This window comes from Enterobacter cloacae complex sp. GYL001 (assembly GCF_049237125.1).
Classification (GTDB): domain Bacteria; phylum Pseudomonadota; class Gammaproteobacteria; order Enterobacterales; family Enterobacteriaceae; genus Enterobacter; species Enterobacter hormaechei_C.
The window spans coordinates 1-230686 of the sequence record NZ_JBMKGW010000002.1 but is presented as its reverse complement, the minus strand read 5'-3'; the positions used below and the strand labels follow the sequence as shown (position 1 = coordinate 230686).

214 protein-coding genes, 4 tRNA genes, 2 rRNA genes, 1 other RNA gene and 2 pseudogenes (1 of these 223 cut by a window edge) are annotated in these 230686 nt (G+C 56.0%); 119 read left to right on the top strand and 104 right to left on the bottom strand.

The window, feature by feature from the left end:
- Both glnE and ACOTWU_RS05185 read right to left on the bottom strand, forming a co-directional pair.
- Positions 1 to 308 carry the 5' portion of a bifunctional [glutamate--ammonia ligase]-adenylyl-L-tyrosine phosphorylase/[glutamate--ammonia-ligase] adenylyltransferase gene (glnE, locus tag ACOTWU_RS05190; protein WP_040118126.1) on the bottom strand. 2548 nt of this gene lie to the left of the window's left edge, so only the first 308 of its 2856 coding nucleotides appear in the window; it begins with the start codon at positions 306 to 308; its stop codon lies off the left edge, out of view.
- A 21-nt stretch (positions 309 to 329) separates the two neighbouring features.
- Positions 330 to 1631, bottom strand: coding sequence for an inorganic triphosphatase (locus tag ACOTWU_RS05185; RefSeq protein ID WP_017384034.1), 1302 nt, complete (start codon positions 1629 to 1631; stop codon positions 330 to 332).
- Positions 1632 to 1868: 237 nt separating this feature from the next.
- Here ACOTWU_RS05185 and ACOTWU_RS05180 point away from each other — a divergent pair, with 237 nt between their 5' ends.
- Both ACOTWU_RS05180 and ACOTWU_RS05175 read left to right on the top strand, forming a co-directional pair.
- Positions 1869 to 2489: a TIGR04211 family SH3 domain-containing protein gene (locus ACOTWU_RS05180; RefSeq protein WP_001303390.1), complete on the top strand. Its 621-nt coding sequence runs from the start codon at positions 1869 to 1871 to the stop codon at positions 2487 to 2489.
- Between the two features lie 60 nt (positions 2490 to 2549).
- Positions 2550 to 3791 carry a multifunctional CCA addition/repair protein gene (locus ACOTWU_RS05175; RefSeq protein ID WP_023304444.1) on the top strand — a complete coding sequence of 414 codons (1242 nt, stop codon included), beginning with the start codon at positions 2550 to 2552 and terminating at the stop codon, positions 3789 to 3791.
- Between the two features lie 13 nt (positions 3792 to 3804).
- Here the strand turns inward: ACOTWU_RS05175 and bacA are convergent, their stop codons facing one another.
- Both bacA and folB read right to left on the bottom strand, forming a co-directional pair.
- Positions 3805 to 4626: an undecaprenyl-diphosphate phosphatase gene (gene bacA, locus ACOTWU_RS05170; RefSeq protein WP_003862545.1), complete on the bottom strand. Its 822-nt coding sequence runs from the start codon at positions 4624 to 4626 to the stop codon at positions 3805 to 3807.
- A 106-nt stretch (positions 4627 to 4732) separates the two neighbouring features.
- The gene (gene folB / locus ACOTWU_RS05165) at positions 4733 to 5101 is read right to left on the bottom strand and encodes a bifunctional dihydroneopterin aldolase/7,8-dihydroneopterin epimerase (RefSeq protein WP_015571902.1); all 369 of its coding nucleotides are present in this window, start codon (positions 5099 to 5101) and stop codon (positions 4733 to 4735) included.
- A gap of 107 nt (positions 5102 to 5208) precedes the next feature.
- Between folB and plsY the strand changes: the two genes are divergently transcribed.
- The 10 genes from plsY to ureG all read left to right on the top strand — a co-directional run bounded on the left by plsY (position 5209) and on the right by ureG (position 13023).
- Positions 5209 to 5823, top strand: a complete 615-nt coding sequence (gene plsY / locus ACOTWU_RS05160; RefSeq protein ID WP_017384031.1) for a glycerol-3-phosphate 1-O-acyltransferase PlsY — start codon at positions 5209 to 5211, stop codon at positions 5821 to 5823.
- A 92-nt stretch (positions 5824 to 5915) separates the two neighbouring features.
- A complete protein-coding gene (locus tag ACOTWU_RS05155; RefSeq protein ID WP_040118127.1) occupies positions 5916 to 7382 on the top strand; it encodes an MFS transporter in 1467 nt (488 codons plus the stop codon).
- 155 nt (positions 7383 to 7537) lie between these two features.
- Complete coding sequence (locus ACOTWU_RS05150; protein ID WP_015571905.1) at positions 7538 to 8365, top strand: urease accessory protein UreD; 828 nt, start codon at positions 7538 to 7540, stop codon at positions 8363 to 8365.
- Positions 8366 to 8375: 10 nt separating this feature from the next.
- Positions 8376 to 8678 (top strand): urease subunit gamma, encoded by a 303-nt coding sequence (locus tag ACOTWU_RS05145; RefSeq protein WP_003862556.1) that lies wholly within the window; start codon positions 8376 to 8378, stop codon positions 8676 to 8678.
- 10 nt (positions 8679 to 8688) lie between these two features.
- On the top strand, positions 8689 to 9003 hold the full coding sequence (locus ACOTWU_RS05140) for an urease subunit beta (protein ID WP_015571906.1): 315 nt from the start codon (positions 8689 to 8691) through the stop codon (positions 9001 to 9003).
- Positions 8996 to 10699, top strand: a complete 1704-nt coding sequence (gene ureC / locus ACOTWU_RS05135; protein WP_040118128.1) for an urease subunit alpha — start codon at positions 8996 to 8998, stop codon at positions 10697 to 10699. The genes ACOTWU_RS05140 and ureC overlap by 8 nt, the downstream gene beginning before the upstream one ends.
- Before the next feature lie 9 nt (positions 10700 to 10708).
- The gene (ureE, locus tag ACOTWU_RS05130) at positions 10709 to 11173 is read left to right on the top strand and encodes an urease accessory protein UreE (protein WP_017384028.1); all 465 of its coding nucleotides are present in this window, start codon (positions 10709 to 10711) and stop codon (positions 11171 to 11173) included.
- A 9-nt stretch (positions 11174 to 11182) separates the two neighbouring features.
- Positions 11183 to 11722: a HupE/UreJ family protein gene (locus ACOTWU_RS05125; protein WP_015571909.1), complete on the top strand. Its 540-nt coding sequence runs from the start codon at positions 11183 to 11185 to the stop codon at positions 11720 to 11722.
- A complete protein-coding gene (locus ACOTWU_RS05120; RefSeq protein ID WP_017692647.1) occupies positions 11722 to 12396 on the top strand; it encodes an urease accessory protein UreF in 675 nt (224 codons plus the stop codon). The genes ACOTWU_RS05125 and ACOTWU_RS05120 overlap by 1 nt, the downstream gene beginning before the upstream one ends.
- A 9-nt stretch (positions 12397 to 12405) precedes the next feature.
- Complete coding sequence (ureG, locus tag ACOTWU_RS05115; protein WP_014071813.1) at positions 12406 to 13023, top strand: urease accessory protein UreG; 618 nt, start codon at positions 12406 to 12408, stop codon at positions 13021 to 13023.
- A 72-nt stretch (positions 13024 to 13095) separates the two neighbouring features.
- On the opposite strand, the gene tsaD is transcribed toward ureG, so the two are convergent.
- Positions 13096 to 14109 carry a tRNA (adenosine(37)-N6)-threonylcarbamoyltransferase complex transferase subunit TsaD gene (tsaD, locus tag ACOTWU_RS05110; RefSeq protein WP_015571911.1) on the bottom strand — a complete coding sequence of 338 codons (1014 nt, stop codon included), beginning with the start codon at positions 14107 to 14109 and terminating at the stop codon, positions 13096 to 13098.
- Positions 14110 to 14345: 236 nt separating this feature from the next.
- Between tsaD and rpsU the strand changes: the two genes are divergently transcribed.
- From rpsU to rpoD, 3 genes are all read left to right on the top strand, one after another.
- On the top strand, positions 14346 to 14561 hold the full coding sequence (rpsU, locus tag ACOTWU_RS05105) for a 30S ribosomal protein S21 (protein WP_001144069.1): 216 nt from the start codon (positions 14346 to 14348) through the stop codon (positions 14559 to 14561).
- A 115-nt stretch (positions 14562 to 14676) separates the two neighbouring features.
- Entirely contained in the window at positions 14677 to 16422 is a 1746-nt protein-coding gene (gene dnaG / locus ACOTWU_RS05100; RefSeq protein ID WP_003862574.1) for a DNA primase, read from the top strand.
- A gap of 152 nt (positions 16423 to 16574) precedes the next feature.
- Positions 16575 to 18419: an RNA polymerase sigma factor RpoD gene (rpoD, locus tag ACOTWU_RS05095; protein ID WP_015571912.1), complete on the top strand. Its 1845-nt coding sequence runs from the start codon at positions 16575 to 16577 to the stop codon at positions 18417 to 18419.
- Between the two features lie 100 nt (positions 18420 to 18519).
- On the opposite strand, the gene mug is transcribed toward rpoD, so the two are convergent.
- Positions 18520 to 19026, bottom strand: coding sequence for a G/U mismatch-specific DNA glycosylase (gene mug / locus ACOTWU_RS05090; RefSeq protein ID WP_017384024.1), 507 nt, complete (start codon positions 19024 to 19026; stop codon positions 18520 to 18522).
- 124 nt (positions 19027 to 19150) lie between these two features.
- Here mug and ACOTWU_RS05085 point away from each other — a divergent pair.
- Together ACOTWU_RS05085 and ACOTWU_RS05080 are read left to right on the top strand one after the other, a co-directional pair.
- Positions 19151 to 19226, top strand: a tRNA-Ile gene (locus tag ACOTWU_RS05085).
- A gap of 218 nt (positions 19227 to 19444) precedes the next feature.
- The gene (locus ACOTWU_RS05080; protein WP_126499257.1) at positions 19445 to 20614 is read left to right on the top strand and encodes a DNA repair protein; all 1170 of its coding nucleotides are present in this window, start codon (positions 19445 to 19447) and stop codon (positions 20612 to 20614) included.
- Here ACOTWU_RS05080 and ACOTWU_RS05075 read toward each other — a convergent pair whose 3' ends face one another.
- On the bottom strand, positions 20615 to 21379 hold the full coding sequence (locus ACOTWU_RS05075) for a siderophore-interacting protein (protein ID WP_040118129.1): 765 nt from the start codon (positions 21377 to 21379) through the stop codon (positions 20615 to 20617). It lies immediately after the preceding gene.
- Positions 21380 to 21524: 145 nt separating this feature from the next.
- On the opposite strand from ACOTWU_RS05075, the gene ACOTWU_RS05070 reads away from it, so the two are divergent.
- Positions 21525 to 22019, top strand: coding sequence for a PadR family transcriptional regulator (locus ACOTWU_RS05070; RefSeq protein WP_017692641.1), 495 nt, complete (start codon positions 21525 to 21527; stop codon positions 22017 to 22019).
- Here the strand turns inward: ACOTWU_RS05070 and ACOTWU_RS05065 are convergent.
- Positions 22016 to 23575, bottom strand: a complete 1560-nt coding sequence (locus ACOTWU_RS05065) for a methyl-accepting chemotaxis protein (protein ID WP_032618958.1) — start codon at positions 23573 to 23575, stop codon at positions 22016 to 22018. The two genes, ACOTWU_RS05070 and ACOTWU_RS05065, sit on opposite strands and share 4 nt — an antisense overlap.
- Positions 23576 to 23814: 239 nt before the next feature.
- A complete protein-coding gene (locus ACOTWU_RS05060) occupies positions 23815 to 25335 on the bottom strand; it encodes a methyl-accepting chemotaxis protein (RefSeq protein WP_032669131.1) in 1521 nt (506 codons plus the stop codon).
- Positions 25336 to 25757: 422 nt separating this feature from the next.
- Between ACOTWU_RS05060 and ygjG the strand changes: the two genes are divergently transcribed.
- From ygjG to ACOTWU_RS05015, 9 genes are all read left to right on the top strand, one after another.
- Entirely contained in the window at positions 25758 to 27137 is a 1380-nt protein-coding gene (gene ygjG / locus ACOTWU_RS05055; RefSeq protein ID WP_020480128.1) for a putrescine aminotransferase, read from the top strand.
- Between the two features lie 602 nt (positions 27138 to 27739).
- A complete protein-coding gene (locus tag ACOTWU_RS05050) occupies positions 27740 to 28282 on the top strand; it encodes a fimbrial protein BcfA (RefSeq protein ID WP_017382405.1) in 543 nt (180 codons plus the stop codon).
- Positions 28283 to 28353: 71 nt separating this feature from the next.
- Positions 28354 to 28887 carry a fimbrial protein gene (locus ACOTWU_RS05045; protein ID WP_015571921.1) on the top strand — a complete coding sequence of 178 codons (534 nt, stop codon included), beginning with the start codon at positions 28354 to 28356 and terminating at the stop codon, positions 28885 to 28887.
- Between the two features lie 46 nt (positions 28888 to 28933).
- Positions 28934 to 29644 carry a fimbria/pilus periplasmic chaperone gene (locus ACOTWU_RS05040; protein ID WP_023304467.1) on the top strand — a complete coding sequence of 237 codons (711 nt, stop codon included), beginning with the start codon at positions 28934 to 28936 and terminating at the stop codon, positions 29642 to 29644.
- A 60-nt stretch (positions 29645 to 29704) separates the two neighbouring features.
- On the top strand, positions 29705 to 32329 hold the full coding sequence (locus ACOTWU_RS05035; RefSeq protein ID WP_126499258.1) for a fimbrial biogenesis usher protein: 2625 nt from the start codon (positions 29705 to 29707) through the stop codon (positions 32327 to 32329).
- Positions 32330 to 33337: a fimbrial protein gene (locus ACOTWU_RS05030; RefSeq protein ID WP_045333635.1), complete on the top strand. Its 1008-nt coding sequence runs from the start codon at positions 32330 to 32332 to the stop codon at positions 33335 to 33337.
- A gap of 9 nt (positions 33338 to 33346) precedes the next feature.
- Complete coding sequence (locus ACOTWU_RS05025; protein WP_015571924.1) at positions 33347 to 33892, top strand: fimbrial protein; 546 nt, start codon at positions 33347 to 33349, stop codon at positions 33890 to 33892.
- A gap of 9 nt (positions 33893 to 33901) precedes the next feature.
- Positions 33902 to 34423 (top strand): fimbrial protein, encoded by a 522-nt coding sequence (locus tag ACOTWU_RS05020; RefSeq protein ID WP_017692635.1) that lies wholly within the window; start codon positions 33902 to 33904, stop codon positions 34421 to 34423.
- Positions 34416 to 35132, top strand: a complete 717-nt coding sequence (locus ACOTWU_RS05015; RefSeq protein ID WP_126499259.1) for a fimbria/pilus periplasmic chaperone — start codon at positions 34416 to 34418, stop codon at positions 35130 to 35132. Before ACOTWU_RS05020 ends, ACOTWU_RS05015 begins: the two co-directional genes overlap by 8 nt.
- 34 nt (positions 35133 to 35166) lie before the next feature.
- Here ACOTWU_RS05015 and ACOTWU_RS05010 read toward each other — a convergent pair whose 3' ends face one another.
- Positions 35167 to 35769: a helix-turn-helix domain-containing protein gene (locus tag ACOTWU_RS05010; RefSeq protein WP_045141801.1), complete on the bottom strand. Its 603-nt coding sequence runs from the start codon at positions 35767 to 35769 to the stop codon at positions 35167 to 35169.
- Positions 35770 to 35811: 42 nt separating this feature from the next.
- Here ACOTWU_RS05010 and ACOTWU_RS05005 point away from each other — a divergent pair, with 42 nt between their 5' ends.
- Positions 35812 to 36501, top strand: coding sequence for a B3/4 domain-containing protein (locus ACOTWU_RS05005; protein ID WP_032649612.1), 690 nt, complete (start codon positions 35812 to 35814; stop codon positions 36499 to 36501).
- Positions 36502 to 36751: 250 nt separating this feature from the next.
- Here the strand turns inward: ACOTWU_RS05005 and lsrG are convergent, their stop codons facing one another.
- Genes lsrG through lsrA form a run of 6 tightly spaced genes read right to left on the bottom strand, consistent with a single transcriptional unit; the run spans position 36752 to position 42437 of the window.
- A complete protein-coding gene (gene lsrG / locus ACOTWU_RS05000; protein WP_023295476.1) occupies positions 36752 to 37045 on the bottom strand; it encodes a (4S)-4-hydroxy-5-phosphonooxypentane-2,3-dione isomerase in 294 nt (97 codons plus the stop codon).
- The gene (gene lsrF / locus ACOTWU_RS04995) at positions 37042 to 37929 is read right to left on the bottom strand and encodes a 3-hydroxy-5-phosphonooxypentane-2,4-dione thiolase (protein ID WP_017694299.1); all 888 of its coding nucleotides are present in this window, start codon (positions 37927 to 37929) and stop codon (positions 37042 to 37044) included. Before lsrF ends, lsrG begins: the two co-directional genes overlap by 4 nt.
- An 11-nt stretch (positions 37930 to 37940) precedes the next feature.
- Positions 37941 to 38942 carry an autoinducer 2 ABC transporter substrate-binding protein LsrB gene (lsrB, locus tag ACOTWU_RS04990; protein ID WP_040118134.1) on the bottom strand — a complete coding sequence of 334 codons (1002 nt, stop codon included), beginning with the start codon at positions 38940 to 38942 and terminating at the stop codon, positions 37941 to 37943.
- Between the two features lies 1 nt (position 38943).
- A complete protein-coding gene (gene lsrD / locus ACOTWU_RS04985; protein ID WP_032655179.1) occupies positions 38944 to 39921 on the bottom strand; it encodes an autoinducer 2 ABC transporter permease LsrD in 978 nt (325 codons plus the stop codon).
- On the bottom strand, positions 39922 to 40953 hold the full coding sequence (gene lsrC / locus ACOTWU_RS04980; RefSeq protein ID WP_220719404.1) for an autoinducer 2 ABC transporter permease LsrC: 1032 nt from the start codon (positions 40951 to 40953) through the stop codon (positions 39922 to 39924).
- Complete coding sequence (gene lsrA / locus ACOTWU_RS04975) at positions 40950 to 42437, bottom strand: autoinducer 2 ABC transporter ATP-binding protein LsrA (protein ID WP_032655185.1); 1488 nt, start codon at positions 42435 to 42437, stop codon at positions 40950 to 40952. Before lsrA ends, lsrC begins: the two co-directional genes overlap by 4 nt.
- A gap of 215 nt (positions 42438 to 42652) precedes the next feature.
- Here lsrA and lsrR point away from each other — a divergent pair, with 215 nt between their 5' ends.
- The 3 genes from lsrR (at position 42653) to ACOTWU_RS04960 (ending at position 47452) form a co-directional block, all read left to right on the top strand.
- Positions 42653 to 43624 carry a transcriptional regulator LsrR gene (gene lsrR / locus ACOTWU_RS04970; protein WP_015571933.1) on the top strand — a complete coding sequence of 324 codons (972 nt, stop codon included), beginning with the start codon at positions 42653 to 42655 and terminating at the stop codon, positions 43622 to 43624.
- Positions 43625 to 43656: 32 nt separating this feature from the next.
- Positions 43657 to 45252 (top strand): autoinducer-2 kinase, encoded by a 1596-nt coding sequence (gene lsrK, locus ACOTWU_RS04965; protein ID WP_126499260.1) that lies wholly within the window; start codon positions 43657 to 43659, stop codon positions 45250 to 45252.
- A 178-nt stretch (positions 45253 to 45430) separates the two neighbouring features.
- A complete protein-coding gene (locus ACOTWU_RS04960; protein WP_126499261.1) occupies positions 45431 to 47452 on the top strand; it encodes an NADPH-dependent 2,4-dienoyl-CoA reductase in 2022 nt (673 codons plus the stop codon).
- Positions 47453 to 47591: 139 nt separating this feature from the next.
- Here the strand turns inward: ACOTWU_RS04960 and rlmG are convergent, their stop codons facing one another.
- The gene (gene rlmG, locus ACOTWU_RS04955; protein ID WP_023295484.1) at positions 47592 to 48728 is read right to left on the bottom strand and encodes a 23S rRNA (guanine(1835)-N(2))-methyltransferase RlmG; all 1137 of its coding nucleotides are present in this window, start codon (positions 48726 to 48728) and stop codon (positions 47592 to 47594) included.
- An 83-nt stretch (positions 48729 to 48811) separates the two neighbouring features.
- Between rlmG and ACOTWU_RS04950 the strand changes: the two genes are divergently transcribed.
- From ACOTWU_RS04950 to sstT, 4 genes are all read left to right on the top strand, one after another.
- Entirely contained in the window at positions 48812 to 49315 is a 504-nt protein-coding gene (locus tag ACOTWU_RS04950; protein ID WP_017694291.1) for a YgjP-like metallopeptidase domain-containing protein, read from the top strand.
- 70 nt (positions 49316 to 49385) lie between these two features.
- Positions 49386 to 50384 (top strand): Gfo/Idh/MocA family protein, encoded by a 999-nt coding sequence (locus ACOTWU_RS04945; protein WP_003862623.1) that lies wholly within the window; start codon positions 49386 to 49388, stop codon positions 50382 to 50384.
- Positions 50385 to 50635: 251 nt separating this feature from the next.
- On the top strand, positions 50636 to 51601 hold the full coding sequence (locus ACOTWU_RS04940; protein WP_017382424.1) for a TerC family protein: 966 nt from the start codon (positions 50636 to 50638) through the stop codon (positions 51599 to 51601).
- A 256-nt stretch (positions 51602 to 51857) separates the two neighbouring features.
- Entirely contained in the window at positions 51858 to 53099 is a 1242-nt protein-coding gene (gene sstT, locus ACOTWU_RS04935) for a serine/threonine transporter SstT (RefSeq protein ID WP_017382425.1), read from the top strand.
- An 86-nt stretch (positions 53100 to 53185) separates the two neighbouring features.
- On the opposite strand, the gene ACOTWU_RS04930 is transcribed toward sstT, so the two are convergent.
- Positions 53186 to 54673 (bottom strand): UxaA family hydrolase, encoded by a 1488-nt coding sequence (locus tag ACOTWU_RS04930; RefSeq protein WP_015571940.1) that lies wholly within the window; start codon positions 54671 to 54673, stop codon positions 53186 to 53188.
- Positions 54674 to 54690: 17 nt separating this feature from the next.
- Positions 54691 to 56103, bottom strand: a complete 1413-nt coding sequence (uxaC, locus tag ACOTWU_RS04925) for a glucuronate isomerase (protein WP_023295485.1) — start codon at positions 56101 to 56103, stop codon at positions 54691 to 54693.
- Positions 56104 to 56578: 475 nt separating this feature from the next.
- Here uxaC and ACOTWU_RS04920 point away from each other — a divergent pair, with 475 nt between their 5' ends.
- The 11 genes from ACOTWU_RS04920 (at position 56579) to ACOTWU_RS04870 (ending at position 63953) form a co-directional block, all read left to right on the top strand.
- Positions 56579 to 57877 carry an MFS transporter gene (locus tag ACOTWU_RS04920; RefSeq protein WP_015571942.1) on the top strand — a complete coding sequence of 433 codons (1299 nt, stop codon included), beginning with the start codon at positions 56579 to 56581 and terminating at the stop codon, positions 57875 to 57877.
- 197 nt (positions 57878 to 58074) lie between these two features.
- Positions 58075 to 58851 (top strand): transcriptional regulator ExuR, encoded by a 777-nt coding sequence (exuR, locus tag ACOTWU_RS04915; RefSeq protein WP_003862635.1) that lies wholly within the window; start codon positions 58075 to 58077, stop codon positions 58849 to 58851.
- Positions 58852 to 59192: 341 nt separating this feature from the next.
- Positions 59193 to 59855, top strand: coding sequence for a DedA family general envelope maintenance protein YqjA (yqjA, locus tag ACOTWU_RS04910; RefSeq protein WP_003862638.1), 663 nt, complete (start codon positions 59193 to 59195; stop codon positions 59853 to 59855).
- 2 nt (positions 59856 to 59857) lie between these two features.
- Positions 59858 to 60241 (top strand): EnvZ/OmpR regulon moderator MzrA, encoded by a 384-nt coding sequence (mzrA, locus tag ACOTWU_RS04905; protein WP_003862640.1) that lies wholly within the window; start codon positions 59858 to 59860, stop codon positions 60239 to 60241.
- Positions 60242 to 60384: 143 nt separating this feature from the next.
- On the top strand, positions 60385 to 60753 hold the full coding sequence (locus ACOTWU_RS04900) for a DUF1090 domain-containing protein (protein WP_017382428.1): 369 nt from the start codon (positions 60385 to 60387) through the stop codon (positions 60751 to 60753).
- A gap of 29 nt (positions 60754 to 60782) precedes the next feature.
- Complete coding sequence (locus tag ACOTWU_RS04895) at positions 60783 to 61088, top strand: DUF883 family protein (protein ID WP_003862645.1); 306 nt, start codon at positions 60783 to 60785, stop codon at positions 61086 to 61088.
- 2 nt (positions 61089 to 61090) lie between these two features.
- Complete coding sequence (locus tag ACOTWU_RS04890; RefSeq protein WP_003862647.1) at positions 61091 to 61489, top strand: phage holin family protein; 399 nt, start codon at positions 61091 to 61093, stop codon at positions 61487 to 61489.
- Positions 61486 to 61782, top strand: a complete 297-nt coding sequence (locus ACOTWU_RS04885) for a YqjK-like family protein (protein WP_003862649.1) — start codon at positions 61486 to 61488, stop codon at positions 61780 to 61782. The genes ACOTWU_RS04890 and ACOTWU_RS04885 overlap by 4 nt, the downstream gene beginning before the upstream one ends.
- Before the next feature lie 247 nt (positions 61783 to 62029).
- Entirely contained in the window at positions 62030 to 62422 is a 393-nt protein-coding gene (locus ACOTWU_RS04880) for a DoxX family protein (RefSeq protein WP_039269694.1), read from the top strand.
- Positions 62423 to 62494: 72 nt separating this feature from the next.
- Positions 62495 to 63481 (top strand): glutathione S-transferase family protein, encoded by a 987-nt coding sequence (locus ACOTWU_RS04875; RefSeq protein ID WP_039269693.1) that lies wholly within the window; start codon positions 62495 to 62497, stop codon positions 63479 to 63481.
- A gap of 106 nt (positions 63482 to 63587) precedes the next feature.
- Entirely contained in the window at positions 63588 to 63953 is a 366-nt protein-coding gene (locus ACOTWU_RS04870; protein WP_015571946.1) for a DUF805 domain-containing protein, read from the top strand.
- 38 nt (positions 63954 to 63991) lie between these two features.
- On the opposite strand, the gene yhaJ is transcribed toward ACOTWU_RS04870, so the two are convergent.
- A complete protein-coding gene (gene yhaJ, locus ACOTWU_RS04865) occupies positions 63992 to 64894 on the bottom strand; it encodes a DNA-binding transcriptional regulator YhaJ (RefSeq protein WP_003862655.1) in 903 nt (300 codons plus the stop codon).
- Between the two features lie 104 nt (positions 64895 to 64998).
- On the opposite strand from yhaJ, the gene ACOTWU_RS04860 reads away from it, so the two are divergent.
- Positions 64999 to 65700, top strand: a complete 702-nt coding sequence (locus tag ACOTWU_RS04860; RefSeq protein WP_017382430.1) for a pirin family protein — start codon at positions 64999 to 65001, stop codon at positions 65698 to 65700.
- Positions 65701 to 65780: 80 nt separating this feature from the next.
- Here the strand turns inward: ACOTWU_RS04860 and ACOTWU_RS04855 are convergent, their stop codons facing one another.
- The 11 genes from ACOTWU_RS04855 to garL all read right to left on the bottom strand — a co-directional run bounded on the left by ACOTWU_RS04855 (position 65781) and on the right by garL (position 79575).
- A complete protein-coding gene (locus tag ACOTWU_RS04855) occupies positions 65781 to 67085 on the bottom strand; it encodes a serine dehydratase subunit alpha family protein (RefSeq protein ID WP_015571948.1) in 1305 nt (434 codons plus the stop codon).
- A 20-nt stretch (positions 67086 to 67105) separates the two neighbouring features.
- Complete coding sequence (locus ACOTWU_RS04850; protein ID WP_126499264.1) at positions 67106 to 68437, bottom strand: amino acid permease; 1332 nt, start codon at positions 68435 to 68437, stop codon at positions 67106 to 67108.
- A gap of 274 nt (positions 68438 to 68711) precedes the next feature.
- Positions 68712 to 71006, bottom strand: coding sequence for a formate C-acetyltransferase (pflB, locus tag ACOTWU_RS04845; protein WP_040118137.1), 2295 nt, complete (start codon positions 71004 to 71006; stop codon positions 68712 to 68714).
- Between the two features lie 15 nt (positions 71007 to 71021).
- Positions 71022 to 72230, bottom strand: coding sequence for a propionate kinase (gene tdcD / locus ACOTWU_RS04840; RefSeq protein ID WP_032618950.1), 1209 nt, complete (start codon positions 72228 to 72230; stop codon positions 71022 to 71024).
- A 30-nt stretch (positions 72231 to 72260) separates the two neighbouring features.
- A complete protein-coding gene (gene tdcC / locus ACOTWU_RS04835; protein WP_006812083.1) occupies positions 72261 to 73592 on the bottom strand; it encodes a threonine/serine transporter TdcC in 1332 nt (443 codons plus the stop codon).
- Positions 73593 to 73602: 10 nt separating this feature from the next.
- A complete protein-coding gene (gene tdcB / locus ACOTWU_RS04830; protein WP_023304478.1) occupies positions 73603 to 74592 on the bottom strand; it encodes a bifunctional threonine ammonia-lyase/L-serine ammonia-lyase TdcB in 990 nt (329 codons plus the stop codon).
- Positions 74593 to 74688: 96 nt separating this feature from the next.
- On the bottom strand, positions 74689 to 75609 hold the full coding sequence (gene tdcA / locus ACOTWU_RS04825; protein ID WP_006812085.1) for a transcriptional regulator TdcA: 921 nt from the start codon (positions 75607 to 75609) through the stop codon (positions 74689 to 74691).
- 672 nt (positions 75610 to 76281) lie between these two features.
- An RNA gene (gene rnpB, locus ACOTWU_RS04820) (RNase P RNA component class A) lies at positions 76282 to 76658 on the bottom strand.
- Between the two features lie 32 nt (positions 76659 to 76690).
- The gene (gene garK / locus ACOTWU_RS04815) at positions 76691 to 77836 is read right to left on the bottom strand and encodes a glycerate 2-kinase (RefSeq protein WP_040118138.1); all 1146 of its coding nucleotides are present in this window, start codon (positions 77834 to 77836) and stop codon (positions 76691 to 76693) included.
- A 56-nt stretch (positions 77837 to 77892) separates the two neighbouring features.
- Positions 77893 to 78783 carry a 2-hydroxy-3-oxopropionate reductase gene (gene garR / locus ACOTWU_RS04810; RefSeq protein WP_040118139.1) on the bottom strand — a complete coding sequence of 297 codons (891 nt, stop codon included), beginning with the start codon at positions 78781 to 78783 and terminating at the stop codon, positions 77893 to 77895.
- Positions 78784 to 78804: 21 nt separating this feature from the next.
- The gene (gene garL / locus ACOTWU_RS04805) at positions 78805 to 79575 is read right to left on the bottom strand and encodes a 2-dehydro-3-deoxyglucarate aldolase (RefSeq protein ID WP_003862676.1); all 771 of its coding nucleotides are present in this window, start codon (positions 79573 to 79575) and stop codon (positions 78805 to 78807) included.
- Between the two features lie 367 nt (positions 79576 to 79942).
- Between garL and garD the strand changes: the two genes are divergently transcribed.
- Positions 79943 to 81514: a galactarate dehydratase gene (gene garD / locus ACOTWU_RS04800; protein ID WP_110871455.1), complete on the top strand. Its 1572-nt coding sequence runs from the start codon at positions 79943 to 79945 to the stop codon at positions 81512 to 81514.
- A 439-nt stretch (positions 81515 to 81953) separates the two neighbouring features.
- Here the strand turns inward: garD and ACOTWU_RS04795 are convergent, their stop codons facing one another.
- Positions 81954 to 82757, bottom strand: a complete 804-nt coding sequence (locus ACOTWU_RS04795; protein ID WP_015571958.1) for a DeoR family transcriptional regulator — start codon at positions 82755 to 82757, stop codon at positions 81954 to 81956.
- 239 nt (positions 82758 to 82996) lie between these two features.
- On the opposite strand from ACOTWU_RS04795, the gene kbaZ reads away from it, so the two are divergent.
- The 11 genes from kbaZ to ACOTWU_RS04740 all read left to right on the top strand — a co-directional run bounded on the left by kbaZ (position 82997) and on the right by ACOTWU_RS04740 (position 95094).
- Positions 82997 to 84304, top strand: a complete 1308-nt coding sequence (kbaZ, locus tag ACOTWU_RS04790; RefSeq protein ID WP_047719116.1) for a tagatose-bisphosphate aldolase subunit KbaZ — start codon at positions 82997 to 82999, stop codon at positions 84302 to 84304.
- Positions 84305 to 84323: 19 nt separating this feature from the next.
- Positions 84324 to 84797 (top strand): PTS N-acetylgalactosamine transporter subunit IIB, encoded by a 474-nt coding sequence (gene agaV, locus ACOTWU_RS04785; protein WP_003861728.1) that lies wholly within the window; start codon positions 84324 to 84326, stop codon positions 84795 to 84797.
- 10 nt (positions 84798 to 84807) lie between these two features.
- On the top strand, positions 84808 to 85587 hold the full coding sequence (agaW, locus tag ACOTWU_RS04780; protein WP_003861730.1) for a PTS N-acetylgalactosamine transporter subunit IIC: 780 nt from the start codon (positions 84808 to 84810) through the stop codon (positions 85585 to 85587).
- Positions 85577 to 86455 carry a PTS N-acetylgalactosamine transporter subunit IID gene (gene agaE, locus ACOTWU_RS04775; protein ID WP_017693933.1) on the top strand — a complete coding sequence of 293 codons (879 nt, stop codon included), beginning with the start codon at positions 85577 to 85579 and terminating at the stop codon, positions 86453 to 86455. The genes agaW and agaE overlap by 11 nt, the downstream gene beginning before the upstream one ends.
- Before the next feature lie 17 nt (positions 86456 to 86472).
- On the top strand, positions 86473 to 86907 hold the full coding sequence (agaF, locus tag ACOTWU_RS04770) for a PTS galactosamine/N-acetylgalactosamine transporter subunit IIA (protein ID WP_032104425.1): 435 nt from the start codon (positions 86473 to 86475) through the stop codon (positions 86905 to 86907).
- Positions 86904 to 88037 carry an N-acetylglucosamine-6-phosphate deacetylase gene (nagA, locus tag ACOTWU_RS04765; protein ID WP_047747017.1) on the top strand — a complete coding sequence of 378 codons (1134 nt, stop codon included), beginning with the start codon at positions 86904 to 86906 and terminating at the stop codon, positions 88035 to 88037. Before agaF ends, nagA begins: the two co-directional genes overlap by 4 nt.
- A gap of 246 nt (positions 88038 to 88283) precedes the next feature.
- Positions 88284 to 89429: an SIS domain-containing protein gene (locus ACOTWU_RS04760; RefSeq protein WP_015571960.1), complete on the top strand. Its 1146-nt coding sequence runs from the start codon at positions 88284 to 88286 to the stop codon at positions 89427 to 89429.
- Positions 89430 to 89441: 12 nt separating this feature from the next.
- Positions 89442 to 90314 (top strand): tagatose-bisphosphate aldolase subunit KbaY, encoded by an 873-nt coding sequence (gene kbaY / locus ACOTWU_RS04755; RefSeq protein ID WP_032672044.1) that lies wholly within the window; start codon positions 89442 to 89444, stop codon positions 90312 to 90314.
- Positions 90315 to 90431: 117 nt separating this feature from the next.
- Positions 90432 to 92003 (top strand): maltose/glucose-specific PTS transporter subunit IIBC, encoded by a 1572-nt coding sequence (malX, locus tag ACOTWU_RS04750; RefSeq protein WP_017382443.1) that lies wholly within the window; start codon positions 90432 to 90434, stop codon positions 92001 to 92003.
- A 12-nt stretch (positions 92004 to 92015) separates the two neighbouring features.
- Positions 92016 to 93188: a MalY/PatB family protein gene (locus ACOTWU_RS04745; RefSeq protein WP_126499188.1), complete on the top strand. Its 1173-nt coding sequence runs from the start codon at positions 92016 to 92018 to the stop codon at positions 93186 to 93188.
- Between the two features lie 16 nt (positions 93189 to 93204).
- On the top strand, positions 93205 to 95094 hold the full coding sequence (locus ACOTWU_RS04740) for an enterotoxin (protein ID WP_047734742.1): 1890 nt from the start codon (positions 93205 to 93207) through the stop codon (positions 95092 to 95094).
- Positions 95095 to 95113: 19 nt separating this feature from the next.
- On the opposite strand, the gene ACOTWU_RS04735 is transcribed toward ACOTWU_RS04740, so the two are convergent.
- Both ACOTWU_RS04735 and rsmI read right to left on the bottom strand, forming a co-directional pair.
- Positions 95114 to 96094, bottom strand: a complete 981-nt coding sequence (locus ACOTWU_RS04735) for a Fic family protein (protein WP_126499189.1) — start codon at positions 96092 to 96094, stop codon at positions 95114 to 95116.
- Between the two features lie 5 nt (positions 96095 to 96099).
- Positions 96100 to 96963 (bottom strand): 16S rRNA (cytidine(1402)-2'-O)-methyltransferase, encoded by an 864-nt coding sequence (gene rsmI / locus ACOTWU_RS04730; RefSeq protein WP_000809144.1) that lies wholly within the window; start codon positions 96961 to 96963, stop codon positions 96100 to 96102.
- Positions 96964 to 97024: 61 nt separating this feature from the next.
- Between rsmI and ACOTWU_RS04725 the strand changes: the two genes are divergently transcribed.
- From ACOTWU_RS04725 to dolP, 4 genes are read left to right on the top strand one after another with little or no spacing between them, the layout of a single operon-like run.
- A complete protein-coding gene (locus ACOTWU_RS04725) occupies positions 97025 to 99163 on the top strand; it encodes a penicillin-binding protein activator (protein ID WP_126499190.1) in 2139 nt (712 codons plus the stop codon).
- Positions 99121 to 99516, top strand: a complete 396-nt coding sequence (locus ACOTWU_RS04720; RefSeq protein WP_017382447.1) for a YraN family protein — start codon at positions 99121 to 99123, stop codon at positions 99514 to 99516. The genes ACOTWU_RS04725 and ACOTWU_RS04720 overlap by 43 nt, the downstream gene beginning before the upstream one ends.
- 21 nt (positions 99517 to 99537) lie before the next feature.
- The gene (diaA, locus tag ACOTWU_RS04715) at positions 99538 to 100128 is read left to right on the top strand and encodes a DnaA initiator-associating protein DiaA (RefSeq protein ID WP_003861754.1); all 591 of its coding nucleotides are present in this window, start codon (positions 99538 to 99540) and stop codon (positions 100126 to 100128) included.
- 9 nt (positions 100129 to 100137) lie between these two features.
- Positions 100138 to 100713, top strand: a complete 576-nt coding sequence (gene dolP, locus ACOTWU_RS04710; protein ID WP_006812102.1) for a division/outer membrane stress-associated lipid-binding lipoprotein — start codon at positions 100138 to 100140, stop codon at positions 100711 to 100713.
- Between the two features lie 50 nt (positions 100714 to 100763).
- Here dolP and ACOTWU_RS04705 read toward each other — a convergent pair whose 3' ends face one another.
- Both ACOTWU_RS04705 and ACOTWU_RS04700 read right to left on the bottom strand, forming a co-directional pair.
- A complete protein-coding gene (locus tag ACOTWU_RS04705; RefSeq protein ID WP_032649648.1) occupies positions 100764 to 101801 on the bottom strand; it encodes a permease in 1038 nt (345 codons plus the stop codon).
- A gap of 40 nt (positions 101802 to 101841) precedes the next feature.
- Complete coding sequence (locus ACOTWU_RS04700) at positions 101842 to 102486, bottom strand: NAD(P)H-binding protein (protein ID WP_023304489.1); 645 nt, start codon at positions 102484 to 102486, stop codon at positions 101842 to 101844.
- 128 nt (positions 102487 to 102614) lie between these two features.
- Between ACOTWU_RS04700 and ACOTWU_RS04695 the strand changes: the two genes are divergently transcribed.
- On the top strand, positions 102615 to 103133 hold the full coding sequence (locus ACOTWU_RS04695; protein ID WP_015571965.1) for a type 1 glutamine amidotransferase domain-containing protein: 519 nt from the start codon (positions 102615 to 102617) through the stop codon (positions 103131 to 103133).
- On the opposite strand, the gene ACOTWU_RS04690 is transcribed toward ACOTWU_RS04695, so the two are convergent.
- Entirely contained in the window at positions 103113 to 103547 is a 435-nt protein-coding gene (locus ACOTWU_RS04690; RefSeq protein WP_047365703.1) for a YhbP family protein, read from the bottom strand. The genes ACOTWU_RS04695 and ACOTWU_RS04690 overlap by 21 nt on opposite strands.
- A 14-nt stretch (positions 103548 to 103561) precedes the next feature.
- Here ACOTWU_RS04690 and ACOTWU_RS04685 point away from each other — a divergent pair, with 14 nt between their 5' ends.
- Positions 103562 to 103891 (top strand): GIY-YIG nuclease family protein, encoded by a 330-nt coding sequence (locus ACOTWU_RS04685; protein ID WP_003861768.1) that lies wholly within the window; start codon positions 103562 to 103564, stop codon positions 103889 to 103891.
- Here the strand turns inward: ACOTWU_RS04685 and ACOTWU_RS04680 are convergent.
- Both ACOTWU_RS04680 and ubiT read right to left on the bottom strand, forming a co-directional pair.
- Positions 103878 to 104381 (bottom strand): GNAT family N-acetyltransferase, encoded by a 504-nt coding sequence (locus ACOTWU_RS04680; protein ID WP_015571968.1) that lies wholly within the window; start codon positions 104379 to 104381, stop codon positions 103878 to 103880. The genes ACOTWU_RS04685 and ACOTWU_RS04680 overlap by 14 nt on opposite strands.
- The gene (gene ubiT, locus ACOTWU_RS04675) at positions 104375 to 104899 is read right to left on the bottom strand and encodes a ubiquinone anaerobic biosynthesis accessory factor UbiT (RefSeq protein ID WP_017693922.1); all 525 of its coding nucleotides are present in this window, start codon (positions 104897 to 104899) and stop codon (positions 104375 to 104377) included. Before ubiT ends, ACOTWU_RS04680 begins: the two co-directional genes overlap by 7 nt.
- Before the next feature lie 221 nt (positions 104900 to 105120).
- On the opposite strand from ubiT, the gene ubiU reads away from it, so the two are divergent.
- The 3 genes from ubiU to ACOTWU_RS04660 all read left to right on the top strand — a co-directional run bounded on the left by ubiU (position 105121) and on the right by ACOTWU_RS04660 (position 108088).
- Positions 105121 to 106116: a ubiquinone anaerobic biosynthesis protein UbiU gene (gene ubiU, locus ACOTWU_RS04670; protein ID WP_045329228.1), complete on the top strand. Its 996-nt coding sequence runs from the start codon at positions 105121 to 105123 to the stop codon at positions 106114 to 106116.
- Between the two features lie 7 nt (positions 106117 to 106123).
- Positions 106124 to 107002: a U32 family peptidase gene (locus ACOTWU_RS04665; RefSeq protein ID WP_421625759.1), complete on the top strand. Its 879-nt coding sequence runs from the start codon at positions 106124 to 106126 to the stop codon at positions 107000 to 107002.
- Positions 107003 to 107080: 78 nt separating this feature from the next.
- The gene (locus ACOTWU_RS04660) at positions 107081 to 108088 is read left to right on the top strand and encodes a luciferase-like monooxygenase (protein ID WP_006812112.1); all 1008 of its coding nucleotides are present in this window, start codon (positions 107081 to 107083) and stop codon (positions 108086 to 108088) included.
- An 89-nt stretch (positions 108089 to 108177) separates the two neighbouring features.
- On the opposite strand, the gene mtr is transcribed toward ACOTWU_RS04660, so the two are convergent.
- The 12 genes from mtr to ACOTWU_RS04600 all read right to left on the bottom strand — a co-directional run bounded on the left by mtr (position 108178) and on the right by ACOTWU_RS04600 (position 121880).
- Positions 108178 to 109422: a tryptophan permease gene (mtr, locus tag ACOTWU_RS04655; RefSeq protein WP_015571971.1), complete on the bottom strand. Its 1245-nt coding sequence runs from the start codon at positions 109420 to 109422 to the stop codon at positions 108178 to 108180.
- 142 nt (positions 109423 to 109564) lie between these two features.
- Complete coding sequence (locus tag ACOTWU_RS04650; protein WP_003861780.1) at positions 109565 to 111460, bottom strand: DEAD/DEAH family ATP-dependent RNA helicase; 1896 nt, start codon at positions 111458 to 111460, stop codon at positions 109565 to 109567.
- Positions 111453 to 111533, bottom strand: a complete 81-nt coding sequence (gene yrbN, locus ACOTWU_RS04645; protein WP_097397692.1) for a protein YrbN — start codon at positions 111531 to 111533, stop codon at positions 111453 to 111455. Before yrbN ends, ACOTWU_RS04650 begins: the two co-directional genes overlap by 8 nt.
- A 107-nt stretch (positions 111534 to 111640) precedes the next feature.
- Positions 111641 to 112525 carry a lipoprotein NlpI gene (nlpI, locus tag ACOTWU_RS04640; protein ID WP_017693920.1) on the bottom strand — a complete coding sequence of 295 codons (885 nt, stop codon included), beginning with the start codon at positions 112523 to 112525 and terminating at the stop codon, positions 111641 to 111643.
- A gap of 109 nt (positions 112526 to 112634) precedes the next feature.
- A complete protein-coding gene (gene pnp, locus ACOTWU_RS04635) occupies positions 112635 to 114773 on the bottom strand; it encodes a polyribonucleotide nucleotidyltransferase (protein ID WP_126499192.1) in 2139 nt (712 codons plus the stop codon).
- Between the two features lie 242 nt (positions 114774 to 115015).
- Entirely contained in the window at positions 115016 to 115285 is a 270-nt protein-coding gene (gene rpsO, locus ACOTWU_RS04630; RefSeq protein WP_003861789.1) for a 30S ribosomal protein S15, read from the bottom strand.
- Between the two features lie 154 nt (positions 115286 to 115439).
- Complete coding sequence (gene truB, locus ACOTWU_RS04625; RefSeq protein ID WP_017693918.1) at positions 115440 to 116390, bottom strand: tRNA pseudouridine(55) synthase TruB; 951 nt, start codon at positions 116388 to 116390, stop codon at positions 115440 to 115442.
- Positions 116390 to 116794 (bottom strand): 30S ribosome-binding factor RbfA, encoded by a 405-nt coding sequence (gene rbfA / locus ACOTWU_RS04620; protein ID WP_003861793.1) that lies wholly within the window; start codon positions 116792 to 116794, stop codon positions 116390 to 116392. Before rbfA ends, truB begins: the two co-directional genes overlap by 1 nt.
- 106 nt (positions 116795 to 116900) lie before the next feature.
- On the bottom strand, positions 116901 to 119588 hold the full coding sequence (gene infB, locus ACOTWU_RS04615; RefSeq protein WP_006812117.1) for a translation initiation factor IF-2: 2688 nt from the start codon (positions 119586 to 119588) through the stop codon (positions 116901 to 116903).
- Positions 119589 to 119612: 24 nt separating this feature from the next.
- The gene (nusA, locus tag ACOTWU_RS04610) at positions 119613 to 121115 is read right to left on the bottom strand and encodes a transcription termination factor NusA (protein WP_003861798.1); all 1503 of its coding nucleotides are present in this window, start codon (positions 121113 to 121115) and stop codon (positions 119613 to 119615) included.
- Positions 121116 to 121143: 28 nt separating this feature from the next.
- A complete protein-coding gene (gene rimP, locus ACOTWU_RS04605; protein ID WP_014833432.1) occupies positions 121144 to 121596 on the bottom strand; it encodes a ribosome maturation factor RimP in 453 nt (150 codons plus the stop codon).
- A 207-nt stretch (positions 121597 to 121803) separates the two neighbouring features.
- Positions 121804 to 121880: transfer RNA gene (locus ACOTWU_RS04600), tRNA-Met, on the bottom strand.
- Positions 121881 to 122166: 286 nt separating this feature from the next.
- On the opposite strand from ACOTWU_RS04600, the gene argG reads away from it, so the two are divergent.
- The gene (gene argG, locus ACOTWU_RS04595; protein WP_015571974.1) at positions 122167 to 123513 is read left to right on the top strand and encodes an argininosuccinate synthase; all 1347 of its coding nucleotides are present in this window, start codon (positions 122167 to 122169) and stop codon (positions 123511 to 123513) included.
- Positions 123514 to 123700: 187 nt separating this feature from the next.
- Here argG and ACOTWU_RS04590 read toward each other — a convergent pair.
- From ACOTWU_RS04590 to rlmE, 6 genes are all read right to left on the bottom strand, one after another.
- Positions 123701 to 123787: transfer RNA gene (locus ACOTWU_RS04590), tRNA-Leu, on the bottom strand.
- Positions 123788 to 123796: 9 nt separating this feature from the next.
- Positions 123797 to 124129 (bottom strand): preprotein translocase subunit SecG, encoded by a 333-nt coding sequence (gene secG / locus ACOTWU_RS04585; protein WP_003861803.1) that lies wholly within the window; start codon positions 124127 to 124129, stop codon positions 123797 to 123799.
- Between the two features lie 222 nt (positions 124130 to 124351).
- Positions 124352 to 125689 carry a phosphoglucosamine mutase gene (gene glmM / locus ACOTWU_RS04580; protein ID WP_017693917.1) on the bottom strand — a complete coding sequence of 446 codons (1338 nt, stop codon included), beginning with the start codon at positions 125687 to 125689 and terminating at the stop codon, positions 124352 to 124354.
- Entirely contained in the window at positions 125682 to 126530 is an 849-nt protein-coding gene (folP, locus tag ACOTWU_RS04575) for a dihydropteroate synthase (protein ID WP_003861807.1), read from the bottom strand. The genes glmM and folP overlap by 8 nt, the downstream gene beginning before the upstream one ends.
- 98 nt (positions 126531 to 126628) lie before the next feature.
- The gene (gene ftsH, locus ACOTWU_RS04570) at positions 126629 to 128563 is read right to left on the bottom strand and encodes an ATP-dependent zinc metalloprotease FtsH (RefSeq protein WP_003861810.1); all 1935 of its coding nucleotides are present in this window, start codon (positions 128561 to 128563) and stop codon (positions 126629 to 126631) included.
- Positions 128564 to 128665: 102 nt separating this feature from the next.
- Positions 128666 to 129292: a 23S rRNA (uridine(2552)-2'-O)-methyltransferase RlmE gene (gene rlmE / locus ACOTWU_RS04565; RefSeq protein ID WP_252049348.1), complete on the bottom strand. Its 627-nt coding sequence runs from the start codon at positions 129290 to 129292 to the stop codon at positions 128666 to 128668.
- Between the two features lie 127 nt (positions 129293 to 129419).
- Here rlmE and yhbY point away from each other — a divergent pair, with 127 nt between their 5' ends.
- On the top strand, positions 129420 to 129713 hold the full coding sequence (gene yhbY / locus ACOTWU_RS04560; protein ID WP_252049360.1) for a ribosome assembly RNA-binding protein YhbY: 294 nt from the start codon (positions 129420 to 129422) through the stop codon (positions 129711 to 129713).
- Between the two features lie 151 nt (positions 129714 to 129864).
- Here the strand turns inward: yhbY and greA are convergent, their stop codons facing one another.
- Entirely contained in the window at positions 129865 to 130341 is a 477-nt protein-coding gene (gene greA, locus ACOTWU_RS04555; protein WP_006812122.1) for a transcription elongation factor GreA, read from the bottom strand.
- Between the two features lie 228 nt (positions 130342 to 130569).
- On the opposite strand from greA, the gene dacB reads away from it, so the two are divergent.
- From dacB to pmrB, 3 genes are read left to right on the top strand one after another with little or no spacing between them, the layout of a single operon-like run.
- On the top strand, positions 130570 to 132003 hold the full coding sequence (dacB, locus tag ACOTWU_RS04550) for a serine-type D-Ala-D-Ala carboxypeptidase (protein WP_015571976.1): 1434 nt from the start codon (positions 130570 to 130572) through the stop codon (positions 132001 to 132003).
- Positions 132004 to 132005: 2 nt separating this feature from the next.
- Complete coding sequence (gene pmrA, locus ACOTWU_RS04545; protein ID WP_015571977.1) at positions 132006 to 132668, top strand: two-component system response regulator PmrA; 663 nt, start codon at positions 132006 to 132008, stop codon at positions 132666 to 132668.
- Positions 132665 to 133708: a two-component system sensor histidine kinase PmrB gene (pmrB, locus tag ACOTWU_RS04540; protein ID WP_017693913.1), complete on the top strand. Its 1044-nt coding sequence runs from the start codon at positions 132665 to 132667 to the stop codon at positions 133706 to 133708. The genes pmrA and pmrB overlap by 4 nt, the downstream gene beginning before the upstream one ends.
- Positions 133709 to 133741: 33 nt before the next feature.
- On the opposite strand, the gene cgtA is transcribed toward pmrB, so the two are convergent.
- The 4 genes from cgtA to rplU form a co-directional block, all read right to left on the bottom strand.
- A complete protein-coding gene (cgtA, locus tag ACOTWU_RS04535; protein ID WP_006812124.1) occupies positions 133742 to 134917 on the bottom strand; it encodes an Obg family GTPase CgtA in 1176 nt (391 codons plus the stop codon).
- A 15-nt stretch (positions 134918 to 134932) separates the two neighbouring features.
- Positions 134933 to 135898 carry a DMT family transporter gene (locus ACOTWU_RS04530; protein WP_015571979.1) on the bottom strand — a complete coding sequence of 322 codons (966 nt, stop codon included), beginning with the start codon at positions 135896 to 135898 and terminating at the stop codon, positions 134933 to 134935.
- Positions 135899 to 135993: 95 nt separating this feature from the next.
- Entirely contained in the window at positions 135994 to 136251 is a 258-nt protein-coding gene (rpmA, locus tag ACOTWU_RS04525; RefSeq protein ID WP_003861831.1) for a 50S ribosomal protein L27, read from the bottom strand.
- A 19-nt stretch (positions 136252 to 136270) separates the two neighbouring features.
- Complete coding sequence (gene rplU / locus ACOTWU_RS04520; protein WP_003025032.1) at positions 136271 to 136582, bottom strand: 50S ribosomal protein L21; 312 nt, start codon at positions 136580 to 136582, stop codon at positions 136271 to 136273.
- A 257-nt stretch (positions 136583 to 136839) separates the two neighbouring features.
- Between rplU and ispB the strand changes: the two genes are divergently transcribed.
- Complete coding sequence (gene ispB / locus ACOTWU_RS04515; RefSeq protein ID WP_006812126.1) at positions 136840 to 137811, top strand: octaprenyl diphosphate synthase; 972 nt, start codon at positions 136840 to 136842, stop codon at positions 137809 to 137811.
- A 229-nt stretch (positions 137812 to 138040) separates the two neighbouring features.
- Complete coding sequence (gene sfsB, locus ACOTWU_RS04510) at positions 138041 to 138328, top strand: DNA-binding transcriptional regulator SfsB (RefSeq protein WP_020480545.1); 288 nt, start codon at positions 138041 to 138043, stop codon at positions 138326 to 138328.
- 63 nt (positions 138329 to 138391) lie between these two features.
- On the opposite strand, the gene murA is transcribed toward sfsB, so the two are convergent.
- The 7 genes from murA to mlaF all read right to left on the bottom strand — a co-directional run bounded on the left by murA (position 138392) and on the right by mlaF (position 143185).
- Positions 138392 to 139651 (bottom strand): UDP-N-acetylglucosamine 1-carboxyvinyltransferase, encoded by a 1260-nt coding sequence (gene murA / locus ACOTWU_RS04505; protein WP_006812128.1) that lies wholly within the window; start codon positions 139649 to 139651, stop codon positions 138392 to 138394.
- A 50-nt stretch (positions 139652 to 139701) separates the two neighbouring features.
- Positions 139702 to 139956 carry a BolA family iron metabolism protein IbaG gene (gene ibaG, locus ACOTWU_RS04500; RefSeq protein WP_003861840.1) on the bottom strand — a complete coding sequence of 85 codons (255 nt, stop codon included), beginning with the start codon at positions 139954 to 139956 and terminating at the stop codon, positions 139702 to 139704.
- 126 nt (positions 139957 to 140082) lie between these two features.
- The gene (gene mlaB, locus ACOTWU_RS04495) at positions 140083 to 140376 is read right to left on the bottom strand and encodes a lipid asymmetry maintenance protein MlaB (RefSeq protein ID WP_032649664.1); all 294 of its coding nucleotides are present in this window, start codon (positions 140374 to 140376) and stop codon (positions 140083 to 140085) included.
- Positions 140376 to 141011 (bottom strand): phospholipid-binding protein MlaC, encoded by a 636-nt coding sequence (gene mlaC / locus ACOTWU_RS04490; protein WP_006812130.1) that lies wholly within the window; start codon positions 141009 to 141011, stop codon positions 140376 to 140378. The genes mlaB and mlaC overlap by 1 nt, the downstream gene beginning before the upstream one ends.
- Before the next feature lie 18 nt (positions 141012 to 141029).
- Positions 141030 to 141578 (bottom strand): outer membrane lipid asymmetry maintenance protein MlaD, encoded by a 549-nt coding sequence (gene mlaD / locus ACOTWU_RS04485; protein WP_006812131.1) that lies wholly within the window; start codon positions 141576 to 141578, stop codon positions 141030 to 141032.
- Positions 141579 to 141582: 4 nt separating this feature from the next.
- Positions 141583 to 142365: a lipid asymmetry maintenance ABC transporter permease subunit MlaE gene (gene mlaE, locus ACOTWU_RS04480; protein ID WP_003861848.1), complete on the bottom strand. Its 783-nt coding sequence runs from the start codon at positions 142363 to 142365 to the stop codon at positions 141583 to 141585.
- A gap of 7 nt (positions 142366 to 142372) precedes the next feature.
- Entirely contained in the window at positions 142373 to 143185 is an 813-nt protein-coding gene (mlaF, locus tag ACOTWU_RS04475) for a phospholipid ABC transporter ATP-binding protein MlaF (RefSeq protein WP_017382730.1), read from the bottom strand.
- Positions 143186 to 143412: 227 nt separating this feature from the next.
- Here mlaF and ACOTWU_RS04470 point away from each other — a divergent pair, with 227 nt between their 5' ends.
- The 11 genes and pseudogenes from ACOTWU_RS04470 (at position 143413) to npr (ending at position 151331) form a co-directional block, all read left to right on the top strand.
- Entirely contained in the window at positions 143413 to 144390 is a 978-nt protein-coding gene (locus tag ACOTWU_RS04470; protein WP_003861852.1) for a calcium/sodium antiporter, read from the top strand.
- A 13-nt stretch (positions 144391 to 144403) separates the two neighbouring features.
- Positions 144404 to 145390 (top strand): arabinose-5-phosphate isomerase KdsD, encoded by a 987-nt coding sequence (gene kdsD / locus ACOTWU_RS04465; RefSeq protein ID WP_003861853.1) that lies wholly within the window; start codon positions 144404 to 144406, stop codon positions 145388 to 145390.
- A 14-nt stretch (positions 145391 to 145404) separates the two neighbouring features.
- Entirely contained in the window at positions 145405 to 145971 is a 567-nt protein-coding gene (gene kdsC / locus ACOTWU_RS04460; RefSeq protein ID WP_017693909.1) for a 3-deoxy-manno-octulosonate-8-phosphatase KdsC, read from the top strand.
- Positions 145968 to 146543 carry an LPS export ABC transporter periplasmic protein LptC gene (lptC, locus tag ACOTWU_RS04455; RefSeq protein ID WP_015571983.1) on the top strand — a complete coding sequence of 192 codons (576 nt, stop codon included), beginning with the start codon at positions 145968 to 145970 and terminating at the stop codon, positions 146541 to 146543. Before kdsC ends, lptC begins: the two co-directional genes overlap by 4 nt.
- Entirely contained in the window at positions 146512 to 147066 is a 555-nt protein-coding gene (gene lptA / locus ACOTWU_RS04450) for a lipopolysaccharide ABC transporter substrate-binding protein LptA (RefSeq protein ID WP_006812136.1), read from the top strand. Before lptC ends, lptA begins: the two co-directional genes overlap by 32 nt.
- Before the next feature lie 6 nt (positions 147067 to 147072).
- Entirely contained in the window at positions 147073 to 147798 is a 726-nt protein-coding gene (lptB, locus tag ACOTWU_RS04445; RefSeq protein WP_003861862.1) for an LPS export ABC transporter ATP-binding protein, read from the top strand.
- Positions 147799 to 147845: 47 nt separating this feature from the next.
- Positions 147846 to 149278, top strand: a pseudogene (gene rpoN, locus ACOTWU_RS04440) (RNA polymerase factor sigma-54).
- Between the two features lie 22 nt (positions 149279 to 149300).
- Positions 149301 to 149588, top strand: coding sequence for a ribosome hibernation promoting factor (hpf, locus tag ACOTWU_RS04435; protein ID WP_003861866.1), 288 nt, complete (start codon positions 149301 to 149303; stop codon positions 149586 to 149588).
- Between the two features lie 82 nt (positions 149589 to 149670).
- Positions 149671 to 150162, top strand: a complete 492-nt coding sequence (gene ptsN / locus ACOTWU_RS04430; protein ID WP_003861869.1) for a PTS IIA-like nitrogen regulatory protein PtsN — start codon at positions 149671 to 149673, stop codon at positions 150160 to 150162.
- Positions 150163 to 150207: 45 nt separating this feature from the next.
- Positions 150208 to 151062, top strand: a complete 855-nt coding sequence (gene rapZ / locus ACOTWU_RS04425) for an RNase adapter RapZ (RefSeq protein WP_003861870.1) — start codon at positions 150208 to 150210, stop codon at positions 151060 to 151062.
- Positions 151059 to 151331 carry a PTS phosphocarrier protein NPr gene (gene npr / locus ACOTWU_RS04420; protein WP_003861872.1) on the top strand — a complete coding sequence of 91 codons (273 nt, stop codon included), beginning with the start codon at positions 151059 to 151061 and terminating at the stop codon, positions 151329 to 151331. The genes rapZ and npr overlap by 4 nt, the downstream gene beginning before the upstream one ends.
- 39 nt (positions 151332 to 151370) lie before the next feature.
- On the opposite strand, the gene mtgA is transcribed toward npr, so the two are convergent.
- From mtgA to lptF, 5 genes are all read right to left on the bottom strand, one after another.
- Positions 151371 to 152096 carry a monofunctional biosynthetic peptidoglycan transglycosylase gene (gene mtgA / locus ACOTWU_RS04415; RefSeq protein ID WP_015571986.1) on the bottom strand — a complete coding sequence of 242 codons (726 nt, stop codon included), beginning with the start codon at positions 152094 to 152096 and terminating at the stop codon, positions 151371 to 151373.
- On the bottom strand, positions 152093 to 152746 hold the full coding sequence (gene elbB, locus ACOTWU_RS04410; RefSeq protein ID WP_032672055.1) for an isoprenoid biosynthesis glyoxalase ElbB: 654 nt from the start codon (positions 152744 to 152746) through the stop codon (positions 152093 to 152095). The genes mtgA and elbB overlap by 4 nt, the downstream gene beginning before the upstream one ends.
- A 232-nt stretch (positions 152747 to 152978) precedes the next feature.
- Positions 152979 to 155312: an aerobic respiration two-component sensor histidine kinase ArcB gene (arcB, locus tag ACOTWU_RS04405; RefSeq protein ID WP_017382727.1), complete on the bottom strand. Its 2334-nt coding sequence runs from the start codon at positions 155310 to 155312 to the stop codon at positions 152979 to 152981.
- A 137-nt stretch (positions 155313 to 155449) separates the two neighbouring features.
- Complete coding sequence (gene lptG, locus ACOTWU_RS04400; protein ID WP_001147540.1) at positions 155450 to 156532, bottom strand: LPS export ABC transporter permease LptG; 1083 nt, start codon at positions 156530 to 156532, stop codon at positions 155450 to 155452.
- Positions 156532 to 157632: an LPS export ABC transporter permease LptF gene (gene lptF / locus ACOTWU_RS04395; protein WP_003861881.1), complete on the bottom strand. Its 1101-nt coding sequence runs from the start codon at positions 157630 to 157632 to the stop codon at positions 156532 to 156534. Before lptF ends, lptG begins: the two co-directional genes overlap by 1 nt.
- A gap of 265 nt (positions 157633 to 157897) precedes the next feature.
- On the opposite strand from lptF, the gene pepA reads away from it, so the two are divergent.
- From pepA to ahr, 5 genes are all read left to right on the top strand, one after another.
- On the top strand, positions 157898 to 159409 hold the full coding sequence (pepA, locus tag ACOTWU_RS04390; protein WP_003861882.1) for a leucyl aminopeptidase: 1512 nt from the start codon (positions 157898 to 157900) through the stop codon (positions 159407 to 159409).
- A 117-nt stretch (positions 159410 to 159526) separates the two neighbouring features.
- Positions 159527 to 159970 carry a DNA polymerase III subunit chi gene (gene holC, locus ACOTWU_RS04385; RefSeq protein WP_003861884.1) on the top strand — a complete coding sequence of 148 codons (444 nt, stop codon included), beginning with the start codon at positions 159527 to 159529 and terminating at the stop codon, positions 159968 to 159970.
- The gene (locus tag ACOTWU_RS04380; RefSeq protein ID WP_017382726.1) at positions 159970 to 162825 is read left to right on the top strand and encodes a valine--tRNA ligase; all 2856 of its coding nucleotides are present in this window, start codon (positions 159970 to 159972) and stop codon (positions 162823 to 162825) included. Before holC ends, ACOTWU_RS04380 begins: the two co-directional genes overlap by 1 nt.
- A gap of 123 nt (positions 162826 to 162948) precedes the next feature.
- On the top strand, positions 162949 to 163452 hold the full coding sequence (locus ACOTWU_RS04375) for a GNAT family N-acetyltransferase (protein ID WP_003861887.1): 504 nt from the start codon (positions 162949 to 162951) through the stop codon (positions 163450 to 163452).
- An 83-nt stretch (positions 163453 to 163535) separates the two neighbouring features.
- Positions 163536 to 164555, top strand: coding sequence for an NADPH-dependent aldehyde reductase Ahr (gene ahr, locus ACOTWU_RS04370; protein ID WP_015571992.1), 1020 nt, complete (start codon positions 163536 to 163538; stop codon positions 164553 to 164555).
- A gap of 92 nt (positions 164556 to 164647) precedes the next feature.
- On the opposite strand, the gene ACOTWU_RS04365 is transcribed toward ahr, so the two are convergent.
- Positions 164648 to 166294 carry a dihydroxyacetone kinase subunit DhaK gene (locus ACOTWU_RS04365; protein WP_126499193.1) on the bottom strand — a complete coding sequence of 549 codons (1647 nt, stop codon included), beginning with the start codon at positions 166292 to 166294 and terminating at the stop codon, positions 164648 to 164650.
- Positions 166295 to 166431: 137 nt separating this feature from the next.
- Here ACOTWU_RS04365 and ACOTWU_RS04360 point away from each other — a divergent pair, with 137 nt between their 5' ends.
- Entirely contained in the window at positions 166432 to 167934 is a 1503-nt protein-coding gene (locus ACOTWU_RS04360; RefSeq protein WP_023304496.1) for a helicase HerA-like C-terminal domain-containing protein, read from the top strand.
- Here the strand turns inward: ACOTWU_RS04360 and ACOTWU_RS04355 are convergent.
- Complete coding sequence (locus ACOTWU_RS04355; protein WP_126499202.1) at positions 167914 to 168855, bottom strand: TIGR01212 family radical SAM protein; 942 nt, start codon at positions 168853 to 168855, stop codon at positions 167914 to 167916. The two genes, ACOTWU_RS04360 and ACOTWU_RS04355, sit on opposite strands and share 21 nt — an antisense overlap.
- A 687-nt stretch (positions 168856 to 169542) precedes the next feature.
- On the opposite strand from ACOTWU_RS04355, the gene gltB reads away from it, so the two are divergent.
- From gltB to ACOTWU_RS04335, 4 genes are all read left to right on the top strand, one after another.
- A complete protein-coding gene (gene gltB / locus ACOTWU_RS04350; RefSeq protein ID WP_032649671.1) occupies positions 169543 to 174003 on the top strand; it encodes a glutamate synthase large subunit in 4461 nt (1486 codons plus the stop codon).
- 9 nt (positions 174004 to 174012) lie between these two features.
- The gene (gltD, locus tag ACOTWU_RS04345; protein ID WP_017382721.1) at positions 174013 to 175431 is read left to right on the top strand and encodes a glutamate synthase subunit GltD; all 1419 of its coding nucleotides are present in this window, start codon (positions 174013 to 174015) and stop codon (positions 175429 to 175431) included.
- Positions 175432 to 175618: 187 nt separating this feature from the next.
- On the top strand, positions 175619 to 176869 hold the full coding sequence (gene codB, locus ACOTWU_RS04340; RefSeq protein WP_017693905.1) for a cytosine permease: 1251 nt from the start codon (positions 175619 to 175621) through the stop codon (positions 176867 to 176869).
- Positions 176859 to 178151: a cytosine deaminase gene (locus ACOTWU_RS04335; RefSeq protein ID WP_126499194.1), complete on the top strand. Its 1293-nt coding sequence runs from the start codon at positions 176859 to 176861 to the stop codon at positions 178149 to 178151. Before codB ends, ACOTWU_RS04335 begins: the two co-directional genes overlap by 11 nt.
- A gap of 89 nt (positions 178152 to 178240) precedes the next feature.
- Here ACOTWU_RS04335 and nanQ read toward each other — a convergent pair whose 3' ends face one another.
- The 10 genes from nanQ to zapE form a co-directional block, all read right to left on the bottom strand.
- Positions 178241 to 178708: an N-acetylneuraminate anomerase gene (gene nanQ, locus ACOTWU_RS04330; protein ID WP_063933625.1), complete on the bottom strand. Its 468-nt coding sequence runs from the start codon at positions 178706 to 178708 to the stop codon at positions 178241 to 178243.
- Complete coding sequence (nanK, locus tag ACOTWU_RS04325) at positions 178708 to 179580, bottom strand: N-acetylmannosamine kinase (protein WP_026094341.1); 873 nt, start codon at positions 179578 to 179580, stop codon at positions 178708 to 178710. Before nanK ends, nanQ begins: the two co-directional genes overlap by 1 nt.
- Positions 179581 to 179668: 88 nt before the next feature.
- Positions 179669 to 181159: an MFS transporter gene (locus ACOTWU_RS04320; protein WP_126499196.1), complete on the bottom strand. Its 1491-nt coding sequence runs from the start codon at positions 181157 to 181159 to the stop codon at positions 179669 to 179671.
- A 112-nt stretch (positions 181160 to 181271) separates the two neighbouring features.
- Positions 181272 to 182165, bottom strand: a complete 894-nt coding sequence (gene nanA / locus ACOTWU_RS04315) for an N-acetylneuraminate lyase (RefSeq protein ID WP_015572001.1) — start codon at positions 182163 to 182165, stop codon at positions 181272 to 181274.
- Between the two features lie 122 nt (positions 182166 to 182287).
- On the bottom strand, positions 182288 to 183070 hold the full coding sequence (gene nanR / locus ACOTWU_RS04310; protein WP_017382717.1) for a transcriptional regulator NanR: 783 nt from the start codon (positions 183068 to 183070) through the stop codon (positions 182288 to 182290).
- 102 nt (positions 183071 to 183172) lie between these two features.
- A complete protein-coding gene (sspB, locus tag ACOTWU_RS04305; RefSeq protein WP_026080566.1) occupies positions 183173 to 183670 on the bottom strand; it encodes a ClpXP protease specificity-enhancing factor in 498 nt (165 codons plus the stop codon).
- A 5-nt stretch (positions 183671 to 183675) separates the two neighbouring features.
- Positions 183676 to 184314 (bottom strand): stringent starvation protein SspA, encoded by a 639-nt coding sequence (gene sspA, locus ACOTWU_RS04300; protein ID WP_003860438.1) that lies wholly within the window; start codon positions 184312 to 184314, stop codon positions 183676 to 183678.
- Between the two features lie 307 nt (positions 184315 to 184621).
- Positions 184622 to 185014 (bottom strand): 30S ribosomal protein S9, encoded by a 393-nt coding sequence (rpsI, locus tag ACOTWU_RS04295; protein WP_003860436.1) that lies wholly within the window; start codon positions 185012 to 185014, stop codon positions 184622 to 184624.
- 15 nt (positions 185015 to 185029) lie between these two features.
- Complete coding sequence (rplM, locus tag ACOTWU_RS04290) at positions 185030 to 185458, bottom strand: 50S ribosomal protein L13 (protein ID WP_003860434.1); 429 nt, start codon at positions 185456 to 185458, stop codon at positions 185030 to 185032.
- Between the two features lie 292 nt (positions 185459 to 185750).
- On the bottom strand, positions 185751 to 186875 hold the full coding sequence (gene zapE / locus ACOTWU_RS04285; RefSeq protein ID WP_126499197.1) for a cell division protein ZapE: 1125 nt from the start codon (positions 186873 to 186875) through the stop codon (positions 185751 to 185753).
- Between the two features lie 189 nt (positions 186876 to 187064).
- Between zapE and zapG the strand changes: the two genes are divergently transcribed.
- From zapG to degS, 3 genes are all read left to right on the top strand, one after another.
- On the top strand, positions 187065 to 187463 hold the full coding sequence (zapG, locus tag ACOTWU_RS04280) for a Z-ring associated protein ZapG (protein WP_003860432.1): 399 nt from the start codon (positions 187065 to 187067) through the stop codon (positions 187461 to 187463).
- Positions 187464 to 187633: 170 nt separating this feature from the next.
- The gene (gene degQ / locus ACOTWU_RS04275) at positions 187634 to 189001 is read left to right on the top strand and encodes a serine endoprotease DegQ (RefSeq protein WP_040118159.1); all 1368 of its coding nucleotides are present in this window, start codon (positions 187634 to 187636) and stop codon (positions 188999 to 189001) included.
- A gap of 92 nt (positions 189002 to 189093) precedes the next feature.
- Positions 189094 to 190161, top strand: coding sequence for an outer membrane-stress sensor serine endopeptidase DegS (gene degS, locus ACOTWU_RS04270; protein WP_003860430.1), 1068 nt, complete (start codon positions 189094 to 189096; stop codon positions 190159 to 190161).
- A 51-nt stretch (positions 190162 to 190212) separates the two neighbouring features.
- Here the strand turns inward: degS and mdh are convergent, their stop codons facing one another.
- A complete protein-coding gene (gene mdh / locus ACOTWU_RS04265) occupies positions 190213 to 191151 on the bottom strand; it encodes a malate dehydrogenase (RefSeq protein WP_003860429.1) in 939 nt (312 codons plus the stop codon).
- Between the two features lie 397 nt (positions 191152 to 191548).
- On the opposite strand from mdh, the gene argR reads away from it, so the two are divergent.
- Both argR and yhcN read left to right on the top strand, forming a co-directional pair.
- Positions 191549 to 192019 carry a transcriptional regulator ArgR gene (gene argR / locus ACOTWU_RS04260; protein ID WP_003860428.1) on the top strand — a complete coding sequence of 157 codons (471 nt, stop codon included), beginning with the start codon at positions 191549 to 191551 and terminating at the stop codon, positions 192017 to 192019.
- Positions 192020 to 192397: 378 nt separating this feature from the next.
- Positions 192398 to 192661, top strand: coding sequence for a peroxide/acid stress response protein YhcN (gene yhcN, locus ACOTWU_RS04255; protein WP_006812160.1), 264 nt, complete (start codon positions 192398 to 192400; stop codon positions 192659 to 192661).
- 59 nt (positions 192662 to 192720) lie between these two features.
- Here the strand turns inward: yhcN and ACOTWU_RS04250 are convergent, their stop codons facing one another.
- The 5 genes from ACOTWU_RS04250 to aaeX all read right to left on the bottom strand — a co-directional run bounded on the left by ACOTWU_RS04250 (position 192721) and on the right by aaeX (position 197696).
- A complete protein-coding gene (locus ACOTWU_RS04250; RefSeq protein ID WP_003860424.1) occupies positions 192721 to 192993 on the bottom strand; it encodes a barstar family protein in 273 nt (90 codons plus the stop codon).
- Positions 192994 to 193038: 45 nt separating this feature from the next.
- Positions 193039 to 194493, bottom strand: a complete 1455-nt coding sequence (locus tag ACOTWU_RS04245) for an NAD-dependent succinate-semialdehyde dehydrogenase (protein ID WP_017382714.1) — start codon at positions 194491 to 194493, stop codon at positions 193039 to 193041.
- A gap of 86 nt (positions 194494 to 194579) precedes the next feature.
- Positions 194580 to 196547, bottom strand: coding sequence for a p-hydroxybenzoic acid efflux pump subunit AaeB (gene aaeB / locus ACOTWU_RS04240; RefSeq protein ID WP_015572008.1), 1968 nt, complete (start codon positions 196545 to 196547; stop codon positions 194580 to 194582).
- 5 nt (positions 196548 to 196552) lie between these two features.
- The gene (aaeA, locus tag ACOTWU_RS04235) at positions 196553 to 197485 is read right to left on the bottom strand and encodes a p-hydroxybenzoic acid efflux pump subunit AaeA (protein WP_017382713.1); all 933 of its coding nucleotides are present in this window, start codon (positions 197483 to 197485) and stop codon (positions 196553 to 196555) included.
- A 7-nt stretch (positions 197486 to 197492) separates the two neighbouring features.
- Positions 197493 to 197696: a p-hydroxybenzoic acid efflux pump operon protein AaeX gene (gene aaeX, locus ACOTWU_RS04230; protein ID WP_003860416.1), complete on the bottom strand. Its 204-nt coding sequence runs from the start codon at positions 197694 to 197696 to the stop codon at positions 197493 to 197495.
- 179 nt (positions 197697 to 197875) lie between these two features.
- Between aaeX and aaeR the strand changes: the two genes are divergently transcribed.
- Positions 197876 to 198802 (top strand): HTH-type transcriptional activator AaeR, encoded by a 927-nt coding sequence (aaeR, locus tag ACOTWU_RS04225; RefSeq protein ID WP_003860415.1) that lies wholly within the window; start codon positions 197876 to 197878, stop codon positions 198800 to 198802.
- A gap of 49 nt (positions 198803 to 198851) precedes the next feature.
- Here the strand turns inward: aaeR and tldD are convergent, their stop codons facing one another.
- The 8 genes from tldD to csrD all read right to left on the bottom strand — a co-directional run bounded on the left by tldD (position 198852) and on the right by csrD (position 211125).
- Positions 198852 to 200297 carry a metalloprotease TldD gene (tldD, locus tag ACOTWU_RS04220; protein ID WP_017382710.1) on the bottom strand — a complete coding sequence of 482 codons (1446 nt, stop codon included), beginning with the start codon at positions 200295 to 200297 and terminating at the stop codon, positions 198852 to 198854.
- An 83-nt stretch (positions 200298 to 200380) separates the two neighbouring features.
- A complete protein-coding gene (gene yhdP / locus ACOTWU_RS04215; protein ID WP_126499198.1) occupies positions 200381 to 204187 on the bottom strand; it encodes an AsmA2 domain-containing protein YhdP in 3807 nt (1268 codons plus the stop codon).
- A gap of 42 nt (positions 204188 to 204229) precedes the next feature.
- A complete protein-coding gene (gene rng, locus ACOTWU_RS04210; protein ID WP_003860405.1) occupies positions 204230 to 205699 on the bottom strand; it encodes a ribonuclease G in 1470 nt (489 codons plus the stop codon).
- Entirely contained in the window at positions 205689 to 206282 is a 594-nt protein-coding gene (locus tag ACOTWU_RS04205; protein WP_040118162.1) for a Maf family protein, read from the bottom strand. Before ACOTWU_RS04205 ends, rng begins: the two co-directional genes overlap by 11 nt.
- A gap of 9 nt (positions 206283 to 206291) precedes the next feature.
- Positions 206292 to 206780: a rod shape-determining protein MreD gene (gene mreD / locus ACOTWU_RS04200; protein ID WP_003860402.1), complete on the bottom strand. Its 489-nt coding sequence runs from the start codon at positions 206778 to 206780 to the stop codon at positions 206292 to 206294.
- Positions 206780 to 207796 carry a rod shape-determining protein MreC gene (mreC, locus tag ACOTWU_RS04195; protein ID WP_003860400.1) on the bottom strand — a complete coding sequence of 339 codons (1017 nt, stop codon included), beginning with the start codon at positions 207794 to 207796 and terminating at the stop codon, positions 206780 to 206782. The genes mreD and mreC overlap by 1 nt, the downstream gene beginning before the upstream one ends.
- A 62-nt stretch (positions 207797 to 207858) precedes the next feature.
- Positions 207859 to 208902, bottom strand: a complete 1044-nt coding sequence (gene mreB / locus ACOTWU_RS04190; protein WP_000913396.1) for a rod shape-determining protein MreB — start codon at positions 208900 to 208902, stop codon at positions 207859 to 207861.
- Positions 208903 to 209184: 282 nt separating this feature from the next.
- Positions 209185 to 211125, bottom strand: a complete 1941-nt coding sequence (gene csrD, locus ACOTWU_RS04185) for an RNase E specificity factor CsrD (RefSeq protein WP_040118163.1) — start codon at positions 211123 to 211125, stop codon at positions 209185 to 209187.
- Between the two features lie 184 nt (positions 211126 to 211309).
- On the opposite strand from csrD, the gene ACOTWU_RS04180 reads away from it, so the two are divergent.
- From ACOTWU_RS04180 to ACOTWU_RS04115, 14 genes and pseudogenes are all read left to right on the top strand, one after another.
- On the top strand, positions 211310 to 212284 hold the full coding sequence (locus ACOTWU_RS04180) for an MDR family oxidoreductase (protein WP_017382706.1): 975 nt from the start codon (positions 211310 to 211312) through the stop codon (positions 212282 to 212284).
- 77 nt (positions 212285 to 212361) lie between these two features.
- Entirely contained in the window at positions 212362 to 213363 is a 1002-nt protein-coding gene (gene msrP / locus ACOTWU_RS04175; protein ID WP_015572016.1) for a protein-methionine-sulfoxide reductase catalytic subunit MsrP, read from the top strand.
- A complete protein-coding gene (msrQ, locus tag ACOTWU_RS04170) occupies positions 213364 to 213963 on the top strand; it encodes a protein-methionine-sulfoxide reductase heme-binding subunit MsrQ (protein WP_003860393.1) in 600 nt (199 codons plus the stop codon).
- A gap of 234 nt (positions 213964 to 214197) precedes the next feature.
- On the top strand, positions 214198 to 214650 hold the full coding sequence (aroQ, locus tag ACOTWU_RS04165; RefSeq protein WP_003860391.1) for a type II 3-dehydroquinate dehydratase: 453 nt from the start codon (positions 214198 to 214200) through the stop codon (positions 214648 to 214650).
- 21 nt (positions 214651 to 214671) lie between these two features.
- The gene (gene accB, locus ACOTWU_RS04160) at positions 214672 to 215136 is read left to right on the top strand and encodes an acetyl-CoA carboxylase biotin carboxyl carrier protein (RefSeq protein WP_015572018.1); all 465 of its coding nucleotides are present in this window, start codon (positions 214672 to 214674) and stop codon (positions 215134 to 215136) included.
- A 10-nt stretch (positions 215137 to 215146) separates the two neighbouring features.
- Positions 215147 to 216496, top strand: a complete 1350-nt coding sequence (gene accC / locus ACOTWU_RS04155) for an acetyl-CoA carboxylase biotin carboxylase subunit (RefSeq protein WP_003860388.1) — start codon at positions 215147 to 215149, stop codon at positions 216494 to 216496.
- 108 nt (positions 216497 to 216604) lie between these two features.
- Positions 216605 to 216847, top strand: coding sequence for a YhdT family protein (locus ACOTWU_RS04150; protein ID WP_003860385.1), 243 nt, complete (start codon positions 216605 to 216607; stop codon positions 216845 to 216847).
- Positions 216837 to 218288, top strand: a complete 1452-nt coding sequence (gene panF / locus ACOTWU_RS04145) for a sodium/pantothenate symporter (protein WP_023304508.1) — start codon at positions 216837 to 216839, stop codon at positions 218286 to 218288. The genes ACOTWU_RS04150 and panF overlap by 11 nt, the downstream gene beginning before the upstream one ends.
- An 11-nt stretch (positions 218289 to 218299) precedes the next feature.
- The gene (prmA, locus tag ACOTWU_RS04140) at positions 218300 to 219181 is read left to right on the top strand and encodes a 50S ribosomal protein L11 methyltransferase (protein ID WP_015572021.1); all 882 of its coding nucleotides are present in this window, start codon (positions 218300 to 218302) and stop codon (positions 219179 to 219181) included.
- Between the two features lie 137 nt (positions 219182 to 219318).
- A pseudogene (locus ACOTWU_RS04135) lies at positions 219319 to 220059 on the top strand (carbonic anhydrase).
- Between the two features lie 330 nt (positions 220060 to 220389).
- Positions 220390 to 221355 carry a tRNA dihydrouridine synthase DusB gene (gene dusB / locus ACOTWU_RS04130; protein ID WP_015572023.1) on the top strand — a complete coding sequence of 322 codons (966 nt, stop codon included), beginning with the start codon at positions 220390 to 220392 and terminating at the stop codon, positions 221353 to 221355.
- A 23-nt stretch (positions 221356 to 221378) separates the two neighbouring features.
- Complete coding sequence (fis, locus tag ACOTWU_RS04125; RefSeq protein WP_000462905.1) at positions 221379 to 221675, top strand: DNA-binding transcriptional regulator Fis; 297 nt, start codon at positions 221379 to 221381, stop codon at positions 221673 to 221675.
- Positions 221676 to 221853: 178 nt separating this feature from the next.
- Positions 221854 to 222018 carry a DUF2556 family protein gene (locus ACOTWU_RS04120; RefSeq protein WP_126499199.1) on the top strand — a complete coding sequence of 55 codons (165 nt, stop codon included), beginning with the start codon at positions 221854 to 221856 and terminating at the stop codon, positions 222016 to 222018.
- A 140-nt stretch (positions 222019 to 222158) separates the two neighbouring features.
- Positions 222159 to 224243, top strand: a complete 2085-nt coding sequence (locus tag ACOTWU_RS04115; protein ID WP_032655313.1) for a putative bifunctional diguanylate cyclase/phosphodiesterase — start codon at positions 222159 to 222161, stop codon at positions 224241 to 224243.
- Here ACOTWU_RS04115 and envR read toward each other — a convergent pair.
- Positions 224238 to 224885, bottom strand: coding sequence for an acrEF/envCD operon transcriptional regulator (gene envR / locus ACOTWU_RS04110; RefSeq protein ID WP_015572025.1), 648 nt, complete (start codon positions 224883 to 224885; stop codon positions 224238 to 224240). The two genes, ACOTWU_RS04115 and envR, sit on opposite strands and share 6 nt — an antisense overlap.
- Before the next feature lie 396 nt (positions 224886 to 225281).
- Here envR and ACOTWU_RS04105 point away from each other — a divergent pair, with 396 nt between their 5' ends.
- The 3 genes from ACOTWU_RS04105 to ACOTWU_RS04095 all read left to right on the top strand — a co-directional run bounded on the left by ACOTWU_RS04105 (position 225282) and on the right by ACOTWU_RS04095 (position 230015).
- Complete coding sequence (locus ACOTWU_RS04105; RefSeq protein ID WP_126499200.1) at positions 225282 to 226421, top strand: efflux RND transporter periplasmic adaptor subunit; 1140 nt, start codon at positions 225282 to 225284, stop codon at positions 226419 to 226421.
- An 11-nt stretch (positions 226422 to 226432) separates the two neighbouring features.
- Positions 226433 to 229546: an efflux RND transporter permease subunit gene (locus tag ACOTWU_RS04100; protein WP_126499201.1), complete on the top strand. Its 3114-nt coding sequence runs from the start codon at positions 226433 to 226435 to the stop codon at positions 229544 to 229546.
- A gap of 247 nt (positions 229547 to 229793) precedes the next feature.
- Positions 229794 to 230015 carry a lipoprotein gene (locus ACOTWU_RS04095; RefSeq protein WP_003860364.1) on the top strand — a complete coding sequence of 74 codons (222 nt, stop codon included), beginning with the start codon at positions 229794 to 229796 and terminating at the stop codon, positions 230013 to 230015.
- Between the two features lie 335 nt (positions 230016 to 230350).
- Here the strand turns inward: ACOTWU_RS04095 and rrf (ACOTWU_RS04090) are convergent.
- From rrf (ACOTWU_RS04090) to rrf (ACOTWU_RS04080), 3 genes are all read right to left on the bottom strand, one after another.
- Positions 230351 to 230466 (bottom strand): 5S ribosomal RNA (gene rrf, locus ACOTWU_RS04090).
- A 43-nt stretch (positions 230467 to 230509) separates the two neighbouring features.
- A tRNA-Thr gene (locus tag ACOTWU_RS04085) sits at positions 230510 to 230585 on the bottom strand.
- A 14-nt stretch (positions 230586 to 230599) separates the two neighbouring features.
- Positions 230600 to 230686, bottom strand: a 5S ribosomal RNA gene (gene rrf / locus ACOTWU_RS04080); the annotation flags it as partial.

Here is a 230686-nt window from a genome sequence, read left to right as displayed (position 1 = left end):
GCCCAGGCAATGCGTACCATCACCCGGCGGCGGAACTGACGCAGTACGCGCATCAGCGTGGCTTCGTCTGCCACCTCTGCCAGCGCGGTTTGCAGCCAGCCAGCATAATGCCGCCACTCGTCAGCCTGCGGCGGCGCGCTTTCCAGCTCTGCCAGCCAGTCCGGGTTGGCGCTGACGCTCTCCTGCACAAAATCACTGAACGTGAGCACGCTTTTCGCCTGCTCGCTTAACGATGACGCGGGTAACGACTCAGGCAGGCGTTCGCAAACGGTCTGCCAGTGCTGCTGTAACTGTGAAGAAAGCGGCATATCAGGGGTTCCTTGCCAGAATTAACGTTTTCCGCTGTGCAGCCAGTACGGATCTTGCGAAATGGCCTCGTTGCGGAAATGCTCGATCTCGATCTGCTGACGGGTCTCGATGGCATGCTTCAGCCCCTGCCAGTTCTCCAGCCAGGCCTGCGCCTTCACGCCCTCATACGCACCTGACAGCAGCAACATGCTGTCGATGTTACGCGCCAGGCGGGGAAGCTGATCGCCATACTGGTCGCCCAGCGGATGCGCAAAGGTGGTTCTCAGCTCGGCCGCGTGACGGGAGAGGTGGATATCCGCAAAACGTTTGAAGTTTTCCGCGATTTTGGTCTGCCCTTTCGCATCGAGGAACGTGCGCCAGCCGCGCGTCACCAGAAACTCGGTCAGCGCCAGTTTCGCGCCGGCGTTTTGCGGGCTGTAGATCGCCGTTTGTGCCGACACGTCGGAAAGCATCAGCGTTTCGGTTTGAGTGAGCAAATCACGTAAGTGAGTGCTGGCTTTACGCGGTACAATGCCGCCAAAGAGCGTCAGGGTATGACGCACCAGCCCCATAGCGGCCAGCACCTGTTTTTTGGCATTTTTCACGTTACGCGCCCACAGCTCCTCGTGGTACTGCCACTGAGAGAGCGCCAGCTCCAGCGCCGCTTCCATGCCCTGCTCAACGGAGGCTTTCGGCACAACGCGCAGAATCGGGGTTTCTCGCAGCACGCGCGGCGCATTCCCGGCGGCCAGGTGATAGCCGCGTGCCGCTTTACTCAGGCTGCCCTGACGCAGGCCAGGCTGGTTCACCAGCTTGTGCGCCAGCTTCAGCACGTCGCTCGCCTCGCCTTCCAGCAGTTCGAGTTCCAATTCGCAGATCGGCTCCTGCTCTTCACCCGCCTTAATTTCACCCCGATCGAACGCGATCTCAATGCGGCTCTTGCCTTCCGTCACCAGCCATTTTTCGCGCCAGAAATCGGTGCTGAACAGCGGTTGCGCCTCTGCCGACAGCGTTGCGGGCAGCGTCCCTTCCGGCCACACTTCCGCCGGAAAACGATCCAGCTCAAGTTCTGGCTTACTGATGTCGATATTGTATTCCGGACGCTGGTGCAAACCGCCCACCACGCGACCGGCGATTTTCATCGTCATCTCGTAGCGCCCGTTCGCACCCCGGATGCGCAGGCCCATATCGTGGTTGCGCAGCCAGTTGTCCGGCGTTTCGTAATAGATGTTGAGCAGCTGTACGGGTTCATGGTGCTCGCCGGACAGCGTATTCAGATGCTGGCGGAGCGCGTCAGCGCTGTCTTTTTCGACGATAAACTTTAATTCGATCTCTTGTGCCATAGCCTTGTACTTTTGCGTGCGTCACAGACGCGTCGATGAAGGCGAACTTCCTCGCCATTTATTTGTCAGTACATAGTATTTTGCGCCAAATTGCCACGCAATGAGCAATTTGACGGGCGTAAAAGTTTAAAGCGGTGGAAATCATGACACAGATGATTCCGATTGATGATGAATCCTTTGCGTAGCGACACTGATACCACTACTATCGTTCCACTTTTTATGAAAATAACGACTGATATGCTTAAATTACGCCTGATTGGACTTACTTTACTCGCTTTTAGCGCCGCAACCGCGGTCCACGCTGAAGAGAAACGTTACGTTTCTGATGAACTGAATACCTGGGTACGCAGCGGCCCTGGAGACAATTATCGCCTCGTGGGTACGGTAAATGCCGGCGAGGAAGTGACTCTGCTGCAAACCAATGCAGACACCAATTACGGTCAGGTTCGTGACAGCTCTGGCCGCACCTCATGGATCCCGCTGAAAGAGCTGAGCACGGTGCCGAGCCTGCGCACCCGCGTGCCGGACCTGGAAAATCAGGTGAAAACCCTGACCGATAAGCTGAACAACATTGACGGCACCTGGAACCAGCGCACCGCAGAGATGCAGCAGAAAGTGGCGCAAAGCGACAGCGTGATCGCCGGTCTGAAAGATGAAAATCAGAAGCTGAAAAATGAGCTGATCGTCGCGCAGAAGAAAGTGAACGCCGCGAATCTACAGCTGGATGACAAACAACGCACCATCATCATGCAGTGGTTTATGTATGGCGGCGGGGTGCTGGGCGTCGGTCTGGTGCTGGGTCTGGTGCTTCCTCACCTTATCCCAAGCCGTAAACGTAAAGACCGCTGGATGAACTAACTCGTCTTCTCTGCCACACTTACGTATCATCTTGCGAAAAGAGAAAACGGGAGTGTTGGCGTGAAGAGTTATCTGGTCGGTGGTGCGGTACGTGATGCGTTATTAGGTCTGCCGGTCAAAGATAAAGACTGGGTCGTGGTCGGTGCCACGCCCGAAGCGATGATTGACGCGGGCTACCAGCAGGTAGGCCGCGATTTTCCTGTGTTCCTCCATCCGAAAAGCCGGGAAGAGTACGCCCTGGCGCGTACCGAACGGAAATCCGGTTCCGGTTATACCGGCTTCACCTGCTATGCCGCGCCGGATGTGACGCTGGAGCAGGACTTACTGCGCCGCGATCTCACCATTAACGCCCTGGCGCAGGACGAAAACGGCCATATTATCGACGTCTACGGCGGCCAGAACGATCTGCGCGACCGTCTTTTACGCCATATTTCCCCCGCCTTTTCTGAAGATCCGTTACGCGTACTGCGCGTGGCGCGTTTTGCCGCCCGTTATGCCCATCTCAGCTTCCGCATCGCCGACGAGACGATGGCGCTGATGACGGCCATGACCGACGCGGGCGAGCTGGAACACCTGACGCCAGAACGCGTCTGGAAAGAGACCGAAAACGCCCTGACTACCCGTAATCCGCAGGTCTTTTTCCAGGTTCTGCGCGACTGCGGGGCGCTGAAAGTGCTGTTCCCGGAAATAGATGCGCTGTTTGGCGTGCCCGCCCCGGCGAAATGGCACCCGGAAATTGATACCGGCATTCACACCCTGATGACGCTGAGCATGGCCGCCATGCTCAGCCCGGAGGTGGACGTGCGCTTTTCCACCCTCTGCCATGACCTCGGCAAGGGGTTAACGCCAAAGGAGTTGTGGCCACGCCACCACGGGCACGGTCCGGCTGGCGTGAAGCTGGTTGAAGGGCTTTGCCAGCGCCTGCGCGTGCCGAATGACATTCGCGATCTGGCAAAACTGGTGGCCGAGTTTCACGACCTGATCCACACCTTCCCGATCCTGAAACCCGCTACCATCGTCAGGCTGTTTGATAACATCGACGCCTGGCGCAAACCGCAGCGCGTGGAGCAAATTGCGCTGACCAGCGAAGCCGACGTGCGCGGCCGCACCGGGTTTGAAGCGTCCGATTATCCACAAGGTCGTTTGCTGCGTGAGGCGTGGGACGTGGCGAAAGCGGTGCCAACAAAAGAGGTGGTGGAGGCAGGGTTTAAAGGCCCGGCGATCCGCGAAGAGCTGACGAAGCGGCGGATTGATGCGGTTGCAGCGTGGAAGGAAAAACGTTGCCCTCAGCCGAAAGACTGAGGGCGGTCGGTCATCAGAAGAAGACCACGTACACGGCAGCCGCGACGATAAAGCGGTAGATCGCGAACGGAATAAACGAAATACGCTTAATCAGTTGCAGGAAGGTTTTGATGGCGATCAACGCCACAATAAAGGCGGTGATAAAGCCCACGGCGAACATCGGAATGTCGCCCACGGTCAGGAAGCCGATGCTTTTGTAGAGATCCAGCGCGGTGGCGCCCATCATCATCGGCACCGCCAGCAGGAACGAGAACTCAGACGCCGCGTAACGGCTCACGCCCATCAGCATCCCGCCGGAAATGGTTGCCCCTGAACGGGAGAAGCCCGGCCACAGCGCCAGACACTGGAAGCAGCCAATCATAAACGCCTGGCGATACGTCATATCGTCCAGACCTTCCGCACGCGGGGTTTTTGGCTTCAGCACTTCGGCGGCAATCAGCAGGAAGCCGCCGACAACCAGCGCGTACATCACGTTAATCGGGTTGAAGAGCGATTTAATGGTGTCGTGGAACACCAGCCCCAGCACCACCGCCGGGATCATCCCGAGCAGAATATGAATCAGCGTCAGGCGCCCTTTGCCCTCTCCTTCACGCTGCGGCAAACGCCCGAAGTGGATACCGATCAGACCAAACAGACGTCGCCAGAACATCACGACCACCGCCAGGATAGAGCCCAGCTGGATCACCACCTCAAACGTCTTTGCGGTATCGCCTTCAAAGCCCAGGAGATGGCCAACGATAATCATATGGCCCGTACTGGACACCGGCAAAAACTCCGTCAATCCTTCGACCACACCCAGTATTGCCGCCACCAGCAGCGAGTGCATATCGCTCATCTATAAACCCCTAAAAAGATATAAAAAAACGGTGTCCCACGCGGACAACCGTGAAAGATACAGCTTTAAGACCGATATAACCTAAAATGGTTTAGCTATTATGACGTTAAATCTTTCCTTTCAGATTTGTGCCACGCTCGATAATCACGCCCACATTGGCGGCGCGCGCCACCGCTCCCGGCTTGCTTAGCTTAATGCGCACCCATGGGGAGTTAAATTTGCTCAGCAGCAGGTCTGCTACCTCTTCCGCCACGCGTTCTACCAGCGCAAAACGTTGCCCTTCAACATGGGCGATGACCGTTTCACTGATGTCGGCGTAGCTCAGACAGTCATTCACATCATCGCTTTTTGCTGACTTGCGGTTGTCCCAGCCCATTTCGATATCGAACACCAGTTTCTGCTCGATGGTCTGTTCCCAGTCGTAAACACCAATTGTGGTGATTACCGAAAGTTGCTCTATAAATACAATATCCATCACGACCTGCCTGCTTTTTGGCTAAACCGGATACCACTTCCGGCGAATTATGCGTATTATCCACAGATGCTGAGAATACAGATACATTTTCAAAACGGAACAGCGTTATGAGTGCAATCGCGCCTGGAATGATTATCCTCGCCTACCTTTGCGGCTCAATCTCCAGCGCCATTCTGGTCTGCCGCATCGCCGGGTTGCCTGACCCGCGTGAAAGTGGTTCCGGGAATCCGGGGGCGACCAATGTACTACGAATTGGCGGCAAGGGAGCAGCCGTAGCGGTTTTGATTTTTGATGTTCTGAAAGGAATGCTTCCCGTCTGGGGCGCGTATGCGCTCGGCGTCACACCCTTCTGGCTGGGGCTGATTGCCATCGCCGCCTGCGTCGGCCACATCTGGCCCGTTTTCTTTGGTTTTAAAGGCGGTAAAGGCGTTGCCACCGCGTTTGGCGCGATTGCGCCGATCGGCTGGGATCTCACCGGCGTGATGGCGGGCACCTGGCTGCTGACCATTCTGCTGAGCGGTTATTCGTCGCTGGGCGCCATCGTCAGCGCACTGATCGCCCCGTTTTATGTCTGGTGGTTTAAACCGCAGTTTACCTTCCCGGTGTCGATGCTCTCGTGTCTGATCCTGTTGCGCCACCACGACAACATTCAGCGCCTGTGGCGGCGTAAGGAAACCAAGATCTGGACGAAGCTCAGGCGTAAAAAGAAAGACGCTCAGTAAACCGTTCGTTATGCCTTATAACCAAATGTGATTTTTGTCACCTTCTGCCTGTGGTAACTGTTAGAGACACAACACAACCACACAAAAAGAAAATGGCAGAAATCACAGATTCAACTCCCCTTCCAACGGCAGGAAATACCCCGGATGGCGACATCAAGTGGGTGCGTAGCGCATCGGACGTTTCACGTCTCGTTAATGACGGCTCTCAGGGCCGGGCCAATGCCCGCATCGTGGTCGGTATCGCGCTCGGGGGAATTTTCCTCGATGCCTACGATCTCGGCGCGCTGGCATTCGGCATCAAAGACATCACCCGCGAATTTAACCTGACGCCCGCCGGTACCGGCATGGTGGCCTCGGCGATTACCTTTGGCGCGATTGTCGGGGCGCTGCTCGGCGGCTATCTTACGGATAAAATCGGGCGCTACCGCGTCTTTATGGCCGACATGGTGTTCTTTGTCGTTGCCGCTATCGCCTGTGCGCTGGCCCCGAACGAATATGTGCTTGCGGGCGCGCGCTTTGTGATGGGTCTTGGCGTTGGGATCGACCTTCCCGTCGCGATGGCGTTTCTCAGCGAGTTCGCCAGGCTGAAAGGCCCGGGGAATAAAGCCTCCAGCGTCGCAATGTGGTGCCCCACCTGGTACGCGGCCATCAGCATCTCTTATCTTCTGGTGCTCTTCTTTTACGCCGTGCTGCCGGAAAGCCACAGCGACTGGCTCTGGCGTCTGATCCTTGGCTTTGGCGCGGTGCCCGCGCTGGTGATTATCGCCATCCGCAGCCGCTATATGAGCGAATCCCCGGTCTGGGCGGCGAATCAGGGCAATCTGAAGGAGGCGGCGTCCATCCTGCGGCAGTCTTACAATATTAATGCCCACGTACCGCAGGATGCGCTCGACCAGCCCGCGCCTGTCGTGAACAAGGCAAAATGGTCGAACTACCTGAACCTGTTCCGCGGTATCTATCTGCGGCGTACCACGCTCGCCACGCTGCTGTCAGTGGTCTCCTCGTTCGCCTATAACGCCGTAGCCTTTGGCCTGCCGGTGATCATCTCCAGCTTCTTTGTGCAGTCGATGCTGACCACCATTCTGATCTCGCTGGCGCTTAACCTGCTGTTCGCATTTGTCGGCGGGCTGCTGGCGGTGCGCTATGTTCCGCGCTTCGGCGCATGGCGGATGTCACTGGCGGGTTATGCGTGCCAGCTTGCGGCACTGCTCGGCCTGGCGCTGATTGGCCGCCCTGACGGGGCTACGGAAGGCGTGGTCGCCGTCGCGATGCTGGCGCTGTTCCTGTTTGGTCAGGGTTTTGGTCCAGGTGCGCACACCATGACGTTTGCCTCCCTGAGCTACCCGACCTCGCTGCGCGGCGTGGGCGTGGGGCTTAACCAGACGCTGATGCGCAGCAGTTCAACGCTGTCACTGTTTCTGTTCCCGCTGCTGGTCGCCTCGCTGGATACCGCCGTGTTCTGGGTGATTGCGCTGGCGCCGTTTATCGGTCTGGCGTCGCTGCTGGCGATCCGCTGGGAGCCGTCGGGGTATGATGTGGATGCAGAGGATTATCGCTAGCCTTTCTTGCCGGGTGGCGCTGCGCTTACCCGGCCTACATTACTGAAACCGGCTCACATGAGCCGTTTTTTTATCCATAAGCGACTCATATGACAGCCTTCATTTCCGCCAGGGCATACTGAAACGTACCCCGATAGTGTGGAAATGGAAGCACCATGTTAGCAACTCAGGTCACTGATAATTCATACAAAGGCTGGCAGGCCTCGCTTGCCCTCCAGTTTTGTCATACCCCTGAGAAAACCCTCCTCCATTCCGCGCGTCACAGCGGGCCGCTCACCGTTCAGCGTCCGTTTTATCCCGAAGGGGAAACCTGCCACCTTTACCTGCTGCACCCGCCAGGCGGAATTGTGGGCGGAGATACGCTGGATATTTCCGTGCGGCTCGACGCCAAAAGCCATGCCCTCATTACCATGCCCGGCGCCAGCAAGTTCTATCGCAGCAACGGCCCGCTGGCCTGCCTCAGTCAGCATTTTTACCTCGACGAAGAGGCCACGCTGGAGTGGCTGCCGCAGGACACCATTATTTTCCCCGGCGCTAACGCCGCGCTGCGTTCCGTCTTTCACCTGCACGCCACCAGCACGCTGCTGGCGTGGGAGCTGTACTGTCTGGGCCGTCCGGTGATAAACGAAACCTTCAGCCACGGCACGCTGGAGAACCGCCTTGAGGTGTGGGTGGATGGCGAGCCGCGTCTGATTGAGCGACTGCATCTCAGCGGTGGCGATCTGACGCCAGTCGCGGACCATCCGTGGGTCGGCACGCTGCTGTTCTATCCGGCCCGGGAAGCACTTCTCGACGCGGTGCGTGCGCTTCTCGCCCCGCTGGAAAACGTTGGCGGGGCGACGCTCACCGACGATCTGCTGTCGGTGCGTTTTCTCTCCCACGACAACCTGATTTGTCAGCGGGTGATGCGCGATATCTGGCAGTCGCTTCGCCCGCTTTTAACTTCCAAAACCGCCTGTTCGCCGCGCATCTGGCAAACATAAGAGAAACGCTATGGAACTGACTCCCAGAGAAAAAGACAAGCTGTTGCTGTTCACCGCCGCGCTGGTTGCCGAACGCCGCCTCGCGCGCGGGGTAAAGCTCAACTACCCGGAATCGGTCGCGCTGATCAGCGCCTTTATTATGGAAGGCGCGCGCGATGGCGAAACCGTCGCCTCGCTGATGGAAGCCGGCCGCCACGTCCTGACGCGCGATCAGGTGATGGAAGGCGTGCCGGAGATGATCCCGGATATCCAGGTGGAAGCCACCTTTCCGGACGGATCCAAGCTCGTCACCGTCCACAACCCGATCGTGTAAGGAGCGCGTGATGATCCCAGGCGAATACCGGATCCAGTCCGGAAACATTGCTCTCAACGTCGGGCGCGAAACCCGAAGTGTGATCGTGGAAAACCACGGCGACAGGCCGATCCAGGTCGGATCGCACTACCACTTTTACGAGGTCAACCCGGCGCTGAAGTTCGATCGCGAAGCCACCCGAGGTTACCGGCTGAACATCCCGGCCGGCACTGCCGTGCGCTTCGAGCCCGGCCAGAAGCGGGAAGTGACGCTGGTGCAGGTGACGGGCGCACAGCGCATTTTCGGCTTTCGCGGCGAGGTCATGGGCGAGGTGAAACATGGCTGAGATTTCACGCCAGGCGTATGCCGATATGTTCGGCCCCACTACCGGGGATAAAGTGCGGCTGGCCGACAGCGAGCTGTGGATCGAAGTGGAAGACGATCTCACGATCTACGGCGAAGAGGTTAAATTCGGCGGCGGAAAAGTGATCCGCGACGGCATGGGACAGGGGCAGATGACCGCCGACGACTGCGTGGATCTGGTGCTCACCAACGCGCTGATCGTCGATCACTGGGGGATCGTGAAAGCGGATATCGGCGTAAAAGATGGGCGGATCTTCGCCGTCGGCAAAGCCGGAAACCCGGACATCCAGCCCGGCGTGACGATCCCGATTGGCGCGGCAACGGAAGTGATCGCCGCCGAAGGGAGGATTGTCACCGCCGGCGGGATCGACACCCACATCCACTGGATCTGTCCGCAGCAGGCGGAAGAGGCGCTGGTGTCTGGCGTCACCACCATGATCGGCGGCGGCACCGGGCCTGCGGCAGGCACAAACGCCACCACCTGCACACCGGGGCCGTGGTATATCGCCCGCATGTTGCAGGCAGCCGATACGCTACCGGTGAATATTGGCCTGCTGGGTAAAGGGAACGGCTCCAACCCGGACGCGCTGCGCGAGCAGATCGCCGCAGGTGCCATCGGGCTTAAGATCCACGAAGACTGGGGCGCGACGCCTGCGGCCATCAACTGTTCGCTGGAGGTCGCTGAAGAGATGGATATTCAGGTGGCGCTGCACAGCGACACGCTGAACGAGTCCGGTTTTGTCGAAGACACGCTGGCCGCCATCGGCGGGCGCACCATCCACACCTTCCACACCGAAGGGGCGGGCGGCGGCCATGCGCCGGATATCATCACCGCCTGCGCGCACCCGAATATTCTGCCCTCCTCCACCAACCCGACGCTGCCCTACACGGTCAACACCATCGACGAGCACCTGGACATGCTGATGGTTTGCCATCACCTCGACCCGGATATCGCCGAGGACGTGGCGTTTGCCGAATCCCGCATTCGCCGGGAGACCATCGCCGCCGAAGACGTGCTGCACGATATCGGCGCGTTCTCGCTCACCTCGTCAGATTCACAGGCAATGGGCCGCGTGGGGGAAGTGATTATCCGCACCTGGCAGGTGGCGCACCGCATGAAGGTGCAGCGCGGCGCACTGCCGGAAGAGACCGGCGATAACGATAACTTCCGCGTGAAGCGCTATGTCGCCAAATACACCATCAACCCGGCGCTGACCCACGGCATCGCCCATGAGGTCGGTTCTATTGAGGCGGGCAAGCTGGCGGATCTGGTGGTCTGGTCCCCCGCCTTCTTTGGCGTCAAACCCGCCACCATCGTCAAAGGCGGGATGATCGCCTGCGCGCCGATGGGCGACATCAACGCCTCGATCCCCACGCCGCAGCCGGTACATTACCGCCCGATGTTTGGTGCCCTTGGTGCCGCACGCCACGTCACGCGGCTGACGTTTGTCTCTCAGGCTGCTGATGTCAGCGGCATTCCGCAACGGCTCGGACTGCAAAGCGCCACCGCGGTGGTGAGAGGCTGCCGGTCGGTGAAAAAGGCCGACATGATCCACAACGATTTACAGCCGAATATCACCGTTGACGCGCAAACCTATGAGGTACGCGTCGACGGCGAATTGATCACCAGCGAACCGGCAGAGGTTTTGCCGATGGCGCAACGCTATTTTCTGTTTTGAGGAGTCATGATGATCTATTTAACCCAACGCCTGGACCATGCGCATCCGATTACCGCCAGCGTCACGCTACCGATTGATGTGCGGGTAAAAAGCCGCGCCCGCGTGGCGCTGAACGACGGCCGCGAAGCCGGGCTAATGCTGCCGCGCGGCCTGCTGCTGCGCGGGGGCGACCTGCTGACTACCGACGATGGCAGCGAGGTGATTGAAGTGATCGCCGCCCCGGAGTCGGTTTCCGTGGTGCGCTGCGCCGACCCGTTCCTGCTCGCCCGCGCCTGTTATCACCTGGGCAATCGTCACGTACCGCTGCAAATAATGCCTGGCGAACTGCGCTACCACCACGACCACGTCCTCGACGATATGCTGCGTCAGTTCGGGCTGGAGGTGACCTTCGCCAGCCTGCCATTTGAACCGGAAGCGGGCGCTTACACCAGCGATGCCCACAGCCATAGCCACTCTCACGCTCATTCACATTAAGGACTCATCATGCGCAAGTACTTACCGCTGTTACTGCTGGCTTTTTCCGTTCCCGCGCTCGCACATCCCGGCCACGGGACCGACAGCTTCCAGGCCGGATTTCTCCATCCGCTGACCGGGCTGGATCACCTGCTGATGCTGACGGGGGCTGGCGTGCTCTCCGCCCTGAGCGGCCGCAAGCTGCTGTTGCCGTTAGCGACGCTCGGCATGATGCTTGCTGGTGCCGTTGCGGGCAGCCTGCTCGGCGGCTTTAGCGGCATGGAGATGCTGATTATCGCCTCGCTGGCGGTCTGCGGCGTGATGATGTTTAAGACTGAAAATCGCCTGCTGCTGGCGGTGCCAGCCCTGGCGATGTTCCACGGCTGGGCGCACGGCGTGGAGATGTCCGGCCACAGCTTCTGGCTCTTCACCAGCGGGTTTATGTTAGCCAGCGCCACGGTGCTGTGTGCCAGCTTCGCGGCAGGGCTGCTGCTGCGCCGTCACGACGGCCTGCGTAAAACCTTCGGCGGCGGGCTGATCGTCTCCGCCCTGCTGGCGCTGATGAGCTGATGGAGCACGCCCGCCAGCGGCTGCGCCTGATGCAGCTCTCCAGCAGTAGCCTGCCGGTCGGATCGTTTACCTGGTCGCAGGGGCTGGAGTGGGCCGTTGAGGCCGGGTGGGTCACGGACGCTGAGGCCTTCAGGCGCTGGCAGATCCAGCAGATGGAGCAGAGCTTTTTCTGCGTCGACCTGCCGCTGTTTATCCGCCTGTATCGTGCCTGCGAGAAGCAGGACGTCGCGACAGCAAAACGCTGGACGGCATACCTGCTCGCCTGCCGGGAAACGCGCGAGCTGCGCGATGAAGAACGCAACCGTGGGGCGGCCTTTACGCGCCTGATTAAAAGCTGGGAACCCGCCTGCCCGCCAGAATGGCTGCCGCTGTTGATGCGAAGCCAGCTCGGCGGCATGGCGTGGCTCGGCGTGCGCTGGGGCATTAGCGCGCGCGAGCTGGCGCTGAGCCTCGGCTACAGCTGGATAGAGAGCGCGGTGATGGCGGGCGTCAAGCTGGTGCCGTTTGGGCAGCAGGCCGCACAACAGCTGATTATCGACCTGAGCGACCATTTTGCCGCCGGGTTTGAACAGGCATTTTTACGTGGCGACGACGCGCTGGGGGCCGCTACGCCGCTGTCGGCCATCGCCTCCGCGCGCCATGAAACCCAATATTCACGACTATTCCGTTCCTGAGGAGTCAACATGGCTGATTACAAACATCCCCTGCGCGTGGGCGTGGGCGGCCCGGTAGGGTCGGGCAAAACCGCCCTGCTGGAAGCGCTCTGCAAGGCGATGCGCGACACCTATCATCTTGCGGTGGTGACCAACGATATCTATACCAAAGAGGATCAGCGCATCCTGACCGAGGCGGGTGCGCTGGAGCCAGAGCGCATCGTGGGCGTGGAAACGGGCGGCTGCCCGCATACCGCCATCCGCGAAGATGCCTCAATGAACCTGGCGGCGGTGGAAGCGTTGAGCGAGAAGTTCGGCAATCTGGATCTGATCTTCGTGGAAAGCGGCGGGGATAACCTGAGCGCGACCTTCAGCCCGGAGCTGGCGGACCTCACCATCTACGTCATCGACGTGGCCGAAGGGGAAAAAATCCCGCGCAAGGGCGGGCCGGGGATCACTAAATCCGATTTTCTGGTGATCAACAAAACCGACCTCGCGCCGTACGTCGGTGCGTCGCTGGAGGTAATGGAACGCGACACTAATCGCATGCGCGGCGAGCGTCCGTGGACGTTTACCAACCTGAAAGCGGGTGACGGTTTAGCGACGATTATTGCGTTTCTGGAAGAGAAAGGAATGTTGCGGGTGTAGGGTGGTTTATTGCACGTTAGCACACGTGGATCTTGTAGGCCCGGTAAGCGCAGCGCCACCGGGCAAAGAAACTCACGCCTCAGGCAGTTCCGCCAGCGGCCAGCGCGGACGCACAGACACGCTCAGGTCAGCCGTTGCGCCGGCGTTCAGACGCACCATCCCGGCGTAGGCGATCATCGCCCCGTTATCGGTGCAAAATTCAGGACGCGCATAGAACACTTCCCCGCGACGCTTTTGCATCATCTCAGCAAGCTTCGCGCGCAGCGTGCGGTTAGCGCTGACGCCACCGGCCATCACCAGGCGCTTAAAGCCGGTCTGATCCAGCGCGCGCTTGCACTTGATCATCAGCGTATCCACCACCGCGTCTTCGAACGCACGGGCGATATCGGCACGGGTCTGCTCACTGTCGTCATTATTGCGGATAGTATTGGCCGCGAAAGTTTTCAGGCCAGAGAAGCTGAAATCCAGCCCCGGACGGTCGGTCATCGGCCGCGGGAAGACAAAGCGCCCTTCCGTTCCCTGCGACGCCATTTTCGACAGCATCGGGCCACCCGGGTAATCCAGCCCCAGCAGCTTGGCGGTTTTATCGAAGGCTTCACCGGCAGCATCGTCGATCGACTCGCCCAGCAGCGCGTACTTGCCAATGCCCGTTACGCTAATCAGCTGGGTATGCCCACCGGAAACCAGCAGCGCCACAAACGGGAACTCTGGCGGATTGTCTTCCAGCATCGGCGCCAGAAGGTGCCCTTCCATATGGTGAACCGGAATGGCCGGAACATCCCACGCGAAGGCCAGCGAACGCCCTACCGTTGCGCCGACCAGCAGCGCGCCGACCAGGCCCGGCCCTGCGGTATAGGCCACGGCATCAATATCTTTTGCACTCAACCCGGCCTCTTTAAGCGCCGCCTGAATCAGGGGAACCGTTTTACGCACGTGGTCACGAGAGGCCAGTTCAGGCACGACGCCGCCGTAGTCAGCGTGCAATTTCACCTGACTATACAGCTGGTTGGCCAGAAGCCCTTTTTCGTCGTCGTAAATCGCGATGCCGGTTTCATCGCAGGATGTTTCAATACCCAGTACACGCATGACTTGTTTTACCTCGTTTCAATACCGCGCAGTGTAGAGCCTGGGCGGATTGTTGTAAAACTTTGTTCGCCCCAGGAAGAAGCCTCGTGTATACTCCTCACCCTTATTAAAGTCCCTTTCAAAATCGCATCGGTGCTTTACAAAGCAGCAGCATTTGCAGTAAAATTCCGCACCATTTTGAAATAAGCTGGCGTTGATGCCAGCGGCAAACCGAATTTATTAAAGGTGAGAGTTACATGCCGGTAATTAAAGTACGTGAAAACGAGCCGTTCGACGTAGCACTGCGTCGCTTCAAACGTTCATGCGAGAAAGCAGGTGTTCTGGCTGAAGTTCGTCGTCGTGAGTTTTATGAAAAACCAACGACCGAACGTAAGCGCGCTAAAGCTTCCGCTGTGAAACGTCACGCGAAGAAACTGGCTCGCGAAAACGCACGCCGTACTCGTCTGTACTAATCTGTTGAGGGCCACAGCCCTCAATTGACAGACAGAGTTGTAGTCGTAAGGCCGTGCTTCCGGAAGGAATGCGCGGCTTGTTTTCGTTTATAAGTCGCTTAAATTTTTGGGGCATATGGCCGGAAGAATCCCACGCGTTTTCATCAATGACCTGCTTGCCAGAACCGACATCGTCGATCTCATCGACGCGCGGGTGAAGCTAAAAAAGCAGGGCAAGAACTACCATGCGTGCTGTCCGTTCCATAACGAAAAAACCCCCTCTTTCACCGTAAACGGTGAAAAACAGTTCTACCATTGCTTCGGCTGTGGCGCACACGGTAATGCCGTCGATTTTTTGATGAACTACGACAAGCTCGAGTTCGTTGAAACCGTCGAAGAGCTGGCGGCGATGCATAACCTTGAAGTGCCGTATGAAGCAGGCAGTGGGCCAAGTCAGATCGAGCGCCATCAGCGGCAAACGCTGTACCAACTGATGGATGGCCTGAATTCGTTTTACCAACAGTCTCTTAAGCACTCTGCGGCTGAGCCTGCGCGTCAGTATCTGAACAAGCGCGGACTGAGTGACGATGTGATTGCGCGTTTCGCTATTGGTTACGCCCCGCCCGGCTGGGACAACGTGTTAAAGCGTTTTGGCGGCAATAGCGAAGATCGTAAATCCCTCATCGACGCAGGCATGCTGGTCACCAACGACCAGGGACGAAGCTACGACCGCTTCCGTGAACGGGTGATGTTCCCGATCCGCGACAAGCGTGGCCGGGTGATAGGTTTTGGTGGTCGCGTGCTGGGTGATGCCCTGCCGAAATACCTTAACTCCCCGGAAACCGATATTTTCCATAAGGGCCGCCAGCTTTACGGTCTTTATGAGGCACAGCAGGATAATGCGGAACCTCCGCGTCTTCTGGTCGTCGAAGGCTATATGGATGTTGTTGCGCTGGCGCAGTACGACATTAACTATGCCGTTGCGTCGCTGGGAACGTCCACCACGGCGGACCATATCCAGCTGCTGTTCCGCGTCACCAACAACGTGATTTGCTGTTACGACGGTGACCGCGCAGGACGCGACGCCGCCTGGCGAGCGCTGGAAACCGCGTTGCCGTATATGACCGACGGGCGTCAGCTACGCTTTATGTTCCTGCCCGACGGTGAAGACCCGGATACGCTGGTGCGTAAAGAGGGCAAAGCGGCGTTTGAAGCGCGGATGGAGCAGGCTCAGCCGCTCTCCACGTTTCTGTTTAACAGCCTGATGCCGCAGGTTGATTTGAGTACCCCTGACGGGCGCGCGCAGCTCAGCACGCTGGCGCTGCCGTTAATCAGCCAGGTGCCCGGCGAAACGCTGCGCATCTATCTGCGTCAGGAGTTAGGCAACAAGCTCGGCATTCTGGATGACAGCCAGCTTGAACGTTTAATGCCGAAACAGGCTGAAAACGGCACGGTACGCCCCGCGCCTCAGCTAAAACGCACAACCATGCGTATACTGATAGGGTTGCTGGTGCAAAACCCCGAACTTGCTCCGCAAGTGCCGTCGCTGGCGGGTTTGAACCACGAAAAATTGCCCGGGCTTGGCTTATTTTCAGAATTGGTCAACACTTGTTTGTCTCAGCCAGGTCTGACCACCGGACAACTTTTAGAGCATTATCGCGGCACAAAAGAGGCCGCTACCCTTGAAAAACTGTCGATGTGGGACGATATAGCAGATAAGGATATCGCAGAAAAAACGTTCACCGACTCGCTCAACCATATGTTTGATTCGATGCTTGAGTTGCGCCAGGAAGAGTTGATAGCTCGCGAGCGCACCCATGGCCTGAGCAGCGAAGAACGCCGGGAGCTCTGGATGATTAACCAGGAACTGGCGAAGAAATAAAAAATTTAACGGCTTAAGTGCCGAATATCGATCGGGAAGCCCCCGGCAGCCGCACTGAGAGGCAGCGGCAAAAATATAAGTACGCCCTCGCTTTAAAGGTTGGCAGCCCATCGCCGACACCAATCAAACGAATTAAGTGTGGATACCGTCTTATGGAGCAAAACCCGCAGTCACAGCTGAAACTTCTTGTCCAACGCGGTAAGGAGCAAGGCTATCTGACCTATGCCGAGGTCAATGACCATCTGCCGGAAGATATCGTCGATTCAGATCAGATCGAAGATATCATCCAAATGATCAATGACATGGGCATTCAGGTGATGGAAGAAGCACCGGATGCCGATGATCTGTTGCTGGCTGAAACCTCCAACAACACTGACGAAGATGCGGAAGAAGCTGCTGCACAGGTCCTGTCCAGCGTGGAATCTGAAATCGGGCGTACCACTGACCCGGTCCGCATGTACATGCGCGAAATGGGTACCGTTGAACTGTTGACCCGCGAAGGCGAAATTGACATCGCAAAACGCATCGAAGACGGGATCAACCAGGTTCAGTGCTCTGTTGCCGAATACCCGGAAGCGATTACCTATCTGCTGGAGCAGTACGATCGCGTTGAAGCGGAAGAAGCGCGTCTGTCCGATCTGATCACTGGCTTTGTCGACCCGAACGCTGAAGAAGATATGGCGCCAACCGCCACTCACGTCGGTTCTGAGCTGTCTCAGGAAGAGATGGATGACGACGAAGACGAAGATGAAGAAGAAGAGGACGACAGCAGCGACGATGACAACAGCATCGACCCTGAACTGGCGCGTGAGAAGTTTGCCGAGCTGCGTACCCAGTACGAAGTGACGCGTGACACCATCAAAGCGAAAGGCCGCAGCCATGCCGCCGCTCAGGAAGAGATCCTGAAGCTGTCTGAAGTGTTCAAACAGTTCCGCCTGGTGCCAAAACAGTTCGACTACCTGGTGAACAGCATGCGCGTGATGATGGATCGCGTACGTACCCAGGAACGTATCATCATGAAGCTGTGCGTTGAACAGTGCAAAATGCCTAAGAAGAACTTCATTACCCTCTTCACCGGCAATGAAACCAGCGAAACCTGGTTCAACGCCGCTATCGCGATGAACAAGCCGTGGTCTGAAAAGCTGCACGACGTGAAAGAAGACGTACAGCGCGGCCTGCAAAAACTGCATCAGATTGAAGAAGAGACCGGCCTGACCATCGAGCAGGTGAAAGACATCAACCGTCGTATGTCCATCGGTGAAGCGAAAGCCCGCCGTGCGAAGAAAGAGATGGTTGAAGCGAACTTACGTCTGGTTATCTCTATCGCCAAGAAATACACCAACCGTGGCCTGCAATTCCTGGATCTGATTCAGGAAGGCAACATCGGTCTGATGAAAGCGGTAGATAAGTTTGAATACCGTCGTGGTTACAAGTTCTCCACCTATGCTACCTGGTGGATCCGTCAGGCGATCACCCGCTCTATCGCAGACCAGGCGCGCACCATCCGTATTCCGGTGCATATGATTGAGACCATCAACAAACTCAACCGTATCTCTCGCCAGATGTTGCAGGAGATGGGCCGCGAGCCGACGCCGGAAGAGCTGGCTGAACGCATGCTGATGCCGGAAGACAAGATCCGTAAAGTGCTGAAAATCGCTAAAGAGCCAATCTCCATGGAAACGCCAATCGGTGATGATGAAGATTCGCATCTGGGTGATTTCATCGAGGATACCACCCTCGAGCTGCCGCTGGACTCTGCCACCACCGAGAGCCTGCGTGCCGCTACGCACGACGTGCTGGCTGGCCTGACCGCCCGTGAAGCCAAAGTGCTGCGTATGCGTTTCGGTATCGACATGAACACCGACCACACGCTGGAAGAAGTGGGTAAACAGTTTGACGTTACCCGCGAACGTATTCGTCAGATCGAAGCGAAGGCGCTGCGTAAGCTGCGCCATCCGAGCCGCTCTGAAGTGCTGCGTAGCTTCCTGGACGATTAATCGGTCCTGAAATGAAAAAGCTCCCAATCGGGAGCTTTTTTTGTTTATTCCCTCTACCTGTGGGAGAGGGTCAGGATGAGGGCATCAAACCGCAGAGGAGCTAAAGCCCCCTCACCACCAGCGCCTCATCCAGTTCCCGATACGCCTCCACCAGCTTGTCCAGCGTCGCCCTGTTCAGCCCGCTCGGGTTTGGCAGCACCCACACCTGCGTTACGCCAATGGTAATGTTCTGCTTACCCCAGCTGGCGCCGCGCTGGCTGAACGCCTGCTCGTAGGCCTGCTTGCCGAGGATCGCCAGCGCCGCGGGCTGATAGTCTTCAATTTTCGCGATCAGCTCACGCCCGCCAGCGCGCAGCTCATGCAGATTCACTTCGCTCGCCTGCACCGTGGGTCGCTCGACCAGCATGGTGATGCCACAGCGCGTATCCAGCAGCTGCTGCTCTTCTTCCGGCTTAAGCTGTTTGTCGGTAAATCCGGCCTGGTGGATCACCTTCCAGAAGCGATTTCCCGGATGAGCAAAGTGAAAACCGGTGTGCGCCGATGACTTGCCCGGATTGATACCGCAGAACACCACCCGCAGGCCAGGGGCCAGAATATCGTTGATCATCTCTACTCCTGTCTATGCATCTTAAGGTAAGTATAAAGGATTGATTATGCGTTGTTTATAAAAACAGCAGGCAGGTGTGAATGGCTGGATTGCTGAGGGGAGTTACTTTATAATTCACCGCCACGGCCCCTTAGCTCAGTGGTTAGAGCAGGCGACTCATAATCGCTTGGTCGCTGGTTCAAGTCCAGCAGGGGCCACCAAATTTTAGCTTTAGAATCATCCAGTTAAGCCACTCGATTGAGTGGCTTTTTTGTAAGTAATCCACCACACGTAGCCCGGCCTGTCGCTTCCCCTCACAAACCCTAAAAACTAAAGAAATCCCCCATCGCGCCGATCATCATCCGTGTGTATTATTTCCTGTAGCTTTTACAACAACTAACCTTAACTCAAATACTTAAGCGCCAGAGCGAAAGGCATCATGAGCACACCGATCAAACGGCTAGAAATCATTAAAAATGCCATTGAGCTGGAAGATGACGACATCATCCGGAGCCAGCTGAAACGTCTCAAAGAGGAAGCCTTTGACGATGATCTCCTGTCCATCGTCGCGGCGCTTGAGCAGAAAAACTACACCGCAGCCCTTCGCGCTATCACCGCCTGGCTGCAAAGCCAGCGCGCCGTTACCCCGTGGCGTGACCCACAGCTGGCGGCCAGCAAGCTGGAGCTGAAAGCCCTGGAAGAGCGTCTGCGCGATCTGATTGATCGCCGTAACGCCCGGGTACAGCAGCTTGATGAGTTCAACGATCTCTATTTCTCCCGCCTCGGGCCGTTGATGCAGCAGATCCTCGCCCTGCGTAAAACGCTGGCGGAGCTTAACCTGCGTCGTCAGCAGGCGGAGACGCGTCGTCGGGAAGAGGATTACCGCCGCTGCCAGGACTATATGGCGCAGGCCGTAGAGGTTCTGACAACGCTCACCCGGCGCTGGCGAGATCTGCCTGCGGATTCCGTTCAGGCGGCAGAGGCGCGCAAACATCTTCAGCAGCAAAGCAATCTGATTGCCAACCTGCTGGCCGAAGCAATGGAGCTGGAGACCGGTTTAACGCGTGAGGAAGAGCCGGCACGTCAGGCGCGCGATGAGGCCAACGAAGAGTACAAGAAGTATCGCGAACAGCATCATGATGCCGAAGTTCGCCTGTGTAAAGGCAAGGATCTCTCTGAAGAGGATCGGAACGAGCTGAAGCGGCTCTGGCGTCAGGCGAGCAAGCTATGCCACCCGGATCTGGTTGCCGATGATTTAAAAGAGGAAGCCAACAGGATGATGGTGCAACTCAACCAGGCCAAACAGCGCGGCGACGTGAAGGCCATTCGCTCGCTGGTCGCCCGTCTGCAACAAGGATTCGAACCGATGATGGCAAGCGACAGACTGAACGACCTGGAACGTATTCGTAAAAAGATGGCGCAGGTGCGTGAGCAAATCGACACTCTGGTGAACGAGCTGGCAGAGCTGGAGAAGGAAGAGTCCTGGCTGCTCGTCTCGTCGCTCAGCAATATGGAAGCCTACTTTGCCCAGCAGGAGAAAGCGCTGAAAGAGGTATGCGCCTCGCTCGAACATCAGGTGAGCGAAGCGCAGCTGGATCCCGCTGCCTGATTATTTGGCGTGCCAGTACGCGCTGGCACGCACCAGCTGCGGGTCAATTGCGTCGCTTTCAAACTGACGGCTCAGGCGTTTCACCACCTTCCCCTCTCCGGTCAGCCAGATAAAGTAATCCTCTTCCGGCACGGCCAGCGCGGCAAGATGGTCGGCCACCGCCTGCTCGTTGTGGCCGATAACCCAGGTGATGTTGAACCCGCTCAGGTGCGCCAGATAGTCCTGATACGCCGCATCGCCCACGGTGACGATGGCGTGGATCGCCGGGCGAACAGGCAGTTTTGCGATGCCTTCTAAACGGCGGCGCAGCGCAGGCATCCCCGACTCGTCGCACACGTACAGCTGCCAGGCGTAATCTTCCGGCACCACCAGCGAACCGCGCGGACCGCCGATGGTCAGCTTGTCGCCCACCTTAGCCTCTACCGCCCAGTTGCTGGCAATGCCGCCATCATGAACGAAGAAATCGAGCGCCAGCTCATGTTTTTCGTCATCGTACAGCGGGGTATAGTCACGCGCCTGCGGACGCACGCCGTCGCCCCAGTCGATGCCTTCATCGGTCACCACAGGCGGCACGAAAGTGGTGCCCGGTGCCGGGAAAAAGACTTTGGTATGGTCGTCAAAGCCGCGAGAGCTAAAGCCCTCCAGCGCCTCGCCGCCTAGCACAATGCGCTGAAATCCTGCGCTGACTCGCTCAGTGCGCAGCACGTTCAGCTCACGAAAACGCAGGTCATTGCGGACACGTTGAGGGTAACGGGTAGATGCCATGTTGATGCCCTTCTCAGGTGAATACGATATATCGGAATGAATTTTTAATGATAATGATTGCTATTAACTAAGAAATCAAGATTTTTTAGATTGCATCTGAATATATCTTAGATATAGTTTAGATATATCAAATTAAGGAAAAAACATGCGACACGAACACGACGGCGGCGGACGCCGGCCACGATTTTTTGGCCATGGCGATTTGCGGCTGGTGATCCTGGATATCCTGACCCGCAACGCGAGCCATGGTTACGAACTGATCAAAGAGATCGAAAACCTGACTCAGGGACATTACACGCCAAGCCCTGGCGTGATCTATCCGACGCTGGATTACTTGCAGGATCAGGCGCTTATCACCATTACCGAAGAAGAGAACGGCCGTAAGCGGATTGCGATTAACGCTGCCGGAGAACAGTGGCTGGAAAATAACCGGGAACAGCTGGAGCAGATCCAGACGCGTATCAAGGCGCGCTCCGTCGGTTTCCAGCTGCGCAAAAACCCGCAGATGAAGCGGGCGCTGGATAACTTCAAAGCGGTACTGGATCTGAAGGTTAATCAGGGAGAGCTCAGCGACGCGCAGTTGAAACAGATTATCGGCGTGATTGACCGCGCGGCGCTGGAGATCTCCCAGCTGGATTAAGCCAGCACGCCGTCGCTCACGCGGAACACGCGGACCAGCTCTTTCAGGTGCATGGCCTGTTCGTTAAGGGATGCCGCCGCCGCAACGGACTCCTCCACCAGCGCGGAGTTCTGCTGGGTGGTGGCGTCTATCAGGCCAATCGCGCTGTTGATCTGCGAGATGCCTTCCGTCTGTTCGTGGCTGGCCTGGCGAATCTCACGCAGGATTACGTCCATCTCCTCTACGTTGCCGACCATGCCGTTGATAAGCCCGCTGGCCTTCTCCACAAGGTTCATGCCGTCCTGCGTCTGGCTTGTGGAGCTTTCAATCAGCTGGCGGATCTCACTCGCAGATGTTGCACTTTTCTGCGCGAGCTGGCGTACCTCGCCCGCCACCACCGCAAAGCCACGACCATGCTCACCCGCGCGCGCCGCTTCGACCGCCGCATTCAGCGCCAGAATATTAGTCTGGAAGGCAATGGCGTCGATCAGGTCGATAATGTCGGACATCCTGTTCGATGTTTCGTTAATCAGGCGCATCTTGCTGGTGACCTGCTTCATCATCTCGCCGTTGTTTTTGACCACGGCAGCCGCATCGGCAGACAGGTTCGTCGCTTCTCCGGTGTGGGACGCGGTGTTCTTCACCGTAGCGGTGATCTGCTCCATCGACGCGGCCGTTTGTTCAACGGAACTGGCCTGCTCCTCCGTGCGGGCAGCCAGATCCTGGTTGCCCGCGACAATTTGCGCGGCGGCGCTGGAGATGTTTTCCGATCCGGTTTGCACCTGCTGCACAATCTCCAGCAGGCGCGTTTTCATCTCCATCAGTGCGGTGAGTAGCAGTCCGGTTTCATCTTTACCGTGCGAGATAATGCTGCCGGTGAGATCGCCATCGGCAATGGCCTCCGCAAAATTCACCGCGTCGTTCAGCGGTCGGGTAATGGATCGCACAATGAACCAGCCAGTCAGGCTGGCTGCCGCGACGCTGAAAAGCGTAATCAGGACCAGCAGGAGACGATTGGTGCGGAAATCGCCTTCCACCTGCTCGCCCGCACTCTGCATTTCATGGTCCTGGATCGCAATCAGCGCCTGCACTTTCGCTTTATAGGACTGTTGCAGATTCAGGGTGTTGGTCATCATTTCGTTTATCGCGCCCGCACGGTCGTTATTCTGCACGGCCTGCAAAATGCGGTAGCGCGAGTCAAGATATTGCTGGCGTACGCCGTGGATATCGGCCAGCACCTGTTGGGATTTTTTATCCTTGAGAGCGTTGTCCAGCTCGCTCAGGATTGAGGAGATGCGCTCGCTGATCGCCTTCAGACGCTGCTCTGATTGCGCCGTGTACGTCCCCTGTTCGTCCAGCAGCATGAGCTGCTGCGTGCTTATAAATTCCTGGAAGTTGTCGATTAACTGGTTCGCTTTTACCGTCGTTGGATAGTCGCTGGTAAGGATGGTTTGCATTCCATTGTTTGCCCGATTCAGGCTCATCAGAGACAAGCTTGCGCTGACGACCATCAGGACAATAAATAATCCAAACGCCAGAAATAATTTCGTGCCGATCTTTACGTCATGTATGAACATATTTACCCCATCGATGTGATTATTTCTCAGACGATCGCTGTTATCGACAGGAAACACGCTAACTTTATGACTTTGATCGTTTTTTTATTTTTCACTCTCAATGAATCTGGATTGTAACAATTAAAAACCGGGCGCTTTTTTTAGTTACTTAATATTTCATTAACAACATAACTTATTCTGAAAAACAAAAAAGCCGTTTATCCCGGAGGAATAAACGGCTTTATCGAAGCATACATTTCTTAATGCAGCACGGTAACCGCATCTTCAAGGCGTCCGGCCCGGTGCTTAACCATCGCGGAAATCTGCGCGCTCTCTTCGACCAGGTCAGCATTTTTCTGCGTAATGCTGTCCAGCTCTGCCACAGCACGGGTCAGCTCTGTCAGGCCTGTCGCCTGCTCTGAGGTGGCGTGACTGATCTGCGCGATGAGCTGCGTGACGTTTTTCACCTGCTCGACAATATCATCCATAGTACGTCCCGCGGCGTGGACCTGCTCGGCGCCCGACTGCACTTTGCTGGCGCTGGCGTCGATCAGCTTGCGAATATCGTTAGCCGCGTTCGCGCTGCGGCTGGCAAGATGACGCACTTCGCCCGCCACCACCGCAAAGCCTTTCCCCTGCTCGCCCGCGCGTGCCGCCTCAACCGCAGCGTTCAGCGCCAGAATATTGGTCTGGAAGGCGATGTCATTGATAAGCGAGGTAATAGAGCCAATGCGCTGGGTACTGTCGGCAATGTCATCCATGGTTTTCACCACGGTCTGCATCACGGTGCCCCCCTGCGTGGCCGCGCTGCTGGCGGCCATCGATAGCTTGTCGACTTCGGCTGCGGTCTCAGAGTTACTCTGCACCGACGCCGCCATCTGGTTCATTGTTGCCACGGTCTGCTGCACGTTAGCCACGGTCTGGCGCGTGCGGTCGTTGAGATCTTCATTGCCCTGCGCCAGCCTGTCGCTGCCGTCGCGCACGCTCACCACCTGGCTGGAGACGTCGTTGATCAGCCAGCGGCACATCAGCCCCAGCTGTCCGACGGCCCGCAGCGTTAGCCCCAGTTCATCGCTGCGGTTAAGATGCTGCACGCTGTTACGCTCTCCGGTAGCGACCCTGAGCGCCTGCCGTGCGACGTTTTCCACCGGGCGGACAATCTGTTGCTCAAACACCAGGGTGCCAAGCAGCATCACCACGGCTGCCGCCACCAGCGAAGCCCAGCCCGCGGCACTGGCAACAAGCGTTGCGGCCATCACCGCGAAAAGTACCGCCATTACGCTACGCACGCGCCAGCGCAGCGGCATCGCCGGTAGTTTGCCGAGCCAGCCTTTGCGCACCACCAGCCCTTTATGAATGCGTTTTTTGCAGCGTCCTTCGTTGAGCGCCTTATAAAGCGGCTCCACTGCGGCTACCTCGTCCTCGGTGGCGCGGGTACGAATGGACATATAGCCCGTCATCTGGCCGTTACGCACCATTGGTACCGCATTGGCGCGTACCCAATAGTGATCGCCATTTTTACGTCGGTTTTTGACAATCCCGCTCCAGGGTTCGCCCTTTTGCAGCGTGTACCACATGTCGGCAAAAGCCGCTTTCGGCATATCCGGATGACGCACAATGTTGTGCGGTTGCCCGAGCAGCTCCTGGAGCGTAAAGCCGCTCACTTGCACAAAGGTGTCGTTAGTGTGGGTCATGTAGCTGTGGAGGTCGGTGGTCGACATAAGCGTGGTGTCATCGTCCAGCGGATATTCATTCTGGGTGACATAGTCAGGAGAGGACATAGTGAGCATCCCTTGCAGGTTATTTGAATGTTAATTTTGTGGCTTATGTTTTTTCGGCGATAAAAAATTTATCTTTAGTTGTTAAATATGATTGAGATCGCAAATCTCGGTTAAACCGCACTTTTCGTACGTTTTTCTAATTAATTGATTTAAAATACTTTCGGCATGAAACTACCTACAAAGCATGATACCCCGGTGCACACTTAAGGCGCATTCCCTGCCCTGGAGCAGTGCAATTGACGACACCCCATCCCCGGCTCGTTATCCCTTATCCCGTGCGGCGCGCGATGGCATGATTAAATATTGTGCAACTTTGATTTCACCTGGCGTTTATCCCGATTTTTGTTAAGGCATCTGAGGTGGCGTAATCCCTGCAATACTTAACTCAGTATCATGTGATACGCGATCCCCGGGAGCATATTTTGAACAGGTTACCTTCCAGCGCCTCGGCTCTTGCCTGTACCGCGCACGCACTGAATCTCATTGAGAAGCGAACGCTTGATCATGAGGAGATGAAACAACTTAACCGTGAGGTCATTGATTACTTTAAGGAGCATGTGAATCCAGGTTTTCTGGAGTATCGCAAATCTGTTACCGCCGGCGGGGATTACGGAGCCGTAGAGTGGCAAGCGGGCAGTCTGAATACGCTTGTCGACACCCAGGGACAGGAGTTTATCGATTGCCTGGGTGGTTTTGGTATTTTCAACGTGGGGCACCGTAATCCAGTTGTGGTTTCCGCCGTACAGAATCAACTTGCGAAACAACCTCTCCATAGCCAGGAACTGCTCGATCCGCTTCGCGCCATGCTCGCGAAAACGCTGGCAGCCTTAACGCCCGGTAAGCTGAAATACAGCTTCTTCAGCAACAGCGGCACCGAATCGGTCGAAGCGGCGATTAAACTCGCCAAAGCGTACCAGTCGCCGCGCGGGAAATTTACCTTTATCGCCACCAGCGGCGCGTTCCACGGGAAATCCCTGGGCGCTCTGTCGGCGACCGCTAAATCTACCTTCCGCAAGCCGTTTATGCCGCTGCTGCCGGGCTTCCGCCACGTGCCGTTTGGCGACATCAACGCCATGCGCATCGTGCTGAGTGAATGCCGTAAAACCGGCGACGACGTGGCGGCGGTGATCCTGGAGCCGATTCAGGGTGAAGGCGGCGTGATCCTCCCGCCGCAGGGCTATCTGCCCGCCGTGCGTCAGCTGTGCGATGAGTTTGGCGCGCTGCTGATCTTCGACGAAGTGCAGACCGGGATGGGGCGCACCGGCAAGATGTTCGCCTGCGAGCACGAGAACGTTCAGCCGGACATTCTGTGCCTGGCGAAAGCGCTCGGTGGCGGCGTGATGCCGATTGGCGCAACGGTCGCCACTGAGGAGGTCTTCTCGGTGCTGTTCGATAACCCGTTCTTACATACCACCACCTTTGGCGGTAACCCGCTGGCCTGTGCGGCGGCGCTGGCCACCATCAACGTGCTGCTGGAGCAAAACCTGCCCGCGCAAGCGGAGCAGAAAGGCGACATGCTGCTGGACGGCTTCCGTCAGTTGGGCCGGGAATATCCGGATCTGGTACAGGATGCGCGCGGGAAAGGGATGCTGATGGCGATTGAGTTCGTTGATAACGAAACCGGTTATAGCTTCGCAAGCGAGATGTTCCGCCAGCGGGTACTGGTGGCGGGAACGCTTAACAACTCGAAAACCATCCGCATTGAGCCACCGTTGACGCTTACCATTGAGCAGTGTGAGCAAGTGCTGAAGGCGGCGCGTAAAGCGCTGGCGGCATTACGTATTGCCGTAACATCCGCCTGAACATTTATTTTTCCTGCCCTTTTAGCAGTATCAGGGCGATATGCAAAGAAATCCCTGGGATACGCCAGGGATTTCTTTATGCAGTCAGACTGAGGAATAATGTGCATAAGTGCAAACACGGTTCATCATATAAATTTAAAATATTTCTTTATGTAATATCAGATTGTAAAAGCAGCCGGATAATAACACCACCGCATTCCCAACGCATGTCCGAATAATGACAGCCGTAACGTCTTGCATTATTAACAAAACCACGATGACATTCATCGCAGACATTAATAAAACCGACCAGCGAATAGAAATGCGGTTCTGACGGCGTGCAATATCATTCAAACAAATAAATTATGAGTTAATTTTATATTTAGTAAAACTAATAAAACATCAACCCATTATCACATTGATATAATATTATTTAATCCGTAGAATCCCCTCATTCATCAGCGCAGTGGCGGATGATATAAAACCAGTAACAACGCCCTGGGTAAAAATAATATATTAATCTAAAAACATATCCTATACCACTGCCTCGAAAAAAGATTCACATGACATTGTGAATATATTATTTCAATTGACAGCATGATGTTTATCTAAAAAGGATTTGTATGAAAAAGCAAGTTATAGCAATGGCTGTTGCCGGCGCGCTGGCTGGTGGCATGGCAATTAATGCGCAGGCCGATACCGTTACCGTTTCCGGCGGGACCGTCAACTTTGTCGGCCAGGTGGTAAACGCCGCCTGTTCCGTCGCGGCTGACTCCGTAGACCAGACAGTTACCCTGAGCCAGGTGCGTACCGTCAAGCTGACAACGGTCGGCATGCAGGCCAACCAGAAAGAAGATTTTAAAATCGTTCTGGAAGATTGCGACGCCACCGTTAGCCAGAATGCCGCCGTGATCTTTAACGGCCAGCAGGACCCTGCTGTAGAAGGCAGCCTGGCGAACACCGCTGGCGCAGGCTCGGCCAAAAACGTTGCGCTGCAACTGTTCGGGCCGGACGGCCAGGCGCTGAACATTGGCGATACCTCCTCCAACGTTAAGCTGATCAACGGCGAAAACATCATCCCGCTGAGCGTGGATTACGTGGCCACAGGCGCGGCCGAGCCGGGCAACGTCTCCTCCGTCGCAACGTTCCAGATGGTTTATTCCTGATTCGTTAGCCGATCTCGCTTCTTCGCCTGCGGGCGGAGAAGCGTTGTCCGGCAAGCGTTAGAGAGTTCGCAATGCAGCAATCCATAAATCGGGCGCTGCTGATAGCCGGCACTGCGCTTTTTGCCGTATTGCCAGCCGCGGCAAAGGACGATGGAAGCGTGACCTTTCAGGGTCAGGTCGTCAATGCGGCCTGTTCCGTCAGCATGGATTCCCAGGATCAAATCGTGCATATGGGACAGGTACGCAATAGCCAGTTCATCGCCGCCGGTGACTGGGCCAAACCGGTACCCTTCTTCATCACGCTGGAAGCATGCGACACCAGCGTAAGCCAGCGCGCCGGGGTGCTGTTTAGCGGCGAGTCTGACAGCAACGATCCCCAGGTTTTTCGCGCGGGCTATGGGCCTGGCGCCGCCACCGGGATTGGTATCGGTCTATTCGATGCGATGGGGAACCTGGTAAAGCCAGACACCGCGCCCCCCTGGTACAGACCTTTGCAGGACGGTGAAAACCGGCTGAGCTATATCGCCAGGTATCGCGCCACCGAAGATAGCGTCAACGCTGGTACCGCGAACGCGCAGGTCTGGTTCATCGTTTTTTACCAATAACTGACTCACAGGCAAGAAGCCTGACACATGAGAAACTGAGGGAACAATGCGTATCATTACATCACGCTGTAAACTGACTTGTCTGATAGCTGGCGCGCTAACGGCTCTGTTCGCGATGGGGGTGGCCGGTTCTGCCAGCGCAGGCGGTATCGCGCTCGGGGGAACCCGGGTGATTTATCCCCAGGGTGATAAGCAGGCTTCATTAGCCATTATTAACTCTTCAACGAATACCACTTTTTTAATTCAGAGCTGGGTGTCCAATGCCGAAGGGGCAAAATCAGCGGATTTTGTCATTACGCCGCCGCTGTTTGTTATCCATCCTAAAAAAGAGAATACCCTGCGTATTATGTACGTGGGCCCCGATCTGCCTGTCGATCGTGAAAGCGTTTTTTATCTGAACAGCAAAGCCATTCCTTCCGTCGAGAAAAATAAGCTTTCCGGTAATACGCTACAAATTGCCACCCAGAGCGTTATTAAACTTTTTATCCGGCCGAAAAAATTGCCGTCGCTCTCTATTGATGCGCCCAAAACATTAACCTGCTCAGTCACCAATGGAAAAGTCACTATTACCAATCCATCGCCTTATTACGTTTCGTTGGTTCAGTTTTTCGTCGGCAGCACGCAACTGGCAAATAACATGGTAGCGCCCAAAAATAACCTGGTGGTGGAGATCCCCGGTGGCGGCACTGGCAGCGTGAGGTTTCAGACCGTTAATGACTTTGGTGCCAACACGCCCGTTCAGTCATGCGCGAAATAAGTCGTATACGGCGTTACGTATGACGTTTTGTCATTAAAAGCCTCGCAGGTAAGGGAAGACATGAAGCGTGTTCAGCCACGAAGATTTTACGCGCTCGTCAGAGCGTCGCTAACGCCGCTGGCGTTGACGATTGCGGGACTCCTTTCGTCCATCACCGTGCGCGCGGAGTATTTTTTTAACCCGGCATTTTTGTCGAGCGATCCTTCCGCCGTGGCGGATCTCTCCCGTTTTTCAACAAATGGCCAGGCGCCGGGCGTCTATCGCGTGGATCTCTGGCTGAATGGAACATTTGTCACCACCCGCGATATCAACTTTCTCGCCAGAACCGTAACGGACGGAGCCGTACAGGGCGACGACACGGGGCTAATGGCCTGCCTGACGCCCAAAGCGTATGAAAACCTGGGCGTCAACGTTCAGGCATTCCCGGCGCTGGCCGCCGCGAAAGCCGACAGCTGCGTGGACATTGCCGCCATTATTCCGGCCGCTGCCACTCTCTTTAATTTCGAACAGCAGCGTCTGGAAATCAGCATTCCGCAGGCCGCATTACGCAACAACGCGCGCGGCTATATCCCGCCAGAGCAGTGGGATGAAGGTATTAACGCTCTGCTGCTGAACTATAACTTTAGCGGCTCATACAGCCGCGATCGCAGCGAAAACGGCACAACCCACAAAAGCTATTTCCTCGGCCTGAACAGCGGGGTGAATCTTGGTGCGTGGCGTCTGCGGGACTACTCGACGTGGAACTACTATAACAGCGACGAGAACCGCCATAGCGAATGGGAACATATCAACACCTATCTTGAGCGGACGGTGATTCCGCTAAAGGGCAGACTGACGGTGGGCGATAGCTATACCTCGTCGGAAATTTTCGACAGCCTTCCCTTTCGCGGCGCGCAGATCGCCTCGGACGACAACATGCTGCCAGACAGCATGAAAGGCTTTGCGCCCACCATTCGCGGGATTGCCAAAAGCAACGCGCAGGTCACCATCAAGCAGAACGGCTATAGTCTTTACCAGAGCTACGTTCCGCCCGGCGCCTTCGCCATTAACGATCTCTTCCCAACCTCCTCCAGCGGCGACCTCACGGTGGAAGTGAAGGAGACGGACGGCAGTATCTCCCGCTATTCCGTTCCTTACTCCGCCGTACCGCTCCTCCAGCGCGAAGGGCGGGTGAAGTATGCCCTGACGGCGGCACAGTACCGCAGCAATAACGGTCAGCAGGACGAGGTGAATTTTGCCCAGGGCACGCTGATTTGGGGGCTACCGCAGGGCGTAACCGTCTATGGCGGCTCACAGCTTTCCGGCGATTATCACGCGCTGGCTCTTGGCGCTGGCCTCAATATGGGCAACTTTGGCGCCGTCTCTCTCGACGTTACCCACGCGCGCAGTACGCTGGCCGACGACACCAGCCATACGGGGCAGTCTCTTCGTTTCCTGTATGCCAAATCCCTCAACAAGATGGGTACGAACTTCCAGCTGCTGGGCTACCGCTACTCCACGTCCGGGTTCTATAACCTGGATGAGACAACCTACACACATATGCAGGGCTATACGGGCGATGCGGAGCAGGATGACGCGAATGAGGCCACGAACTGGCTGGACTACTACAACCTCAACTGGACTAAACGCGGCAAGCTTCAATTCAATATTTCGCAGCAGCTAGGCGGGCTCGGCTCGCTGTTCGTGACCGGAAGCCAGCAGAGCTACTGGCACACGGACGACAAAAACACGCTCGTCCAGGTGGGATACAGCGGTACCTGGGCCGGGATCTCATACAGCCTGACCTACAACTACAACAAATCGCCGGGCATGTCGGATAGCGATGAGATTTATGCGATTAACCTTTCCTTCCCGCTTAGCCAGTGGCTTTCACCTGCCAATGACGTCAGTCAGAAGCGGAACTACGCCTATGCCACCTACGGCATGAGCGCCAATAAACATGGAGAAACATCTCAGAACGCGGGGATTAACGGCACGCTGCTGGCGGAGAACAACCTTAACTACAGCGTGCAGGAAGGTTATGCCAGCCAGGGGGCTGGCTCGCAAGGTTCCGCCAGTCTGGAATACGATGCCGCCTACGGCAACGCCAGCCTGGGCTACAACTACAGCGATAACGGCGATTATCGGGAAGTGACCTACGGCCTGAGCGGAGGCGTGGTAGCCCACCGCAACGGCATCACCTTAAGCCAGCCACTGGGTGATACCAACGTGCTGATTGCCGTACCGGGCGCGGCGGACGTCAGCGTCGAGAATGAACCCGGTATCCATACCGACGGACGCGGCTATGCGGTGGTGCCTTACGCCTCGGCCTACCATCTGAACAGGATGGCGCTGGACATTAACTCCCTCTCAGACGCCATGGATATCGATGATGCCGTCACCAGCGTGGTGCCGACCCACGGCGCCATCGTGCGCGCCACGTTTAACGCCCGCCTGGGCGCACGCGCGCTGGTAACGCTGCGCTACCACGGCAAGCCGGTGCCGTTTGGCGCCATGGTTTCCCGCGACGATAACGGCAGCGACACCATCGTAGGCGAAGAAGGCGAAACCTACCTCTCCGGCCTGAGCCAAAAGGGAGTGTTGAAGGCGCAATGGGGAGAAGGGGCGGATAAGCGCTGTACGGCCAACTACCACTTACCTGAAAGCAAACAGCCGCTGCTGCGGATCATCATGGAGTGTTCATAAATGAAATTAAGGATGATGCTTCTCTCTGCCGCTGGGCTACTTTTTTCGCTGAGCAGCCTGGCCGCAACGTGCAAAAACGCTAACGGCGGAATTTCCATGGTGAATTACGATCTGACCACCACGCTCACCACGGATCAAAACATCAAGGGCAACGGTACAGAGCTGAACCGAACCCAGGATATCCACGTCAACGCCACCTGTCCCCCAGGCAACTGGGAGAAGCGCACCTATCGTACCTATATCTCACCTTTCCCCGTGGTCAAAACGGAAGGCGAGTGGAAATATTTACAACTTGATCCGGATTATATTATCGGTGCGATGAAAATCCATGATGCCACCATCGGCGATTTTTATCCGCCGGTGGAGTATGTCCACATGGGGGGGCACGAAGAGGTGGATACGGGCGGCGTCTTCCCGGTGAACGACAGCAATCTGACCTTCAAAATACAGATTGTCAGGCCGTTCATCGGCTCGGTCGTGATCCCGCCGAAACTGATGTTTAACGTCTATGTCACCACGACGGAAAATGACCGGCCCACCGTAATCGTTTATCAGATCACCTACAGCGGCGTAATAACCGTCCCGCAAAACTGCGTGATTAACGCCGGGCAAACCGTCACCGTCGATTTTGGGGCACTCTACCACGGCGATTTCACCCAGGCCGGACAGCGACCCGACAGCGTAGCGCCAAAAACCTTTACCGTGCCGATCGAATGCAACGCTGATGTCAACTCACCGGCGCAGCTCACCCTGCGGGTACAGGGGACGGCAGACGCTCGTTTCGCCAACGCGCTGGCGACGGATAACCCGGACGTGGCCGTCATCGTGACCAGCCCGCAGGGCGAGATCCTGCGGCCAAACGTGTTCTCAAGCAGCGTCCCCTTTACCACGGATACGTCAGGACGCGCGGACGTGACGCTGCAAGCCTACCCCATCAGCACCACCGGGCAGTCGCCAGAGCTGGGCGTCTTCAGGGCGCTGGCGCTGTTACGCATTGATTTCGCCTGAGGAAGCGTAATGACCATTTCATGGAAAAACACCGTATGGCTGAGCGTGGCCCTGTTAAACCCGCCGCTGGTGAAGGCTGACGACACAAGCTTTAACGTGCAGTTTATCGGCACCATCGTTGGGGAATCCTGTAACGTCGATACTAACAGCGCAGAGCAAACGATCGACCTGGGTGAATTTACGACAGAGGAATTTCCGCGCGTGGGCGCCACGACACCGGAAAAGCAGTTTGCCATCACGCTCAAAAACTGCACCCGCGCAATCGGCGGCACGACCGTCTGGTTTACCGGCGACGCGGACGCCAACGATCCCACGCTGCTTGCCCTCTCAGATACGGGAAAAGGGACGCAGCACATGATGGCGACCGGACTGGCAGTCGAGCTGCTCGACAGCGCGCGGGCGTCTGTCCCGATCAATAATACCGAGTCGCCGCTATATCCCCTGCTGCCGGGCGATAACACGCTGACCTTCTTCCTGCGCTATAAATCTACGCTGCCGACGGTCACCACCGGCAACGCCACCGCCGTGATGTATTTCGATCTGCTTTACCAGTAAGGAGACAGAATGACGATCCTGAACAGGTTATTTATCTGTTGCGCGCTGCTGTTGTCAGGCAAGACGCTCGCCCATGACGGCACGGTCTATATTACCGGCGTGGTGAAAGGCAAAACCTGTATTGTCTCCCCCGGCTCGGAACAGCTGGTAGTGGAGATGCATGATGTGGCGGCCCGCCAGCTGGCCGGGCAAAAAAACGAAACGCCCTATGAGCCGTTCACTATTAACCTTGAAGCCTGCGGCGCCGGGTTATCCGCCGTCAGCACCCATTTTGAAGGCACGCCGGACGGTAACAATAGCGATCTGCTGGCCCTGACCGGCGGGCCGGACTATGCAACCGGCGTGGCTATCGGCCTCTATAATCCTGATAAATCGCTGATCGCCATGGGGGATGAAAGCCTGCCGTTCGCGCTAAGCAATGACCAGACCACCCTGGCGCTGCATTTTTACGCCCGCTACCTCGCCGTGACGAACGCCGTTACGCCGGGGGTGGCTAACGCTGCCGCCACCTTTGTGCTGACCTATGCGTGAGGCCAGCCTGCTGAAAAAAGCGGAGATAGCCCTGCTGACCGCCGCGTCTTTCTGGCTCTTGCCCACTCAGGCCGGGGTGGTGATTGGCGGCACGCGGTTTGTTTATCCTCAGGATCAGCGCGCTATCAGCGTCACCGTGCGCAATAAGTCCTCGCTGCCGTATCTGATTGGCACAAAAATTTATCGCGGCGGCCGATGGCCGGGGGCGCAGCAGCCCCCCGAAACGGCCACCGCGTGGTTTACCGCGACGCCGCCACTTTTTGCACTCCAGCCCGGACGTGAGAATAAGATCCGTCTGTTTCGCGCCGATGCGCCGCTTCCTGCCGATCGCGAAACGCTTTTCACGCTAAGCATTGCCTCCATTCCGGCCAGCCAGCGTCACAGCGATAACGTTCAGATGGCGGTACGTTCCAGCATGAAGCTTATCTATCGCCCGGAGGGGATTCAGGGCGAACCGGCGCTGGCCTATCGTCAGCTACGCTGGCAGCTGACCGCCGACGGGCTGACGGTTGAAAACCCGTCGCCTTATTACGTTACGCTGTATCAGCTTTCCGTTAACGGAACGCGGGTGGATAACGCCGGCGTTGTCGCCCCTCTGAGCCAGCGACGAACGGACTGGTGTAAAGGGACTGTCAGGTGCCAGCTCACCTGGCAGTCGCTGAGCGACGAGGGGCGGATATTGCCCTCGATCGCCCGCACGGTGAAATAATTGCTCGCGGGGGTATCCTGGCAGCGGACCGACACTAGCGGTGAAACTCCGCTACCGTCATGGTAAAGCGCAGCACTTTTTCTCCCTCATTGGCATAGCCGTGCGCCGCTTCCGTTTTCGCTACCGCCGACGCGCCAGCATTAACCTGTACCACCGTCTCGTCCACCGTCAGGGTTAATACGCCTTCGTTCACGTGCAGCAGCTCAAACGTTCCCGCCGGATGTCCCGGAGAGGTGAAAGTCTCTCCAGGATGCATCTCCCACTGCCACAGCTCAATCATGTCCGGTCCTGCGGTGCCTGCCAGCAATCTGGCATAACCGCCCTGTGCGCCCTGCCACAGAACCGGGATCGCCTCTTCCTGAATGATGTGTACCTGCGGCTCGCTGGAGACGTTAACGATGTCTGCCACCGAGACGCCAAGCGCGGCGGCCAGTTTGCACAGAATGGCAATGCTGGGGTTGGCAGCCCCTTTTTCGATCTCCACCAGCATGCCTTTGCTGACGCTGGCGCGGCGGGAAAGCTCGTCCAGCGACAGCTTTTTCTCTTTCCGCCAGCTGCGGATACGGTTCGCCACGGCCAGGCTTACCTGGGCAACATCGGCGCCCGCATCGGTCATTATATTGACTTTATCAGTCATTGGTCACTACCATGGTATAAAACAGTCAATACAGGATTATTTATGTCTCTTCTAACACCGTCAATAGATTCGCGACTTGTCGGGATCGCGCCCGGCTTTCGGGCGCTGAGCATTCTGGTTGAAGCTGCCCCGATTACCCAACCGGAGGTTGCGCCCGCTGCGCTGGCGCAGGCCTGCCAGCAGATGCTCAATGATGATGTGCCCTGGGCAGAAAATCATCTCGCCGCCTGGGATGAGGTGTTTAAAGCCTTTGGTGCAAAACCCAAACGTACGCCCTGCTCGGCCTCGGCCCTGCGCAAGCGCGTGATGAGAGACGGTTCGCTGCCGCCGCTCGACCCGGTGGTGGATATCTATAATGCCATCAGTATCCGCTACGCTATTCCGGTAGGGGGAGAAAATCTGGCGGCTTACTCGGGAGCGCCGCGCCTGACGCTGGCCGACGGCAGCGAGCCGTTTGATACCTTTAAAGAAGGTGAGCCGGTTGTAGAAAATCCGGAGCCAGGCGAAGTTATCTGGCGTGACGATCTCGGCGTCACCTGCCGCCGCTGGAACTGGCGACAGGGGGTACGCACGCGTCTGGACAGTCAGGCGCAGTCCATGTGGTTTATTCTCGAAAGCCTGCCGTCGATGCCGCTGGCGGCATTACAGGAAGCTGGCGATGAGCTGGTGAGCAATCTGCAAAAGCTGATGCCGGGCGCGACTGCGCGTATTCAGTTGCTGGAGCTGGCGTGAACAACGCCGGGTGGCGCTTCGCTTACCCGGCCTACAAAATCAACACCCACCGTACCCGTAGGCCCGGTAAGCGTTAGCGCCACCGGGCAAACACCGCACCATCTCACCCCCGTAGGCCCGGTAAGCGCAGCGCCACCGGGCAAATACCGCACCATCTCGCCCCCGTAGGCCCGGTAAGCGCAGCGCCACCGGGCAAACATCGCACCATCCCCCGTAGGCCCGGTAAGCGCAGCGCCACCGGGCAAAGCCGCTACTCCGGCAACAACCCCACAAAACAGCGTTTTTTGCGCGGCTCTGACATCAGCTCTTCAAGCTTATCCACGCACGCCAGATAGTGTGGCGTTTGCTTATGCGCCAGCACCGCCGCTTCGTCTTTATAGGCTTCGTAGATAAAGAAGCGGGTTTTCACCCGCGGGTCCTGCAAGACATCAAAGCGCAGGTTTCCCGGCTCCTTGATGGCCCCCTCGTGGTTGGCGCGAAATACCTCCAGAAACTCGTCCACCCGCTCGGGTTTAATATTAATCTCCACCAGCGTCACGTTCATTTTGCTTCTCCCTGTTTCTCTTCCTGCCAGAACTGGAACGCCTCCCGGGCGCTCATGTTCTCGTGAACGACTTTCTTCACCGCCTTCAGCATGGCGAGTGGCGCGCTGGACTGGAAGATGTTGCGCCCCATGTCCACGCCGGATGCGCCCTGGTCAATCGCCCGCCAGCACATCTCCAGCGCCTCGTGCTCCGGCAGCTTTTTGCCCCCGGCGATAACAATCGGCACCGGGCAGCTGGCGGTCACTTTTTCAAAGCCCTCGTCCACGTAGTAGGTTTTGACGAACTGCGCTCCCATTTCGGCGGCGATGCGGCTGGCAAGCGAGAAATAGCGCGCGTCACGCGCCATCTCTTTCCCCACGCCCGTCACCGCCAGCGTCGGCATGCCGTAGCGCGCCCCCGCATCCACCAGCTTGATGATGTTGTTGATCGACTGATGCTCAAACGGGCTTCCGATATACACCTGCGCCGCCACCGCGCAGACGTTCAGGCGCAGCGCGTCCTCCATCGCCACCGCCACGCACTCGTTGGACAGCTCGCCCAGAATCGAGTTACCGCCGGAGGCACGCAGCACCACCGGTTTGTTCGTGGCGGCTGGCACCTGGCTCCTGAGGATGCCGCGGGTGCACATCAGCACGTCGGTTTCACCAAACAGCGGCGCGATGGAGAGATCGATACGCTCAAGGCCGGTGGTCGGCCCCTGAAAGTAGCCGTGGTCAAAGGCCAGCATCACCGTGCGGTTGCTCTGTGGGTTGAAGATGCGCGCAAGCCTCGACTGCATTCCCCAGTCCAGCGAGCCGCAGCCCTTCAGGGTGTACGGCACATTCTGCTGCGGCGTGCCGATGCCAAAATCCTTGCCGTCTTTGATGTCATCTAAATCAGCCATTTGCTCCCCCGTCAGAAATCGTATTTGCTGATGTTCTCTTTGGTGAACACCACCCGCTCCGGCAGCAGCACGATGCCGTTGCCCTTCGCCTCATACTGGTAGCCCTGCACGCTGTTCGGCTCGACCTTCAGCGTCCCGATATCTTTCACGTCGACGCTGTCGCCAGGGTTAAGATCGCCTTTTTTCAGTAAACGATCGGCGACATTGACCGCAATTTTGCCCTGTTGCACCACGTCCCACAGGCCGAAGGCTTTCACCGTGCCGCGCTCAACGTACGGGCGCATCACGTTCGGCGTGCTGAAGCCGACAATCGCCACCCCTTCCCGTTTCAGGTTTTCCGCCGCCTGTGCCGCGGCTGGCAGGGCGTTGGCGTCCGGGGCGATGATCGCATCCAGATCCGGATAGGCTTTTAAGATCCCTTCGGCGGTTTGCAGAGATTTGGTGGCATCGTTATAGCCAAACTGGGTGGTGACGACCTGCCACTGAGGATGATCTTTCTCGATTTTGGCCTTTGCCTCTTTCACCCACTGGTTCTGGTCGGTAACGGTCGGGCTGGAGTAGAAGAACGCCACTTTCGCGTTCGGTTTGGTGACCTGTTTGCCCGCCATCTCCACCAGCAGGCCGCCGAGCTGCTCCGGCGTTCCCTGGTTGATGTAGATGCTGCGGCACTCCGGTTTGGTGTCGGAGTCCCAGGTCAGGACCTTCACGCCGCGCTGCATCGCGCGCTTTAGCGCCGGGCAGAGACCGTCCGGCGACACGGCAGAGACGATGATGGCGTTATAGCCCTGGTTGACGAAATTATTGATGAGCTGCACCTGGCCGGAGACGCTCGGCTCGGTCGGGCCGTCGTAGGTCACGTCCACGCCAAGATCTTTCCCCGCCTCTTTCGCGCCGTTGCCGCCGCTGGTGAAGAATCCCACGCCTACCAGTTTCGGGATAAAGGCAATGCGGTCCGCCGCCTGCGCCGAAGCGAAGCTGAGGGCCATTGCCAGGACGAATAGTTTTGTTTTCATCTTACGCTCCGGATAGTTTTCTGAAGAGAGAACGCACCCATTCGCGGTGCAGACTCAGCGAACGTCCCATCACCACCACAACCAGCAGCGCCCCTGACAGCGCGCTCGACACCTGGTTGGGGATGCCGACCATCTGTAAACCCTGTTGCAGGTACCCCACCAGCAACGCCGCCAGCGCCGTACCGACAACCGAACCTGACCCGCCGTAGATATTGGCCCCGCCGAGTACGGCGGCGGTGAGCGCGGGCATGAGTAAATCGCGCCCCAGATCCGAGCGCGCGGAACCGAAATAGGAAACCATCACCAGGGCGGCAACCGCCGAGGCTACCCCCACCAGGCCGTACAGCGCATACGGCATGCCGTTCACCGACAGCGCCGCATAGCGCGCCGCGCGCGGGTTCTGCCCAATCAAAAACAGATGCCGACCAAAGCGCCCGCGGTGGGTAATCAGCCAGAAGAAAGCGGTAATCACCGCGAACAGCACCAGCGGGATCGGCAGGCCCACCACCGTGAGGTTAGCGAACGCCGTGAAGCCATCCGGGAAGCCGCCGATCCCCTCGTAGCCCGTCGCCCCCGCCATGCCGGAGAGCAGCAGCGCCCCGCCGCCGTAGAGGTAGAGCGTGCCGAGGGTAATGACCAACGGGCTGATGCCGGTGTAGTGGATCAGCGCCGCATTCACCAGCCCGCACAGCAGGCCGAGCAGCAGCGTCAGAGGGATGGCAACCGCCATCGGCCACCCTGCCTGCATCATCACCCCCAGCGCGATGGCGCACAGGCCGATGGTTGAGCCGAGGGAAATATCGATCCCGCCGCTGATAATCACAAGCGTAAGCGGCAGCGCCACGATGCCAATGCAGATAAAGTCGCTGGTGCTGAACAGCAGCATGTTGATATCAAGCATGCGCGGGTTGATGGCGCCGAAGAGCAGGATCTCCAGCACCAGTAAAATCAGCAGCGCGCTTTCCCAGTTAAGCCTCATTTACGCCACCTCTTTTTTGCGTTTCGGAAACGGGGTAACGTGCTTTCCCCCTTTGTTACCCGGCTGGAAACGGCTGTATTTCTGCGCCCGCTGATGCCGTGAGAGCGCCTGACGCAGCCGCCCGTCGAGCACCAGCACACCCAGCAGCACCAGCCCGGCGATAAAGTCGTTCCACCACGCCGGGAGCCTGAACAGCACCAGCACGGTATCGATTTGGGTGAGGAAGAACGCGCCGAGTAAGGCGCCGACCAGCGTGCCGGTGCCGCCCAGCAGCGAGATGCCACCGAGCACGCAGGCGGCGATGGCCTTCATCTCCAGCCCGCTGCCGGTCTGGTTCGGCACGAAGCCAATCTGTGAGGCAAACACAATCCCGGCGCAGGCCGCCAGCATGCCGTTGAGGGTAAAGGCGATCATGCGGGTGCGGTTCACCGCCACGCCCAGCTGGCGCGCGGCGGCGAGGTTATCCCCCACGGCGTAAAAATCACGTCCAAAGGCGGTGCGCGACAGCGTCCACGCGCCGATGGCCGCGATAATCAACACCAGTATGCCGAGCGGCGAAATGCCGACGGCGGCGGGCTCAGAGAGAGATTTCAGCCCCGGCGGCAGCCCTTCTATCCACTTCCCGCCGGTCCACAGCAGCATCGCCCCACGATACAGCCCCAGCGTGCCGAGGGTGGCGACAATCGCCGGAATGCGCAGGCCCACCACCAGAAAACCGTTGAACGCCCCCGCCAGCGCGCCGAGCGACAGCGCGAAGAGAATGGAAACGGGCAGGCTGTAGCCGCCGTTCAGCGCCACGCCGACGGCAATAGCGGAAAGCCCGACGGTGGAGCCGACGGAGACGTCAATATTGCGGGTCAGCATCACCAGCGCCGCGCCGATAGCCAGCAGGATCAAGATCTGCGAGCTGGCGAATATCATCCCCAGCGTCTGTAAGCTCAGGTAGGACGGGTTCAGCGCCACCAGCACGGCAAAGAGCGCCAGAATGGCGAGAAATGCGCTCAGCTCGCGGTTTTTGAGTAAGATCTTCATGATTGCCCTCCAAACGCCAGCGCCATCATCCGGTCGAGGCTGACGGCCTGGCGCGGCAGCTCGCCGCTGAGTACGCCCTGGTGCATTACCAGCACCCGATCCGCGAGGCCGGGAAACTCATCGAGATCGCTTGAGATCATCAGCACCGCCACGTTCTGCGCCGCCACGCTTTTCAGCAGCTGATAAATATCAGCGCGCGCCGATACGTCCACGCCGCGCGTCGGTTCATCGACGATCAGCAGCAACGGATTGGCCTCAAGACAGCGCGCCAACAGCACCTTCTGCTGATTACCACCGGAGAGCGTGCGCACGGTTTGATCCGCATGGTTGAGCTTGATCCCCAGCGCCCGGTGATAGCGTTCCACTACCGCAGACTCCCGCTTTCGCTGCTGCCAGAGCGACGGCTCGTTCAGCGCCACGGTGTTCCAGCGGATCGGCGCGTCGAGAAACAGGCCGGACACCTGCCTGTCTTCCGGCAGATAGACCAGCCCTTTTTGCAGGCGTGAACTGACCGGATCGGCGGTGATCTCCTGGCTCTCCAGCCACACCCGCCCGCCGCGAACCGGACGCAGGCCGTAGAGCGTTTCGGCAAACTCGGTGCGCCCGGACCCCACCAGCCCGGCCAGACCGACAATCTCCCCGGCGTAAATCTCAAGGCTGAGATCGATAAAGCCCTCCCCGGTGAGCGCTTCCACGCGCAGCACGGGAAAATCCTGCGCCTGGGTGCGGCGGTTGCCCGGCAGCGCCAGCCACAGCTTTTGCGTATCGCTCAGGGATGCTTCCCGGCTTACAGGCGTCATGGCGGCGATCAGGGCGTTATCGTCAAAATGCGCAGTTTCGCCGCTGAGCACCACCGCGCCGTCGCGCATCACTGAGACGTGACTCGCCAGCTGTCGAATCTCCGGCAGCTTATGCGAGATAAAAACAATCCCGACGCCAAGATCCTGCAAGGCGCGGATCTGGCGAAACAGCCGTTCGGTTTCACCGGGCGTCAGCGAGGCCGTGGGTTCATCAAGGATCAGAATTCTGGCGTTGCGCATCAGCCCGCGCAGGATCTCCACCATCTGCTGGTCCGCCACCTCGAGGGTGCTGGCGGTAGCGTCGAGGTTAAGCTGGCATTGCAGCTGCCGGAGTTTTTCCGCCAGGCGTTTTTCCCGATCGCGCTCTCGCGGCAGACGAAACAGGATGTTTTCCCGCACCGTCAGGTTGGGAAATAGCAGCGGCTCCTGCGGCACCAGATAAATGCCTAACCTGTGCGCCTGCGCCGGGGTAAGCCGTGCAAAAGACTCACCCGCCACCGAAAGTTCACCGCTATCCGGGGTTTCTACCCCGGCGATGATCTTCATCAGCGTCGATTTTCCCGCGCCGTTACCGCCCATCAGCGCATGCACCTGCCCCGCAAGCAGCGTGAAATCAATGCCTTTTAAGACCGGTACGCCTGAAAACTGCTTGCTGATATCACGCGCGTCGAGAAGTGGTGTCATCATCGCTCCGCTATTGAACAAATGATTTTTAGATTTAATAATGTTCAAAAGCGTAGACGGTGAACTATATTTACAACCGTGCAGGGATCACAGTTTTATCGATTGAGATTCGGATAAAGCGGAAACGATCGAAAAGATCCGTTTTGTCGCGTGGCTCACATTTTCACGTCGCACCATCACGAACATATGATCTAAATTTTTATAAGAGTTCAATTATGAGCGATAAACGCACTGCGGAAGAAGGACGGTTTGCCGGGCTGGCACTGGCGGAAGAGGAGCTGGTGGCGCGCGTGGCCTGGTGCTACTACCACGACGGGCTGACCCAGAACGACATCGGCGAACGGCTCGGGCTGCCGCGCCTGAAGATCTCCCGCCTGCTGGAGAAAGGCCGTCAGTCCGGGGTGATCCGCGTGCAGATCAACTCCCGCTACGAGGGCTGCCTGGCGCTGGAAACCGAGCTGCAACAACGATTTGGCCTGAAGCTGGTGCGCGTGATGCCCGCCCTGAATACGCCGCCGATGAACGTGCGGCTGGGCATTGGCGCGGCACAGTCGCTGATGGGCGTACTGCAACCCGGCCAGCTGTTAGCGGTGGGCTTCGGTGAAACCACCATGAGCAGTCTGCAACACTTAAGCGGCTTTATCAGCTCGCAGCAGATCCGCCTGGTGACGCTCTCCGGCGGCGTCGGGCCGTATATGACCGGTATCGGCCAGCTGGATGCAGCCTGTAGCGTCAGCATGATCCCCGCCCCGCTTCGCGTGTCATCCGCTGAAGTCGCCGGGATCTTAAAGCGCGAAACCAGCGTGCGGGACGTGATCCTCGCCGCCACCGCGGCTGACGTGGCGGTGGTCGGGATTGGCTCGGTAAACCAGCGCCGTGACGCGACGATACTGCGCTCCGGCTATATCAGCGAAGGTGAACAGCTGATGTACGCCCGTAAAGGCGCGGTGGGCGATATCCTTGGCTATTTCCTCAATGCCGAAGGGGAATGCGTTGAGGAGCTGGAGATCCACAAAGAATTACTGGGCGTCACGCTCGATGAACTGGCGCAGCTGCCCACCATCGTAGGCGTGGCCGGAGGGGAAGAGAAAGCCGATGCGATTTATGCCGCACTGAAAGGTCGCCGTATTAATGGCCTGGTGACGGAAGAGACGACAGCCCGCGCGGTGCTGGCTCTGGCCGGATAAGAGCAGCCCTGCGCCTGACACGAGGCAAGCTCATGAGTTACCTTTTAGCGTTAGATGCAGGGACAGGCAGCGTTCGCGCCGTGATTTTTGATTTACAGGGCAACCAGATTGCCGTTGGCCAGGCCGAGTGGAAGCACCTGAGCGTGGAGAACGTGCCGGGCTCGATGGAGTTCGACCTCGACACCAACTGGCGGCTGGCCTGCCGGTGTATTCATCAGGCGCTGGAGCGCGCACGCCTGAGCGCGGCGGATATTCAGTCCGTCGCCTGCTGCTCGATGCGCGAAGGGATTGTGCTGTACGACCGCAACGGCGAGGCTATCTGGGCCTGCGCCAACGTCGACGCCCGCGCCAGCCGCGAGGTGGCTGAACTCAAAGAGATCCACGACTACCGGTTTGAATCCGAAGTGTATGATGTTTCCGGCCAGACGCTTGCCCTCAGCGCCATGCCGCGCCTGCTGTGGCTGGCGCACCATCGTCCGGATATTTATCGTAAAGCCGCCACCATCACCATGATCAGCGACTGGCTGGCGGCGAAGCTCTCCGGTGAGCTGGCGGTCGATCCGTCCAATGCGGGCACCACCGGCATGCTGGATCTCTTCTCCCGCGACTGGCGTCCGGCGCTGCTCGACATGGCCGGGCTGCGCGCCGATATTCTCTCTCCGGTGAAAGAGACCGGCACCGTGCTGGGGGCGATTACCAGACAGGCCGCGCAGCAGAGCGGCCTGCGCGAAGGCACACCGGTGGTGATGGGCGGCGGCGACGTGCAGCTGGGCTGTCTGGGGCTGGGCGTGGTCCGCGCCGGACAAACGGCGGTTCTCGGCGGCACCTTCTGGCAGCAGGTGGTGAATCTGCCGCAGGTGCGCACCGACCCTGAGATGAACATCCGCGTAAACCCGCACGTCATCCCCGGCATGGCGCAGGCGGAGTCGATCAGCTTCTTTACCGGGCTAACCATGCGCTGGTTCCGCGACGCCTTCTGCGCCGAAGAGAAGCTGATTGCCGAACGAATGGGAATGGACACCTACTCCCTGCTCGAAGAGATGGCGAGCCGCGTCCCGGCGGGCTCCCACGGCGTAATGCCGATCTTCTCCGACGCGATGCATTTTAAGCAGTGGTATCACGCAGCGCCGTCGTTTATTAACCTCTCCATCGACCCGGAAAAGTGCAACAAAGCGACGCTGTTCCGCGCGCTGGAAGAGAACGCGGCCATCGTCTCGGCCTGCAACCTGGCGCAGATTTCGCGCTTCTCCGGCGTGACGTTTGAGAGCCTGGTGTTTGCGGGCGGCGGGGCCAAAGGCGCCCTGTGGAGCCAGATTTTAAGCGACGTTACCGGGCTGCCGGTGCGCGTGCCGGAAGTGAAGGAAGCAACGGCGCTGGGTTGCGCGATTGCGGCAGGTGCTGGCGCGGGGTTGTTTGCGGATATGGCTTCGACGGGCGAACGGCTGGTGAAGTGGAGCCGCGAGTTCACGCCGAACCCGCAGCACCGCGAGCTGTACGTCGGCATGATGCAGAAATGGCAGGCGGTGTATGCCGACCAGCTTGGGCTGGTGGACAGCGGGCTGACGACGTCGATGTGGCAGGCACCGGGGTTAGTGCGGGCATCCCCCTCACCCCGGCCCTCTCCCTAAGGGAGAGGGAGATTAAGTCCCCTCTCCCTGTGGGAGAGGGTTAGGGTGAGGGCATCAGGCCACACCAATATTTGAATCCCATCACATTCACTGCATTCCCCTTTTCCCTTTTACTCCCCGCTGGCTAAATTAGTAACTCATCCGACCACATAACAATAATTTTACACTGGAAGAAACTATGAGCCGCTACCCGTCGTTATTCGCCCCTCTCGATCTGGGGTTCACCACCCTCAAAAACCGCGTGCTGATGGGCTCGATGCACACCGGGCTGGAGGAGCGTCCGGACGGGGCTGAACGTCTGGCAGCCTTCTATGCCGAGCGCGCGCGCCACGGGGTGGCGCTGATTGTCACCGGCGGCGTAGCCCCTGCCCCTTCCGGGGTGACGATGGAGGGCGGCGCAGTGTTGAACGATGCGTCACAGCTGCCGCATCACCGCATTGTGACCGACGCGGTCCATAGCGAGGGCGGCAAAATCGCCCTGCAAATTCTGCATACCGGACGCTACAGCTATCAGCCGAACCTGGTTGCACCCTCGGCTATTCAGGCGCCGATTAACCGCTTTACTCCCCATGCCCTCAGCCACGACGAGATCCTGGCGCTGATAGACGATTTTGCCCGCTGCGCGGCGCTGGCGCGGGAAGCGGGCTACGACGGCGTTGAGGTGATGGGCTCGGAAGGGTATCTGATCAACGAATTCCTCGCCGCCCGCACCAACCAGCGCGACGACGAATGGGGTGGCGACTATGCCCGCCGGATGCGTTTTGCCGTGGAGGTGGTGCGCGCGGTGCGTGAACGTGCGGGTACGGATTTTATTATCATCTTCCGCCTGTCGATGCTCGACCTGGTGGAAGGCGGCGGCACCTTCGACGAAACCGTGCAGCTGGCGCAGGCGATTGAAGCCGCTGGCGCCACCATCATCAACACCGGTATTGGCTGGCACGAAGCGCGCATCCCGACCATCGCCACGCCGGTGCCGCGCGCGGCGTTCAGCTGGGTAACGCGCAAGCTGAAAGGGAAAGTCTCCGTTCCACTGGTGACCACCAACCGCATTAACGATCCGCAGGTGGCGGACGATGTGATCTCCCGCGGCGATGCCGATATGGTATCGATGGCACGCCCGTTCCTCGCGGATGCCGAACTGCTCTCCAAAGCGCAAAGCGGCCGTGCGGACGAGATTAATACCTGCATCGGCTGCAACCAGGCGTGTCTGGATCAGATCTTCGTCGGCAAGGTCACCTCCTGCCTCGTTAACCCCCGCGCCTGCCATGAAACCAAAATGCCGATCGTTCCTGCGGTCAACAAGAAGCGTCTGGCCGTGGTGGGTGCAGGGCCGGCGGGCCTGGCGTTTGCAGTCAATGCCGCCTCGCGCGGGCACAGCGTGACGCTGTTTGATGCGCTGGCGGAAATCGGCGGGCAGTTTACTATCGCCAGACAGATCCCCGGCAAAGAGGAGTTCTACGAAACGCTGCGCTATTACCGCCGGATGATCGAGGTGACGGGCGTCGATCTGCGGCTTAAACAGTTTGTCAGCGCGGCGGATCTGATCGGTTTCGACGAGGTGATCCTCGCGAGTGGGATCGCCCCGCGCACGCCAGCGATCGAAGGCATCGATCATCCGAAGGTATTGAGCTATCTGGATGTATTAAGGGACAAAGCGCCGGTTGGCGAGAAGGTGGCGATCATCGGCTGCGGCGGGATCGGTTTTGATACCGCGATGTATTTAAGCCAGCCGGGCGAAGCCACCAGCCAGAACATCGCTGAGTTCTGCGTGGAATGGGGCATTGATACCAGCCTCAGTCAGTCCGGTGGTTTACGCCCGGAAGGTCCGCAGCTGCCGAAAAGCCCGCGTCAGATTGTGATGCTCCAGCGTAAAGCCAGCAAGCCGGGTGAAGGTCTGGGAAAAACCACGGGCTGGATCCACCGCGCCACCCTGCTCTCGCGCGGGGTGAAGATGATCCCGGGGGTGAGCTACCAGAAGATCGACGACGACGGGCTGCACGCGCTGATCGGCGGCGAACCGCAACTGCTGCGCGTGGATCATGTGATTTTGTGCGCCGGGCAGGAGCCGAAGCGGGATCTGGCGGATCCGCTGCGTGAGGCGGGGAAAACGGTGCATTTGATCGGCGGGTGCGATGTGGCGATGGAGCTGGATGCGCGGCGGGCAATTGCGCAGGGGACGAAGTTGGCGCTGAGTATTTAACTGCATCGCCCGGTGGCGCTTCGCTTACCGGGCCTACGAGTCCGAGGCCATTGTAGGCCCGGTAAGCGAAGCGCCACCGGGCATCAGACCGCACACTACGTAGGCCTGTGCAAGCGAAGCGCCGCCAGGCAAAGCGATCTTACCGACGACGCCCCAGCTTCACCGATTTCAGCACCACGAATTTGTTATTGGTGGCAATGGTGACGCAGTTGCCGAAAATCTTCTTCAGCTTGTGGAAGTAGTCCAGGTGGCGGTTCGCCACGATATACAGCTCGCCGTTAATTTTCAGGCAGCGGCGCGCGTGGTGGAACATCTCCCACGCGACGTTATCCGTCAGGGCGTGCTTCTGGTGGAATGGCGGGTTACAGAATACCGCATTGAAGCGGAAAGGCTCTACGCCCGACAGCGCGTTATTGATCATAAACTCGCAGCGATCCAGTGCCTCCGGCAGGTTGGTTTCCACGTTCAGACGGCTGGAGGCCACCGCCATTGGCGATTCGTCGCTGAACACCACGCTGGCCTCCGGGTTCTTCGCCAGCAGCGTCAGGCCAATCACGCCATTACCGCAGCCGAGATCAACGATTTCCCCTTCCAGGTTTTCCGGCAGATGTTCCATAAAGAAGCGTGCGCCGATATCCAGACCGGTACGGGAGAAAACGTTCGCGTGGTTGTGGATGGTCCAGTCGGTGCCTTCCAGCTTCCAGCTCAGCGTCTCCGGCGCGTCGGCCAGCGCCGGTGCGCTGAAGGTACAGTTGATCAGGCGCGCTTTTTTCCAGGCAAGCGTCGTGGTGGTCGGGCCGAGCACTTTCTCGAACAATTCCAGCGTCGAGGTGTGAATATCGCGCGCTTTGGCACCCGCGATAATACGCGTTTCCGGCGTCACGACCTTACGCAGCGCGCGAAGCTGCTGCTCCAGCAGCGCCATGGTTTTGGGCACTTTAATCAGCACCACGCCCGGCGCCTGCGGGTAGTCCGCGGTGCTGTCGAGGAACTTCACGCTGGATTCTTCGATATCGTTGTGACGCAGGTTTTCACGCGTCGCCAGCTCGCTTAAGTAAGAATCGCCGATACTGTAAGGCGCATGTTCCGCCAGCGCGCAGGCCAGCGCGCCAAACGCGTCATTCAGGATCAGAACCGGGCCGCTGATTTCAGTCCCATCCAACTGTTGCAGCAGATATTCATCCGCCGCTTCCCACGCCTGAAGCGGGTTAACGTCGTCCGTTTCCGGGAAACGTTTAAGGTTGAGTGAACGGAAACCGTTGTCTAAGTGGCTCATCGGCCCTCCTGAATGGTAAAATTTGGCGTATCCCTGAAAAGGGTGCGTGAGTATACCCGTTTTCACACTATTTTGGGGTTTTGATGAACCAGCTGACTTATCTCCAGGGCTATCCGGAGCATTTACTTTCCCAGGTTCGTGACCTGATTGCCGCGGGAAAGCTCGGCGCGGTGCTGGAAAAACGCTACCCGGGCACGCATGATTTCGCGACTGACAAAGCCCTCTGGCAGTATACGCAGGATCTGAAAAACCAGTATCTTAAGAGCGCCCCGCCGATCAACAAGGTGATGTACGACAATAAGATCCACGTGCTGAAAAACGCGCTCGGCCTGCATACCGCCATCTCCCGCGTACAGGGCGGCAAGCTGAAGGCCAAAGCGGAGATCCGCGTCGCGACCGCCTTTCGCAATGCGCCGGAAGCCTTTCTGCGGATGATCGTGGTGCACGAGCTGGCGCACCTGAAAGAGAAAGAGCACGACAAAGCGTTCTACTCACTGTGCTGCCATATGGAGCCGCAGTACCACCAGCTGGAGTTTGATACCCGTTTGTGGCTGACGCATTTATCGTTAAAGAGTAATGCGCAGTAGCGCACGCGAAATGTCATGATGACGTGCTACAGTGGCTTTAGGTTCCCTGCTACGGAGTACGTAAACGTTTATGATACGTTTCGCAGTCATCGGTACGAACTGGATCACGCGCCAGTTCGTCGACGCCGCCCACGAAACCGGCAAATATAAGCTCACCGCAGTCTATTCCCGCAGCCTTGAGCAGGCGCAGAGTTTTGCGAATGACTACCTGGTTGAACATCTGTTCACCTCGCTCGATGAGATGGCGCAAAGCGACGCCATTGACGCGGTCTATATCGCCAGCCCGAATTCTCTGCACTTCCCGCAAACGAAGCTGTTCCTCAGCCACAAAAAGCATGTGATCTGCGAGAAGCCGCTCGCCTCGAATATTGAGGAAGTGGAAGCCGCCATTGCGCTTGCCCGCGAAAACCAGGTGGTGCTGTTTGAAGCGTTCAAAACCGCCAGCCTGCCGAACTTCCTGCTGTTGCAGCAATCGCTGCCGAAAATTGGCAAAGTGCGTAAAGCCTTTATCAACTACTGCCAGTATTCCTCGCGCTACCAGCGCTACCTGGACGGCGAAAACCCGAACACCTTTAACCCGGCCTTCTCGAATGGCTCGATTATGGATATCGGTTTTTACTGCCTGGCCTCTGCGGTCGCCCTGTGGGGTGAACCGCACGGCGTAACCGCCACCGCCAGCCTGCTGGAAAGCGGCGTGGATGCACACGGCGTTGTGGTGCTGGACTACGGTGATTTTAGCGTGACGTTGCAGCACTCGAAGGTCAGTGACTCCGTACTGCCAAGCGAAATTCAGGGCGAAGACGGCTCGCTGGTGATCGAAAAAATCTCCGAATGCCAGAAGCTAAGCATCGTTCCCCGCGGCGGCAAAGCGCAGGAGCTGACGCAGCCTCAGCATATTAACACTATGCTCTATGAGGCAGAGGTCTTCGCCCGTCTGGTAGAAGACAACGAAGTGAACCACCCGGGGCTGGCGATCAGCCGCACCACGGCGAAGCTGCAAACGGAGATCCGCCGACAGACTGGCGTGATCTTCCCCGCAGACGGCGTGAATGTGGAAGCCGTCGCGTAAAACTGTGTAATGAAATCGTGCAGACCATTGACGAAACCGATGGTCTGACATAATTTGTTACCTGCAAAGGGGAGTAACTTCTTCGCCGGTGGATCGTCATTACGATGCGTGCAAAACCGCATCCGGTCGCCGGGCAACCTTCGTGGTTGTAAGTGAGACCTTGCCGGAAGGCGAGGTCTATGCATAAAAAGCTAACGGCTATCGTCTTCTGACCATGGCCGTTTTTGTTTTTTATGTGTAAGGAAAATAGTATGCATTCTGTCGGCACTCCAATGCTGTGGGGCGGATTCGCGGTTGTCGTGCTCATCATGCTGGCAATCGACCTCTTTTTGCAGGGTCGTCGCGGCGAGCACGGCATGAGCGTCAAGCAAGCCGCCGTCTGGTCGCTGGTATGGGTTACCCTCTCACTCCTCTTCTGCGCCGCCTTCTGGTGGTATCTGGCCTCAACCGAAGGCCGCGCGGTGGCCGATCCTCAGGCACTCGCCTTCCTCACCGGCTATCTGATTGAAAAAGCGCTGGCGGTTGATAACGTCTTCGTCTGGCTGATGCTGTTCAGCTACTTCGCCGTGCCTGCGGCTCTGCAACGTCGCGTGCTGGTGTACGGCGTGCTGGGCGCTATTGTCCTGCGTACCATCATGATCTTCGCCGGTAGCTGGCTGATTACCCAGTTCGAATGGCTGCTGTATGTATTTGGCGCGTTCCTGCTGTTCACCGGGGTAAAAATGGCGCTGGCGAAAGAAGACGATACCGGGATCGGTGATAAGCCGCTGGTGAAGTGGATCCGGGGTCATCTGCGCATGACGGACAAGATCGAGAGCGAGCATTTCTTCGTGCGTAAGAACGGCCTGCTGTTCGCCACCCCGCTGCTGCTGGTGCTGATTCTGGTCGAACTGAGCGACGTGATTTTCGCGGTGGACAGTATCCCGGCTATCTTCGCGGTCACTACCGACCCGTTCATCGTGCTGACCTCAAACCTGTTCGCCATCCTCGGCCTGCGTGCGATGTACTTCCTGCTGGCGGGTGCGGCAGAGCGCTTCTCAATGCTGAAGTACGGTCTGTCGGTGATTCTGGTGTTTATCGGTATCAAGATGCTGATCGTCGATTTCTACCATATTCCGATCGCCATTTCGCTCGGCGTGGTGTTTGGCATTCTGCTGGTGACGCTGATTATCAATACCTGGGTTAACCGCCAGCACGATAAGAAGCAGCAGGCTTAGTGCGTTTTGCCCGGTGGCGCTACGCTTACCGGGCCTACAACGTCACCCCGTAGGCCGGGTAAGCGCAGCGCCACCCGGCACTTTCGTTAACCAATAGTTAAAAAACATGACGCAACACGTAAAATCCAGCATTTTACGCTTCCGCCTTTCGCTGCTTTCCCTGATACTCAACCAGGCAAACAAATACTTACATCCGGACACAAATGTGACTTAGAGCACATCCAGGATGGAACGCAATTTCACTCAGGAATAACGTATGAGCACACAATCACGCGGTCTGTTCGCGCGCCTGGCGCAGGGCAGTCTTGTAAAACAAATTCTGGTCGGGTTGGTACTGGGTATTCTGCTGGCGATGGTGTCAAAACCTGCCGCGGAAGCGACGGGGCTGCTCGGCACCCTTTTCGTTGGCGCACTTAAGGCCGTCGCCCCGGTACTGGTGCTGATGCTGGTGATGGCGTCGATTGCCAACCACCAGCACGGACAAAAAACCAACATTCGCCCTATTCTGTTCCTGTATCTGCTGGGAACCTTCTCTGCTGCCTTAACGGCCGTGGTGTTTAGCTTCCTGTTCCCGTCCACGCTGCACCTGACCAGCGCGGCCGGTGATATCACCCCGCCGTCCGGGATTGTGGAAGTGCTTCGCGGTCTGCTGATGAGCATGGTCTCTAACCCCGTCACCGCGCTGATGAACGCGAACTACATCGGCATCCTGGTCTGGGCGATCGGTCTGGGCTTCGCGCTGCGTCATGGTAACGAGACCACGAAAAACCTGGTGAACGATATGTCCAACGCTGTCACCTTTATGGTGAAGCTGGTGATTCGCTTTGCGCCAGTCGGGATCTTTGGTCTGGTCTCCTCCACGCTGGCAACCACCGGTTTCGATGCACTGTGGGGCTACGCGCAGCTGCTGGTCGTCCTGGTCGGCTGTATGCTGCTGGTGGCGCTGGTGATCAACCCGCTGCTGGTGTTCTGGCAGATCCGCCGCAACCCGTATCCGCTGGTGCTGACCTGCCTGCGTGAAAGCGGCGTGTATGCCTTCTTCACCCGCAGCTCGGCGGCAAACATTCCGGTCAACATGGCGCTGGCGGAGAAGCTGAATCTGGATCGCGATACCTATTCGGTGTCGATTCCTCTGGGTGCAACCGTGAACATGGCAGGTGCGGCGATCACCATCACCGTGCTGACGCTGGCGGCGGTGCATACGCTGGGCATTCCGGTGGATCTGCCAACCGCGCTGCTGCTGAGCGTCGTTGCATCACTGTGTGCCTGTGGCGCATCCGGCGTGGCGGGCGGCTCGCTGCTGCTGATCCCGCTGGCCTGTAACATGTTCGGTATTCCGAACGAGATTGCCATGCAGGTTGTCGCGGTCGGCTTCATTATCGGCGTATTGCAGGATTCCTGCGAAACCGCGCTGAACTCCTCTACCGACGTGCTGTTTACCGCAGCGGCCTGTCAGGCGGAAGACGCGCGTTTAGCGAAGAACGCCCTGCGCAGTTAAAAAGAAAAGCCCGGTGGCGGCTACGCCTTACCGGGCCTACAGGGTTTAGTAGGTCGGGTAAGCGCTAGCGCCACCCGACAAAGCACTTATAGCGTCACACCACTCTTAAAGATCGCCAGCTCGCGGAAGTCGTTCTTCTCGTTGCAGGTCTGCCTGCCGCTGGCAAATTCCACAATCGTGTCCACGAATTCGCTCAGCAGCTGCGGCATCGCTTTGCCGTGGATCAGCTGGCCGGCATCAAAGTCGATCCAGTGTTTTTTCTTCGCCGCCAGCTCGCTGTTAGTGGCGATTTTCACCGTTGGCACAAATCCGCCGTACGGCGTGCCGCGTCCGGTACTGAACAGCACCATGTGACAGCCCGCCCCCGCCAGCGCGCTGGTGGCGACCGCATCGTTGCCCGGTGCGCTCAGCAGATTCAGACCGTGCGTTTTCAGACGCTCACCATAGCGCAGCACGTCCACCACCTGGCTGGCGCCCGCTTTCTGGGTGCAGCCCAGGGATTTCTCTTCCAGCGTGGTGATCCCGCCCGCCTTGTTTCCCGGCGACGGGTTCTCATAAATCGGCTGGTTATGGGCGATGAAGTACTGTTTGAAATCGTTGACCATGGTGACGGTCTTCTCAAAGGTCTCTTCGTCGCGGCAGTGGCTCATCAGAATGCGCTCTGCGCCGAACATCTCCGGCACTTCGGTCAGCACCGTGGTGCCACCGTTGGCAATCACGTAATCTGAGAAGCGGCCCAGCATCGGGTTAGCGGTAATGCCGGAAAGCCCGTCAGATCCGCCGCACTCCAGGCCAAACTTCAGTTCGCTCAGCTTGCCCGGCTCGCGCTTGTCGTGACGCATCACCTCATACAGCTGGTGCAGCTGTTCAACGCCCGCTTCCACTTCGTCGTCCTGGTGCTGACACACCATAAAGTGCACGCGCTCTGGATCGAACTCGCCCAGCGTGTCGCGGAAGGCGTCGACCTGATTGTTTTCACAACCGAGGCCAATCACCAGCACCGCCCCCGCGTTCGGGTGACGCACCATATTTTGCAGCATGGTGCGGGTATTGATGTGGTCGTCGCCCAGCTGGGAACAACCGTAGGTATGGCTGAACAGATGCACGCCGTCGGTGCCTTCAGCATTGTTGGTCTCTTTCAGGAAACGCGTCTGAATTTGACGCGCGATCCCGTTCACGCAGCCGACGGTCGGGAGGATCCACAGTTCATTGCGGATCCCCACCTCCCCGCTGGCGCGGCGGTAGATCTGCACCTCACGATCGGCCGCCTGTCCTTCTTCTGCCTGGAAGTCAGGTTGATAGCTGTACTCGTCCAGATCGCTGAGATTGGTGCGGGTATTGTGGGAATGAATGTATTCACCCGGCGCAATATCCGCCAGCGCATGACCGATGGGCAAACCGTACTTCACCACGTTCTCCCCTTTCGCGATGGGGATCAGGGCAAACTTATGTCCACGTCCAATGGCCTGGCGTAACGTCACCGACTGGTTGTCGAAGGTCACTTCCGTCCCTTCGGCTAAATCGGCCAGCGCGACGGCAACGTTATCCAGCGAATGGATTTTGATGTATTGCATATCAACCTCAAACGGCCTTAGTTCAGTTCAATGGCGAAGTAGTCACGCGCATTGTTAAAGCAGATGTTTCTCACCATTTCGCCCAGCAGCTGGATATCCGCTGGCGCTTCGCCCGCGTGCACCCAGCGGCCAATCATCTGGCACAGAATGCGGCGGAAATATTCATGGCGGGTATAGGAGAGGAAACTGCGGCTGTCGGTCAGCATGCCAACGAAGCGGCTCAGCAGGCCGAGCTGCGCCAGCTGCGTCATCTGACGCTCCATGCCGTCTTTCTGATCGTTAAACCACCAGCCGGAACCGAACTGCATCTTGCCCGGCATCCCTTCGCCCTGGAAGTTGCCGATCATAGTGCCCAGCACTTCGTTATCGCGCGGGTTCAGGCAGTACAGAATGGTTTTTGGCAGCAGGTTTTGCTCGTTCTGTTTGCTCAGCAGTTTTGACAGCTCTTCCGCCATCGGACGGTCGTTGATGGAGTCAAAGCCTACGTCCGCGCCCAGCAGTTTGAACTGACGCTGGTTGTTATTACGCAGCGCGCCGATGTGATACTGCTGAACCCAGCCGCGACGGGCATATTCCGCACCGAGGAACACCAGCACTGCGGTTTTAAACTGCGCCACTTCGTGCTCGCTCAGGGCTTCGCCGGAGAGACGACGCGCCAGAATACTGTCCAGCTCAGCTTCACTGGATTCCGCGAACAGCACTACGTCCAGCGCGTGGTCAGACACTTTACAGCCGTGTGCGGCAAAGTGATCCAGACGTTTGGTCAGCGCGGTTTGCAGATCGTCAAAGCGACGAATGTCGGTATCCGAAACTTCCGCCAGCTTCGCCATGTAGTCGTTAAATGTCGGCAGCTCGATGTTGAAGGCTTTATCCGGGCGCCAGCTTGGCAGCACTTTGATGTCAAAGGTGCTGTCCTTCGCGACAACCGCGTGATGCTCCAGAGAGTCGACCGGATCGTCGGTGGTGCCCACCATCTTCACGTTCATCTGCTTCATGATGCCGCGCGCCGAGAAGCTATCCTGCGCCAGCAGTTCGTTGCACTGATCCCAGATTTCATCCGCCGTGGCGGGAGAAAGCAGCTTGCCGGTGATACCAAACGGACGACGCAGTTCGAGGTGCGTCCAGTGGTATAACGGGTTACCGATGGTGTGAGGAACGGTAGCGGCCCAGGCGTCAAACTTCTCGCGATCGGTCGCGTCGCCGGTACACAGGCGCTCGGCCACGCCGTTGGTGCGCATTGCGCGCCACTTATAGTGGTCACCCTTCAGCCAGATATCATACAGGTTTTTGAAACGGTAATTTTCGGCAACCTGCTGCGGCGGTAAATGGCAGTGGTAGTCGAAAATCGGCTGGTCTTTTGCGTAGTCGTGGTACAGGCGGCGAGCAAATTCGGTATCTAGCAGAAAATCGTCGGTCATAAACGGTGTCATTATCGTCTTCCTCATTACGGGAGCGTCAGAAAGCTTATGTTCAGATGCTGCAAAGTTATCACACCAATTTCCAGAGTCCGACGTTTTTTTCGTGAGTTAGATCAATAAACGTCGACAAATAAATTACCCTCAAAGGGGTAAACCCTCTCGCAGACCGCGCCAGTTCTGGCTTTGCGCACGCCGCATAATGTCCCTACAAAGATTCACACTTTTGTGATGTCACTCACCTTTTAAAGTTGTATGACAAGTTATCTTTTCGCCGTCGCAAACTATAAGCCGACGGAATGCATTACCGGTGTTTGATACATCGGATTTAACGGTACGGAAGCCGACTTAGCACGATTACTTATGGCAAGGTTCGGGCCGTTCCGGGACAGGTTCCCGGTTACGCCCCTCCCGTTACAGAACAGCTCCCGGCAACGGTTGAGTTGTTGCCGTGTCCCGACACGGAAATAACATAACGATGAGGTTTTACATGCGTAAAATTAAAGGGTTACGTTGGTACATGATCGCACTGGTGACGCTCGGCACCGTGCTGGGCTACCTGACACGTAACACCGTGGCAGCAGCGGCGCCAACGTTGATGGAAGAGTTACATATCTCCACGCAGCAATACTCTTACATCATTGCGGCTTACTCTGCCGCTTACACCGTAATGCAGCCTGTTGCAGGTTATGTTCTTGATATTCTGGGTACAAAAATTGGTTATGCCTTCTTCGCTGTAGCCTGGGCCGTCTTCTGTGGGGCGACCGCGCTGGCCGGCAGTTGGGGCGGACTGGCGCTGGCGCGTGGTGCGGTAGGTGCTGCCGAAGCAGCGATGATCCCCGCGGGTCTGAAAGCCAGCTCTGAATGGTTCCCGGCAAAAGAGCGTTCAATCGCTGTCGGTTACTTCAACGTGGGCTCCTCCATCGGGGCGATGATTGCTCCGCCACTGGTGGTGTGGGCGATTGTGATGCACAGCTGGCAGATGGCGTTCATCATCTCCGGTGTGCTGAGCTTTGCCTGGGCCATGGCGTGGCTGATCTTCTATAAACACCCACGCGATCAGAAAAAGCTGTCTGACGAAGAACGTGACTACATTATCAATGGTCAGGAATCTCAGCATCAGACCGACAACGGCAAAAAGATGTCCGTCTGGCAGATCCTGGGCACCCGTCAGTTCTGGGGTATCGCCCTGCCACGCTTCCTGGCAGAACCGGCCTGGGGTACGTTTAACGCCTGGATCCCGCTGTTCATGTTTAAAGTTTACGGCTTTAACCTGAAAGAGATCGCGATGTTCGCCTGGATGCCAATGCTGTTTGCAGACCTGGGCTGTATCGTCGGCGGCTACCTGCCACCGCTGTTCCAGCGCTGGTTTGGCGTGAACCTGATTGTGTCCCGTAAGATGGTGGTCACCATGGGCGCCCTGCTGATGATCGGCCCGGGCATGATCGGCCTGTTCACCAGCCCTTACGTGGCTATCGCCCTGCTGTGTATCGGGGGCTTTGCTCACCAGTCTCTTTCCGGTGCGCTTATTACGCTCTCGTCCGACGTGTTTGGTCGTAACGAAGTCGCTACCGCCAACGGCCTGACCGGGATGGCCGCCTGGACCGCAAGTACCCTGTTTGCGCTGGTGGTCGGCGCGCTGGCAGATACGATTGGTTTCAGCCCGCTGTTCGCGGTACTGGCTATCTTCGACCTGATGGGTGCGGTGGTTATCTGGACGGTGCTGAAGAGCAAATCCGCCGATGAACTGGCGAAAGAGTCCCTTGGGGGACCGGCGACGCAGAGTTAGCGTTGTTGTGCCGGGTGGCGCTGCGCTTACCCGGCCTACGATTTTATTGGGTTTTGTAGGCCGGGTAAGGCGGAGCCGCCACCCGGCAAAATCTTCTCAAAAGCCGCCTCCGGGCGGCTTTTTTCATGGTGAAATCTGGAGAGTGGCACGCAAAAGTGGTATAACAAATCATTCGCCGTACCCTGCCTGGAGCGCATATGGAAATCACCGAATCACGTCGTTTATATCAACAACTTGCCGCCGAGCTGAAAGATCGCATCGAGCAAGGGGTCTATCTTGTCGGTGATAAACTTCCCGCTGAGCGTTTCATTGCGGATGAAAAAAGCGTCAGCCGCACGGTGGTCCGCGAAGCCATCATCATGCTGGAAGTGGAAGGGTATGTTGAGGTACGCAAAGGTTCCGGCATTCATGTGATTTCCAGCCAGGCGAAACACTCCCCCACCCCGGACGAAAGTCTGGAGTTTGCCAGCTACGGTCCGTTTGAGCTTCTCCAGGCTCGCCAGCTGATTGAAAGCAACATTGCGGAATTTGCTGCGACGCAGGTGACCAAGCAGGACATCATGAAGCTGATGGAAATCCAGGATCATGCGCGTAAAGAAAAATGTTTCCGCGATTCCGAATGGGACCTGCAATTCCACGTCCAGGTCGCCCTTGCGACTCAGAACACGGCGCTGGCGGCAATCGTTGAAAAAATGTGGACTCAGCGCGTTCACAACCCGTACTGGAAGAAATTGCACGATCACATTGATTCCCGTACGGTAGATAACTGGTGTGACGACCACGACCAGATTCTTAAGGCTCTGATTCGTAAAGATCCGCATGCGGCGAAACTGGCAATGTGGCAGCACCTGGAGAACACCAAACAGATGCTGTTTAATGAAACAAGTGATGACTTTGAATTTAACGCTGACCGCTATCTTTTTGCCGATAATCCGGTCGTTCACCTCGATACCGCGACCAATCTCGCAAAATAATCCCCCGAACGGCTGGCAGGCGCACCGCCGCGCCTTCCGGCCAGACAGGGTAAGAAAACCTCTATAGTGTCAGCCTTTGTAAAATATCTCGCTCCCCTCCGTGGCTTACGCCAAAATCGTGTTTCCCCTCAAATTCTGTGACGCAGAACGTCGGGCTTTGTTACAATTGGATTCACTTCGTTATTTTGTAAGTTAGTGCTTGCTAACCAGCCAATTAACAGGGAACAGTGTTGGCCACACATCAATGTGTCCGCGAGCGACCATAATGAAATCATAACAATGTCGCCGTGCTGTTTTCCCGAATGACAGGCGTGACGTTAACCGATTTCCAGGAACACTGAATGGAACTTTTGACCCAACTACTGAACGCCCTCTGGGCTCAGGATTTCGAAACGCTGGCCAACCCGTCCATGATTGGCATGCTCTACTTTGTGTTATTTATGATCCTGTTCCTTGAGAACGGTCTGCTGCCTGCTGCCTTTTTACCCGGCGACAGCCTGCTGGTGCTGGTCGGGGTGCTCTGTGCAAAAGGGGCGATGGCTTTCCCGCAAACGGTCCTGCTTTTGACCATTGCCGCCAGCCTGGGCTGCTGGGTGAGTTACATTCAGGGGCGATGGCTGGGTAACACGCGAATCGTTCAGAACTGGCTTTCGCACCTTCCGGCCCATTACCACCAGCGAGCGCACCACCTTTTCCATAAGCATGGGCTTTCCGCCTTACTGATCGGCCGCTTTATCGCATTCGTACGCACCCTGCTGCCCACCATTGCGGGCTTGTCCGGCCTGAGCAGTACGCGCTTCCAGTTCTTTAACTGGATGAGCGGCTTGCTGTGGGTGCTGATCCTGACCACGCTCGGCTACGCGCTGGGTAAAACGCCGGTCTTTATGAAATATGAAGATCAGCTGATGTCTTGCCTGATGCTACTGCCCGTCGTTCTGCTGGTGTTTGGCCTGGTCGGGTCCCTGGTCGTACTGTGGAAGAAGAAATACGGAGCCAGGGGTTAACGATGGTTATCTCCCCGCTCGCGCTGCGCCGCTTCTCTTACGCTATCGTCGCGCTGATGATGTTCAGCGCTCTTATCCTGCTGTGGTCTGCGCTACAGCATCAGGAGTCGACGCTGGCTATCCGTCCTGTGAGCCAGGGAACCAGCGTGCCGGATGGTTTTTCCATCTGGCATCATCTGGACGCAAACGGGATCCGCTTTAAGAGCATCACGCCGCAAGACGATGTGCTGCTGATAAAATTTGACTCAAGTGCGCAAAGCGCCGCGGCGAAAGCCGTGCTGGACCGCACGCTGCCGCAGGGTTACATCATTGCGCAACAGGATGATGACAGCCACGTAGCCTCCTGGATGTCACGGTTACGCGACACGTCGCATCGATTTGGTTAACGACTAAGATTCCGAATATTTTCACCTACTTTGGTGAAACTCCCGTTTACTTACTATGCTTAAGTACGCGGAGCACCCCTCAGATGTTCTCCGCATAGTTCTGGAACACGGCTTACGCCGTAACACAATGGAAGGTTTCTATAATGAAATACCGCATCACTCTGGCTCTGGCCCTTTTTTCTTTAAGCACAGCTTCCTTCGCTATGTCTCTTTGTCAGGAGAAAGAACAGGATATCCAACGCGAAATCAGTTATGCCGAAAAGCATAACAATCAGCACCGGATCGACGGGCTGAAAAAAGCGTTGAGCGAAGTGAAAGACAACTGTACGGACAGCAAGCTGCGTGCCGATCATCAGGAAAAAATCGCTGAACAGAAGGACGAGATAGCCGAGCGCCGTCAAGACCTACAGGAAGCGAAAGAGAAAGGTGACGCGGAAAAAATTGCCAAGCGCGAGAGGAAGTTGCAAGAGGCGCAGGACGAACTGAAAGCGCTGGAAGCTCGCGATTATTGAGTTAACGGAAATCTCAACAGGAGAGAATCATGTCAAAAGATACAACTTCAGAAAATCTGCGCGCTGAACTGAAATCCCTGGCGGACACCCTGGAAGAGGTGCTGAACTCTTCTGCGGATAAATCGAAAGAAGAAGTAAGTAAACTGCGCAGCAAAGCGGAGCAGGCACTGAAAGAGAGCCGTTACCGTCTGGGCGAAACCGGTGATGCGCTGGCGAAACAGACCCGCGAAGCGGCAGCGCGCGCAGACGAATATGTACGTGATAATCCATGGACGGGTGTAGGTATTGGCGCCGCAGTGGGTGTGGTGCTGGGTGTCCTGCTGACGCGTCGTTGATTATGGAAGATCCACGTCACGCACAAGGGCCTGCTAAAAACGTCCTCGGCATCGGCCAGCGTATTCTTACGACGCTGGTCGGGATTGCCGAAACGCGCGTCCGGCTTGCGGTAGTGGAGCTGGAAGAGGAGAAAGCCAACCTCTTCCAGATGCTGCTCATGCTTGGGCTTACGATGCTCTTTGCCGCGTTTGGTCTGATGAGCCTGATGGTGTTAATCATCTGGGCTATCGATCCACAGTATCGTCTGAACGCGATGATTGCGACTACCGTGGTTCTGCTGGTGGCGGCGCTGATAGGCGGTATCTGGACCCTGCATAAAGCGCGCACGTCGACCTTCCTGCGCCATACGCGCCAGGAGCTGGCCAACGACCGCGCCCTGCTGGAGGATGATAAGTCGTGAGCGACAAAGCCGAACGTCAAAAGCGGAAAGCGTATCTGTTGAGCCAAATCCAGCAGCAGCGGCTGGATTTGTCTGCCAGCCGTCGAGATTGGGTTGAAGCCACGCATCGGTTTGACCGCGGCTGGAACACGGTCCTGAGCCTGCGCTCATGGGCGCTGGTCGGCAGCAGCGTGATGGCGATCTGGTCGGTTCGGCATCCTAACATGCTGATCCGCTGGGCACGCCGCGGCTTTGGCGCCTGGAGCGCCTGGCGTCTGGTGAAAACCACGCTGCGACAACAGCAGTTGCGCTAGCCTTCTTGCCGGGTGACGCTGCGCTTACCCGGCCTACGATTGCGTGTAGGCCGGGTAAGGCGTAGCCGCCACCCGGCAAAACCCCCTCCCTTACTCAATATCTTTGAAGAAGATTAACAGTTTTCCTTGCTAACATTTGCCATCCGCCCCGTTTACACTCCTCTCCATCGACAGCAAAGACGCGGTATCTACCCGAATTTGCACGCAAATAACGTTTAGCCGCTGATGTGGTTTCCTGGAGAGTAAAATGAAAAAATTAGAAGATGTTGGTGTACTGGTAGCGCGTATTCTGATGCCTGTTCTGTTCATCACCGCAGGCTGGGGCAAAATTACCGGCTATGCGGGCACTCAGCAGTATATGGAAGCGATGGGCGTGCCGGGGTTCCTGCTGCCGCTGACCATTCTGCTTGAGTTCGGCGGCGGCCTGGCAGTGCTGTTCGGTTTCCTGACCCGCACCACGGCGCTGTTCACCGCAGGCTTTACCCTGCTGACCGCGTTCATCTTCCACAGCAACTTTGCGGAAGGCGTGAACTCCCTGATGTTCATGAAAAACCTGACCATCGCGGGCGGCTTCCTGCTGCTGGCTATCACGGGTCCGGGCACCTACAGCATCGACCGTCTTCTGAATAAGAAGTGGTAAGCAGGCTATACTGATTACATTCAAAGCGAGGAGACATCTCCTCGCTTTTGCTATCTGACGGAGGAGTAAAAAATGGGACAACTCGTAGACGGCGTCTGGCAGGATGTCTGGTATGACACCAAATCCACCGGTGGACGCTTTAAGCGCTCTGTTTCGGCCTTCCGTAACTGGCTGACCGCCGACGGCGCACCCGGCCCGAGTGGCGAAGGGGGCTTTGCGGCGGAAAAAGATCGTTATCATCTGTATGTTTCTCTCGCCTGTCCGTGGGCGCACCGCACGCTGATTGTGCGCAAACTTAAAGGTCTCGAATCGTTAATTCCGGTTTCGGTGGTCAACCCGCTGATGCTGGAAAACGGCTGGACGTTCGACAGTGGCTTCCCGGCCGCGACGGGTGATGAGCTTTATCATCACGATTTCCTGTATCAGCTCTATCTGCGCGCCGATCCGCACTACACCGGACGCGTAACGGTGCCTGTGCTGTGGGACAAGAAAAACCAGACGATCGTCAGCAATGAATCCGCTGAAATCATTCGCATGTTCAATACCGCGTTTGACGCGCACGGTGCCCGCGCCGGGGATTACTACCCGGTTGAGCTGCGCGAGAAAATTGACGAGCTGAACGGCTGGATCTACGACAACGTTAACAACGGCGTCTACAAAGCGGGCTTTGCCACCAGTCAGGAAGCGTACGACGAAGCGGTCGGCAACGTGTTTGGATCCCTGGAGCGCCTGGAGCAGATCCTCGGCCAGCATCGTTATTTAACGGGCGATCGCCTCACCGAAGCAGACATCCGCCTGTGGACGACGCTGATCCGCTTTGATCCGGTGTATGTCACTCACTTCAAGTGCGACAAGCATCGCATCAGTGATTACCTGAACCTGCACGGTTTCCTGCGCGACATCTATCAGATGCCGGGGATTGCGGAGACGGTCAACTTTGACCATATTCGCACCCACTATTTCCGCAGTCATAAGACCATCAACCCAACGGGCATTATCTCCATTGGCCCGTGGCAGGACCTGGATGAACCGCACGGGCGCGACGTGCGTTTCGGATAATTATTTAGGGAATCAATTGATTCCCTTTTTTAATTCACAGCATACATCTATCCTTACCTCGATCGCTTAGAAAACAAGTGATTGACTGATTAAGAGGCAAGGAAAAATGGACTGGTATTTAAAGGTACTGCGCAACTACGTTGGATTTGGTGGCCGCGCCCGCCGCAAAGAGTACTGGATGTTCGTTCTGGTGAACTTCGTCCTGATTATGGTGCTGGGCATTGTGGACAAGATCCTCGGCTGGGAACGCGAGGGGGGTGAAGGCATTCTCACCACCATTTATGGTGTGTTAGTTCTGCTGCCTTCATGGGCCGTACTGTTTCGTCGTCTTCACGACACCGATCGTTCGGCGTGGTGGCTGCTGTTGCTGTTGATCCCGCTTATCGGCTGGATCGTGATTTTGATTTTCAACTGTCAGAGCGGAACGCCGGGCGAAAACCGCTTTGGTCCGGATCCTAAGGCAAGCGCGTAAATTCTGCCCGGTGGCGCTTACGCTTACCGGGCCTACGCTTATTTGTTGTGGTGGGCAAAGAGCTTGGGAATTTCACGCAAACACCATGATTTGGCTTCGCCCATGCTGTCACGACGCCACGCCATAATGATATCCACTTCGCTGGTGTATTCCGGGCTGACGACGCGCAGCCGCCCTTCTGCAATGTCCTTTTCGACAAACGGGTACGGCATCGTCGCCACGCCCAGCCCCGCCAGGAGCGCCTGCCGTTTGTCTTCCAGCGACGTTACCGTCAGTCGCGGCTGTTTATCCAGCAACTGTACCGTTAACACCGGGCGCTCTCGGGCGGTATCCGCGACCGCCACGCCGCGGTATTTCACGCGCGTGACCTCAGAGAGCGGCTCCGGCTCCTGATGGATCGGGTGATCCGGGGCGGCGACGTAGACGTTCATCACGCTGTACAGTTTGCGCGAATTGATTTCTGACGATGAGCGGAAATGCATGTCCGGCGCAATGACGATATCCGCCCTGCCCGTCTCAAGACGCTCCCACGCCCCGGCCAGCACCTCGGTGATGATCGACAGCTGGGTATTGGCTTTCGCGGCCAGTCTGTCCACCAGCGGGAACAGCGCCTCGGTGGGCACCAGCGCTTCGGTCACTAACGTCAGATGGGTTTCCCAGCCGCGCGCCAGCGCTTCGGCATCGGTCGTCAGCTTATCCGCCGCTTCCAGCAGCACACGACCGCGCTCCAGCAGCATTCGGCCAACGTTAGTGAATTTTGTTCGATGACCGGAACGATCGAAGAGCACCACGTCCAGCTCCTCTTCCAGCTTTTGCATGGTGTAGCTCAGGGCAGACGGAACGCGCCCCAGTTCATCTGCCGCCGCGGCAAAACTGCCGCGCCTGTCAATCGCGTCCATGACGCGAAGCGCCTCAAGCGTCAATGCTCTCTCTTTAGCCATCTCGTTCTCATTCAGGAAATTTGAACATACCAGGCAGAATATCTGGCTAACAATGCAGCGTCCATACCTTTACCATTGATTTAGTGTAAAGAGAGGTCAAGTTTATGATTACGACAAGAACAGCGAAACAGTGCGGACAAGCCGATTTCGGTTGGTTGCAGGCCCGCTACACCTTTTCCTTTGGACACTACTTTGACCCTAAACTCCTCGGTTACGCTTCACTGCGCGTATTGAATCAGGAAGTGCTCGCCCCGGGCGCGTCCTTCCAGCCGCGCACGTACCCTAAAGTCGATATCCTGAACCTGATCCTGGAAGGCGAGGCAGAATACCGCGATAGCGAGGGCAATCATGTCCAGGCGAAGGCTGGCGAGGCGCTGTTAATTTCCACGCAGCCAGGTATTAGCTACAGCGAGCATAACCTCAGCAAAGATAAAACGCTGACCCGCATGCAGCTGTGGCTGGATGCCTGTCCGGAGCGGGAAAATCCGCTGGTGCAAAAAATCGATCTGAAGGGCGGTAAACAGCAGCTGATTGCCTCGCCAGACGGCAGCAAAGGCAGCTTGCAGTTGCGCCAGCAGGTGTGGTTGCACCATATCGAACTGAAAAAAGGTGAACAGGCGAGCTTCCAGCTTCATGGCCCGCGTGCCTATTTGCAGTCCATTCACGGAACGGTGCATGCGGTCACGCATACGGAAGAGAAAGAAGCGCTCACCTGCGGTGACGGGGCGTTTATTCGTGACGAAGCGAATATCACCCTGGTTGCCGATACGCCGCTGCGCGCGCTGCTGATTGATTTGCCGGTTTAAGATCAACACGCCCCCTCGCTCGATCGGTTCCCTCTCCCTATGGGAGAGGGTTAGGGTGAGGGGTAACGGGTTGGATTAAATCACAACACCTTACTCGCCATAATTTCAATGATCTGCCGGTCCGTCGCCTGCATTGAGCGGCACGCCAGGGCGCACAGGTTAGAGATAGACTGTTCCACGTCGTGCGCCACAATCCCCTCGTTACCCGTCACGGCAGTATCATCCAGCGCCATCATCACGGCTTTCCAGGCGCTGGTGACGCTGGTCGAGACCTTCATTGCGCAGCTGTTAGAGGCCCCATCGCAGATCATCCCGCTCACGTCGCCGATCATACTGCCGATCGCCATGGCAATGGTCTGGTAAGATCCGCCCATCAGCCACGCCATCCCCGCCGCTGCCCCCATTCCGGCCGTTGTCGCCGCGCACAACGCGGACAAGCGCGGAAGCTGGTAATGGATATAGATAGCCGACAGATGCGAGAGCATCAGCGCCCGCGCCAGCCGTTCGTCATCGGCCTGAACGTGCTCAGCCACCACCACTACCGGCATGGTGGCGGTGATGCCCTGATTCCCGGAACCCGAGTTGCTCATCGCCGGCAGCGTCGCGCCTCCCATGCGGGCATCCGAGGCTGCGCTGGTGCGGATAATAATGTCTGAACCCAGATCCTGCGCCATCCAGCCGCGTGCGCGCTGTTTATTGAGCGTCGCGCCAATATGCAGCCCCCAGTTGCCACGCAAACCTTCGCGGGAGAGCGCATCGTTCAGCCGCCCCGCATCGAGGATAAAGCGGATCGCGTCAAACGGCACCTGCTCTACAAACTCAAGGATCTGCGACAGCGTGGTGGTCGAGAGTACCGCCAGCGGATCGTCGTTGTTCTGGCTCTGACGATCGTCAAGCCTGAAGCGCGTTTCGCCCTGACAAACTACCTCCACCACGCGAGTGTGCCCGCCAGCGATGGTCACCATCGCCGAGGATTCACCGACGTAAACGCAGGCGCGTGAATAGAGGATCTCCTCGCACGGCTCCTGCAATTTCACCTGCACCAGACCTGCGTTCAGCAGTGCTTTGGCGCGCGTTAGCGCCTCGGCCGACGCGTCTTTCAACACCTCCAGCCCGGCGTGTGCATTACCGCCTGTCGCCCCCAGCGCGGCCGCGATGGGTAAACCGACCATACCGGTGCCGGGCACCGTTACGCCAAGCCCGTTTTTCATCAGGTTCGGCGATACCCACGCCTCGATACGCGTCACCTCACCGTCAAGCTGTCCGGCAGCCATCGCGCACGCCAGCGCCAGCGAGACGGGTTCGGTACAGCCCAGCGCAGGCTTTACCTCTTCCTGCACGGCGCGAATAAAATGGTTCCATAAAGGATTAATTTGCTCAGACATCGTTACGACCTTATTTAACCTCATGAGAAGGCGAGGAAAGGAGAAACACAAAGCAGCAGCCCGGTAATCACAATAATCACCAGCGATACGCCTTTATATTTATGAAGTGCGGGCACTTTGTAGACCAGCCACGCCGGAATTAAGCAACCCACCATCCCGAAAATAGGGCTACAGATGGAGGTAAAGCTCAGCACCGGCGCGTTTAACACAATCGCGCTCCAGGCAAGCAGGATAGCGAACAGCATAATCCCGCGCTGGACGGTGCTTTCATTGATTTTCTCCGCCGGCATTTTGCGGCGCAGGATGTTCATCACGATGCCCTGCGTCGCCTCACGAAAGCCGAGATAGACGCCAAAGAACGCGGTCATCACGGCAAAAATGTTGAGGATCACGCTGACGATTTTGACCCAGCCCGCACCGTCACCGCTGATGAACTGTGCTGCGATTGCCAGGGCGGAAATATTCTGCTCGTAGGCTTTTACCGCCTCGTCGTGCCCCATCGCCAGCGTAAAGGAGACCGCGTAGAAAAAGACCGTCACAAACAGCACGCCAAAGGCGATATTCATTGCCCGCAGCGCTTTATGACGCGCCACCTCAACGGATTTTTCCCGTGAACGATAGGAAATCACCATCGGGCTTAATGTCTGAATAAACAGAATGGAGGTTAAGGTGAAAGGCAGCGTAATAATGGCGTTTTTAATCAGCAGGCCCATCGGCGGCAGCATACCGACGTTGGCTAAATGCCAGAGGCCAATCATCGAAAGCCCCAGCGCCGCTACCACAAATAATTTGGTCAGCACCATCAGGCTGGAGACTTTAAACAGCAGTTTTTCACCGCGCGACGAAATGGCGACCAGAATGCAGATCAGGAATAAGCCGTAGAACGGATTTTCCGACAGCAAACCGTCGGTTACGCCGAAGGTGTGTAGGTAGGATGCGCTGTCGTTGGTGATAGCCGTGGAATAGACAAACATCCAGATCACCAGCATCACGAAATAAAGCGCACCCAATAAGATGCCCCAGTTTTTACCTAAATAACCGCTAATGACGCTCGGGTAATCTTTGCATTCCGGTGATTCCGCCAGCGTATTAATAAACAGGCGCTGGAACAGGTACATAGCCGGATAACCAATTATCGACGAGAGTAAAAACACCCACAGCCCCATTAACCCGACCTGCACAGGAAGAAAAACGATGCCCGCGCCGATAGCCATCCCGATACTCATGATGACCCAGCCCGTATCGGTGATGTCGAATTTGATCGCCTCTCGCCATTCGCTTTCGCTCATTCCCGCCCGCCTTGCCGCAGGGGAATCACTCACAATCACACTGCTGTTTGTTGCCATATTCATTGGGCACTCGCTTATTTTGTAGGGTAACTGGTTGTTTTTATAAGGTTCCGATCGCCAGCGATTGCGAGTCAGAGGGTGCAGGTGTGAGTTATTGATATGGGAAGATCATATCCGGAGCGCGGGAGAAAAAAGTCACAACTTTTATAGGGATTTTCTAAAGCGAGAGAATAATATTACTTCGGGATAGCAGAAAGGAGAGTAAGTTTTCTAAAATTGACGGCGTTCACAAAATTAAAAGCCTCCCCATTTGAGGAGGCTGAAGATGAAGCCTGTATTACATCGCCTGCGTAAACGTCCTCGAAATCACGTCCTGCTGCTGCTCGCGCGTCAGGGCGTTAAACCGCACCGCATAACCTGAAACGCGGATCGTCAGGTTCGGATAGTTCTCCGGATGGGCGACGGCATCCAGCAGCATCTCCCGGTTCATCACGTTGACGTTCAGGTGTTGCCCGCCCTCAATGGTCGCTTCGTGGTGGAAGTATCCGTCCAGCAGCCCAACAAGGTTGGTTTTGCGCACCGGCTCGTCCTTGCCCAGTGCCTGCGGCACGATGGAGAAGGTGTAGGAGATCCCGTCTTTGGCATAGGTGAACGGCAGCTTGGCGACCGAGGTTAACGACGCCACCGCCCCTTTTCTGTCGCGCCCGTGCATCGGGTTGGCGCCAGGCGCAAACGGTGTGCCGCCGCGACGTCCGTCCGGCGTGTTGCCGGTCTTCTGCCCGTAAACCACGTTGGAGGTGATGGTAAGGATCGACTGCGTCGGTACCGCGTTGCGGTACGTCGGCAGCGCCTGGATTTTCTTCATAAAGCGCTCAACCAGATCGCAGGCGATACTGTCCACGCGATCGTCGTTGTTGCCGTACTGCGGATAGTCGCCTTCGATGACGAAATCGACCGCCAGACCAGTGTGGTCGCGCACCGGTTTTACCGTGGCGTATTTGATGGCCGACAGGGAATCCGCCGCCACCGACAGCCCGGCAATGCCGCAGGCCATGGTGCGGTAGACGTCCCGGTCGTGCAGCGCCATCAGCGAGGCTTCGTAGCTGTATTTATCATGCATGTAGTGAATGAGATTCAGCGCGCTGATGTACTGCACCGCCAGCCAGTCCATGAAGTGATCGAGGCTCGCCATTACGGTGTCGTAATTCAGTACCTCATCCAGCAGCGGCTCGGTTTTCGGCCCCACCTGGATCTTCAGCTTCTCATCCACCCCGCCGTTGATTGCATACAGCAGCGTTTTCGCCAGGTTGGCGCGTGCGCCGAAGAACTGCATCTGCTTGCCGATCACCATCGGGCTGACGCAGCAGGCAATGGCGTAGTCGTCGCTGTTGAAGTCGGCGCGCATCAGATCGTCGTTCTCGTATTGCAGCGAGGAGGTGACGATCGACACCTGCGCGGCGTATTTCTTGAACGCGATCGGCAGTTGTTCGGACCAGAGGATCGTCAGGTTTGGCTCCGGCGCAGGCCCCATGGTGTGCAGGGTATGCAGGTAGCGGAAGCTGTTTTTGGTCACCAGCGTACGGCCATCCAGCCCCATGCCGCCAATCACTTCCGTGGCCCAGATCGGATCGCCGGAGAAGAGCGTGTCGAACTCCGGCGTGCGCAGGAAGCGCACCATGCGGATCTTCATGATGAAGTGGTCGATCAGCTCCTGGGCCTGCACCTCATTCAGCCGTCCTGCCTGCATGTCGCGTTCAATGTAGATATCGAGGAACGAGGCCGTGCGCCCCAGTGACATCGCCCCGCCGTTCTGGGATTTCACTGCGGCAAGGTAGGCAAAGTAGACCCACTGCACCGCTTCCTGCGCATTCATCGCCGGACGTGAAATATCAAAGCCATAGTTCGCCGCCATCTGCTGGATCTGGAGCAACGCACGTTTATGCTCCGCCAGCTCCTCGCGCAGGCGGATCGTGTCCTCCAGATCTTCTCCGCGCTCCAGTTTCCCCTGGAGATCGGCGAACTGAAGTTCACGCTCGCGCACCAGATAGCTGATGCCGTACAGCGCCACGCGACGGTAGTCGCCGATGATGCGTCCGCGCCCGTAGCCGTCCGGCAGACCGGTCAGCACCCCCGATTTGCGGCAGCGCATCATCTCCGGGGAGTAAACGTCAAACACGCCCTGGTTGTGGGTTTTGCGCAGGTCTGTGAAGAGATATTCAAACTGCGGATCCATCTCGCGACCGTAGGCTTCGAACGAGCTGCGGATCATGTTGATCCCGCCGTACGGATGCAGGGCGCGCTTGAGCGGCTTGTCGGTTTGCAGGCCAACGATCGTCTCCAGCTCCTGATCAATATAGCCCGGCCCGTGCGCGGTAATAGTAGTGGCGATGTTGGTGTCAAAATCCACCGGAGCGTGAGTAGCATTCTCCTGACGAATGCCGACCATCACCTTCTGCCACAGCGCCGTCGTTGCTGGCGTCGCCTGCGCGAGGAAAGCTTCATCGCCTTCATAAGGGGTGTAGTTATGCTGAATAAAATCGCGCACGTTAATGGCGTTTTTCCATTCTTCACCGCGAAACCCGGCCCATGCATCGCTGTAAGGCGCGACGCCCGTATCGATTGTTACTTTCATCAGATTCTCGCTTTATCAGGCGTAAGCCGCAGCCGGAGTAACCTTCCCAAGACGGAGGGCGTCCAGTGCGATCATTTTTTCTTCATTGGTAGGGATCACCGCGCAGGCCGCGCGGGACGACTCGGTGGAGATCACGCGCTCGCCCGCGCTGCCCGGCAGGGCATTTTTGGACTCGTCGAGGATGATGCCAAACACCTTAAGATGCTCCACCACCAGCGCGCGGATAAGCACGGAGTTCTCACCGATCCCGCCGGTAAACACCACGCCATCCAGACGGTGCAGGGACGCGGCATGACCGGCGATATGTCGCGCAATCCGGTGGACAAAGGTCTTTATTGCCAGCCGCGCCCGCTCGTTGCCGTCATGCCAGGCTTTCTCCAGCGCGCGCAAATCGGAGGAGATGCCAGAGATCCCCAGCAGCCCGGACTCTTTGTTGACCACGCGCTCCAGATCCTCGAACGACTGGCCGGTCTGCCGGGCAATCCACGCCATCGCGCCAAAATCCACGTCGCCGCAGCGCGTGCCCATCACCAGTCCTTCAAGCGGCGTCATCCCCATGGACGTGTCCACGCTTACGCCGTTACGCACCGCGCAGATGGACGCCCCGTTGCCGAGATGGGCAATCACCAGGCCGCTGTCATCGGGAGAGAGCCCGAGAAGCGCGTGCGCCTGCGCCGACACGTAGCGGTGAGAGGTGCCGTGGAAACCGTAGCGGCGCACGCCCAGCTCTTCAAAATAGCGGTACGGCAAGCCGTACAGATACGCCTGCGGCGCCATGGTCTGGTGGAAGCTGGTATCAAATACCGCCACCTGCTGCACGCCGGGGAACAGGCGCCCGGCGGCTTCCACGCCGCTCAGGTTGGCGTAGTTATGCAGCGGCGCCAGCGGGGAGACCTGGCGGATCTGCGCCATCACCTCTTCCGTGATCAGGGTCGACTCGCTGAAGAGGTCGCCGCCGTGGGCAATGCGATGGCCAATCAAGGCCACGCTGCCCATCAGGTTGCGTTTCTCCAGCTCCAGGGCGATGGCGGCCAGCGCCCCTTCGTAGTCCTGGTGAGCCAGTCTGACCGGCTCACCCCCATTCACGGAAATAAAGGCTTTTTCTGTGTTGATGCCGTCCGCAATGCCCGTCATCAGGGCATCGCAGCCTGCGGCGTCCAGCACCGAGAACTTAACAGAGGACGATCCGCAGTTAATGACCAGTACTACCGGAAACTCAATCATGGTATGGCTCCGCTCTTCCTGAGCTTTGGTTTAAAACAGTTTGTACACGATGTTCAGAATGGTCAGCAGGCCGACCACGGTTACGAAGATGTTCTCGGTCCGGCCTTTGTATTTCGCCAGCGCAGGCGCCTTGCGGATGGCGTACATCGGCAGCAGGCACAGCAGAGAGGCGATAATTGGCGCACCCATGGCTTCAATAAGGTCCAGGATGTTCGGGTTGGCGTAGGCCACAATCCAGGTGGAGCCCATGATGAAGACCATGCTGATGGTGTTCAGCTTGCCCACGGAGACTTTCTTCTTGTCGCCCTTGTAACCGAACTTGAGGATCAGACCGTTCAGCCCCTCCAGCGTGCCCAGATAGTGGCCGAAGAAGGATTTAAAGATAGCGACCAGCGCGATGATGGAGGCGCCGTATTCCAGCACCGTGGCGAACGTGGATTTACTGCCTGACATCGACGCGAAGTGGTTCGCCAGGTAAGAGAGCACCGGAATGTTCTGCGCTTTGGCGTCCGCCATGTTCTGCGGAGAGAGCGTAAACAGGCAGCTAAAGGCGAAGAACATCACCACCGCCACCATCAGCAGGCTGGCGCGACCGATGATTTTGGAACATTTCTGCTCGGTAAACTCTTTCCCGAACTCCGGTTCGTACTCTTCGCGCTTGGAGACCACAAACGAGGAGACGATAGGCGAGAAGTTGAAGGAGAAGACCATGATGGAGATCCCCAGCCACACCGTGACCAGAATGCCGTCATGACCGGTGAAGGCGATATCGCTCAGGTTAACCTGGTCGATCACCGCCGAGTTCCAGTACGGGATCAGCGAGAGAGAAATTAACACCAGGCTGGCGATGAACGGGAACACCAGGTAGCTCATCACTTTCACCATCAGGTCTTTACCGAACCAGATAACAAAGGCCATCAGCAGCAGCAGGAACAGCGCCACCACGCCGCGGTTCAGGGCGGGCATCTGGAGCTGGTTTTCCCAGAAGGTCATAAAGGTGTTGGTAATGGTGACGCCGTAAATCCACAGCAGCGGGCAAATGGCAAAGAAGTAGAGGAAGGTGATCACCACCCCGCCGGTCTTACCAAAATGCTCCTCCACCGTTTCGGTGATGTTGCCGGAGACGTTACTGCCGGACAAACACAGACGCGCCAGCGCGCGGTGGCAGTAAAAGGCAATCGGGAACGCGAGTACCAGCATCAGCAGGATAGGGATCAGGCCGCCAAAGCCTGCACGGATAGGGAAGAACAGCACGCCTGCGCCAATGGCGGTACCAAACAGGCCGAGCGTCCAGGTGGTATCCGATTTACGCCAGGTGGACGTTTTTGTCTGGCCAACGATAATGCTTTCTGTGTTGCTCATAAGTCATCCTTTATGCGTCAACGAAGCCGGTAATTTGGGAAACACGGGAGAGATCAATATTGCCGCCGGAAATAATGCAGACGGTTTTTCGGCCCTGAATATAGTGGTCCAGCTTGCCGCTTAATAACGCCGCGCACGCCAGCGCACCGGCACCTTCCGTGACCACCTTATTTCGCTGAATAAGCGCGATCATGCTGTTGCGAATCTCGTCTTCGCTGACCAGCACAATGTCATCGACTAATTCACGAACAATTTCGAAGGTTAAATTACCTGGGCGAGACACGTCGCAGCCGTCAGCTAATGTGCCGGTAACACGATGACTGGTTATTTCTCCGGCCTGATACGATGCCGCCATTCCGTGCACATTTTCAGACTGCACGCCGATAATATTGATAGTTGGGTTGATGGATTTAATTGCTGTCGCAATACCGGCAATTAAACCGCCGCCGCCGATGGGGACAATCACGTTATCCACGTCATATAAATCTTCGAGGATTTCCAGGCCGATGGTGCCCTGGCCGGCAATGACTTTCGGATCGTCGTAAGGCGGGATAAAAATGCGCCCTTCCATCTCGACGATTTCGCTCACTTTGGCGATGGTGTCGTTAAAGTTCTCGCCGTGCAGCACCACTTCGGCAGAGTAGTCACGCGTGGCGGCAACCTTGGATTTCGGCGCGCCCATCGGCATGACCACTTTGCCGTCGATGCCGAGCATGGCGCAGGAGAGAGAGACCCCCTGCGCGTGGTTCCCTGCGGAACAGGCCACCACGCCCTTGCGTTTTTCCGCATCGGTCAGCGAGCTTAATTTATTAAACGCCCCACGTATTTTAAACGAACCGGTACGCTGCATATTTTCAAATTTCAGGAATATCTCACCCTTACACCGTTCGCTCAGATAATTCGAGCGCGGCATACCGGTTTTATAGATCTTTCCCGCCAGTCTTTTTCTGGCGTCCTGAATATCTTCAATGGTCACCGGGAGATCGTAAGTAATGTGCATAATATCCTCGTTATAATAATTCATTGTTTTCAGGCAAAGTCAGGGTATCAGAGCGTTAAAAAGCGTCGCTCCGGGTGTTTTAAATCATCATTATTTCTATCGTCGTTTTTCGATATTCATCGACGAATATTGTTTTGCCAGTTCAACTAATACTGACGCCGATTTTTTAATACTGTAATTTTTTGACCACACGGCGGCATAACGCGCCACGGGTAATTCATCTTCCACCGGCAGAACAATAAACTGGTCCGAGCCGAATGGCGCAATCATGTCACGGGGGATCACCGTCAGGTAATCGGCATTGAGGACAAGGTTATAGATGGTGACGACGGAATCGGTCTGGACGATGTTTTCAATGCTGATGTGGTTGTCTTGCAGGGTGGTCAGGAGTTCGTTGTAGTAGCCCATATCGGTTTGCGGCATCACCCACTGCTCGTGCGTGAGCGATGCCAGTCTGGTCGGGCCGGTGCACGTTCGTGATTTACTCGCCACCAGCACAAACTCGGATTCAAACAGTGGCTCAACGTGAAGATCCTGAAGCTGCATCCCGTCGCTCAGCGTGCCGATGGCGAAATCCAGCCGGCCATCGCGAATGGCGGGCAGGAATGAAGAGAGCTGCGCTTCATACATTGAGACGCGCGCTTTCGGGAACACTTCCTTGAATTTTTTGATCATTCCGGACAGGAAGGTGAAGCCAATCAGCGACGGATAGCCAAAAGAGACGTCCATGACGGTACTGAAACTGAGGCTGTTAATCTCGCTCACCATGTTTTTCATTTCGCGGGTGATCGACTCAGCGTAGGACAGCAGCACCTGACCGGCGGCAGTGAGTTTTACGCCGGTGTTCTTACGCACCATCACTTCCACCCCAAAGTAGGATTCGATGTCGCTGATGATTTTGCTGACGGCAGGTTGCGTCAGCCCCAGTTGTCTTGCAGCAGAACCTATGGAGCCACTTTTGATGACTTCCTGAAATACCACGAGGTGCTGTGTTTTCGGTAGAATAATAGTATTCATAATATTCTGCGCTTATTTCCCTATGACGCAGCGGATTCTACCCAATATTGTTTCAGGGGGTATGTGCTGTTACTCACAATTTGCCAGGACGCTCTGTTTTCAATCGCACCCTAAATCTATTTATGTCTTTATAAATCAAGTGCTTATCACAATAAAAATACGCATTTACGCTGATATTGATCAATAAAAAACGCGGTAATAAATTTATTTTATGGCAATAACCAGCGTGAATTTTTTTGCCTTAAAAATATTAATAAAGGCTATCTTTCAGGCAATTAAAGGTTAATAAAACACCATTATTCCTTTAAAACATTTTTGTGGTTTATCAACTTTACCAGGAATATTTATTCACTTTCCGGTTAAAGAGTGGGATATATCACACATTCACCAGAAGAATGTTTTTAGATTCAATATTAAATTATCAAATGAATAACATTCGGCATCACTGACTAAACATTTACAACATCTGCTCAACACTAAAATTTTCTAATTTCATAGCGTTAAATTTTGTGATTGCGATCATGCGCAGCAGATGAGAGGAATGCACAGTCAGGCAAATAGTGAAATGTGCTTAGCATCGCAAAATTGAGAATTAATGTCGTTTGGCGCTTCGCTTACCCGGCCTGCAACCTTCTGAAAGCAAAAACCCCGCCGAAGCGGGGTTTCGTAAGAAGTTGAAGCTGACCGATAAGCCGGGTTCTGTCGTGGACAGTCATTCATCTAGGCCAGCAATCGCTCACTGGCTCAAGCAGCCTACCCGGGTTCAGTACGGGCCGTACCATGTGAACCCCTATTTGGCCTTGCTCCGGGTGGAGTTTACCGTGCCACGGACTGTTACCAGCCGCGCGGTGCGCTCTTACCGCACCCTTTCACCCTTACCTGATCCCGCTTGCGCGGGCCATCGGCGGTTTGCTCTCTGTTGCACTGGTCGTGGGTTTCCCCCCCAGGCGTTACCTGGCACCCTGCCCTGTGGAGCCCGGACTTTCCTCCCCTCCGCCCGTCTCCCCCGAAAGGGACGACGACGAAGCGGCGACTGTCTGGTCAGCTTCGGCGCGCAGTATAGAGGGTTTGCGCGCCGCTGTCACCCCTGGCTACGCATGCCTACCTGCAATGTGGCCGCGATATTCCGCGAGGCGCGGTAAATGTTGTCATATGCTCTCTGGAACGCCTCTTCCAGTGAACCGATACTGGTCAGTACGCTGAACACCGCGTCGATGCCGTACTGATGCACCACACCCACATCCTGCGTCAGACTTCCGGCAATCCCGATCACCGGCTTATGGTATTTTTTGGCGACGCTCGCCACGCCGACGGGCACTTTGCCATTAATGCTCTGGCTGTCGATGCGCCCTTCCCCGGTCAGCACCCACGTGCAGTCGTGAATATGTTCTTCAAGATTGAGCGCCTGAGTGACAATCTCGATGCCGCTTTTCAGCTCAGCGCCCAGGAAGGCCATCAGCGCCGCGCCCATGCCGCCCGCGGCGCCAGCCCCCGGAACCCGGTTGACGTCAATGCGCAGTGATTTTTTGATCACCCCGGCGTAGTGGCTAAGATTGGCGTCGAGTTCGAGGATCATCTCCTCCGTGGCGCCTTTTTGCGGGCCAAAGATACGCGACGCGCCGCTTTCACCCACCAGCGGATTCGTCACGTCACAGGCGACGCGGATTGCGCATCCCTGAAGACGCGGATCGAGATCGGAAATATCAATCCGGTTAAGCGCCATCAGGCTGCCGCCGCCGTAGCCGATCTCCGTCCCGTTCGCATCCGTAAACTTCGCGCCCAGCGCCTGCATCATACCCGCGCCCCCATCGTTGGTTGCGCTCCCGCCGATACCGATAATGATGTTGCGCGCGCCTTTATCCAGCGCGCTGAGGATCAGCTCCCCCGTCCCGCGCGACGTCGTGACCAGCGGGTTACGCTGCGCGGGAGGAACAAGCACCAGGCCGCTGGCGGCGGCCATCTCGATAAACGCGGTGGTACCGTCGCCCGAGATCCCCCAACTGGCCTTCACCTTTTCCCCTAACGGGCCGGTGACGACAGCCTGCTGCCAGGTGCCCTGCGTCGCAGCGATCATCGCTTCAACCGTACCTTCTCCGCCGTCAGCAACGGGAACAGACACGTAATGAGCATCGGGGAAAATTTCCCGAAATCCTTTTTCTATCGCCTGCGCCACCTCGGTGGCAGACAGGCTTTCTTTATAAGAGTCTGGCGCGATTACGATTTTCATAGTTGTATGCCTGAGCCGTAGGCCCGGTAAGCGTAACGCCACCGGGCAGGACGTCATTAGCGAGCAATTTCAACCTTCGCCAGTTTTTCGTAATAGCACGCTAACGCGCTGTGATCGGCGGTGCCCAGACCGTCCGCACGCAGCGCCTGCATCATCTCCATGACGGCGGCAGTCAGCGGCAGCTGCGCGCCCACGCCGTGGGAGGTATCCAGCGCATTCGCCAGATCCTTAATGTGCAGATCGATGCGGAAGCCCGGCCTGAAGTTACGATCCATCACCATCGGCGCCTTGGCATCCAGCACGGTGCTGCCCGCCAGACCACCGCGAATGGCCTGATAAACCAGATCCGGATTAACGCCCGCTTTGGTGGCCAGCGTCAGCGCTTCGGACATGGCCGCGATGTTCAACGCCACAATCACCTGGTTTGCCAGCTTGGTGACGTTGCCTGCGCCAATTTCACCGGTGTGCACCACGGAGCCAGCCATGGCTTTCATCAGGTCGTAGTATTTGTCAAACACGGCTTTATCCCCCCCCACCATCACCGACAGGGTGCCGTCGATGGCTTTCGGTTCGCCGCCGCTGACCGGCGCATCCAGCATTGCCACGCCTTTCGCTTTCAGCGCCTCGCTGATTTCGCGGCTTGCCAGCGGTGCGATAGAACTCATGTCGATCACCACCAGACCCGGCTTCGCGCCGTCGATAATGCCGTTCTCACCCAGCGCCACCTCTTTCACGTGCGGGGAGTTTGGCAGCATGGTGATAATCACGTCGCACTGCTCAGCAATCGCTTTTGCGGTTGTCGCCGTTTCTGCGCCAGCCGCAATCACCTCTGCCACCGCGTCTGAATTACGATCTAAAACCACCAGTGAGTAACCTGCTTTGATGAGGTTTTTGCTCATTGGTTTGCCCATGATACCCAGGCCAATAAAACCCACTTTCAGCGTCATAATCTGTTTCCTCAATGATGGTTATTTTTTAAAAGCGTCCGCTAACTTCTGCGTGGCGGCGCGGAATACGCCGAGATCGCTGCCGACGGCGACAAACGTTGCGCCCCACTCCAGGTAGCGGCGGGCATCGGCTTCCACTGGCGCCAGAATGCCGCACGGTTTACCGTGCGCTTTGGCACGGGCAAAAATGTGCTGAATTGCGCGCTGCACGTCCGGATGGCTGGCGTTGCCCAGATGACCAAAGGCGGCCGCCAGATCGCTCGGGCCGACGAAAATGCCGTCTACCCCCTCCGTCGCGGCAATAGCGTCGACGTTATCGACCCCCTGCTGGCTCTCGATCTGAACCAGAATGGTGATGTTTTTGTTGGACTGGGCGAAATAGTCCGGCACGGTGCCAAACATGTTGGCGCGGTGCGAGACGGACACGCCGCGGATCCCTTCCGGTGGATAGCGGGTCGCCGCCACGGCCAGCACCGCTTCTTCTTCCGTTTCAACAAACGGGATCAGGAAGTTGTAGAAGCCGATATCCAGCAGACGCTTGATGATCACCGGCTCGTTGGTGGGCACACGCACCACCGGCGCGCTGTGGCTGCCTTTCAGCGCCATCAGCTGCGGAATAAACGTGTTGATATCGTTTGGCGCATGTTCGCCGTCCAGCACCAGCCAGTCGAACCCGGCCAGGCCCAGCACTTCGGTGCTGATGGGGTTGGCCAGCGCAGACCAGCAGCCAATCTGAATCTGGTGCGCCGCGAGGGCCGCTTTAAATTTATTCGGGAAGATGTCGTTACTCATTACTTATACCTTTTTTAATTCCGCAGTTTTAGCCAGTAGCTTTTCTTATTTATTCCGACTCAGCGTCAGCGTTATATTTATTTTCCTGACTGAATTTTGGCGTTATAAAATCGTCATTCAGTATAATCGTCACCACCCGGCAGCACATTGTCTCAATGCTCAATTATCCAACGGGAGTGGCACGCTATTTTGAGCATATGCCCAACACAGTGGGCGCTGATGCACAGAATCAACGATTAGTGGTTCGGGAGCGATCGCGATCACATTCTCACCTTTCCTCTCCTGGCATTCTTTATTTCCTCAATAAGAAACAATTAACCATCTGGCTATATTTAGTATCAGATATTTTGCTGGAGAAGAGTGAACAATGGCCGATATTGAAATTCGACAGGCGTCGCCGACGGCGTTCTATATAAAAGTGCACGATACCGATAACGTGGCGATTATTGTCAACGACAATGGCTTAAAAGCTGGCACCCGCTTTCCGGATGGCCTGGAGCTGATTGAGCACATTCCGCAGGGGCATAAAGTCGCACTGGTCGATATCCCGGCGCAGGGCGAAATCGTGCGCTACGGCGAAGTCATCGGCTATGCGGTGCGCGCTATCCCGCAGGGTAGCTGGATTGAGGAGTCGCTGGTTGAGCTGCCCACCGCCCCACCGCTGGAGAGGTTGCCGCTGGCTACCCGCGTCCCTGAGGCGTTGCCTCCGCTGGAGGGTTATACCTTCGAAGGTTACCGCAACGCGGATGGCAGCGTGGGAACCAAAAACCTGCTTGGCATCACCACCAGCGTGCATTGCGTGGCGGGCGTAGTGGATTATGTGGTGAAAATTATTGAGCGCGATCTGTTGCCGAAATACCCCAACGTTGACGGCGTGGTGGGTCTTAACCACCTGTACGGCTGCGGCGTGGCGATCAACGCGCCCGCAGCGGTCGTGCCGATCCGCACGATTCACAATATCGCCCTTAACCCAAACTTTGGCGGTGAGGTCATGGTGATTGGTCTCGGCTGTGAAAAATTGCAGCCAGAACGCCTGTTGCAGGGTACGGAAGATGTGAAAGCCATTCCGGTTGACGATGCCAGTGTTGTGCGACTTCAGGATGAACACCATGTCGGCTTCAGATCGATGGTCGACGACATTTTACAGGTGGCAGAGCGCCATCTGGAGAAGCTGAACAAACGCCAGCGTGAAACCTGCCCGGCCTCTGAACTGGTCGTTGGGACACAGTGTGGCGGCAGCGATGCGTTTTCCGGCGTCACCGCCAACCCGGCAGTCGGTTATGCCTCCGATCTGTTCGTGCGCTGCGGCGCCACGGTGATGTTCTCCGAAGTCACCGAAGTACGTGATGCTATCCACCTGCTCACGCCGCGCGCCGTCAACGAAGAGGTGGGCAAACGCCTGCTGGAGGAGATGGCCTGGTACGATAACTATCTCGACATGGGCAAAACCGACCGCAGCGCCAACCCGTCTCCGGGTAACAAGAAAGGCGGCCTGGCGAACGTGGTGGAAAAGGCCCTCGGGTCGATTGCCAAATCCGGCCAGAGCGCGATTGTGGAAGTGCTCTCCCCTGGCCAGCGACCAACCAAACGCGGTCTGATCTACGCGGCAACGCCTGCCAGTGATTTCGTGTGCGGCACCCAGCAGGTGGCGTCCGGCATTACGGTACAGGTCTTTACCACCGGGCGCGGCACGCCGTACGGCCTGATGGCGGTACCGGTGATCAAAATGGCGACCCGCACCGAGCTGGCAAACCGCTGGTATGACTTAATGGATATCAACGCGGGCACCATCGCCACCGGGGAAGAGAGTATTGAAGAAGTGGGCTGGAAGCTGTTCCACTTCATTCTGGATGTGGCAAGCGGGCGGAAGAAAACCTTCTCCGATCAATGGGGATTGCATAACTCGCTGGCGGTGTTTAACCCGGCGCCGGTGACCTGATGGCCCCTCACCCAGCCCTCTCCCTTGAGGGAGAGGGCTGGGGTGAGGGGGAACATACGGCTCTGGTGGTCATTCCGTTCACTTTATGTTCCTTGCTACTCTGTCACGACATGACCGGTGAACGTGCCAGGGTGGCTCAGTCGCCACCACCCTGGCGACCCGGGCTACCGGCGGTAAATCGCCGCTTCGCGGTGCCTTCGGCTTATTCCTTCCGGCTTATCGGGGACGGGCGGAGGTAACATCCCTGTAAAGCCCGCCCTCTCGGCGCATCCCTGCGCCTCGCCCCGGCCTACAGGAAACGCCTCAGCGATTTACAGCCGGACCGAGGCATCGCTGAAAGCCCTCAGTTATTCTGAGGCAACGTTATCGCTTTTGCTTTCAAATTACTGGGGAACCCTCTCCCTATGGGGAGAGGGTTAGGGTGAGGGGAAAAGCCTCTTTAGACCAGCACCACATCGATCCCGCTTTTGCGTAATCCTTCAAGGCTTTCCGCCGGAATGCCTTCATCAACGATAATCATGTCGATCCGCTGAGTATCAATGATTTTATGCAGGCTTGAACGGTTAAACTTGCTGGAGTCAGTGACAACGATAATACGCTCCGCCACCTCGCACATTTTGCGGTTCAGACGGGCTTCATCCTCGTTGTGCGTACTCACCCCCCGGTCGAGATCGATGGCATCGACGCCCAGGAAAAGCAGGTCAAAATGATAATTCTGTAAGGACTGCTCCGCCTGGTCGCCGTAGAAGGACTGCGACTGACGGCGCAAGTGCCCGCCGGTCATCAGCAGCTCCACGCCCTCCGCTTCCAGTAGCGCGTTTGCCACGTTCATCCCGTTGGTCATGGCAATGACATCGGTGTGCTGGCGCAGCATGCGGGCAATTTCAAAGGTTGTGGTGCCGGAGTCCAGAATAATGCGGTGACCCGGCTTCACCAGTTCAGCCGCCGCCTGCGCGATGCTGCGCTTCACTGCCGTATTAAGGGAACTTTTGTCCTCAACGGACGGCTCCACGCCGGGGGCATTGCCTTCGCAAATCAGCGCGCCGCCGTAAGCGCGAACGGCAATCCCCTGCTTTTCCAGAAAGGCCAGATCGTTACGGATCGTTACCGTCGACACGCCGTATAAAAGAGAAAGATCGTTAACCTGCACGCTTCCCTGCGCCCGCAACCGCTGAATGATCTGCTCTCGCCTTTCACTGGTGCCGGTGATGCGCTTCTCTGCGGATGAATCGGTGCTGCTCATACGAGCTCCTTAGTAAATACACTTTCGTTTCATTTCGTTTTGCTTATTAACGCCTTTCTTTTGAGGGAATGCAAGCCCTGTATGGTGTGCGGACGCAAGCTTAACCGCCGCTGAAACCTTTCATTATGTTTCTTTTGTGAAACAGATCGGAAAACTATTATCTTTCGTTTTATTTTTACCTCACCATAATGCAGTATCAAATGAAACAAAACGAAAGATGAATACCAACACCATCCGAAATGGAGAGGAAAGTGAAACATCTGACAGAAATGGTGGAACAACATAAACGGGGGAATACAAACGGGATTTATGCCGTCTGTTCCGCACATCCACTGGTACTTGAAGCTGCACTACGTTACGCCCATTCACAACAGACGCCCCTGCTGATAGAAGCCACCTCAAACCAGGTGGATCAGTTTGGCGGTTATACCGGTATGACGCCCGCCGATTTTTATGGGTTTGTCTGCAAGCTGGCGGGATCTCTTGGTTTCCCCACCTCGCAGCTGATCCTTGGCGGCGATCATTTAGGTCCAAACCGCTGGCAAAACCTGCCGGCTTCGCAGGCGATGGCGAACGCCGACGATCTGCTCAGAAGCTACGTGGCGGCCGGATTTAAAAAAATTCACCTCGATTGCAGCATGTCCTGCGAAGACGACCCGGTTCCGTTAACCGATGCAATCGTTGCCGGGCGTGCCGCTCGGCTGGCTAAAATTGCCGAAACCACCTGTCTCGAGCAATTTGGCGTAGCCGATCTGGTCTACGTTATCGGCACGGAAGTTCCGGTTCCCGGTGGGGCACACGAGACGCTGACCGAGCTTGAGGTCACCACGCCAGAGGCGGCACGCGCCACGCTTGAGGCACACCGCCACGCATTCGAGAAGGAAGGGTTAAGCGACATCTGGCCGCGCATTATTGGCCTGGTGGTTCAGCCTGGCGTTGAGTTCGACCATGCGCAGGTTTGTGACTATCAACCGCATAAAGCCGTCGCGCTGAGCGAGATGGTTGAAGCCTACGACACGCTTGTATTTGAAGCACACTCTACCGATTACCAGACGCCGCAGGCGCTGCGCCAGTTGGTGAAAGATCACTTCGCCATTCTGAAAGTCGGCCCTGCGCTAACCTTCGCGCTGCGCGAAGCGCTGTTCTCACTGGCAGCAATTGAAGAAGAGCTGCTGCCGGCAAAAGCCTGCTCAGGGCTGCGTCACGTCCTGGAAAACGTGATGCTCGATCGCCCGGAATACTGGCAAAGCCACTATCACGGCGACGGCAATGCCCGTCGCCTGGCGCGCGGTTACAGCTATTCCGACCGCGTGCGCTATTACTGGCCAGACAGCCAGATTGACGACGCCTTTGAGCGGCTGGTACGCAACCTGGCGGATGAACCGATCCCGCTGCCGCTGATCAGCCAGTATCTGCCGTTGCAGTACAGCAAAGTTCGCGATGGCGCTCTCAGGTCCACACCACGGGAACTCATCCTCGACCACATTCAGGACATACTCCAGCAGTACCATGCCGCCTGCGAAGGCGTAACGACTCAACACGCATAATTAAAAAGAGGAAAACGCTATGCCAAACATTGTCTTATGCCGCATTGATGAACGCCTGATCCACGGTCAGGTGGGCGTACAGTGGGTGGGGTTTGCGGGGGCGAACCTGGTGCTGGTGGCAAATGACGAGGTTGCAGACGATCCGGTTCAGCAAAACCTGATGGAGATGGTGCTGGCGGAAGGCATCGCCGTGCGTTTCTGGTCCCTGCAAAAAGTGATCGACAACATTCATCGCGCCGCCGACCGGCAGAAAATTCTGCTGGTCTGTAAAACACCGGCTGATTTTTTAACGCTGGTCGAGGGCGGCGTGCCCATCACCCGTATTAACGTCGGAAATATGCATTACGCCAGTGGCAAACAGCAAATTGCCAAAACGGTATCTGTAGACGCGAACGATATCGCCGCGTTTAACGGCCTGAAGGCGGCCGGAGTGGAATGCTTCGTTCAGGGCGTTCCAACAGAGACTGCTTTGGATCTCTTTAAACTGCTCTGAGGGATTCACAATGGAAATCAGTCTGTTGCAGGCTTTCGCGCTGGGGCTTCTCGCCTTTATAGCGGGCCTGGATATGTTTAACGGCTTAACACACATGCACCGTCCGGTGGTGCTCGGGCCACTGGTTGGCCTGATTCTGGGCGATTTGCACACCGGAATTCTGACCGGCGGTACGTTAGAACTGGTCTGGATGGGACTCGCGCCGCTGGCGGGCGCGCAGCCGCCAAACGTGATTATCGGCACCATCGTTGGCACCACATTTGCCATTACTACAGGCGTGAAGCCGGATGTCGCCGTTGGGGTCGCCGTGCCGTTTGCCGTGGCGGTTCAGATGGGGATCACTTTCCTCTTCTCGGTGATGTCCGGCGTGATGTCCCGCTGCGATCGCATGGCGGCTAACGCAGACACCCGTGGTATTGAACGGGTCAACTATCTGGCACTGCTGGCGCTCGGCGTCTTCTACTTCCTGTGCGCGTTTCTGCCCATCTACTTCGGGGCTGAACATGCGAAAACCGCCATTGACGTGCTGCCGGAACGTCTGATCGACGGTCTCGGCGTCGCGGGCGGCATCATGCCAGCGATCGGCTTCGCCGTGCTGCTGAAGATCATGATGAAAAACGTTTACATCCCTTACTTCATTATCGGCTTTGTCGCCGCGGCCTGGCTGAAACTCCCGGTGCTGGCGATTGCCGCGGCTGCGCTGGCGATGGCGCTGATCGACCTGCTGCGCAAATCGCCTGAACCCACGGCGCCTGCGGCCCAGAAAGAGGAATTTGAAGATGGCATCTAATCACACCACCCTGCCGGGCGTGTCTGAAAGTGAAGAGACACTGCTGACCGGCGTGAATGAAAACGTCTACGAAGACCAGAGTATTGGCGCTGAGCTAACGAAAAAGGATATTAACCGTGTCGCCTGGCGTTCCATGCTGCTACAGGCCTCGTTTAACTACGAGCGTATGCAGGCCTCCGGCTGGCTGTATGGGCTACTGCCCGCGCTGAAAAAGATCCACACCAATAAGCGGGACCTGGCGCGCGCCATGAAAGGCCATATGGGCTTCTTCAACACCCACCCGTTCCTGGTGACCTTCGTCATCGGCATTATTCTGGCAATGGAGCGTTCCAAGCAGGATGTGAACAGCATCCAGAGCACTAAAATTGCCGTCGGCGCACCGCTCGGTGGCATTGGTGACGCCATGTTCTGGCTGACCCTGCTGCCCATCTGCGGGGGGATTGGCGCCAGCCTGGCGCTACAGGGATCCATTCTTGGCGCGGTGGTCTTTATCGTGCTGTTTAACGTGGTGCATCTCGGCCTGCGTTTTGGTCTGGCGCACTATGCCTATCGAATGGGTGTCGCCGCGATCCCGCTGATCAAGGCCAACACCAAAAAGGTTGGTCATGCTGCGTCCATTGTCGGGATGACAGTGATTGGTGCGCTGGTGGCAACCTATGTGCGCCTGAATACCACACTCGAGATTAAAGCCGGGGATGCGGTCGTCAAACTGCAAACCGATGTGATCGACAAACTGATGCCCGCCTTTCTGCCGCTGGTCTACACCCTGACCATGTTCTGGCTGGTACGCCGTGGCTGGAGCCCGCTGCGCCTGATTGGTATCACCGTGGTGCTGGGCGTTGTCGGTAAATTCTGTCACTTCCTGTAAAAAGCAAAGAGGTTGCGATGTTAGGCATTATTTTGACGGGTCACGGCGGTTTTGCCAGCGGGCTGGAACAGGCGATGAAGCAAATCCTCGGCGAACAGCCGCAGTTTATCGCCATCGATTTTCCGGAAAGCTCCACCACTGCGCGGCTGACCGGGCAGCTTGAGCAGGCAGTGAATGAACTGGATGCAGAGCACGATATTGTGTTTCTCACCGATCTTCTCGGCGGTACGCCGTTTCGTGTGGCCTCTACCCTCGCGATGCAGCGCCCCGGCAGCGAAGTGATCACTGGCACCAATCTCCAGCTTTTGCTGGAGATGGTTCTGGAGCGCGACGGATTAAGCAGTGAAGCCTTTCGTTTGCAGGCGCTGGAGTGCGGCCATCGCGGCCTGACCAGCCTTGTGGATGAACTTGCACGCTGTCGCGAGGAAGCGCCCGCCGAGGAAGGGATATGAGCCAGCTGCTGCGCGCGCGTCGTCTGCTTACCGGGCAGGGCTGGCTGGATGACCATCAGCTGCGTATGGATAGAGGCGTCATCACCGCCATCGAGCCGATTCCGGCAGGGGTTAATACCCGCGAGGCAGACCTGCTTTGCCCGGCATACATTGATATCCACGTCCATGGCGGCGCGGGTGTGGATGTAATGGATGATGCGCCCGACGTGCTGGACCGGTTAGCCATGCACAAGGCGCGTGAAGGCGTGGGGGCGTTTCTGCCTACCACCGTCACCGCTCCGCTGGAGGCGATCCATGGCGCGTTACGGCGCATTGCCCGACGCTGTCATGCCGGTGGCCCCGGCGCGCAGATCCTGGGCAGCTATCTGGAAGGCCCGTACTTTACGCCGCAGAACAAAGGGGCGCACCCGCCAGAACTGTTTCGCGAACTGGATCTCGCGGAACTTGATGAGCTGATTTCGGTTTCGCAGAACACGCTGCGGGTGGTGGCGCTTGCTCCGGAAAAAGTGGACGCCCTGAAGGCGATCCATCACCTCAAGCAAAAAGGGATACGCGTCATGCTGGGCCACAGCGCCGCTACATACGCGCAAACCCTCGCCGCATTTGATGCAGGCGCAGCCGGGCTGGTGCACTGCTACAACGGCATGACGGGGTTACACCACCGGGAGCCGGGCATGGTTGGCGCCGGGCTTACGGACCCACGCGCGTGGCTGGAGCTTATTGCCGACGGGCATCACGTTCATCCTGGAGCCATGCGGCTGTGTTGTTGCTGCGCGAAGGATCGTACGGTGCTGATTACCGATGCCATGCAGGCAGCGGGTATGCCTGATGGACGCTATACGTTGTGTGGTGAAAATGTCGGAATGCAGGGCGGCGTTGTCCGCACGGCCTCAGGCGGGCTGGCGGGCAGCACGCTCGCGCTGGATGCCGCCGTGCGAAATATGGTGGAGCATGCGGGGGTCGCCCCAGAAAACGCTATCCATATGGCCTCGCTGCATCCTGCCCGTCTGCTCGGGATGGATCACCTGCTGGGAACGTTAGCGCCAGGCAAACGCGCCAATGTTCTTGCGCTGGATGCGGGTTTACATCTCCGGCAGATCTGGATCCAGGGTCAGGCTCTTTCCCTGTAGCCCCTTCACAGTGTGCCCTGTTGGCCTTACGGAAGACGATCGTAAGGCCTTTCTTTTCCTTTCCTTGATTTTCGCCTTTCCTTTCGCGATCACACTTTTCGTTTTATTTCTTTTTCGCCATTGAACTTTCGATTTCTTTTCTATAAATTTTATTTAACTGCTGAAGTGTACAAGTGAAACGAAACGAAAGATAGCGACACATTTGCCAGCGTCTGATGTGGAATTCACACGACTAAGGACTGAGTTATGCCACAAACCACTATCGCCACCACCGGCACCTGGACCGAAAAAGAGATCCGCCAGCAGCCAGCCAGCTGGCTTCGCTCGCTCAACAATATTGATAATCTGCGCGCGTCGATCGACAGTTTTCTGACGCCACTGTTGCGCAAGCCCGATCTGCGGATCGTTCTGACCGGCGCGGGTACGTCTGCTTTTATCGGCGACATCATTGCGCCATGGCTTGCCAGCCACACGGGGAAAAACATCACCGCGATACCTACGACCGATCTGGTCACCAACCCGATGGATTATTTCAGCCCTTCGCACCCGCTGCTGCTGGTCTCTTTCGCCCGTTCTGGCAATAGCCCGGAGAGCGTCGCCGCCGTTGAGCTGGCGAATCAGTTTGTACCGGAGTGCTACCACCTGTCGATCACCTGTAATGAAGCAGGCAGCCTGTACCAGAATGCCGTCGACAGCGATAACGCCTGCGCTCTGCTCATGCCAGCCGAAACGCACGATCGCGGGTTCGCGATGACAAGCAGCATCACCACCATGATGGCGAGCTGCCTGGCGGTATTCGCACCGGAAACGATCAACAGCAAAACGTTCCGCGACGTGTCCGATCGCTGTCAGGCGATCCTCACATCGCTTGGCGATTTCAGTCCCGGCGTCTTTGGTAACGAACCGTGGAAACGCATTGTTTATCTGGGCAGCGGTGGATTACAGGGCGCCGCACGGGAGTCTGCGCTGAAGGTGCTGGAGCTGACCGCCGGCAAGCTGGCGGCATTCTACGATTCGCCCACGGGTTTCCGTCACGGGCCTAAGTCGCTGGTAGACAACGAAACGCTGGTCGTCGTGTTTGTCTCCAGCCATCCGTATACGCGTCAGTACGATCGGGATCTGCTCGCCGAGCTGCGACGCGATCGTCAGGCTATGCGCGTGGTAGCCATTGCAGCCGAAACGGATCCGGTCATTGAAGCTGGCCCGCATATCCTGCTGCCGCCTTCACGTTCATTTAACGATATGGAGCAGGCGTTCTGCTTCCTGATGTACGCCCAGGTCTTCGCACTGACCCAGTCTCTGCACGTTGGCAATACGCCGGATACGCCATCCGCCAGCGGTACGGTTAACCGTGTGGTCCAGGGCGTCGTTATTCATCCGTGGCAGGCTTAAGAGGACAGGCTCATGAGTATTATTTCTACTAAATATCTTTTGCAGGACGCACAGGCGAAGGGCTATGCCGTTCCGGCCTTTAACATCCATAACGCCGAGACGATCCAGGCGATCCTCGAAGTCTGTAGCGAAATGCGATCGCCGGTGATCCTCGCGGGTACGCCGGGGACGTTTAAACATATTGCGCTGGAAGAGATCTACGCCTTGTGCAGCGCATATTCTCTGACTTATGACATGCCGCTGGCGCTACACCTCGATCACCACGAATCGCTGGACGACATTCGCCGCAAAGTCCATGCCGGCGTACGTAGCGCAATGATCGACGGTAGCCATTACCCCTTCGAACAAAACGTCAAGCTGGTGAAATCGGTCGTCGATTTCTGCCACCTCAACGACTGTAGCGTCGAGGCCGAACTGGGCCGACTGGGCGGAGTGGAAGATGACATGAGCGTCGACGCCGAAAGCGCGTTCCTGACCGACCCGCAGGAAGCAAAACGCTTTGTCGAACTAACAGGCGTGGACAGCCTCGCCGTTGCCATCGGTACCGCGCACGGTCTTTATACCAAACGCCCAAAAATCGACTTCCAGCGGCTGGCCGAGATCCGCGAGGTAGTGACAGTGCCGCTGGTGCTGCACGGTGCGAGTGATGTGCCGGATGAGGATGTGCGCCGCACCATTGAGCTGGGCGTCTGCAAAGTTAACGTCGCAACAGAGCTGAAAATCGCCTTCTCTGACGCAGTCAAAGCCTGGTTTGCCGAGAACCCACAGGGCAACGATCCGCGCTTCTACATGCGCGTCGGCATGGATGCCATGAAAGAGGTGGTCAGAAGCAAAATCACCGTTTGCGGCTCGGCGAACCGGCTGCTGCTTGCGACTGAAGCCTGAACCCATCGCGCATAACGTTAGTACCTAAAAAAATAACTATAAGCCTCGCAAATATGAAGGCGCGTCCTTAAGCCGGACAGCGCCTTCCATTATCCTAAAAAACCGAGGAGTCCCTACATGACACAGGAAAAGTCGTTTAAATCGAAAGCGTGGGAGTTTTTCCAGAGCCTGGGAAAGACGTTTATGTTCCCGGTCTCACTGTTGGCCTTTATGGGGTTGTTGTTAGGTATCGGTAGTTCTGTCACCAGCCCTTCCACCATCAAAAGTTTTCCCTTTCTGGGCGGCGAGTTAACGCAGCTCACCTTTGGTTTTATCGCCATGGTCGGCGGCTTTGCTTTTACCTATCTGCCGCTGATGTTTGCCATGGCGATCCCGATGGGCCTTGCCAGACGTAATAAAGCGGTTGGCGCTTTTGCCGGATTCGTTGGCTACATGCTGATGAACATGAGCATCAACTACTACCTGACCGCCACCCACCAGCTTGCGGATGCCGCCACCATGAGACAGGTGGGACAATCCATTGTGCTTGGCATTCAAACGCTGGAGATGGGCGTGCTCGGCGGCATTGTGGTAGGGGTGATCACCTACTTCCTGCACGAACGCTTCCAGGACACGGTGCTGCACGACGCGTTTGCCTTCTTTAGCGGCATTCGTTTTGTGCCCATCATTACCGCCCTCACCCTGTCGCTGGTCGGCTTGTTTATCCCCCTGCTGTGGGAATATGTGGCAATGGGCATTGCCGGGATTGGTCATATCATCCAGAGCACCAGCGTCTTTGGGCCGTTCCTGTATGGCGTGGGCGTACTGCTGCTCAAACCTTTTGGCCTGCACCACATCCTGCTGGCGATGGTGCGCTTCACCCCGGCGGGTGGCATTGAGATGGTTAACGGCCAGGAAGTGGCCGGTGCGCTGAACATTTTCTACGCCGAGCTGAAAGCTGGCCTGCCGTTTAGCCCGCACGTTACGGCATTTTTATCGCAAGGGTTTATGCCGACCTTTATCTTCGGCCTGCCTGCCGTGGCTTACGCTATCTACCGCACCGCGCGCCCGGAAAACCGTCCGGTGATTAAAGGGCTGCTGCTTTCAGGCGTGCTGGTTTCAGTTGTCACGGGTATTTCAGAGCCGATTGAGTTCCTGTTCCTGTTTATTGCCCCTGTGCTTTACGCGTTTCATATCGTTATGTCTGGCCTGGCGCTGATGGTGATGGCGCTGCTCGGCGTCACCATCGGCAACACCGACGGCGGCATTCTGGATCTGCTGATCTTCGGCGTCATGCAGGGGATGTCGACCAAATGGTATCTGCTGTTCCCGGTGGGTATTGCCTGGTTTGCTATCTACTTCTTCGTCTTCCGCTGGTACATCCTCAGGCACGATATTAAAACGCCGGGCCGTGAGGTTGACGCGCAGGGTGCGCTCCAGGCGGTGGAAGCCAATACCCGGGCACGTGGAAAATCGAAATACGATCATGGGCTTATTCTTCGCGCGCTTGGCGGTAAAGAGAATATTGAGTCGCTCGACAACTGCATTACCCGCTTACGTCTGGTGGTAAAAGATATGGGGCTTATCGACCAGCAGGCGCTGAAGGCCGCGGGCGCCTTGTCAGTAGTGGTGCTTGATGCCCACAGCGTTCAGGTGATCATCGGTCCGCAGGTGCAGAGCGTCAAATCCGGCATTGAAGCCTTAATTTAACAGGGGGTCGTTGTGTTTGATTTCGACAGAATCATTGAGCGTAAAAGCGATAAATGCCGTAAATGGGATCATACGTATGTGTGCTCGCGTTTCGGTGATGTCCCGGAGGGATTTATCCCGCTGTGGATAGCAGACATGGATTTCACCTCGCCACCCGCTGTGATTGAAGGCTTCCAGCGCATCGTGGAGCATGGCACCTTCGGTTACACCTGGTGCTTCGACGAATTCTACGATGCGGTCATCGCCTTCCAGCGCACCCGTCATCAGGTTGAGGTGCATAAGTCATGGATCACCCTGACCTACGGCACCGTTTCCACGCTGCACTATACGGTTCAGGCGTTCTGCAAACCCGGCGACTGCGTGATGATGAACACCCCGGTGTATGACCCGTTTGCGATGGCGACACAGCGACAGGGAGTGCAAGTACTTGCTAACCCGCTAAGTGTGGAAAATAACCGTTATCAACTTGATTTTAATCGGGTGGAAGAGCAGCTACGAACACACCGCCCCACCCTGTGGTTCTTCTGCTCGCCGCATAACCCCTCGGGGCGAATCTGGCGCGCGGATGAGATACGCCAGGTGTCCGATCTCTGTAAGCGCTACGGCACGATTCTGGTGGTTGATGAGGTTCACGCCGAGCACATTCTGGACGGTACATTCGTCAGCTGTCTGACTTCGGGCTGTGCCGCCCAGGACAACCTGATTGTGCTGACCTCCCCCAATAAAGCGTTCAACCTTGGCGGGTTAAAAACATCCTACTCGATAATTCCAGACGATTCGCTACGCCAGCGTTTCCGCCAGCAGTTGGAGAAGAACTCCATTACCTCGCCCAATATCTTCGGCGTGTGGGGAATTATTCTGGCTTATCAGCAAGGTCTGCCATGGCTCGACGCGCTGAATGGTTATCTGCGTGGCAATGCCCGCTACCTTGCGGATGCCATCCAGACCCACTTCCCTGCATGGAAGATGATGAACCCGGAGTCGTCGTATCTCGCCTGGATAGACGTCAGTGCGGACGATCGCAGTGCGACGGCGCTAACTCAACATTTCGCAAAACAGGCTGGCGTGGTCATTGAAGATGGCAGCCACTACGTACAAAACGGCGAAAACTACCTGCGTATTAACTTCGGCACCCAGCGCTACTGGCTGGAACAGTCCATCAACCGAATGCTGAAGCATTACTGATAAGGATCTTACCCCGATGAAAAAAATGCTCACTCTCTCGCTGCTGGCTCTCTGCGTTTCTCATGGCGCGGCGGCAGCAAACTACGCGCTCAGTAACGACAATATTGCCCTTTCGTTTGATGATGCAAATGCAACGGTAGTGGTAACGGACAGCAAAGCTAACCATCCGCTCACGCCCCAGGAGTTGTTCTTTCTGACGCTACCGGATGAAACAAAAATCCACACCGCTGATTTCAAAATCAAGCACGTCGAAAAGCAGGACAATGCGATAGTCATCGACTTTACGCATCCGGATTTTATCGTAACGGTGAAACTGAACCTGGTGAAGGGAAAATACGCCAGCATTGGCTACACCATCGCCGCCGTCGGGCAGCCGCGGGACGTAGCGAAAATTACCTTCTTCCCGACGAAGAAGCAGTCTCAGGCACCTTACGTTGACGGGGCGATTAACAGCTCGCCAATCGTGGCCGACTCGTTCTTCATCCTGCCAGACAAACCGATTGTGAATACTTACGCTTATGAAGCCACCACGAACCTCAACGTGGAGCTGAAAACGCCAATTCTGCCTGAGACACCGGTTAGTTTTACCACCTGGTTCGGCACTTTCCCGGAAACTAATCAGCTGCGCCGCAGCGTAAACCAGTTTATCGATGCCGTGCGTCCGCGGCCTTATAAGCCTTACCTGCACTACAACAGCTGGATGGACATCGGCTTCTTTACCCCTTACTCCGAGCAGGATGTCATTGGGCGGATGGACGAATGGAATAAAGAATTTATTGCCGGACGCGGGGTGGCGCTGGACGCGTTCCTGCTGGACGATGGCTGGGACGATCGCACCGGACGCTGGCTGTTTGGCCCGGCATTCAGCAACGGTTTTGGCAAAGTCAGGGAAAAAGCCGACAGCCTGCATAGCTCGGTTGGGCTGTGGCTTTCTCCGTGGGGCGGATACAACAAGCCGCGCGATATTCGCGTCTCGCATGCAAAAGAGTATGGTTTCGAAACCGTAGACGGCAAGCTGGCGCTGTCGGGGCCGAACTATTTTAAAAACTTTAACGATCAGATCATCAAGCTGATCAAAAACGAGCATATTACCTCGTTCAAGCTCGACGGAATGGGTAACGCCAATTCGCATATCAAGGGCAGCCCATTTGCATCGGATTTTGACGCGTCCATTGCCCTGCTGCACAACATGCGCAGCGCAAATCCGAACCTGTTTATCAACCTGACCACCGGCACCGACGCCAGCCCGTCCTGGCTGTTCTATGCTGATTCAATCTGGCGTCAGGGCGATGATATCAACCTGTACGGCCCCGGCACGCCAGTGCAGCAGTGGATGACCTACCGCGATGCCGAAACCTGGCGATCCATCGTGCGTAAAGGTCCGCTGTTCCCGCTGAACTCACTGATGTACCACGGGATCGTCAGCGCAGAGAACGCTTACTATGGACTCGAGAAAGTGCAAACAGACAGCGATTTTGCCGATCAGGTCTGGAGCTACTTCGCAACCGGAACTCAGCTTCAGGAGCTGTACATTACGCCGTCCATGCTGAATAAGGCGAAGTGGGATACCCTGGCGCAGGCGGCGAAATGGTCGCGTGAGAATGCCAGCGTGCTGGTGGATACTCACTGGATTGGCGGAGACCCAACTTCGCTTGAGGTTTACGGCTGGGCCTCATGGAGTAAAGACAAAGCGATTTTTGGCTTACGCAACCCATCGGATAAGCCGCAACGTTACTACCTGGATTTAACCAAAGATTTTGAGATCCCGGCAGGAGAGCGTTCGCAGTTTACCCTGAAAGCCGTGTACGGCAGTAATTCGACCGTACCAGAGGAGTATAAAAACGCTGTGGTGATTACGCTGCAACCGCTGGAAACGCTGGTGTTTGAGGCGATGCCGGGGAAATAAAAAGTGTTCAACTGGCAGGTTAAGCCATGACCTGCCAGCTTCCCCCTTTCCTTGCCCCAAGGCGTTTTAATTTACCTTTTGTTTGCAAAGAACGGAGATAACGTTCCGCGGTGCGGGACGTCACGCCCAATACAGAGGCCAACATCACCGCAGTCATTTGCGGTTGAACGGTAAGCAACTCAAGGATAGTGTGTTCCTTTTCCGACAATTCTTCCGACATTTTTTCCGACATGGCGGATGTCATATTGATGCCTTCCCGCAAAGCTTCGGCCAAATTTTGCAACATAAACGCCACGAATGCCGTGCAGTCACTGGCCCGATCGCATTGTCCTAAAATCTGATAATAGCGCGCTTGCTGGAAGTGAATGAGTGTTTCAACGGGCAGCCATGCAAGTTCTGCACGCCACTGGCTTAAGATCAACGTTTGCCACAGCCGCCCCATTCGGCCATTTCCATCCGAAAAGGGATGAATAAATTCAAACTCGTAGTGAAATACCGAACTGGCAATCAGCGGGTGAAGATCGGTTTGCTTAAGCCAGGAAAGAAGATCGTCGATAAGGCGGTTCATCTGTGAGGCTGGCGGAGCCATGTGGACTAACTGGTTTCCACGGTTCACCCCTACGTCCCCATTTCTGAGCTTTCCGGGATGATCGACCAGACCCATCATTAATAATCGGTGTGCACTGAGTAAGTCGTTGAGCTTCCAGGGCTTCCATTCGGGCAGTTTCTCATATGCCAGGATAGCATTGCGTACTTCCTGAATATCTTTTTCAGGTGCAAGCACGCGTTTGCCATCCATGATTGCCGTCACCTGCCCTGTCGTCAGCGAGTTGTGCTCAATGGCTAGCGATGCCTGGATGGTTCGAATACGGTTCTCTTTACGCAGGAGTGGCGAAGTTCTGCCTGAATGTGCCGCCCAATGCCCCAATAGTTCACCAATCTCAACCACCTGATTGAGGATAAAGGGTGTGATGGTGAAGGGAGGCTGATAGCGGCTCATTTGGCTTACTCCCCCTGCTGCTCCAGCGCATATTTATACAGCGCATTTTTCTTCACGCCGTGGATCTCCGCCGCCAGCGCCGCCGCTTTTTTCAGAGGAAGTTCAGCCTGTAGCAGGGCCAGCGTACGCAGCGCATCGGCAGGCAGAGCGTCTTCCTGCGCTTTGTGGCCTTCGACAATCAGCACCATTTCGCCCTTGCGGCGGTTTTCGTCTTCTTTCACCCACGCCAGCAGTTCGCCGACCGGCGCACCGTGAATGGTTTCCCACGTTTTGGTCAGCTCGCGCGCCAGCACCACGTAGCGCCCTTCGCCCCAGACGGTCACCATATCCTCCAGGCTTTCCAGCAGACGGTGAGTGGATTCGTAGAAGATCAACGTACGCGGTTCAGCTTCCAGATCCTTTAACACATCGCGACGGCCTTTGGATTTAGCAGGCAGGAAGCCTTCGTAGCAGAAACGATCGGACGGCAGACCCGCAGCGCTTAACGCCGCAATCGCCGCGCACGGCCCCGGCAGCGGCACAACGCGGATGCCTGCTTCCCGGCAGGTGCGCACCAGATGGTAACCCGGATCGTTGATCAGCGGCGTTCCCGCGTCGGACACCAACGCGATGTTCTGCCCTTCCTTAAGCTTCGCCACAAGCGTTTCGGCTTTTTGTTGCTCATTGTGATCGTGCAGGGCAAACAAACGGGCGTTGATGGCAAAGTGTTGTAGCAGTAAACCGGTATGACGGGTGTCTTCAGCCGCAATTAAATCAACAGCTTGCAATACGGTGAGCGCACGTTGGGTAATATCAGACAAATTCCCGATAGGAGTAGGTACAATATAAAGCTGGCCTTGAGAATTATCTGCCGTTTCGTGTTGTTTCATTGTTTCGTCCGTATTGCCGATTTAATATTGAGCATTGCGTAAAAAAATCACTGGATACAGTATGGTACCGTTAACGTTTCTTCGAAAAAAAGCCGCGCACAGCGTGCCCCTCCTGCTGGCAGCCCTGATCTTTACCGGCTGCGGCACCCAGGCACCTGACCAGAGCACTGCTCATATGCAGGGATCCGCTCAGGCTGATTCTGGCTTTTATCTGCAACAAATGTCGCAGAGTACAAATGATACCAGGATCAACTGGCAATTACTCGCCATTCGTGCACTGCTGAAAGAAGGGAAAACCCAGCAGGCCGCCGAGCTGTTCAGCCAGCTGCCGCAGGATCTTAACGACACTCAGCGCCATGAGCAGACGCTGCTGTCGGCAGAACTGAAGGTCGCGCAAAAAGATTACGACGGCGCGAAGAAGATCCTCGGCACCATCGATCTCAGCGCGCTGGATAAAAACCAGCAGGCCCGTTTCTGGCAGGCCGGTATCACCGCTGAGCAGGGTCGCCCTTCCCTGACGCTACTCCGCGCGCTGATTGCCCAGGAGCCTCTGCTCGCGGGTGCGGACAAGCAAAAAAATATTGACGCAACCTGGCAGGCGCTCGCCTCCATGACCCAGGATCAGGCCAAGGCGCTGGTAATCAACGCCGATGAAAATGTCCTGCAAGGCTGGCTGGATCTGCAACAGATGTGGTTCAACAACCGCAGCGATCCGAACATGCTGAAAGCTGGCATTACCGACTGGCAAAAGCGTTACCCGCAAAACCCGGGAGCGAAAATGCTGCCAACGCAGCTGGTGAACGTGCAAAACTTTAAGCCCGCCTCCACCAGCAAAATCGCCCTGCTGCTGCCGTTAAACGGTCAGGCTGCGGTGTTTGGTCGCGCCATTCAGCAAGGTTTTGAAGCCGCGAAAAACGGCACCACCGCCGTCAGCGGCAGCGCGGTTCCGGCGCAGGCTGCACAGGCGGCGAATGTGAATGACGTTGTCAGCCCGTCCGCCGCCGAAACCAGCGACCTGACCACCGCGCAAACCCCTGCGCAGGGCACCATGCAGAATCCGGTTACCGCCCCAACGACGCAGCCTGCTACCCCAGCGCCTGCGGCAACACAGGCCCCGGCTGAAACACCGGCGCCCGCGACGGCAGAACAACCTCAGCCGCAAACCGCGCAGCCGGAACAGCAGCCAGCAACCCAGCCGCAGGCTGTGGCCACCACCAGCGCTAATCCTGGTGCAGAGTTGAAAATCTACGACACCAGCGCCCAGCCGCTTGACCAGGTGCTGGCGCAGGTTCAGCAGGACGGGGCCAGCATCGTTGTCGGCCCGCTGTTGAAAAACAACGTGGAAGCGCTGATGAAGAGCAACACCACGCTGAACGTGCTGGCGCTTAACCAGCCTGAGCAGGTTCAGAACCGCGCCAATATCTGTTACTTCGCCCTCTCTCCGGAGGATGAAGCCCGCGATGCGGCCCGCCATATTCACGAGCAGGGCAAGCAGGCGCCGCTGCTGCTGATCCCACGCAGCACGCTGGGCGATCGCGTTGCCAACGCGTTTGCGCAAGAGTGGCAGACCCTTGGCGGTGGCGTGGTGTTGCAGCAGAAATTTGGCTCAGCTTCCGAACTGAGAGCGGGCGTGAACGGCGGGGCAGGTATTGCCCTCAACGGTAGCCCGGTATCCGCCAGCCTGCCGCAGCAGCAGAGCGTCACCATCGGCGGTCTGACGATCCCGGCGCCACCTACCGACGCGCAAATCAGCGGCGGCGGTAAAGTGGATTCGGCGTACATCGTCGCTACGCCGGAAGAGATCGCCTTTATCAAACCGATGATCGCCATGCGTAACGGCAGCCAGAGCGGTGCAACGCTCTACGCCAGCTCACGCAGCGCACAGGGTACCGCAGGCCCGGATTTCCGTCTGGAAATGGAAGGACTGCAATACAGCGAGATCCCCATGCTGGCAGGCAGCAACCCGCAGTTGATGCAGCAGGCGCTGGGCGCGGTGCGCAATGACTATTCCCTGGCGCGTCTGTACGCGATGGGCGTCGATGCCTGGGCGCTGGCAAACCACTTCACCCAGATGCGTCAGGTACCGGGCTTCGAGCTTAACGGGAATACCGGCGATCTGACCGCCGATCAGGATTGTGTGATTAACAGGAAGTTATCATGGCTCAAATACCAGCAGGGGCAGATTGTCCCGGCCAGTTAAGCCGTAAACAGACCGGCGACGCGTGGGAGTTAAAGGCGCGTCGCTGGCTTGAAGGCAAAGGACTGCGCTTTGTCGCCGCCAACGTTCGCGGGCGCGGCGGCGAGATTGACCTGATCATGAAAGACGGTCAGACCATCGTGTTTGTTGAAGTTCGCTTCCGACAGTCGTCCCGTTTTGGCGGTGCTGCCGCCAGCGTGACGCTCGCCAAACAACAAAAATTATTACAGACTGCCCACTTGTGGCTTGCCCGCCATAATGGGAGTTTTGATACTGTGGATTGCCGTTTCGATGTGGTAGCCTTCACCGGAAATGCGATCGACTGGCTTAAAAACGCGTTTGGCGAAGACGCATAAATAAGATTTTAAAGGGATACCGTGCTCGAACGAATTAAAGTGTGCTTCACAGAAAGCATTCAAACGCAGATTGCCGCGGCGGAAGCCCTCCCGGACGCGATCTCGCGTGCAGCGATGACGCTGGTTCAGTCGCTGCTCAACGGCAACAAAATCCTCTGTTGTGGCAATGGCACGTCCGCCGCCAACGCACAGCATTTTGCTGCCAGCATGATCAATCGCTTCGAAACCGAGCGCCCGAGTTTACCTGCCATTGCACTAAACACCGATAACGTGGTCTTAACTGCGATTGCCAACGATCGTCTGCATGACGAAATCTACGCCAAGCAGGTGCGCGCCTTAGGCCATGCCGGAGACGTGCTGCTGGCGATCTCCACGCGCGGTAACAGCCGGGATATCGTTAAAGCGGTTGAAGCGGCCGTGACCCGGGATATGACGATTGTCGCCCTGACCGGTTACGACGGCGGTGAGCTGGCTGGCCTGCTGGGGCCGCAGGATGTGGAGATCCGCATTCCTTCGCACCGTAGCGCCCGCATCCAGGAGATGCATATGCTCACGGTGAACTGCTTATGCGATCTGATCGATAACACGCTTTTCCCTCACCAGGATGATTAAGGAGTTCTCATGAAGGTTTTATCGGCCCTTGCAGTCGTGATGTCTGCATTACTGCTTCAGGGATGCATCGCTGCCGCTGTAGTCGGCACCGCAGCGGTCGGCACCAAAGCAGCGACCGATCCGCGCACCGTTGGGACGCAGGTGGATGACGGTACGCTTGAGCTGCGCGTAAACAGTGCGCTGTCGAAAGACGAGCAGATCAAGAAGGAAGCACGCATCAACGTGACGGCTTATCAGGGCAAAGTGCTGCTGGCAGGCCAGGCGCCAAATCCTGAACTCGCCTCGCGCGCCAAACAGATCGCGATGGGTGTGGAAGGCACGGCGGAAGTGTTTAACGAGATCCGCCAGGGCCAGCCGATTGGTCTCGGCACCGCGTCATCTGATACCTGGATCACCACCAAAGTGCGTTCCCAGCTGCTGGGTACCGACCAGGTGAAATCCTCAAACGTGAAAGTGACCACGGAGAACGGCGAAGTGTTCCTGCTGGGTCTGGTGACGGAACGTGAAGGGAAAGCGGCGGCGGATATCGCCAGCCGGGTGAGCGGCGTGAAACACGTCACCACCGCCTTTACTTACATTAAGTAATTCCCACCTGGCTACAGGCCCGGTAAGCGCTAGCGCCACCGGGCTTTTTTTCACACAAGCGCCATACTCCCCACAATCACTCCGCTTAACGCCACCAGCCCCGCAGTCAGCCACAGCGCTTTCGCCGGGAATGACTTACGCAGCATGATAAGCGACGGCAGGCTCACCGCCGGCAGCGTGATGAGCAGCGCCAGCGCCGGTGCGGTCCCCATACCGGCCATCATCATGGTCTGAATAATCGGGATCTCCGCCGCGGTTGGGATCACAAACAGGCACCCGGCCACCGCCATCGCAATCACCCACATCAGCGTGTTGTCGATAGCGCCATCCGCATGCGGGAACAGCCAGACACGCGCTGCCCCCAGCACCAGTACGGCCAGGATATAGACCGGAATGGTGCTCCAGAAAAGCTGCCACAGCGCTTTGCCCCAGCGAGCTAAGAAACTGCCCTGCGGCTCGCTGACGTCCAGCTCAACGGAGGCAGGCCCGGCCTCGTTGTCTTTCACCAGGTGCTGCACCAGCGTAGCGACAAGCACCACCGTCAGCAGGCCAGCCGCCAGACGGATAAACGCAAAATGCCAGCCGAGAACGAAGCCCATAAACACCAGCGTTGCCGGGTTCAGCAGGGGGTTACCCATCCAGAAGGCAAGCGCGCCGCCCATCGACACACGCTGTCGGCGCATACCCGCCGCCACCGGTGCGGCGCAGCAGGAGCACATCATGCCCGGCAGGGAGAAAATCGTCCCCAGCAGCGTGCCCTGCAAGCGCGGCTGTCCCAGGGTTTTCACCAGCCAGTTACGCGGGATAAGTACCTGAATCAGCGAGCCCAGCAATACGCCCAATACCGCCGCTTTCCAGACGGCAAGAAAATAGACCATGGCGTAATCCCACGCCGCGCGTAGCGGGCTGGAATCGGCCTGCGCGAGAATCGATTTACCGATGCTGTGGGTGTCGGCGGCGGTGAAGGCTTTACCGTAGTACGGCTGCCATTTCACATACCAGAGGCCAATGATGACCACGAGAAAGAAGAGTGCGGGCTTCCACCACTGAACAGGTGTTGCCGCCTGAGATGAAGACTGACCAGTCATACCATTCCCCGGAAGGTGTTATTTAATAAGCCGGGGAAGTTTACGCCTCGCCCTGCGCGATTTCACGCAGTTTTGCCGAAGGGATAATATTAACCCCCTCCTGCGACGGAGCCAGCGCCTCTTTTAGCATCGCCAGCGCGACATCCCGTGCCTCGATGGACTTCCAGTTACCCGGCAGAATGCGAAACAGCGGAGCGAAAAAAGACTCGTTAAAACGACGTTCGTCACGGTGCCCCATCAGCATGGAAGGTCGCGCGATGGTCAGGCGCTCCCATTTCTGCGCGATTAACGCCTCTTCCATTTTGCCCTTCACCTGGTTGTAAAAAAACGGCGAGCCTGCGTTCGCGCCGTGCGCGCTGACCACCAGGAAATGTTTTGCGCCCAGCTTTTTCGCCGTCAGGGCGGTATCCACCACCAGTGTGTAATCCGCATGGACAAAAGCTTCTTTACTACCCGCTTCCCGTCGGGTGGTGCCAAGGCAGCAAAAGGCGATATCAATGGGATCCTGCACCTGCGCCAGCGCGTCGGTGAGCTGTGGATCGTGCGGGTTATAGACGCCGGTGATATCCAACAGCGGGCGACGCGTCGGGGCGGCGATATAATTGATATGCCGATCCTGGATCAGCAGCCGCAGCAGATGTCCACCCACCAGCCCGGTTGCGCCGGTAATCAGTACCTGACTCATCTTATCCCCTTTACAGAATTGTCCGTTTGCGTTCTGGGCCTGCTCTACCACACTTAAAAGTCTGTTACCGGTAAGTATTTACCACAAACGGGAAAAAAACAGTCTGAAGCGAAAACAACGGAGGAAGCATGGGTAAAAAAATCGCAGTCTTGATTACCGACGAGTTTGAAGATTCAGAATTTACGTCGCCAGCAGAGGCATTCCGCAAGGCGGGCCACGAGGTGGTCACCATCGAGAAAGAAGCGGGTAAAACCGTGAAGGGCCATAAGGGCGAAGCCAGCGTGACCATTGACGAATCCATTGATAACGTCAGCCCGTCGGATTTCGACGCCCTGCTGTTACCGGGCGGTCATTCACCGGATTCCCTGCGCGGAGACGAGCGTTTCGTCACCTTTACCCGTGACTTCGTCGGCACCGGTAAACCGGTATTTGCCATTTGCCACGGTCCGCAGCTGCTGATCAGCGCCGAGGTGGTACGCGGGCGTAAGCTCACCGCGGTGAAGCCGATCGTTATCGATCTGAAAAACGCGGGAGCCGAGTTCTACGATCAGGAAGTGGTGAACGATAACGATCAGCTGATCACCAGCCGTACACCGGACGATCTGCCGGCGTTTAACCGTGAAGCGCTACGCCTGCTCGGCGCGTAACCAGTGCAGCTTCTTGCCAAAGCCCAGGGTGTTGTCGGTAAATTTCAGCTCATCAAGGCGGATTTCCCACACCGGGGCTTTTAGCGCCGCGGCCACCGGGAAGCGGCGCGTATAGCGTTTGCGTTGCGCGTCGCTCTCCTCACCTTCCAGGCGACGAATTTCGCCTTTAAACTGGACCCCGCGGATCAGCGCAACGGTTTTAGGCTGACCGTTTACCGTGCCCGCCACTTTTGCCCGCTGGCCCGTCATCTGCGCATGCCGCGTTTTATCTTCGCTCATCACGTAAAAGGCCACGCGCCCGGGATCGTAGTAATAAAAGGCATTTGCGCACCACATCTCCTCGTCTTTACAGACGCACCAGGTCACGACATGCTGCTTTGCCAGCCAGCGGTTAATGGCGGCCAGTGTTTCCATTTTCGCTCTCTCTCATGCTATGGTGCGTTCACCTTAACATACTGAATCTGTTTACCGTGTGCTGGTTTCTCTATCTTGTCCGAACCGCTGATAACGCACTCTACACCGGGATCACTACCGATGTGGCACGGCGTTTTTTACAACATCAAACGGGGAAAGGGGCGAAGGCGCTGCGGGGGAAAGGTGAACTTCAGTTAGCGTTTTCAGCCGCCGTGGGCGACAGATCCCTGGCGCTCAGGCTGGAATACCGCATCAAGCAGCTGACGAAGCGCCAGAAAGAGCGTCTCGTCAACGGGGACGGCTCTTTCGAGGCGCTACGCGAAAGCCTGCTTAAAAACGATTGAAATGATCGTGGTACTCCACCAGACCGGTAACGCCGTCGAGCGCATCATCCGCCAGAGGATGCACCAGGAAAGATGTTTCCGTGCCCGGCCAGTGGCAGCGCAGATCGTATCTGGACGCTGGCTTAAAACCTAAACGTTCGTAGAACGCCGGATCGCCCAGAACGACGACAGCGGCATAGCCAAATTCATTCAGTGAATCCAGCCCTTCATAGACCAGCTGGCGCGCCAGGCCCTGGCCACGGTAGTTTTCATCCACAGCCAGCGGCGCCATGCCGACCCACTGTAACTCTTCACCCTGCACAATCACCGGGCTGAAGGCCACGTAGCCGACCACCTGCCCTTCATCGTCGGTGGCAACCAGGCCCAGCGTAATCAGGCCATCTTCGCGAAGATCGTGAACCAGTTGGGCTTCGGCGTCGCCTGCAAAAGAGCGGCGTAACAACGCATCGATACCCGGCGCATCAATCCCAATTTCGACTCGAATCAGCATGGCTCACCTACTGAAGTGTGTTTACTGTCCGGCGGGGTTTTTAGCCCGGCCTCAACGAAATCTGCCATTTGCATCAACATCATACGCAGCGCTTTCGGCATCTGCTCCAGCTCAATGGCATCCATTAAATTTTTGACGTACAGACCGAGCTCCGTGTCGCCTTCAATCACCAGACGACGCTGGAAGAAGAGGGTGTCCGGATCCTGTTTGCGCGCGGCGATCATCAGCAGATCGCTGGCATCCGCGCTAAAGCTGACATCCGCCTCGGCGGTTTCACGGACGATCAGCCGATCGCTCTCAACGGAAGTAAACCAGCGCAACCCGATATCGCGCACTTCAATCTTTAACCAGCGGCCTTCCAGAAACTCCAGCTCACCGTCCTGTAGCGCCTGGCGGAACTGCCAGCTCAGTACCTGTTCCAGCACCTGGCGTTTAAGCGCGAACGGCGCCAGTTTTACCGGCACGCTCAGCATTGATGGACCAAATTGTACGAGACGTGAACGCAGTTTATCCAGCACGAGCTTTACTCCCTGATAGCTATAGTCCTGCTATTTTGCCATATCCCGACAAGAAGATAGCGGCGTAAATCAACAAACCGTTGTCCGGTATACCTCATTATTGGTGCCATCAATACGCCATTAGCTGCCTTAAATCAAAAATTGTCGCGTATGGGTTAATTAAAATCCCAGCTCGTTAACATTTTTTACGATCCCTGCGATCGACAACATCGGGATAAATTATGGAGCTGCTCTGCCCTGCCGGAAACCTTCCGGCGCTTAAGGCGGCCATCGAAAATGGGGCCGATGCGGTCTATATCGGGCTGAAAGATGATACCAACGCCCGCCATTTTGCGGGTCTTAACTTTACGGAGAAAAAGCTTCAGGAAGCCGTTAACTTCGTTCACCAGCACCGGCGCAAACTGCACATCGCCATCAATACCTTTGCCCATCCTGATGGCTATGCCCGCTGGCAGCGCGCCGTGGATATGGCGGCCCAGCTGGGCGCAGATGCGCTGATCCTGGCTGACCTCGCCATGCTTGAGTATGCGGCAGAACGTTATCCGCATATTGAGCGCCACGTCTCTGTTCAGGCATCGGCCACCAATGAAGAGGCCGTGCGTTTTTATCATCGACACTTTGACGTGGCTCGCGTGGTGCTGCCGCGCGTGCTCTCTATTCATCAGGTTAAGCAACTGGCGCGCGTCACGCCAGTGCCGCTGGAGGTTTTTGCCTTCGGCAGCCTGTGCATCATGGCCGAAGGCCGCTGCTATCTTTCTTCCTATCTCACCGGGGAATCGCCAAATACCGTCGGCGCCTGCTCGCCTGCCCGCTTCGTTCGCTGGCAGCAAACGCCGCAGGGACTGGAGTCACGCCTGAATGACGTGTTAATTGACCGCTATCAGGACGGTGAAAACGCGGGCTACCCGACGCTGTGCAAAGGCCGTTATCTGGTGGACGGCGAGCGCTACCACGCACTGGAGGAGCCCACCAGCCTCAACACGCTGGAATTGCTGCCGGAACTGCTGGCCGCCAATATTGCCTCGGTGAAAATCGAAGGCCGCCAGCGCAGCCCGGCCTACGTGAGCCAGGTAGCGAAGGTGTGGCGTCAGGCCATCGACCGCTGCATGGCGGACCCGCAAAACTACGCCCCGCAGCCGGCATGGATGGAGACGCTCGGCGCGATGTCCGAAGGCACCCAAACCACGCTCGGCGCGTATCACCGTAAATGGCAGTGAGATAATCATGAAATATTCATTAGGGCCGGTGCTTTACTACTGGCCAAAAGAGACGCTGGAAGATTTTTACCAGCAGGCGGCTAACAGCGGCGCCGATGTGATTTACCTCGGCGAAGCGGTGTGCAGCAAGCGCCGCGCCACCAAAGTGGGCGACTGGCTGGATATGGCGAAAAACCTGGCCGGCAGCGGCAAGCAGGTGGTGCTCTCGACGCTGGCGCTGGTACAGGCGTCCTCTGAACTGGGCGAGCTGAAGCGCTACGTCGAAAACGGTGAGTTCCTGCTGGAGGCGAGCGACCTGGGCGTGGTGAACATGTGTGCCGAGCGTAAGCTGCCGTTTGTCGCCGGACATGCGCTGAATTGCTATAACGCGGTGACCCTGCGCCTGCTGCTCAAACAGGGGATGACCCGCTGGTGCATGCCGGTTGAGCTCTCCCGCGACTGGCTGGCCAACCTGCTCACACAGTGCGAAGAGCTGGGCATTCGCAACAAGTTTGAAGTGGAGGTTCTGAGCTACGGCCATCTGCCGCTGGCCTACTCTGCCCGCTGCTTCACCGCACGTTCCGAAGATCGCCCGAAAGACGAGTGCGAAACCTGCTGCATTAAGTACCCGAACGGCCGCAGTATGCTGTCGCAGGAGAACCAGCAGGTGTTTGTCCTCAACGGCATTCAGACCATGAGCGGTTACGTCTATAACCTCGGCAACGAACTGGCGTCAATGCACGGGCTGGTGGATATGGTGCGTCTTTCGCCGCTTGATACCGGTGTTTTCGCGATGCTGGACGCCTTCCGCGCCAACGAAAACGGCGCCTCACCGCTGCCGCTGACGGCAAACAGCGACTGCAACGGTTACTGGCGACGTCTCGCCGGGCTGGAGTTGCAGGCGTAAAAAAAGCTCACTTTGTTAACAACGGTTATCATTTTTTAATGCAGTATTAAAGATTGACCGTCGACAAAGTGAGCTGTTATGACTGACAAAACCATTCCGTTTTCGGTGCTGGATCTGGCGCCGATCCCACAAGGCTCCTCGGCCAGAGAAGCCTTCACGCACTCTCTCGATCTTGCTCAGCTTGCCGAAAAGCGCGGCTATCATCGCTACTGGCTGGCGGAGCACCACAATATGGTGGGCATCGCCAGCGCCGCCACCTCGGTGCTGATTGGCTATCTGGCGGCGAATACCACCACTCTGCACCTGGGCTCCGGCGGTGTGATGCTGCCGAACCACGCCCCGCTGGTGATTGCCGAGCAGTTCGGGACGCTGAATACCCTTTATCCGGGCCGTATTGATCTAGGGCTTGGCCGCGCGCCGGGCAGCGACCAGCCGACCATGCGCGCCCTGCGTCGCCATATGAGCGGCGATATCGATAACTTCCCGCGCGATGTGGCGGAGCTGGTGGACTGGTTTGACGCGCGGGATCCGAACCCGCACGTGCGTCCTGTGCCGGGGTACGGGGAAAAGATCCCGGTATGGCTGTTAGGCTCAAGCCTGTACAGCGCGCAGCTCGCCGCTCAGCTGGGGCTGCCGTTCGCGTTCGCTTCCCACTTCGCGCCGGATATGCTGCATCAGGCGCTGCATCTTTATCGTACGCACTTCAAACCGTCTGAACGTCTGGAGAAGCCGTATGCGATGGTGTGTATCAATATCATTGCCGCCGACAGCAACCGCGACGCGGAATTCCTGTTTACCTCTATGCAGCAGGCATTTGTGAAGCTGCGTCGCGGTGAGACGGGCCAGCTTCCACCGCCGGTAGAGAATATGCATCAGCTGTGGTCGGCCTCCGAGCAGTATGGCGTGCAGCAGGCTCTGAGTATGTCGCTGGTGGGTGATAAGGCGAAAGTGCGTCACGGGCTGGAGGCGGTGCTGCGTGAAACGCAGGCGGATGAGATTATGGTTAACGGCCAGATTTTCGATCACCAGGCGCGTCTGCATTCGTTTGATTTGGCGATGCAGGTGAAAGAGGAGTTGGTGGGGTAGTTTTTTGCTTTGCCCGGTGGCGCTTCGCTTACCGGGCCTACGGGATCGCGTAGGCCGGATAAGGCGTAGCCGCCATCCGGCACAAAAACTTACTGATATACCGGCAACAGATTAAAACTCGACAGCACGTGGACCACCGCGTTGCCGATACCAAATACCAGAATCAGCGCAATCATCGGTTTTCCGCCCCAGACGCGGAATTTCGGGCTGCCGAAGCGCTTACGTGATTTGCGCGCCAGCAGCGCCGGTACAATCGCCGCCCAGATGGTGGCCGCCAGTCCCGCATAGCCGATGGCGTACAGGAAACCGTTCGGCCACAGCAGGCCGCCCACAATCGGCGGCAGGAAGGTCAACAGCGCGGTTTTGAAGCGCCCCATAGCAGAGTCATCAAAACCAAACAGATCCGCCAAGTAGTCAAACAGGCCCAGCGTCACGCCGAGGAATGAGCTCGCCACCGCAAAGTTCGAGAAGACCACCAGAAGCAGATCCAGACTGCGGCTGTTCAGCACGCCGCTCAGCGCCTGTACCAGCACATCAATGTTACCGCCCTTCTGCGCAATGCCGATAAATTCCGGACGCGGGATGTTACCCATCGTCCCCAGCAGCCAGATCACATACAGCCCCAGCGCCAGCAGCGTGCCGTAAACCAGGCATTTCACGATGGTGCGCGGATCCTTGCCGTAGTATTTCATCAGGCTCGGTACGTTGCCGTGGTAGCCGAACGACGCCAGACAGAATGGCAGCGTCATCAGCAGGTACGGCGTGTAGGAGGTGTTCACTTCCGCAACGTTAAACAGCGTGGCCGGCGTGACGTGCCCCAGCAGGCTGCCGAAGGTCAGAAAGAAGGTGATGACCTTTGCGCCCAGCACGATCGCCGTCATGCGGCTGACCGCTTTGGTGCTCATCCAGACGATAAACGCCACGACCAGCGCGAAGCAGAGACCCGCCAGACGCGCCGGAACGTTCAGCGACATCTCTGAGAAGGTGTGATGCAGAATCGACCCGCTCGCTGAAATGTACGCGTAGGTCAGGATATAGAGTACAAACGCGATGGACAGCCCGTTCACCAGGTTCCAGCCTTTGCCCAACAGATCCCGGGTGATGGTGTCGAAGCTGGAGCCAATGCGGTAGTTCAGGTTTGCTTCAAGGATCATCAGCCCGGAATGGAGCATGCAGAACCAGGTGAAAACCAGCGCCGCCAGCGACCAGAAGAACCACGCACCGGACATGACCACAGGCAGGGAAAACATCCCGGCACCAATGATGGTTCCGCCGATGATCACCACGCCGCCAAGCAGCGAAGGTGACGTTTGGGTGGTGGTTAGTGTTGCCATGCGGCCTTATCTCCAGTGAAAAATGTGGTTCTGCATTTTAGTGTGTTGCACTGTACCAGTACAAGAGTACAAAAGGAATAAAAAAAGCCCCGATAGCAACTATCGGGGCTGTATATTTTACTTTACGTCAGAAGCGAAAGGCTTACGCGTCACCGAAACGACGACGGCTGGCGCCTTCTTCACGGCGTGGACCACGGTTTTCGCGGCGCTCACCGGAGAAACGACGGCCTTCACCACCGCGACCTTCGCTGCGACCGCCTTCACGACGCTCGCCACCGAAACCGCGACCACCGCCACGACGTTCGCCGCCACGGTCAGGACGTGGCTGTGCATCGCCCAGCAGCTGCATGTTCATCGGCTTGTTCAGGATGCGGGTGCGAGTAAAGTGTTGCAGTACTTCGCCCGGCATGCCTTTTGGCAGCTCGATGGTGGAGTGGGAACCGAACAGCTTGATGTTACCGATGTAACGGCTGCTGATGTCGCCTTCGTTAGCGATCGCGCCAACGATGTGACGAACTTCAACACCATCATCACGGCCCACTTCAATGCGATACAGTTCCATTTCGCCAGCGTCACGACGCTCGCGACGTGGACGGTCTTCACCACCACGCTCTGGACGGTCACCGCGTGGACCACGGTCGTTACGGTCGCCACGACGTTCGAAACGATCGTCACGGTCACGGAACTCACGCTTAGGACGCATCGGCGCATCAGGTGGCACGATCAGGCTACGTTCGCCCTGCGCCATTTTCAGCAGTGCTGCGGCCAGGGTTTCCATGTCCAGCTCTTCGCCTTCAGCGACAGGCTGGATCTGGGACAGCAGCGCACGGTACTGATCCAGATCGCTGCTTTCCAGCTGCTGCTGTACTTTCGCGGCGAATTTTTCCAGACGGCGTTTGCCCAGCAGTTCTGCGTTTGGCAGCTCGGCTTCTGGAATGGTCAGCTTCATGGTGCGTTCAATGTTACGCAGCAGACGACGCTCGCGGTTCTCAACGAACAGCAGCGCACGGCCTGCACGACCCGCACGACCGGTACGGCCGATACGGTGAACGTAAGACTCGGAGTCCATTGGGATATCGTAGTTTACAACCAGGCTGATACGCTCAACGTCCAGGCCACGTGCTGCCACGTCGGTTGCAATCAGGATATCCAGACGACCGTCTTTAAGACGCTCCAGAGTCTGCTCACGCAGGGCCTGGTTCATGTCGCCGTTCAGCGCTGCGCTGTTGTAGCCGCTACGCTCCAGGGCTTCAGCCACTTCCAGGGTCGCGTTTTTGGTACGAACGAAAATAATCGCCGCATCAAAATCTTCCGCTTCCAGGAAACGCACCAGCGCTTCGTTTTTGCGCATGCCGTACACAGACCAGTAGCTCTGGCTGATGTCCGGGCGAGTGGTCACGCTGGACTGAATACGCACTTCCTGCGGCTCTTTCATGAAGCGGCGGGTAATGCGACGGATCGCTTCTGGCATAGTTGCAGAGAACAGAGCGGTCTGATGACCTTCCGGGATCTGCGCCATGATGGTTTCTACGTCTTCGATGAAGCCCATACGCAGCATTTCATCGGCTTCGTCCAGTACCAGACCGCTCAGTTTAGAGAGGTCCAGGGTACCGCGCTTCAGGTGATCCAGCAGACGGCCCGGCGTACCGACAACAATCTGTGGACCCTGGCGCAGGGCGCGTAACTGCACGTCATAACGCTGGCCGCCGTACAGGGCTACCACGTTTACGCCGCGCATATGTTTAGAGAATTCCGTCATAGCTTCAGCAACCTGAACAGCCAGTTCACGGGTTGGAGCCAGGACGAGGATCTGCGGCGCGCGCAGGTCCGGATCAATGTTGTTCAGCAGCGGCAGCGAGAATGCTGCGGTTTTACCGCTACCAGTCTGGGCCATGCCCAGCACGTCACGACCAGAAAGCAGGTGTGGGATACACTCAGCCTGGATCGGAGATGGTTTTTCGTAACCCAGATCGTTAAGGGCTTCAAGGATAGGAGCCTTCAGGCCCAGATCTGCAAAAGTGGTTTCGAATTCAGCCATGTAGTACAAGTGCCTCGATATTAATGGCGGCCAGTCTACTTAGCTCATCGTGAAAATGATTAGCAATTTTCATTGAAAAGTGTGAACCGGCTCAAATTAGGTGTATTGACGAACAACAACGCCCTCACCAGTGAAGGTGATGGCAATCAAAAGATTACGGGCTGATGTTTATGTCGTCAGCTATTGCTGGTCCGATTCTGCCAGGTCGTCTTGCTCCTGGCCCAAGAGCGATAATTCCAACAATGCATAACGGTGCTCAACGAAGTTATGTACGTTGTTAGCAACCGCTAATTTGAACAGTGCCGTAGCGCTGTCCATATCCCCCAGACTTAGGTAGTACTTACCTAAATAGAAGTTGGTTTCACTGAGATGCTCAGCGAGCGAGGTGTTATCCGTTGCGTCCGCCTTGAGGCGTTCCATCAGCGTTGCTTCGCTAATGTTGCCCAGGTAGAACTCGACAATGTTCCATCCCCACTGTTCCTTGTCCGATTTATCGAAGCGCTGTTTCAGTGCTTCTTTGGCCTGCTTCTCATCGAGCTTCTGCTCAACGATGTAAAGCCACAGGCTGCGGAAAGGATCATTAGGATCGTCTTGATAAAACGCCAGCAGATCATCTTGCGCTAACTTATCACGACCGCCGTAATACAATGCGATACCGCGATTCAAGTGCGCGTAGTTGTAAGTTGGATCAAGCTCAAGTACAGAATCAAACGCTTCATAGGCAGCATCAAAATTGCCTGCCTGCGTTAAATAAATGCCTAAGTAATTGAATACTTCAGGCATATCAGGTCGGATCGCCAGCGCTTGTGAAAAATCATTTCGCGCTAGTGCCCTCAGACCGAGACTATCATACAACACTCCGCGCTCATATAAAAGCTGTGCGCGTTCGTCATCGGTTAAAGCCCGACTGGCAAGTATTTGTTCCATGCGTGCCAGAATGACTTCCTGCTGCAAAGTCGGTTGCAATGGCACTGCGAGGACTTCGCTCTTACGCCAGGCAGAGTTGCTGCATCCTGCCAGCGTTAAAGCTGTCGCAACGAAACACCAGCGCAAAAAAGGCTTCATTTCCCACTCCCGAAGACAACTATTGATGAACGTCCTGTCCCCCGGCGGCTTAACAAGGCGTCCTGCCTGATAATAAGCCCTCCGCCTGCGCGGAGGGCAAATGGCAACCTTACTCGCCTTGCTGTTCAGCAGCCGGGGCTTCCGGTGCCGCAGCAGGCTGAGACTGCTCGGTTGCTTCTTTAATGCTCAGACGGATACGGCCCTGGCGGTCAACTTCCAGAACTTTCACCGGTACTTCCTGACCCATTTGCAGGTAATCGGTCACTTTCTCAACGCGCTTGTCAGCGATCTGAGAGATGTGTACCAGACCTTCTTTACCGCCACCGATGGCAACGAATGCGCCAAAGTCAACGATACGGGTCACTTTACCATTGTAGATACGGCCCACTTCGATTTCTGCCGTGATCTCTTCGATACGACGGATAGCGTATTTCGCTTTCTCGCCGTCGGTTGCTGCGATTTTCACAGTACCGTCATCTTCGATTTCGATGGTGGTGCCCGTTTCTTCGGTCAGTGCACGGATAACAGAACCGCCCTTACCGATAACATCTTTGATCTTGTCTGGATTGATCTTGATGGTGTGGATACGTGGAGCGAACTGAGAAATGTCGCCACGCGGCGCATTAATCGCCTGTTCCATCACGCCCAGGATGTGCAGACGCGCACCTTTAGCCTGGTTCAGAGCAACCTGCATGATCTCTTTGGTGATACCTTCAATTTTGATATCCATCTGCAAGGCAGAGATACCGTCACGGGAACCCGCTACTTTGAAGTCCATATCGCCCAGGTGGTCTTCGTCGCCCAGAATGTCAGACAGAACAACGTAGTTGTCGCCCTCTTTCACCAGACCCATTGCGATACCCGCAACGGCGGCTTTAATTGGCACGCCTGCATCCATCAGCGCCAGAGAGGCACCACACACGGAAGCCATAGAAGAGGAACCGTTGGATTCGGTGATTTCAGACACCACACGTACGGTGTACGGGAATTTGTCTGCTTCTGGCATCACTGCCAGCACGCCGCGCTTCGCCAGACGACCGTGACCAATTTCACGACGCTTCGGTGAGCCAACCATACCGGTTTCGCCCACAGAGTACGGAGGGAAGTTGTAGTGGAACAGGAAGCTGTCAGTACGCTCGCCCATCAGTTCGTCGATGATCTGTGCGTCACGTGCGGTACCCAGGGTCGCGGTTACCAGCGCCTGCGTTTCACCACGGGTGAACAGCGCAGAACCGTGAGTACGTGGCAGTACGCCAGTACGCACGTCCAGACCACGGATCATGTCTTTTTCACGGCCATCGATACGCGGCTCGCCTGCCAGGACGCGGCTACGAACAACGTTTTTCTCGATGGCGTGCAGGATTTCGCCAATCTCGTTAGCGTCCAGCGTTTCGTCTTCGGCAACCAGGGTCGCGGTCACTTCAGATTTGATCACATCAACCTGAGCATAGCGCTCCTGTTTGTCGGTGATGCGGTATGCGTCGCTCAGACGAGATTCTGCCAGTGCAGCAACGCGTGCGTTCAGCGCGTCGTTCACCGCTTCTGGCTGCCAGTCCCAACGTGGTTTACCGGCTTCTTTCACCAGGTCGTTGATGTTCCGGATAACGATCTGCTGCTGCTCGTGGCCAAATACCACAGCGCCCAGCATCTGATCTTCGCTCAGCAGTTCAGCTTCGGATTCAACCATCAGAACCGCTGCTTCAGTACCGGCAACAACCAGGTCCAGCTTACTCTCTTTCAGCTCTTCCTGAGTTGGGTTCAGTACGTACTGGTCGTTGATGTAGCCAACGCGCGCGGAACCGATTGGGCCATTGAATGGAATACCAGACAGTGACAGGGCCGCAGATGCGCCGATCATAGCAACGATGTCCGGGTTAACCTGTGGGTTAACGGAAACAACGGTCGCAATAACCTGAACTTCGTTTACGAAGCCTTCCGGGAACAGCGGACGAACCGGGCGGTCAATCAGACGCGCGATCAGGGTTTCGCCTTCGCTTGGACGGCCTTCACGACGGAAGAAGCCACCCGGGATTTTACCGGCAGCGTAGGTACGCTCCTGGTAGTTAACGGTCAGTGGGAAGAAGTCCTGACCTGGTTTAGCTTTTTTCTGGCCAACTACGGTAACGAATACAGCGGTGTCATCCATGCTTACCATAACGGCAGCAGTAGCCTGACGCGCCATCATGCCGGTTTCCAGCGTGACGGTATGCTGACCATACTGGAATTTACGAACGATCGGATTCAGCAAAATTCTGTCCTTTCTTAAATGTTTGAAAGCACACCTCAGGTGTGCTGACGATTTAACCCGACCTTCTTCGCATCCTCGCGACTAATGACAACCGACACCCCCATGGGTGAAGCCTCTCATTAGCCGCGCGAACCTCTGCAATGAAGATCATTTATAGCAACAATACAATAGTTTCCATTGAATTGCTGCCGTCTGGTTGAAAAAAGGGGCCATCAGGCCCCCTTTTCTGAAACTCGCAAGAATTAGCGACGCAGGCCCAGACGCTCGATCAGCGCGGTGTAGCGTGCAACATCTTTACGCTTCAGGTAGTCGAGCAGTTTACGACGCTGAGAAACCATACGCAGCAGACCACGACGGCTGTGGTGATCTTTTTTGTGCTCTGCAAAGTGACCTTGCAGGTGGTTAATCTGTGCAGTCAGCAGTGCAACCTGAACTTCGGTAGAACCGCTGTCGTTAGTACCACGACCAAACTCAGAAACGATTTTAGCTTTAGCTTCAACGCTTAGAGACATTTTCAAACTCCAAAGTATAAAGAATGTAAGGATGCCGATCTCTAATTCAGCTATCCCATGTACGCCCCGCAGATTGTTAAACAATTTACCAGGCGTTAAGCGGCGATATTCTACTCGTCTCCCCTGCTTATCGCAAGGTGAGGCGTTATCACCGTCACGCTTCGACCGGATATTCGACGACCAGACGACGCGGCGCCACACGCCCTTCGCCGTCCATTTCGCCCATACCGATGAATTTCCCTTCGTCACCTTCCGTCACGCGTACCAGGCCCTCAAGCGGCGCCCCCGATGTGCGAACCGGGTTTCCGTTCTTAAAGTAAACGGACGATGTTAAAGGAAGATTAACAACCGGGAAGTCCACTGCCGGACTGTCCATTGGCATCAGCAGCGGGTCCAGCAGATCGGCTGGCGCAACGCCCTGCGCTTGCGCCTGTTCAACCAGGGCGTGCAGATGCTCAAGCGTCACCATGCGTTCGACCGGATATTTGCTGACCGCCAGACGACGCAGATAAATCACATGCGCGCCGCAGCCCAGCTTTTCACCGAGGTCATCAATGATGGTGCGGATATAGGTCCCTTTCGAACAGTGTACTTCCAGCTCGAGTTCATCACCTTCGTGGCGAATGAACAGCAACTCATACACGGTAATCGGACGAGCTTCACGCGGAACCTCAATGCCCTGACGCGCATATTCGTAGAGCTTTTTGCCCTGATATTTCAGCGCCGAATACATCGACGGCACCTGTAGCGTATCACCACGGAAGCTGTCCAGCGCCGCATCAAGTTGCTCCGCGCTGAAGGTCACCGGGCGCTCTTCCACCACCAGGCCATCTGCATCGGAGGTATCCGTGCGCTGGCCCAGTTTGGCAATCACGCGGTAGCGCTTATCCGAATCCAGCAGGTACTGGGAAAACTTTGTCGCTTCCCCCAGGCAGATCGGCAGCATGCCGGTTGCCAGCGGATCCAGCGCGCCAGTGTGCCCTGCACGGTTGGCGTTATAAATACGCTTCACTTTTTGCAGCACGTCGTTGCTGGATGCGCCCTGTGGTTTATCCAGCAACAGCACGCCATGCACGTCACGACCGCGACGACGAGGACGACTCATCAGTCCTCCTTGCTGTCGTCCGCCGGGTTAACACGACGCTCATCGTCATGTTTCACCACGCTGGTCACCAGGTTGGACATACGCATACCTTCAACCAGCGAGTTGTCGTAGAAGAAGGTCAGCTCTGGCACGATACGCAGGCGCATTGCTTTGCCAAGCAGAGAGCGGATGAAACCAGAGGCTTCCTGCAATGCTTTAATGCCGTTCTTCACGGCGTCTTCATCCTGGTCATTCAGGAAAGTAACAAACACTTTGGCGTACGCCAGGTCGCGGGACATTTCCACGCCAGACACGGTGGTCATCATACCCACGCGTGGATCTTTGATTTCACGTTGCAGAATGAGAGCGATCTCTTTCTGCATCTCCTGCGCGACGCGCTGTGGGCGACCAAATTCTTTCGCCATAATAAATTCTCCAGACAAAAAAGGGGCTTAAGCCCCTTTTTAAAATTACTGCCGGGTGGCGCTTCGCTTACCCGGCCTACGCTAATTACTCTTCAGTTGACGAAGATTACGCGATGGTACGCTGAATTTCGATGATCTCGAACACTTCGATCATATCGCCAACGCGAACGTCGTTGTAGTTCTTCACGCCGATACCACATTCCATGCCGTTACGGACTTCGTTAACGTCATCTTTGAAGCGGCGCAGGGATTCCAGCTCACCTTCGTAGATAACCACGTTGTCACGCAGTACGCGGATTGGGTTGTGACGCTTGATGGTTCCTTCGGTAACCATACAGCCCGCGATCGCACCGAATTTCGGTGATTTGAACACGTCACGTACTTCAGCCAGACCGATGATCTGCTGTTTCAGCTCAGGAGACAGCATGCCGCTCATCGCTGCTTTCACTTCGTCAATCAGGTTATAGATAACGGAGTAGTAACGCAGATCCAGGCTTTCAGCATCAATCACTTTACGCGCAGATGCGTCAGCACGAACGTTGAAGCCAACCAGGATCGCGTTGGACGCTGCTGCCAGGGTTGCGTCGGTTTCGGTGATACCACCTACGCCAGAACCGATGATCTTCACTTTCACTTCGTCGGTAGACAGTTTCAGCAAGGAGTCGGAGATCGCTTCCACAGAACCCTGAACGTCCGCTTTCAGAACGATGTTCACTTCGTGAACTTCGCCTTCGGTCATGTTGGCAAACATGTTCTCGAGTTTAGATTTCTGCTGACGAGCCAGCTTCACTTCACGGAATTTACCCTGACGATACAGAGCGACTTCACGCGCTTTCTTCTCGTCACGTACCACGGTGACTTCGTCACCGGCAGCCGGAACACCGGACAGGCCGAGAATTTCCACTGGAATGGACGGACCCGCTTCCAGCACTTCCTGACCCAGTTCGTTACGCATCGCACGAACGCGACCGTATTCGAAACCACACAGAACGATGTCGCCCTTGTGCAGAGTACCTTCGCGAACCAGAACGGTTGCAACCGGACCACGACCTTTATCCAGGAAGGATTCGATTACCGCGCCGCTCGCCATACCTTTACGAACCGCTTTCAGCTCCAGAACTTCAGCCTGAAGCAGGATAGCGTTCAGCAGGTCGTCGATACCGGTACCTGCTTTTGCAGATACAGGGATGAACTGCGCTTCACCGCCCCACTCTTCCGGCATAACGCCGTACTGGGACAGTTCGTTCTTCACGCGATCCATATCGGCTTCTGGCTTATCGATTTTGTTAACTGCGACAACCAGAGGCACCTGCGCCGCTTTCGCGTGCTGGATAGCTTCAATGGTCTGTGGCATCACGCCATCGTCGGCAGCAACGACCAGAACAACGATATCCGTTGCCTGAGCACCACGAGCACGCATTGAGGTAAACGCTGCGTGGCCTGGGGTATCCAGGAAGGTGATCATGCCGTTTTCGGTTTCTACGTGGTAAGCACCGATGTGCTGGGTAATACCACCCGCTTCGCCGGAGGCAACCTTAGTAGAACGAATGTAGTCAAGCAGAGAGGTTTTACCGTGGTCAACGTGACCCATGATGGTCACGACCGGTGCGCGCGGTTCAGCCGCTGCGCCCGTATCACGGTCGCTCATTACTGCTTCTTCCAGCTCGTTTTCACGACGCAGGATAACTTTGTGGCCCATCTCTTCGGCAACCAGCTGTGCGGTTTCCTGGTCGATGACCTGGTTGATGGTGGCCATTGCGCCCAGTTTCATCATCGCTTTGATGACCTGAGAGCCTTTCACCGCCATCTTGTTAGCCAGTTCGCCAACGGTGATGGTTTCGCCGATCACAACGTCACGGTTAACGGCCTGAGCAGGCTTCTGGAAGCCCTGCTGGAGAGCGGAACCTTTACGCTTGCCGCCTTTACCGCCGCGAACCGCTGCACGCGCTTCTTCACGGTCAGCTTTTGATTCAGCGTGTTTGTTACCTTTTTTCGCAGGACGCGCAGCTTTTGCACTGCGAGTACGGCCACGACCACCTTCAACTTCGCGGTCGTTGTCGTCTTCTGCCTGACGCGCATGCTGAGACGTGGTGACGTGATAATCGCTGGTATCTTCAGTTGGTTCAGCGGTATTCACACCGTTCTTCTCGTTTTCTTCTGCCATGCGACGCGCTTCTTCGGCGACGCGGCGAGCTTCTTCTTCAAGCTTGCGGCGGGCTTCTTCTTCCGCTTTACGCTTCAGCTCGGCAGCTTCATTTTCACGGCGGGCTTTTTCAGCCTGGGCAGTTTTGGTCATTTCGTCGGTCTGTTGATTGCTCACTTTGTCTTTTTCCGCAGCGTCACGCTTCGCTTTTTCACCGGCGTCGCGTTTCGCTTTTTCTGCGGCCTCACGTTCAGCTTTTAATTCTGCTTCACGTTTGGCAGTGGCTTCTGCCTCACGCTGAGCTTGTTCTTCCGCTTCACGCTGTGCCTGCTCTTCCGCGGCAAGGCGTTCTGCCTCTTGCGGATCACGTTTTACAAAGGTGCGCGTCTTGCGGACTTCAATTTGTACCGACTTGCTTTTGCCACCGGTACCAGGGATGTTCAACGTGCTACGCGTTTTACGCTGTAGCGTTAACTTGTCAGGCGTAGAGCCGTGTTCACGGTTCAGGTGCGCTAACAAGGTTTGTTTTTCTTGCGCGGTCACCGAGTCATCAGCGGACTTCGGGATCCCTGCATCAGCAAATTGCTGTACCAGGCGGTCCACGGAGGTCTGAATCTCAGCAGCCAGCGATTTTACAGTTACATCAGTCATGCTGTTCCTTCCTGCTACAGTTTATTACGCTTCGTCGCCGAACCAGCAAATATTACGTGCGGCCATGATGAGTTCGCCGGCTTTCTCGTCGGTTAAACCTTCGATATCGGCCAGGTCATCAACGCCTTGCTCAGCGAGATCTTCCAGCGTACAAACACCACGGGCAGCCAGCTTGAACGCAATCGCACGATCAAGACCTTCCAGATTCAGCAGGTCATCAGCCGGCTTCTTATCGCCAAGGCTTTCTTCCTGAGCCAGCGCCAGGGTGGTCAGTGCGTTTTTAGCGCGTTCACGCAGGGCTTCAACGGTTGGTTCATCCAGACCGTCAATTTCCAGCAGCTCTTTCATTGGCACGTAGGCCAGTTCTTCCAGCGTAGAGAAACCTTCTTCAACCAGCACAGTGGCGAAGTCTTCGTCAATGTCCAGGTATTTGGTGAAGGTATCGATCGCCGCGTGGGCTTCAGCCTGATGCTTGGCCTGAAGGTCATCAACGGTCATCACGTTGAGTTCCCAGCCGCTCAGCTGTGACGCCAGACGTACGTTCTGACCGTTACGGCCAATCGCCTGCGCCAGGTTGCCCGCTTCTACAGCGATATCCATGGTGTGTTTGTCTTCGTCAACAACGATAGACGCCACATCAGCCGGTGCCATTGCGTTGATCACGAACTGCGCCGGGTTATCGTCCCACAGAACGATATCAATGCGCTCGCCGCCCAGTTCGGTAGAAACCGCCTGAACACGTGCGCCACGCATACCGACGCAAGCACCGACCGGGTCGATACGCTTGTCGTTGGTTTTCACCGCAATTTTCGCACGGGAACCCGGATCGCGGGCCGCCGCTTTGATTTCGATAACTTCTTCGCCGATTTCCGGCACTTCGATACGGAACAGTTCAACCAGCATTTCTGGTTTAGAACGCGTCACGAACAGCTGTGCACCACGCGCTTCAGGACGTACGGCATACAGCACACCACGAATACGGTCGCCTGGGCGGAAGTTTTCACGCGGCAGCATGTCTTCGCGCAGGATCACGGCTTCAGCGTTACCCGGCAGCCCCTCGGATTTGATCTCCAGAGAGATGTTGTCGCGGTTCACTTTCTTCACCACACCTGTGATGATTTCGCCTTCCTGATCGCGGAACTGATCGACAACCAGCGCGCGCTCGGCTTCGCGCACTTTCTGCACAATAACCTGCTTCGCGGTCTGGGTGGTGATACGGTCGAAGGTAACAGATTCAATCTGATCTTCAACGTAGTCACCCACGTTCAGACTTTCGTCTTCAAAACGTGCCGCTTCCAGGGTGATCTCTTTAGTCGGTTGGGTCACTTCTTCAACGATTACCCAACGACGGAATGTATCGAAGTCACCGCTTTTACGATCGATTTCTACGCGAACATCGATCTCTTGTTCGTATTTTTTCTTGGTTGCTGTAGCCAGTGCACTTTCCAGCGCTTCGAAAATCTTCTCACGCGGCAGTGATTTCTCGTTGGAGACGGCTTCAACAACAGCCAAAATTTCTTTGTTCATCGCGGGCTTTTCACCTCAATCCAGACTGTTAAAAGTGGGGAACCAGGTTCGCCTTCTGGATATTACTCAGCGCGAACACTTCATCTTTGCCTTCGACTGTCACCGTGATCATTTCACCATCAACGGCTTTGATAATTCCCTGCCATTTACGGCGGTTCTGTACGGCCATACGCAGAACGAGAGCCACTTCTTCACCGGTAAAGCGCACGTAGTGCTCGGCCGTGAACATCGGACGATCGAGGCCAGGTGAGGAAACTTCCAGGTTGTACGCAACGGTAATCGGATCTTCAACATCAAGAACCGCACTCACCTGGTGGCTGACATCAGCACAATCATCAACATTGATGCCATCTTCACTATCAATATAGATGCGCAGTGTGGATGTACGGCCGCGAACGAATTCGATGCCGACCAGTTCGTAGCCCAGTGCTTCGACCGGTGCAGTAATCATCTCTGTTAATTTTTGCTCTAATGTGGACAAGCCCACCCCCAAGACATAAAAAAAGGGCGTAAAGCCCAGTTATTCTGTAGTCAGATAACAAAAAACCCCGATAAATCGGGGCTTTAGATAACTGAACCCTATAGCCACAACTGTGGCCTGGAGCACTCTCCGAAAGCATTTTTTCAAATCCAGCTACGAAGGCTCTAAGTCTTCACAGTATATTTGAAAAAGAACTTTATGGGAAAGTGGTTGCGGGGGCCGGATTTGAACCGACGACCTTCGGGTTATGAGCCCGACGAGCTACCAGGCTGCTCCACCCCGCGCCTGAAACGTGGCAAATTCTACGCGTTTTGGACAGAATTTGCAAATAATGCTGGGATTTGGTACCGAAGACGGGACGTAAAATCGGCGTTCAGTATATTGATAGTTGACCCCACCTGTCAACCCAACTTCAGCCAGGGCAATAAAAGGGAAATTTTTACAAAAAACGCACACGTCTCTTTCGGTCGTCGATAAAAGATGATTAAATGAATACTCACTTATTTTGCATAAACATGCATCGAGAGCGAAAGCGGTCTCTAATCAGTCAATCAAGCAGGGTTTTATTATATGACGACGATTCTCAAGCATCTCCCGGTAGGACAACGTATTGGCATCGCTTTTTCTGGCGGCCTGGATACCAGCGCTGCACTGCTGTGGATGCGCCAGAAGGGAGCGGTTCCTTATGCATATACTGCGAACCTGGGTCAGCCGGACGAGGAAGATTATGACGCGATCCCTCGTCGTGCCATGGAATATGGCGCAGAGAACGCACGTCTGATCGACTGCCGTAAGCAGCTGGTTGCCGAAGGGATTGCCGCAATCCAGTGCGGTGCTTTCCATAATACGACCGGCGGCCTGACCTATTTCAATACCACCCCGCTGGGTCGTGCCGTCACCGGCACTATGCTGGTTGCCGCCATGAAAGAAGATGGCGTGAACATCTGGGGGGACGGTAGCACCTATAAAGGCAACGATATTGAACGTTTCTATCGTTATGGCCTGCTGACCAACGCCGAGTTGCAGATCTACAAACCGTGGCTGGATACCGACTTCATCGACGAGCTGGGTGGCCGTCATGAAATGTCTGAGTTTATGATTGCCTGCGGCTTTGACTACAAGATGTCCGTTGAGAAAGCCTACTCAACCGACTCCAACATGCTGGGTGCGACGCATGAAGCGAAAGACCTGGAATTCCTGAACTCCAGCGTAAAAATTGTTAACCCGATCATGGGTGTGAAGTTCTGGGATGAGAACGTGAAGATCCCGGCGGAAGAAGTGACCGTGCGTTTCGAACGTGGTCATCCGGTTGCCCTGAACGGTAAAACCTTCTCCGACGATGTTGAACTGATGCTGGAAGCAAACCGCATCGGCGGTCGTCACGGGCTGGGTATGAGCGATCAGATCGAAAACCGTATCATCGAAGCGAAAAGCCGCGGCATTTACGAAGCTCCGGGGATGGCGCTGCTGCACATCGCTTACGAGCGTCTGCTGACCGGTATTCACAACGAAGACACCATTGAGCAGTATCACTCTCATGGCCGTCAGCTGGGCAAACTGCTGTATCAGGGTCGCTGGTTTGATCCACAGGCGCTGATGCTGCGTGACGCCCTGCAACGTTGGGTGGCAAGCGCAATCACCGGCGAAGTGACCCTGGAACTGCGTCGCGGCAATGATTACTCCATCCTCAATACCGTGTCTGACAACCTGACCTATAAAGCAGAGCGTCTGACCATGGAGAAAGGTGAGTCAGTGTTCTCTCCGGACGATCGTATTGGCCAGCTGACCATGCGTAACCTGGACATCACCGATACCCGTGAGAAGCTGTTCAACTATGTTGAGAATGGCCTGCTCTCCGCCAGTTCCGGTAATGGCCTCCCTCAGGTTGAGAACCTGGAACACAGCGATAAGAAATAATCGACAGCAAGTCATGCAAAAGGCGCCCATTGGGCGCCTTTTTTATGCTCTTCGTAGGCCCGGTAAGCGCAGCGCCACCGGGCAAAACGGCGGGTGGCGCTGCGCTTACCCGCCCTACAAAAGATCGGATACACAGAATGTACAGACGAAAAAAAAGACGTCTTGCGACGTCTTTCTTCTGGAATATTGGTACCGAGGATGGGACTCGAACCCACAAGCCCGTTAGGGCACTACCACCTCAAGGTAGCGTGTCTACCAATTCCACCACCTCGGTACGGAATACTTACTGCGGGATATCGCTGGTTGGCTTAGCCGGTGCAGCTGGCTGAGTTTGCTCAGTTTTTGCTGGCGCGCTCAGATTTTCCCACTCGCTTCCTTTACTGGTCTTGTTGCTGTTGATATTGCCCAGCACCAGACTGATGATGAAGAACAGCGTAGCCAGAATCGCCGTCGTACGGGTCATGAAGTTCGCAGAACCACTTGAACCGAACAGCGTACCGGAAGCGCCTGCTCCGAAGGAGGCTCCCATATCAGCGCCTTTACCTTGCTGTAGCATAATCAGCGCTACGAGAGCGATGGCTACAATAAGGAAAATAACTAAAAGAGCTTCGTACATAATCAACCTGTTCCTTGCGGATTTGCCGCATACCAATGCTTCGACCAATTAGCAGGATTTTGTTTCCCACTGAAGCGGGTGTGAATACTAACCAAAGCGAATCACCTTCGCAAGGGCATTTTCGAGGCATTGTATCAACTGCGGAAAAAAACAGCAAAAAGCCATTCATTGCTTAAAAAAAAGGCGGCAAACGCCGCCTTTTTAAACACTTATTCTGAAAGATTATGCAGCTTTGACTGCATCCGCAATGCGGTGCGCAAATTCAGTTACCTGCGCTTCGTCTTCGCCTTCCACCATCACGCGGATCAGCGGCTCGGTACCCGACTTACGCAGCAGGACGCGCCCACGGCTGCCAAGAGTCGCTTCCACGTCTGCCATCACCGCTTTCACGTTATCATTTTCCAGCGGGTCGCCTTTACCCGCGGTGAAACGCACATTGACCAGAATCTGCGGGAACATTTTCATGCCGCTGCACAGATCGTGCAGGCTCATATGGTTACGCGCCATCGCGGCAACAACCTGAAGCGCCGCCACAATACCGTCACCGGTGGTGGTTTTATCGAGCAGGATCACGTGGCCGGAGTTTTCCGCGCCAATACGCCAGCCTTTCTCCTGGAGTTTTTCCAGCACGTAGCGGTCACCCACTTTCGCACGAACAAACGGGATGCCCAGCTGTTTCAACGCCAGTTCCAGGCCCATATTGCTCATCAGCGTACCCACCGCGCCACCGCGCAATTGCCCCTGACGCAGGCCTTCACGGGCAATGATGTAGAGGATCTGATCGCCATCGACCTTGTTACCTTCGTGGTCAACCATGATCACACGGTCACCATCGCCATCCAGGGCAATACCCAGATCGGCCTTTTCAGCCAGCACACGCGCCTGCAAGGCACGCACGTCTGTCGCGCCGACTTCTTCGTTGATGTTCAGACCATCCGGCTCGCAGCCGATAGTGATCACTTTGGCACCCAGCTCGCGGAACACATTCGGCGCAATGTGGTAAGTCGCACCGTTGGCACAGTCCACCACAATTTTGAGGTGTGCCAGGCTCAGCTCATTCGGGAAAGTGCCTTTGCAGAATTCAATGTAGCGGCCTGCGGCATCGACAATACGGTTTGCTTTACCCAGCTCAGCGGAGTCAACACAGGTGATCTCTTTTTCCATTTCCGCTTCAATCGCCTCTTCCACGTCATCCGGCAGTTTGGTGCCGTCGATGGAGAAGAATTTGATACCGTTGTCATAGAACGGGTTATGGGAAGCGGAAATGACGATGCCCGCTTCCGCACGGAAGGTGCGGGTCAGATAGGCAACAGCAGGGGTCGGCATTGGCCCCGTAAAGGAAGCTGAAAGCCCCGCCGCCGCCAGCCCGGCTTCCAGCGCGGACTCCAGCATATAACCCGAAATACGGGTATCTTTCCCAATAATGATCTTACGGGAGCCATGACGCGCCAGCACTTTCCCCGCTGCCCAGCCCAGCTTCAGGACAAAGTCAGGGGTAATTGGCGCATCGCCTACGCGCCCACGGATGCCATCGGTACCAAAATATTTACGATTACTCATAGCGTTTGTTTTCCTTCGCTGCCAGTGTGGCTTCTACCACACGCATGGCTTCTACTGTTTCTTTTACGTCATGGACGCGAATGATGTGTGCACCTTGCATCGCGGCAATCACCGCGCAGGCCAGACTGCCGCTCAGACGTTCGCTCGGCCCGACATTCAACAACTGACCAATCATCGATTTTCTCGACATTCCCACCAGCAGTGGCAGGCCGAACTGATGAAACTCTGATAAGCGCGCAAGCAACGCGTAATTGTGTGAGAGATTTTTACCGAAACCGAAGCCCGGGTCGAGCAGCAATTTCTCTTTTGCGATACCCGCACGTTCACAGCGTTCGATATGCTCAATAAAGAAGCGGGTGACGTCGGCAAACACATCTTCATATTTTGGCGCCTCCTGCATTGTCTTAGGCTGACCCTGCATATGCATCAGACACACCGGTAGCCCGGTTTCTGCGGCGGCTTCAATCGCGCCCGGCTCGGTCAGCGAGCGGATATCATTGATAATGTGAGCGCCCACTCTCGCCACTTCACGGATCACTTCGGGTTTGGAGGTATCAACGGAGATCCACACTTCAAAGCGCCGGGCGATAGCCTCCACCACCGGCACCACGCGCGCCAGCTCTTCTTCCACTGAAACCTCCGCCGCGCCAGGCCGCGTTGACTCCCCTCCAACGTCAATGATAGTGGCACCCGCGTTAATCATTAAATTCGCGTGTTTAACCGCGTCGATAAGCGAATTATGCGTGCCGCCGTCAGAGAAGGAATCAGGCGTGACATTCAGGATCCCCATCACATGGGGATGTGAAAGGTCGAGATGCGAGTCCTGGGCGAATAGTTTCATGGTGAAGTCCCTTGGATTAATGTGGTTAAACAGATAAGAAAAACCCCGGAGCAAGCTCCAGGGTTTGAGATACAGACAAACGCTTCAACAGCAGTGACTTACTTGTCGCCCAACTGCTCTGACATGGTGTTGCCCGGGTTTGGCGTACGCGGTTCATCGACCGGACGCGGCGCACGCGGGGTGCCATTGTTGTCAGAATTGTTAGACGCGCCTGGGTCTTCCCAGCCTGCCGGCGGACGCACTTCGCGACGCGCCATCAGGTCGTCAATCTGCGGTGCATCGATGGTCTCATATTTCATGAGCGCATCTTTCATCGAATGCAGGATGTCCATATTGTCGTTCAGGATCTGACGGGCGCGAGCGTAGTTACGTTCAATCAGCGCTTTCACTTCCTGGTCGATGATACGTGCCGTTTCATCGGACATATGTTTCGCTTTTGCCACAGAGCGGCCCAGGAATACTTCGCCCTCTTCCTCTGCATACAGCAGCGGACCGAGTTTGTCGGAGAAGCCCCACTGAGTCACCATGTTACGCGCCAGGTTTGTCGCCACTTTAATATCGTTCGACGCACCGGTGGAAACATGTTCCGCACCGTAGATAATCTCTTCAGCCAGACGACCGCCGTACAGGGTTGAAATCTGGCTTTCCAGCTTCTGACGGCTGGCGCTGATCGCGTCGCCTTCAGGCAGGAAGAAGGTCACACCCAGCGCACGACCGCGCGGAATAATCGTCACCTTGTGTACGGGATCGTGTTCCGGCACCAGACGACCGATAATCGCGTGGCCCGCTTCGTGATATGCCGTGGACTCTTTCTGCGCTTCCGTCATCACCATGGAGCGACGTTCCGCACCCATCATGATTTTGTCTTTCGCTTTCTCGAATTCCACCATGGACACCACGCGCTTGTTACCGCGAGCGGCAAACAGTGCTGCTTCGTTGACCAGGTTAGCCAGATCCGCACCGGAGAAGCCTGGAGTACCACGCGCGATGATTGCCGCGTCGATATCTGGCGCCAGCGGTACGCGTCGCATATGCACTTTCAGAATCTGTTCACGACCGCGAACATCCGGCAGACCGACCACAACCTGACGGTCAAAACGGCCTGGACGCAGCAGCGCAGGGTCGAGTACGTCCGGACGGTTAGTTGCCGCGATAACGATGATACCTTCGTTACCTTCGAAGCCGTCCATCTCAACCAGCATCTGGTTCAGCGTCTGCTCACGTTCATCGTGACCACCACCCAGGCCTGCGCCACGCTGGCGGCCTACGGCGTCGATTTCATCGATGAAGATGATGCACGGTGCTGCCTTCTTAGCCTGCTCGAACATGTCACGCACACGAGATGCACCGACACCCACGAACATTTCAACGAAGTCAGAACCTGAAATAGTAAAGAACGGCACCTTCGCTTCACCCGCGATGGCTTTTGCCAGCAGGGTTTTACCGGTACCCGGAGGGCCGACCATCAGGACGCCTTTCGGGATCTTACCGCCCAGTTTCTGGAAACGGCTCGGCTCGCGCAGGTATTCAACCAGTTCACCCACCTCTTCTTTTGCTTCGTCACAACCTGCTACGTCAGCAAACGTGGTCTTGATCTGGTCTTCCGTCAGCATACGCGCCTTGCTCTTACCGAACGACATGGCACCTTTGCCACCACCGCCCTGCATCTGGCGCATAAAGAAGATCCAGACGCCGATAAGAAGCAGCATCGGGAACCAGGAAATGAAGATAGAAGCCAGCAGGCTTGGTTCTTCCGGCGGCTCGCCTACCACTTTGACGTTTTTGGTCAGAAGGTTATCAAGCAGCTTAGGATCGTTCACCGGGATGTAAGTCGTGTAACGGTTACTATCTTTCTTGGTAACGTTGATCTCACGTCCGTTGATACGCGCTTCGCGAACCTGGTCCTGATTGACCTCTTGCAGGAAGGTAGAATAATCCACCTTGCGGCCATTCGACTCGCTGGGCCCAAAGCTCTGGAATACTGACATCAGCACAACGGCAATGACCAGCCAGAGTATTAGGTTTTTCGCCATGTCACTCAAGGGATTAACCTCATATTACAACTGTGTTAAAAACAGCGTCAGGATACTCTATATCCAGTTTCATTCAAACTTTCGCCTGAAATCTACCGGTTATCATTTTCGCCCGGTCGCTACAATATACACTTCACGGGAACGGGCCCGGGAAGAGTCCGGCTTACGAACTTTGACCTTCGCAAACAGGGAGCGAATTTCCTTAAGATACTCCTCGAAACCTTCGCCCTGAAACACCTTCACAACAAAACTACCACCAGGCGCTAGTACATCACGACACATTTCTAACGCTAGTTCCACCAGATACATGGCGCGGGGGATATCCACCGCCGGTGTTCCACACATATTTGGCGCCATATCCGACATGACAACCTGGACCTTAGTGTCACCTACACGATCAAGTAGTGCTTTAAGCACTAATTCATCACGAAAGTCGCCCTGAAGGAAGTCGACACCGACGATGGGATCCATTGGTAAAAGATCGCATGCGATGATTCGGCCCGTTCCGCCGATCTGCGTAACCGCATACTGGGACCATCCGCCAGGTGCCGCACCGAGGTCGACCACCGTCATTCCCGGTTTAAAAAGTTTGTCACTTTGCTGTATTTCATCAAGTTTAAACCAGGCGCGGGAACGCAACCCCTTTTTCTGCGCCTGTTGAACATATTTATCGCTAAAGTGTTCCTGAAGCCAGCGGCTGGAGCTGGCAGAACGCTTTTTACCTGTCATTTAACATTTCCGTCCTGGTTCATCGTTGCTTGCCTGTGACGTAAATTTCTACGCAGCTATTTGGCGATATTAGGGAGATGGCGGTAGAATGAACCGTTTTCAATCCCAACGTAAGCAAAAATATACGATGAATCTGAGTACTAAACAAAAACAGCACCTTAAAGGTCTGGCACATCCGCTCAAGCCTGTAGTGATGCTTGGCAACAATGGTTTGACCGAAGGGGTGCTTGCCGAGATTGAACAAGCGCTGGAACACCACGAGCTGATCAAGGTGAAAATCGCCTCTGAAGACAGAGACACTAAAAACCTGATCGTGGAAGCCATCGTGCGCGAAACCGGCGCCTGTAATGTACAGGTCATCGGTAAAACGCTGGTGCTCTATCGCCCATCAAAAGAGCGCAAAATCTCGCTGACACGTTAAGGATATCCTGAATCGAACACATTTTCTGTGTGAAACGAGGGATTTCTTTCAGCAGGCGAGCAAAATGCCATGCTCCTTGAGTTGATAAAAGGCCGCTATGCGGCCTTTTTCTTTTCTTTACAATGTATCAACATCTTAGTAGAGAAGCGAATTACAGGTATTCAACCTTAATAATTTCGTATTCCACTTCACCACCAGGGGTGCGGATGGTGACCACATCGTCCTGCTCTTTGCCAATCAGGCCACGAGCAATCGGCGAGTTCACCGAAATCAGGTTCTGTTTGAAGTCCGCTTCATCATCACCCACGATGCGATAGGTCTGCTCTTCGTCGTTGTCCAGATTCAGGACGCTGACGGTAGAGCCGAAGATCACACGGCCATTATTTGGCATTTTGGTGATATCGATAACCTGCGCGTTAGACAGTTTCGCCTCGATATCTTTAATGCGCCCCTCACAGAAACCCTGCTGCTCACGCGCCGCGTGGTATTCAGCATTCTCTTTCAGGTCGCCATGCTCACGCGCTTCCGCGATAGCGGCGATGATTTCAGGGCGACGCACGGATTTGAGAAAATCCAGCTCTTCGCGCAGTTTTTCGGCACCACGTAAGGTCATCGGAATAGCTTGCATTTGTTATACCTCTTAAACATTCCTGTTGGGAGCAGTGTTCCCTGCTCCAGCCCACCTGAACAGGCCAGAAGCAAAAAGAAAACCGACCCGGGAGCAACGCCCCAGGTCAGCAGCAATTTTTCAATTTGATACGCATTTTACCGCGAAGTTCACTATGGGTCATCGTTTACTTTACAGTGCCATGCACCGTAGTATGACGGTTTGTTTTCGGGTTGTTAGCGCGAGATTATGCGATTTTCCAGTTTTATCATCGGATTGACTACCAGTATAACGTTCACCGTTCAGGCCGCGAATGTTGATGAGTACATTAATCAACTGCCCGCCGGCGCGAACCTTGCCCTGATGGTGCAGAAGGTTGGCGCGCAGGCTCCCGAGATTGACTATCACAGTCAACAGATGGCGCTGCCTGCCAGTACCCAGAAGGTGATCACTGCCCTCGCCGCCCTGCTCCAGCTCGGGCCTGACTTCCGTTTTACTACCACCCTTGAAACCAGAGGTAACGTTGAGGGTGGCGAACTGAAAGGCGATCTTATCGCCCGTTTTGGTGGCGATCCCACCTTTAAGCGCCAGGATGTCCGCAATATGGTGGCGGTACTGAAAAAATCCGGCGTAACAAAAATTGATGGCAACGTGCTGATCGACACCTCCATTTTCGCCAGCCACGATAAAGCGCCTGGCTGGCCGTGGAACGACATGACGCAGTGCTTTAGCGCCCCGCCAGCCGCCGCCATCGTTGACCGTAACTGCTTCTCCGTATCGCTTTACAGCGCGCCAAAACCAAATGACTTAGCTTTTATCCGCGTGGCCTCATACTACCCGGTCACGATGTTCAGCCAGGTGCGGACGCTGGCGAAAGGCTCCCCGGAGGCGCAGTATTGCGAGCTGGACGTGGTACCGGGCGATCTCAATCGCTATACGCTCACCGGCTGCCTGACCCAGCGGTCCGATCCCCTCCCGCTGGCCTTCGCCATTCAGGATGGCGCGGGCTATGCCGGTGCCATTTTTAAAGATGAACTGAAGCAGGCGGGCATAACCTACACCGGAACGCTGCTGCGCCAGACGCAGGTGAATGAGCCAGGCACGGTGATCGCCAGCAAACAGTCCGCGCCACTGCATGATTTGCTTAAGATTATGCTGAAAAAGTCGGATAACATGATTGCCGACACGGTGTTCCGCATGATTGGGCACGCGCGATTTGGTGTGCCGGGCACCTGGCGGGCCGGTTCTGATGCCGTACGTCAGATCCTGCGCCAGCAGGCGGGTATCGATCTGGGCAATACGATCGCCGTTGATGGTTCCGGTTTATCGCGTCATAACCTGATCTCGCCGGCCACCATGATGCAGGTGTTGCAGTACATTGCTCAGCATGACGCTGAGCTAAACTTTATTACGATGCTGCCGCTTGCCGGACACGACGGCTCTCTTCAGTACCGCGCGGGCCTTCACGCTGCGGGCGTGGATGGCAAAGTGTCAGCCAAAACGGGTTCCCTGCAAGGCGTTTACAACCTTGCCGGTTTTATCACTACCGCCAGCGGACAACGCATGGCATTTGTGCAGTATCTTTCCGGCTATGCCGTCGAACCGGCTGACCAGCGCAATCGCCGTATTCCACTGGTGCGTTTCGAAAGCAGGCTCTATAAGGACATCTACCAGAATAACTAGCGATGAAACTACTGATAGTTGAAGACGATCTGTTATTGCAGGAAGGGTTAGCGCTGGCGCTAGGGAATGAAGGCTACGCCCTGGATTGTGCCACCACGGCCGCTGAAGCAGATGCCCTGATCCAGAGCGGTGAATACAGCCTCGTGATCCTGGATTTAGGGCTGCCGGATAAAGACGGCGCGACGCTACTCTGCCAGTGGCGTCGTCGCGGGGTTGAGAATCCCGTCTTGATTCTCACCGCCCGCGATGCCATTGAAGACAGAATTAACGGGCTGGATTCTGGCGCTGACGATTATCTGGTAAAACCCTTCGCCCTTGCCGAGCTACAGGCTCGCGTACGGGCGTTGATCCGCCGCTATCAGGGCCACAGCGACAACCTGCTGACGGACGGAGATATCACCCTCAATCTGCAAACTCAGCAGGTGCTGCGCCAGTCTCAGCCTGTGGAAGTGACGCCAAAAGAGTTCGCTCTGCTGACGCGCCTGATCATGCGCAGCGGGCAGACCGTGCACCGCGAAACGCTGCAACAGGACATCTACTCCTGGCAGGACGATCCAGGATCAAACACGCTTGAAGTTCACATTCATAATCTGCGGCGCAAGCTCGGTAAAGATCGCATCAAAACCGTACGCGGCGTGGGTTACCGTCTGGAGAGCCAGAAATGAACAGTATGCGCCGGCGATTAATGGTGTTGCTGGCGGTTATTCTGCTATTTTTTCAACTCATTAGCGTAGTCTGGCTGTGGCATGAGAGCCGCGAGCAAATCGGTTTTCTTGTGAATGAAACGTTGTCCGCCAAAGCGCGCAACAACCATGTCGAAAAAGAGATCCGCGAAGCTATTGCCTCCCTGCTGGTCCCTTCTCTGGTGATGGTCGGTTTTACCTTGCTCTTCTCATTCTGGGCAGTCACCTGGATCACCCGACCACTCAACAAACTTCGCGCCAGCCTTGCGAACCGTTCGGCGGATAATCTGACTCCCCTGCCGATGTATTCCGATATGGAAGAGATAGGCGCTGTGACCACCTCGCTCAATCAACTCCTCGCCCGGCTGGACCACACTATTCAACAGGAACGCCTGTTTACCGCCGATGCGGCACACGAGTTACGTACGCCGCTTGCGGGGATCAGGCTCCATCTGGAACTGATGGCTCAGTCCGGTTCCCCGCAGGCCACGCCACTGATAAGCCGTATCGATCAGTTGATGCACACGGTGGAACAGCTGCTGATGCTGGCGCGTGCCGGGCAGGCGATGGCCAGCGGCCATTACGATACCGTGAACTGGACAGAGACGATCATTGCTCCGCTCAGCCTGGAGCATGAAGCCAAAGAGCATACGGTAATATGGCCGGCCCACAGTGTGCTGACGGTTCAGGGGGACGCCGTCCTGTTACGTCTGATGCTAAGGAACCTTCTGGAGAATGCCGCCCGCTACAGCCCGGCAGGCACAACCATTGAAGTGGCATTAACAGCGACGGAGGGCGGTACCCGGGTGAGCGTTACCGATCAGGGGCCGGGTATTGATGAGGCGCACCGCCAGTCGATCACCGAACCTTTCCGACGTCTCGACCAGCGCTACGGCGGCAGCGGCCTTGGGCTGAGCATCGTACAGCGTATCGTACAACTCCATCATGGCCATTTAACGCTGGAGAACGGCGCTGAGGGCGGCCTCATCGCCAGCTGTTGGTTACCGGCGAAAATAGGATAAAAAAAAGCCCCGTTAAGGGGCTTTATACAGGGGTTAGTGCTTGTAGATGAACTCGACGCCTTCTTCGTCGTCTTCATCCCAGTCATCGTCCCAGTCTTCATCATCTTCTTCCGCTTCCAGCTCTTCGAGCTGCTGGCGGTGGTAGTCATCCCACATGAATTCGACTTTTTCAGGCTGTTTCGCCTCTTCTGCCTGAACAACCGGATTCTCGATGATAAAGGTCATCACATCCCAGCAGAGATCTTTCACGCCAACCTGGCTGGCGGCAGAGATCAGATAGTACTTATCTTCCCAACCCATCGCGTCGGCAATCGCTTTAGCTTTCGCTTCAGCTTCCGCTTTGTCCATCAGGTCGATCTTGTTGAATACCAGCCAGCGCGGTTTTTGCGCCAGTTTTTCACTGTATTTCTCCAGCTCGCCAATAATGATACGGGCGTTTTCAACCGGATCGGAACCGTCGATTGGATCGATGTCGATGAGGTGCAACAGTACGCGACAACGCTCAAGGTGCTTCAGGAAGCGAATACCCAGACCGGCGCCTTCTGCTGCCCCTTCAATCAGACCCGGGATGTCAGCGACAACAAAGCTTTTCTCGTTATCCATACGGACAACGCCCAGGCTCGGCACCAGCGTCGTAAACGGATAATCCGCTACTTTGGGTTTCGCCGCAGAGACCGCACGGATAAACGTCGATTTACCGGCGTTTGGCATACCCAGCATCCCCACATCCGCCAGCAGCATCAGTTCCAGTTGCAGGTCGCGCTTATCACCCGGGGTACCCATGGTTTTCTGACGCGGGGTACGGTTAACGGAAGATTTGAAACGGCTGTTACCCAGACCATGCCAGCCGCCTTTCGCCACCATCAGGCGCTGACCGTGTTTGGTCATATCACCCATGGTTTCGCCCGTGCCCTGATCGATGACACGCGTACCCACCGGCACTTTGATCGTCACGTCTTTACCGCGTTTACCGGTACAGTCGCGGCTCTGGCCGTTCTGGCCACGCTCGGCGCGGAAAGATTTTTCGAAACGGTAGTCGATCAGCGTGTTGAGGTTTTCATCCGCCTCCAGCCACACGTCGCCACCGTCCCCACCGTCACCGCCGTCAGGACCGCCACGAGGAATATATTTTTCACGGCGGAAGCTTACACAACCGTTACCGCCATCACCTGCCACGACCAGAATCGTCGCTTCATCAACAAACTTCATTTTACTCTCCGTAACTCATTCGCCTGAGCGGGGGACTATTACAACCGCTTCATTTTTGCGCCAACGCCCCCAGAGACGATGACCAATGGCGGAATACATCGCGCCCGCAACCACGACAAACGCACCGAGATAACCCAACAGGTTGAGCATCGGCTTGACGAAGACATCGGGCCAGGCCATTGATAACAAATCTGAAAATAACAGCGTAAACAGCGGGGTAAGCGTGATTAAGGCGCTCACCTGTGCTGCCTGCCAGCGCGCCATGGCTTCAGCCAGAGCGCCATAACCGACCAGCGTATTCAGCCCACAAAAAATGAGGCACGCCAGTTGCCAGTCGCTGAGCTGGGTAATTACACCCGGCTTCGCTAAAGGCAATAATGCCAGTGTACACAAAGTGTACAGCAAAAAGAGGATCTGCTGTGAGGCAAGACGGCGCAATAACACCTTTTGCGCGACGCCATAACTCACCCAGACCGTTGCTGCACCCACCCCAAAAATGACACCCCAGGTGTAATCCGTCAGGCGGGTAAAAATCTCAATCAGGCTGGTGTTAAAGAACATCACCAGCCCGCAAAGCAGCATGCTTGCCCCGATGATCTGCGTGCCGCGCATCTTCTCCTTGAGGATGAATACGCTGGCGACCATCATGCCGACCGGTGAAAGTTGACCAATCACCTGCGACGCTGTAGGGCTAAGATATTGCAGGGAAGAGCTGAACAGAATGAAGTTACCGAACAGACCGCCCGTCGCGATAGCCAGTAACACCAGCCAACGCGGTTTTCGGAAGATGCGCAGCGGTGGCAGCTTACCTTTGACGGCCAGAATGGCGCCCAGGCCTATGCTTGCCATCAGGAAGCGATAAAACACCACCGTCGGTGGCTCCATGACTTCCAGTACCTGCTTCATTGCAATTGGCAGCGCACCCCAGCACATTGCGGTAGTGAGCGCCAAAAGAATACCCATGCCGGCCTGCTGCTTCATGCCCGTTTTCCCTACAGAAAATTTTCCGGGTTTCCAATGTAAAAAGCCCCGCAACACGTTGCGGGGCTTTAATCCGTTACCGGACCGAGAAAACCTTACTCAGCAACGATGCTGATGTATTTACGGTTGTTCGGGCCTTTAACTTCAAATTTCACTTTACCGTCTGCTTTAGCAAACAGAGTGTGGTCACGACCGCAACCTACGTTGGTACCCGCGTGGAACTTGGTGCCACGCTGACGAACGATGATGCTACCCGCCAGAACGGATTCGCCACCGAAACGCTTAACGCCCAGGCGTTTAGCTTCTGAATCGCGACCGTTACGTGTGGAGCCGCCAGCCTTTTTATGTGCCATTTAAATCTCTCCTCAGGTCTTAGGCGCTGATGCCAGTAATTTTCACATCAGTGAACCACTGACGGTGGCCCTGCTGCTTACGATAGTGTTTACGACGACGAAACTTAACGATTTTAACTTTCTCGCCACGACCGTGAGCAACAACTTCAGCTTTGATAACGCCGCCATCAACGAAAGGAACGCCGATTTTGACTTCTTCACCGTTTGCGATCATCAGAACTTCAGCGAACTCAACAGATTCGCCAGTTGCGATGTCCAGCTTTTCCAGGCGAACGGTCTGACCTTCGCTTACTCGGTGTTGTTTACCACCACTTTGGAAAACCGCGTACATATAAACTCCGCTTCCGCGCACATCCTCGTATGATTCAGAGTGCGCTATAAATATTCACAATAGGGCGCGAATATTACGCAAAACGCGAGCCTTTGACAAGTGCTACCATCAATACATGAAGAAAAAAAACACAACACGTACGGTAACGTTTATCTGAGCCGTTTTTTCAGTACAATCAGCAATACTATTTATAAACCGAAACCCTTTGTGTACCCATCTCGTGTGGGATAAACAGGATAAAAAGCCCGGCTTTTGCGATGAATTTAGAAAAAATCAATGAGTTAACCGCGCAAGATATGGCGGGTGTGAATGCAGCAATCCTGGAGCAACTCAACTCTGACGTTCAGCTGATCAATCAGTTGGGCTATTACATCGTCAGCGGCGGCGGTAAACGTATTCGTCCGATGATTGCCATTCTGGCCGCACGCGCGGTTGGCTATCAGGGAAATGCCCACGTCACGATCGCGGCGCTGATCGAATTTATCCACACCGCCACCCTACTTCACGACGATGTTGTGGATGAATCAGACATGCGTCGTGGTAAAGCCACCGCCAACGCCGCGTTTGGTAATGCGGCAAGCGTTCTGGTAGGCGATTTTATCTATACCCGCGCCTTCCAGATGATGACCAGCCTTGGCTCGCTGAAGGTGCTGGAAGTGATGTCAGAAGCCGTGAACGTTATCGCTGAAGGTGAAGTCCTACAGCTGATGAACGTCAACGACCCGGACATCACCGAAGAAAACTATATGCGGGTGATTTACAGCAAGACCGCACGTCTGTTCGAAGCCGCCGCGCAATGCTCCGGCATTCTGGCAGGCTGTAGCGAAGCTCAGGAAAAGGGCCTTCAGGACTATGGCCGTTACCTCGGCACCGCGTTCCAGCTGATTGATGATTTGCTGGACTACAGCGCGGATGGCGAAACGCTCGGTAAAAACGTCGGCGATGACCTGAACGAAGGCAAGCCAACGCTGCCGCTGCTCCACGCGATGCGCAATGGCACACCAGAGCAGGCGAAAATGATCCGGGAGGCTATCGAGCAGGGAAATGGACGCCATCTTCTGGAACCGGTACTGGAAACAATGGCTATCTGCGGCTCCCTGGAATGGACGCGTCAGCGCGCTGAAGAAGAAGCAGACAAAGCCATCGCCGCCATTCAGGTCATTCCCGACAGCCCATGGCGTGATGCGCTAATCGGCCTCGCGCACATCGCCGTCCAGCGCGACCGTTAATCCCCTCCTCATCTCCCTGCGCCCACGCAGGGAGATTCCAGTACGCACCAATAAATTACATTTCCGCGTAAGCCCATCGGGTTACAGGCCGCATGTATAAAGCCGTGCCTTATTCTGAATATTGCTTCTCGTAACATGAACTTTTTAGAACACATGTTCGAAGTGAGTATAGTAATGCTGTCTTTTCACACGAAACGACGTGGACGATAACGAACACAAGGACAGCATTATGGATACAAAATTCATCGACTGGCATTCTGCTGACATTATTGCGGCACTGCGTAAAAAAGGAACATCGCTGGCTGCCGAATCACGTCGTCATGGGCTAAGCTCGTCGACGCTGGCAAACGCCCTGACCCGCCCATGGCCGAAGGGGGAACTGATTATCGCGACGGCGCTGGATACGCATCCGTGGGTGATATGGCCGTCACGCTACCACGATCCTATTACCCATGAATTTATCGACAGAACGCGCATGATGCGCCAGGGCAAAACGAAGAAAGCACATCAGGACTGATGCACCAGGATTGACAGGAACAGCAATCCCCCGGCCTGTTATGGCAGGGGGGTGCCGGAACGATTACTCGCCCTTCACACGCTCGATATTTGCACCCAGCGCGCGCAGTTTGTCCTCAATACGCTCGTAACCACGATCGATGTGGTAGATACGATCGACAACGGTAGTCCCTTCCGCAATACAACCTGCCAATACGAGGCTCGCAGACGCGCGCAGATCGGTCGCCATCACCTGCGCACCGGACAGTTTTTCAACGCCGTGGCAAATTACCGTGTTGCTTTCAATCTCAGCATGCGCACCCATACGGATCAGTTCCGGTACGTGCATGAAACGGTTTTCGAAGATAGTTTCCGTGATGAAGCCTGTGCCTTCGGCCACCAGGTTCAACAGCGTGAACTGTGCCTGCATATCCGTCGGGAATGCCGGATGTGGCGCAGTACGCACGTTAACGGCTTTAGGACGCTGCCCGTGCATATCGAGGCTGATCCAGTCTTCACCGATTTCGATATCCGCACCCGCATCGCGCAGTTTCGCCAGCACCGCATCCAGGGTATCTGGCTGGGCGTTACGGCAGACAATCTTACCGCCAGAAATGGCCGCGGCCACCAGGAAAGTACCGGTTTCGATACGATCTGGCAGTACGCGATACACACCACCACCCAGACGTTCAACGCCTTCGATGGTGATACGGTCTGTGCCCTGCCCGCTGATCTTCGCCCCCAGCGCGACCAGGAAGTTCGCGGTATCCACGATCTCCGGCTCACGGGCGGCGTTTTCGATGATGGTAGTGCCTTCTGCCAGCGTAGCAGCCGACATGATGGTGACCGTTGCGCCCACGCTCACTTTGTCCATGACAATATGCGCGCCTTTCAGACGACCATTGACGGATGCTTTAACGTAACCCTCTTCCAGCTTGATCTCTGCGCCGAGTTTTTCCAGGCCGAAGATATGCAGGTCAACGGGACGCGCGCCGATAGCGCATCCGCCCGGCAGTGAAACCTGTCCCTGACCGAAACGCGCCACCAGCGGACCAAGCGCCCAGATGGAAGCACGCATGGTTTTCACCAGCTCATACGGCGCTGAGAAGTTGTTCACGTTGCTGGCATCGATCCAGACGGAACCGTTACGCTCCACTTTGGTGCCCAACTGGCCGAGCAACTTCATGGTCGTGTCGATATCTTTCAGCTTCGGTACGTTCTGGATCTCTACCGGCTCTTCTGCGAGCAGCGCAGCGAAAAGAATGGGCAGCGCGGCGTTTTTAGCGCCAGAAATTGTGACTTCGCCCTGGAGACGCGTGGGTCCCTGTACACGAAATTTATCCATCGTTTGCTCTCTTATAAATTCAACCGTGCTGCGGGCGTTTCGCCCTCAGCTCAAAAACCGTTTAGTTTGCGATCGCGTGCCCACTCCTGTGGGGTGAACGCTTTAATCGACAGGGCGTGGATGCGGTTATCCGCAATGTATTCCATCAGCGGCGCGTACACAGCCTGCTGTTTCTTCACGCGACTCATTCCGTCGAACATCTCACCCACAGCAATAACCTGGAAGTGACTGCCATCGCCAGAGACGTGGGCTTCCTGAAGGGAGAGTGCATTCATCAGCACAGTCTGGATTTCATTATTTTCCATGGGGTCTACATCATCTGATAGTGAAAACAAGCTCAACATCTTAGAGCAAAGTGGCGCGGTCTTAAACAAGCAAAAAGCCCCGACGCGTAAACTGTCGGGGCTTTCAGAAGTAACGTACTGAAAAAATTAGCGAGGTAATACGTCTTCGGGCAAATTGTAAAGCTGTGCAAGGGTAATCACGTTATCGCTTACCCCCGTCAGGGTAACGCCACTCCCCTGCTTTTTGCCCGTGGCCACCAGGTGCGCCAGCAGGGCGATACCGGCGGTATCTACCCGCGTAACGCCATGGAGATCAATCAGCGTCACGCCCTGCATCGCGTTATGGCGAGCGTCCCACAGCGGGTTAAGCAGATCCTGATCCAGCTCTCCCGTCAGCGTCAACGTCTCGCCGTCACGCGCCCAGCTAAGCTGCTGTGACATTACTTCTTCTCGTCCAGGGTAATTTTCTGACGAGAGATGGACTGAAGCTGAGCCGTCAGGCCATCGATGCCTTTAGTGCGCAGCAGATCGCTCCACTCGTTCTGTTTAGTGGTGATCATGCTGACGCCTTCAGCGATCATGTCGTACGCCTGCCAGTTTCCGGTCTGGCTGTTTTTACGCCACTGGAAGTCCAGACGAACCGGTGGACGACCGTTTGGATCGATAATCGTCACGCGAATAGGAATGATAGTGGCATCGCCCAGCGGCTGTTCAGGGGCAATCTGATAGGTCTGCCCGTGGTACATCGCCAGCGCCTGGCCGTAAGCCTGTTTCAGGTATTCACGGAACGCCGCAAAGTAAGCCTCGCGCTGTGCAGGGGTCGCATCTTTGTAGTAACGGCCCAGCACCAGTGCGCCCGCATACTTGATCTGCACATACGGCAGCAGTTCCTGATCCACCACATCACGCAGATAATCAGGGTTAGAACGGATTTTTGGCTGTTCGTTTTTAAGACGGTCGAAGGTTTTCTTCGCGGCCTCATCCATCAGTTTGTACGGGTTACTCTGATCCGCAGCGTGCGCCGCGGTAAGAGGGGCAATGACCAGCATGGCAACCATTAACAGTCGTTTAAACATGAATGACTTCTCCTGAAATTAATTCGTCGCGCCTGGCGTCGGTTCGACGTTGGTGTGGTCTTCACTCTGCGCAGGGGCATCGTCAGACTTTTTATCATCCCCTTTACTGTTGTAAAGGAACTGACCAATCATATCTTCCAGCACCATCGCTGACTTGGTATCCTGGATTACGCTACCGTCTTTAAGGATAGTCGTTCCCAGCTCAGGATCTTCAAAACCAACGTTAAGGGCCAGATATTGCTCCCCCAGCAGGCCAGAGGTGCGGATAGAAAGCGAGCTGGTGTCCGGAATGTGGTTATAGCGCTCTTCGATATCCATCGCGACGCGCGGCAGATAGGTTTTCTCATCAAGCGTAATGTCAGCGACACGTCCGATAACGACGCCACCAATACGCACCGGTGAGCGCGCTTTCAGGCCGCCGATGTTATCGAAAGTCGCGTAGACACGATACGTCGGCTCGGCGCGAACAGAGGTGATGTCCGCCGCTCGCAGGCAGATGAACAGCGCGGCCAGCAGCGCCAGAAGCAGAAACACGCCAACCCAAATTTCATTTTTTCTCGTTTGCATGAACTCAATTCCCAAACATCAGTGCGGTGAGCACAAAATCCAGACCTAAAACGGCCAGCGACGAATGTACGACAGTACGCGTCGTTGCACGGCTAATGCCCGCCGACGTCGGAATGGCATCGTAACCATTAAACAACGCAATCCAGGTAACCGTCACAGCGAAAACCACGCTCTTGATCAGACAGTTCACTAGATCCATCCGCAGATCGATGGCGTCCTGCATGGCAGACCAGAAGAATCCGGCATCAATGCCTTTCCAGTTAACGCCAACCAGCGCGCCTCCCCAGATACCTACCGCCACAAAGAGGATAGTCAGTAACGGCAAGGAGATAACCCCGGCCCAGAAGCGCGGCGAGATTACCCGGCGCAGCGGATCGACTGCCATCATCTCCATACTGGAGAGCTGCTCGGTGGCGCGCATCAGGCCAATTTCCGCCGTCAACGCTGACCCGGCACGCCCGGCGAACAGCAGCGCGGCAACCACCGGCCCGAGTTCACGCAGCAGCGAGAGCGCCACCAGCATGCCAAGGCTGGTTTCCGCGCTGTAGGTTGTCAGCACCAGATACCCCTGCAACCCCAGCACCATGCCAATAAACAGACCCGACACGATGATGATAAGCATCGACAGCACGCCGACGTTATAAAGCTGCCGTACCAGTAACGGCGCATGCTTGCGGAACTCCGGTTTGCCGACCAGCGCGTTGAACAACATTAATCCGGCACGCCCGAACGTACTGATGGTTTTTAGGCCACGGTGTCCAAGACCCGCCAACGCATTTAACAGCATGAGTGGCTTAACTCCCTATTCCGAGTAAATCGTCATGATAGTCGCCCGCCGGATAGCGGAAAGGCACCGGCCCATCTGCGATACCGTCCAGGAACTGCCGCACGCGCGGATCGCCATTCTCCTGCAACGCCTGCGCGCTGCCGTGGGCGACGATCTTTTTGTCAGCCACAATATAGGCGTAATCAGCGATACTCAGCACTTCCGGCACGTCGTGGGAAACCACCACGCAGGTGACGCCAAGGGCGCTGTTCAGCTCCGAAATTAACTTCACCAGCACGCCCATGGTGATGGGGTCCTGCCCGACGAACGGTTCATCGAACATGATTAAATCGGGTTCCAGGGCAATAGCACGCGCCAGCGCGGCGCGGCGCGCCATCCCACCCGAGAGTTCGGACGGCATGAGTTTCGCAGCCCCCCGCAGCCCCACGGCTTCAAGCTTCATCATCACCGTACTGTGCAACAGCTCAGGAGGAAGATGGGTGTGCTCACGCAACGGATAGGCCACGTTGTCAAAAACGTTCATATCCGTGAACAGCGCGCCCGACTGAAAGAGCATGCTCATCCGTTTGCGAACCGTGTAGAGGCGCGAGCGAGACATCGCCGGGACATTTTCGCCGTCGAAGAGAATTTCGCCGCTGTCAGGGGGGATTTGCCCGCCGATAAGACGCAGCAACGTGGTTTTACCGATCCCTGACGGCCCCATGATGGCGGTGATTTTACCGCGCGGCACGGTCAGCGAAATATCATCAAATATTAACCGGTTGCCGCGAGAAAAACTGACGCCCCGGACATCGACTATATTCGCCATCGTTTGGCTCATTTATGGTTCCTTACTTACCTTGCTTCACGGCTGGCATGAAGCGTAAATCAGCCCTAAACCCCGCATTTTTACAGAATATTCACTATTGGGGTTAGCGAAAGCTGGCATTTGTTTTACTTTTCCGGCGCATAAAGTCAAAATTAGGAATTCGTTACGTCTCAGACTTCATCTGGCGCCAACATTCGTGCGCAGTGGACCAGCGAGTATACCTGAAGAAAGGACTTTTGATGCTTTTAGCAACAGCACTGTTAATAATTGGTTTACTGTTGGTGGTCTACAGTGCTGACCGTTTGGTCTTTGCCGCATCCATTCTCTGTCGACTCATTGGCATGCCGCCCATCATTATCGGCATGACGGTGGTCAGTGTAGGCACATCGCTTCCTGAAATCATCGTTTCTGTTTCAGCCTCGCTGCATGGGCAGGTCGACCTCGCTATCGGCACCGCGATTGGCTCTAACATCGTCAATATCTTACTGATTTTAGGCTTAGCCGCATTACTGCATCCATTTCGCGTGCATTCTGATGTTTTGCGCCGGGAATTGCCGTTAATGTTAGTCGTCAGTCTGCTGGCAGGCTACGTACTTTATGACGGGGTGCTGAGCGTCGGTGACGGTATATTCCTGCTCGCCCTGGCCGTGATCTGGTTGCTTTACAGCGTGAAGATCGCACGTCTGGCGGAAAAACAGGGTAACGATAGCCTTACGCGTGAGCATCTCGCCGAGCTGCCCCGGGAAGGGACCTTACCCGTCGCCCTGCTGTGGCTGGGCGTCGCGCTGATCATCATGCCAATGGCCACGCGGATGGTGGTCGATAACGCGACGGTGCTGGCGAACGCGTTTGCGATGAGCGAACTGACAATCGGTCTGACGGTAATCGCCATCGGCACCAGCCTGCCAGAGCTGGCCACCGCCATCGCCGGGGCGCGTAAAGGGGAAGATGATATCGCCATCGGCAATATCATCGGCTCGAATATTTTCAATATCGCGATCGTGACAGGGCTGCCGGCGCTAATCTCGCCGGGGCCGTTTAACCCTATGGTTTTCACGCGCGATTACGGTGTGATGCTGCTGGTCAGCGTGATTTTCGCCCTGCTCTGCTGGCGGCGAAAAGAGCAGATCGGCAAAGGCGCAGGCGCGCTGCTGACGGGTGGATTTATCGTATGGCTGGCGATGCTGTACTGGCTTTCGCCTCTTCTCTCTGGGTAAACGGAAACGCATTATGTCGCAAATAGAATTGCAGCCGGGTTTTGACTTTCAGAAAGCAGGCAAAGACGTTCTGGAGATTGAACGTGAAGGTCTGGCGCAGTTAGATCAGTACATTAATCAGGATTTTAGTCTGGCCTGTGAGAAGATGTTCTACTGTGCCGGCAAAGTCGTGGTGATGGGGATGGGCAAATCCGGCCATATCGGACGCAAAATGGCGGCGACCTTTGCCAGTACCGGCACGTCGTCATTCTTCGTTCATCCCGGTGAAGCCGCGCACGGTGACCTCGGCATGGTTACGCCGCAGGACGTGGTTATTGCGCTGTCCAACTCCGGGGAATCGAATGAAATCCTGGCGTTGATCCCGGTGCTGAAGCGTCTGCACGTACCGCTGATTTGCATGACCAGCCGACCGGAAAGCAGCATGGCGCGTGCGGCGGATATTCACCTGTGCGTGAAAGTGCCTAAAGAAGCCTGTCCGCTGGGGCTGGCGCCGACCTCCAGCACAACCGCCGCGCTGGTGATGGGCGATGCCCTTGCCGTTGCGCTGCTGGAAGCCCGCGGTTTTACGCCTGAAGATTTTGCCCTGTCTCATCCCGGCGGCGCGCTCGGGCGCAAACTGCTGCTGCGGGTTAACGATATTATGCACACCGGAGATGAGATCCCGCACGTGAGCAAAGAGGCCTCTTTGCGCGACGCGTTACTGGAGATCACCCGTAAAAACCTGGGCATGACGGTTATCTGCGACGATCTGATGAAGATTCAGGGCATTTTCACCGACGGCGACCTGCGCCGGGTATTCGATATGGGTGTGGATGTCCGAACGCTGGGCATTGCTGATGTGATGACGCCAGGCGGGATCCGCGTCCGTCCGGGCACGCTGGCGGTAGATGTGCTGAACCTGATGCAGTCCCGTCATATTACCTCAGTGATGGTTGCCGATGGCGACCAACTGCTGGGTGTGGTACATATGCATGATCTGCTGCGCGCTGGCGTAGTGTAATGAAGGATAAGACAATGAGTAATGCGGGTGCATCCCTTGCAACCTGTTATGGCCCGGTGAGCGCCCACATGATGGCAAAGGCGGAAAATATCCGCCTGCTGATCCTCGATGTGGATGGTGTGCTCTCCGACGGTCTGATTTATATGGGCAATAACGGCGAAGAGCTGAAAGCCTTTAACGTTCGCGACGGTTACGGTATCCGCTGTGCGCTCACGTCCGGAATTGAAGTTGCAATCATCACCGGGCGGAAAGCTAAACTGGTAGAAGATCGGTGTGAAACGCTGGGCATTACCCATCTCTATCAGGGGCAGTCTGATAAGATGGTAGCTTTCCGGGATCTGCTGGGAAAACTGGCCATTGCACCAGAGAATGTGGCATACGTCGGGGATGATTTGATCGACTGGCCAGTGATGGCGGAGGTGGGTCTGAGCATCGCCGTGGCTGACGCGCACCCGCTGCTGATCCCGCGTGCTGATTACGTTACCCATATTCACGGTGGCCGCGGCGCCGTCCGTGAAGTCTGCGATCTGCTTCTGCTGTCGCAGGGCAAGCTTGATGAGGCGAAAGGGCAATCGATATGAGTAAAACCAGACGTTGGGTTATCATTCTGCTTGCGCTTGTCGCCCTGGTACTGATTGGCGTCAACCTCGCTGACCGCGATGATACGCAAGCGGAAGTGGTTAACACGAGCGACCCGACCTATAAAAGCGATCACAGCGACACCGTGGTCTATAGCCCGGAAGGCGCGCTGAACTATCGCCTCGTTGCTCAGCATGTAGAATATTTTTCAGATGACGGTACCTCGTGGTTTACCCAACCGGTCATGACCACCTTTGATACGGACAAAGTGCCGACGTGGTCTATCAAGTCTGACCGGGCAAAACTGACAAATGACCGTATGCTTTACCTGTATGGTCACGTTGAAGTCAACGCCCTGACCGCTGACGCGCAACTGCGAAAAATTACGACGGATAACGCCCAGATCAACCTGGTCACCCAGGATGTCACGTCGCAGGATTTAGTCACCCTGTATGGCACAACATTTAATTCCAGCGGTTTAAGAATGCGCGGGAACTTACGCAGCAAAAACGCCGAGCTGATTGAAAAGGTTAGAACCTCCTATGAAATTCAAAACAAACAAACTCAGCCTTAAAGTTGTTATCGCCAGCGCGCTGCTGGCGGCCAGTCTTCCCGCGCTTGCTGTGACTGGCGACACCGAACAGCCGATTCATATTGAATCCGATACCCAGTCTCTGGATATGCAGGGTAACGTCGTCACCTTTACCGGCAACGTCGTCATGACCCAGGGCACAATTAAAATCAACGCCGACAAAGTGGTCGTTACCCGTCCGGGCGGCGAGCAGGGCAAAGAGATTATCGATGGTTATGGCAACCCGGCCACCTTCTACCAGATGCAGGACAACGGCAAGCCGGTGAAAGGCCATGCCTCGCATATGCACTATGAACTGGCGAAGGATCTGGTCATCCTGACCGGTAATGCTTACCTGGAACAGCTGGACAGCAATATCAAAGGCGACAAGATCACCTATCTGGTGAAAGAGCAGAAAATGCAGGCCTCCAGCGAAAAAGGCAAACGCGTCACGACCGTGCTTGTGCCTTCGCAGTTGCAGGACAAGAACAACGGTCAGGCTCCGGCACAGAAAAAGAGTAACTAATTCGTTATGGCAACTTTAACTGCAAAAAACCTCGCGAAAGCGTATAAGGGCCGCCGCGTCGTCGAAGATGTCAGTCTGACCGTCAACTCCGGCGAAATCGTGGGTTTGCTTGGCCCTAACGGGGCGGGTAAAACCACGACCTTCTACATGGTGGTGGGCATCGTCCCGCGTGACGCCGGCAACATCATCATCGATGATGAAGATATCAGCCTGCTGCCGCTTCATGCCCGCGCGCGTCGTGGCATCGGCTATTTGCCGCAGGAAGCGTCTATTTTCCGCCGCTTAAGCGTGTTCGACAACCTGATGGCCGTGCTCCAGATCCGTGACGATCTGACCAGCGAGCAGCGCACTGACCGTGCGAACGAGCTGATGGAAGAGTTTCATATCGAACATCTGCGTGACAGCCTCGGCCAGGCGCTGTCCGGTGGTGAACGCCGCCGCGTTGAGATTGCGCGCGCGCTGGCAGCAAACCCAAAATTCATCCTGCTGGATGAACCGTTTGCGGGCGTTGACCCCATCTCCGTTATCGATATCAAACGTATCATTGAGCACCTGCGCGACAGCGGGCTTGGCGTACTGATCACGGACCATAACGTTCGTGAAACGCTGGCCGTGTGTGAGCGCGCCTACATAGTGAGCCAGGGCCATCTGATTGCCCACGGTACGCCGCAGCAAATCCTCGAAGATGAGCATGTTAAGCGCGTGTACCTTGGGGAAGACTTCAGACTCTGATAGGGTAGAGGTTAAGTCACGCCGAACCGGAGAAAAACGCTCTGAACATGAAGCAAGGTTTGCAATTACGGCTCAGCCAGCAACTGGCCATGACGCCGCAGCTACAGCAGGCAATCCGTCTGTTGCAGCTGTCCACGTTAGAACTCCAGCAGGAGCTCCAGCAGGCGCTGGACAGCAATCCGCTGCTGGAGCAAACCGATCTTCATGACGAGGTAGACGCCCAGCAGACGCAGGACACAGAAACGCTCGACTCCGTAGATGCGCTCGAACAGAAAGAGATGCCGGACGAACTGCCGCTGGATGCCAGCTGGGATGAAATCTACACCGCGGGTACCCCTTCCGGGACGCGCGCAGACTACCAGGACGATGAACTCCCGGTCTACCAGGGCGAACCACCCAGTCGCTTCAGGACTACCTGATGTGGCAGGTAGAGCTGACCCCTTTCTCCGATACCGATCGCGCCATTGCCACCTCGATTGTCGATGCCGTTGACGACACGGGCTATTTGACCGTGACGCTGGACGAGATTCTGGAAAGCATCGGCAATGACGAGATTGAACTGGAAGAGATTGAAGCCGTCCTGAAACGCGTTCAGCGCTTCGACCCGATTGGCGTCGCCGCGAAAGATCTGCGCGACTGCCTTCTGATCCAGCTTTCGCAGTTTGCCAAAGAGACACCGTGGATTGACGAAGCCCGGCTCATCATCAGCGATCATCTGGATCTGCTGGCGAATCATGACTTCCGCACCCTGATGCGCGTCACGCGCCTGAAAGAAGAGGTGCTGAAGGAAGCGGTGAATCTGATCCAGTCGCTCGATCCGCGTCCGGGGCAGTCGATCCAGACCAGCGAACCGGAATATGTCATTCCTGATGTGCTGGTGAGAAAACACAATGGCCGCTGGGTCGTTGAACTGAACGCCGACAGCATTCCTCGCCTGCAAATCAACCAGCAATACGCCTCCATGTGCACCAGCGCACGTAATGACGCTGATAATCAATACATTCGCAGCAACCTTCAGGAAGCACGCTGGTTGATCAAGAGCCTGGAGAGCCGTAATGACACGCTGCTGCGCGTCAGCCGCTGTATTGTCGAACAGCAGCAGGCGTTCTTTGAGCAGGGCGAAGAGTTTATGAAACCGATGGTGCTGGCAGACATCGCCCAGGCCGTCGAGATGCATGAATCAACCATTTCCCGCGTGACCACGCAGAAATATCTGCACAGCCCACGCGGTATTTTTGAGCTTAAGTATTTCTTCTCCAGCCACGTGAACACCGAAGGCGGCGGCGAGGCCTCGTCAACGGCTATTCGCGCACTGGTGAAGAAGTTGATCGCCGCGGAGAACCCCGCGAAGCCACTCAGTGACAGTAAGTTAACCACCATGCTGTCCGATCAGGGTATTATGGTGGCACGTCGTACTGTCGCGAAGTATCGAGAGTCTTTATCCATTCCGCCGTCTAACCAGCGTAAACAACTGGTTTGACACAACCGATAAGGAAGACACTATGCAGCTCAATATCACCGGACATAACGTCGAGATTACTGAGGCTTTACGCGATTTTGTAAACACTAAGTTTGCGAAACTCGAGCAGTATTTCGAGAGGATCAACCAGGTCTATGTTGTGTTGAAAGTGGAGAAAGTGACGCATATCTCGGATGCGACCCTGCACGTCAACGGAGGGGAACTCCATGCCAGTGCGGAAGGGCAAGACATGTACGCGGCTATCGACGGCTTGATTGATAAGCTTGCGAGACAGCTCAATAAACATAAAGATAAACTGAAACAACACTAATTGTCCGGGCAGTTAACGGGTGCAGGACGGCCTGTTGTGAAACACAACAGGCCATTTGTACAGTTAGCGCTTAGGTGAAATTATGATAAACAACGATTCCGCTCTTCAACTGAGCAATGTCCTTAACCAGGATTGTACCCGCAGTGGCGTTCACTGCCAGAGCAAAAAACGTGCGCTGGAAATCATCAGTGAGCTGGCCGCAAAACAGCTGGGTCTGCCGCCGCAGATCGTGTTTGAAGCCATTCTGACCCGTGAAAAAATGGGCAGTACCGGCATCGGCAATGGCATTGCGATCCCGCATGGCAAGCTGGAAGAAGATACGCTGCGTGCCGTGGGGGTGTTTGTGCAACTGGAAACGCCTATCGCTTTTGACGCCATCGATAACCAGCCTGTGGATCTGCTTTTCGCGCTGCTGGTTCCTGCCGATCAGACCAAAACCCACCTGCACACGCTGTCGCTGGTTGCCAAACGTCTGGCGGATAAAACCATTTGTCGTCGACTGCGCTCAGCCCAAAGTGATGAAGAGCTTTATCAAATTATCACTGAAGCAGAAGGCAATCAGGATGAGGCATAATCGGGAAAGGGCCTTCAGAACGGCTGCCCTGAGGAGAAACGGAACATGGTGCTGATGATCGTCAGCGGTCGTTCGGGGTCCGGGAAGTCCGTGGCCCTGCGCGCGCTGGAAGACATGGGATTTTACTGTGTAGATAACCTGCCGGTAGTGTTGTTACCCGATCTGGCGCGGACGCTGGCGGACAGGCAAATCTCTGCCGCCGTCAGTATCGACGTGCGTAACATGCCGGAATCGCCGGAAATCTTCGAGCAGGCAATGAACAGCCTGCCGGAATGCTTCTCGCCTCAGCTCTTGTTCCTGGACGCTGACCGCAACACGCTGATCCGTCGCTACAGCGATACACGTCGTTTGCATCCGCTCTCCAGTAAAAATCTTTCGCTGGAAAGCGCCATCGATAAAGAGAGCGATCTGCTTGAGCCGCTGCGTTCCCGGGCCGACCTGATTGTCGACACCTCCGAAATGTCCGTCCACGAGCTGGCGGAAATGCTGCGTACGCGCTTACTCGGCAAGCGCGAGCGCGAACTGACGATGGTGTTTGAATCCTTCGGCTTTAAGCACGGCATACCTATCGATGCGGATTACGTTTTTGATGTGCGTTTCCTGCCGAACCCACACTGGGATCCGAAACTGCGTCCGATGACCGGTCTGGATAAGCCGGTGGCAGCGTTCCTCGATCGACACACAGAAGTACACAATTTTATCTACCAGACGCGAAGCTACCTTGAGCTATGGTTACCTATGCTGGAAACAAACAATCGCAGCTACCTGACGGTGGCGATTGGCTGTACCGGCGGTAAACATCGTTCGGTCTACATTGCCGAACAGCTGGCCGATTACTTCCGCTCACGCGGGAAGAACGTTCAGTCCCGTCATCGCACGCTGGAAAAACGCAAAACATGACCGTAAAACAGACCGTCGAAATCACCAACAAGCTGGGCATGCATGCGCGCCCGGCGATGAAGCTGTTTGAACTGATGCAGGGTTTTGATGCTGAGGTGCTGCTGCGCAACGACGAGGGAACCGAGGCAGAAGCCAACAGCGTGATTGCGCTACTGATGCTGGATTCTGCCAAAGGCCGTCAGATTGAAGTTGAAGCCACCGGCCCGCAGGAAGAAGAAGCGCTGGCGGCAGTGATTGCCCTGTTCAACGCCGGGTTTGACGAAGACTAACGTTCGCCATGTCGGCGGGTAGCGCTGCGCTTACCCGCCCTACCTAAGATTATTTCGCTCCATAAACCCTTCCCCACCCAGCTGACGCATCTGGCGCATAATCCACGCCTGGCGGCTTCGCACATAGCCTGACGGGGCGCTGGCCTTAAAACGCAGCGGGTTCGGCAGCACGGCGGCAAGCAGTGCCGCTTCGGACATAGTCAGCCTGCTGGCGGGCTTGCCAAAATAGCGCTGCGATGCCGCTTCGACACCAAATACGCCGTCACCAAATTCCGCGATATTCAGGTAGACGGTTAAAATGCGTTTTTTGCTCCACACCGTCTCGACGCCCAGCGTCAGCCCGGCCTCCAGCCCTTTTCTCACCCAGCTGCGACCGTCCCATAAGAACAGGTTTTTTACCGTCTGCTGAGAAAGCGTCGATGCGCCGCGGACGCGGTTTTCATGACGTTCATTATGATCCAGCGCCTTCTCGATAGCCGCCACGTCAAAACCCCAGTGCTCCGGGAATTTCTGATCTTCTGCCGCAATGACCGCCAGCCCCATCCACGGGGAGATAGCATCCATGCTGACCCAGTCAGAATGGGCAACATAGCCAAAATCCCCTGAGAGCCAGGCGCTAATCTGCCGCTCTGCCATCACGGCCGAGAACGGGACGGGCAGGATGCTGAACAGCGCAATACCGCCGCCCCAGAACACAGCCAGGACCAGCACAATACGCAGCAGGATCCGTTTTAACCACCCGCCGGGGGAGAATTTACGACTCATTCGGCCAGGACCAGCACTCTGTCTACCAGCTTTTCAATGCCTGCGGCAGCCTCGGCGATGTTCTGCGCCAGCATATACGCTGGCGTGGTGATGATCTTGTTGTCCTCGTCCACCACAATGTCGTCTACCGGACATGGCACGTGTTCGCCGCCCATATCCTCGACAATCTCAGCGGTATCAATGTCGGTTCCGATCGTGAGCCGCAGCGGGAAATCAAAAATTTTCGGCAGCATGGCCGGCGCAATGCAGATAAAGCCCTGCGGCTTACCTGCCGCATGCATCGCCAGCGATAGCGCTTTCAAATCGGGATCGACATGACACGCCGTGCCTTCCGTTGCAAACGTGCTCAGGTTTTTCGCCGCGCCAAAACCGCCCGGCACGATGAGCGCATCAAGTTCAGCGGCATCGGCCTGTGCCAGCGGGTGAATATCGCCGCGCACAATACGCGCCGCTTCAATCAGCACGTTACGGCTTTCCGCCATTGGCTCGCCGTTAAGATGATTAATCACATCTGCCTGGGTTTTATCCGGGGCGAAGCAGATAACGTCTGCTCCCTGGCGCGATAATGCCAGCAGCGTTAATACGGTTTCATGTATCTCTGAACCATCGTAAACACCACATCCGCTCAGCACGACACCAATCTTTTTCATTCTGACGATCCTTCTATGCAACTCGCTGAAGCACATTAAAAATTCTGATTAAAACGCTATGCTTCACACATTTCACTGATTCATGTAACAAACTGTTTAAGATTTGCTATCTTATCTGCGTGCGGCCTCAATTTTCAGGCGGCGTCCATGCGAAAACAACCCATAAAAATCAGGCGCAGCCACGATTTCCCTGGTGTTGGCGCAGTATTCGCGCACCCCGGTATAGCCGGGGTCATTTTTTTCTGGCGTCCACCCAGGCTTTCAGCACTGCCACATCGTTTTGCCACTCTTGTTTCATCTCTTCGACCCAATCACCTACGTTATCTTCCCAGGCAGGTAAATCAGGAGACTGAATCTGTTGGCCCAGCTGCTGGAGATGGCGTAACCCGACAGATCCTGCCGCGCCTTTGATTTTATGTCCCTCTTCGACGATGCCCTTCTGGTCACGCGCCGTCAGGTTGGATTCGAGCACGTTCAGATAGCCCGGCATCATTTTTTCGAACACGGCGAGGCCATCGGTGATCAGTTTTGGTCCCACCAGATCGATATACTGCTCCAGCATGGCGGTATCCAGTATCGTTTGGGCTTTAGCGCTATCAACAGACGTCATGGTGCTCTCCTCTTCATCACAGGTATCCCAGAACTTCTTGATCATCGCCGTCAGGGCGGGTACCGCCAGCGGCTTGCTGAGCACATCGTCCATACCGGCCTCGAGATACTCTTTTTTATCTTTCAACACGTTTGCGGTCAACGCCACCAGCGGCGGCAGCTCGTCAGGAGCATATTTGCGCGTCAGCTCGCGGGAGATATCCAGCCCGGTCATGTCCGGTAGCTGAATATCGAGCAGCACCAGGTCATACTCGCCCGGCGTGAACATCTCCAGCGCGGCTTTGCCGGTCATCGCCACATCCACGCTGTTACCGAGTTTTTCCAGTACCGACCGGGCGACAATAACGTTCAGCTCAATATCTTCCACCAGCAGGACGTGCAGGGCTGGCAGCGGCATATCGTCGTTCTCAAACGTATCTTCCACCTCTTCCGCCACGGCAGGCGCGTGGACGGTAAGCGTAAAGGTGGAGCCTTTACCCGGCTGGCTGGCAACGGTGATATCCCCGCCCATACTTTTCGCCAGACGTTTCGACACCGCCAGTCCAATGCCCGTACCGGTCGCCGGTTTACCGCCGTGGCTGTCTTTAACCTGATAATACATGGCGAAGATCTTATCCTGTTCCTCTTGAGGAATGCCGATACCCGAGTCCTCAACTTCAAAGTGCAGCATGTCGCCTTCGTCATAGCGAATGCGCACCGCAACCTGCCCCTTCTGGGTAAACTTCACGGCGTTGCTGATGAGGTTCCACAGGATCTGCCGCAGACGTGTGCCGTCCGTCACCACTTTATGCGGCAACGGCAGCGTTGGCTCCATCACAAAGCTCAACCCTTTTTGCTGAGCCTGTAAACCTGACAGGTTTTCCAGGTCCGCGAGGAAACCGGTAAAATCAACCGGCTGGTTGTCGAGCTGAACTTTACGGCGTTCCATCTTATCCATGTCGATAATATCATTGAAGATATTGCCCAGCGTGACCGCCGAGACGTGGATCGTTTTCAGGTATTTTTCCTGCTCGCTGGTCAGCTCGGTATCCAGCAGAATGCGGCTCAGCCCCACAATGCCATTCAGCGGGGTGCGCAGTTCATGGCTGATGGTGGAGATGAAGGTGGTTTTATCCCGGCTGGCGCGCTCCAGCGCATCCTGATAGCGCTTACGCTCGGTGATATCACGGCCAAAGCCCATCAGACCATGACGTTTCCCCACCCGGTCGTAATAAGGCACTTTGCGGATCTCAAAGCAGGCTTTGCGCCCGTCAGGATAGTCCAGCCACTGCTCATAGGTCAGCGAAACGTTATGGCGGAAGACCTTTTCATCCGTCTCCATCACTTTTGCTGCCGCCTCTTCGGAATAGACATCCTGAGGTTTCAGGTGGATCAGCTGCTTTTCGCTTTTCCCGGTCAACAGTTCCATGGCCCGGTTACAGCCGGAGAACTCTTTATCTTCATTACGGTAGAACACCAGATCCGGCGAAGCATCGAGGAACGAGCGCAGGAAAGAGGATTGCTGTTCAAGCTGGATCTGCGTCACTTCACGCTCTTTCATCTCAACTTTTAGCTGCTCAAGCGTGGTCTGACGCTCGGCTTCCGCCTTCTCACGGTCTGAAATTTCCTGATTCAGCTGGGCAATGTTGTCCTTGAGCTGGACGTTGAGTTTGAGATCGCGCTCGCGCATCTCTTCCAGCTTATCCACCAGTTTCGATAAACGCTGTCGGGACTCTTCCAGTTGCTCAACCACCACGGAGAGAAAATAGACCGCCCATGGGGTAATCAGCAGGCCAAAGAAAATAGAGCGGATCACGTCGATGCTCTCGACCTGACCATGCAGAACCATGGTCACGGCCATTTGCACGACGATGGCCAGAACGACCAGCGCCAGCGCCAGCAGCATGGAAAAACGCACCAGCCCGAGCTTCATCATCAGGTCGACGTAGTACTGGGCCAGCATTCGAATTTGCTTCATAGAGGATCCCTTCACGACTTTATCGCTCAATAATACTCAAATTCACGGCGAGGCGTTGAAGGTTGTGAGAAAAAGTGCGGGGTGAAACAGGAGATTAGCCTCGCCCCCGGGCAACCGGGAGCGAGGAAGAAGGTTTATCAGGAGCGTTTTAGCAGCATCCAGAGGCTGATCAGGAAGAAACTGGCGCTCGGCAACAGTGCGCCGATAATTGGCGGAATGCCATACACCAGCGTCAGCGGACCGAAAATCTGATCGAGGACGTAGAACACAAAACCAAAGCTGATACCGGTTACCACGCGAACCCCCATCGGCACGCTACGCAGCGGTCCAAAGATGAACGATAGCGCCATCAGCATCATCACGGCCACGGACAGCGGCTGGAAGATTTTGCTCCACATGTTGAGCTGGTAACGCCCCGCATCCTGTCCGCTCGATTTCAGATACTTCACGTAATTATGCAGACCGCTGATGGAGAGCGCATCGGGATCAAGCGCTACCACCCCAAGCTTGTCCGGCGTCAGGTTGGTTTTCCAGGTACCGCTAACGGTCTGCGAACCGGTGATCTGTTTCGGGTTCGTCAGGTCAGATTCATCAACCTGGGATAACCGCCACAGCTTGTTGTTCGCATCAAATTTAGCGGAGGCGGCATAACGCACCGACTGTAAACGACGATCGTTATTGAAGGCATAGATGCTCACGCCGCCCAGTTCATCGTCCCCTTTCACGCGTTCGATATAGACAAAGTTCTGACCATCTTTCGCCCATAATCCCTGCTGCGTGGAGAGCAGTGAACCGCCGTACATAGCCTGAGCACGGTAGTTACGCGCCATCTGTTCGCCCTGCGGCGCGACCCATTCGCCAATCGCCATGGTCAACAGCACCAGCGGGATCGCGGTTTTCATCACCGACAGCGCAACCTGCATACGGGTAAAACCCGATGCCTGCATCACCACCAGCTCGCTACGCTGAGCCAGCATCCCCAGGCCCAGCAGCGCCCCCAACAGGGCCGCCATCGGGAAGAAGATCTGCACATCTTTTGGTACGCTGAGCAGGGTATACATCCCGGCGCCCAACGCGTCGTAACTCCCCTGCCCGGCTTTTTTCAGCTGGTCGACAAATTTGATAATGCCCGAGAGCGACACCAGCATGAACAGGGTCATCATGATGGTGGTGAAAATCGTTTTACCGATATAGCGGTCAAGTACGCCAAACGCCTGCATTAGATGGCTCCTTTACGCGTAAACCGGGCACGAAGACGACGCACAGGCACCGTGTCCCACAAGTTGAGTCCGACTGCCAGCAGCAGATACAAACCATTCACGACCCAGGTCCAGATCATCGGGTCAATTTTTCCTTTCCCGCCGTTAGACTTGATTGAGGTTTGCAGCAGGAAGAACACCAGATACAGCAGCATCGCTGGCAGCATCGACAGCACGCGGCCCTGGCGCGGGTTTACCACGCTCAGCGGAACCACCATCAGCGCCATCATAAATACGGTGAATACCAGCGTGATACGCCAGTGCAGTTCAGCACGCGCACGATCGGTATCGGTATTCATTAAGGTGCGCATATCCATCTGCTCAGTATCCGTGGGATCGAGCGCGACGGCCTGATGGCCAATGATGGCCTGGTAGTTCTGAAAATCGGTAATACGGAAGTCGCGCAGCATAGCCGTGCCTTCGAAACGCGTTCCTTTGTTCAGCGTGACAACCTGAGAGCCGTCTTTACGCTGAGACAGCTGACCGGAGTCCGCCACCACCACAGAAGGCCGAGCGTTACCTTTCGGGCGCAGTTGAGCAAGAAACACGTCATTGAAGCGGTTGCCATCAACGCTTTCGATAAACAGCACGGAGTTACCGTCGGTAGCCTGCTGGAACTGCCCCTGCGCCAGCGCCGCCAGCCCTGGGTTAGCTTTTGCTTCCGCCAGCACCTCATCCTGATGACGAGAGGAGGTCGGCCCCGCCCACATGACGTTAACCGCGGCAACAATGCCCGTAAACAGCGCCAGCACCATGGCTGCTTTTACCAGTACGGCTTTACTGAGGCCGCAGGCATGCATCACGGTGATTTCACTTTCGGTATAGAGCTTACCCAGGGTCATCAGCAGACCAAGGAACAGGCTTAACGGCAGGATAAGCTGCGCCATTTCCGGCACGCCAAGCCCGAGCAGGGAAAGCACCAGATTCGTTGGGATTTCGCCATCAACCGCCGCGCCGAGGATCCTGACCAGCTTCTGACAGAAAAAGATCAGAAGGAGGATAAAGAGGATCGCCAGTTGGCTCTTCAGCGTCTCCCGAACCAGATATCTTATGATTATCACTTTAAATACGCCCGTTAAAACTCGTCTTATGCAGGAATTTAGCTTGTTTCATGGCTTAAACGTCATTTATTCTCTTGAGTCGTCGAAATCATCGCTAAGATTAAAAAACCCGGCGGATTCGCGCTTCATGACATTTATTGACGTGTCGAAACCGTAGTAACGTAAGATTAACACGAAGTCACCACAACGGCGGACATGAGTTACGAAAGGTTTCAATTCTATCCGTAGCCGCCGCCGTTGTCTTTAAGATTCAGGAGCGTAGTGCATGGAGTTCAGTGTAAAAAGCGGTAGCCCGGAGAAACAGCGGAGTGCCTGCATCGTTGTGGGCGTCTTTGAACCACGCCGACTCTCCCCGATCGCCGAGCAACTCGATAAAATCAGCGACGGCTATATCAGCGCCCTGCTGCGCCGTGGCGAACTGGAAGGCAAACCAGGGCAGACCCTGTTGCTGCACCATGTTCCGAACGTCCTGTCCGAGCGTATTCTGCTGATTGGCTGTGGTAAAGAACGTGAGCTTGATGAGCGCCAGTACAAGCAGGTTATTCAGAAAACCATTAATACACTGAATGATACTGGTTCGATGGAAGCCGTCTGCTTCCTGACGGAGCTGCACGTTAAGGGCCGCAACACGTACTGGAAAGTGCGTCAGGCCGTCGAAACCGCAAAAGAGAGCCTCTACAGCTTTGATCAGCTGAAGACCACCAAAAGCGAGCCGCGTCGCCCGCTGCGTAAAATGGTCTTTAACGTGCCAACCCGTCGCGAGCTGACCAGCGGCGAGCGCGCCATTCAGCACGGTCTGGCCATTGCCGCCGGTATTAAAGCGGCAAAAGATCTTGGCAATATGCCGCCAAACATCTGTAACGCCGCGTACCTGGCGTCTCAGGCGCGCCAGCTGGCTGACGCGTACAGCAAGAACGTCATCACCCGCGTTATCGGCGAACAGCAGATGAAAGAGCTGGGGATGCACTCTTATCTGGCGGTCGGTAACGGTTCCCAGAACGAATCCCTGATGTCGGTCATTGAGTACAAGGGCAATCCGTCAGAAGATGCGCGACCCATCGTGCTCGTCGGTAAAGGGCTGACCTTCGACTCCGGCGGTATCTCCATCAAGCCTTCAGAAGGCATGGATGAGATGAAGTACGACATGTGCGGCGCGGCGGCGGTTTACGGCGTCATGCGCATGGTCGCGGAACTTCAGTTGCCCATCAACGTGATCGGCGTGCTGGCGGGCTGCGAAAACATGCCTGGCGGCCGCGCTTATCGTCCGGGTGATGTGCTGACCACCATGTCCGGCCAGACCGTTGAGGTGCTGAACACCGACGCCGAAGGCCGTCTGGTGCTGTGCGACGTGCTGACTTACGTTGAGCGTTTCGAACCTGAAGCGGTTATCGACGTGGCTACCCTGACCGGCGCCTGCGTGATCGCGCTGGGCCATCACATCACCGGCCTGATGTCGAACCACAACCCGCTGGCGCATGAGCTGATCGGCGCGTCCGAGCAGGCCGGCGACCGCGCGTGGCGTCTGCCGCTGGGGGACGAGTTCCAGGAACAGCTGGAGTCTAACTTCGCAGACATGGCGAACATCGGCGGTCGTCCTGGCGGAGCTATTACCGCGGGCTGCTTCCTGGCGCGCTTTACCCGCAAGTACAACTGGGCGCACCTGGACATCGCGGGGACCGCATGGCGCTCCGGTAAAGCCAAAGGCGCGACCGGACGTCCGGTGGCGCTGCTGTCGCAGTTCCTGCTCAATCGTGCGGGTTTTAACGGCGACGAGTGATGTAAAACGCCGGGTGGCGGCTACGCCTTACCCGGCCTCCACGCCACTCAACCGTAGGCCGGGTAAGCGAAGCGCCACCCGGCTTTGCATTTAAATCCACGACAAGAAGCCCCATATATGAAGAATGCAACGTTCTACCTTCTGGACAATGACACCCATCAGGATGGCCTCAGCGCCGTTGAACAGCTGGTGTGTGAAATTGCCGCAGAACGTTGGCGCGCAGGTAAACGCGTCCTGATTGCCTGTGAAGATGAGCAGCAGGCGATTCGCCTGGATGAAGCGCTATGGGCGCGCCCGCCGGAGAGTTTTGTTCCGCATAACCTGTCGGGCGAAGGTCCACGCGGCGGGGCACCGGTGGAGATTGCCTGGCCGCAAAAACGCAACAGCAGCGCGCGCGACATTCTCATTAGCCTGCGGACAGACTTTGCAGATTTTGCCACCGCTTTCACAGAAGTGGTAGACTTTGTCCCTTACGAAGAATCTTTGAAACAACTGGCGCGCGAACGCTACAAAGCGTACCGCCTGGCCGGTTTTAACCTGAATACGGCAACCTGGAAATAATGGAAAAGACATATAACCCACGCGATATCGAACAGCCGCTTTACGAGCACTGGGAACAGCAGGGCTATTTCAAGCCTAACGGCGACGAAAGCAAAGAGTCCTTCTGCATCATGATCCCGCCGCCGAACGTCACCGGCAGTTTGCATATGGGGCATGCTTTCCAGCAGACCATCATGGATACCATGATCCGCTACCAGCGCATGCAGGGCAAAAATACCCTGTGGCAGGCGGGGACTGACCACGCGGGTATCGCGACCCAGATGGTGGTTGAGCGTAAAATTGCCGCTGAAGAGGGTAAAACCCGCCACGACTACGGTCGCGACGCGTTCATCGACAAAATCTGGCAGTGGAAAGCGGAATCCGGCGGCACCATTACCCGTCAGATGCGCCGTCTCGGCAACTCCGTAGACTGGGAGCGCGAGCGCTTCACCATGGATGAAGGCCTGTCCAACGCCGTGAAAGAAGTCTTTGTGCGCCTGTACAAAGAAGACCTGATTTATCGTGGCAAGCGCCTGGTCAACTGGGACCCGAAACTGCGCACCGCCATCTCTGACCTGGAAGTGGAAAACCGCGAGTCTAAAGGCTCCATGTGGCACATCCGCTATCCGCTGGCCGACGGCGCAAAAACCGCCGACGGTAAAGATTACCTGGTGGTGGCGACCACCCGTCCGGAAACCCTGCTGGGCGATACCGGCGTGGCCGTTAACCCGGAAGATCCGCGTTATAAAGATCTGATCGGCAAATTCGTGGTGCTGCCGCTGGTGAACCGCCGTATTCCGATTGTGGGCGACGAACACGCCGACATGGAAAAAGGCACCGGCTGCGTGAAAATCACCCCGGCGCATGACTTCAACGACTATGAAGTCGGTCGTCGTCATCAACTTCCGATGATCAACATTCTGACCTTCGACGGCGATATCCGCGAAAGCGCAGAAGTGTATGACACCAAAGGCAACGAATCCGACGTTTATTCCAGCGACATCCCGGCTGAGTTCCAGAAGCTGGAGCGCTTTGCCGCGCGTAAAGCCATCGTAGCCGCCGTTGACGCACTCGGCCTGCTGGAAGAGATTAAACCTCACGATCTGACCGTGCCGTACGGCGACCGTGGCGGCGTGGTTATCGAGCCAATGCTGACCGACCAGTGGTACGTGCGTGCCGACGTGCTGGCGAAACCGGCTGTGGAAGCGGTTGAGAACGGCAGCATTCAGTTCGTGCCGAAGCAGTACGAAAACATGTACTTCTCCTGGATGCGCGATATTCAGGACTGGTGTATTTCCCGTCAGCTGTGGTGGGGTCACCGTATCCCGGCGTGGTACGACAACGAAGGCAATGTCTACGTTGGCCGCACCGAAGAGGAAGTGCGTCAGGAAAACAACCTGGGCGCTGACGTTGCCCTGCGCCAGGACGAAGACGTGCTGGATACCTGGTTCTCCTCCGCACTGTGGACCTTCTCTACCCTCGGCTGGCCGGAAAACACCGACGCGCTGCGTCAGTTCCATCCAACCAGCGTGATGGTATCCGGCTTCGACATCATCTTCTTCTGGATCGCCCGCATGATCATGATGACCATGCACTTCATCAAAGACGAAGACGGCAAGCCGCAGGTTCCGTTCCATACCGTCTACATGACCGGCCTGATCCGCGACGACGAAGGCCAGAAGATGTCCAAATCCAAGGGTAACGTTATCGACCCGCTGGATATGGTGGACGGTATCTCTCTGGAAGAGCTGCTGGAAAAACGTACCGGCAACATGATGCAGCCGCAGCTGGCGGAGAAAATCCGCAAGCGTACCGAGAAGCAGTTCCCGAACGGGATCGAATCTCACGGTACCGACGCCCTGCGCTTCACCCTGGCGGCGCTGGCCTCCACCGGTCGTGACATCAACTGGGATATGAAGCGTCTGGAAGGTTACCGTAACTTCTGTAACAAGCTGTGGAACGCCAGCCGCTTCGTGCTGATGAACACCGAAGATCAGGATTGCGGCTTTAACGGCGGCGAAATGACCCTGTCTCTGGCAGACCGCTGGATCCTGGCGGAATTTAACCAGACGGTGAAAGCGTTCCGCGACGCGCTGGACAGCTACCGCTTCGACATCGCGGCAGGCATCCTGTACGAATTCACCTGGAACCAGTTCTGTGACTGGTATCTGGAGCTGGCGAAGCCGGTCATGAACGGCGGTTCTGAAGCGGAACTGCGCGGCACGCGTAATACGCTGATTACCGTTCTGGAAGGTCTGCTGCGCCTTGCGCACCCGATCATTCCATTCATCACCGAAACAATCTGGCAGCGCGTGAAGGTGATTGCCGGTATTAATGCCGATACCATCATGCTCCAGCCGTTCCCGGCATTCGACGCCGCGAAAGTGGATGAAGCCGCATCTGCGGATACCGAGTGGCTGAAACAGGCGATCGTTGCGGTACGTAACATCCGCGCGGAAATGAACATCGCTCCGGGTAAACCACTGGAGCTGCTGCTGCGCGGTTGCAGCGAAGCTGCCGTTCGTCGCGTCACCGAGAACAACACCTTCCTGAAAACCATGGCGCGTCTGGAAAGCATCACCGTGCTGCCTGCCGATGACAAAGGTCCGGTTTCCGTGACCAAAATCATCGACGGCGCGGAGCTGCTGATCCCGATGGCGGGCCTGATCGACAAAGATGCGGAGCTGGCGCGTCTGGCGAAAGAAGTGGCGAAAGTCGACGTGGAAATTGGCAAAATCGAAAGCAAACTGGCGAACGAGGGCTTTGTGGCCCGCGCGCCGGAAGCGGTCATCGCCAAAGAGCGTGAGCGTCTGGTTGCCTTCGCCGATGCGAAGACCAAACTGATCGAGCAGCAGGCGGTTATCGCGGCGCTGTAATGCTTTTACCCCTTACGCTTCAGGGCGTAAGGGGTATCCTTCCTGAAAACTCCTCGCTTGCACTCCCCTTTCTGCGGTGCTATTAACAGCAGTTGTGTGTCAATTTTTGTCATGAGTAATGCTATGAGCGTGATTACCCCCGTCGCGACGACAATGCGTCGGATCACTGAGCAGGACAACCCGGCTATCGCCGCCGTTATCCGCACGGTTTCTGCCGAATATGGCCTGACCGCCGACAAAGGCTACACCGTGGCCGACCCAAATCTGGACGAACTTTTTCAGCTGTACAGCCAGCCGGGTCATGCCTACTGGGTCATCGAGCAGGACGGCCAGGTCGTGGGCGGCGGCGGCATTGCCCCACTGCTTTGCAGCGAGCCGGATATCTGTGAACTCCAGAAAATGTATTTCCTGCCAACGATACGCGGACAAGGCCTGGCGAAAAAGCTGGCGCTGGTCGCCCTGGAACATGCACGCTCACAGGGCTTTAAACGTTGCTACCTTGAAACCACCGCTTTCCTTAAAGAGGCCATTGGCCTGTATGAACATCTCGGCTTTGAGCATATCGATGCGCCACTGGGCTGCACGGGCCACGTGGACTGCGAAGTCAGGATGCTGAAAAGTCTGTAAGTTTTGTTCCTGCCGTCTTCTGTTAAGCGTCTGTAAACTGAATGCTCTACACTCACAGTTCACACCAAAACAGGGGAAATGCGATGTCGAAGATAAAAAGCTACGCCGCACCGCAGGCGGGTGCAGAACTTGAGCTGTACGAGTACGATGCGGGCGAACTAAAAGCGGAAGACGTCGAAGTACAGGTTGATTACTGCGGGATCTGCCACTCAGATCTCTCGATGATCGACAATGAATGGGGCTTCTCCAGCTATCCGCTGGTGGCCGGGCACGAAGTCATTGGCCGCGTCGTGGCGCTCGGCAGCGCCGCGCAGGACAAAGGGCTGAAAGTGGGCCAGCGCGTGGGTATCGGCTGGACGGCACGCAGCTGCGGCCACTGCGACGCCTGTATCAGCGGCAATCAGATCAACTGCCTTGAGGGCGCTACGCCGACCATCCTGAACAAGGGCGGTTTCGCCGATAAGCTGCGCGCCGACTGGCAATGGGTTATCCCGCTGCCGGACAGCATTGATATCGAATCCGCCGGTCCGCTGCTGTGTGGCGGTATCACCGTCTTTAAACCGCTGCTGATGCATCACGTCACCGCCACCAGCCGCGTGGGCGTGATCGGGATTGGCGGTCTGGGCCATATCGCCATCAAGCTGCTGCACGCGATGGGCTGTGAAGTGACGGCGTTCAGCTCTAACCCGGCGAAAGAGCAGGAAGTGCTGGCGATGGGTGCGGATAAAGTGGTGAACAGTCGCGATCCCCAGGCGCTCACCGCTCTGGCAGGCCAGTTTGACCTGATCATCAACACCGTCAACGTCGATCTCGACTGGCAGCCGTACTTTGAAGCCCTGGCCTACGGCGGTAACTTCCACACCGTGGGTGCGGTGATGAAGCCGCTGCCGGTTCCGGCGTTTACCCTGATCGGCGGCGATCGCAGCATATCCGGCTCTGCTACCGGCACACCATATGAGTTACGCAAGCTGATGAAGTTTGCCGGACGCACAAAAGTGGCGCCAACCACCGAGCTGTATCCGATGTCAAAAATCAACGAAGCGATCCAGCACGTGCGCGACGGCAAAGCCCGCTACCGCGTGGTGTTGAAAGCGGATTTCTGATGTGAGATTGCCGGGGAATGTGCGGCCTGATGCCCTCACCCCAACCCTCTCCCACAGGGAGAGGGCGCAAACACTAAAAACGGTAACGGTTGTTACCGTTTTGCATCTACCATGGTCTTAAACACTTCCGCCACCGCGACCGCCCCCGGATCCATCACCCCGTCCAGATTCTCTTTATTCACGTACGACGAGCGTCCCGCGCCGGCTTTCGCCATTTTCGCCGTTGCTTCAGCCCCTCGCTGCGCGGCCTGCGCTGCCGCCTGAATATTGCCTTTCTGTAACGCCTCCAGCGCCGGTTGCAGGGCATCGATCAGCGTACGATCGCCGAGATCTGCACCGCCATACTGCTTCATCTGCGCCAGTCCGCTCAGCAATGCTTCAGGTAGCGACTGTCCATCGTGAAGCTTTTGTCCTGCCGCAGTGAAGAAGATCGACATCAATACGCCGCTCGATCCGCCCATTACCGTTGCCAGCCGCTCGCCAACCAGCAGGAGTAATGTCGGCACGTCGTTAAGGGGCAGGTTGTTCTCCTCAAGTCGCTGCGCAATATCCCGCGCCCCTTGCGCAAAGGTGGAGCCCGTATCGCCATCGCCTACTTTGGCATCCAGCGCGTTAAGGCGATTTTCCAGCTGGATCAATGTTTTCGTTACCGAGGCGACGGCCTCGCTCACCTGCGGATTGTCCGACGGGGTATATTCCACGCGATCATGAAGGGCGCTATGGGGGACGGTACGCAGGGGCGCGAACGCGACGGGCTTCTGCCAGCCCAGCGTCTCGACCTCGGCGTGAATCGCCTTCTCGAAGAAATCGTTGAGCTTTAACAGCGTTAGCGAAAAGCCTTTCATATCCAGAGCACTCACCAGCGGCGCCGGGCCAATCAGATACGCAATGTTCTCTTTCAACGCCGAATGCGCCAGCTCTTTGGTGAGCAGAGCCATCTCCAGCGCTGACACGCCGCCGAGGTTGTTGATCAGCACCGCAAAGCGCCCGTCACCCGCCTGGGCTTTTAGCGGCATCACCAGCGTATCGATAATCGCCCTGCTGTTCTGCGTATCCACCACCGATGCCCCCGGCTCGCCGTGAATCCCCAGCCCCAGCTCCACGTGGCCTTGCCTGATGCGTCCTTCTTCATCATCGCTACCCGGCAGGTTACAGGTTTGCATCGCAACCCCCAGGCTCCAGAGGTTATCGCAGGCCTGTTGCGCAATATCCCGCACGTCGTTTAGCGATTTCCCCTGTTCTGCCGCATATCCCGCAATCTTATGCACCAGCGCCGTTCCCGCGATACCACGCGGCTGCTTGTTATCCGGTAGGGCGATATCATCCGCCACGATAACCATCTCGACCTTCAGGCCGTAGCGTTTGGCTTTTTCCGCCGCCAGGCCAAAGTTAAGCCGGTCACCGGTGTAGTTTTTCACAATCAGCAGGCAGCCACGATCGCCCGTCACCGCCACAATGGCATTGAGGACCGCATCGACGCTTGGGGAAGCGAACAGATCGCCACACACCGCTGCGGTAAGCATGCCTTTACCGACGAACCCGGCATGTGCTGGTTCATGGCCGGAGCCGCCACCGGAGATCACCGCCACGCGGCTTTTATCCCAGGCGCCGCGAGCCACCACGCGGATGGCCGGATCGATATCCAGTTTGACGAGATTACCGTGCGGCGCGGAGAGAAGTATGCCTTCAATGGCATCGTTGACAAGCTGTTTGCGGTCGTTAAAAAAGAATCTGGACATAGTTTCCCAAAATTTTGTTTACCGTATGCAAAAGCATAGTCCGCACTGGATAATGCGCCGCAAAGTGAGGAATTTACGCAGACATTTTGCCGTCAGGTTGCCTATACTCCACCCAGGACTACGAGAGGACGTGCATCATGAGTACACCATTGTTAATCGCCAGGACGCTGGAAAAAGAGCTGTTTTTACTGCCCGCGATGGCGAACCGTCATGGCCTGATCACCGGCGCGACCGGGACGGGAAAAACCGTCACCCTGCAAAAGCTGGCTGAGTCGTTGTCAGAGACTGGCGTGCCGGTTTTTATGGCTGACGTGAAGGGCGATTTAACCGGGGTGGCTCAGGAAGGTGCAGCGTCAGAAAAACTCCTCGAGCGCCTGAAAAATATCGGCATCACGGACTGGACGCCGCACGGTAATCCGGTGGTGGCCTGGGATATCTTCGGCGAAAAAGGCCATCCGGTGCGTGCCACCGTCTCCGACCTCGGCCCGCTGCTGCTGGCCCGTCTGCTTAACCTCAACGACGTGCAGTCCGGGGTACTGAACATTATCTTCCGTATCGCCGACGATCAGGGGCTACTGCTGCTCGACTTCAAAGATCTGCGCGCCATCACCCAGTACATTGGCGATAACGCCAAATCCTTCCAGAACCAGTACGGCAATATCAGCAGCGCCTCGGTGGGCGCCATTCAGCGTGGGCTCCTGACGCTGGAGCAACAGGGTGCCGAACACTTCTTCGGCGAGCCAATGCTGGATATCAAAGACTGGATGCGTACCGACAGCAGCGGCAAAGGCATCATCAACATTCTGAGCGCAGAGAAGCTCTACCAGATGCCGAAGCTTTACGCCGCCAGCCTGCTGTGGATGCTCTCTGAACTGTACGAACAACTGCCGGAAGCAGGCGATCTGGAAAAACCCAAACTGGTGTTCTTCTTTGACGAAGCGCACCTGTTGTTTAACGACGCGCCGCAGGTGCTGCTGGATAAAATTGAACAGGTTATCCGCCTGATCCGCTCCAAAGGCGTCGGGGTCTGGTTTGTGTCGCAAAACCCGTCGGATATTCCGGACAACGTACTGGGGCAGTTGGGTAACCGCGTGCAGCACGCCCTGCGCGCCTTTACGCCGAAAGATCAGAAAGCGGTGAAAGCCGCGGCGCAAACCATGCGCGCCAATCCGGCCTTTGATACCGAAACCGCCATTCAGGCGCTGGGTACCGGTGAAGCGCTGATTTCGTTCCTCGATGCAAAAGGCAGCCCGACAGTTGTCGAGCGTGCGATGGTGATTGCGCCCTGCTCGCGCATGGGGCCGGTAACGGACGATGAACGCAACGCCCTGATTAATCACTCCCCGGTGTACGGGAAGTATGAAGACGAGGTGGATCGCGAATCCGCGTTCGAGATGCTGCAAAAAGGGGTGCAGGCGACTGCCGAATCGCAGGATGCCCCTGCCGCAAAAGGGCAATCTGTTGCCGTGGACGACGGCATTCTCGGCGGGCTGAAAGATATTCTGTTCGGCAGCACCGGGCCACGCGGCGGCAAACGCGATGGTGTGGTTCAGACCATGGCAAAAAGCGCGACGCGTCAGATTACCAACCAGATAGTGCGCGGCATGCTGGGAAGTCTGCTAGGCGGCCGTCGCCGGTAGCGGGGGAACCCACGGGCGGCCAAGCGCCGACCCCTGCACGCCGTTCTCCTGTAGATAGCGGTCGATTTCCAGCATCCCCGTCCAGCGGTTCTCACACCAGAGCGGTGCCAGAAGCGTTGGGCGGCGGGCGCTGGCCGAGATGCGGTGGTAAACAATCTCCGGCGGCGTGTGGCGAATCATCTCCCCCGCCGTCACCGTATAGTCGTCGAGTTCGATACCACTTAACCGCCCCGCTTCCCATGCTTTCGCCATTATGCTGCCCTTCACGATATGCAGCGGATGCAGCTTAATGCCATCCACGCCGGTCTCGACGACTTTTTCCAGCGTTTCCAGCCCGTGCTGCAGCCCTTCTCCTGGCAAGCCGACAATCAGATGCGAGCAGACTTTTAATCCACGCTCACGGGCGAGACGCGTGGTGCGCTGGTAGCAGGCGAAATCATGCCCGCGATTGATACGGTGCAGGGTTTTGTCATGCGCGGTCTGCAAGCCCAGCTCCAGCCAGATCTCGTAGCCCTTCTCTTTGTACTCACTAAGTAAATCCAGCACGGCCTCCGGCACGCAGTCCGGACGCGTCCCCACGCACAGCCCGACAATGTTCGCTTGAGCAACCGCCTGCTGATACATCGAGCGCAGCACCTGCACCTCAGCCCACGTGCTGGTGTAGGCCTGGAAATAGGCCAGATACTGCTTCGCGCGATTCACCAGACTCGCCTGATGGGCGAGCTGTTCAGCGATAGATTTATGCTGCTGGGCCTCGTCAGCAAACGAGGCCACGTTACAGAAAGTGCAGCCTCCACGCCCGATGGTGCCATCGCGATTCGGGCAGCTAAAGCCGCCGTGCAGCGTCAGTTTGTGAACCTTTTGCCCATAGCGCTGCAAAAGATCCCCACCAAACATATTGACTAATTTCTGTAACTGCATAATCTGATAGACCGTCCCGAAGAAAGGGGACAAGCCTGCCATTTTTAGCCTCTGTCGGCGATGACCTGGATCAATCGCCCTGGACGGCCTTTATCTGTTTGAATAAATAATCACGATTACCGAGATTTCATTCACCCTGTACGTAATTACTTTTCCTTATGTTCTGGTGGTTTTTTTCATTTATAGCGCCAGGACTGAAAAACAGTGATTTTATGCGGGTTTGAATGCAACACCAGATTAATATTCTGCTATAAATCTGCATTTCAGCACGCTGCATCGATAATACCGCTTTCATATAGTGAGTCAGATCACACTCCCCTGCACCTCCCCGGTGCTTTAAGTGGTTGTAAAAATAGTTAAATACATATTAAAAACAAAAAGATAACTATGCTTTAGCACATTTTTGTATAAATAAGATTGCCATTTGACCTGTGTACCAATTCCCGATAAGTTGGAAATCCGCTGGAAGCTTTCTGGATGAGCGGCCTGCTCATCATATTTATGCAGTAATTGAGATTCCCTCTGAAGCAAGTCCTCAAACTTGTTTACCTGCGCGAAAGGATGAAAAAGAGGGCGAATGCGAGGTCCGCGTATGAAACGCTAACCCCGTCGCCATGCTCTTTCTGCGCCTGTGCGCCACGGTAAAGTTCAGTGGGAAGCCCGACGAGCCTGGGGAGGTTCACTGATATGTTGTACGATAAATCCCTTGAGAAGGATAACTGTGGTTTCGGCCTGATCGCCCACATAGAAGGCGAACCTAGCCACAAGGTAGTGCGTACTGCTATTCACGCACTGGCCCGTATGCAGCACCGTGGCGCCATCCTTGCCGATGGTAAAACCGGCGACGGTTGCGGCCTGCTGCTGCAAAAACCGGATCGTTTCTTCCGTATCGTAGCGGAAGAGCGCGGCTGGCGTTTAGCCAAAAACTACGCTGTCGGTATGCTGTTCCTGAATCAGGATCCTGAAAAAGCTGCCGCCTCACGCCGCATCGTTGAAGAAGAACTTCAGCGTGAAACCCTGTCGATCGTCGGCTGGCGCGATGTGCCAACCAACGAAGGGGTGCTCGGTGAAATCGCCCTCTCCTCGCTGCCTCGTATTGAACAGATTTTTGTCAATGCGCCTGCGGGCTGGCGTCCGCGTGATATGGAACGCCGTCTGTTTATCGCCCGCCGCCGCATTGAAAAACGTCTTCAGGATGATAAAGAGTTCTACGTCTGTAGCCTCTCTAACCTTGTGAACATCTATAAAGGTCTGTGTATGCCGGCTGACCTGCCGCGCTTCTACCTGGACCTGGCGGACCTGCGTCTGGAATCGGCCATTTGCCTGTTCCACCAGCGCTTCTCCACCAACACCGTTCCACGCTGGCCGCTGGCGCAGCCGTTCCGCTACCTGGCGCATAACGGCGAGATCAACACCATCACCGGCAACCGCCAGTGGGCCCGCGCCCGTACCTATAAATTCCAGACGCCGCTGATCCCGGACCTGCACGATGCCGCGCCGTTCGTGAACGAAACCGGCTCGGACTCCAGCTCCATGGATAACATGCTGGAACTGCTGCTGGCGGGCGGGATGGACATCGTGCGCGCCATGCGTCTGCTCGTGCCACCGGCCTGGCAGAACAACCCGGATATGGACCCTGAGCTGCGCGCGTTCTTCGACTTTAACTCCATGCACATGGAGCCGTGGGACGGCCCGGCGGGCATCGTTATGTCCGACGGTCGTTTTGCCGCCTGTAACCTGGACCGTAATGGTCTGCGTCCGGCGCGCTACGTTATTACCAAAGACAAGCTCATCACCTGTGCCTCTGAAGTCGGGATCTGGGATTACCAGCCAGACGAAGTGGTCGAGAAAGGCCGCGTCGGACCGGGCGAGCTGATGGTGATCGACACCCGCGGTGGGCGTATTCTGCATTCCGCCGAAACCGACAACGATCTGAAGAGCCGCCATCCGTACAAAGAGTGGATGGAGAAAAACGTGCGTCGTCTGGTGCCGTTTGAAGATCTGTCGGACGAAGAAGTGGGCAGCCGCGAGCTGGACGATGACACCCTCGCGAGCTTCCAGAAGCAGTTTAACTACAGCGCGGAAGAGCTGGACTCGGTTATCCGCGTGCTCGGTGAAAACGGCCAGGAAGCGGTCGGCTCAATGGGTGACGATACCCCGTTTGCCGTGCTCTCCAGCCAGCCACGCATTATTTATGACTACTTCCGTCAGCAGTTTGCGCAGGTCACTAACCCGCCAATCGATCCGCTGCGCGAAGCCCACGTCATGTCGCTGGCCACCAGCATCGGCCGTGAGATGAACGTCTTCTGTGAAGCTGAAGGCCAGGCGCACCGTCTGACCTTTAAATCACCGATCCTGCTGTACTCCGATTTCAAACAGCTCACCACCATGACCGAGGAGCACTATCGCGCCGACACGCTCGATATCACCTTCGACGTGACCGAAACGAGCCTCGAAGAGACGGTGAACGCGCTGTGCGATAAAGCCGAGCAAATGGTGCGTAACGGCACCGTTCTGCTGGTGCTGTCTGATCGCAACATCGCGAAAAACCGACTGCCGGTGCCTGCGCCAATGGCGGTGGGGGCTATCCAGACGCGTCTGGTCGACAAGAGCCTGCGCTGCGATGCCAACATCATTGTTGAAACCGCGAGCGCCCGCGATCCGCACCACTTTGCCGTGCTCTTAGGCTTCGGTGCGACGGCGATCTACCCGTACCTGGCCTACGAAACGCTGGCCCGCCTGGTGGATACCCGCGCGATCGACAAAGACTACCGCGCCGTGATGCTGAACTACCGTAACGGCATCAACAAAGGTCTGTACAAGATCATGTCCAAAATGGGCATCTCGACCATCGCCTCTTACCGCTGCTCGAAGCTGTTTGAAGCGGTCGGCCTGCATGACGAGGTCGCGAATCTCTGCTTCCAGGGCGTGGTCAGCCGTATCGGCGGCGCCGGTTTTGCTGACTTCCAGCAGGATCTGGTGAACCTGTCGAAGCGCGCCTGGCTGGCACGTAAGCCGCTGGAACAGGGCGGTCTGCTGAAATATGTCCACGGGGGTGAGTATCACGCTTATAACCCGGACGTGGTGCGCACGCTGCAACAGGCGGTGCAGAGCGGCGAGTACAGCGATTATCAGCAGTATGCAGAGCTGGTGAACAACCGTCCGGCAGCGACGCTGCGCGATCTCATTGCCCTCAATCCGGGTGATGAAGCGGTCAGCATTGACGAGGTTGAACCCGCGTCTGAGCTGTTCAAACGTTTCGACACCGCGGCGATGTCTATCGGCGCGCTGAGCCCGGAAGCGCACGAAGCGCTGGCGGAAGCCATGAACAGCATCGGCGGCAACTCCAACTCCGGGGAAGGCGGTGAAGATCCGGCCCGCTACGGCACCAATAAAGTGTCCCGTATTAAGCAGGTGGCGTCTGGTCGCTTTGGCGTAACGCCTGCGTACCTGGTTAACGCCGACGTGATTCAGATTAAAGTCGCGCAGGGTGCGAAACCGGGTGAAGGCGGTCAGCTGCCGGGTGATAAAGTCACCCCATACATCGCTAAGCTTCGCTATTCAGTGCCGGGCGTGACGCTGATCTCCCCGCCGCCGCACCACGATATCTACTCTATCGAGGATCTGGCGCAGCTGATTTTCGACCTGAAACAGGTCAACCCGAAAGCGATGATCTCCGTGAAGCTGGTTTCCGAACCGGGCGTTGGCACCATTGCCACCGGCGTGGCGAAAGCCTATGCGGATCTGATCACCATCGCCGGTTACGACGGCGGCACCGGCGCAAGCCCGCTCTCCTCCGTGAAATACGCGGGTTGTCCGTGGGAGCTCGGCCTGGTGGAAACCCAGCAGGCGCTGGTCGCTAACGGCCTGCGTCACAAGATCCGTTTGCAGGTGGACGGCGGACTGAAAACCGGCCTCGACATCATCAAAGCGGCGATTCTGGGAGCGGAAAGCTTCGGCTTTGGTACCGGCCCGATGGTTGCGCTCGGCTGTAAATACCTGCGTATTTGCCACCTGAACAACTGTGCAACGGGCGTTGCTACCCAGGACGAAAAGCTGCGTAAAAATCACTACCACGGCCTGCCGTTCAAAGTGACCAACTACTTTGACTTCATCGCCCGTGAAACCCGCGAGCTGATGGCGCAGCTGGGCGTGAAGCGTCTGGTAGACCTGATTGGCCGTACCGACCTGCTGAAAGAGCTTGAGGGCTTCACGGCCAAGCAGCAGAAGCTGGAGCTGTCTAAGCTGCTGGAAACCGCTCAGCCGCATCCTGGCAAAGCGGTTTACTGTACCGAGAACAACCCGCCGTTCGACAACGGCGTGCTGAACGCACAGCTGCTGCAACAGGCGAAGCCGTATGTGGATGAGAAGCAGAGCAAAACGTTCTGGTTTGATATCCGCAACACCGACCGTTCCGTGGGTGCGTCCCTCTCCGGTTACATCGCGCAAACGCACGGTGACCAGGGTCTGGCGTCGGATCCGATTACCGCGCACTTCAGCGGTACCGCGGGTCAGAGCTTCGGCGTGTGGAACGCAGGCGGAGTTGAGTTATACCTGACCGGCGATGCCAACGACTACGTCGGAAAAGGCATGGCGGGCGGTCTGCTGGCGGTGCGTCCTCCGGTTGGTTCAGCCTTCCGCAGCCATGAAGCGAGCATCATCGGCAATACCTGTCTGTACGGCGCAACCGGCGGTCGTCTGTTTGCCGCGGGCCGTGCGGGCGAACGTTTTGCGGTGCGTAACTCCGGCGCCATCACCGTGGTGGAAGGCATCGGCGATAACGGCTGTGAATACATGACGGGCGGAATTGTGTGCGTCCTGGGTAAAACCGGCGTGAACTTTGGCGCGGGCATGACGGGCGGTTTTGCCTACGTCCTGGATGAAGACGGTGAGTTCCGCAAACGTGTGAACCCGGAGCTGGTGGAAGTGCTGGACGTTGATACGCTGGCCATCCACGAAGAACACCTGCGCGGTTTAATTACCGAACACGTGCAGCATACCGGTTCTTCGCGCGGCGAAGAGATCCTGGCCAACTGGCCGGCGTTCTCTGCGAAATTCGCGCTGGTGAAGCCGAAGTCCAGCGATGTTAAAGCCCTGTTGGGTCACCGTAGTCGTAGCGCAGCAGAGCTGCGCGTGCAGGCGCAGTAAGGAATTCAGATGAGCCAGAACGTTTACCAGTTTATCGACCTTCAGCGTGTTGATCCGCCAAAGAAACCGCTGAAGATCCGTAAAATTGAATTTGTTGAAATCTATGAGCCGTTTTCAGAAGGCCAGGCCAAAGCACAGGCAGACCGCTGCCTGTCCTGCGGTAACCCTTACTGCGAATGGAAGTGTCCGGTCCATAACTACATCCCGAACTGGCTGAAGCTGGCCAACGAAGGGCGTATTTTTGAAGCCGCCGAGCTGTCTCATCAGACCAACACCCTGCCGGAAGTGTGCGGCCGCGTGTGCCCTCAGGATCGTCTGTGTGAAGGCTCCTGTACGCTGAACGACGAGTTTGGCGCGGTAACCATCGGCAACATCGAACGCTATATCAACGATAAAGCGTTCGAGATGGGCTGGCGCCCGGATATGACCGGTGTGCGTCAAACCGACAAGCGCGTAGCGATTATCGGCGCGGGCCCGGCAGGCCTGGCCTGTGCGGACGTGCTGACCCGTAACGGCGTGAAGGCGGTGGTCTTTGATCGCCACCCGGAGATTGGCGGCCTGCTGACCTTCGGTATCCCGGCCTTCAAGCTGGAGAAAGAGGTGATGACCCGCCGCCGCGAAATCTTCACCGGCATGGGCATTGAGTTCAAACTCAACACCGAAGTGGGCCGCGACGTGCAGCTCGACGACCTGCTGAAAGATTACGACGCCGTGTTCCTGGGCGTAGGCACTTATCAGTCCATGCGCGGTGGTCTGGAGAACGAAGATGCGCCAGGCGTGTACGACGCGCTGCCGTTCCTGATTGCGAATACCAAACAGCTAATGGGCTACGGCGAGACCGCCGATGAGCCGTTCGTCAGCATGGAAGGCAAACGCGTGGTGGTGCTGGGCGGCGGTGATACCGCAATGGACTGCGTGCGTACCTCCATTCGCCAGAATGCGGCGCATGTCATCTGTGCCTACCGCCGTGACGAAGAGAACATGCCGGGCTCTAAGCGCGAAGTGAAAAACGCACGTGAAGAGGGCGTCGAGTTCCAGTTCAACATCCAGCCTCTGGGTATTGAAGTGAATGCCAACGGTAAAGTGAGCGGCGTGAAGATGGCGCGCACGGAGATGGGTGCGCCAGATGCGAAAGGCCGTCGTCGCGCGGAGATCGTGGCCGGTTCTGAACACGTGATCCCGGCTGACGCCGTGGTGATGGCGTTTGGTTTCCGTCCTCACAGCATGGAGTGGCTGGCGAAGCACAGCGTAGAGCTGGACTCTCAGGGCCGCATCATTGCGCCAGAAGGCAGTGATAACGCGTTCCAGACCAGCAACCCGAAAATCTTCGCCGGTGGCGACATCGTTCGCGGCTCTGACCTGGTGGTCACGGCGATTGCCGAAGGCCGTAAAGCGGCTGACGGGATCATGAACTTCCTGGAAGTGTAAGCCCCTCTGACTCCCCGGCAGAAGCATAAAGCGGAACGCTGGGGAGCCTGTTTTCAGTAGCCTACCCTTAAGTTAATGGTACCTTTTTAAGCAAAAAAGCAGCGTAAATCCCGACGTAAACGTTTGCTTTCATGAAAAAAATGTATATTATGCGGCGGATTTTTTGGCCAAAATTCAAGGAGGCGTTGTGTCGCAAGATAACAATTATAGCCAGGGCCCCGTCCCTCTGGCGGCGCGGAAAGGCGTGGTTCCACTCACTTTTGTGATGTTAGGGTTAACGTTTTTTTCCGCCAGTATGTGGACCGGAGGCACGCTCGGTACCGGTCTTTCCTATAATGATTTCTTCCTTGCAGTTCTCTTCGGCAATCTCCTCCTCGGTATTTACACTGCTTTTCTTGGCTACATTGGCGCAAAAACCGGCCTCTCAACCCATCTTCTTGCGCGTTACTCTTTCGGTATAAAAGGTTCCTGGCTTCCCTCCATGCTTTTAGGCGGTACGCAGGTAGGATGGTTTGGCGTCGGCGTAGCGATGTTTGCCATCCCGGTGAGTAAAGCCACGGGCATCGACGTGAACATCCTGATTGCGGTTTCCGGCCTGTTGATGACGTTAACCATTTTTTTTGGCATCTCTGCACTGACGATTTTATCCATCATCGCCGTACCCGCTATCGTCATCCTGGGTAGCTACTCCGTCTGGCTGGCGGTGGACGGCGTGGGAGGATTGGACCACCTCAAATCCATTGTGCCGCAGACGCCGCTCAACTTTTCCAGCGCGCTGGCGCTGGTTGTAGGCTCGTTTATCAGCGCAGGCACGCTGACCGCCGACTTCGTCCGCTTTGGCCGCAATGCCAAAGGTGCCGTTCTGGTGGCGATGGTGGCATTTTTCCTTGGCAACTCGCTGATGTTTATCTTCGGTGCGGCAGGAGCTGCCGCCGTAGGACAGGCCGATATTTCTGACGTGATGATCGCCCAGGGACTGCTGCTGCCGGCCATTGTCGTTCTTGGCCTGAATATCTGGACCACCAATGACAACGCGTTGTACGCCTCTGGTCTGGGTTTCGCCAATATTACTGGCCTTTCCAGCCGTACGCTGTCGGTGGTTAATGGCATTATCGGTACGCTGTGCGCGCTGTGGCTATACAACAACTTCGTTGGCTGGCTGACCTTTTTGTCGGCAGCGATTCCGCCGGTTGGCGGGGTGATTATCGCCGACTACCTGATTAATCGCCGCCGCTATGCCAGCTTCGACCACGCAAAATTTGTGTCCGTAAACTGGATTGCCATTTTCTCGGTCGCCCTGGGTGTTGCTGCCGGGCACTACATTCCGGGAATTGTCCCCGTTAACGCAGTATTGGGTGGCGTCTTCAGCTATTTGGTGTTAAACCCATTCGCCAAACGTACCCTTGCTAATCCTTCGGAGGTTTCCCATGCAGAATAATTCCCTCACTATCCGTCAGGCCCGTTTGCAGGGGCAAGAGGGTTTATGGCAAATCACGATTGAGGACGGACGCTTCAGCCGTATCGATCCTCAGGAAACCGTCTCTGCGCCAGTCGGTCAGGTGCTGGACGCCGAATGCGGGCTGGTTATCCCTCCTTTCATCGAGCCGCATATCCATCTGGATACAACGCAAACGGCGGGTGAACCGAACTGGAACCAGTCCGGCACGCTTTTCGAGGGAATCGAGCGCTGGGCCGAACGCAAGGCGATGCTTACCCACGAAGACGTTAAAACTCGCGCGATGCAGACCCTGAAGTGGCAAATCGCCAACGGCATTCAGTACGTACGTACACACGTTGACGTCTCGGACCCCACCCTTACGGCACTGAAAGCCATGCTGGAGGTGAAGCAGGAAGTCGCCCCGTGGGTCGATATGCAAATTGTGGCATTCCCGCAGGAAGGCATTCTTTCTTATCCGAACGGTGAAGAACTGCTTGAGGAAGCCGTGCGTTTAGGGGCGGATGTCATCGGCGCAATCCCCCACTTTGAATTTACGCGTGAATATGGCGTTGAGTCGCTGCATAAAACGTTTTCCCTGGCCAGAAAGTACGACCGACTGATCGATGTCCACTGTGATGAAATTGATGATGAACAATCGCGCTTCGTTGAAACCGTTGCCGCACTGGCACATCGTGACGGAATGGGTTCACGCGTGACCGCCAGCCATACCACGGCGATGCACTCCTATAATGGCGCGTATACGTCCCGACTGTTCCGCCTGTTAAAAATGTCAGGCATTAACTTCGTGGCAAACCCGCTGGTTAACACGCATTTGCAGGGCCGTTTCGATACCTATCCCAAACGCCGAGGCATCACACGCGTCAAAGAAATGCTGGAAGCGGAGATCAACGTCTGCTTTGGTCATGACGACGTTTTCGATCCGTGGTATCCGCTGGGAACCGCGAATATGCTTCAGGTTCTGCATATGGGGCTGCACGTTTGCCAACTGATGGGTTACGGGCAAATAAATGATGGGCTTAACCTGATCACTACCCACAGCGCGAAAACGCTCGATTTGCAGGACTATGGCGTGCGCGTTGGGAATACAGCAAACCTGGTGATTCTCCCGGCAGAGAATGGGTTTGATGCAGTTCGTCGCCAGACGCCGGCACGATACTCTGTTCGCCACGGCAAGGTGATTGCCGAGACGGTGCCCAGCCAGACAACCTTGCACCTGACGCAGCCGGAAGCGGTGACGTTTAAGCGCCAGAATATCGAATAACATTGCCGGATGGCGGCTGCGCCTTATCCGGCCTACAAATTGCGTTATGCCCGCAGGCCTGATAAGCGAAGCGCCATCAGGCCTATAAACTACGTGCCCAGCAAGCGGGCGCGTACCTTCACCACGACTTTCTTTATCTCGCCTGGCTCAAGGATTGCGCATCCTGGCTTATGTGGCTCTCCCGGCATAAATACGGCGCACATCCCCGACCGGAGGGTGACACACTGTTCACCTGCAATCTCACTGCACAACTGATAATCTTCTTCAGGATGAAAATCTTCACGCTGGCGTGCCGAGCCCGTCACGCCAAAGAGGATGCGCTCTTCTCCCGTCAATAACACCTGGATATCAATATATTGCTCATGCAGTTCCGCTTTCTTCCGGTCTGGAAACTGCGTGGCAAACGTCATCACGTTCATGAAGATATCCTCACCGCGAAGCTCATAACGTCCTGCCGCTTTTTCCAGCGGACGGGCAGCCAGCGCGAGGGTTAGCGCCTCCAGAAGAACGGGATGCAACCCCGTGGAGGGAAGCGTCCGAATCTCACCAAAAAACATCATCTTTCTCCCTGAGCTAACAGCGCCGCGCCCAGTAAGCCCGCATCGTGTCGATAGTGCGCGGCGGTTAATTCAACGTGATAAACAGAAGGATGCTCCTCAAGATACGCGCGGACCCGCGCCAGATACCCTCCTGCCAGCCCGATGCTGCCTCCAATCACCACGCGCTGGCAGTCCATCACCGCTTTCGTGTCGGCAATAAGCCGCGCCATTACCTGTGCAGAACGTTGGACCAGTTCCGCCGCCTGTTTATTTCCCTCTGCCGCGCGCGCAAAAATCGTTTTTGCATCGCATCCTGCAAGCTCTCCCCTGGCTGCGGCGGCAATACCGCGACCAGACGCGATGGCTTCCACGCACCCCACGCGACCACAGCCGCATTGCGGGCCGTTTGGATCGGCGAGCGTATGCCCAAGATGCCCTGCCAGTCCGCCGCTTCCGGTCACGAGTTTCCCGTTACTGACTACGCCGCCCCCCACGCCCGTTGAAACAGTCAGGAATACCATGTCTTTAATTTCCTTCGCACTAACGTGATATTCCGCCCATGCCGCAGCCTGAGCATCATTGATCGCCAGGGTCGGCAAACCAGCAATGTCTTCGAGCGTCTGCACCAGCGGAAAATGGTGCAATCCTCCGAGATTTTGCGGGTTAATCGCCAGCAGATTGCCGTCCTGAATGATTCCGGTTGAGGCAATGGCCGCACGCGTTGCCTGGGTCTGTAACGGCTTGACCAGCTCAGCCAGCGCCTCACGCAGCGCGTCAGGCGTCTTACTGGCGGGCGTAGGGCATTCGCGTCGCGCGTGGATCTGTAAACCGTCATCCACCAGGGCGGCGGCAAGTTTAGTTCCACCTATGTCTATCGCCAGTGTCGTCATAGCACCGCCCCGCTCGGAAATGTTTTTATCCCGTTGTGACATACCTCATCCCTTACGAATGTGCCCGGTACAGGTCCGGGCAAGCGGATTAACTTTTGCTTTTCGCTAAAGCGCTTTTATCGCCGCCAAACGGGACGGCTCCGCTGAAAGGTTTACCGTCAATAGCGTCATGCGTACGCAGGGCTTCTGGCCTGATCCAGCGCTGAACGCGGGAGGGCATATCCAGACCAATAAGCAAGATCACCACAAACGTCAGGCCAAAAGAGAGCGATCCCAGGGCCGTGCCCAGCGCCATATCCTGCGACAGCAGCGCGCCAATCACCGGGGCAATCGCGCCGCCCAACGCGCCAACGTTGTAGGTAAAGCCCAGACCCGCCGCACGCTGGTCGGTATCGAAATAGCCACCGATGAGTTTGGGTAAGATCCCAGAGATCCCCTGCCCCAGCATCTGCTGGAAAAAGAGTAACAAGCCCAACACCCAGACATTGGCTCCGCCGATCGCAAAGACGGGAACAATCAGGAGCTGTGAGGCCAACAGGCTACAGACATAGGCCTTGCGGGTGCCAAGCCAGTCACCGAGAAAACCACCCACGCAGCAGCCTACTGCCGCGCCGAAGCCGCTAAAGAACAGCACCTTCGCCACCGTTGAGGGATCATAGGCCAGGTCGGTTTTCAGATAAGTGGGTAATAGCGCCTGAATCGGCCAGGAGTAGAGAAAGGCGAAGAGCACGACAACCATCAACGTGACGCCCGTCGGCCAGCGTTTACCGCTGCTTTGCACCATAAAGCTGATAAAGACGATGGCGCAAAGCAGGCCGAGAATAACGACCAGCCCCGCGTTGTTGAGTTCGCCTGTAAAACAGAACCACAGCGCCGTACCGGCAAACAGCGTCATCGCCATATTGATGACGCGGTATTTGCCGCGATACAGAATATCAACCATGGTGCGCACCGGGGCTTTGCCTTCGTGCTTCGCTTTCCAGTCCTCAGCTTCCGGAATATTTTTCCGCAGCCACAGGGCAAAGACGATGGGCAGAATGCCGATAAAGAACAGCGCCCGCCAGCCCCAGACGGGCACGACAAGGCTGTAGACCTGGGCCGCAACCACGGCGCCGACGGAGAAACCGGAAATCAGAAAACCACTCGCCTTGTTGCGCAGGTGCTTTGGCCAGCTTTCAATCACATAGGTTGCGCTGGAGCCATATTCCCCCGCCATCCCCATGCCTATCACCATGCGGGCGATAAACAGGGTGACGTAACCCGGCGCAAAACCGCAGGCCAGCGTACCGCAGGAAAAGAGCACGATGCTGGTGATCATCGCCAGCTTGCGGCCATAGCGGTCGCCCATGGCGCCCAGCAGCAGGCCGCCGAACCAGCGCGATATAAAGGCCGCCGAAATCAGGCTCGCCGCTTCCACTGTTGTCAGGGCAAACTCGCTTTTTATTTCTGTCAGGACTAAGGCTATCAATACAAAATCGAAGCCATCAAGCAGATATCCCAGCCAGGCGGCGGAGAAGGCGCGCCACTGAGGACGGGTAAGATGGCGGTACCACGGGATGCTTTGGGTAGACTTACTCATTTCACTCTCCCGACGATTTCTCTGTCGTTTTGCCGGATGGCGGCTGCGCCTTATCCGGCCTACGTAGCATGTTTTTGTAGGCCGGCTAAGACGAAGCGCCCCCGGCTATGCGTTAGCGTTTTTCCGCCATTAGCTGCTCCGCCAGCGCTTTCAGCGCTGGCACGAATTTTTCATCCACAGGGGCAAACGGCTTACGGCACAGCGGCACGGATACCACGTCCATATAGTGCAGAACCGTTTTCAGACCACGGAACACCCCGGCTTTAATCAGCAGATCGATCACCGTGTTGCATTCGCTTTGCAGGCGCTGTGCGGTGGCGTTATCCCCTTCACGAACCGCTTTAGCGATCGCCTGGTAGCGCCAGCCCATAATGTTGTAGGTGCTGCCGATCCCCCCGTCCGCGCCGGCCAGCAGGCCGGAGGCGAAGATCTCGTCATAACCGTTGTAGAGCACCAGATCCGGATGTTCACGACGGATCTGCTCCATCTGGAAGAGATCGCCGGAGGTTTGCTTCAGCGCGCCGACGCCGGGGAGCGTTACCAGCGTGTTGATCTGATCCAGGCTTAACTTCACGCCGCTTAACGCCGGAATGTTATAGACCACCATCGGCAGACCATCCGCCGAATCAATAATTGCACGGTAATGATCGCAATGTTCTTCAAAGCTAAAGGGATAGTAAAACGGTGTGACGGCGGATACAGCGTCAAAACCGACGCGGGCGGCGGCCATGGCTAACTGCTGGCTTTCCGCCGTGCTGACGCAGCCAACATGGGCGATGAGCGTGATTTTCCCCTTCGCCTCTTCCGCCACAATCTCCATCACCTGCTCTCGTTCCGAAAGGCTCTGTACAAAGGCCTCTCCCGTTGAACCGCCGACGTACAGCCCATCGATACCCTGTTCAATATTGAACCGCACCAGACGGCGCAGGCTTTCTTTATCCAGCATCTGCTCAGAGTTAAACGGGGTCAGGAGTGCGGCCATTACGCCGCGTAATTGCGTTGCCATAGTTACCTCAATCGATCGTGTGTTTGTTATAACGACATACCTTTATACCTGTTATACCAGATCAATTAAGCAGCAGTAGAATACTGAACGCTTATATTGCGATCTGCTTCACTAAAGGATCGTTATTTTTTGGCTTTTGAATGCTGGCCGAAAGCGTGCCAGGTGGCGGAGACGCTGTTAAGGTGAGTTTGCAACGCCCGATCCGCTTCATCGGGATCGCGGCGGCGGATCGCATCCACAATTGCGATATGCTGGCGATAGCTGACTTCATTATGCTGATAAAGCTCTGCGTCCGGCACTTTAGGACGCGCCGCAATTAACCAGTCAAGCAGCGCAACGTGGATCGCATTGAAGATCGGATTGCCGGGGATCTCCGCCAGCACGCGGTGAAAATCGACATCGGAACGAATAAATAGCGTGTTGTCATCCAGGGACTGGCTGTTGATCTCCAGGGCTTTTGTGAGCTGCGCAATCTGATCGTCAGTGGCATATTCTGCGGCATAACGAACAAGGCTGGATTCAAAGAACAGGCGAAGCTGCTCGAAATGGGCAATACCGCCGGGCTGGGTCAGAAAGTCTTTCGCCATTCCCGACAATTCACTGATGATGGTATCGGCAGACGGCATGGTTACGCGGGCACGTTCACCGTTGTTAATCTGCACCAGCCCTTTACGCTTTAGCGCCGCCAGCGCTTCGCGCACCGAGGGGCGACCCACGTTGAAGAACTCCATCAGTTCGCGCTCGGAGGGTAACTGCTCTCCCTGGGCAAATTCCTTCCGACGGATCATCTGCTCCAGCTCTTCTTCCACCATATCAGACAGTTTTTTGCGCGCCAGCGGCCGACGGCGCAGGCTGCGACCAATGGTTTCATCAGAGTTTTCAGCTTTAAGATCAGTCGGTTTCATTGCAGTCCGGTGCCATTGAAGGAAAACAGTTCATCATAACACAGGAAATTAGAGGGGGTGAAAAGGGACCGAAAGCAAAACAGGCCCGTCGGGCCTGTTTGTTTATTTCACAACGCGCAGTGCGGGACGACCACCGCGTGGTGGTGGCTCGTCATCCGGATCGGTGTCGTCATTATGATCGGGTTTATCGCCATCGATGACAGACATTACCGTGTCGCTTTCGCGTTCATCGGATGCCTCATCATCATTCAGGCTGGCAACCTCTTCATCATAAGCCGCTTCCGGCTCAAACATGGTGCCCGCACCGTTTTCACGGGCGTAGATAGCCAGCACAGCTGCCAGCGGCACGGAAACCTGACGCGGCACGCCGCCGAAGCGCGCATTAAAGCGCACTTCGTCGTTCGCCAGCTCCAGATTACCCACTGCGCGTGGCGCAATATTCAGTACAATCTGTCCGTCGCGCGCGTATTCCATTGGAACCAGCACGCCCGGCAACGTCACATCCACAACCAGGTGCGGCGTGAGCTGGTTATCCAGCAGCCATTCATAGAAGGCGCGCAGCAGATACGGACGGCGTGGTGAAAGTTGTGACATTTCCACAGTCATTAGCCTCGGCCGAGACGCATTTCACGTTCCGGTTCAGTTAAAGATGCCAGGAAAGAGTCGCGTTCAAAGACGCGAGTCATATAGCCTTTCAGCTCTTTCGCGCCAGGGCCGCTGAACTCTACGCCCAGGGTTGGCAGACGCCACAGCAACGGAGCCAGGTAGCAATCGACCAGGCTGAACTCATCGCTCAGGAAGAAAGGCTTCTGACCAAAGACTGGCGCGATTGCCAGCAGCTCTTCACGCAGCTGTTTACGTGCAGCATCCGCTTCAGAAGAGGAACCGTTGACGATAACGTTCATCAGCGAGTACCAGTCTTTCTCGATACGCTGCATGTACAGGCGGCTTTCACCACGCGCAACAGGATAAACAGGCATCAGCGGCGGATGCGGGAAACGCTCATCCAGGTATTCCATAATGATACGGGATTCCCACAGGGTCAGCTCGCGATCCACCAGCGTCGGTACGCTTTGGCTCGGGTTGAGATCGATCAGATCCTGAGGCGGGTTATCCTTTTCCACATGCTCGATCTCAAAACTGACACCCTTCTCGGCCAGCACGATACGAACCTGATGGCTATAAATGTCAGTAGGACCAGAAAACAGCGTCATTACCGAACGTTTGTTGGCAGCGACAGCCATGAAAACCTCCAGGTATATTCAGAATTTTTACTGCTACCAGCCCAACGGGGCCAGCCAGATGATGTATCGCCCATCCCAGAGAAGACACATTGTTCAAGAATCGAACAAAAATCGAGTATTCACCGATATTTGGGCAGAAAATTGGATGATAGTTTACCAGATTTTGATGGCTTTGTGGTGAGGGGATTCCGGAAATGTGGAAAAAGAGAAGATATATGAAATGTTACTGTGGATAACCTGCGCATTATCCATAAAAAAACCCGCCGAAGCGGGTTTTTCGCCAATCGTTCTGCGTAAGCAGAATGGATTAACGTTTGGAGAACTGTGGACGACGACGTGCTTTACGCAGACCCACTTTCTTACGTTCAACCTGACGAGCGTCACGAGTAACGAAGCCAGCTTTACGCAGTTCAGAACGCAGGGATTCGTCGTACTCCATCAGCGCGCGGGTGATACCGTGACGGATCGCACCTGCCTGACCGGAGATACCACCACCTTTAACGGTGATGTACAGATCCAGTTTTTCTACCATATCAACCAGTTCCAGCGGCTGGCGAACTACCATGCGGGCAGTTTCGCGACCGAAGTATTGTTCCAGAGAACGCTGGTTGATTACGATTTTACCACTGCCCGGTTTGATGAAAACGCGAGCTGCGGAACTTTTGCGGCGACCAGTGCCGTAGTATTGATTTTCAGCCATTGCCTATAATCCCGATTAGATGTCAAGAACTTGCGGTTGCTGTGCCGCGTGGTTGTGCTCGTTGCCTGCGTAAACTTTCAGTTTACGGAACATAGCACGACCCAGCGGGCCTTTTGGCAGCATGCCTTTAACCGCGATTTCAATCACACGCTCAGGACGGCGGGCAATCATCTCTTCAAAGGTCGCTTCTTTGATACCACCGATGTGGCCGGTGTGGTGGTAGTACATTTTGTCAGTACGCTTGTTGCCGGTAACAGCAACTTTGTCAGCGTTCAGAACGATGATGTAATCACCGGTATCAACGTGCGGAGTGTATTCCGCTTTATGCTTACCGCGCAGGCGACGAGCCAGTTCAGTAGCCAGACGGCCCAGAGTTTTACCGGTCGCGTCAACAACATACCAGTCGCGCTGTACGGTTTCTGGTTTAGCTGTAAAAGTTTTCATTAAAAGCTTACCCAAATAATAAGTTACACGTTGGTGAACACCCAAACGTTTAGTCAGTTGAGGTTCACACGACAAAGTCCGGCAAACCTACCCCTTCGAATAGCACATGCCGACACATAGAAAGTTTCGGGAAAAAAACCTTCTCGTAACGTGGGGTCGCAAGATTATAGAGAAGTTGAGGTCAAAGATCGACCCTTAAATGTGATTTGGAATGGGTTTTTCGGGGTCAGGTATTGTGCGGTCTGGTGCCCTCACCCCCAGCCCCTCTCCCACGGGGAGAGGGGAGCATTTATTATGGCATATGCTCACGCTTGAGGTACTCTTCGCTCTGCATCTCTTGCAGGCGCGACAGGCAGCGCTGGAACTCAAACTTCAGGCGCTCGCCCTGATAAACCTCATATAAAGGCACCTCGGCGCTGACCACCAGCTTAATGTGGCGCTCGTAAAACTCATCTACCAGCGCGATGAAGCGGCGCGCTTCGCTCTCCATGAGTGGGGTCATAACGGGCACATCCCACAACATAACGGTATGGAACAGACGCGAAAGCGCAATGTAGTCATGCTGGCTGCGGGCGTCCACGCAGAGCGTTGCAAACGAGACGGCCAGCGTCTGGTTTTCTACGCCAAGCGTCGGCAACGGACGATGATTAATCTCCAGCGCTGGCGCGTTATCCCGCGGCGCTCCCGCCAGCGCCAGCCACAGTTTATCCATCTCGCGGGCTGTGTCGGCGTTCAACGGCGAAAGCCACAGGTGTGCCTGCGTTAATGTGCGCAGTCGATAATCGACGCCGGCATCGACGTTCATGATGTCGCAGTGCTGTTTGATAGCATCAATGGCCGGCAGGAAACGCGCCCGCTGGAGACCATTGCGATAAAGCTCATCCGGCGGGATATTGGAGGTCGCCACCAGAGTGATCCCTCGCGCAAACAGCGCTTTCATGAGGCCCCCCAACAGCATGGCATCCGTAATATCGGAAACAAAGAACTCGTCGAAGCAGAGCACGTCCGTTTCCACCTTAAAGCGATCGGCCACAATGTCCAGCGGGTCGGTTTCGCCCTGGAGCGCCGTCAGCTCTTCATGGACCCGCAGCATAAAACGGTGAAAGTGCAGGCGCTGCTTACGCGTGCCGGGCAGGCTCTGGTAGAACATGTCCATCAGCCAGGTCTTACCCCGCCCAACGCCGCCCCACATATATAAGCCACGAACCGGTGCGTTTACCGTGGGCTCTTTTTTGCCCAGTAAACGGCCGAATGCCGCCTTCAGCCCACTGCTCTGCACCGCATCGGCGGGTTTCGCCAGAAGTTCCTGATAAATCGTGTCCAGGCGGTTAACCGCTTCATGCTGGACATCATCCGGCTGGTGTGTGCCCTCGCTCAGGGCCAGTTGGTAACGCGATGAAGGGGACAGGTTTTGCATGATGTTGTTGTTATTCCTTTAGTTAAACCTCACCAGCGCGCGTGGCTGATGAAAAAAAGGCCGTTCTACACTACGCGATGATACGTCAGGATTCCACTTCTGCGGAAATAGCGGTTATAGTGGCATAATCAGGCACAGGCAGGAGCCGAGCCAACACCCTACGGAACAACAAGACAACGGGAGAAGTTCATGACCTGGGAATATGCGCTAATCGGTTTAGTCGTCGGCATCATCATTGGTGCTGTGGCCATGCGTTTCGGTAACCGCAAATTGCGTCAGCAGCAGTCACTGCAATACGAACTGGAAAAGAACAAAGCCGAACTGGAAGAATATCGCGAAGAGCTGGTCAGCCACTTTGCCCGTAGCGCTGAGCTGCTGGACAACATGGCGACAGATTATCGCCAGCTCTACCAGCACATGGCGAAAAGCTCCAGCAGCCTGCTGCCGGAAATGACCGCGGAGACCAACCCCTTCCGCAATCGTCTGGCTGATTCTGAAGCCGGTAACGATCAGGCTCCGGTTCAGATGCCACGCGACTATTCAGACGGCGCGTCCGGCCTGCTGCGCGGTGGCGTAAAACGCGATTAATCGCACAACCTGAATAAATTTTACGGGCGCACCTTATGCGCCCGTCCTTTCTTCCCGTCCCCAGCTATTATTTAGTCAAACACCTCATTGTTCAGCGGTTGAAAATTCAATAACATCAAGATGTTTTTGGGGCCGTTCTTTTTCATTCCAGGATACGAGAGTCAGCATCAATGAAGAAAAAAAACCAGCTGTTGAGCGCCTTAGCGTTAAGTGTCGGGTTATCTCTCTCGGCGTCCTTCCCCGCCAGTGCGGCACTGCCTTCGCAGGTGCCTGGACAAGAAGCCATTCCCAGCCTTGCGCCGATGCTTGAAAAAGTCCTGCCTGCGGTAGTCAGCGTTCAGGTGGAAGGGACGGCACGCCAAAGCCAGCGTATTCCTGAAGAGCTGAAGAAATATTTTGGCGAAGACGCGCCGGATCAGCAGGCTCAGCCGTTTGAAGGCCTAGGCTCAGGGGTGATTATCGACGCGGCTAAGGGCTATATCCTGACCAATAACCACGTGATCAGCCAGGCCGATAAAATCAGCGTTCAGCTGAACGATGGTCGGGAGTTTGACGCCAAACTGATCGGCGGTGACGATCAGAGTGATATCGCCCTGCTACAGGTGCAAAACCCCAGCAACCTGACCCAGATCGCCATTGCAGATTCCGATAAGCTGCGCGTCGGTGATTTTGCCGTCGCGGTCGGTAACCCGTTCGGTTTAGGCCAGACCGCCACCTCCGGAATTGTCTCCGCCCTGGGGCGCAGCGGCCTGAATCTCGAAGGGCTGGAAAACTTCATCCAGACCGATGCCTCCATCAACCGGGGCAACTCCGGCGGTGCGCTGCTTAATCTGAACGGTGAGCTGATCGGCATCAACACCGCTATCCTCGCGCCAGGCGGCGGTAGCATCGGGATTGGTTTTGCCATTCCGAGTAACATGGCGAAAACCCTGTCTCAACAGCTGATTCAGTTTGGCGAGGTTAAGCGCGGTCTGCTGGGCATCAAAGGCATGGAGATGAGCGCCGATATCGCCAAAGCCTTTAAGCTCAACGTCCAGCGCGGGGCGTTTGTCAGCGAAGTGCTGCCCAACTCAGGCTCTGCAAAAGCGGGCGTGAAATCCGGCGATGTTATTGTCAGCCTGAACGATAAACCGCTGAGCAGCTTCGCTGAATTACGGTCACGCATTGCCACCACGGAGCCGGGCGCTAAAGTGAAGCTGGGCCTGATCCGCGAGGGCAAACCGCTTACCGTGGAAGTGACGCTGGATAAGAGCACCTCCTCTTCCGCCAGCGCAGAACAGATCTCCCCGGCTCTACAGGGCGCTACGCTGAGCGACGGTCAGCTTAAAAACGGCACGAAAGGCATTACCGTCACTACCGTTGAGAAGAGCAGCCCGGCCGCGCAGGCAGGTTTACATCAGGACGACGTGATCGTGGGCGTGAACCGCACTCGCGTGCAGTCTATTGCCGAAATGCGTAAGGTGCTGGAGAGTAAACCGGCGGTCATTGCCCTGCAAATTATCCGTGGCAACGACACCCTCTACATTTTACTGCGTTAACCATTTGCGACTCCGGACATCGCCGCTGCGTGTGATGTCCGGATAACTCATGTTATGCTGCAAACCGTTCCTATTTTAACGACACACGCATCATGCTTTTAAAGCTCTTTCGTTCAATTGTCATTGGTTTGATCGTTGCCGGTCTGCTGCTGGTGGCTATGCCATCTTTACGCCAGTTCAACAAACTGTCGGCTCCTCAGTTCGACAGCACGGATGAAACGCCTGCGACGTACAATCAGGCGGTACGCCGTGCTGCCCCCGCCGTGGTTAACGTCTATAACCGCGGGCTTAACAGTTCCGCTCATAACCAGCTGGAGATCCGCACGCTCGGTTCCGGTGTGATCATGGATGACCGGGGCTACATCATCACCAATAAACACGTCATTAACGATGCCGACCAGATTATCGTCGCCTTGCAGGATGGCCGCGTGTTTGAAGCCCTGCTGGTGGGGTCGGACAGCCTGACCGATCTGGCGGTGCTGAAGATCAACGCCACGGGCGGTCTGCCGACTATCCCGATTAATCGCAAACGCACGCCGCACATCGGCGATGTGGTGCTGGCGATCGGTAACCCGTACAACCTGGGCCAGACCATCACTCAGGGGATCATCAGCGCGACCGGTCGTATCGGCCTGAACCCGTCAGGGCGGCAGAACTTCCTGCAAACCGATGCCTCGATCAACCACGGTAACTCCGGCGGTGCGCTGGTGAACTCTCTGGGCGAACTGATGGGCATTAACACCCTCTCCTTCGACAAGAGCAACGACGGCGAAACGCCGGAAGGGATTGGCTTTGCCATTCCGTTCCAGCTGGCGACCAAGATCATGGACAAGCTGATCCGTGATGGCCGCGTGATCCGTGGCTACATCGGTATTGGCGGGCGTGAAATCGCGCCGATGCATACGCAGGGCGGTGGTATCGATCAGATCCAGGGGATTGTGGTCAACGAAGTGGCGCCTGGCGGCCCGGCGGCCAACGCAGGTATCCAGGTGAACGACGTTATCCTTTCCGTCAACGGTACGCCAGCGGTCTCTGCGCTGGAAACCATGGACCAGGTGGCTGAGATTCGCCCGGGCTCCATCATCCCTGTTGAAGTCATGCGTAATGACAAGAAGCTGACGATTCAGGTCACCATCCAGGAATACCCGGCCACTAACTGACGGGCATAAAAAAACGGAGCTTAACGCTCCGTTTTTTTTACCGGGATAAGATCACTTGTTAACGAACTCTTCGCCCAGCGTAATGTCTTTCTTCAGCGTATCCAGCATGCCTTCCATCGCGTTTTGCTCAAACGCGCTCAGCGTGCCGATAGACTTACGCTCTTCAACACCGTTTTTACCCAGCAGCAGCGGCTGAGAGAAGAAGCGCGCGTGTTCACCGTCGCCTTCAACATAGGCGCATTCAACAACGCCTTTTTCGCCCTGCAACGCGCGAACCAGAGACAGGCCGAAACGTGCCGCCGCCTGGCCCATAGACAGGGTTGCAGAACCGCCACCCGCCTTCGCTTCCACCACTTCGGTGCCTGCGTTCTGAATACGTTTGGTCAGGTCAGCCACTTCCTGCTCGGTGAAGCTCACGCCCGGGATCTGCGACAGCAGAGGCAGGATGGTCACGCCAGAATGACCGCCGATAACCGGCACTTCCACTTCCGTTGGCTGCTTGCCTTTCAGCTCAGCCACGAAGGTATTGGAGCGGATGATATCCAGCGTAGTTACGCCGAACAGTTTGTTCTTGTCGTAAACGCCCGCTTTCTTCAGCACTTCTGCTGCGATAGCAACGGTGGTGTTCACCGGGTTGGTGATGATCCCGATGCACGCTTTCGGGCAGGTTTCAGCAATCTGCTGAACCAGGTTTTTCACGATGCCCGCGTTGACGTTGAACAGGTCTGAACGATCCATACCCGGTTTACGCGCAACACCCGCGGAGATCAGCACCACGTCGGCACCCTGCAACGCAGGACGCGCATCTTCACCGGAGAAGCCTTTGATTTTCACAGCTGTCGGGATGTGGCTCAGGTCAACCGCCACACCTGGGGTTACCGGAGCAATATCGTACAGGGAGAGTTCTGAGCCTGAAGGCAGTTGGGTTTTCAGTAGTAGGGCAAGCGCCTGGCCGATACCACCAGCAGCGCCGAGGACTGCGACTTTCATCCTAAACTCCTTATTATGGTTAACTTAAGTATCTGTAACTCCGTTGCGGCGACCATAATTCAGCACGTCATTAATTACAATTTTCATCGCTAAAGAATTTGAGGTCGCACGTCTTTCGCCTTCACCTGAATACTATCGGGATGCAGGCAACAACGAATTAAGAGGGGGTTACAATACACCCTGCCACGCCACCAAAACAACATCATTTTGATAACATTTAATTTACTTTTAAGCTTATTTGCGCGGCGTGACCCAGGCATGTTTTCCGATAACGAAATCTGATAAAATCTCTCCCTTTCATAACATTATTTCAGCCTGGTGCCAGGTAGATAATTTGCATAAAAATTCATCCACATGCATAATAATGTTGTTTCTATCGTCATATTCCGGGTGACTTATGCGAAGCTCGTCTAAGCAAGAAGAATTAGTGAAGGCGTTTAAAGCGCTACTCAAAGAAGAGAAATTCAGTTCTCAGGGAGAAATTGTTCAGGCGTTGCAGGAACAAGGCTTCGACAACATCAACCAGTCGAAGGTCTCTCGCATGTTAACCAAGTTTGGTGCGGTGCGTACGCGCAACGCCAAAATGGAAATGGTTTATTGCCTGCCTGCTGAACTTGGCGTGCCAACGACCTCCAGCCCGCTGAAAAACCTGGTTCTGGACATCGACTATAACGATGCCGTGGTCGTGATCCACACCAGCCCGGGCGCAGCCCAGCTGATTGCCCGCCTGCTGGACTCGCTGGGTAAAGCAGAGGGGATCCTCGGGACCATCGCCGGCGATGACACCATTTTTACCACCCCGGCAAATGGTTTCTCGGTGAAAGACCTCTACGAAGCGATTCTGGTCCTGTTCGAACAGGAGCTGTAATTGTCTGCCCCGTAGCGCCTGGCTGCGGGGATCATTCTGCTTTTACCGCGTTTTACCCTGCTTTTCTCTGCCTGCTACTTTTGCAAATAGTGCTTTTTACCGCCTGTTAACATTCATTCAGTTAATGATCTGCCGCAAAATCGCACAAAAAATCAAATTACCATACCCATTTGATTTAAATAAGAAAAAACCACAAACCTCGCATTGTGACGCCCTTTTTTATGCATTCTCGTTATAAAAAATGAATTTTTTAACGCGTAATAACAGACGAAACCATTAGTCTGGTATTAATTTTTTGCGTGATTAGTGTATACTTGATTTTGTGATGAGGGTCACAGAACAAAGACCCCAGTAAAATAATTGACGAGGTAAATAATCATGAAAATTAAAACCACTGTAGCTGCCCTGAGCGTACTGTCAGTCCTGTCATTCGGTGCGTTTGCAGCCGACACCATCAATGCTGAACAGGCACAATCCCGTCAGGCTATCGGGACTGTTTCTGTTGGCGCCATCGGTACGTCTCCGATGGACATGCACGAAATGCTGAACAAAAAAGCGGAAGAACAGGGTGCGTCATCCTATCGCATCATCGAAGCGCGCAGTGGCGACCACTGGCACGCTACCGCAGAACTGTACAAATAAACCCTCGTCGTATCTCATCATACGACTTGCCCCTGACCTCCCGGTCAGGGGCTTTTTTATCACTGGCGCACGTTGAAACGCAGTTGCCCTTCCAGCTCCTCCTCCGCTTCATCAAACAATAAAATCAATGCACCAAAGCGTCTGCGTAGTTTTTCAGGCAGATGGGTAAATTCGATTTCCAGCGGTAACGGCAGACGATCGCCGGTAACCACATCCCACAGCATATCAAGATTGCTTACGCTGCCCCGCTCCAGGTCGAACGCCCGAATAAACTCGCGATAGAAGTCTTCCTGACTCTCAATTTCGTCAAAATCAAAGGTATAAATTTTCATTGCCAGCCACCCGGTACAGGCGGGCGGCAAATGCCGCCCTGTCTATTATAATCCCCCGATATGCAGGGTTTTGACTTCCAGAAACTCCTCCAGCCCCAGCACGGACCCTTCGCGGCCCAGCCCGGACTCTTTTACGCCCCCAAACGGACCCAGCTCGGTCGAGACCGCACATTCATTAATTCCGATCATGCCGCTCTCAATGGCCTGCGAGACGCGGAACACGCGCGAGAGATTCTGGGTATAAAAGTAGGCTGCCAGCCCGTAAGGCGTATTGTTAGCGCGCATAACCACTTCGTCTTCCGACGTGAAGCGGAAGCAGGCGGCAACGGGACCAAAGGTCTCCTCTTCTGCCAGCTTCATGCCTTCATGGCAGTCACCGAGTACGGTTGGCATCCAGAAGTTGCCGCCAAGTTCGTGCGGTTTACCCCCAGCCAGCACCGTGGCGCCCTTCGCTACCGCATCTTCGACGTGCTCACGGACTTTTTCGACAGCCGAAGGCTCAATCAGCGGGCCGACAACGACGCCCTCGTCCAGACCGTTCCCCACCTTCAGCGCCTTCACCGCATCGGCAAGTTGATTGACAAACTTGTCATAGACCGTCTCCTGAATATAGAAACGGTTTACGCTGACGCAGACCTGCCCAGCGTTACGGAACTTATTGGCGATCGCGCCTTTGACGGCGGCCTCAATATCCGCGTCCTCGAAAACGATATATGGCGCATTACCGCCCAGCTCCATCGATACCTTTTTCATGGTCTCTGCGGAATTGCGAACCAGCGTTTTCCCGACGGCGGTTGATCCGGTAAACGAGATTTTGCGCACGTCATGGCTGGCCATAATGGCGTCACTAATTTCTGAGGTGCTCCCCGCGACCGCATTCAGCACACCATCCGGCACACCGGCCTGCTTCGCCAGCGTCAGCAGCGCAAAGGCGCTCAGCGGCGTGTTGTTTGCAGGCTTGATGACGCCGGTACATCCTGCTGCCAGCGCCGGGCCGAGCTTACGGGTGAGCATGGCCATCGGGAAATTCCATGGCGTGATAGCAGCAACCACCCCGACAGGTTCACGAGTGGCCAGAATACGGGAGCCGGGTTTAACCGGAGGAATGATTTCACCGTTGGCGCGCTTGGCCTGCTCGGCAAACCACTGAATGAAGCTGGCAGCGTAGTCCACCTCACCTTCAGCCTCTTTCAGCGGCTTGCCCTGCTCGGTAGTCATCAGTCGCCCGAGCCAGCTTTTATTCTCGATAATCAGTTCATACCAGCGATAGAGGATCGTGGAGCGCTCTTTTGCCGTTTTTGCGCGCCATGCGGGAAAGGCCTTCGTCGCGGCCGCAATGGCCTCTTCGGTTTCGGCTTTCCCTGCTTTCGCCACTTTCGCGACCACCTCGCCCGTGGCCGGGTTTAGCACATCAAACGTGGTGTCGAGTGTTTTCCAGATACCGTTAACCAGATACCCGGTCTGAAAAAGGATACTGTCCTGAAGAGCCTGGGTTGTCATGTGTCCTCCCTTCCTGAATGTTTGAACCTGCAAGAATAAGTATAGCCACAAAAAAACCGACGCTTTTGGCGTCGGTTTTCTCTTCGTTAGCTGTCTGTCAGCGCATTCTGGTAGCGGTGCAGCATAAACACCAGCCGCTCTACCGGCTCGGTAACCTGCGGCGGCGCTTCCCAGATCCGCAGTTTCTCCTGGTAGATATCCAGTTCCTCCAGCAGTTGCTTAAAGTAGCGGCGACGTTTGTCATCACTGGATGCCGATATCACATGGTCCGCCGTTCGCCGTAGCTGGCGGTGGTAGGCGGACAAATCGTCGTTGATCGGCACTGGCGCGTTCCGCAGACGCTGGTGCGCGATAATCATGGTTAACGCCAGGCGGAAGCGGGCGACATCGCCCGGGAATTTATTCAGCAACAGGAACAGCTGTTGATAGAGCGCCGGCAGGTGGTTCTCCTTGCGCCGCGCGGTGTTGGTAGTCAATGACGATACGGCGGCCGACACAAACTGATTCAGCAGCACACGCCCTGTCCGCGCCTGAGAGTTATCCCGCACCAGCAGGATCACCATCATCGCCAGGAAACAGCCCACCAGCTGACCTAATGCGCTATCCAGGAACTGGCTGAAATGGAAGGTCATCGGGTTATCCAGCACGATGATGTTAATCGTGCTCGCCAGCGCACCCAACGATCCCAGACGGCGTTTTTGTACCTCAATCCCGATAAAGAACGCCATCACCGCCAGGCTGATGCAGAGCAAAAGCATGCTTTGCTGCGTCGAGGGAATAATCACCAGGAAGTAGAGCGCACCAATGGGTAACGCCGCAATGGTGCCGTACAGAAAATCGATCGCGACCATGCGCGGGTTGGGCAGACGCATCGCCAGCGCGGTGACGACGGCAATCATCACCATCGCGCCGCTGCCGGACGTCCAGCCGGTCCACAGCCAGAACAGCGTGCCGAGTATACAAGCCAGGGTGGTACGCCAGAAATTAACCATCGCATGGTGGCGCTCGGCGGACTCCGGTTTGATCACCACTTCGCCCTGCAATACCTCTTCTTCCGCCGCACTGATTTTGGTGTTGCTAATCACGCCGCGTTTCAGGAGCAGGTAGCGCGTTGCGGCGCCTACCCAGGTATAAATGGTGACTGGCGTATCCCGTTCTCCTGTCCAGGCAATCACACGACGCATGCGTTTAAGCTGTCGATGCACGTCCTGCACCGTCTCCACGGGCTCATCAAACAGTTCGCGGAAAGTATCCGTTACCACTTCGGGGCGGGTGTTCTGAATCAGGTAGGTTTCACACGCCTGGGTGATCAGCGTTAACGAGACGGTATTGATCGCTTTCAGACGACGATTGGCCCGCTCCCAGCGGGAAGACTCCATGTTGAGATTACTGCGCATCCCTTCCAGCGCCTGCGTGCGGCGCACCAGCGCGCTCCAGGCCTTGTCGACCTCTTCGCTGTCGCCGTGCTTAATGCACAGCTGCATAAGCTGGTACTGAGCAACAATCAGCGCGTCCAGCTCACGATCGACTTCCTGCTTGATGGATCGCGGAGAGAAGAGCAGATCTGCGACAATCGCGCAGACGATACCAATGACAATCTCGCTACAACGTTCGACGGCGAACTGCGGAGCAAGCAGCGGTTCACTCTGAATGGTGATGATAATAATCAGCGCGGTATATCCCGCCAGGCCCCAGGCGTACGAGTTCTCCACCTTCACCAGCGAAGAGACCCAGGTGCAAAAACCCGCCCAGATACAGCACACAATCAGCATCAGCAGCGGCGTACGGATCATCAGGATGATAATGGTCAGAGCGGCGATACAGCCGATAAAGGTGCCGATAATACGCAGCATCCCGCGATAGCGAATTGCCCCGGAGTAAGGTTCGCCACCCGCCGCGAAGGCAGGACCGGCGGCGACGATCGCGGCGGTCAGAACGGCCCAGCGCGGTGTTTCAAGCTGGAAATGGAAGCCAACAAACAGCGCCAGCACAATGGCGCATGCCAGCTTCACGGCGAAGCGGATGTGCTGGCTGGCGATGGAAAAAATGCCCATAGCGATCAACCAAACTCGCGCAGGCGATGGGCGATTTGACGGAAGATAGAATCCTGGCTGGCATCACGGTCTTTTTCACCCGTGATCACCACCGTCGCGGTGGTGCCTGCGGGCCAGAGGTTGCTCTGCTGCTCATCCAGACGAATGCGTACCGGTACGCGCTGCGCCAGGCGAACCCACTCGAGGTTAGAATCGACGGTCGCCATCCCTTTTGTATCATTGGTACTGCTGGAGTTGGTCACCCCCGCGGCCACGCTGTCCACGGTTCCCTTCAGGACCCGGTTGCTGCCGAGCGGCGTGATTTCGGCGCGATAGCCCGGACGCACGCCTTCCAGCTTGGTCTCTTCCATATAGGCGAGGACGTAGAAGGAGTTCTGTTTCACCAGCGCCACGGCAGTTGAGCCGCGCGTGATAAACTCACCCGCATAGACGTTGAGGTTGGTCACCCAGCCATCGGACGGCGCGCGGATAACGGTACGTTCCAGATCGAGCTTCGCCAGATCGCGCGTCGCCTGCGCTTTTGCCAGCTGATGCAGCACGGTTTGCAGCACGTTATTAGACTGGTCAATCTCTTCCCGGGACATAGCCTGGATGCCCAGCTTGTTACGGCGACCTGCTTCACGGCGTTTTTCAGCGGCCAGCGCGTTGTAATACGCCACGTCGGCTTCCGCTTCTTCCAGCGCTTTTTGATAGCGCGGCTGGTCGATGGTGAACAGCACCTGATCTTTTTTCACCAGTTGGTTATCGTGGACGTTGACCGCCGTAATGAGACCGGCGACATCGGGCGCTATCGCGACCACCTCCGCGCTGAAACGCGCATCGCGCGTCCACGGGGATTCGGTGTAATAAACCCAGGCGCGAAAAATAGCGATGAACGCCAGGATGACCAGCGCCATAGTGATGGCAGTGCGGGAGATTTTTCTTGTTAGCGTTTTCACATCAACCTCAGACAAACATGCGCGATATTAAATAGAACAGGCAGCAATACAGCGCGGTATTGAACAATGCAGGATGCCAGACGAAATCATAAATCCCGGTAGGGACCAGCACCTTGCGCACCAGCCAGAAGATCGCCAGTGATAAAAGAAGCTCGAAAAATATCGGTGGGAACGACAAACCGAACACCACGATAACGGGAAACAGACTCATGTTGACCTTGATTAAAGAGAGTGCAGGTTACTGGATTTTTAAGCTCGCGCCGCCGCAGGAGAGCAAGAATTGCCGGGCGAGAGTGGCGCAGCCGTTATGTAATTAATAATATATTAACGTAACTGTTATGCTGTTATCTATCATATGTGATCTAAATCACTTTTAAGCCAGAGTGAATAATGGAACGTCTAAAACGCATGTCCGTCTTTGCGAAAGTGGTTGAGCAAGGCTCTTTTACCGCCGCAGCACGTCAGCTACAAATGAGCGTCTCATCCATTAGCCAGACAGTGTCAAAACTGGAAGATGAGCTCCAGGTGAAGCTGCTCAACCGCAGCACCCGCAGCATTGGGCTGACGGAAGCGGGTAAAATTTACTATCAGGGCTGCCGTCGAATGCTGCATGAGGTGCAGGATGTTCACGAGCAGCTCTATGCCTTTAACAACACGCCTATCGGCACGCTGCGTATCGGTTGTTCTTCAACTATGGCACAAAATGTTCTCGCTGCCATGACGGCGGAAATGCTTAAAGAGTATCCCGGTTTAACCGTTAATCTGGTAACGGGCATTCCGGCACCGGACCTGATTGCCGATGGGTTAGACGTGGTGATCCGCGTTGGCGCGTTGCAGGACTCGAGCCTGTTCTCGCGTCGACTGGGCAGCATGCCGATGGTGGTCTGCGCTTCGAAAAGCTATCTGGCACAGTATGGCGTGCCGGAAAAACCTGCCGACCTGAGCAACCACTCGTGGCTGGAATACAGCGTTCGGCCAGATAACGAATTTGAACTGATCGCGCCGGAAGGGCTTTCCACTAAACTGCTGCCTGAAGGCCGCTTCGTCACCAACGATCCGATGACCATCTCACGCTGGCTGGTGGCCGGGGCCGGGATCGCCTACGTACCGCTGATGTGGGTGATCAACGAGATCAACAGCGGCGTGCTGGAGATCCTCTTTCCGCGCTACCAGTCCGATCCGCGTCCGGTGTACGCGCTCTATACCGAAAAGGATAAGCTGCCGCTGAAGGTGCAGGTCTGTATTAACTATCTGACGGACTATTTTGTGGAAGTGGCGGAGCTGTTTCAGGGCATGCGAGGTAGAAGGAAAGAGTAGGCTTTTCCCCTCTCCCCGTTGGGGAGAGGGTTAGAGTGCGGGGGAAAATTTACGCCGTGCCGCCCACCGTCAGATTATCCACTTTCAGCGTAGGCTGACCGACGCCCACAGGCAGGCTCTGGCCCTCTTTGCCGCAAACGCCCACGCCGTTATCCAGTTTCAGGTCGTTACCGACCATGGAAATCTGCTGCATGGCCTCAATGCCGGAGCCAATCAGGGTTGCGCCCTTCACCGCTTTGGTCACTTTGCCCTTCTCAATCAGATACGCCTCTGAGGTAGAGAAGACAAATTTGCCGGAGGTGATATCCACCTGTCCGCCACCAAAGTTTGGCGCGAAGATACCGTAATCAACGGATTCGATAATCTCCTGCGGCGTGGACTGGCCCGGCAGCATGTAAGTATTGGTCATGCGCGGCATCGGCAGATGTGCGTAGGATTCACGACGGCCGTTACCCGTCGGCGCAACGCCCATCAGGCGCGCGTTAAGCTTGTCCTGCATGTAGCCTTTCAGTACGCCGTTTTCGATCAGCACGTTGTACTGACCCGGCGTACCTTCATCGTCGATAGAAATCGAGCCGCGACGGTCGAGCATGGTGCCATCATCCACCACGGTGCACAGCTCTGAGGAGACAAGCTGCCCCATCTGACCGCTGAATACGGACGTCCCGCGACGGTTGAAATCACCTTCCAGGCCGTGACCGACCGCTTCGTGCAGCAGCACTCCCGGCCAGCCTGCGCCCAGTACCACCGGCAACGTACCGGCGGGTGCAGCCACGGCAGACAGGTTGACCAGCGCCATGCGCACGGCTTCTTTTGCCCATGCATCCGCGCGGGCTTCGCCGTCAACATCACCCAGGAACCAGTCATAACCAAAACGACCGCCGCCACCGCTGGAGCCGCGCTCGCGCTTGCCGTCGTCTTCAACCTGCACGCTGATAGAGAGACGCACCAGCGGGCGAACGTCAGCGGCCAGGGTACCGTCTGTCGCCGCCACCAGGATCAGTTCATAAACACCGGTCAGGCTGGCAGAGACTTCCTGCACGCGTTTATCCGCCGCGCGAGCCACTTTGTCCACGCGACGCAGGATGTCCAGCTTCTCCTCGCGGCTCATGCTTTGCAGCGGGTCGATGCTGGTATAGAGCGCAGCGTGCTGCACTTCACCCAGCGTTTTCACCCGTCCGTCGCCTGTATCGCGCACAATGGTTCGCGCCGCCTGCGCGCTCTGCTCCAGCGCGGCCAGGCTTATCTGGTCTGCATAGGCAAAACCGGTTTTTTCGCCGCTGACGGCGCGCACGCCGACGCCCTGGTCAATGTTATAAGAGCCATCTTTAATGATGCTGTCTTCTAAAACCCAGGATTCGTGATAGCTCGACTGGAAATAGAGATCGCCGTAGTCGAGGCGGCGTTCGGTCAGTTGACCAAGAATGGAGAACAGGTCCTGATGGCTCAGGCCGTTCGCTGCGAGCAAATGTTCACTTACCAGGTTCAGACTCATCTATTGCTACTCGTTCGTTGCCGCCCGTGGCGGTATAAAGATCGTATTTATTGAGAGTGAGGCAATTACCTGCCCACGTCAAATCATTGCTGTGCTTCTTTGCGCGGCTGGCGCAGCACCTCATTAATCTGTGGTTTATCAACCGGCCCGGTAATGCGATAGCGCAGAATCGAGACTTTGCTCCAGAGCGGCCCCAGCACTTTACTGGCCGCAAACACCGCCGCCCCGACAATAGGATTGACCACAAAGGCTGCCGCAACGCCCACGCTTGCGGAAATCTCCGGCGCCACCACGGCTTCCATATCCAGCTCGCGGCGCACGAGATCCACTGACCCTTTCATCGCGATATCCGCTTCCAGGCCGTCCACCAGCGTATCGTCGGTGTGCAGAACGCCGTCTTTGATCCACGCCGTGCTGCGAATGGAATCGTAGTAGAAACCTTCGCTGAAGGTGTCGCTAAAGTCGAAGCGCAGCTTGCGCAGCAGCGCGTCAAAACTCAGCAGACGCAGGATCTGCCCGGCGCGCCCCGTGCTCACATCGGCAATCTCCCCCTTACCGAAGTGGGTTTTCAGGATGCCGTTAAGCGAAGCTTCATCGGGTGTCCACGGCGCAGCGCGCCAGTGCAGATCGTAATTCACATCGAAGGACGATCCGCGCAGCGGCGTGCTGATGCCGAAGAAGTTAGCCGCGGCGTCCAGCTTGTTGCCTTTAATATCGCCCTTCAGCGAGGTGCGCTGTTCACCCGGTTTGTTCACCCATTCGCCAGCGGCAGTCATGCGGCCAAAGCCGGTATCCACCAGCCCGCCAGTGAGGCTCAGCGTATTGCCCTGAATAGCAAAATCACCGTCGATACGGCCATATTTTTGCCCCCACAGCCAGCACTCCGCACAGCGCAGCTGGAGATCGGGCCAGCCGCTGAAATCCACGCGCGACGTTCCACTGCCACTGACAGGAGAAGCGCTTGTCGACTCTGCTTTAGACGCCGTAAAGGTCGGATTGTAATAAAGATAACGGATAGCCGCCTGCCATGGCGCGTGATCGCGCATGGTCAACGAACCGTTGATCTCACGCCCCTGCGCCTCGACCTTTGAGCCGTTTACCGTCGGCCGGGAGACAATACTCAGGTTGTTCCACTGCTGCCCGCCCAGCGTCAGCGCAGGCGTGCGCAAGGTAATGGACTGCGGGAACTGCGCCGTTTGGTCGACGTTTTGCCCGACACCTTTCTGGAACAGTGCCAGCCACTCTGCGCCATCCATCGGCGGGAGATTCAGTTCAACGCCCGCCTGCTCCGGCAGCGGCGGCGTGGTACGGCTGTCCGTCGTCCAGATCGCCCTGTCCAGCGTCAGCTTGCGGTTAAGCAGCCAGCGGCTATTGAAGTGGTTTGTGCCGCCAGCATTTCCGGTTAAATCGAAGCTGTTAAGGTTGCCCGCAACCTTAACGTTGACGGGCAATGCTTCACCGCTTTTCTTATTCAGCGGCGCGGGAAGCTGGCTGCTGAGGTTTTTCAGATCGCCCGTAATGTCGACGTTATAGCGCGCACCGGCATGATAAGGCAGGTCGATGGCGACCTTGCTATTCCATGACACCGCGCCGTCCACCGCATTCTCAATCGGCTTCGGCAGAACATCCATGCGTGACGGCTGCCAGTTCGCGTCCATATTGACCGCCACCTGGTAGGCTTTATCGCCCTCGGTGGTGGAGAAATCGATATTGACGGGTTGATTGAACCAGGTCGCTTTCAGCGGCTCACTTTTCAGCGTGCCGTTAACAAAGCTGAACTGACCGCTGAGGTTTTTCAGCGTGCTGTCCAGCGGCTTGATATAGAGGCTGTTGTTATTAAGGCTAACGTCGCCTTTGGCGGTGGTCATTTCACCGTCCAGCGGGATATCCAGATGTAAGCGAGCATTCACATCGCCATCTAACTGCAACTGCTGAAGGGTGGCTGCCAGGGAGTCATTCAGCGGCGTATCTTCAAAGTACGGGCCAACCGCTTTGCCCGGCCCCTTAATATCCGCATCAATCAGCAGTTTCTCTTTGGAGTAATCCGGGATGTTTGCCGTCAGGTTGCTTGCCGTTACGCCGCCCAGCGCAACGTTGTCCGTCTTCATCCACAGGCCGTCATTGAGGAAGTTGAGTTCAATATCCAGATTCTTCAGCGCCGGCCAGTCCGGCTGGAAGGCATAGGTGGCGTTGCGTAGCGGCACCAGAACCTGGAACTGGCCTTCGTTGTGCTTATACGGGAACAGGTGCGGGTTGCCGCCGTAGACCAGCGTGGCGTTATCCGCCTGGCCGCCCTGAATGGCGCCGCTGAGATAGTCCACCAGCGCTTTCCCCATCAGGTTTTCCGGGAAGTAGCGCCACGCCTGTGAACCGTCATCCGTGCTGATGCCCGCCAGAATACCCAGCCACGGCTCATCGCCTTCAGGCTGTAGATAACGGAAATTACCGCGCGCATGTACCGCTTTGGCTTTCACATTGATATCGCGGCCATCGAGCTGAAAACCTTTGTCATTCTTCAGCCAGTTGAGGGTGGCATTTCCTTTTTCGATCTCCAGTGGCGCACGGAAGACCGTTTCGTACGGCATTTTTGCTTGCTGCATTTCTGCCGTCAGCCTGCCGTTTTCCACGCTTCCTTCCAGTTTACCGCTGAAGTGCTCGGCACCCGGCAGCAGTTTCCACTGTTTCCAGGCGAGATTTTTCCATGCCGCCTGAAAACGCGTCTTTTCCGTCGCCTGGAGCGGAATATCCAGCGCCAGCCGGTTTATCTGCCCGCTCGGCTGCGTCGCCAGCCAGATTTCGCCCAGCTCCGGGGAGAGTTTTGCGGCCATTGAACGCAGCCCTTCGATCGCCGTCAGATCCAGGTTACTGGCGCGGATACGCAACTCGTCGCTGCGTTTACCGTTTATCCCGCCGACGTCCTGCTCCGGCATCCACGCCAGCGTCAGCGCGCCGCGCGGCCAGGGTTTGTTATCCATGGAGATGCGCGTATCCGGAATAGCGAACTGCCAGCCGCCTTTATCCTCCGTCACGTGTGCGGTGAGGTTATCGACGGAAAGTTGATGCTGATGGTTTTCCCCTTTCCAGCTCGCGCCCCCCTGCTTAAGCCAGATATCGCCACTGGCGAACGCCCCGTTCGTCAGGGTCATCCAGCCTTCCAGGCTGAAGCGCGCGGTCTCCAGCTGCATGTTCTGCTGTAACCACTCACCGAGCCACGGCTTCACGTCCACGTCGTCCGCCTGTAGCCACACCCTGCCGTTGTTCAGCAGGCCATTGTCGTCACGCAGATCCATCCGCACCTGCATAACGCCGTGCTGCCCGTTCAGGCTGGAGAGATTCACCTGCCCCTCGGCGCGGTGGCGATCTTTCCCGTTTAACCAGGTCAGCTGTGGGATCGCCAGCTCAGCGCGCTGCCCGGAAAGGGTAATAAAGCTCACTTCGCTGTCGCGCAGATCGAAATGATCGAACTGCCGCAGGAACAGATCGCTGATACGGCTGGTTTCCAGCCCCCGATCGCTGTCGCCGCTTCGCAGCGGCGTGTTAGTCATCAGCTGAAGTTGCCAGAAGGTGAGATCGCGAAACTGCCAGCGCAGATGCAGCAGGCTTTGCCAGATATCCAGCGCCAGGGTGACGCGTTTGATTTTGAGGTGGCCGCCATCTTTCAGGCCGGCGCTGATATCCCGGGCATCTAGCGTCGGGCCAAAGTTCTGCCAGCTTGCCTCGATATGACTCACGTCCACCGGCAGGCCGGTGGCGGATTCGATTTTTGCCAGGATCTGCGGACGCCAGCTGTCCAGATGCGGCAAGGCGAGACGCAGCCCGCTCACGAGCAACGCGACAATCACGACCAGCGTTGCCCCTGTAAGCAGTAAAATCCCCGGCAATCGCCTCACGCGTCTCTCCTTGTCAGCCTTAAATCTCGCAGCGAACTGCGTTTACATCATGACGACGTCAAACTGCTCCTGGTTATAGAGCGGCTCAATTTGCACTTTTACCTGTTTGCCGACAAAGATTTCCACTTCTGCCAGCGCGTGCGACTCTTCCCCTTTCAGGGCCTCCGCCACCGCAGGGGAAGCATAGACCAGAAAACGGTCTGAGTCGTAGGCATGATGGACACGGACAATCTCACGCATGATCTCGTAGCAGACCGTCTCCACCGTCTTTACCGTTCCGCGTCCATGGCAGGTTGGACACTCATTACACAGGACATGTTCCACGCTTTCGCGGGTCCGTTTCCGGGTCATTTCCACAAGACCGAGCTGCGAGAAGCCATTGATGCTGGTTTTCACGCGATCTTTACTCAGCGCCTGCTCCAGAGAGTGCAGCACGCGACGGCGGTGATCTTCATTGTTCATATCGATAAAGTCGATGATGATAATGCCGCCCAGATTACGCAGACGAAGCTGACGCGCGATGGCCTGCGTCGCTTCTATGTTGGTGTTGAAGATGGTGTCATCGAGGTTGCGATGGCCGACAAACGCGCCGGTGTTGATGTCGACGGTGGTCATCGCTTCGGTTTGATCGATGATCAGATAGCCACCCGATTTCAGCTCAACCTTACGCTCCAGCGCACGCTGGATTTCGTTTTCAACGTCATAGAGGTCAAATATTGGCTGGCGTCCGGTGTAATGCTCCAGCAGACCCGGCATTTCCGGGATGTACTCGGCGGTGAACTCCAGTAAGGCTTCGTACGTCAGACGGGAATCCACGCGGATGCGGTCAAGCTGGGCGTCGGCGAAATCGCGTAATACGCGCTGAGCGAGCGCCAGCTCACCGTACAGCCGGTAGCGGGTCTGGTTGCGTTTTTTACGCTCCATCACTTTGGTCCAGACGCGCTTCAGGTAGGCCGCATCCGAGGCCAGATCTTCTTCGCTGATCCCTTCCGCCGCGGTACGGATAATAAACCCGCCCTGCTCGTCGCAGTAGGCGCTGACCACCTTTTTCAGGCGCTCACGCTCGCTTTCGCTCTCAATACGCTGTGACACGCCGACGTGCGACGCCCCCGGCATAAAGACCAGATAGCGTGAAGGCAGGGTGATGTCGGTGGTCAGACGCGCGCCTTTGGTGCCCAGCGGATCTTTTACCACCTGCACCATCAGATCCTGGCCCTGACGCACCAGCTCAGAGATGTCGCGCACGGCAAACTGCTTTTGCTCTTCGCCTGCCACGCATTCGGTGTGCGGCATGATATCGGAGGCATGTAAAAACGCCGCCTTATCGAGCCCAATATCTACAAAAGCCGCCTGCATACCCGGCAGGACACGACTGACACGACCTTTGTAGATATTGCCTACGATTCCGCGTCGCGCTTCACGCTCAATATGAATTTCCTGGAGAATGCCACCATCAATGTAGGCCACACGGGTTTCCGATGGCGTTACGTTTACCAACAATTCAGCCGTCATAATTATCCCTTCCCTCACGCAGTGAGTTAAAATTGCTCAGCAACTCATACGTTTCCACCAGCGGTAAGCCGACTACGGCGTGATAGCTGCCATTTATCTTCCTGACAAAACAGCCACCCAACCCTTGAATACCGTATGCACCTGCTTTATCCATAGGTTCACCGCTGGCGATATAGCCGGCGATCTCCTCGTCGGTGAGGACTCTGAACGTCACTTCCGTTACCACAAGGCAATCCAGAACGTACTGGCTATCTGCCAGCGCTACCGCCGTCATCACCTGATGGGTTTGTCCGGACATGCTACGCAGCATCCGCGCCGCATGGTCTGCGTCGCGGGGTTTCTCAAGCACCTCACCATTGAGAATGACGATGGTATCCGCACCCAGCACCGGTAAGTCACGCGGCACGCATGCCACGCCCGCCTGCGCTTTTTCACGCGCCAGACGAGAGACATACTGCTGAGCGCTTTCACCCTCAGCACGTTTTTCTTCGATACCGGTAACGATGCGTTCGAAGGAGACACCCAACTGCGCGAGCAGTTCCTGGCGACGCGGAGAACCGGAGGCAAGATACAAAGACGTCATAGAAACCTTTTATTGCACGGCAAACTGCTGGCGAATTTTACGCATCAGCAGGAACAGCCACGGCCAGAGCACACCGTTTACTACACTACTCCAGAACACTTCCGGTCGGAAAGAGACGTTGATCACTAAAAACTCTGCCCAGAAAACAACGATATCCGCAGCGAGCGACAACAACATCACCACCAGCGCCTGTTGCCAGAGCGCAAGGTTACGAAAGAGCTGGAATTTGAGTGCGACGAGATACGCAATAATGCTCATGGATAAGGCGCGGACGCCAAGCGTAGAGCCACTGATAAGATCCAGTATGGCACCCATCACAAAACCTGTGCCGACATTTACGCGGTGCGGCAGGGCAAGGATCCAGTAGAGCAAAATGAGCAACACCCAGTTTGGCCGGAAAACAAGAATGTCGTCCGGCCAGGGCATAATTTGCAGCAACAGTGCTACGAGGAATGAGAGCCAGATTACCCAGCGCCCCTGGCTACGATAACTGGCCACTACTGCCCTCCACCCGAGACTTGCGGCGGTGGGGGCGCATCCGGCAGCGGCTGCGTTAACCCCGTCGCCGGAGCCGGTACGGGTGCAGGTGGTCCCATCGCATCCGGCGCAGGCAGCACCTGCGGCATCATCTGCATCAGGCGTTCGTTGGCCACGCGATGCACATCTTCCGGGGTCATCGGGTTAGCGCCGTTACGATCGGCGCCCCACAGCAGCAACAGGTAGCGCAAACGCTGCAAGCCGGCCGTTGGACGCGCCTGAATCACGGTGTAGGCACGCTGAGTGTCGAGCTTCACGGAAGAGACAACCGCAACCGGGTAGCCCTCAGGGAAACGACCGCCCAGACCGGACGTCACCAGCACGTCGCCCACGCGGATATCCGTGTTGGCAGGCAGGTGTTCCAGTTGCAGATCGTCCGTGCAGCCATTACCGGCGGCAATCACGCGAATATCGTTACGCAGCACCTGAATCGGCAGTGCATGGGTGGCATCGCAAATCAGCAACACGCGGCTGGTCAGTTTGGCAACCGCCACAACCTGGCCCACGACGCCCTTATCGCTGATGACAGGCTGACCTTCGTATACGCCGTTCACGCTGCCTTTATCAATCACCACCTGATCGCTGTACGGATCGTTTACGGTGGAGATCACCTGGGTGACCATTTTCTGTTCATCCTGGCGCAGCGGCGAGCCAAGCAGTTCGCGCAGACGGGCGTTTTCCTGCTTATATTGCCCCAGCATCAGCAGCTCGCTATTTTTCAGCAGCAGTTCCTGGCGTAACGCACGGTTTTCGAGTTCGAGCTGGTCACGCGATGAGAGCGTTTGCGACACGGAGTCGAGCAGTTCACGGGGACCATTTGAAATAAAGTAGAAAGGACTGACGGCGGTATCCATGTACGTTCGGATCTGGCTGAACGTACCGAGGCGGCTATCGGCAATAATGACCCCGAGCGCAACCAGAACCGCCAGGATCAGGCGAAACTGTAGCGACGGGCCACGGCTAAAAATTGGCTTCATAGGCTATGCGTATTCTCGCGTCAGAGAGAAAGGGTAGCGAATTGCTACCCTCTCACACCCGACTACTCTTCGCTAAACAAGTCGCCGCCGTGCATGTCGATCATTTCCAGCGCCTTGCCACCACCACGGGCGACGCAAGTCAGTGGATCTTCTGCAACTACGACAGGAATACCTGTCTCTTCCATTAACAGGCGGTCGAGGTTACGCAGCAGCGCACCACCACCGGTCAGAACCATACCGCGCTCGGAGATATCGGAAGCCAGCTCTGGCGGGCACTGTTCCAGCGCAACCATCACCGCGCTCACGATGCCGGTCAGCGGCTCCTGCAACGCTTCCAGGATTTCGTTGGAGTTCAGGGTGAATCCGCGTGGCACGCCTTCAGCCAGGTTACGACCGCGAACTTCGATCTCGCGTACTTCATCACCCGGATAGGCAGAACCGATTTCATGCTTGATGCGCTCTGCGGTTGCTTCACCGATCAGAGAGCCGTAGTTACGGCGAACGTAATTGATGATGGCTTCGTCGAAACGGTCGCCGCCGATACGCACGGAAGAGGAGTACACCACACCGTTCAGGGAGATAACGGCCACTTCAGTGGTACCGCCACCGATATCCACCACCATAGAACCGGTAGCCTCAGAAACCGGCAGACCCGCACCAATTGCCGCAGCCATCGGTTCTTCAATCAGGAACACTTCACGCGCACCGGCACCCTGAGCGGATTCACGGATCGCACGGCGTTCAACCTGGGTTGCGCCAACCGGCACACACACCAGCACGCGCGGGCTTGGGCGCATGAAGCTGTTGCTGTGAACCTGCTTGATGAAGTGCTGAAGCATTTTTTCGGTCACGAAGAAGTCAGCAATAACGCCGTCTTTCATAGGGCGGATCGCGGCGATGTTGCCCGGCGTACGGCCCAGCATCTGCTTCGCATCATGACCTACTGCGGCCACGCTTTTTGGCGAGCCGGCACGATCCTGACGAATGGCCACAACGGAAGGCTCATTCAATACGATGCCTTGTCCTTTTACATAAATAAGGGTATTCGCGGTACCCAGGTCAATGGACAGGTCATTGGAAAACATGCCACGAAATTTTTTCAACATACTAAGGGATAATCCTGAAAGCTGGGGCGGAAAACAAAATCCGCTTACTTTACCAACCACACGCAGCAGCGACAAGGCGCAAAAATCGTCTGCTACGGTGAAAATTAGTGCAGCACGTTTCCTTTGTTACAAATTCATCCCCTGAATCCCTCAGGGCTGAGTAAACAGCAGCGTCCCTCACTTTCACTTGTAACCCACTAAAGGTCGTTCACTGGCTTTTATGCTCGTCTTACTCAAAGCTACAGGCGCGATATTCTACGTGAAAACAAAGTAAACGGCAGGTCAAACAGAGTATCTTTGCAAATATTTTTTCACATTGGTGTCAAGCGGCTGAGAGGCGGCAAAAAAATCCCCCTGACCGCCCGTCACGCCGCGCTCTGTCAACATCTGCCATTCACTTCGTGAACGTACGCCTGCGGCAAATACTTGCGTTTGCGTTCCTTTGCACGCTTCCACCAGGCTTTGTACCAGCAGCTGGTTTTCCGTGCGTTTTTCAATATTCCTTACCAGACCCGGATGCAGCTTCAATAATTCAACATCCAGCTCTTTGATCCAGCGGGTGCTCACCAGCGTCAGACCCGCCTGGGTTACCGCCACGCGAGCCCCAAGCGCATTGATTAAACGCACCACCGGGCGCAACCGGCTGATGTGTTGACCTACATCTGCCTCTGCAAGTTCAAAAATAATGCGTTTGCGTTGCGATTTTTCGCATTGCATTAACGTGTCACGTAACCAGCGCTGGAAACGCGGACGGATCAGCGATTCGACGGTCACCTGTAAAGCCAGATTTTCTTCAGGCCAGTACGATAAAAACGGAATGAGACGGGTGATTTGCTGACGGTCATACTCTTCGGACAATCCGAATTGCAACACCATGGGCAGATATTCCGCGGAGATAACCTCTTCAGTGCCATCAAAAATACGGCACATCAGCTCACGATGATGAACATGACCATTCTTCATGACCGCCGGTTTTTGATAGATGCGCGGTCCGCCCCGGCTCAGCATCTGTTCAATCAGGGTTCGCCAGCGCACGTTGCCACGCCCTTTCTCCGGCAGCGTATCATCATAGACTGCCCAGCCGTTCGCCCCCTGCAATACGGCGTTACGCGTGGCCGCTTCCGCATGTTCCATCACCTGCTCCGTCGACTGACCGCCGCGCCAGGCACAGATGCCCATATGCACCATATCGTCTCTGTCGAGCATTTTGCTCTGGGGCAGCGCATCGACGGCTTTCAGCAGCTGGCTGGCGATACTCTCGGACTCTTTTAAGGTGCGATGCGGCAGCAAGACGGCAAAATCGCTGCGGTGGTAGCGTGCCAGTAACGCGCCGGGGTAGCGCATAATAAAGGTGGACAGCAGGTTAATCAGCGTAAAGAGGTTCTCTTCCGCCACGCGCTGACCCCAGGTATCACGGAGCAGATCGAAGTCGGGCAGGCGAATCATCATTACCACGCCATGCGTACCCACCTTTTCGGGGTCATCAAGAAGCGTAGCCAGCTGATTATCAAAGAAGAGACGGTTGTTGAGGCCCGTTTTGTTATCCTGCGCGGCGTAAGAGCGAATCAACGTGTCCATACGGCTACGCTGATCGCTGGCAAACTGGATTTCGGAGAGCAACACGTCCAGGGCGCTACTGGTGCGTGATGGCCATTCATAAACCGATCCCCGCACCTGTGGACCCCGTTCGCCATTCAGTATCCGCACGGAGCGTGTTTCCAGCAGCTCCTGGCCGGAAAGTTGACGACGCTGCCAGCGAACGGCGAGGAAAATCAGCAGTACGATAAAGGCAACGGCGATGGTTAAGGGCGCGGTGGTCATAAGCGAGCGTAAATAGTTGCTCATCGGATCCTGGTACATTAGATGAATTGTCATACCCGGATGTTTAAGTGAATTAACCGTGACGTCCCGATACTGATCTACCGTGCCGGCAGGACGATAGCTGCCCTGGCGGGTATGGCTGAAAACGGTCTGCTTCCCCTGTTTAATGTCGATCTGCACGATATCCACAGGCACCATTAACTCATCCAGCTCACGCGAAAGCGCCGGGAAGGAGGTTGCAATCAGGCGAGTGTCGATAACCGATGCAACCGATTCAACCCGGTTAACCAGCTTATCCTGGATGGCATTGTAAAAGCTCAGCGAGCAGCCGATTAGCGTGACAAATATGGTCAGCCCCGTCAGCAAGGTGATAAAAGCTGAGAACTTCGTCGTTAATCGCATCCTTGAGATTACTCCGTGGGTTGAAGGGGGGTGCAAGTGAGCACTAACTTGCATTTCAAATGCGGCATACTACCAAACCTGGCGTATCTGGCAATTTATTGCGTTAAATCGGCACTGCGTTTCATTGAGCGAGTATAGTCATCAGAACATATTTTCCCATCATCAAACCTAGTGAGGACCCAGTATGCAGGCTTTGATCTTAGAACAGCAGGACGGCAAAACCGTTGCCTCAGTGCAAGCCATCGAGGAGAGCCGCCTGCCGGAGGGCGACGTGACCGTAGATATCGACTGGTCCAGCCTGAACTATAAGGATGCGCTGGCCATTACGGGAAAAGGTAAAATCATCCGAAATTTCCCGATGGTGCCAGGAATCGACTTTGCAGGCCGCGTACATACCAGTGAAGATCCACGTTTTCACGCCGGACAGCAGGTGCTGCTCACCGGCTGGGGCGTAGGTGAAAACCACTGGGGCGGACTGGCAGCGCAGGCGCGCGTAAAAGGTGACTGGCTGGTCCCGATGCCGAAAGGCCTGGACGGTCGTAAGGCGATGATCATCGGCACGGCAGGTTTCACCGCCATGCTGTGCGTGATGGCGCTGGAAGAGGCCGGGATCCGCCCTGACTCTGGCGAAATTGTCGTCACCGGCGCCAGCGGCGGCGTGGGCAGCACGGCCGTCACGCTGCTGCACAAGTTGGGGTATCAGGTCGCTGCCGTCTCAGGCCGCGAAAGTACGCATGATTATCTACGTCAATTGGGCGCAAGCCGCATTCTGAGCCGCGACGAATTTGCCGAAACCCGCCCGCTGGAAAAACAGGTCTGGGCTGGCGCAGTAGATACCGTCGGCGACAAAGTGCTGGCGAAGGTGCTGGCGCAAATGAATTACGGCGGCTGCGTGGCGGCCTGTGGTCTGGCGGGCGGTTTTGCCCTGCCGACGACGGTGATGCCATTTATTCTGCGTAACGTGCGTCTTCAGGGTGTCGATTCGGTCATGACCCCAGCCGAGCGGCGAGCTGAGGCCTGGGAACGTCTGGTGCAGGATCTGCCAGCCTCATTCTTTGACCAGAGCGCCACTGAGATTACCCTGAGCCAGGCGCCAGAGTTCGCCAGTAAAATCATGGACAACCAGTTCCACGGTCGTGCGCTGGTTAAAATCGCCTAATCTTCAAATTTTCGTGACATATTCGCGCTAACCCTCCTCCTCCGTCATGCTTAGAAAAACGCCTGACGGAGGATGCCATGAAAACCCGAAAACTGACGGAAGCCGACGTAACGTCTGAATCTGTCTTTATGCTACAGCGCCGCCAGATCCTGAAAATGCTTGGCATCAGCGCCACCGCCCTGACGCTCACCCCTGCGGCCCATGCCGATCTGCTCGACTGGTTTAAGGGCAACGATCGCCCGAAAGCCCCCTCCGGCGCACCGCTTAACTTCACCAAACCGGCGCAGTGGCAGAATAAACTGGCGCTGACGCCGGAAGATAAAGTCACCGGCTATAACAACTTCTATGAGTTTGGTCTCGATAAGGCCGATCCTGCCGCCAACGCCGGGAGCATGAAAACCGATCCCTGGACGCTGAAGATAGATGGCGAGGTGGCAAAACCGCTGACGCTGGATCATCATGACCTCACCACCCGCTTCCCACTTGAAGAGCGCATTTACCGTATGCGCTGTGTGGAAGCCTGGTCGATGGTGGTGCCGTGGGTAGGTTTCCCTTTGCATAAACTGCTGGCGCTGGTTGAGCCCACCAGCAACGCGAAGTATGTTTCCTTCCAGACGCGCTACGCCCCGGACGAGATGCCAGGCCAGAAGGATCGGTTTATCGGCGGCGGGCTGGAGTATCCCTACGTTGAAGGTTTACGTCTCGACGAAGCCATGCATCCGCTTACGCTGCTCACCGTCGGGGTTTATGGCAAAGCGCTACCGCCGCAAAACGGGGCGCCCATTCGCCTGACCGTACCGTGGAAATACGGTTTCAAGGGCATCAAATCGATCGTCAGCATTAAGCTCACCCGTGAACGCCCCCCCACCACCTGGAACCTGGCAGCGCCTGACGAGTATGGTTTTTTTGCCAACGTTAACCCGCACGTTGACCATCCGCGCTGGTCGCAGGCAACGGAACGTTTTATCGGCTCCGGCGGCGCGCTGGATGTTAAACGCCAGCCAACGCTGCTGTTTAACGGCTATGCGGATGAGGTGGCATCCCTCTACCGTGGGCTGAATTTACGGGAGAACTTCTAAGTGCGTTTAACGGCAAAGCAGATAACCTGGCTGAAGGTACTCCTGCATTTAGCCGGATTGCTCCCCTTTATCTGGCTCTTCTGGGCAGCCAGCCAGGGACAGTTCAGTGCCGATCCGGCGAAAGATATTCAGCATTTTACGGGTCGGATGGCTCTGAAATTTTTGCTGGCGACCTTGCTCGTCTCACCGCTGGCGCGCTACGCTAAACAGCCATTATTGATACGCACCCGTCGGCTTTTAGGGCTATGGTGTTTTGCCTGGGCGACGCTGCATCTCACCAGCTACGCCCTGCTGGAACTGGGCATTAACAACCTGGCACTCCTTGGCAGCGAACTGGTGACGCGTCCCTATCTGACGCTGGGTATCGTAAGCTGGCTGGTTTTACTGGCGCTGACGCTGACATCCACGCAGTATGCGCAGCGAAAACTGGGTCGACGCTGGCAACTGCTTCACAACTTCGTCTATCTTGTCGCGATCCTCGCCCCGATTCATTACCTGTGGTCGGTGAAGATTTTATCCCCTCAGCCGGTCATCTACGCCCTGTTGGCCCTGGCCCTTTTAGCGTGGCGTTACAAGAAGTTCCGCCAGTGGTTGCGATAGTTCACGAAACTGTGCGTTTTCCCGCAGATTATTTATCAACCGCGAATCTTTTTCGGATAGCGGTTGATAATCTTCCCTGATAAGACCAGTATTTAGCTGCCAAATGCTACGAAATCGTTATAATGTGCGACTTCGGTTTTCCGGACAGGGGTTTTAGGCCTCTGAAAGGGTGACAATTGCGCTTTGAGGGTATATGTTGTTTTTTACCCGAAAATCGCAGGAGATAGCGGCGCAATGGCTGACAAATTCCAAATTTTAGTATTGAACGGTCCGAACCTGAACATGCTCGGCACCCGTGAGCCAGAGAAGTACGGCACGCTGACATTGAGCGAAATTGTTAACCGTCTGAGTACGGAAGCAGCCTCGCTGAATGTGGATTTGGACCATTTTCAGTCAAACGCGGAGTACGCAATCATCGACCGTATTCATCAGGCTAAAGACACTGTGGACTATATCCTGATCAATCCGGCCGCGTTTACGCACACCAGTGTTGCTATACGCGACGCACTGCTCGCGGTGAGTATCCCGTTTATCGAGATCCACCTGAGTAACGTGCACGCCCGAGAGCCGTTCCGCCATCATTCCTACCTGTCAGATATCGCCGCTGGCGTGATTTGTGGGCTGGGTGCAGACGGCTATTCATACGCTTTACAGACAGCGGTAAAACGCTTGTCACAATCACACTAAACAAGAGTACGGAACCCACTCATGGATATTCGTAAGATTAAAAAACTGATCGAGCTGGTTGAAGAATCAGGCATCTCCGAACTGGAAATTTCTGAAGGCGAAGAGTCTGTACGCATCAGCCGTGCAGCCCCGGCCGCTAGCTTCCCGGTAATGCAGCAAGCTTACGCTGCGCCAGTGCAGCAGCCTGCGCTCTCCGCAGCCGTTGCACCAGTGGCAGCAGAAGCGGCACCTGCGGCTGCAACAGAAATCAGTGGTCACATCGTACGTTCCCCAATGGTTGGTACTTTCTACCGCACCCCGAGCCCGGACGCGAAGGCGTTCATCGAAGTGGGTCAGAAAGTCAACGTAGGCGATACCCTGTGCATCGTTGAAGCCATGAAAATGATGAACCAGATCGAAGCAGACAAATCAGGTACTGTGAAAGCGATCCTGGTCGAAAGTGGTCAGCCGGTAGAATTTGACGAGCCGCTGGTCGTCATCGAGTAACGAGGCGAACATGCTGGATAAAATTGTTATCGCCAACCGTGGCGAGATTGCACTGCGTATTCTTCGTGCCTGTAAAGAACTGGGCATCAAGACCGTGGCCGTGCACTCAAGCGCGGATCGCGATTTAAAACACGTATTGCTGGCGGATGAGACGGTCTGTATCGGTCCGGCTCCGTCCGTAAAAAGCTATCTGAACATCCCGGCTATCATTAGCGCCGCCGAAATCACTGGCGCGGTCGCGATTCACCCGGGTTATGGTTTCCTCTCTGAGAACGCCAACTTTGCTGAGCAGGTTGAACGCTCTGGCTTTATCTTCATTGGCCCGAAAGCCGACACCATTCGCCTGATGGGTGACAAAGTGTCTGCCATCACCGCGATGAAAAAAGCCGGCGTGCCAACCGTACCGGGCTCTGACGGCCCGCTGACCGACGATATGGATGCTAACCGCGCCCATGCTAAACGCATTGGCTACCCGGTGATCATCAAAGCGTCCGGCGGCGGCGGCGGTCGCGGTATGCGCGTTGTACGCAGCGATGCTGAACTGGCGCAGTCCATCTCCATGACCAAAGCGGAAGCGAAAGCGGCTTTCAGCAATGACATGGTGTACATGGAAAAATACCTGGAAAACCCACGCCACATCGAAATTCAGGTGCTGGCTGACGGTCAGGGTAACGCAATCTATCTGGCAGAACGTGACTGCTCCATGCAGCGTCGTCACCAGAAAGTGGTCGAAGAAGCGCCAGCGCCGGGCATTACGCCTGAACTGCGTCGCTACATCGGCGAGCGTTGCGCTAAAGCGTGTGTCGATATCGGCTATCGCGGGGCGGGTACCTTTGAGTTCCTGTTCGAAAACGGCGAGTTCTACTTCATCGAGATGAACACCCGTATTCAGGTTGAACACCCGGTTACCGAAATGATCACCGGCGTTGACCTGATCAAAGAACAGCTGCGTATCGCAGCCGGTCAGCCGCTGTCCATCAAACAGGAAGAAGTTGTGGTTAAAGGCCATGCGGTAGAGTGCCGTATCAACGCCGAAGACCCGAATACCTTCCTGCCAAGCCCGGGTAAAATCACGCGTTTCCACGCGCCGGGTGGCTTTGGTGTGCGCTGGGAGTCCCATATCTACGCCGGTTACACCGTACCGCCGTATTATGACTCAATGATCGGTAAGCTGATCTGCTACGGCGAAAACCGTGACGTGGCCATTGCCCGCATGAAGAACGCCCTTCAGGAGCTGATCATCGACGGGATCAAAACCAACGTTGATCTCCAGATGCGCATTATGAGCGACGAGCACTTCCAGAATGGTGGGACTAACATCCACTACCTGGAGAAAAAACTCGGTCTAAACGAGAAGTAAGAGACCAGTGTTGCTAAAAGGCCGGATTATCCGGCCTTTTTTATTTCTGGGGATCGCTAAGCCCCATCATGTACAATCCCCGCTTTCTTCATCCACAAGGGACAAAAAATGGACAAACGTTTTGTTCAGGCCCATAAAGAAGCGCGCTGGGCGCTGTGGCTGACCCTTCTCTATCTCGCCGCGTGGTTAGTAACTGCTTACTTACCTGATTCGGCGATTGGCATTACCGGCCTCCCGCACTGGTTTGAAATGGCCTGCCTGCTGCTGCCGCTGGTGTTTATCCTGCTGTGCTGGGCGATGGTGAAATTCATCTATCGCGATATATCACTGGAGGACGATGATGCAGCTTGAAGTCATTCTGCCCCTTATCGCTTACCTGTTCCTGGTGTTTGGCCTGTCGGTTTATGCGATGCGTAAACGTTCGACCGGCACCTTTCTGAACGAGTATTTCCTCGGGAGCCGCTCTATGGGTGGCGTCGTGCTGGCCATGACGCTGACCGCCACGTACATCAGCGCCAGTTCGTTTATTGGTGGCCCCGGCGCCGCTTATAAGTACGGGCTGGGTTGGGTACTGCTGGCAATGATCCAGCTGCCTGCCATCTGGCTCTCTCTGGGCATACTGGGTAAAAAGTTTGCCATTCTGGCCCGTCGCTACAATGCCGTAACGCTGAACGATATGCTGTTTGCCCGCTATCAGAGTCGCTTGCTGGTATGGCTGGCAAGCCTGAGTCTGCTGGTGGCGTTTATTGGCGCAATGACGGTGCAGTTTATCGGCGGCGCACGTCTGCTGGAGACGGCAGCCGGTATCCCCTATGAAACAGGTCTGGTCATTTTCGGTGTGAGTATCGCGCTGTATACCGCGTTTGGCGGGTTCCGCGCCAGCGTACTCAACGACACAATGCAGGGGATGGTGATGCTCATTGGCACCCTCGTTCTGCTGGTAGGTATCGTGCATGCCGCAGGAGGCCTGAGCCATGCGGTTGAAACCCTGGAAGCGATCGATCCGAAACTGGTCTCACCGCAGGGGGCGGATGACATCCTCTCTCCAACCTTTATGACCTCGTTCTGGGTACTGGTGTGCTTTGGCGTGATTGGCCTGCCCCATACTGCCGTGCGCTGCATCTCATATAAAGACAGCAAAGCGGTGCACCGCGGGATCATTATCGGGACAATTGTGGTGGCGATCCTGATGTTCGGTATGCATCTGGCGGGCGCGCTGGGACGCGCGGTGATCCCTGACCTTACCGTACCGGATCTGGTCATTCCGACCCTGATGGTGAAAGTGCTTCCGCCGTTTGCCGCCGGGATTTTCCTCGCCGCACCCATGGCGGCCATTATGTCGACCATCAACGCTCAGTTGCTGCAAAGTTCCGCTACGATCATTAAAGATCTCTATCTGAATTTGCGTCCTGAACAGGTCGAAAATGAGCGACGCCTCAAGCGCATGTCGGCGGTGATTACCCTGGTGCTGGGGGCGTTGCTGCTGCTGGCCGCGTGGCGTCCACCGGAGATGATCATCTGGTTGAACCTGCTCGCCTTTGGTGGGCTGGAGGCCGTTTTCCTGTGGCCGCTGGTGCTGGGGCTCTACTGGGAACGCGCGAATGCCGCGGGTGCATTAAGCGGCATGATTGTCGGGGGCGTCCTGTATGCCGTTCTCGCCACGTTTAAAATTCAGTATCTGGGCTTCCATCCGATCGTGCCTTCGTTACTGGTAAGTTTACTGGCGTTTGTGGTGGGAAACCGTTTTGGTCGACCGGTGCCACAAACTGCCCTGATTTCTACTGATAAATAAAGAGTTTTGCCATGCCGTGGATCCAATTAAAACTGAACACAACCGGCGCGAACGCCGAAGAACTGAGTGATGCGCTGATGGAGGCCGGTTCGGTCTCTATCACCTTCCAGGACACGCATGACACGCCGGTCTTTGAGCCGCTGCCAGGCGAAACGCGCCTGTGGGGTGATACGGACGTTATCGGCCTGTTCGATGCAGAAACCGACATGAAAGAGGTCGTGGCGATTCTGGAAAACCATCCGCTGCTGGGCGTGGGTTTCGCGCATAAAATTGAACAGCTGGAAGACAAAGACTGGGAACGCGAGTGGATGGACAACTTCCATCCGATGCAGTTTGGTCAGCGTCTGTGGATCTGCCCAAGCTGGCGTGAAGTTCCCGATAAAAACGCCGTCAACGTGATGCTGGATCCGGGTCTGGCGTTCGGCACCGGCACCCACCCGACAACCTCCCTGTGCCTGCAATGGCTGGATGGCCTGGATCTGGAAGGCAAAACCGTGATCGACTTCGGTTGCGGATCCGGGATCCTTGCTATCGCGGCGCTGAAACTGGGCGCGGCAAAAGCCATCGGGATCGACATCGATCCGCAGGCGATTCAGGCCAGCCGTGATAACGCCGAGCGTAATGGCGTTTCCGATCGCCTTGAACTGTATCTGCCCGATGCACAGCCAGAGGCGATGAAAGCCGATGTTGTGGTCGCGAATATCCTGGCTGGCCCGTTACGCGAGCTGGCGCCGTTAATCAGCGTGCTGCCGGTTGAAGGCGGTCTGCTGGGCCTGTCCGGTATCCTTGCCAGCCAGGCAGACAGCGTCTGTGAAGCCTACGCCGATCTCTTCGCGCTCGACCCGGTGGTCGAGAAAGAAGAGTGGTGTCGCATCACCGGCCGTAAAAAATAAGCGTTTGGCGTGGTCGTCTGACCACGCCTTTTCCCTTCGGTTTTTTCTCCCGCCTTCTTCCTTTCTTCGATAAAATAACCGCACAAATCATAATGTTAATCATTGATTTGGATAATAAAATTCACAGGAAGAATATGATGAAACACATTTCAGGCAAGGCAGCGCTGCTGGCGCTGAGCATAATTTCGGCTACGGCTTACGCATCACACTGGAGTTATCAGGGAGAAGGCGCACCGGAACACTGGGGCGAACTGGACGAGGCGTACAAGACGTGTAAAAGCGGAATGTATCAGTCGCCGGTCAACATAGATAACACGGTCTAAGCCCACATCTCTCCGCTGGAAACGCACTATATCGACGGCCCGGTCATTCTGACAAACAACGGCCATACTATCCAGGCAAGTGAAAATGCCGATACACGCGACAGCATCACGCTTGATAAACAGCGCTGGACGTTACAGCAGTTCCATTTCCATGCGCCATCCGAAAACACGGTGCACGGTAAAAAATACGCAATGGAAATGCATCTGGTCCATAAAAACGCTGACGGCGAACTGACGGTCGTTGCCGTTATGTTCGATCAGGGCGCGGCAAACACTGAACTGGATAAACTCTGGGGCGTGATGCCCGGACAGGTTGACCAGAACGTCACGATTAAGCCAACCCTCGATATGAATAAATTACTGCCCACGGATAAAACCTACTGGCGTTTTAGCGGCTCTCTGACCACGCCACCGTGTTCAGAAGGGGTGACATGGCTGGTGCTCAAGCACCCGCTGACCGTCTCTGCTGAACAGCTGCAAAAATTCACTCACACCATGCACCATGAAAACAGCCGCCCGGTTCAACCGCTTCATGGCCGTCTGGTTGTTGAATAAGTCGATTTTTTTACGCTGATATCCTGTGCTGAAATGCGACGCAGATCGCAAAGAAGCGCCATAATCTGCTGCTTATAGCAGCAGATTATCCCGGACAATTGATTCATTTATTCAGAAATGATGAGAAGTTACGGGAAATTGTAAGCGCCCACAAAATGTTCATTTATTCATAACACAATGATTTAAATAGCGAATAATCTTATCCAAAAAGAATGACTGGCGATTCCTTGATCTACAACAGAGGATTGTTCAAAGTTTGGCCTTTCATCTCGTGCAAAAAATGCGTAATATACGCCGCCTTGCAGTCACAGTATGGTCATTTCTTAACTCATGCGCATCGGACACCACCAGCTCAGAAATCGCCTGATCGCAGCCCCAATGGCAGGTATTACCGACCGGCCGTTCAGGACGCTGTGTTATGAGATGGGAGCAGGCCTGACCGTTTCCGAGATGATGTCGTCTAACCCGCAGGTTTGGGAAAGCGATAAGTCCCGCCTACGGATGGTGCACATTGATGAACCAGGTATCCGCACCGTGCAAATTGCCGGAAGCGTGCCTGAAGAGATGGCAGATGCCGCGCGTATTAACGTGGAAAGTGGCGCCCAGATTATTGATATCAATATGGGTTGCCCGGCCAAAAAGGTGAATCGCAAGCTTGCAGGTTCAGCCCTTCTGCAATACCCCGACCAGGTGAAGTCAATCCTGACGGCGGTTGTCAGCGCAGTGGACGTTCCTGTTACGTTGAAGATTCGCACGGGTTGGTCGCCGGAACACCGTAACTGCGTAGAGATTGCCCAACTGGCCGAAGACTGTGGCATTCAGGCCCTGACCATTCATGGACGCACTCGCGCCTGTTTGTTCAACGGTGAAGCTGAATACGACAGCATTCGGGCAGTTAAGCAGAAAGTTTCCATTCCGGTTATCGCGAATGGCGACATTACTGACCCGCTTAAAGCCAGAGCTGTGCTCGACTATACGGGAGCTGATGCTCTGATGATAGGACGTGCCGCTCAGGGAAGACCCTGGATCTTTCGGGAAATCCAGCATTATCTGGACACTGGGGAGCTGCTTGCCCCACTGCCTCTGGCAGAGGTCAAGCGCTTGCTTTGTTCGCATGTTCGGGAACTGCATGACCACTACGGCCAGGCAAAAGGGTACCGAATTGCGCGTAAACACGTCTCCTGGTATCTCCAGGAGCACGCTCCAAATGACCAGTTTCGGCGCACATTCAACGCCATTGAGGATGCCAGCGAACAGCTGGAGGCGTTGGAGGCATACTTCGAAAATCTTGCGTAATGAAATAAAGAGCTGACAGAACTATGTTCGAACAACGCGTAAATTCTGACGTACTGACCGTTTCTACCGTTAACTCTCAGGATCAGGTGACTCAAAAGCCCCTGCGTGACTCGGTTAAACAGGCACTGAAGAACTATTTTGCTCAACTGAACGGTCAGGATGTTAATGACCTGTATGAGCTGGTACTGGCTGAAGTTGAACAGCCACTGTTGGACATGGTGATGCAATACACCCGTGGTAATCAAACCCGCGCTGCCCTGATGATGGGCATCAACCGTGGTACCCTGCGTAAGAAACTGAAAAAATACGGCATGAACTAATTTCGATTAGCTAACTGCTTGTTTAAAAAGGCGCTCTTCGGCATGGGGAAGCGCCTTTTTTATCGTCCGGCCGGGCAACCGTCAACGCTTTGTAAACCTTCTCTTTCCCCACTTTTCAATGCCCGCTTTTCGTGTATATTTCCACCAACTTACAGGCTCTCTTTTCGCGGAATGACACATGATTCGTAAATACTGGTGGCTGGTCGTTTTTGCTGTCTCTGTTTTCATTTTCGATGCGCTGCTGATGCAGTGGATTGAACTGATGAGCACCGAACCCGATAAATGTCGCAATATGAATTCCGTGAACCCGCTTAAACTGGTCAACTGCTCAGAGCTGGACTAACCGCTTCCATCCTGTAAACCCCCTGTTATCACTCCATAAAAACAGGGATTTAAATCACTTTTCGTCATTTCCTGACGATGATAATGTCTGTGCCCTTTCCAACCGCTCTTGCTTAACGTCTCACAACGAGTGAACAGACCATGCTGGTTAGCCAATACAACCAAATCCTCGTAGTCATCTCCTTTGTTGTTGCCATTCTTGCCGCCTATACCGCGCTGAATATGGCTGCGCGCGTTGCCGGAAGCCAGGGCGTCGCTGCACGCGTCTGGCTGGCAGGTGGCGGTGTTTCGATGGGGATTGGCGTGTGGGCGATGCATTTCATCGGTATGCTGGCGATGGATCTTTCCATGAGCATGAGTTACAACGCGGTCCTGACCGTGCTTTCGATGGTTATCGCCATCAGCTCGTCAATGTTTGCCCTGTGGCTCGTTAGCGGCGAGCAGCTACGTTTGCGCCGGCTGCTGCCTGGCGCCGTCGTGATGGGAACGGGCATTGTTGCCATGCACTACACTGGTATGGCAGCCCTGGAGGTCACACCGGGTATTGTCTGGGATAAAAAGTGGGTGGCTATCTCCGTGGTCATTGCCCTTGCCGCTTCACTGGCCGCTCTTTGGCTGACGTTCCGTTTACGTCAGGAAGCCGCACGAATGGCGTTGATGCGGCTGGGGGCGGCGATCACCATGGGCATCGCTATCGCTGGCATGCATTACGCCGGCATGGAAGCAGCACAATTTCCAATGTCGACGATGGTCCACCATCATGGCATTAACGGGAGCTGGCTGGCGATACTGGTTAGCGTGGTCGCGCTCGCTATTCTGGGGATTACGCTGCTGGTGTCGATGTTCGATGCCCGCCTTCAGGCTCGTACCTCGCTGCTGGCCTCATCACTGGCAGAAGCGAACCGTGAACTCGCACAGCTGGCGTTGCATGATACGCTGACGCGATTACCCAATCGTATTCTGCTTGAGGATCGCCTCGATCAGGCCATCAGCAAGGCCGATCGCGAAGGAAGCCCTTTCGCGCTGATGTTTATGGATCTCGACGGCTTTAAAACCGTCAACGATGCCTATGGTCATGATGTCGGTGACAAGCTTCTGGTAGCGGTGACTCAGCGTTTGCTGTTGCAGTTGAAAGGCCAGTACACGCTGGCGCGTATCGGTGGGGATGAATTCGTCCTGCTGGCCGAAACCGCCACTCCGGATGATGCTGCCTCACTGGCAAATTCACTGGTGCGCGTCATTGATAGCCCGTTCCATCTCGATCCTTATGAACTGATGGTCACCCTGAGCATTGGCATTGCGCTCTATCCACACGATGGCAAAACCGATCGTGAACTGATGTTTAACGCTGATGCTGCGATGTACCACACGAAACATATGGGTCGTAACGGCTATCACTTCTTCCAGCCGTCAATGAATACGCTGGCGCAGACGCATCTTCAGCTGATGAATGATCTGTGGCAAGCCATCGACCGTAATGAGTTACGCCTGCTTTATCAACCTAAATTTCACGCCCCTGCCGGGCCAGTCCTCGGATTCGAAGCGCTGTTACGCTGGCAGCATCCCAAACAGGGGTTACTCCCACCCGATCTTTTTCTACCGCTGGCAGAGAAAACGGGGCTGATTATTCCGATTGGAAACTGGGTAATCGACGAGGCCTGCCGCCAGCTGCGTGAATGGCATCTTCAGGGCCACACGGACTGGTCAATGGCGGTGAATCTTTCTACATTGCAGTTCGAACAGCCGTCGCTTGTTAAAACGGTTCTCGATTGTCTGACGCGCCATAGCGTACCGCCCGGCATGTTGATCCTGGAGGTGACCGAAACCACGGCAATGAACAATCCGGACGAAAGCGTGCGTGTCCTGACAGCGCTGACGGATGCGGGAGTAAAAGCCTCGATAGACGATTTTGGCACCGGTTACTCAAGCCTTCTGTATCTTAAGCGACTCCCCGCCTGCGAGTTGAAAATCGATCGTGCTTTTGTGAAAGAGTTAAGTGGTGAGAGCGAAGATGCGACGATTGTCTCGGCGATTGTCGCCCTGGCAAAAACGCTGAATCTGAAGGTCGTGGCGGAAGGGGTCGAAACCGCAGCGCAGCAAACCTTTCTGACAGAACTGGGATGCAATACGCTACAGGGTTACCTGCTGGGCAAACCGATTACCGCGCAAGCTATTATGGAACAGTGCCAGCACGGGGAGATGTCGCCACCCCGGACGCGGTCATGAGGCTGTATCGTAAACCACTGGCGCCACTCGGGTGATATTTAGTGTCGCCAGAATATTATCCACCAGCGCCGGTGCTTGTTTGTACAGATTAAAATTGTTGCTATCCATTAACCAGTTTTTAATGACACCGCTAAAAAAGGCGTGGAAAACAATCAGCGCCAGTTCAATATTGGTTTGCGAAGAGATAACGTTACGAGCAATGCATCGCTTTAGCGTCTTGCGAAGATAATCATCGTTTAAACCGATCCGCTTTCGTATTTCACATTCTGAAATCACATCGTCATGAAATTCACACTTATGATACAAAATTTGTAAAAGCGCATATTGCCGCGGCTCGCTCGCAATATATTGCAGTGCGACAATAAATTGTTCACGAAGCATTAACAAAGGGTCGTCATTTTCGGAAAGTATTAACCTGTCACGAATCATCTCACGCATCGGCAATTGCTGATCCCATATTGCATTAAATATTTCCGCTTTACTCGAGAAATGCCAGTAAACCGCCCCGCGAGTGAGTTGAGCAGCATCGGCGATGTCGGTAAGCGTGGTGCTGGACACGCCACGCGTCGCGAATAGCCCGATAGCGGCTTCAATCAGCTGCTGGCGGGTCTTTTGAGCCTCTTCTTTCTTTTTGCGCGCCATAACCTGCTACTCATTACTCATAAGATTGATACGTTATCAAAGGATATTGCCGTGGTCGTGTAGTCAAAGTATTAACCAAAACCCGTGTTAATTTTGCACAAAAAAAGTCAATTCATTTAATTTATAATTCACGTGAATAAATCGAATACATAAAATTCATAAAATATATGAATAGCATTCACCGAAAACATTTCGTTGATTATCCTGACAGAAAAAGAATACCGAATGCACTGTGTCAGATTCCGATTTTTACTTTTAAAAGCTCCATCAGCACTTATAAATTAAAAAACATTAAACACCCTCATTATTATACGCGGCTACATTTCTATTTTTTGCCTCACACCCTTTCACCGATTCATGGCATATATCGGCTCAAGGGTAGTTTAAGGAACAGTAATGACGAATCACTTCAGATGCTTACCCTTATCCGGTTTCATTGTCTGTGCCGCGCTGCTCACCGGGTGCGATGGGCAAGAAAACCCACAGCAGCATGCGCAAGCTCCTCAGGTCAGTGTTCATATTGTTAAAAGCGCGCCACTGGCCGTAACGACAGAATTGCCCGGCAGAACTGACGCGTATCGTGTTGCGGAGGTTCGTCCTCAGGTAAGTGGTATCATTCTGCACCGTAATTTTACCGAAGGCAGCGACGTTAAAGCGGGTGAATCCCTTTATCAAATCGATCCGGCCACCTATCAGGCAGCCTACGACAATGCGAAAGGTGAACTGGTAAAAGCACAGGCGGCGGCGAATATCGCCCATCTGACGGTGAAACGTTACGTTCCGCTGGTTGGTACGCAATATGTGAGCAAGCAGGAGTACGATCAGGCGGTGGGAACTGCCCAGCAGGCGGATGCGAGCGTGGTTGCCGCGAAGGCTGGCGTTGAAAGCGCGCGGATCAACCTGGCCTATACGAAAGTCACATCCCCAATCAACGGGCGTATAGGTAAATCCAGCGTCACCGAAGGGGCGTTAGTCACTAATGGCCAGGCAACTGCACTGGCGACGGTTCAGCAACTCGATCCCATTTATGTCGATGTGACGCAATCCAGCAGCGATTTTATGCGCCTGAAGCAGCAGACGAGCCTGCAAAAGGGAGACACCAGCAGCGTCGAGTTGCTGATGGAAAATGGCCAGCCTTATCCGCTGAAAGGAACGCTCCAGTTCTCTGATGTCACGGTAGATGAAAGTACCGGCTCAATCACCCTTCGCGCCCTCTTCCCTAACCCACAGCATATGCTGTTACCGGGTATGTTTGTCCGTGCGCGCATCGATGAAGGTACGCAACCTGATGCCATACTGGTTCCCCAGCAGGGAGTAACCCGTACACCACGCGGAGATGCCACCGTGCTTGTGGTAAATGAGAAAAACCAGGTGGAATCACGCACTGTCGTTGCACCGCAGGCGATTGGCGATCGCTGGCTGATCACGGAAGGCCTCAAAAACGGCGACCGCGTCATTATCAGCGGCCTGCAAAAAGTTCGCCCTGGCGTCACCGTCGTGGCTATTCCTGATACCGCAGCGACTCCAGCCAGTTAAGGAATAACGACATGGCTAATTTCTTTATTCAACGGCCTGTTTTCGCCTGGGTACTCGCCATCATTCTGATGATTGCGGGCGGGCTGGCCATTTTAAAACTACCGGTCGCGCAATATCCGACCATTGCGCCGCCGGCGGTTGCGGTGACAGCAACCTACCCGGGCGCTGATGCCCAGACGGTACAGGACACCGTCACTCAGGTTATCGAACAGAACATGAACGGTATCGATAATTTGATGTACATGTCGTCCACCAGTGATTCCGCTGGTAACGTCACCATTACGCTGACGTTCGAGTCGGGTACAGATCCTGATATTGCGCAGGTGCAGGTTCAGAACAAACTCCAGCTCGCCATGCCGCTGCTGCCACAAGAAGTGCAGCAGCAGGGGATCGGCGTGGAGAAATCCAGCAGCAGCTTCCTGCTGGTTGCAGGCTTTGTGTCGGACAATAAAAACCTCACGCAGGATGATATCTCCGACTATGTCGCTTCTAATGTAAAAGATGCGATCAGCCGTACTTCCGGCGTCGGTGACGTGCAGCTGTTCGGTGCCCAGTATGCAATGCGCATCTGGCTGGACAGCAACGCGATGAACAAATATCAGCTCACGCCGCTGGATATCATTAACCAGCTAAAAACGCAGAACGACCAGATTGCTGCGGGCCAGTTGGGCGGAACACCGTCCGTACCTGGGCAGCAACTGAACGCCTCAATTATTGCTCAAACGCGTCTGAAATCGCCGGAGGAGTTTGGTCGTGTGACTCTGAAGGTGAACCAGGACGGTTCAATGGTCCACCTGAAAGATGTGGCCCGCATTGAGCTGGGTGGCGAAAACTACAACATGGTCACCAAAATCAATGGCCAGGCAGCAACGGGGCTGGGGATCAAGCTGGCGACTGGCGCAAACGCGCTGGATACCGCTGCCGCCATCAAGAGTAAACTGGCGCAGTTGCAGCCCTTCTTCCCTCAGGGCCTGAAAGTCGTGTATCCGTACGACACCACACCTTTCGTGAAGATCTCAATCCATGAAGTGGTGAAGACGCTGTTTGAAGCGATTGTTCTCGTGTTCCTGGTGATGTACTTGTTCCTGCAAAACCTGCGGGCAACACTTATTCCGACTATCGCCGTGCCCGTGGTGTTACTGGGCACCTTTGCGGTACTGGCTGCGTTCGGGTTCTCCATTAACACCCTGACGATGTTCGGGATGGTATTGGCGATAGGTCTGCTCGTCGATGACGCCATCGTGGTGGTCGAGAACGTAGAACGCGTCATGGTTGAGGACAAGCTGCCGCCAAAAGAGGCGACGCAGAAGTCGATGGGGCAAATCCAGGGCGCCCTGGTGGGCATTGCCATGGTGCTTTCGGCGGTATTTATTCCGATGGCATTTTTTGGTGGTTCAACCGGGGCTATCTATCGCCAGTTCTCGCTGACCATTGTCTCCGCGATGGCCTTGTCGGTACTGGTGGCGTTGATATTAACGCCTGCTCTTTGTGCAACGCTGCTCAAACCGGTTTCCAGCGAACATCATGAAAAGAAAGGTGGTTTCTTCGGCTGGTTTAACGCGCTCTTTGATAAAAGTGTGGAGCATTACAGCAACAGCGTGAGCGGCATTTTACGTAAAACCGGCCGCTATCTGCTGGTTTACGTCATCATCGTCGGCGGCATGGCAGTTCTGTTCCTGCGCCTGCCTTCCTCCTTCCTGCCGGAAGAGGATCAGGGGGTGTTTATGACGATGGTTCAGTTGCCGGCAGGGGCGACGCAGATGCGTACCCAGCAGGTACTGGATCAGGTTCAGGATTATTACCTGACGAAAGAGAAAGCGAACGTTGAATCGGTCTTTACCGTAAACGGTTTTAGCTTTAGCGGACAGGGGCAGAACTCCGGTATCGCTTTCGTCAGCCTGAAGCCATGGGAAGAACGCCCGGGCAAGGAAAACGGCGTTGAGGCGATTGTCAGCCGCGCGACGAAAGCGTTCAGCCAGATCAAAGACGGTCTTGTATTTCCGTTTAACCTGCCTGCCATTATTGAACTGGGTACCGCAACAGGCTTTGACTTTGAATTGATTGACCAGGCAAACCTGGGGCATACGCAGTTAACCCAGGCGCGTAACCAGCTGCTGGGCATGGTGAGAGAACATCCTGACTTACTGGTTCGCGTGCGTCCTAATGGACTGGAAGATACGCCACAGTTCAAGCTGGACGTCGATCAGGAGAAGGCACAGGCGCTGGGTGTGAGCGTGTCTGACGTCAATCAGACGATTTCAACAGCACTGGGTGGCACCTATGTGAACGACTTTATCGATCACGGACGGGTGAAAAAAGTTTATGTCCAGGCTGATGCTCGCTTCCGTATGCTACCCGGAGACATTAACGGCCTGTATGTGCGTAGCGCTAACGGCAAAATGGTGCCTTTCTCTGCCTTTAGCAGCTCTCACTGGGTGTACGGTTCACCGCGTCTGGAACGTTACAATGGGATGCCATCAATGGAGATCCTCGGTGAGTCTGCCCCTGGCAAAAGTACCGGTGAGGCAATGGCGTTGATGGAAAGCCTTGCGTCAAAACTGCCTTCCGGCATCGGCTACGACTGGACGGGGATGTCTTATCAGGAACGACTTTCCGGGAATCAGGCTCCGGCGCTGTACGCCATCTCACTGATTGTGGTGTTCCTGTGTCTGGCGGCCCTCTATGAAAGTTGGTCAATTCCCTTCTCGGTCATGCTGGTTGTGCCGCTGGGGGTGATCGGCGCGCTTCTGGCTGCATCAATGCGAGGGCTGAACAATGACGTTTACTTCCAGGTTGGTCTGCTTACGACAATTGGTTTATCAGCCAAGAACGCCATACTGATCGTTGAGTTCGCCAAGGATCTCATGGATAAAGAAGGCAAAGGGATTATCGAAGCCACGCTTGAAGCCTCGCGTATGCGTCTGCGTCCTATCCTGATGACTTCCCTGGCATTCATCCTTGGTGTTATGCCTCTGGTCATCAGCAGCGGTGCTGGTAGTGGGGCACAAAATGCGGTCGGGACGGGCGTGATGGGCGGGATGCTGTCAGCCACCCTGTTGGCCATTTTCTTTGTTCCTGTTTTCTTTGTGGTTGTCCGGAGACGGTTTACAAAGCACAAGGATTAATGAAAACCATAAAGGCACCTCTGGTGCCTTTTTTATTTCCTAAAACAATGTAAAAACACTTCCCCTCTTCACATTTCCTCCATTAATAATCAGTGCCCGCGCTTTTTTCTTCATAATTTTTACAATCCACACAAATTGAGATTATTCCCCGTGCTGCATGGTATTAGTGCGGTGGTAAAATAAGCATCAGTTCGTTAATTGCTGTATCGGCTCTTTAGCGAATAAGCGATCATATTGAGGTAACATCATGAAAAGATTCCTTTCCGTTGCACTTCTCGCTGCGCTGCTTGCTGGTTGCGCGCACGACTCTCCATGTGTACCGGTATACGACGATCAGGGGCGACTGGTTCACACCAATACCTGTATGAAGGGCACTACCCAGGATAACTGGGAAACAGCAGGTGCGATTGCTGGTGGCGCCGCGGCAATCGCTGGCCTGACACTCGGTATTGTCGCCCTGACTAAATAAGGATTCTAAAAGCGCGGCCATCGCCGCGCTTTTATTTTTCCCTGATATAAGGAACGTATATTCCTCATCACGAATAGCATCAGATATTAATTAAATTCAATACGCTACCTTACTCCCCGCTATACCCCATACCTGTACATAACATTTAATTGATTTAACGCTGCTGCGAGCCAGCATAATGCATTCCACAACTTCAGTTTCAGTAGGGTAAAACGCTTTAATACGTCCGTAAGGTATTAATGGCGACAGCAGGAATATCGAATGAGGGAATTGGTTTGGCTGGAGCGATAACGCAAAAAGGCCATCCTTTCGGATGGCCTCTTCACTTGTTTGATGTCTGGCAGTTCCCTACTCTCACATGGGGAGACCCCACACTACCATCGGCGCTACGGCGTTTCACTTCTGAGTTCGGCATGGGGTCAGGTGGGACCACCGCGCTAAAGCCGCCAGACAAATTCGTTTACTTCTTGCCGAACTTTAACCTAAGTATAAAGTGGTGCTGATACCCAGAGTCGAACTGGGGACCTCACCCTTACCAAGGGTGCGCTCTACCAACTGAGCCATATCAGCACGCTAAATTTGATGCCTGGCAGTTCCCTACTCTCACATGGGGAGACCCCACACTACCATCGGCGCTACGGCGTTTCACTTCTGAGTTCGGCATGGGGTCA

Bases quoted from the DNA above. Each gene is read 5' to 3' on its own strand.
- yhbY (WP_252049360.1), top strand. From the start codon at position 129,420: ATGAATCTGAGTACTAAACAAAAACAGCACCTTAAAGGTCTGGCACAT.
- npr (WP_003861872.1), top strand. From the start codon at position 151,059: ATGACCGTAAAACAGACCGTCGAAATCACCAACAAGCTGGGCATGCAT.
- mlaB (WP_032649664.1), bottom strand. From the start codon at position 140,376: ATGTCACAGCAGCTTAGCTGGGCGCGTGACGGCGAGACGTTGACGCTG.
- mlaE (WP_003861848.1), bottom strand. From the start codon at position 142,365: ATGCTGTTAAATGCGTTGGCGGGTCTTGGACACCGTGGCCTAAAAACC.
- ACOTWU_RS04095 (WP_003860364.1), top strand. From the start codon at position 229,794: ATGAAAAGATTCCTTTCCGTTGCACTTCTCGCTGCGCTGCTTGCTGGT.
- zapG (WP_003860432.1), top strand. From the start codon at position 187,065: ATGACCTGGGAATATGCGCTAATCGGTTTAGTCGTCGGCATCATCATT.
- prmA (WP_015572021.1), top strand. From the start codon at position 218,300: ATGCCGTGGATCCAATTAAAACTGAACACAACCGGCGCGAACGCCGAA.
- ACOTWU_RS04760 (WP_015571960.1), top strand. From the start codon at position 88,284: ATGCCACAAACCACTATCGCCACCACCGGCACCTGGACCGAAAAAGAG.
- truB (WP_017693918.1), bottom strand. From the start codon at position 116,390: ATGAGTCGTCCTCGTCGTCGCGGTCGTGACGTGCATGGCGTGCTGTTG.
- ACOTWU_RS04875 (WP_039269693.1), top strand. From the start codon at position 62,495: ATGGGACAACTCGTAGACGGCGTCTGGCAGGATGTCTGGTATGACACC.
- garK (WP_040118138.1), bottom strand. From the start codon at position 77,836: ATGAAAATCGTAATCGCGCCAGACTCTTATAAAGAAAGCCTGTCTGCC.
- lsrK (WP_126499260.1), top strand. From the start codon at position 43,657: ATGAGTTACCTTTTAGCGTTAGATGCAGGGACAGGCAGCGTTCGCGCC.
- ACOTWU_RS05020 (WP_017692635.1), top strand. From the start codon at position 33,902: ATGACGATCCTGAACAGGTTATTTATCTGTTGCGCGCTGCTGTTGTCA.
- ACOTWU_RS05125 (WP_015571909.1), top strand. From the start codon at position 11,183: ATGCGCAAGTACTTACCGCTGTTACTGCTGGCTTTTTCCGTTCCCGCG.
- yhaJ (WP_003862655.1), bottom strand. From the start codon at position 64,894: ATGGCTAAAGAGAGAGCATTGACGCTTGAGGCGCTTCGCGTCATGGAC.
- ACOTWU_RS05015 (WP_126499259.1), top strand. From the start codon at position 34,416: ATGCGTGAGGCCAGCCTGCTGAAAAAAGCGGAGATAGCCCTGCTGACC.
- tdcD (WP_032618950.1), bottom strand. From the start codon at position 72,230: ATGATTGAGTTTCCGGTAGTACTGGTCATTAACTGCGGATCGTCCTCT.
- csrD (WP_040118163.1), bottom strand. From the start codon at position 211,125: ATGCGATTAACGACGAAGTTCTCAGCTTTTATCACCTTGCTGACGGGG.
- lsrD (WP_032655179.1), bottom strand. From the start codon at position 39,921: ATGAGGCTTAACTGGGAAAGCGCGCTGCTGATTTTACTGGTGCTGGAG.
- ptsN (WP_003861869.1), top strand. From the start codon at position 149,671: ATGATAAACAACGATTCCGCTCTTCAACTGAGCAATGTCCTTAACCAG.
- mreB (WP_000913396.1), bottom strand. From the start codon at position 208,902: ATGTTGAAAAAATTTCGTGGCATGTTTTCCAATGACCTGTCCATTGAC.
- ACOTWU_RS05070 (WP_017692641.1), top strand. From the start codon at position 21,525: ATGCGACACGAACACGACGGCGGCGGACGCCGGCCACGATTTTTTGGC.
- ACOTWU_RS04120 (WP_126499199.1), top strand. From the start codon at position 221,854: ATGATTCGTAAATACTGGTGGCTGGTCGTTTTTGCTGTCTCTGTTTTC.
- ACOTWU_RS04735 (WP_126499189.1), bottom strand. From the start codon at position 96,094: ATGAGCCGCTATCAGCCTCCCTTCACCATCACACCCTTTATCCTCAAT.
- ACOTWU_RS04685 (WP_003861768.1), top strand. From the start codon at position 103,562: ATGCTATGGTGCGTTCACCTTAACATACTGAATCTGTTTACCGTGTGC.
- ureE (WP_017384028.1), top strand. From the start codon at position 10,709: ATGATCTATTTAACCCAACGCCTGGACCATGCGCATCCGATTACCGCC.
- kbaZ (WP_047719116.1), top strand. From the start codon at position 82,997: ATGGAGAGGAAAGTGAAACATCTGACAGAAATGGTGGAACAACATAAA.
- ACOTWU_RS04105 (WP_126499200.1), top strand. From the start codon at position 225,282: ATGACGAATCACTTCAGATGCTTACCCTTATCCGGTTTCATTGTCTGT.
- sfsB (WP_020480545.1), top strand. From the start codon at position 138,041: ATGGATACAAAATTCATCGACTGGCATTCTGCTGACATTATTGCGGCA.
- pflB (WP_040118137.1), bottom strand. From the start codon at position 71,006: ATGAAAGTAACAATCGATACGGGCGTCGCGCCTTACAGCGATGCATGG.
- accC (WP_003860388.1), top strand. From the start codon at position 215,147: ATGCTGGATAAAATTGTTATCGCCAACCGTGGCGAGATTGCACTGCGT.
- tdcB (WP_023304478.1), bottom strand. From the start codon at position 74,592: ATGCACATTACTTACGATCTCCCGGTGACCATTGAAGATATTCAGGAC.
- ACOTWU_RS04850 (WP_126499264.1), bottom strand. From the start codon at position 68,437: ATGAATATGGCAACAAACAGCAGTGTGATTGTGAGTGATTCCCCTGCG.
- rlmG (WP_023295484.1), bottom strand. From the start codon at position 48,728: ATGAGCCACTTAGACAACGGTTTCCGTTCACTCAACCTTAAACGTTTC.
- rpmA (WP_003861831.1), bottom strand. From the start codon at position 136,251: ATGGCACATAAAAAGGCTGGCGGCTCCACACGTAACGGTCGCGATTCA.
- dacB (WP_015571976.1), top strand. From the start codon at position 130,570: ATGCGATTTTCCAGTTTTATCATCGGATTGACTACCAGTATAACGTTC.
- exuR (WP_003862635.1), top strand. From the start codon at position 58,075: ATGGAAATCACCGAATCACGTCGTTTATATCAACAACTTGCCGCCGAG.
- panF (WP_023304508.1), top strand. From the start codon at position 216,837: ATGCAGCTTGAAGTCATTCTGCCCCTTATCGCTTACCTGTTCCTGGTG.
- aroQ (WP_003860391.1), top strand. From the start codon at position 214,198: ATGGCTGACAAATTCCAAATTTTAGTATTGAACGGTCCGAACCTGAAC.
- ACOTWU_RS04920 (WP_015571942.1), top strand. From the start codon at position 56,579: ATGCGTAAAATTAAAGGGTTACGTTGGTACATGATCGCACTGGTGACG.
- ACOTWU_RS04650 (WP_003861780.1), bottom strand. From the start codon at position 111,460: ATGGCTGAATTCGAAACCACTTTTGCAGATCTGGGCCTGAAGGCTCCT.
- holC (WP_003861884.1), top strand. From the start codon at position 159,527: ATGAAGAATGCAACGTTCTACCTTCTGGACAATGACACCCATCAGGAT.
- degS (WP_003860430.1), top strand. From the start codon at position 189,094: ATGCTTTTAAAGCTCTTTCGTTCAATTGTCATTGGTTTGATCGTTGCC.
- dusB (WP_015572023.1), top strand. From the start codon at position 220,390: ATGCGCATCGGACACCACCAGCTCAGAAATCGCCTGATCGCAGCCCCA.
- ACOTWU_RS04900 (WP_017382428.1), top strand. From the start codon at position 60,385: ATGAAATACCGCATCACTCTGGCTCTGGCCCTTTTTTCTTTAAGCACA.
- rpsI (WP_003860436.1), bottom strand. From the start codon at position 185,014: ATGGCTGAAAATCAATACTACGGCACTGGTCGCCGCAAAAGTTCCGCA.
- pmrB (WP_017693913.1), top strand. From the start codon at position 132,665: ATGAACAGTATGCGCCGGCGATTAATGGTGTTGCTGGCGGTTATTCTG.
- ureG (WP_014071813.1), top strand. From the start codon at position 12,406: ATGGCTGATTACAAACATCCCCTGCGCGTGGGCGTGGGCGGCCCGGTA.
- ACOTWU_RS05030 (WP_045333635.1), top strand. From the start codon at position 32,330: ATGAAATTAAGGATGATGCTTCTCTCTGCCGCTGGGCTACTTTTTTCG.
- ACOTWU_RS05180 (WP_001303390.1), top strand. From the start codon at position 1,869: ATGCTTAAATTACGCCTGATTGGACTTACTTTACTCGCTTTTAGCGCC.
- ACOTWU_RS05150 (WP_015571905.1), top strand. From the start codon at position 7,538: ATGTTAGCAACTCAGGTCACTGATAATTCATACAAAGGCTGGCAGGCC.
- glmM (WP_017693917.1), bottom strand. From the start codon at position 125,689: ATGAGTAATCGTAAATATTTTGGTACCGATGGCATCCGTGGGCGCGTA.
- mtgA (WP_015571986.1), bottom strand. From the start codon at position 152,096: ATGAGTCGTAAATTCTCCCCCGGCGGGTGGTTAAAACGGATCCTGCTG.
- argG (WP_015571974.1), top strand. From the start codon at position 122,167: ATGACGACGATTCTCAAGCATCTCCCGGTAGGACAACGTATTGGCATC.
- ACOTWU_RS05025 (WP_015571924.1), top strand. From the start codon at position 33,347: ATGACCATTTCATGGAAAAACACCGTATGGCTGAGCGTGGCCCTGTTA.
- rsmI (WP_000809144.1), bottom strand. From the start codon at position 96,963: ATGAAACAACACGAAACGGCAGATAATTCTCAAGGCCAGCTTTATATT.
- ACOTWU_RS04360 (WP_023304496.1), top strand. From the start codon at position 166,432: ATGAGTACACCATTGTTAATCGCCAGGACGCTGGAAAAAGAGCTGTTT.
- ACOTWU_RS05060 (WP_032669131.1), bottom strand. From the start codon at position 25,335: ATGTCCTCTCCTGACTATGTCACCCAGAATGAATATCCGCTGGACGAT.
- yrbN (WP_097397692.1), bottom strand. From the start codon at position 111,533: ATGAAAATTGCTAATCATTTTCACGATGAGCTAAGTAGACTGGCCGCC.
- uxaC (WP_023295485.1), bottom strand. From the start codon at position 56,103: ATGACACCGTTTATGACCGACGATTTTCTGCTAGATACCGAATTTGCT.
- degQ (WP_040118159.1), top strand. From the start codon at position 187,634: ATGAAGAAAAAAAACCAGCTGTTGAGCGCCTTAGCGTTAAGTGTCGGG.
- nusA (WP_003861798.1), bottom strand. From the start codon at position 121,115: ATGAACAAAGAAATTTTGGCTGTTGTTGAAGCCGTCTCCAACGAGAAA.
- rpsU (WP_001144069.1), top strand. From the start codon at position 14,346: ATGCCGGTAATTAAAGTACGTGAAAACGAGCCGTTCGACGTAGCACTG.
- nagA (WP_047747017.1), top strand. From the start codon at position 86,904: ATGAGCCAGCTGCTGCGCGCGCGTCGTCTGCTTACCGGGCAGGGCTGG.
- nanQ (WP_063933625.1), bottom strand. From the start codon at position 178,708: ATGTTTTTTGGTGAGATTCGGACGCTTCCCTCCACGGGGTTGCATCCC.
- agaW (WP_003861730.1), top strand. From the start codon at position 84,808: ATGGAAATCAGTCTGTTGCAGGCTTTCGCGCTGGGGCTTCTCGCCTTT.
- mlaD (WP_006812131.1), bottom strand. From the start codon at position 141,578: ATGCAAACGAGAAAAAATGAAATTTGGGTTGGCGTGTTTCTGCTTCTG.
- yqjA (WP_003862638.1), top strand. From the start codon at position 59,193: ATGGAACTTTTGACCCAACTACTGAACGCCCTCTGGGCTCAGGATTTC.
- bacA (WP_003862545.1), bottom strand. From the start codon at position 4,626: ATGAGCGATATGCACTCGCTGCTGGTGGCGGCAATACTGGGTGTGGTC.
- malX (WP_017382443.1), top strand. From the start codon at position 90,432: ATGACACAGGAAAAGTCGTTTAAATCGAAAGCGTGGGAGTTTTTCCAG.
- ACOTWU_RS05120 (WP_017692647.1), top strand. From the start codon at position 11,722: ATGGAGCACGCCCGCCAGCGGCTGCGCCTGATGCAGCTCTCCAGCAGT.
- mug (WP_017384024.1), bottom strand. From the start codon at position 19,026: ATGATCAACGATATTCTGGCCCCTGGCCTGCGGGTGGTGTTCTGCGGT.
- nanK (WP_026094341.1), bottom strand. From the start codon at position 179,580: ATGACGACACTGGCGATAGACATAGGTGGAACTAAACTTGCCGCCGCC.
- ACOTWU_RS05145 (WP_003862556.1), top strand. From the start codon at position 8,376: ATGGAACTGACTCCCAGAGAAAAAGACAAGCTGTTGCTGTTCACCGCC.
- aaeX (WP_003860416.1), bottom strand. From the start codon at position 197,696: ATGAGTCTGTTTCCCGTTATCGTGGTGTTCGGTTTGTCGTTCCCACCG.
- tldD (WP_017382710.1), bottom strand. From the start codon at position 200,297: ATGAGTCTGAACCTGGTAAGTGAACATTTGCTCGCAGCGAACGGCCTG.
- nanA (WP_015572001.1), bottom strand. From the start codon at position 182,165: ATGGCAACGCAATTACGCGGCGTAATGGCCGCACTCCTGACCCCGTTT.
- fis (WP_000462905.1), top strand. From the start codon at position 221,379: ATGTTCGAACAACGCGTAAATTCTGACGTACTGACCGTTTCTACCGTT.
- ACOTWU_RS04795 (WP_015571958.1), bottom strand. From the start codon at position 82,757: ATGAGCAGCACCGATTCATCCGCAGAGAAGCGCATCACCGGCACCAGT.
- hpf (WP_003861866.1), top strand. From the start codon at position 149,301: ATGCAGCTCAATATCACCGGACATAACGTCGAGATTACTGAGGCTTTA.
- lptC (WP_015571983.1), top strand. From the start codon at position 145,968: ATGAGTAAAACCAGACGTTGGGTTATCATTCTGCTTGCGCTTGTCGCC.
- ACOTWU_RS04335 (WP_126499194.1), top strand. From the start codon at position 176,859: ATGCAGAATAATTCCCTCACTATCCGTCAGGCCCGTTTGCAGGGGCAA.
- ACOTWU_RS04355 (WP_126499202.1), bottom strand. From the start codon at position 168,855: ATGCAGTTACAGAAATTAGTCAATATGTTTGGTGGGGATCTTTTGCAG.
- ACOTWU_RS04365 (WP_126499193.1), bottom strand. From the start codon at position 166,294: ATGTCCAGATTCTTTTTTAACGACCGCAAACAGCTTGTCAACGATGCC.
- accB (WP_015572018.1), top strand. From the start codon at position 214,672: ATGGATATTCGTAAGATTAAAAAACTGATCGAGCTGGTTGAAGAATCA.
- ACOTWU_RS04660 (WP_006812112.1), top strand. From the start codon at position 107,081: ATGACTGACAAAACCATTCCGTTTTCGGTGCTGGATCTGGCGCCGATC.
- ACOTWU_RS04680 (WP_015571968.1), bottom strand. From the start codon at position 104,381: ATGCTGATTCGAGTCGAAATTGGGATTGATGCGCCGGGTATCGATGCG.
- lsrG (WP_023295476.1), bottom strand. From the start codon at position 37,045: ATGAACGTGACGCTGGTGGAGATTAATATTAAACCCGAGCGGGTGGAC.
- ACOTWU_RS04720 (WP_017382447.1), top strand. From the start codon at position 99,121: ATGGCTCAAATACCAGCAGGGGCAGATTGTCCCGGCCAGTTAAGCCGT.
- lsrB (WP_040118134.1), bottom strand. From the start codon at position 38,942: ATGAAAACAAAACTATTCGTCCTGGCAATGGCCCTCAGCTTCGCTTCG.
- cgtA (WP_006812124.1), bottom strand. From the start codon at position 134,917: ATGAAGTTTGTTGATGAAGCGACGATTCTGGTCGTGGCAGGTGATGGC.
- rpoD (WP_015571912.1), top strand. From the start codon at position 16,575: ATGGAGCAAAACCCGCAGTCACAGCTGAAACTTCTTGTCCAACGCGGT.
- msrP (WP_015572016.1), top strand. From the start codon at position 212,362: ATGAAAACCCGAAAACTGACGGAAGCCGACGTAACGTCTGAATCTGTC.
- tdcA (WP_006812085.1), bottom strand. From the start codon at position 75,609: ATGAATACTATTATTCTACCGAAAACACAGCACCTCGTGGTATTTCAG.
- ACOTWU_RS05035 (WP_126499258.1), top strand. From the start codon at position 29,705: ATGAAGCGTGTTCAGCCACGAAGATTTTACGCGCTCGTCAGAGCGTCG.
- ACOTWU_RS05155 (WP_040118127.1), top strand. From the start codon at position 5,916: ATGGCAGAAATCACAGATTCAACTCCCCTTCCAACGGCAGGAAATACC.
- ACOTWU_RS05065 (WP_032618958.1), bottom strand. From the start codon at position 23,575: ATGTTCATACATGACGTAAAGATCGGCACGAAATTATTTCTGGCGTTT.
- elbB (WP_032672055.1), bottom strand. From the start codon at position 152,746: ATGAAAAAGATTGGTGTCGTGCTGAGCGGATGTGGTGTTTACGATGGT.
- zapE (WP_126499197.1), bottom strand. From the start codon at position 186,875: ATGCAAAACCTGTCCCCTTCATCGCGTTACCAACTGGCCCTGAGCGAG.
- lptA (WP_006812136.1), top strand. From the start codon at position 146,512: ATGAAATTCAAAACAAACAAACTCAGCCTTAAAGTTGTTATCGCCAGC.
- ACOTWU_RS04380 (WP_017382726.1), top strand. From the start codon at position 159,970: ATGGAAAAGACATATAACCCACGCGATATCGAACAGCCGCTTTACGAG.
- ACOTWU_RS04150 (WP_003860385.1), top strand. From the start codon at position 216,605: ATGGACAAACGTTTTGTTCAGGCCCATAAAGAAGCGCGCTGGGCGCTG.
- ACOTWU_RS04740 (WP_047734742.1), top strand. From the start codon at position 93,205: ATGAAAAAAATGCTCACTCTCTCGCTGCTGGCTCTCTGCGTTTCTCAT.
- ACOTWU_RS04205 (WP_040118162.1), bottom strand. From the start codon at position 206,282: ATGACGTCTTTGTATCTTGCCTCCGGTTCTCCGCGTCGCCAGGAACTG.
- agaE (WP_017693933.1), top strand. From the start codon at position 85,577: ATGGCATCTAATCACACCACCCTGCCGGGCGTGTCTGAAAGTGAAGAG.
- secG (WP_003861803.1), bottom strand. From the start codon at position 124,129: ATGTACGAAGCTCTTTTAGTTATTTTCCTTATTGTAGCCATCGCTCTC.
- lsrR (WP_015571933.1), top strand. From the start codon at position 42,653: ATGAGCGATAAACGCACTGCGGAAGAAGGACGGTTTGCCGGGCTGGCA.
- ACOTWU_RS05050 (WP_017382405.1), top strand. From the start codon at position 27,740: ATGAAAAAGCAAGTTATAGCAATGGCTGTTGCCGGCGCGCTGGCTGGT.
- ahr (WP_015571992.1), top strand. From the start codon at position 163,536: ATGTCGAAGATAAAAAGCTACGCCGCACCGCAGGCGGGTGCAGAACTT.
- pepA (WP_003861882.1), top strand. From the start codon at position 157,898: ATGGAGTTCAGTGTAAAAAGCGGTAGCCCGGAGAAACAGCGGAGTGCC.
- folP (WP_003861807.1), bottom strand. From the start codon at position 126,530: ATGAAACTATTCGCCCAGGACTCGCATCTCGACCTTTCACATCCCCAT.
- ACOTWU_RS04940 (WP_017382424.1), top strand. From the start codon at position 50,636: ATGCATTCTGTCGGCACTCCAATGCTGTGGGGCGGATTCGCGGTTGTC.
- dolP (WP_006812102.1), top strand. From the start codon at position 100,138: ATGAAGGTTTTATCGGCCCTTGCAGTCGTGATGTCTGCATTACTGCTT.
- ACOTWU_RS04890 (WP_003862647.1), top strand. From the start codon at position 61,091: ATGGAAGATCCACGTCACGCACAAGGGCCTGCTAAAAACGTCCTCGGC.
- arcB (WP_017382727.1), bottom strand. From the start codon at position 155,312: ATGAAGCAAATTCGAATGCTGGCCCAGTACTACGTCGACCTGATGATG.
- ACOTWU_RS05005 (WP_032649612.1), top strand. From the start codon at position 35,812: ATGTCTCTTCTAACACCGTCAATAGATTCGCGACTTGTCGGGATCGCG.
- agaF (WP_032104425.1), top strand. From the start codon at position 86,473: ATGTTAGGCATTATTTTGACGGGTCACGGCGGTTTTGCCAGCGGGCTG.
- mreC (WP_003860400.1), bottom strand. From the start codon at position 207,796: ATGAAGCCAATTTTTAGCCGTGGCCCGTCGCTACAGTTTCGCCTGATC.
- ACOTWU_RS05075 (WP_040118129.1), bottom strand. From the start codon at position 21,379: ATGGCATCTACCCGTTACCCTCAACGTGTCCGCAATGACCTGCGTTTT.
- aaeB (WP_015572008.1), bottom strand. From the start codon at position 196,547: ATGGGCATTTTTTCCATCGCCAGCCAGCACATCCGCTTCGCCGTGAAG.
- rbfA (WP_003861793.1), bottom strand. From the start codon at position 116,794: ATGGCGAAAGAATTTGGTCGCCCACAGCGCGTCGCGCAGGAGATGCAG.
- yhcN (WP_006812160.1), top strand. From the start codon at position 192,398: ATGAAAATTAAAACCACTGTAGCTGCCCTGAGCGTACTGTCAGTCCTG.
- ACOTWU_RS05185 (WP_017384034.1), bottom strand. From the start codon at position 1,631: ATGGCACAAGAGATCGAATTAAAGTTTATCGTCGAAAAAGACAGCGCT.
- mdh (WP_003860429.1), bottom strand. From the start codon at position 191,151: ATGAAAGTCGCAGTCCTCGGCGCTGCTGGTGGTATCGGCCAGGCGCTT.
- ACOTWU_RS04100 (WP_126499201.1), top strand. From the start codon at position 226,433: ATGGCTAATTTCTTTATTCAACGGCCTGTTTTCGCCTGGGTACTCGCC.
- rlmE (WP_252049348.1), bottom strand. From the start codon at position 129,292: ATGACAGGTAAAAAGCGTTCTGCCAGCTCCAGCCGCTGGCTTCAGGAA.
- rng (WP_003860405.1), bottom strand. From the start codon at position 205,699: ATGACGGCTGAATTGTTGGTAAACGTAACGCCATCGGAAACCCGTGTG.
- mlaF (WP_017382730.1), bottom strand. From the start codon at position 143,185: ATGAGCCAAACGATGGCGAATATAGTCGATGTCCGGGGCGTCAGTTTT.
- ACOTWU_RS04700 (WP_023304489.1), bottom strand. From the start codon at position 102,486: ATGAGTCAGGTACTGATTACCGGCGCAACCGGGCTGGTGGGTGGACAT.
- folB (WP_015571902.1), bottom strand. From the start codon at position 5,101: ATGGATATTGTATTTATAGAGCAACTTTCGGTAATCACCACAATTGGT.
- ACOTWU_RS04945 (WP_003862623.1), top strand. From the start codon at position 49,386: ATGATACGTTTCGCAGTCATCGGTACGAACTGGATCACGCGCCAGTTC.
- ACOTWU_RS05140 (WP_015571906.1), top strand. From the start codon at position 8,689: ATGATCCCAGGCGAATACCGGATCCAGTCCGGAAACATTGCTCTCAAC.
- ACOTWU_RS04665 (WP_421625759.1), top strand. From the start codon at position 106,124: ATGAAATATTCATTAGGGCCGGTGCTTTACTACTGGCCAAAAGAGACG.
- ACOTWU_RS04695 (WP_015571965.1), top strand. From the start codon at position 102,615: ATGGGTAAAAAAATCGCAGTCTTGATTACCGACGAGTTTGAAGATTCA.
- ubiU (WP_045329228.1), top strand. From the start codon at position 105,121: ATGGAGCTGCTCTGCCCTGCCGGAAACCTTCCGGCGCTTAAGGCGGCC.
- ACOTWU_RS04250 (WP_003860424.1), bottom strand. From the start codon at position 192,993: ATGAAAATTTATACCTTTGATTTTGACGAAATTGAGAGTCAGGAAGAC.
- kdsD (WP_003861853.1), top strand. From the start codon at position 144,404: ATGTCGCAAATAGAATTGCAGCCGGGTTTTGACTTTCAGAAAGCAGGC.
- nanR (WP_017382717.1), bottom strand. From the start codon at position 183,070: ATGAAACCGACTGATCTTAAAGCTGAAAACTCTGATGAAACCATTGGT.
- mlaC (WP_006812130.1), bottom strand. From the start codon at position 141,011: ATGTTTAAACGACTGTTAATGGTTGCCATGCTGGTCATTGCCCCTCTT.
- ibaG (WP_003861840.1), bottom strand. From the start codon at position 139,956: ATGGAAAATAATGAAATCCAGACTGTGCTGATGAATGCACTCTCCCTT.
- pmrA (WP_015571977.1), top strand. From the start codon at position 132,006: ATGAAACTACTGATAGTTGAAGACGATCTGTTATTGCAGGAAGGGTTA.
- ACOTWU_RS04690 (WP_047365703.1), bottom strand. From the start codon at position 103,547: ATGGAAACACTGGCCGCCATTAACCGCTGGCTGGCAAAGCAGCATGTC.
- aaeR (WP_003860415.1), top strand. From the start codon at position 197,876: ATGGAACGTCTAAAACGCATGTCCGTCTTTGCGAAAGTGGTTGAGCAA.
- kbaY (WP_032672044.1), top strand. From the start codon at position 89,442: ATGAGTATTATTTCTACTAAATATCTTTTGCAGGACGCACAGGCGAAG.
- gltD (WP_017382721.1), top strand. From the start codon at position 174,013: ATGAGCCAGAACGTTTACCAGTTTATCGACCTTCAGCGTGTTGATCCG.
- greA (WP_006812122.1), bottom strand. From the start codon at position 130,341: ATGCAAGCTATTCCGATGACCTTACGTGGTGCCGAAAAACTGCGCGAA.
- argR (WP_003860428.1), top strand. From the start codon at position 191,549: ATGCGAAGCTCGTCTAAGCAAGAAGAATTAGTGAAGGCGTTTAAAGCG.
- ftsH (WP_003861810.1), bottom strand. From the start codon at position 128,563: ATGGCGAAAAACCTAATACTCTGGCTGGTCATTGCCGTTGTGCTGATG.
- ACOTWU_RS04245 (WP_017382714.1), bottom strand. From the start codon at position 194,493: ATGACAACCCAGGCTCTTCAGGACAGTATCCTTTTTCAGACCGGGTAT.
- ACOTWU_RS04470 (WP_003861852.1), top strand. From the start codon at position 143,413: ATGCTTTTAGCAACAGCACTGTTAATAATTGGTTTACTGTTGGTGGTC.
- lsrC (WP_220719404.1), bottom strand. From the start codon at position 40,953: ATGAAGATCTTACTCAAAAACCGCGAGCTGAGCGCATTTCTCGCCATT.
- sstT (WP_017382425.1), top strand. From the start codon at position 51,858: ATGAGCACACAATCACGCGGTCTGTTCGCGCGCCTGGCGCAGGGCAGT.
- ureC (WP_040118128.1), top strand. From the start codon at position 8,996: ATGGCTGAGATTTCACGCCAGGCGTATGCCGATATGTTCGGCCCCACT.
- gltB (WP_032649671.1), top strand. From the start codon at position 169,543: ATGTTGTACGATAAATCCCTTGAGAAGGATAACTGTGGTTTCGGCCTG.
- infB (WP_006812117.1), bottom strand. From the start codon at position 119,588: ATGACTGATGTAACTGTAAAATCGCTGGCTGCTGAGATTCAGACCTCC.
- murA (WP_006812128.1), bottom strand. From the start codon at position 139,651: ATGGATAAATTTCGTGTACAGGGACCCACGCGTCTCCAGGGCGAAGTC.
- tdcC (WP_006812083.1), bottom strand. From the start codon at position 73,592: ATGAGCAACACAGAAAGCATTATCGTTGGCCAGACAAAAACGTCCACC.
- lptB (WP_003861862.1), top strand. From the start codon at position 147,073: ATGGCAACTTTAACTGCAAAAAACCTCGCGAAAGCGTATAAGGGCCGC.
- tsaD (WP_015571911.1), bottom strand. From the start codon at position 14,109: ATGCGTGTACTGGGTATTGAAACATCCTGCGATGAAACCGGCATCGCG.
- ACOTWU_RS04725 (WP_126499190.1), top strand. From the start codon at position 97,025: ATGGTACCGTTAACGTTTCTTCGAAAAAAAGCCGCGCACAGCGTGCCC.
- agaV (WP_003861728.1), top strand. From the start codon at position 84,324: ATGCCAAACATTGTCTTATGCCGCATTGATGAACGCCTGATCCACGGT.
- nlpI (WP_017693920.1), bottom strand. From the start codon at position 112,525: ATGAAGCCTTTTTTGCGCTGGTGTTTCGTTGCGACAGCTTTAACGCTG.
- dnaG (WP_003862574.1), top strand. From the start codon at position 14,677: ATGGCCGGAAGAATCCCACGCGTTTTCATCAATGACCTGCTTGCCAGA.
- lsrF (WP_017694299.1), bottom strand. From the start codon at position 37,929: ATGGCTGATTTAGATGACATCAAAGACGGCAAGGATTTTGGCATCGGC.
- mzrA (WP_003862640.1), top strand. From the start codon at position 59,858: ATGGTTATCTCCCCGCTCGCGCTGCGCCGCTTCTCTTACGCTATCGTC.
- rpsO (WP_003861789.1), bottom strand. From the start codon at position 115,285: ATGTCTCTAAGCGTTGAAGCTAAAGCTAAAATCGTTTCTGAGTTTGGT.
- ACOTWU_RS05045 (WP_015571921.1), top strand. From the start codon at position 28,354: ATGCAGCAATCCATAAATCGGGCGCTGCTGATAGCCGGCACTGCGCTT.
- ACOTWU_RS05010 (WP_045141801.1), bottom strand. From the start codon at position 35,769: ATGACTGATAAAGTCAATATAATGACCGATGCGGGCGCCGATGTTGCC.
- ACOTWU_RS04320 (WP_126499196.1), bottom strand. From the start codon at position 181,159: ATGAGTAAGTCTACCCAAAGCATCCCGTGGTACCGCCATCTTACCCGT.
- ACOTWU_RS04870 (WP_015571946.1), top strand. From the start codon at position 63,588: ATGGACTGGTATTTAAAGGTACTGCGCAACTACGTTGGATTTGGTGGC.
- envR (WP_015572025.1), bottom strand. From the start codon at position 224,885: ATGGCGCGCAAAAAGAAAGAAGAGGCTCAAAAGACCCGCCAGCAGCTG.
- ACOTWU_RS04960 (WP_126499261.1), top strand. From the start codon at position 45,431: ATGAGCCGCTACCCGTCGTTATTCGCCCCTCTCGATCTGGGGTTCACC.
- rapZ (WP_003861870.1), top strand. From the start codon at position 150,208: ATGGTGCTGATGATCGTCAGCGGTCGTTCGGGGTCCGGGAAGTCCGTG.
- lptG (WP_001147540.1), bottom strand. From the start codon at position 156,532: ATGCAGGCGTTTGGCGTACTTGACCGCTATATCGGTAAAACGATTTTC.
- ACOTWU_RS04930 (WP_015571940.1), bottom strand. From the start codon at position 54,673: ATGCAATACATCAAAATCCATTCGCTGGATAACGTTGCCGTCGCGCTG.
- ACOTWU_RS04115 (WP_032655313.1), top strand. From the start codon at position 222,159: ATGCTGGTTAGCCAATACAACCAAATCCTCGTAGTCATCTCCTTTGTT.
- rplM (WP_003860434.1), bottom strand. From the start codon at position 185,458: ATGAAAACTTTTACAGCTAAACCAGAAACCGTACAGCGCGACTGGTAT.
- mtr (WP_015571971.1), bottom strand. From the start codon at position 109,422: ATGGCAACACTAACCACCACCCAAACGTCACCTTCGCTGCTTGGCGGC.
- rplU (WP_003025032.1), bottom strand. From the start codon at position 136,582: ATGTACGCGGTTTTCCAAAGTGGTGGTAAACAACACCGAGTAAGCGAA.
- kdsC (WP_017693909.1), top strand. From the start codon at position 145,405: ATGAGTAATGCGGGTGCATCCCTTGCAACCTGTTATGGCCCGGTGAGC.
- ACOTWU_RS04860 (WP_017382430.1), top strand. From the start codon at position 64,999: ATGATTACGACAAGAACAGCGAAACAGTGCGGACAAGCCGATTTCGGT.
- garD (WP_110871455.1), top strand. From the start codon at position 79,943: ATGGCCGATATTGAAATTCGACAGGCGTCGCCGACGGCGTTCTATATA.
- ispB (WP_006812126.1), top strand. From the start codon at position 136,840: ATGAATTTAGAAAAAATCAATGAGTTAACCGCGCAAGATATGGCGGGT.
- ACOTWU_RS04705 (WP_032649648.1), bottom strand. From the start codon at position 101,801: ATGACTGGTCAGTCTTCATCTCAGGCGGCAACACCTGTTCAGTGGTGG.
- garR (WP_040118139.1), bottom strand. From the start codon at position 78,783: ATGACGCTGAAAGTGGGTTTTATTGGCCTGGGTATCATGGGCAAACCA.
- ACOTWU_RS04895 (WP_003862645.1), top strand. From the start codon at position 60,783: ATGTCAAAAGATACAACTTCAGAAAATCTGCGCGCTGAACTGAAATCC.
- ACOTWU_RS04375 (WP_003861887.1), top strand. From the start codon at position 162,949: ATGAGCGTGATTACCCCCGTCGCGACGACAATGCGTCGGATCACTGAG.
- garL (WP_003862676.1), bottom strand. From the start codon at position 79,575: ATGAGTAACGACATCTTCCCGAATAAATTTAAAGCGGCCCTCGCGGCG.
- lsrA (WP_032655185.1), bottom strand. From the start codon at position 42,437: ATGACACCACTTCTCGACGCGCGTGATATCAGCAAGCAGTTTTCAGGC.
- ACOTWU_RS05080 (WP_126499257.1), top strand. From the start codon at position 19,445: ATGAGCACACCGATCAAACGGCTAGAAATCATTAAAAATGCCATTGAG.
- ACOTWU_RS04880 (WP_039269694.1), top strand. From the start codon at position 62,030: ATGAAAAAATTAGAAGATGTTGGTGTACTGGTAGCGCGTATTCTGATG.
- ACOTWU_RS04855 (WP_015571948.1), bottom strand. From the start codon at position 67,085: ATGTCTGAGCAAATTAATCCTTTATGGAACCATTTTATTCGCGCCGTG.
- ACOTWU_RS04180 (WP_017382706.1), top strand. From the start codon at position 211,310: ATGCAGGCTTTGATCTTAGAACAGCAGGACGGCAAAACCGTTGCCTCA.
- ACOTWU_RS04530 (WP_015571979.1), bottom strand. From the start codon at position 135,898: ATGAAGCAGCAGGCCGGCATGGGTATTCTTTTGGCGCTCACTACCGCA.
- ACOTWU_RS04950 (WP_017694291.1), top strand. From the start codon at position 48,812: ATGAACCAGCTGACTTATCTCCAGGGCTATCCGGAGCATTTACTTTCC.
- plsY (WP_017384031.1), top strand. From the start codon at position 5,209: ATGAGTGCAATCGCGCCTGGAATGATTATCCTCGCCTACCTTTGCGGC.
- sspA (WP_003860438.1), bottom strand. From the start codon at position 184,314: ATGGCTGTCGCTGCCAACAAACGTTCGGTAATGACGCTGTTTTCTGGT.
- ACOTWU_RS05040 (WP_023304467.1), top strand. From the start codon at position 28,934: ATGCGTATCATTACATCACGCTGTAAACTGACTTGTCTGATAGCTGGC.